Raw genomic sequence first — 230,686 nt, 5'->3', positions numbered from 1 at the left:
CGGCGGCCCGGGCCAGGGCCCGGTCCGCGCGGGCGCCGACCTGGGCGGCGTCCTCGCCGGGGTGTTCCGCGTCGCCGGGAGGGACGCCGTCGGTCCACAGGGACCAGTGCGGCCGGGTCCGCTGGATCTCGGCCGTGGTGATGCCCTCGTAGCCGCCGTAGTCCCATTCGTACAGGTCGGGGTCGGTGACACCGCCGCTCAGTCCGGCGAGCTCGGCCGTGGCGACGGCCCGGCGCAGCGGGCTGGTCAGCACCAGCGCGAAGTGCCGGTCGCGGAAGTACGGGGACAGCGAGATGGCCTCCTCGACACCGGCGGCGGTCAGCGGCACGTCGGTCCGCCCCGTGTGGCGCCCGGTGGCGCTCCATGCCGTCTCTCCGTGCCTCACCAGCAGCAGGTCGCTCATTCTCCGGACCTTAAGCCCTCCGGCACGTCGGCGCCGTGGATCCCGCGCTCTGATCCACCGGCCGGCCGCGGCTCCCCACCAAATCGATGCGCAAACGCTGCGAGTGGCTCGCCCGGGTGCGGGGTGGCGAGGCTCGGGCCATGGACGAAACGGCGGATTGGGCGGCGGGTTTCGCGGCCGGCGACGAGCGCTGCATGGAAGCGGTCTACCGGCGCTGGCGGCCGCTGGTCCACTCGCTCGCCCACCGGCGCCTCGGCGACGAGCGGGAGGCCGAGGACGTCACGCAGCAGGTGTTCCTCGCCGCCTGGCACGGCCGGCGCCGCTACCGGCCCGGGCCCGGCGGGTTCGGGGCCTGGCTCACCGGCATCACCCGCCACAAGGTGGCCGACGCGCTGGAGGCGCGGACCCGGCGGTCCCGGGCGGCCGCGGCCGCCGCCCGCGCCGCCCCCGGTGCGGGCGACCGTCCCGGAAGCCCGCCGCGGCAGGAGTCGGAGCAGGTCCTGGACCGGGTACTGGTCCTCGGGGAGCTGGCCAGGCTGCCGGGCGAGCAGCAGCGGGTGCTGCGCCTCGCCTTCTACGCGGACCTGACGCAGACGCAGATCGCGGACCGGACCGGGCTGCCGCTGGGCACCGTCAAGAGCCATATGCGAAGGGCTCTGCACCAGCTGCGCCGGTCGCTGCCCGCGGCGGCGCGAGCGACTCGATGACCGCGAGGCCGGAGCGCAGCCCGTACAGCCGCTCGGTGCGCGGGGCTTGCACGTCCGTGCTCCAGCCCGGTCCGGCGAGCAGGAGCGCCGGGCGGCTGCGGGCACCCCGCAGGCCCCACTCGATGCCGGCCACCGACCGGGCCAGGGCCGGGTCGGCGGTCGTACGGGACTGCGCCCACAGGACGACGGCCCGCGGGCCGGTGCGCCGCACGGCGTCGCGCAGGGCCTCGGCGGGCAGGGCGGCCCCGAACATCCGGGCGGGCAGGCCCCGTTGGCCGAGGACCGCGGTCAGGGCCTCGATGGGCAGGCTGTGCTGCTCGCCGGGGACGCAGGCCAGCAGTACCGGCGGGGTCCGGGGCGGCTCGGGCACGGGCCGGATGCGGTGCAGCGCCGAGGAGATCTGCCAGGACAGCAGGTGTTCGACCTCTACGTAACGCTCCCCGGCGGTGGCCCACTTGCGGCCCACGGCGTGCAGGGTCGGCGCGATGACCTCCTCCCAGGCGGTGACCAGGCCGTGCTCGGCCAGGGCTGCCTCCAGCAGTTCGGCCACGGTCGGCGCGTCCAGGCGTACGGCGGCCCGCGAGAGCCCCCGGCACTCCGGGCGGACCGCCCCCAGCGGGAGTGCGCCCGTCCCGCCGGGGGTCGGCGCCGGTGGCGGCGGCGCTGCCTCGGCACGGCGCTCGCCGGCGGCCACGCCGAGGGCTGCCCGGGCCGCTTCGGCCGGCGGTACCCCGTCGGCGGTGAGCCGGCACATCAGCTCCAGCCGGGCGATGTCCGGCGGGGTCCAGCGGCGGTGCCGGCCGGCCTCGCGGCGGGCGGGGCCGATCGCGTACCGGCGCTCCCAGGAGCGCAGGGTGGTCGGCGAGACCCCGAGGCGGCGGGCGACCGCGCCGGTGCTCAGCGCGGCGGCGGGCCGGGGCTGGGGCTGCGGTGGTGTCTGGGGCACGCGGTCCACCCGCTCACGATAGGGCTCTGGGGCCGGGGCCGGGCGCTCACGCCGCTCCGCGTCCGCGCCGGAACCGGTCGAGCCCGTCGGCGAGTTCCACGATCCGGTCCGGGTAGGCGTAGCGGGCCCGCTCCGGCGCCGGCAGCCGCCAGGGTTCGTGCACCTGTGGGGCGTCCAGCCCGGCGAGCTCCGGCACCCAGCGGTGCACGTAGCGGCCCTCCGGGTCGTAACGCAGGCCCTGGCGGACCGGGTTGAGGACCCGGTTGGGCCGGGTGTCGGTGCCCGTCCCGGCCACCCACTGCCAGTTGAGCTGGTTGTTGGCGAGGTCCCCGTCCACGAGGAGGTCCAGGAAGTACCGGGCCCCGATCCGCCAGTCCACGTACAGGGTCTTGGTGAGGAAGCTGGCGGTGAGCAGCCGGCCCCGGTTGTGCATCCAGCCCTCGTGGCGCAGCTGGCGCATGGCCGCGTCGACCACCGGGAAGCCGGTGCGGCCCTCCTTCCAGGCCTCGGTCTCCTCCTCGGCGGCGGCCCCGGTGCGCCAGTGGTCCCGGCGGTCGCGGTAGTCCCGTACGGCGGTCTCGGGGCGGGCGGCGAGCACCTGGTGGTGGAAGTCGCGCCAGCAGATCTGCCGGACGAAGGCCTCGGCGCCGGGGCCGACGGCGCCGGCGCGGGCACGGTGGACGGCCTCGGCGGGCGAGAGGGTGCCGAAGTGGAGGTGCGGGGAGAGCCGGGAGGTGGCGTCGCCGGCCAGGTCGTCGTGGGCGTCCAGGTAGCGGGAGAGGCCCGCGCGCAGCCAGCGACGGAGGAGGTCGCGGGCCTCGCGCTCGCCGCCGCGGGCGAGGCCCGGGGAGACGCCGGTGACGGCCGCGCGCCGGGGCAGCGGGTCGGAGCCGATGCCGTCGGGCACGCGGACGGAGCGCGGGGCGGCGGCGACGGCGCGGGGCGGCAGTTCGGTCCAGCGGCGGAAGTACGGGGTGAAGACGGCGAAGTGGTCGGAGCCGGCGGGGAGCACGGCCCCGGGGGCTGCGGCCGTCACCACCGCATCGTGCACGTAGAGCCGGACGCCCTCGGCTTCGAGGGCGGCGCGGAGGCGTGCCTCGCGGGCGTGGGCATAGCCGCTGACCCCGGCGGCCATGTGGACCTCGTCGGCGTCGCACTCGTGGACGAGGGCGCAGACCTCGGCGACGGCGTCGCCGGAACGCAGCACGAGGCGGCCGCCGCGCTCGCGCAGTCCGGCGTCCAGATCGGCCAGGCAGTCGGCGAGGAAGGCGAGCCGGTTGGGAGCGGCGAAGCCGGCCGCGTCGACGGTCCGGTCGCGGACGAAGAGCGGCACCACCCGGTCGCAGGAGGAGAGGGCCGCGCGCAGCGGCGGATGGTCGTGCAGGCGCAGGTCGGAGGTGTACAGGACCACCGCGACGTTCATGGGTTCTCTCGCTCCGCGTCGGGACCGGGGGGACGGCTGTCGTCCGGTACTTCGGCGGACAGGGGCCGTTCGGATGCGGCGGCCTCGTCGTCCAGGCGGCGCGCGGCGCGGGCGATGTTGCGGGCCATGCCGCCGAAGACGACGGCGTGGAAGGGCGACACGCTCCACCAGTAGAGGTGGCCGAGCAGCCCGTGCGGATGGAACAGCGCCCGCTGGCGGTAGCGGGCGCCCCGGACCGCACCGCCCTGGTCCGGGCCCGGGTCCGGGCCCTGGCCCTGGTCCGGCTCCGTGTCCGGCGGCGGGGACGGGTCCGCGTACATCTCCAGCCAGGCCAGCCCCGGCAGCCGCATCTCGGCGCGCAGCCGCAGCATGCGGCCCGGTTCGATCTCCTCGACCCGCCAGAAGTCCAGGGAGTCCCCCACCCGCAGCCGGGCCGCGTCGCGCCGGCCGCGCCGGATGCCGACCCCGCCGACCAGCCGGTCCAGCCAGCCCCGTACCGCCCAGGCCGGCGGGAACGAGTACCAGCCGTTCTCCCCGCCGATGCCCTCCACCACCTGCCACAGCGCCGCGGGTGGGGCGTCGACCGCGCGTTCCCGCCGGTCGGTGTAGAGGCTGCCGCCCGCCCAGTCGGGGTCGGTGGGCAGCGGGTCGCTGGGCGCACCGGGCAGGGACGCGGAGGACCATCGGGTGGTCACGTTCGCCTCGCGCACCCGCTGCAGGGCCAGGGACACGGCCTGGTCGAAGCCGATCGGGGCGCCGGGCGGGTCGGGGACGTGGCGCGCGATGTCGTGTTCCGCGCAGACGACCTCGTGGCGCAGGGATTCGGCGAGCGGCCGGGCCAGGGCCCGCGGGACGGGGGTGACCAGGCCGATCCAGTGGCTGGACAGCCGCGGGGTCAGCATCGGGACGCGCAGGATGAGCCGGTGGGGCAGGGCGGCGGCGACGGCGTAGCGGCGCATCATCTCCTCGTACGTGAGCACGTCGGGCCCGCCGATGTCGAAGGCGCGGCTCACCTCGGGCGGCATGGCGGCACTGCCGACGAGGTAGCGCAGGACGTCGCGGACGGCGACGGGCTGGACGCGGGTGCCGACCCAGCTGGGGGTGACCATGACGGGAAGCCGTTCGGTCAGGTAGCGCAGCATTTCGAAGGAGGCCGAGCCGGATCCGATGATGACGGCGGCGCGCAGGACGGTGGCCGGCACGCCGGAGCCGAGGAGGATCTCGCCGACCTCGGCGCGGGAGCGCAGGTGCGGGGACAGGTCGCGGACCGGGATCCCGGCCGGGGTGAGCCCGCCGAGGTAGACGATGCGGCGGACGCCGGCCGCTCGGGCCTGTTCGGCGAAGACGCGGGCGGCCGTGCGGTCGCGGTCCTCGAATCCGGATCCGGCGCCGAGGGCGTGGACGAGGTAGTAGGCGACGTCGATGCCGTGCAGGGCCGCCGCGACGGACTCGGCGTCGACGACGTCGCCGCGGACGACCTCGGTGCGCCCGGCCCACGGGTGGTCGCGCAGCTTCTCGGGGGAGCGGGCCAGGCACCGCACGCGGTGTCCGGCGTCGAGGAGCTCGGGCACCAGGCGGCCCCCGATGTAGCCGGTGGCCCCGGTGACCAGGCAGTGCAGACCGGTGGTGGCCTTCATCGCTCTCTCCTCTCCTAGGACGTGTCCGCCCGGGCAGTCCCGTACGGGATTCCGGCGGACCGGTGCGGGCGGATGCACCCGCGACGGGAAGGCACCGCACTGGACCATTGGTACAGTCGCGACATGGCGGTGGACGAGCTCGACACCCGGATCCTGCGCCTGCTGATAGAGCAGCCGCGCACCAGCGTCCGCGAGTACGCCCGGCTCCTCGGGGTCGCGCGCGGCACCCTGCAGGCCCGGCTGGACCGGCTGGAGCGCACCGGGGTGATCACCGGGACCGGTCCCGTGCTCTCCCCCGCGGCGCTCGGGCATCCCGTACTGGCCTTCGTGCACATCGAGGTCACGCAGGGGCATCTGGACGAGGTCGGCGATGCGCTGGCCGCCGTGCCCGAGATCATCGAAGCCTTTTCGATCACCGGCGGCGGGGACCTGCTGACCCGGGTGGCGGCCCGGGACAACGCGCACCTGGAGGACGTGATCCAGCAGCTGATCCGGCTCCCGGGTGTGGTCCGCACGCGTACGGAGGTGGCGCTGCGCGAGCGGGTCGCGCACCGGCTGCTGCCGCTGGTGGAGTCCGTGGGACGGGCAGCCCGCAAACCCTGACAGGATGGCCGGGAAAGGTAGACGACCGGCAGAACGGGCAGAGCGGATGATTTCTGTCATATTCGATCTCGACGGCACCCTCGTGGACAGCGAGCCGAACTACTACGAGTCCGGGCGGCGCACCCTGGCCCGGCACGGCGTCCCCGATTTCACCTGGGAGCAGCACTCCCGCTTCATCGGCATCGGCACCCTGGAGACGCTGGAGGTCCTCAAGGACCGGTACGGAATCCAGGCCCCGGTGGAACAGCTGCTGGCCGAGCAGAACGCCGCCTACCTGGAGCTGGCCCGGACCGGGACCGAGGTCTTCCCCGAGATGCGCAAGCTCGTGGAGCGGCTGTCCGCGGACGGTGTCCCGATGGCCGTGGCCTCCGGGTCCTCGCGCGAGGCGATCGACGCCGTGCTGGCCGGGACGGGCCTGGACGCGCTGCTGACCACGGTGGTCTCCGCCGAGGAGGTGGCGCACGGCAAGCCCGCTCCCGATGTGTTCCTCGAGGCGGCCCGCCGCCTCGGCGCGGACCCGGCCGACTGCGTGGTCCTCGAGGACGCGGCGCCGGGAGCGCGGGCCGCCCACGCGGCCGGCATGGACTGCGTGGCCGTCCCGTACGTGACCGCCACCGCCGACGACCCGGCCTTCGCGACGGCCGGCCTCCTCTTCCGGTCCGGCCAGGCGGAGTTCCACGCGGACACGGCGTACGCCTGGCTCACCTCCCGCTCACCCGCCACCTAGGGGGCGTCCGGATCGGCAGGGAAGATCCCGCCGCATCCGCGAGTTGGTAGAACCGTGAACGAAATGGTGCGGGGTGCGGGGGACGTCGACGTGGTGGTCGTGGGTGCCGGGCAGGCGGGACTGTCCGGCGCGTACCACCTGGCGCGGGCCGGGATCGACCACGTGGTGCTCGACCATGCACCGCGACCCGGCGGCGCCTGGCAGTTCCGCTGGCCCTCGCTGACGTACGGCAAGGTGCACGGGATGCACGCCCTGCCCGGCATGGAGCTCACCGACGCCGACCCGCTGCGGCCGTCCTCGGCGGTGATCGGGGAGTACTTCGCGGCGTACGAGGAGCGGTTCGGGCTGCGCGTACGGCGGCCCGTGGACGTCACGGCCGTACGGGACGGAGGCGACGGGCGGCTGCGGGTGGAGACCTCGGCCGGGACCTGGTCCGCGCGGGCCCTGATCAACGCGACCGGGACCTGGGACCGGCCGTTCTGGCCGCGCTACCCGGGCCGGGAGACCTTCCGGGGCCGCCAGCTGCACACCGCGAACTACCCGGGTCCGCAGGAGTTCGCCGGGGCCCGGGTGGTCGTGGTGGGCGGCGGCACCTCGGCGGTGCAGCACCTGCTGGAGATCGCCGAAGTGGCGGCGCAGACCACCTGGGTGACCCGGCGGCCTCCGGTGTTCCGCGACGGGAGCTTCGGCGAGGCCGAGGGCCGGGCCGCGGTGGCCCTGGTCGACGAGCGGGTGCGCCAGGGGCTGCCCCCGCAGAGCGTCGTCAGCGTGACCGGACTCCCGCTGAACGAGGCCGTGCGGGCCGGGCTGGCCTCGGGCGTGCTGGACCGGCGGCCCGTGTTCGACCGGATCACGGCGACGGGCGTCGCCTGGGCGGACGGGCGGCAGGTGGAGGCCGATGTGATCCTGTGGGCCACCGGGTTCCGGGCCGCCATCGACCACCTGGCTCCGCTGCACCTGCGCGAGCCCGGCGGCGGCATCCGGGTCGAGGGCACCCGCGCGGTCCGCGACGAGCGGATCCACCTGGTCGGCTACGGCCCGTCGGCGTCGACGATCGGCGCCAACCGCGCCGGCGGCGCCGCGGTCCGCGAGATCCGCCGACTGCTGGCCCGAGGCGCCGACGGCAATGGCGTAGAAGGCGCCCGCGAACCGGCCGCCGTCGGCTCGGCCTAGCCGGCGCTGGAGCCCGCCCGGGCCCGCCCGGCGCCCTCACTGCTTCCCGCGCCGGCGCCGGCGGCTGCCCGGATCCGGTTGAACTCCGCGACGTGCTTCTTGTGCTCCTCGTACGTCGCCGAGAAGCGGGTGTCCCCCGGCTTCACGGTGACGAAGAACAGCCAGTCTCCGGGCGTCGGCGCGACGGCCGCTGCCATCGCCTCCAGGCCCGGGCTGTCGATCGGCGTCGGCGGGAGCCCCTGGCGCTCGTAGGTGTTGAAGGGGCTGTCGATCCGCGTCTCGCTCAGCGTGGTGTCCACCGTGCTGCGGCCCAGCGCGTAGTTGATGGTGGAGTCCATCTGGAGCGGCATCGAGCGTGCCAGCCGGTTGTGCACCACGCGGGCGACCTTGCCCTGGTCGGCGCGGGATTCGGCTTCGGCCTCGATGATGCTGGCGAGGGTGGCCGTCTGATACGGGGTCATCCCGCGCGCCTTGCCACCGTCGGCGACGGTCTTGGTCGCGAGCTTCCGGTTCGCCGTCTGCACCATGTACGCGAGCAGGGTGGCCGGCGTGGACTTCGAGGTCACCGGGTACGTCGCCGGGAACAGGTAGCCCTCCGGATTGCCCTTCGCCTCTGCGGGCAGGGCCAGTCCGGCCGTGGCGACCGCCGCCTTGGCGGAACCTGCCGGGAGCTTCAGCTCGCGGTCGATCGCGGCGTACACCTGGGGTGCCCGCCAGCCCTCGGGAATGGTCAACTGGCGCGGCTTCTCGGGGGCTTCCGCGCTCCGCAGCAGCGGAAAGAGGACTGCGGCCGCACCGAGGGCGAGCAGCATGCCGAGGAGGAGCGCCAGACGGCCCCGGCGGGTGAGCCGGGAACGACGCCGTGGCGGCTGGTACTCATGACGCATGCGGGCACGCTAACCCGCGAAGCGTCACATGTCGGGCATCACGCCCGCACATCCGTCATACGATCACACGTTTACCGGCGTAGGCTGCGTGGCTCCTCCCGCCGACTCCGCCGACCTGGCGCCCTTGGCCACCGACGCCTCCCGGACCACTCGGGCCGCGGCCGCCTCCGGGGTGAGCGCGGCTTCCCGGTCCCGGCGGACCAGGGCCGCGTACCGGCCGTCCGCCTCCAGCAGCTCCTCGTGCGTACCGCGCTCGGCGATACGGCCCTTGTCCAGGACGACGATCTGATCGGCGTCGCGGACGGTGGAGAGCCGGTGCGCGATGGTGATCGTGGTGCGGCCCTGGGACAGGTTGTCGATGGCCCGCTGCACGGCGTGCTCGGTGCGGGTGTCGAGAGCACTGGTGGCCTCGTCGAGGATCAGCACCGGCGGGTCGCGCAGGATCGTGCGGGCGATGGCGAGGCGCTGCTTCTCGCCGCCCGAGAAGCGGTAGCCCCGCTCGCCGACCAGGGTGTCGTACCCGTCGGGCAGGGACTCGATGTGGTCGTGGATCTGGGCTGCGCGGGCGGCCTCGGCGATCTCCTCGTCCGTGGCGTCCGGCTTGGCGAAGCGGAGGTTGTCGGCCACCGAGGCGTGGAAGAGGTACGTCTCCTGGGAGACCACGCCGATGGAGCGGGCCAGCGAGTCGAAGTCGAGGTCGCGTACGTCCACGCCGTCGAGGGCGACCCGGCCGCCGGTCACGTCGTAGAGCCGGGGCACGAGGTAGCTCAGGGTGCTCTTGCCCGAGCCGGTCGGGCCGACCACGGCGAGCGAGCCGCCGGCCGGGACGGTGATGTCGATCCCCGCCAGCGTGGGGCCGTGCTTGGCGTCGTACGCGAAGTGCACGTCCTCCAGCCGGACCTCGCCCTTGGCCCGGTCCAGGCGTACCGCGTCCGTGCGCTCGGTGATGTCCACCGGCAGGTCGAGGTACTCGAAGATCCGGCCGAACAGGGCGAGCGAGGTCTGGATCTGCACGCCGGTCGACAGCAGGCTCACGGCGGGCCGGAACAGGCCCTGCTGGAGCGTGACGAAGGCGACGAGGGTGCCGACCGAGAGCGACGGGGCGCCCGACTGCAGGGCTATGCCGGCGGCCCAGTAGATGAGCGCGGGCATGGCGGCCATGACGATGCCGATGGTGGACATCCGCCAGCGCCCGGCCATGCTGGAGCGCACCTCGAGGCCGACGAGCTTCTCGGACTCGTCGGAGAAGGACCGGGTCAGCGAGTCGGCGCGGCCCATCGTGCGGCCGAGCAGGATGCCGCTCACCGACAAGGACTCGGTGACCGTGGCGGCCATGGCGGCCATCTGCTTCTGCCGCTGGAGCGTGATCCTCTTGCGCTCACGTCCGACCCGGCGGCTGATCCACACGAACACCGGCAGCAGGAGCAGCGAGACGAGGGTGAGCCGCCAGTCGAGCGCGAGCATCGCGACCACGGAGGCGATCACGGCCGTCAGGTTGGAGACGAGCGAGGTCGCGGTGGAGGTGACGGTGGCCTGCATGCCGCCGATGTCGTTGGCTATGCGGGACTGCACCTCGCCGGTCCGGGTGCGGGTGAAGAAGGCCAGCGGCATCCGCTGGAGCTGGGCGTACACGGCGGTGCGCAGATCGTGCATGACGCGCTGGCCGACGGTGGTGGAGATCAGGGTCTGGAGCACGCCGAACACGCTGGTGACGACGGCGGTGAGGATCATGCCGAGCGCGAGCAGGCTGAGCAGCCCGGTACGCCCCTCGGGGATCGCGACGTCCAGGATCTCCTTCAGCAGGAACGGCGAGGCCACTCCGACCAGCGAGGAGGCGCAGACGAGCAGCCCCACGACGGCGAGGCGGCCGCGGTAGGGGTGGAACAGGCCCACGATCCGGCGCAGCTCACGCGGCTGCTCCTCGGGGGCGGGGCGGTCGGGGTCGAGGGCTTCTTTCGATGGGGTCCACTTCGGTTCTTCGGGGCGCATGGGCCTCCTTCTGACGAGACTCGCATGAGCATAGCTCATTGTTACCTATACTCACAATGAATCTGGTCCTGGTACTGTTTCCCAGTATGAGCACCGCTTCCGAAACCGACAGCACAGACGGCGTCCTCGCCGAACAGCTGCTGCGGCTGACCCGCCGGCTGCACCGGATCCAGAAGCGCCACCTGGAACCGCTCGGCATCACCCCCGCCCAGAGCCGGCTGCTGCGCCTCGTCTCGCACTACGACGGCGACGAGCCGCCCCGGATGGCGGACCTCGCCGCCCGTCTGGAAGTCGTGCCCCGCGCCGTGACCACGCTTGTGGACGGCCTGGAGGCCGCCGAATGCGTGCGCCGCGCGCCCGACCCGGCGAACCGGCGCGTCATAAGGATCGAGCTCACCGACACGGGCCGCGCCACGCTGCGCCGGCTGCGCAACGCGCGAACCGACGCGGCAGAGGAGATCCTGGCTCCGTTGACCGCCGGGCAGCGCGAGGTGCTCGGCGGCCTGCTGAACGCTCTGACGGACGCCCCGATGGAGCGCCGCTGCTGAGAAGGCCGCTCCCGGGCCGGGAAACGCTCCCCGGGACTAGGCCGAACGAGTAGGCAAGGGGTCGCGCATGCCGCTGCTGGAACCGAGGCCCGGGGCCCTGCGCCCGCGCAGCATCAGCGGCCCGGCCCCCGACCGGGTCCCGGAGCACCACGCCGCCGGCACCCCGGAGCCGCTGCGCACCGAGCTGACGGAGCTGCTGGGCGCCGAGAAGGTGCTGTGGAAGGTGTCCGACCTCGTCCGCTACGCCTCCGACGCCTCGCCGTACCGGTTCGTGCCGCAGGTGGTGGTGATCGCCGAGGACATCGACGACGTCTCCGCTGTCCTCTCGTACGCCCACGGCCGCGGGCGCGAGGTCGTCTTCCGCGCCGCCGGGACCTCGCTGAACGGCCAGGCCCAGGGCGAGGACATCCTGGTCGACGTACGCCGCCACTGGGCCGGCATCGAGGTGCTGGAGGGCGGCCGCCGGGCCCGGATCCGGCCCGGCACCACCGTGGCGCGGGCCAATGCCGCACTCGCCCGGCACGGCCGCGTCCTCGGCCCCGACCCGGCGAGCGCCGTCGCCTGCACCCTCGGCGGAGTCGTCGCCAACAACGCGTCCGGCATGACCGCGGGGACCACGAGGAACTCCTACCGCACGCTCTCCTCCCTCACCTTCGTACTGCCCGGCGGCACCGTCGTGGACACCGCCGATCCGCTGGCGGACGAGGAGCTGGCGCGCGCGGAGCCGGCGCTGTGCCGCGGGCTGCTGGAGATCAAGCGGGAGATCGAGGCCGACCCGGAGCTCGTTGCCCGGATCCGGGCCAAGTACGAGATCAAGAACACCACCGGCTACCGCCTCGACGCGTACCTGGACGGCTCCACGCCCGTCGAGATCCTGCGCGGGCTGATGGTCGGCTCGGAGGGCACGCTGGGCTTCATCGCCGAGGTCGTCTTCGACACCGTGGCGCTGGACCGCGAGCTCATCAGCGCCCTGCTCTTCTTCCCCTCGCTGCCCGCGGCGGCCGCCGCCGTACCGCTGTTCAACGAGGCGGGCGCCCTCGCCGTGGAGGTGATGGACGGCAACACGCTGCGCGCCTCGGTGAGCGTCGAGGGCGTCCCCGCCGACTGGGCGGGGCTGCCGAAGGACACCACCGCCCTGCTGGTGGAGTTCCGCGCCCCCGACGAGGCGGTGCGCGCCGCGTACGAGCGGCGCGCGGCCGCGGTCCTCGCTCGGCTGGACCTGGTCGCGCCGGTGGCCTCGGTCACCAACGCCTTCACCCGGGACGCGAAGACGATCAACGGCTACTGGAAAGCCCGCAGGGCCTTCGTCACCGCCGTCGGCGGAGCCCGCGCCTGCGGCACCACCCTGATCACCGAGGACTTCGCGGTGCCGCCCTCCCGGCTGGCCGAGGCCTGCGAGGCGCTCCTCGCGCTCCAGGCGGAGCACGGTTTCGACGCGGCCGTCGCCGGCCACGCGGCCCACGGCAACCTGCACTTCCTGCTCGCCTTCGACGCCGCGAAGCCCGCCGACGTGGAGCGGTACGGGGCCTTCATGGAGGCGTTCTGCCGGCTGACGGTGGAGCGGTTCGACGGCTCGCTGAAGGCCGAGCACTCCACCGGCCGCAACATGGCCCCGTTCCTGGAGCTGGAGTGGGGGCCCCGGGCCACCGAGCTGATGTGGCGGACGAAGCGGGTGCTCGACCCGGACGGACTGCTCGCCCCGCGCATCCTCCTCGACCGCGACCCGCGAGCCCATCTGCGCGGGCTGAAGACGATTCCGCGGGTGGAGGCGGTGGCCGATCCGTGCATCGAGTGCGGTTTCTGCGAACCGACCTGCCCCAGCGGGGACCTGACGACCACGCCCCGGCAACGGATCGTGCTGCGCCGGGAGATGATGCGCCAGCAGCCGGGCTCCCGGGTGCTGGAGGGACTGCTCGAGGCCTACGGCTATGACGCCGTGGACACCTGCGCGGGTGATTCCACCTGCAAACTGGCCTGCCCCGTCGGCATCGACACGGGCGCCCTGATGCGGGACTTCCGCCACCGCCGGCACAGCCCGCGCGAGGAGCGGGCCGCGGCGCTCGCCGCGACGCGGTTCAAGACCGTGGAGGGCGCCGCCCGGCTGACCGTGGCCGCCGCCGACAAGATCACCCACCGGCTGGGGAGCGGGCTGCTGGAGGCGGTCACCGGGGCCGCGCGCAAGGCCGTCCGCCCCGACCTGGTTCCGGAGTGGCTGCCGCAGATCCCCGGGGCGGCCGCACGGCAGCTGCCCGGGACCCGGCGGGTGGGCGCGGCGGCCGTGTACTACCCGGCCTGTGTGAACCGGATCTTCGGCGGCCCCGCGGGCCGGCCCGGCCCGTCCCTGCCCGAGGCCGTGGTGGCGGTGTCGGAGCGGGCCGGGAAGCCGGTGTGGATCCCCGGTGACGTCGCGGGCACCTGCTGCGCGACGATCTGGCACTCCAAGGGCTACGACGCCGGGACTCGGGTGATGGCCAACCGGATCGTGGAGGCCGCCTGGGGCTGGACCGCCGGCGGGCGGCTGCCGCTGGTGGTCGACGCGTCCTCGTGCACGCTGGGCATCGCGCACGAGGTGGTCCCGTACCTGACGGACGACAACCGGGCGCTGCACGCGGAGCTGACGGTCGTCGACTCGGTCGTGTGGGCGGCGGACGAGCTGCTCCCGCACCTGGAGGTCCGGCGCAGGGTGGGCTCGGCGGTGCTCCATCCGACCTGCTCGATGAGGCACTTGGGCGACGAGGCGCAGCTGCGGGCCGTGTCCGAGGCGTGCGCGACGGAGGTGGTGGTTCCGGACGATGCGGGCTGCTGTGCCTTCGCGGGCGACCGGGGCATGCTGCATCCGGAGCTGACGGCCTCGGCGACGGAACGCGAGGCGGCGGAGGTGACGTCACGGACGTACGACGCGCATCTGTCGGCGAACCGGATGTGCGAGGTGGGCATGGACCGGGCCACCGGCCGCAGTTATTACTCGGCGCTGCTGGAACTGGAGCGGGCCACCCGTCCTTGACGTGGTGATACGCGGCCGGTCGGGCCGCAGGAGCGCCGCACATCCCGCCGCGTAAGGCCTTGGCCAACGCAAAATCGATTGCCCGTGACCGGTCCGGAAGGCGAACCTTGCACGGTTTGAACCCCTCGACCAGTCATGAGGCGTCATGCAGATCAGCGATCTTCCGTATCCGGATCCCGGGGTACCCGATTCTCGCTCCGGCCCGCGCTTCCTGGTGTGGCTGGGGCGGGGCCAACTCGGCGGGCAGGTCAGGAGCCTGTGCTGGGGACTGGTGCACTTCGGCGGCATCGCCGGCCTGCCGTACGCGGTGGGCCTGGGCGTCGACGCGGTCGTACGGGGCGACGGCACCGGGCTGCTGCTGGTCGGCGCGCTGCTGGCGCTGATCGGCGTCGCCATCTCGGTCGGCGACGCGATGCTCCACCGGACCGCCGTCACCAACTGGATCACGGCTGCCGCGCGGGTGCAGCAGCTGCTCGCCCGCAAGACCGCCGCGCTGGGCTCCGCCCTGACCCGGCGCGTCGCGGCGGGCGAAGTGGTCGCGGTCTCCACCGCGGACGTGGAGAAGATCGGCTGGTTCGTCGAGGCGGTCTCCCGCTTCCTCGCCGCCGCCTTCGCCGTCGTCGCCATCTGCGTCGGCCTGCTGTTCTACGCGCCGTCGATCGGCGTGGTCGTCGCGATCGGCGTCCCGGTGCTCGCCCTGTCCGTGCTGCCGCTGCTGCCGCGCGCCACCCAACGCGCCGACATCCAGCGCGAGAAGGCCGGCAAGGCCACCGAACTGGCCTCCGACACCGTGGCCGGCCTGCGGGTGCTGCGCGGCATCGGCGGCGAGGAACTGTTCCTCGGCCGCTACCGCGTGGCCTCGCAGGAGGTCCGCAACGCGGCCGTGCGCAGCGCCCGGATGTGGGCGCTGATCTCCGCGATCCAGGTGCTGCTGCCCGGCGCGCTGCTGCTCACGGTGGTCTGGTACGGCGCCGTGCTCGTACTGGACGGCCGGCTGGCGGTCGGTGAACTCGTGGCCGCCTTCAGTGCGGTGGCCACGATGCTCTACCCGTTGCGGCACTTCGAGGAGATCGCCATGGCGTACTCCTTCTCCCGGCCCTCCGCCGCGCGGGCGGCGCGGGTGCTGTCGCTGACGCGTACGGACGCCCCGGAGCCGGCGGCGCCGGATGCCGGGATCCCGCAGGCTCCGGCCCCCGGCGGGGACCTGTACGACCCCGCGACCGGACTGCTGGCCCCGGCGGGCCGGTTCACCGCCGTGGTCTGCGGGGATCCGGACCTCGCGGGCCGGCTCGCCGAGCGCCTCGGCGGCCATCCGGCGGACGACGGCCCGGCTGCCGAGCGGGTCTCGGTGCTGCTGGGCGGGGTCGCGCTGGACGAGCTGGCGCTGGATACCGCGCGCACGCTGGTCCTCGTCCAGGACAAGGATCCGGTGCTGCTGTCCGGCACGCTGCGCGAGCTGTTCGCCGTACCGGCGTCCGGAGCGGTCGAACCCGGGGCGGCGCTGGCCGCCGCCCAGTGCGGGGACGTCCTGGACGCGCTGCTGCAGTCGGCGCCGGACGGGGTGGAGGACCCGATGGACGCGCGGATCACCGAGCGTGGCCGGTCCCTCTCCGGCGGGCAGCGCCAGCGGCTCGCGCTGGCGCGGTCCCTGGCCACCGACCCGGAGGTGCTGGTGCTGGACGAGCCGACCTCGGCGGTCGACTCGCACACCGAGGCGCGGATCGCGGACGGGATCACCGCCCTGCGCGGCGGTCGCACGACGGTGGTACTGGCCTCCTCGCCGCTGCTCCTGGACCGCGCCGACCGGGTGGTCCTGATCCACGAGGGCGCGGTCGCCGCGACCGGTACGCACCGCGAACTGCTGCACGGCGAACCGCTCTACCGGGCGGTCGTCACCCGCGAGACGGACGAGGAGCAGCGGGTGGCCCGGATGGAACTGACCCGGCTGGAAGAAGCCCAGCTGGAAAAGGCACTGACAGAGATCGAGGAATCCGCATGATCGGCCTGGCGCCGCCGCAATACGATCCGGCGGCCCCCGCATCGGCCGCCACCCTGCCCGTGGGCACGACGGCGACCGTACGGGACTACGTGCGCGGCCTGCTGCGGCGGCACCGGCGGGCGTTCGTGGTGCTGGTGACGGTCAATGCGGTCGCGGTGATCGCCTCCATGGTCGGCCCGTACCTGCTGGGCCGGGTCGTGGACCAGCTGGCGGCAGGGGCGCGCGAGCTCCATCTGGGGCGCGTGGCCCTGCTGTTCGCGCTGGCCCTCGTGGTCCAGACGTTCTTCGTCCGGCTGGTCCGGCTGCGCGGCGCGATGCTCGGCGAGGAGATGCTGGCCGATCTGCGCGAGGACTTCCTCGTGCGGTCCGTGGGCCTGCCGCCGGGTGTGCTGGAGCGGGCCGGCACCGGTGATCTGCTGTCGCGGATCACCACCGACATCGACCGGCTGGCCAACGCGATGCGCGAGGCCGTTCCGCAGCTGGCGACCGGCGTGGTCTGGGTCGCTCTGCTCTTCGGGGCGCTCACGGTGACGGCGCCGCCGCTGGCCCTGGCCGCGCTGGTGGCGCTGCCGGTGCTGGTGATCGGCTGCCGCTGGTACTTCAAGCGGGCTCCCTCGGCGTACCGGTCGGAGGCGGCCGGGTACGCGGCGGTCGCGGCCGCGCTCACCGAGACCGTGGACGCGGGGCGCACGGTCGAGGCGCACCGCCTCGGGCCGGGCCGGATCGCGCTGTCGGAGCGGCGGATCAAGGAGTGGACGGCGTGGGAGCGGTACACGCTGTTCCTGCGGACCGTCCTCTTCCCGGTCGTCAACGTCACCTTCGTGACGATCCTCGGCTCCGTGCTGATGATCGGCGGTTACTGCGTGCTGCAGGGCTGGATGTCGGTGGGGCAGCTGACCACGGGCGCGCTGCTGGCCCAGATGATGGTCGACCCGATCGGCCTGATCCTGCGCTGGTACGACGAGCTGCAGGTCGCCCAGGTCTCGCTCGCCCGCCTGGTGGGCGTACGGGAGATCGAGCCGGACGCGGGCGACGCGGCCGTCTCCCCGGCGGGGCGGGACGTCCGGGCCGACGAGGTGCGCTTCGGCTACCGGGAGGGTGTGGACGTGCTGCACCAGGTGTCCATGTCCGTGCCGCCGGGCACCCGGATGGCGCTGGTCGGTCCCTCGGGGGCGGGCAAGTCCACGCTGGGCCGGCTGCTGGCGGGCATCTACGCGCCGCGGACCGGGGAGGTGACCCTGGGCGGGGCGCAGCTGTCGCGGATGCCCGCGGAGCGGGTGCGCGAGCAGGTGGCGCTGGTCAACCAGGAGCACCACGTGTTCGTGGGCTCGCTGCGGGACAACCTCCGGCTGGCACGCACCGAGGCGGCCGACGCCGACCTGTGGGCGGCTCTGGACGCGGTGGACGCGGACGGCTGGGCCCGGGCACTGGAGAGCGGTCTGGACACCGAGGTGGGTTCGGGCGGCACGGCGCTGACCCCGGCGCAGGCGCAGCAGATCGCGCTGGCCCGGCTGGTGCTGGCGGACCCGCACACGCTGGTCCTGGACGAGGCCACCTCGCTGCTGGACCCGCGGGCCGCACGGAACCTGGAGCGTTCGCTGGCCCGGGTGCTCGACGGCCGTACGGTGATCGCGATCGCCCACCGGCTGCACACCGCGCACGACGCGGACGTGATCGCGGTGGTCGAGGGCGGCCGGATCAGCGAACTGGGCTCGCACGACGAGCTGGTCGCGGCGGACGGCGCGTACGCGGCCCTGTGGCGCTCCTGGCACGGCTGACCCGGCCCGCGCCGGCATTCGTACGAGGCCCCGCTCCCCCCGCTGCTGCGCAAGGGGGCGGGGTCTTTGCGTGCCGGACGGCCCCCTAGATGAAGCCGAGGGCGGAGGCTCCGCCTATGCCGCCGAGCAGCATGAACACGGGCATGAGGACCTTGAGCTCCACCCAGCTGCCGGCCCGGAAGCGCAGGCCCTTGGGCGGGCCTATGGGGTACCAGCGCTTCCCGGCGATCGGCAGGGGCCACAGGATGGGGCAGCCGGAGACGGTCAGGGCGTCGCCGATGTCGTGGACCAGGGCGCCGAGCAGGATCGGCAGGCCGAGCCAGAGGTATTCCTGGCCGGGGCCGGTGAACAGCCATCCGGCGCCGTTGCCGGGCTGGTCGAGGACACCGGCCAGGATCCAGGCGCTGGTGGCGCCGAGCAGCCAGACGAGGACGTCGCTGGACATCCGGGCGGCCCGCCACAGCAGGCCCTCGACGGCCAGGACCAGGTGGACGAAGAGCAGGACCAGCACGCCCCAGCGGTCCGTGGTGACCGCCAGCGCGGAGGAGCCGCCGCCGATCATGACGGCCCACAGCCAGGTGTGCGTCAGGGTGCGGTGACCGCCGGTGCGGCGGGCGTCCTTCGGGGCGCGGGTGGCCTTGTAGACGGCGTAGGAGATCTTGTCGACCACCTCGCACAGGCCCCGGGAGAGCGGGCCGAAGGCGCGCGAGATCGTCGCCGACTTGTGGTCCAGGTCGGGGGCGAGGGCGGCACCGGCGCAGATGAGCGCGCCGACGACGAGGACCGGCCAGGGCATCGGGTGCCCGGCGGCCGCGGCTGCCGCTCCCACCCCCAGCCAGGCTGCCGCCCCGGACAGTGAGTGCGCCGGACCCATCATGGTCGTTCCCCGCCCCAGTCGTGTGGTGGTCGGGCCCTGTTGACGGTTTCGTTCGGGCCCGGTCAACGGCACAGCGTACCGGCGGTGATCTTCGCTGCATCCGCCGGTTCCCTCTTCCGGCGGGAAGCCAGGCAAGATGGGGGGTGTGACCCTCATTGATCAGCTCCCGCCGAACGCCGACCCCGACGCCCTCTTCGAGGCTTTCTCCTCGTGGGCGGAGGATCAGGGCATCACCCTGTATCCGGCTCAGGAGGAGGCGCTGATCGAGGTCGTCTCCGGGGCGAACGTGATCTTGTCCACCCCGACCGGCTCCGGCAAGAGCCTCGTCGCGGCGGGCGCGCACTTCACCGCTCTCGCCCAGGACAAGGTGACCTTCTACACCGCCCCGATCAAGGCGCTGGTGTCGGAGAAGTTCTTCGACCTGTGCAAGCTCTTCGGCACCGAGAACGTCGGCATGCTGACCGGCGACGCCTCCGTGAACGCGGACGCGCCGGTGATCTGCTGCACCGCCGAGGTGCTGGCCTCCATCGCCCTGCGCGACGGCAAGTTCGCCGACATCGGCCAGGTCGTCATGGACGAGTTCCACTTCTATGCCGAGCCGGACCGCGGCTGGGCGTGGCAGATCCCGCTGCTGGAGCTCCCGCAGGCGCAGTTCGTCCTGATGTCGGCGACCCTCGGCGACGTGAAGCGGTTCGAGGAGGACCTGACCCGGCGCACCGGCCGGCCGACCTCGGTGGTCCGCTCCGCGAGCCGGCCCGTCCCGCTGTCGTACGAGTACGTCACCACGCCGATCACCGACACGATCACCGAGCTGCTGGAGACCCGGCAGGCCCCGGTCTACATCGTGCACTTCACGCAGGCCCAGGCGGTCGAGCGGGCGCAGTCGCTGATGAGCATCAACATGTGCACCCGCGAGGAGAAGGACAAGATCGCCGACCTGATCGGCAACTTCCGCTTCACCACCAAGTTCGGCCAGAACCTCTCCCGCTACGTCCGGCACGGCATCGGCGTCCACCACGCGGGCATGCTGCCCAAGTACCGGCGCCTGGTCGAGAAGCTGGCCCAGGCCGGCCTGCTGAAGGTCATCTGCGGTACCGACACCCTCGGCGTCGGCGTCAACGTGCCCATCCGCACGGTGCTGTTCACCGCGCTCACCAAGTACGACGGCAACCGGGTCCGCACGCTGCGCGCCCGCGAGTTCCACCAGATCGCCGGCCGCGCCGGCCGGGCAGGCTTCGACACGGCGGGCTATGTGGTCGCCCAGGCGCCCGAGCACGTCATCGAGAACGAGAAGGCCCTCGCGAAGGCCGGCGACGATCCGAAGAAGCGCCGCAAGGTGGTGCGCAAGAAGGCTCCCGAGGGCTTCGTCGCCTGGTCGGACACCACCTTCGAGAAGCTCATCGCCGCCGACCCGGAGCCGCTCACCTCCCGGTTCAAGGTCACCAACATCATGCTGCTGTCGGTCATCGCCCGTCCGGGCGATGCCTTCCAGGCGATGCGCCACCTCCTCGAGGACAACCACGAGCCGCGCAAGGCCCAGCTGCGGCACATCCGCCGGGCCATCGCGATCTACCGCTCGCTGCTGGACGGCGGCGTGGTCGAGAAGCTCGACACCCCGGACGCGGAGGGCCGCACCATCCGGCTCACCGTCGACCTCCAGCAGGACTTCGCGCTCAACCAGCCGCTGTCCACCTTCGCGCTGGCCTCCTTCGACCTGCTGGACCCCGAGTCCCCTTCCTACGCGCTGGACATGGTCTCCGTCGTCGAGTCCACGCTGGACGACCCGCGCCAGATCCTGGCCGCCCAGCAGAACAAGGAGCGCGGCATCGCCGTGGGCGCGATGAAGGCGGACGGGATCGAGTACGAGGAGCGGATGGAGCGTCTCCAGGACGTCACCTATCCCAAGCCGCTCGAAGAGCTCCTCTTCCACGCCTACGACGTGTACCGCAAGAGCCACCCGTGGGTCGGCGACCACCCGGTCTCCCCGAAGTCGATCATCCGCGACATGTACGAGCGCGCGATGACCTTCACCGAGTTCACCTCCTTCTACGAGCTCGCCCGCACCGAGGGCATCGTGCTGCGCTACCTGGCGAGCGCGTACAAGGCGCTGGACCACACCATCCCCGACGACCTCAAGTCCGAGGACCTCCAGGACCTCATCGCCTGGCTGGGCGAGCTCGTCCGCCAGGTCGACTCCAGCCTGCTCGACGAGTGGGAGCAGCTGGCGAACCCGGAGGTGGAGACGGCGGAGCAGGCTCAGGAGAAGGCCGACCAGGTCAAGCCGGTCACCGCGAACGCCCGCGCCTTCCGCGTCCTGGTCCGCAACGCCATGTTCCGCCGTGTGGAGCTCGCCGCGCTGGACCACGTCGACCAGCTGGGCGAGCTGGACGGCGAGGCCGGCTGGGACGCCGACGCCTGGGGCGAGGCCATGGACGCGTACTGGGACGAGTACGACGACCTGGGCACCGGCCCCGACGCCCGCGGCCCGAAGCTGCTCCAGATCGAGGAGGACCCGGCGCACGGCCTGTGGCGCGTCCGCCAGACCTTCGCGGACCCGAACGGTGACCATGGCTGGGGCATCAGCGCCGAGGTCGACCTCGCGGCCTCCGACGAGGAGAGCCGGGCGATCATCCGGCTGACCTCGGTCGGTGAGCTCGGCGCGCCCTGACCGACCCGCACCAGCGACCCGACCCGCCCGAGCAGCCGGCCCCGCCGGAACCGCCGGACCCGACAGTGGAGAACCTCTGATGACGAATCCCGCCGAGAGACTCGTCGATCTGCTCGACCTGGAGCAGATCGAGGTCAACATCTTCCGCGGCGCCAGCCCGCAGGAATCCCTCCAGCGGGTCTTCGGCGGGCAGGTCGCCGGCCAGGCCCTGGTGGCCGCCGGCCGCACCACCGAGAGCGACCGCCCGGTCCACTCGCTGCACTCGTACTTCCTGCGCCCGGGCATCCCCGGGGTGCCGATCGTGTACCAGGTGGAGCGGGTGCGCGACGGGCGGTCCTTCACCACGCGCCGCGTCACCGCGGTCCAGCAGGGCAAGACGATCTTCAACCTCACCGCCTCCTTCCATCATCCGGAGGAGGGCAGCATCGAGCACCAGCTGCCTCCCCGCCTCGACTTCCCCCACCCGGACACGCTCCCGAAGGTCGCGGACGAGATCCGCGAGCACTTGGGTGCGCTGCCCGAGGCGCTGGAGCGGATGGCCCGCCGCCAGCCGTTCGACATCCGGTACACGGACCGGCTCCGCTGGACTCCCGAGGAGCTCAAGGACGCCGATCCGCGCAGCGCGGTGTGGATGCGCGCCGTCGGCCCGCTGGGCGACGACCCGCTGGTGCACACCTGCGCCCTCACCTACGCCAGCGACATGACCCTCCTCGACGCCGTGCGCATCCCCGTGGAACCCCTGTGGGGCATGCGCGGGTTCGACATGGCCTCGCTGGACCATGCCATGTGGTTCCACCGGCCGTTCCGCGCGGACGAGTGGTTCCTGTACGACCAGGAGTCGCCGATCGCGCACGGCGGCCGGGGCCTTGCCCGTGGCCGCATCTACGACCTGGAGGGCAGGCTGCTGGTCTCCGTGGTCCAGGAAGGCCTCTTCCGCCCGTACGCCGAGAACGCGGCCAAGCCGCCCGTGTCCCCCCAGTAGTCCGCCCCGTCCACGAAGAGCTGAGCCCACCCATGCCCACCCCGGCCCTCCCCTGCCCCTGCGGGCTGCCCGCCGCCTACCCGGAGTGCTGCGGCCGCTTCCACTCCGGTGCGCAGCAGGCGCCCACCGCCGAGCTGCTGATGCGCTCCCGCTTCACTGCGTTCGCCGTCGGCGACACCGCCTATCTGCTGCGCTCCTGGCACTCGAGCACCCGGCCCGCCGGCCTCGATCTGGATCCCGACCAACGCTGGGAGCGCCTCGAGATCCTCGCCGCCGAGCGCGGTGGGATGTTCGAGACGGAGGGTTCGGTGGAGTTCCGGGCGTACTACCGCGAGGGCCGGCACGCCGGTTCCCTGCACGAGCACAGCGCTTTCGCACGCGAGGCCGGGGCCTGGGTCTACGTCGGCCCCCTTTCCCCCGTCGACTTCGACTGACCGCGCGCCCCGGTCAGCGCGAAGTCCAGGCTGGTGCGGTACCAGTGGATCTCGTCCGGCGGCTCCGCCCGTAACAGCCGGAGCGCCACGGCCGCCGCGGCGGGGATCTGCGGGTGCCCGTACGGCGGGGGCGGGGCGAGCGCGGCGAGCACGATCCGCTCCGCCTGATCCGGCACGACCTCCCGCAGCTCGTCCTCCGGGAGCAGGGAGGCCAGGACCGCAGCACGCTCCCAGGGGTCGGCGGTTCGTCTCAGCAGCAACCCCACATGCCGCCCCCGCCACTTCCGCGGCCGCAGATCCGCCTTGGCCCCCATCAGCTCCCGGTCCGCCGGGGGCGCGCTCCCGCGCAGCATCCCCGCTTCCCGGGCGGCGAACTCCCGCAGCTCCGCCGCCAGATAGAGCCACACCACCATCCGGTAGCGGTTGATCCGGTAGCCGACGGGGGTGATGTGCCCGCAGCGCGCGAGCCGGGTGAACCGGCCGGGGCTGATCCCCAGCACCCCGCCCGCGGCCTCGGCTCCGGTCACGGTCTCGACCCGCTCGCGCAGCGCGCCCGGGAACCCGTCCGCCGACCGGATCCGGTCCAGCTCCGCCCGCGTGTAGCGCGCGGCTCCGCCCCCCGGCGCCGGCGGTCCTGCGCGCACGATGCCCAGCTGCACGGCCCGGGCGAACTCGGTCCGGGTCAGCCCCAGTTCCCCGGCGGCCCGGGCACCGCCCACCCCTGTGTCCGGCAGCGGGTCCGCCCGTACCACCGCCGGCCCGTACGCCCGTACTTCCGGCAGGGCCGGCGCCCCTGCATCCGGCAGCACGCGCCCCGACTTCGTCGCGACCTTCATGACGGCCTCCCCCACGAGTGATGATTACCCTGTGTGAAGACCGTAACTCAGCGCTACGACACCCCGCGAGGCCTGTGGATAACTCCGGGAAGCCCGGGAGGCCCGGGAGGCCCGGGAGGCCCGGGAGGCATCAGCCCCCGGTGATCCGCCGCTCCGCCACTCCCAGGTGCTCTCCCACCCGGTTGACCAGCAGCGTCATCTCGTACGCGACCTGACCGATGTCGGCCTCGGCGGCGCTGAGCACGCACAGCGAACTCCCCGCGCCCGCCGCCATGACGAACAGGACGCCGTCGTCGTACTCGACCATCGTCTGCCGTACCTCGCCGGCCCGGAAGTGCCGGCCCGACCCCTTCGCCAGGCTCTGCAGCCCCGCCGCCACCGCGGCCAGGTGTTCCGCGTCCTCCCGCGCCAGCCCCGCGCTCGCGCCCGTCACCAGGCCGTCGTTGGACAGCACCACCGCATGCCTGACCTGCTGGACCCTGCGCGTCAGGTCGTCGAGCAGCCAGTCCAGCTGCTTGTCCAGTGCCATTTCGAGCCCCTCCCCGTCGACGCCGCCGGCATGGCCGCGCCCCACCCCTCGTGGTAAGTGCACGCCAGCCTTCCCCACCAGCGCCTTTCGGGCAAGGAGGATGTGCCCATGGCGAAGAAGATGACTCAAGAGGAATGGCGGGCATTCGTCTCGTACGGGACCCGCACCGGCAAGCTGTCCACCGTCCGCGAGGACGGCAGTCCGCACATCGCACCCATCTGGTTCGTTCTCGACGGCGATTCCTTCGTGTTCAACACCGGCAAGGGCACGGTCAAGGGCCGCAACCTGCTCCGCGACGGACGGGTCGTGCTCTGCGTGGACGACGACCGTCCGCCGTTCTCCTACGTAGTCCTCCAGGGGCGCGCCGAAATCAGCGAGGACCTGGAGGAGATGCTCCCCTGGGCGACGCGGATCAGCGCCCGCTACATGGGCGAGGAGAGCGCCGAGGCCTTCGGCCGCCGCAACGCCGTCCCCGGCGAACTCCTCGTCCGCGTCACCATCGACAAGGTGATCTCCGTTGCCGGCGTGACCCACTGAGGCGAGCGCCGCCCCACCCGCCGCAGGCCCGCCTCACACGGAATCGGCCTGCGGCTCCACCGATTCGAGCAGCCGGGCGGTGTGCACCCGCCCGGCGTACTCGACGAGCCTGATCAGCACTTCCTTCCCCGAGTCCTTGTCCCGCGCATCGCACAGCACCACCGGCGTTCCCGACTCCAGGTCCAGTGCCCGCGAGACCTCGTGCGCCCCGTACCGCCGCGCGTCCGTGAAGCAGTTGACGGCCACCACGAACGGAATGCGCCGGTGCTCGAAGTAGTCCACCGCAGGAAAGCAGTCCTCCAGCCGGCGGGTGTCCGCCAGCACCACGGCACCCAGGGCGCCCTGCGACAACTCGTCCCACAGGAACCAGAACCGGTCCTGCCCCGGCGTCCCGAACAGGTAGAGCGACAACCCGGAGCGGATGGTGATCCGCCCGAAGTCCATGGCCACGGTCGTGGTCGTCTTCTGGGCGACCCCGCCCGTGTCGTCGACCAGTTCGCCCGCCTCGCTGAGCAGTTCCTCCGTCCGCAGCGGCCTGATCTCGCTGACCGCGCCGACCAGCGTGGTCTTGCCGACCCCGAACCCGCCCGCCACGAGTATCTTCAGCGCGAGCGCGGCCAGTTCCGCGTCGGCCTCCGGATCCAGGTCCGGTTCGGGCACCGGGGCCGGTCCGCCGGGTCCGTCGTGGTGTTGTCCCATCACAGCGCTCGCAATCCCTCGATGACTTCACGCAGAATCCGCTCGTCCGGCAGCAGGGCGGGCGGCACCGGCCGACTGACCTTGACGTGCCCGCCCTCCAGCAGGTCCCCGAGCAGCACCCGCACCACGCCCACGGGCAGGTCCGCGTCCGCGGCGAGTTCCGCCACCGACTGGGTCTCGGACCGGCAGAGCCCGAGCAGTGCCCGGTGTTCGGGGCCCAGCAGCGACTCGGCCGCCGCGTCCCTGCCCGCAGCGCCCTCGTTGTCCATGACGACCAGCGCGATCAAGTCGAACCGGACCCCGTGCGGACCCGGCTTCGTACGCCCGCCGGTCATGGCGTACGGACGGACGAGCGGGCCCGCGTCGGCGTCGTACCACTGGCCGTTCATGTACCGGACCGCCGCTCTCAGCCTGCGGCCGGCGGCCGCGCCGCGAACCGGGGCGGGGTGTACAGGTGCTCCCCGACCCGCTTCACGAGCCGGGCCATCTCGTAGGCGATCAGCCCGATGTCGGCGCTCGCCGCGCTGAGGACGGCAAGGCAGGAGCCGTCCCCTGCTGCCGCGACGAACAGGAACCCCTCGTCCATCTCCACCATCGTCTGGCGTACGCCCCCGACGTGGAAATGCCGGCCCGCGCCCTTCGCCAGACTGTGGAATCCGGAGGCCACGGCGGCCAGGTGCTCCGCGTCCTCCCGGCTGAGCGCGCTGGACGCGCCCACCGCCAGGCCGTCATTGGACAGGACCACGGCATGCCGGACCTCGCGGACCCGGACCACCAGGTCGTCCAGCAGCCAGTCCAGTTCGCCGGACCTGCGGACGCCGTCGAGATCGAATCTCTGGTGCTCGATCATCACACTTCTCCTTCTCTGCCTGCGTGGGCGGAGTTCTCCTGGGCCCCGCGGACCCAGCCGGCCCGGTAGGCCGCCATCCGGTCCCGGGCCTGCTCCGGGCTGCGCCCCGGCGGCTCCTCGGCCGGGCGCGCCCCGGCCGGGGCCTTCGGGGCGGGGGTCTCGCGCAGCTGCGGGACCAGGCTGGCCTGGCGTACGCGGCGCGGCAGTTCGGTGACCGAGGCCTCGGGCACGGAGGCTGAGCCTGCGGCGAGCCGCGGGGCAGGCGCAGGTGCCGGTGCCGGTGCCGGTGCCGGATCCTGCGCCGCCGCCGGAGCCGGTGCGGCCTGCGTACGGGCGGCCGCGCCCCCGGGACCCCGCGGCCGCAGCGAGGCCACCGGGGCCGGGCGCGGCTCCTCCCGTATGGGGCTGCGGTCCGGGCTCGGGATGCCGCGACCGTCCTCCCGTACCGCCGGGCGGCGGGCGTCGTCCCGTACGACGGTCATCGCGGGCGGCTGCGGTGCCGGCTCTCCCCGTCCCTCCGGGGCCTCGGCGAGCGGGTCCCGGTCCGGGGCCGCCGCCGGCGCGGAGCCCGTCTCGATCGCGCCCTGGAGCAGGGAGTTCGGCAGGAGCACCACGGCGGTGGTGCCCCCGTACGGTGAGGTGCGCAGGTGCACCCGCACACCGTGCCGGGCCGAGAGCCGGCTGACCACGAACAGCCCGAGCCGGTCGCTGTCGAACAGGTCGAGGGCTTCGGACTGTTCGATGCGCCGGTTGGCCTCGTGGAGGGTCTCGCGGCCCATGCCGAGCCCTCGGTCCTCGACCTCCAGGACGTATCCGGCGCCGACGGGCTCCCCGCTGACGCGGACCTTGGTGTGGGGCGGGGAGAACTGGGTGGCGTTCTCGATGAGTTCGGCGAGCAGGTGCGTGAGGTCGGCTACGGCGCCGCCTATCACGGCGGCCTCCGCCAGCTGGCGGACCTCGACGCGCGGGTAGTCCTCGATCTCGGAGACGGCGGCCCGTACGACGTTCGTCAGCGGGACCGGCATGCGCCAGGCGCGGCCGGGAGCGGCGCCCGACAGGATGATCAGGCTCTCGGCGTGCCGGCGCATCCGCGTCGTGAGGTGGTCGAGGCGGAACAGGTCGCCGAGTTCGCCGGGGTCGTCGGCGCGCCGCTCCATCGAGTCGAGCAGGGTGAGCTGCTTGTGCACCAGGACCTGGCTGCGGCGGGCGAGGTTGACGAAGACGCCGCTCACCCCGCTGGCGAGCTCCGCCCGCTCGACGGCTGCGCTGAGGGCCGCCCGGTGGACGGTGGCCAGCGCCTCGCCGACCTGGGTGATCTCGTCGTCGGCGGGCGGCCCGGGCGGGGCCTCGGCGTCGACGTCGAGGTCCTGGCCGGCCCGCAGCCGGTCCATGGCGTGCGGGAGCTTGCGGTGGGCGATCTCCAGGGCGGTGTTGCGCAGCGAGACGAGTTCCACGACGAGGGCGCGGCCGATGCGCACGGAGATGACGAGGGAGGCGGCGACGGCGGCGAGGCCCAGCAGTACGGCGGCTCCGGCGGGGCTGAGCCCGGCCTGGGCGAGGGGGTCGGTGCGGTCGGCGGCTGCGGCGTGCGCGGCGGTCCCGATCTCGCGCATGGAAGTGCTGATGCTCGTGTACGCGGCGTCCCAGCCGGCCGGCACACCGCGGGCCGCGTCCTTGGCCGAGCCGGTGGCCGCGTCCTTGGCCGACGCAGTGGCCGCGTCCTTGGCCGACCCGGTGGTCGCGCCCGTGGCCGGCCCCGCGGCGACCAGCCGGTCCTCGGCGGCGGTCAGCTCGGCGTGGGCGGCGCTCTTGGTCACCGACTGCCAGGCGGCCTGCTGGGCGGCGGGCAGGTCGTCGGCGGAGCTCGCGGTGAGGGCGCGGCGGGTCTCGATGACGCCGGTGAGACGCCGAAGCGTTTCGGCGGTGCGCGGGCCGGGCGCGGCGATCAGTGCGTCCTCACGGGACAGGAGTTCCCCGGCGCGGGCGAATTCGAGCAGGACGCGGGCATCGGGGCCGAGTTCGGCATTCCGGCCGCCGGAGAGGGAGCCGTCGACGGAGAGGGCGCTGTCGACCACGCGGGTGTACGTCTCGTACGCCGCGTCCGGGGTCGCACGGCGGTCCGCGACGTCCTTGCGGGTGGAGCCGAGTCCCTCCGCCGCGGCCACGAAGGCCCCGACCCGGACGACGACTTCGGTGCGGTAGTCGCCGGACTCGGCCACCGTGTGCCGGTCGCCGAGCCGCAGCCGCGCGACCGCGGCGTCGGTGCGCCGCGACTGCTGTTCCAGGGCGGCGCCCTGGTCGGCGGCGGGGTCGGCCAGGTAGCGGACGGCAGCGCGCCGCTCGGCCTGGAGCTCGGTGACGGCGGCCGCGACGGGGGTGCGTATCTGCTCGTCGACCCGCTGGACCCGGGTGAGCCGGGCGATGTCCTGGGCGGTGCTGACGGTCGCGAAGCCCCAGAGGGCGAGCAGTGAGACGACGGGGACCATCAGGAGCGACACGATCTTCGCGCGGACGGTGGCGGGGCGCAGCCGCAGCCGGCGGGACCCGCCGTCGGCCGCAGCGCCCGGGCCGGGACGACCGGTCTGCCGGTCCTGCCGCGCCGCCGGTTCCTCGGCGGGCGGTCCGGCATGGGCCCGGCGGCCGCGCGCCGGGGGCGCGGGCAGCTGCGGCGCCGCTGCTTCCGGTGGTCTGCGGGGTGTGCGCATGGGCTCCTCGTTCGGGGTGCGGTCCAGCGGGGTCGAGTCGGGGAGTCGGCCGGGTGGGGAGTCGGCCGGTAGGGAGCCGGGCCGGGCCGGCGGGCCGATCAGGCCGAGGTCAGCGGTTCAGCGGGCCGGGCGGCGGAGGCCGAGGCCGAGGCCGAGGCGGCACGCTCGTCCGCGGTCGGGGAGAGCGCGACGAACGCGGAGGTGATGAAGAGGTACGAGCCGAGCCCGACGGCGAGCGGGAAGATGAACTGCATCGCGGTGGCGCCCGGCAGGGCCTGGTCCGAGGGGACGACGCGGACGGCGACCGCCATCATCCCGGTGTAGTGCATGCTGCTGACGGCGGCGCCCATGACGAGCGAGGCGACGGCCACGGCGGCCGGCGCCTTGATGTTGAGCGCGGCCCACAGCGCGGCGGTGGCCGCGACGACGGCGATGGCGACCGAGAGCCCGACCGTGAGCGGGTCGTACGAGATGCTGCCGTGCAGGCGCAGGGCGGCCATGCCGAGGTAGTGCATGCTGGCGACGCCGAGGCCGGTGGTGAGCCCGCCGAGGACCAGGGCGCGGCCGCGGTCCCTGCCGTAGCCGACGGCGAAGACGCCGGCGCCGACGACGACCATGGCGACGAGCAGGCTGAGGATGGTCAGCGGCACGTTGTAGTGGATCTCGGTGCCGGTGACGTTGAAGCCGAGCATCGCGACGAAGTGCATCGTCCAGATGCCGGTGCCGATGGCGGAGGCCGCGGTGAGGAGCCAGTTGCGGCGGGAGGATCCGGTCGTCGCGGCGAGTGCGCGGACGGTACAGCGCAGCCCGAGGGCGGCGCCGATGGACGCCATCACATATGACAGTACGGGTGTCAGCCAGCCATAGGCCGCGTGGTCGAGGTGTCCCATGGCCCCGGGACGCTAGTCCGGGTGAGGGCACGAACAAGGGGCGCATTTCGAAAGCAGCTGGAACTGCTGGAATATGACAGAGCTACGTTCGTCTTCGATCACGCCACGTGCCACCTTGCGCACGCACCGCACGCACCGCACGCACCGGATGCACTGCACACGCAGCTCGCACCGCTGACACCCCGGGCACGAGCCCGTGGGGGATCATGTCCACATGAGCGAAGACCACACGCACGTGCAGGAGTTCTTCGGGGCACGCGCCGCCGACTGGGACCGGAAGTTCCCGGATGACGGGCCCGCGTTCACGACCGCCGTGGCCGAGTTCGGCCTGCGCCCCGGGGACCGCGTGCTCGACGCGGGCTGCGGAACCGGGCGTGCGCTGCCGGCGCTGCGCGCCGCCGTCGGCCCGGCCGGCACGGTGCTCGGCGCGGACCTCACCCCGCAGATGCTGGCCGCCGCGCGGCAGGCCGGGCGGGGTGCGCAGGGCACGCTGCTGCTCGCGGACGTGGCCCGGCTGCCGCTGCGTGACGGGGTGCTCGACGCCGTCTTCGCCGCCGGGCTGATCGCGCACCTTCCCGACCCGGAGGCGAACCTGCGGGAGCTCGCCCGCGTCGTGCGCCCCGGCGGCGGGCTCGCCCTGTTTCACCCGATCGGGCGAGCGGCCCTCGCCGCGCGGCAGGGACGCGAGCTGACGCCGGACGACCAGCGGGCCGAGCACAACCTCGGCCCGCTGCTGGCCGGTTCGGGCTGGGACATGACCTCGTACGCCGACGAGGACGCCCGCTTCCTGGCGCTCGCGGTGCGCCGTGCCTGACCCGCACACCCCTCACACACGTTCTTACGTCGGCACCTCGCCCGGGGTCCGGGCAGGTGCCCCGGATCACGCCGGAGGCTGGGCCTCGGCTCCGGCCGGCCGGCGGGGATGAGGGACGGGGCATCCCCCCGAGCCGGGCACGGGAAACGTGCCGAGCTCGCCCACGTCGTAGCCGTGGGGGTACCCCTTGATCTCCGGGTTCTGGCGGGCGTAGTGCGGGGCCTTGCGCGGCGGCAGCAGCCGGACGGCGCGGCCGCGCAGCTTCAGGGCGCCCCGGAACAGCGCCTTGACCTGGGGGCGGGGGCTCTCGTAGCGGAAGGCGGACAGCAGCGGCTCGTCGAGGAGGGAGAGGCTGAGCGCGCGCACCGCGGGGGCGAGCGGCGCCGGGTACCAGGAGGCCATCAGGCCGATGGTGGAGTCGGCGACCTTGCGGCCGCCCTCGTCCCAGCCGAAGTGTGCCTCCTCGTAGGCGTTCAGGGTCTCCTCGAACTCCTCGTAGGAGCCCGGGATGTCCGTGATGCCCATGTGTCGGCCGAGTTCGGCGTAGTAGTTCGCGCTGGCCCGGCGCTCGTGGTGGGTCATCGGGCGCCAGCCGTACGCGTCCAGCCAGCGCGCCGGAATCACCACGAAAGTACACAGGACGTAGCGCATGTCCTCGTTGGCGATGTCGTAGACGCGGTGCATCTGGTTGACGCGGCGGATCGCGGTGCGCGCCGTCTCGCTCTCGAATCCGTGCTCCACGACGGCGTCGAGGAGCAGCGCGGTGTCGTCGTAGCGTTTCTGCGGGCGGTCGGTGAACTCGGCGGTCTCGGCCAGCAGGCGGCCGATGCCGGGCACGGCGTAGGTGCGGAAGAGCGCGAGCTCCAGCGCGCGGGTGAAGTCCCAGGGGAACTCGTAGGTGGCGGTGAGCCGGTAGATGGTGAGGAAGTCCTTGTCGGGGTCGAGACGGAGGATCTCCCTCAGCCGGTCGTAACGCTGCACCGAGTGTCCCTTTCTGTGGCGGGGACCCAACTCTACGTGCAGGTGGCGGGCTTGGAAATCGTCGCCCGCAGGCTCTCGACGCGGGGGTTACCCGCTGGTTAGGGTGCGCCGACGAGAGAGCGACCGGGAGGCCACGTGTCCGACGAGGAGGAGGGCGGTTCGCTCTATGTGCTGACCGCCGTGCTGCTGACCCCTGCGCAGTTCCCGAGCATCCTGGGCGACGATTTCCCGGAGGCCTGCGCGCTGCTGGGCGTGAAGCCGGTGGCGCGGGGGTACGGGCTGGTGCTCGGCCAGGACGAGGAGGGTGCGCGCTGGACCGTCGTCGTGGACGACGTCTCGCTCGTGGCCATGGCGATCGCCTCCTGGGACTGCGGCATGGAGTACGACCTGTCGCCGGACGAGCGGACGATCGTGGTCTCGCTGGCGGGCTGGCCGCTGGACCTGTCGGTGGCGACGCCGGGGATCCCGGATCCGCACGATCCGGAGCAGGGCGCCGACGGCACCGGGCGGGTGCCGCTGGCGCCGCCGTCCGCCGAGGCGTGGGGTCCGGTGCAGCGGCGCATGGGCGCGGACCAGATCGCTCGGGAGTGGTCCGACTGGCGCGAGCGCGTCGCGACGGACGGTGGGGCGGCGGCCGCGGCGCACCCCGGGCTCGCGCGGGCGCTCGAGGAGGCCGTGGAGTACACGCAGAGCCCGCCGCCGCCCGGGCGGGTGCGGTCCTCGTTCGCGGGCGAGGGGGCGCGGACCCTGCGCGTGGACGGGCCCGGGTGGTCGCTGGTGGCCCGGACCGACGACGCGGCCTTCGTACTGCTGGACGAGGAGGCGGGCGAGGTGCTCGCGGTCCCCCGCGACGGAGATCCCGATCTCGCTCTGCCGAAACTGCCGGAGCTGCTGGCGGCGCTGGACCGCATCGCCGTACGCCCGGTCTGAACCCGAGGGAGACGCTGTGCTGGTGGAGTCGGAGCCGGTGGCCGTGGTGGTGGGCGGCCGCGCGGAGGTCGTCGACGACGACTGGGGGCGGGAGACGGCCGTGATCCGCCTGGACGCCGGGCGGTTCGGCCCGGAGGCCCTGTACGGGCTGGCGGAGTTCTCGCACCTCGAGGTCGTCTACCACTTCGACCGCGTCCCGGTGGAGAAGGTCGAGACGGGCGCGCGGCACCCCCGGGGCAACCCGGACTGGCCGCTGGTCGGCATCTTCGCGCAGCGCGGCAAGAACAGGCCGAACCGGCTGGGTGTCTCCCGCTGCCGGATCCTGAAGGTGGACGGCCTGGACGTTCACGTGGAGGGCCTGGACGCGGTGGACGGCACCCCGGTGCTCGACCTGAAGCCGTACCTGGCCGAATTCGGCCCGCGCGGAGATGTGCGCCAGCCGGAGTGGGCGACGACCCTGATGCGCGACTACTACTGACCGCGCCCGCTCAGCGGCCGAGCTGCTTTCTGGACATACCCCGCAGACGACGCCGCTGGGAGGAGTCCAGCAGCAGATAGGCGGCCGCCGGCACCCCGATCAGGACCAGCAGCCCTGCCCAGAACCCGACCGTCCAGAACAACACGATGGCTGCCGCGACTCCGGCAACCGCGACCTTGCCGCGCTTGGACATCTGCGGACACCTCCAGCTGTCGTCGACCACTACCCCCTCAACGCACCACCGCGCCGCCGCGTTCCCGCCCCGCTCCGGACGAAGACGCCGTACGCCTCCCGGCCGGGGCCGCCACGGGCCCGGCCGCCCCGGCCGGGGCCTCCGGCCCGGGCCGCCCGGCAGGGCCTGGCGGCGTTTCGGCACGGCCTGGCCGACCTGCTGCTTGTCGCGGGCCGGAGTCGGGACGACGATGGGGGCGCTCCGGGGACCGCGGCACCACGGGAGGGTGACATGGACGATCCGTCGGTGGCGCTGCCGGGCGGGGCCGATCCCGCCGAGCGCACGCGCGTGCTGCGGCGGGCGCACACCGCGTTCACGCAGGACGGGCTGGTCGAGGCTCCGGTCCGGGCGGTGATCGCGAATTCCTGGCGGCGGTGCAACCGGGCCAGGGTCGGCCCTGAGTGCACCCCCCGGGTGGAGCTGGCGGAGGCGGAGCTGCGGTCGTACCGTGCGCAGCACCCGCTGGCCCGGGTGATGCCGGTGTTCCGGGACCTCGTGGGGGCCTTCGCGGCGCACGGGGCCCATCTGCTGGCCGTGTGCGACGCCCGGGGCAGCCTGCTGTGGGTGGAGGGCGAGGCGGCCACGCTGCGCCGGGCGGAGGGGCTCGGCTTCGTGCCGGGCGCGCGCTGGGCCGAGACCGCGATGGGGACCAACGCACCGGGTACGGCGGTCGCCGTCGGGGAGCCGGTCCAGGTCTTCGGGGCCGAGCACTTCAGCCGTCAGGTCCACCCCTGGACGTGTGCGGCGGCCCCGGTGCGCGACCCCCGTACCGGCCGGCTGCTCGGCGCGGTGGACATCACCGGCGGCGACGGCCTGGCCCATCCGCACTCCCTCGCCTTCGTGCAGGCGGTGGCCCGGGCCGCTGAGGCCCAGCTGGCGCTGCTGGACCCGTTCCCGCAGACAGCCGGGGACACCTTCGGCGCCCTCGGCCGGGACGAGGCACTGCTGGTCGGCGGTGACGGCGCGAGGATCCGGCTGGGCCGGCGGCACAGCGAGATCATGGCGCTCCTCGCGCACCACCCCGAGGGGCTGTCGGGCGAGGAGCTGGCGATCGCGCTGTACGAGGACGAGTCGGTGTCACCGGTGACCCTGCGCGCCGAAATGTCAAGGCTGCGCGGGCTGTTGGGGGCCCGAGCCCCGCTCTCGCGGCCCTACCGCACGGCGGCGCCGCTGGAGGCGGACTTCACCGTGGTGACCCGCCACCTGGCGGCCGGCGCCGTGTCGGCGGCGCTCCACCACTACGCGGGCCCGCTGCTCCCCGGCTCGACCGCACCGGGCATCGTCCGGCTGCGGCGCCGGATCGAGGACCAGGCCCGGGCCGCCGTGATCGCCCGGGCGGACACGGGGCTGCTGACGGACTGGGTGTGCGCCCCGTGGGGCGCGGACGATCCGGCGGCGTGGCGGGCGCTGGCCGCGACGCTGCCGCCGGAGGGACGCCCGGCGGCGCTGGCCCGCGTACGGTCCCTCGACAGCGAACTCGGCACCGGGGGACCCGGCCCCGCCACCGCACCCGCACCCGCACCCGCACCCGGCGCCGAACCACCCCCCGCCCGGCGGGAGTCGGCGCGGCCGAGCCGTGCAACGTATCCGCAACCTGCCCGCTCCTAGCCTCCTCCCGAGCGCTGTCCGACGGCGGCCGGCGCCCGGCAAGGGGAGGACACCATGGCCCGTTACGCTGCGCCCGGTACCGAAGGCGCGCTCATGTCGTACGCGTCCCGCTACGGCCACTTCATCGGCGGCGAGTACGTCGAGCCCGCCCTCGGCGGGTACTTCGCCAACCCCTCCCCCGTCAACGGCCGGCCGTTCACCGAGGTGGCGCGCGGCACGGCCGAGGACGTGGAGCGGGCCCTCGACGCGGCGCACGCGGCCGCGCCCGCCTGGGGGCGTACCTCCGTCACCGAGCGCTCGAGCGTTCTGCTGCGCATCGCGGACAGGATGGAGCAGAACCTGGAGGCCCTGGCGGTCGCGGAGACCTGGGAGAACGGCAAGCCGATCCGCGAGACCCTCGCCGCCGACATGCCGCTGGCCATCGACCAGTTCCGCTATTTCGCGGGCGCGCTGCGCGCCCAGGAGGGCGCGCTCAGCCAGCTCGACGACGACACCGTGGCCTACCACTTCCACGAGCCGCTGGGCGTGGTCGGGCAGATCATCCCGTGGAACTTCCCGATCCTGATGGCGGTGTGGAAGCTGGCTCCGGCGCTGGCGGCGGGGAACACGGTGGTGCTGAAGCCGGCCGAGCAGACCCCGGCCTCGGTGCACTACTGGCTGAGCCTCGTGGCCGACCTGCTGCCACCGGGCGTGGTGAACATCGTCAACGGCTTCGGCGAGGAGGCGGGCAAGCCCCTGGCGTCCAGCCCGCGCGTGGCGAAGATCGCGTTCACCGGGGAGACGTCCACGGGACGGCTGATCATGCAGTACGCGGCGGAGCACCTCAAGCCGGTCACCCTCGAACTCGGCGGCAAGAGCCCCAACCTCTTCTTCGACGACATCTGGTCCACCGACGACGACCTGCGCGACAAGGCCCTTGAGGGGTTCAGCATGTTCGCCCTGAACCAGGGCGAGGTGTGCACGAGCCCCTCCCGCGCGCTGATCGAGCGCGGCCGGTACGGGGACTTCCTCGACGCGGCCGTGGCCCGCACCGAACTGATCGTGCCGGGGCACCCGTTGGACACGGAAACGATGATCGGCGCGCAGGCCTCCGAGGAGCAGCTGCGCAAGGTCCTCTCGTACGTGGAGATCGGCCGGCAGGAAGGCGCGAAGATCCTCACCGGTGGCGGGCGGATCGAGCACGGCGGCGATCTGGCGGGCGGCTTCTACGTCGAGCCGACCATCTTCGAGGGCGACAACCGGATGCGGATCTTCCAGGAGGAGATCTTCGGCCCGGTCGTATCGGTGACGTCCTTCCAGGACTTCGACGACGCCGTCCGGATCGCCAACGACACGGCGTACGGCCTCGGCGCCGGCGTCTGGACCCGCGACATCAACACCGCGTACCGCGCGGGCCGCGCGATCCAGGCGGGCCGCGTCTGGACGAACTGCTACCACGCCTACCCGGCCCACGCCGCCTTCGGCGGCTACAAGCAGTCGGGCATAGGCCGCGAGACCCACAAGATGATGCTGGAGCACTACCAGCAGACGAAGAATCTCCTCGTGTCCTACTCACCGAAGAAGCTGGGCTTCTTCTAAGCCCACAAAAGAAGGCGCCTGACCTGGGCTTTTGCCCGGCAGGCGCCTTCTTCGATCCCTAGAGCGCACCGTCCACGGCAGCGCTGGAAATGTACTGCTCCTCCCAGTTCCTCCCACCCGTATCCCACCCCTGACCAGCTGTCCCGGGCCATACACGGGCCAGATTCGGGATCAGTCCGCAACCTCCGCGCTGCGTCGATTCCACTCCTGCATCGATTCCTCGATGAGGCTGTTGGAATGCTCCTGCAGGCCGTCCAAGAACTTGGCGTAGTACTGGAAAAGCATTTGGATGCTCTGGCCGGCCCGACGGGCGCATTCAGCCGGATCCACGCCGGGGTACAGCCAGAACGAGATGCCAGCATGGCGCAGGTCATAGGGTCTCTTGGCGAGCAACGATGACTGCTCATGGTCTGCCAGGGCCTTCCTACGCGCCCGCGCCCACGTGATTCCGTAGGCCGCTGCCTCGACATAGTTCCCAGCTGCGTTACGGAAGAGGCGGCCGTCTGGCGCCACGCCGAAGCGGTCGATGTGTTCACGCAGCGTGCTCACGAACGACGGCGGTATCGGCACAGGTCGTGTGGCCTTGAGAGCTCGCCGCTTCAGTGAGTGCACCTCGTGGACCGACCCGTCATCCGCCCACCCCTTGCCCGCCGCGACAACCCCGCCCGACAGGTTGAGCATGCCCCAACCTGACGTCGGCAGGTGGCATTGGGAGAGCTGAAGGTGGATGACCTCCGCCGGCCGCATCGCCGCGTAGTACATACAACCGAAGAACGCCTCCAGGTGGGGGCCACGCCCTTTCTGCCCACCCACCGCGGACAGGAGCCGAGCCACCTGCGTCGGGTTGGGCACGCACGCCGGATCGACTTCTTCGCTGACTGCCGGGGGCTTCCACTTGACCCTGGCGAGCGGATTCTCTGTGAAATGCCCCTTATCGACGGCGGTTCCGAGGACCTCGCTGAAGGCCGATCGCTTGCGCACGGCAGTCTTCGCTGCGGCGGGCTTGCCGTCGATCTTGCGACTGAGGGCCTCCAACGCCCGTCGCACCGTGTCCGGTTCCAGCAGCTCACTGACAGGGAGGGAATGCCGCTTTATCCAATCCAGGGCATGCTTCCACTCGTCCGGCGGCTCACCCACCCATGCCTTCTTGTTGAACGCCCACGAATACAACGCGCGCCGGAGAACTCTTGGTTCGGGATAGGCGACTCCTGGCCGCACCAATGCGGGCGTGATGGTAGCCAGCGCGTCAGCCAAGGTGCGGCGGGTAGTACCTGGTGTCCGGTCCCAGCGCTCATCGATATAGGCATGGGCGATGTCATACCAGGTCGTCCGTTGCCTGATGGCTCGCATCTCAGACGCCGGCAGCCCTGTTTGCTCATCGAACGCCTCGCCATCTCGGGCAGCCGTCATGAGCTTCGCGCGCCGGCTCTCAGCCAGCCCCTTGGTGATGAAGGACTCCGACCGCTCGCGGCCGTTCACCGTCCATCGCACCTCGAATGGCTTGCGGCGCTTTGGCCGCTCGCGAATGTCCCAGAAGCGGACCTTGTAGCTCATCGCCATTCGGGCGTATCCCTTTCGCACTGAGGTTCCCCCGAGATGCGGGGTGTCGTGACAGAGGGTCAGATGGGACTCATGAGAGGAACATCGACCATGGCTGCCCCCAGGAAATACGCGCTCGAGTTGCGTGAGCGCGCGGTACGGATGTATCGCACCGCCGATCCGAAGCCGCAGATCAAGAAACTGGCTGTCGACCTCGGCGTGCATCCGGAGGCCCTGCGCGGCTGGATCCGCCAGGCCGAGGCCGACGCCGGCGAGCGTGACGACCGGCTGACCACCGACGAACGCGCCGAGCTCGCGGCGCTACGCAAGGAGAATGTCCAGCTCAAGCGGGCGAACGAGGTCCTGCGGACGGCCTCGGCTTTTTTCGCGGCCCAGCTCGACCCGACCCGGCCCAGGTGACCGCGCTCCTCGATGAGCACCCGCACCTGGGGGTCGAGCCCGTACTACCGGGAACTGAACATCCCCTCCACCACCTACTACCGTTGGCGCCAGGCCGAGACCGAGCCGTGCGAACGGCACCGCCGGGACGCCGAGCTGACCAGCATGATCCGTCAGGTCCACGACGAGTCCGGCGGGGTCTACGGCTCACTCCGCGTGCACGCCGTCCTCAGACGCGAGGGCACTCGCGTCGGCCGCAAACGGGTCGAACGGCTCATGCGGCAGGCAGGCCTGGCTGGGATCAGCCCTCGCCGGAGCAAGGGCTTCACCCGACGTGACCCAGACGCCGATCTCGCCCCTGACCTGGTGCGACGCGAGTTCACCGCGAGCGGGCCGAACCGGCTGTGGGTCACCGACCTGACCATGATCACGACGCTGGAGGGCCCGCTGTGGCTCTCCGCGATCCGCGACGCGTTCTCCCGCCGGGTCGTGGCCTGGGAAACCTCCGCCCGCGCGGACGCGGACCTGGTCCTGACCACACTGGAGTACGCCCTGGCCAGCCGCGAAGCCACCCCCGGCGAGCTCATTCACCATGCGGACCACGGCTGCCAATACACCTCCGTAAAGCTCACAACACGCCTGGTCAGGGCCGGGATCCAGGCATCCATGGGCTCGGTCGGCGACTCGTTCGACAATGCCCTCGCGGAGAACCTGTGGATGCTGATCAAGACCGAGTGCATCCGCGGCCGCACCTTCGCCACCCGGGCCGAAGCGAACCTCGCACTCTTCGAGTACATCGACGGCTTCTACAACTCCCGCCGCATCCAGAAACGGCTCGGCTACCTCAGCCCCATCGAGTTCGAGGAAAAGCACTACGCCGACCAGGCAACGGCCGAACGAACGAACCTGAAACCACGTCAACCCGCCCTGACCAGCTGATCAGCACCTCCCGCGCACCGGGGGAACCTCAGTCTGACCCTTGGACTGACTGACGTTCAGACTGTCCTGTCTGGGATTTGTCGGCCCACCAGCGGCGTCATCACGCACGCGGCCGGACGAGCGGCTGTGACCTCATAGGAGCCTGGCCAGAGGCCCCGTCACTGTCTTGTCCACCCGCCCGACCGGCGCGTGCCGCCCTCGGCTCGGACAAGCAGCAAGGACGGACATGACCAGCATGACGCACGATGCCCGGGAGATCACCGGCGGTGTCGACACCCACGGTCTGACCCACCACGCGGCTGTGATCGACCGGATGGGCCGGCACCTGGCCGACCAGGAGTTCCCGGCCACGGTCCGCGGCTACCGGGACCTGCTGGACTGGATGCGCTCGCACGGCACGCCGGTCGCGGTCGGGGTGGAAGGCACAGGTGCCTACGGAGCCGAACTCGCCCGTGTACTGACCGCGGCCGGGGTCACGGTCGTCGACGTGGACCGCCCGGACCGCAAGACACGCCGGATGAAGGGCAAGTCCGATCCGATCGACGCCTACGCCGCCGCGATGGCTGTGGCATCCGGCCGGGCCACCGGCATCCCGAAGAGCAGGGACGGCGTGGTCGAGGCCGTGAGGGTGCTGCGGATCGTCCGCCGCAGTGCGGTCAAGGCCCGCACCCAGGCGATGAACCAGATCCGCGGCCTGCTGGTGTCCGCTCCGGCGCTGCTGCGTGAGCAGGTCGCGGGGCTGGACCGGGCCGTACTGATACGCACGCTCGCCCGGCTGCGGTCGGGTGAAGACCTGTCGAGGCCGCTGGCCGCGACGAAGGCGTCTCTGCGGCGCCTGGCCCGCCGTCACCAGGTGATGCACGACGAGATCGCCGGGCTCGACGCGGAAATCGCGCCTTTGGTCAAGCAGGCCGCCCCGGAACTGCTCGCGCTGTTCGGCGTCGGCCCCGAGACTGCCGGCCAGCTTCTGGCCTCGGCCGGGGACAACCCCGAACGGATGCGGTCCGAGGGTGCGTTCGCGCACCTGACCGGAGTCGCCCCGATCCCCGCGTCGTCCGGCCGCACTCACCGCCACCGCCTCAATCGCGGCGGAGACCGAGCCGCGAACAACGCCCTTCACACCATCGTGCTGGTCCGCATGCGCTACGACGAGCGCACCCGCGCCTACGTCGAACGCCGCACCAAGGAAGGACTGTCGAAGAAGGACATCACGCGCTGCCTCAAGCGATTCGTCGCCCGTGAGGTCTACCGGGCTCTGACCACCACACCAACAGGACGAATCACTCAAACCGACCTTGCTCCTGCGGCTTGACGTCTATAGGAGCATCCCTCGCCTTGAGCGGCGGCTGCTCTTGGTGACGGCCACGGCCCGCGGACGAAGGTGGCACTGCCAGTGACAGTCTCCGCAGGAGTGCTGTCAAAAGGGATCTGGCTGGGGCGGGGCGGACGGCCGAGGCTGGGGGCATGACAACCGCCGATACCTCCACGACCGCCGCATCCGCGCCGCCGACCGGTGTCCGCATGACCGGACGCCAAGTCGCCGCCCTGATGGTGCTCCTGGCTTCGCAGTTCATGATGGCCGCAGACTTCTCCGTGCTCAACGTCGCGCTGCCCGAGGTCGGCGTGTCCCTCGGGTTCTCGACGGGGAGCCTGCAGTGGATCACCACGACGTTCGCCCTGTGCGCCGCCGGATGCACCCTCGTCTTCGGCCGCGTCGGCGACTACGTGGGGCGCCGGCGCATCTTCACCGCGGGAATGGTCGTCCTGGCCGTTTCCTCTCTCGTCGGAGGCATCGCCGACTCGGCCGCGATGCTGCTGGTCGCCCGTACACTCCAGGGTCTGGCCACTGCGGCTGTCACGCCCGCGGCGCTCGCCCTGCTCACCACGGCCTTCGCCGAGCCCTCTCTGCGGACCCGGGCGCTCGGCCTCAACAGCGTGATGATGAGCTCCGGTTTCAGCGTCGGCGCGATCCTCGGCGGTGTCCTCACGGATGTGCTCTCCTGGCGCTGGGCCTTCTTCATCAACATCCCCGTGGCCATCGCGGCGATCGCCGTCGTGCCGCTCGTCGTCGACGAGAGCCGGGCTGCGCAGCGCAGCCGCATCGACCTGCCGGGCGCGCTGCTGATCACCCTGGGCCTGTTCGCCGGGATCTACGGCGTCACCCGCGTCGGCGAGCAGGGCTTGGACCTGACGGCCGGCGTCGCGCTGATCGCCGCCGCCGTCCTGCTCAGCGTCTTCTGGACCGTGGAGAGCCGTACCGTCGATGCCCTGGTCCCGGTGAAGGTCCTGAGGAAGCCCGACATCGCCTTCGGCAACGTAGCCGCCCTGTTCATCTTCGGCGGCGAGACCGCACTGATCTTCTTCACCGGTCTGTACGTCCAGAACGTGCTCGGCCTGTCGTCCCTGGTTGCCGGCCTGGTGCTGCTCGGGATCGGAATGGGCCAGATCATCGCCGGCGTCGTCGGTCCGCGCCTCCTCCAGCGCGTCTCGCCGCGCACGATGCTCGGCGTCTCCCTGGCCCTCCAGGGCGCGTTCATGCTGCCCGCGCTGTGGGCGACCGCGGACTCACGCTGGCTGATCCCGCTGATCATCACCCAATTCGTGAACGCGTTCTTCTCCATGATGGCGGCCCTGTGCTTCATGGTCATCGCCACCTCGTCCGTCGATGCCGACGAACAGGGCATGGCGACCGGGATGGCCACACAGAGCCAGCAGGTCGGTATCGCGATCGGCATTCCGCTGGTGAGCGCGGCGTTCGCCACCGTCGTCGGGCAGGGCACCGCGACCACCGCCAAGGAGCTCACCGGCATCCACGTGGCCATCGGCGTGGCCGGTGTCTCGCAGCTCGCCGTCGGCCTGCTCCTGTGGCTGGTGCTGCGCAGCAAGTTCAGCAGTCCGCAGTGACCGCGTAGAGCCGATGTGGCGGCAGCCACGGCCGGGAGAGCGGTCCGCACCGCCCTCCCGGCCGTTGTGGCGTAGGTCACCGCGGTCCAAGGCGATATTGCCGATGCCGTTCGGCACTTCATAATGAGAAGGGTGGAACAGATCATGAACACGGACCTCGGTAGCTATCTGCGCCAAATGCGCGAGCGTGTCCGACCGGAGCAGATGGGGCTGCGCACCAGCAACTCCCGCCGCGTTCCTGGACTGCGCCGCGAAGAAGTGGCCGCGCTGGCTGGTGTGAGCCAGACCTACTACACCCGGCTTGAACAGTCACAGACCGCCCACGCGTCCCCGCAGGTCCTACTCTCCATCGCCCGCGCACTGGATCTCGGCCGCGACGAGCAGGACTACCTGCTCAAGATCGGCACAGCGGTGCAGAACCCGCAGCGGCAAACGCCCGATGACGACCAACTCAGCTTCAGCACCAGGATGCTGATGTCATCACTCGGCAGTGTGGCGGCAGCCGTGCTGAACTACCGTTGCGACATCCTGGCCTGGAACCCCCTGTACCACCAACTGTTCGCACCGCACCTCGAATTCGGCGTCCCCCAGGATGTCGAACAGCGCCCCAACATCATCAAAATGAACTTCCTCGACGAGAACGTCCGGGCTCTGTACGCGGACTGGGCCGCCGAGTCGGAGTCAAACGTGACGTATCTGCGATTCATCTCGGGAAATCACCGACACGATCCGCGGCTTGCCGAGCTGATCGGCGAGCTGACCATCCAGGATGAAGAGTTCGCGGCACTCTGGTGCCGCCAGCGGGTGGCGAACTGCATCGAGGGCACCAAGCTCTTCGACCATCCGGTGGTGGGCGAGCTGGAGCTGATGTACCAGTCCGCGGGCCTCCAGGACGGCAACATCCTGAAGCTCTACCACGCGGAGCCCGACTCCCCGCACGAGGCGGCCCTGCAGCTTCTGACGGTGGACCTGAACTCCGTTCGCCGGAGCTGAAGGACAACGACACAAGGCCCCCGGTCCGTACGGACCGGGGGCCTTCCGTGTGCCGCATGGGCGACTACGTCCGGCGGATCGCTGTCACCCCCCAGGTGAACCCGGATCCCGCCGTCGCCACGATCACCAGGTCGCCTGAGCCGATCCGGCCGTCCCTCTCCAGTTCCTCCAGGGCCAGGAACGGGTCCACGCCCCCGAGGTGACCGTCGAAGTCGTACTGGAAGACGCTGCGGGAGGCGGGCACCCCCAGCGCGGACAAGTACTTGCGGTGAATGTCCTGGTTACCATGCGTAACCAGGAAGTACGCCACATCGTCCGTCTCCTGTCCGATATCCGCGAGGACCTTGCCGGTCAGGGTGGTGAAGTTGTCAAGGAACGCCTCGCCGAGTCCGTCGAGCTTCTCGCCCCGCTCGACCTTGACCTGGCCCTCCTTGATCTCGCCGTAGTACGAGTCCACCCACTGCGGGTCGGTGTGATGGGCGGCGCCGAGCACCTCGTACGCGGCGTTGGCCGAGACCAGGACCGCGGCCGCGCCGTCCGCGAAGTTGAACAGCTCGATGTACCCGGTGCCGTACTCGACGAGCTGGCTCAGTCGGTCCGCGATGATCACCAGCGCGTACTTGTGTGTGCCTGCCCGCACCTGGTCATCCGCCATCTTCACGGCCACCATGCCCGCGTTGCAGAAGTTCGAGACCTCAAAGCAGTGCGCCTGCTCGATCCCCAGCTCCAGTGCGATCTTGGCTGCGGGCGACCAGAACGGCGTACCCCATTCGCTGGAGCCCGCGTACAGGACGAGACCGATCTCGTCGAGCGGCACCGGGTTCCTGGCCAGGAGCCTGGCTGCAGCCTCCCGGCCCAGCCCCCAGGAACTCTCGCCCTCGACCAATACCGAGAACTTTCCCGAGGGCAAAATCTGCCCGAGCTTCTCAACGCTGCAGCCGGACTTCCGACTTACGTCGTTGACACTCAGCTTTCCGCTCGGCATCGCCACGGCGAAGTCAGCTATTCCCACGATTCCTCCCCTTGCCTGTCAGACGTATTCCACGACGGCGTGCGGCGTATAGGGCTCCTCGAGCCGAGCCAGTTCGGTGGCGTCGAGCACCACGTCGAGAGCAGCCGCCGCGTCTTCGAGGTGGTGAGGCTTGGTCGCACCGACGACGGGCGCGGTGACCGCGGGCTGGTGCAGCACCCAGGCGAGGGCCACCTGGGCCATGGGCAGGCCGCGTTCGGCAGCGATCTCGGCGACCACCCGGGCAACCGCGCGATCGGCCGGCTCGGTCGGTCCGTAGAAACGCTCCTGTATCGGGTCGCCCGCAGTGCGGGGCGAGGCAGCGTCCCAGTCCCGGGTGAGCCTTCCGCGGGCCAGCGGACTCCACGGGGTGACGCCGACGCCCTCCGCGAGGCAGTACGGGAGCATCTCGCGCTCTTCCTCGCGGTTGACGAGGTTGTAGTGGTTCTGCATGCTCACGAACCGTGTCCACCCGTGCAGGTCGGCGATGTACTGCGCCTTCACGAACTGCCAGGTGTGCATGGACGAGGCTCCGATGTAGCGGACCTTGCCCGCGCGCACCACGTCGTGGAGCGTCTCCATCGTCTCTTCCACCGGAGTTTCGTGGTCCCAGCGGTGGATGATGTAAAGGTCTACGTAGTCGGTGTCCAACCGTCTCAGGCTTGCGTCGAGTTCGCGCATGATTGCCGAGCGTGACAATCCACCGGAGAGGGAAGAGGTGGTCATTCTCTCGTACACCTTGGTGGCGAGGACGACGTCCTCGCGGCGCGTCAGTTTCCGTATCGCGCGGCCGAGGAACTCCTCACTCGTGCCCAGCGAGTAGACGTTCGCGGTATCGAAGAAGTTGATGCCCAGGTCCAGCGCCTGGGCGATGAACGGGAGGCTCTCCTCTTCGGGCAGCGACCAGGGATGGGTGCCACGTCCGGGTTCGCCGTAGCTCATGCATCCCAGCGCCAGTCGTGACACCTTCAGGCCGGACGAGCCCAGCCGGGCGTAGTGCAACGTTCTTCCTCTCGGATCGGGCGGCGTGCGGGGTTCAGCTCTTGACCTCGTCCTGGACCTCGGTCAGCCGACCCCAGGAGGCAATGCCCTCGTCGAGCGGGATGTCCAGGCTGGCGAGGTACATGGCGGTCATGGCGCTGTGCCCCGCGAGGTGGGTGATCTCAGCGACCTCGTTCTGCGAGTAGTACGCGCGCAGGGTGGAGTAGGCCTCCTCGCTCGCCTTGTGGTCGACCATGCAGTCGGTGACGTAGCGGACCAGGGCGGCGCGGGCGGGCGGCAGTTCGTCGTAGAGGCCGTCCTCGATCGCCTTGATCCCGGTGTCGTCCAGCCCGGCCTTCTTCGCGAGCGGGTAGTGCAGCAGACGCTCGAACTCGCTGTCGCGCAGCCGGGCCACGCGCAGCACAACCACCTCGCGGTCCAGCAGGCTCAGCAGTCCGACGGTGAAGGTGCCGCCGAGCGCGAGGTGAGCGGCTGCCGAATTCTTGGTCAGCAGCAGTGCGCGGGTCAGGTTGGACTGGAACTTCTCGTACACCGCAAGCTGTTCGGGCGTCATGTCGGCGACTTCGGTGAGGGTGACACGGGGGGTGGTGGTACTCATGGCTGGCTCCTTCGGGTTGATTCCGGGACAGGTGTTAGGCGGACTGCCCGGCGCGTTGCGAAGCGACGGGGTGTGGGATCACATGCCGGGCCAGTGCCTGGCCGACGTTGCGGACAGCGGCGGCGGGGGCGTTGTCGTCCAGGGGGACGAGGCTGTCGAGGTGGCCGTCGGGCCGGATGATCAGGGCGTGTGCCTCGCGGGGGAGTTTGCTCAGCAGCGGGCCTGGCGGGCGGCCGCCCAGATCGGAGACGGCTGCCTCGGTGACCTGCTCACGCAGCCGCTCGACGAGCCCGATCCAGCGCTCGTACCGGTACCGCAGGCCCGGCCAGAGCAACACGGTGTAGCGGTCGACGCGCAGCACCGGCGCCGCGTTCGACTCGCGCCAGCCGAGGGGCAGGCGTTCGCCCGGCACCAGGGAGCGTATTTTCGGCCGAGCGCCGTAGTGGGTGTCGAGCTGGGCCAGCTTGGGCGCGAGCACCTTCTCCAGCATCCGGGTCGTGCTGCCCAGCCGGTAGACGGCGTCCCGGGCGAGGGTCTGGTGCCGGGCCGAGTACAGCCCGATCCGGGCCAGGCGGGTGGAGAGGCCGGCGACCGCGTCGACGGCCGGCCTGCGCTCGGTGTCGTAGCTGTCCAGCAGGTCGGGGCGGTAGTCGCCCCGCACCACACCGGCCAGCTTCCATCCCAGGTTGACCGCGTCCTGGATGCCGGTGTTGAGGCCCTGCGCGCCGGACGGGCTCATCGCGTGCGCCGCGTCGCCGGCGAGGAAGACACGACCGCTGCCGTACGTGCCCGCCGAGCGGACGTGCGCGGTGAAGACGCCGCTGAACTTCATCTCGCCGAGCCTGCGTGCCCCGGGGACGCATTCGGCGAGCAGCGTCTCGAAGAAGGCGCGGTCGGGGGTGTCGCCCAGGTAGTCGTCGGGCACGCTCGCGCCGGGCACGCATTCGGCATCGCGAGGCAGGAGCTCACGAGCCTGTAGGTCGCGCTTGAGGGCCCGGCATCACCGCTTCGGTTGCCGAGGCCGTAGTCGTGACTTGCGACGGGCGTGAGGCGACGATATGCCTTGGCCGGCCCAGCACCCTCTCTGGGCCCAATATGCCAGACGGTGTCGGCCGAAGCCGGGCCCGGCCGCCACCGCCTGACGGCACTCCCCCCGGCTCTTCGCCCTCCTCGATGGTCTCTCACGCCGCTCCCCGCGAGTGATCGGCGACACCGAGTGGCATGGCTCGCCGATCCGGACCATTTCCGGACCAGCCTCCGCCGAGGAGCCGCACCAGCCATCGTTTCCCCTGGGCAGCATGGGTGTAGACGCAGTACCACCAGCAGACGAAGAACGTTTTGGTCAGTTACTCCCCCAAGAAGCTCGGGTTCTTCTAGAGAACAGAAATCCGTTGCCTGGAGCGGGCATTGCCTCTCCAGGCAACATTGACTCCAAGCGCAGAAGGTAATCAAACGGCAGCCATACGTGACCTCCGGACCACTTCGGAACCTTCCCCCGGACCAGTCACGGACCAAGAAGTTGGAAATCGCTCAAGGCCGAGCGGGCGAACCTGGTCGGCGGCTGCTGGATGCGCCGGCGAAGCAGTTCACTGAACCACCGGTGCTCGCTGCCGACGTGCCGCGTGAGGTCCCCGAGAGTCCAGCCGGGGCAGGTCGGCAGCGGGGTGGAGGGTCGGCTCCCGTGACCGTGGCGACGCATGCGGCGGTCTCGGCTGCGAAGGCCGCTCCGTGCTGGGCGGGGTTCATGACTGCGCCCTTCCTCTGATGACGCTGCCCCAGGTGACGATACTCAAGGCCTCTGGCGTCGTACTCGGCGCCGATGGTGGGCAGGGCTCCGTTGACGTCCCAGGACGAGGTGCGGAGCACTGTGCTGCCCTTGGCAGCCGTGACGCGATAGCCGTCGGAGTCACAGGCGAAGCCGTGACGGTTCGGGCAAGTCGTCCCGGCCCTCGTTGTCGGCGGGTCGCGTGCGGTGCAGGTCGTCGAGCCTCCAGCCGGTGCCCAGGCCGCCCACAGCGCCCCGCTGCCTTGCTTGGGACACGAGTCGGCGGCATCCGCTGAACTGCAGCCGTACCTCTGGTCACGCGCTATCGGCCGACCCGTGGCCCGGCGGGTGCCGGTTCGGCGAGAGCGAGGCCGGTCCGGTCGAGCGGGCGCACTCGGTGGGAGTCTGACCGTAGTGCTTCTTGAAGGCTCGGGTGAAGTGACTGCCGTCCGCGAACTGCCAGTGTGCGGCGAGTTCCGAAATGCTCAGGCGCCCTGACGGCGAGACAAGGGCGAGCCGGGCCTCATGCAGTCGCCGGTGGCGGATGTAGGTGCTCACCTGCTCTCCCACCGCGGCGAATGCCCGGTGCAGCGTGCGGACGGAGACGTTGAGTTCACGCGCAAGCATCGCCGGAGAAAGTTCGGGATCAGCGAGCCGACGGTCCGCGAGGTCCTTGGCTGCCTGGGTGAGCGCGGGAGCCAACCGGGGCTCTACGTCGTCGAACCGGCCCTTCACCACCGCCTTGGTCAGCTCGATCAGGGTACCTTGGGCAGCTGCCACACCGGCCGGGCCGAGGTCGGCCACGGTCATGTGGATCATGTCTGCAAGGGCCGTCAGCAAGCGCACCTCGGCCGAGTCCGCCGGCCCGGTGACGACCCGGTTCCCGAGCAGGGGTTTGAGCTCGCCGGGGGGCAGGACGAGGAACTTCGCCGTGAGGTGCGCCGTCGTCTCGAAGGCCGTCAGACGCCCGAGGTGCCGGACGAGGAACTGCCCGGCCGACACGGTCTGGTCGCCGTAGCCGGACGGGCCGCCCAGAGTCCATGCGCCGCTCCGCACGACGTACATGGCAACCAGGTCCTGATCGCCGCCCGGGACGTCCGCGGTCCGGGTTGCCGACGCGGCGTGGAGATCGGCGATCGCCGCGCCATGCACCTTGGCCACGTTGCCCTTGACCCGGAAGTCACCGATCGTGTCCGGACTGAAGGCCGGCAGTTGGAAGACATCGTCGCCGACCTGCGTCTGCCACCCGCGCCGGAAAACGTCGAGTCCCCGCGGTGCGGAATCCGGGGCGGTCGAGTCCACCGCGAACACCCCGCGCGCGCCGTCGACCTCCGCTCCAGTACCGTGCATCCCTCTGCGATCCTCTCGTCTTCATTGCTTCAACGCCGTCCTGTGGTGGTCGTGTTCCGCAGGACGCCGCCATGACCCATGTGGACACCGTGCCAATCTTCCTATAGACGGCTCGCATTGCAGCGGCCCGGGAGGCAGAGCTGATGCTTCTGATTCGGCGAGATGAACGACGCGACCCCTGACGATCAGGTCGCAGCCTGATCGTCAGGGGTCGCCCTCGCGCTCGGTCCTCCCTCATGGGCTCGTGCCGGGGACGTCTTCGCCGCCTCGGTCGGACCTTTCGCCGGAGGTAACGGTTAGTGGCCGGCGCGCAGTTCGCCGTGTGGGCCGATGGCGTCGGCCACGCCCAGGCAGGTGCTGCCCCGGAGGCACCGAGTTCGTAGTGCACAGCCCCGGTGTCGACGGAACGGACCGTGAGCGCGACCTCGTAGTTGCCCGGGTGGGTCACTCACCGAGCCGCAGCCGAATCCGGGCGTCTTCCGGCCGGCGGGCCATGCCGATCGGCCTGCCAAGCCGTGTCGGCCAAGATCATCCTGTCGCGGTCGTGTCCCACCGGGAACCCATCCGTGCCGGTGCCGGCTCCGGTCACCTGCAGGTTGCGCGGCTCGACGGTCAGCGGGCGATCGAGATCGCGAAGGGGGTGAATCCGATGGACCGGATGACGTGCGGTACGAACAGTATCGCGGCCTCCGTGGCGCGGGCGGTCTGGATCCCGCCGAGGTCGGTGATCCATTCCTTGCGCCAGCCGAGGTCGATGAGCAGTTCAAGGACGGTCCGCTTGGCCTCCGGTTCCTCGCCGGAGAGGAAGGCGGTTGGCGTCTGGGTGAGCGTGGCCGGGGCGGTCATCACCGGGAAGAGCATGGTGTTGAGCGTCTTGACGACGTGCGTTTCGGGGAGCGCTGCCTGGAGTTGCTCGGCGAGGCTTGAACCGGGGTAGATCAGGGCGGCGGGCAGTCCGTCCGGTCCGTCGACGGTAGCGTTGGAGACGTCCACGAGGATCTTGCCGTGCAGCTCTTCGCGCAGGGCGGCGAGACGTTCCAGGGAGCCGGCGCCCGGGGTGGCGTTGATGACGATCCGGGCCGCCCGGGCGGCATCGGCGGCGGCGCCCGGCGCGCGGTCCGCGACGGTCACCTCGTGCCCTGCCAGGGTGAGGGCTTTCGCCAGGTTGCCGCCGACGCGGCCGTTTCCGAGAACTGCGATCGTGGTCATGATGTTCTGGTCCTTGCGTTGGGTGCGGGTTGTGGTGCGCGGGGTCAGCGGGAGAGCGTGGCGACGGCTTCGGCGTGGACGCCGGGCGCGGCGGCCAGGAAGCTCTCGCTCTGCGGGGTCCAGGGGCGGCCCTCGGCGTCGGAGATCTGTCCGCCGGCCTCGGTGACGAGCAGCGCGCCGGGCAGCAGGTCCGCTCGGGCGCCGGCGAACTGCCAGAAGGCGTCGATGCGGCCGGCGGCCACGTTCGTGAGGTGCAGGGTCGCGGGCACGGCGGTGCGGACGACGAGCGCGTCGAAGAGCATCGCGGTGATCGAGGAGCCGACGCGCCGTACGACCCTCTCGTCCTCGTCGGGCCGGGCCTGGCTGGTGGCCACGATGCTCAGGCCGAGGTCCGCGGTCGGGGAGACGCGCAGCGGCCGGCCGTCGAGGTAGGCGCCGGCGCCGGTGAGCGCGGTGTAGGTCTCGCCGGTCAGCGGCAGGTGGACCGCGGTGAGCACCGGCTGGTTCTCACGCACGAGGGTCGCGGTCACCGCCCACTCCGGCAGCGCGTGCAGGTGGTTGACGTTGCCTTCGGCCGGGTCCACGACCCACCACTCGCCGGGCGGCAGCGCCCCGCCGTCCAGTTCGTCCTCCACCCAGCCGGCCTCCGGGCGCAGGCTCGTGAGGCGGTGGCGCAGGATGTCCAGGGCCGTGTCGTCGTTGACGGCGAGCGCACGCATCAGCTCGTCACGGGTCTCGTAACGGACCACATCGCCGAAACGCTCGCGCAGCGCCGCACCGGCGGCGCGCACGGCGGTCGCGGTGCGGTCGAGCAGGTCGGCGTCGGAGGTGACGACGTCCGTGGTCTGAAGCGTTTCGGACATGGTGGTGCTCCTGTCTGAGGAGGGGTGATGAGGCCGGTCGGGGTCGCGTTCGACGGACGACGGACGACGGGGGGATGAAGCGCGTTGTGGAAGCGCCGTGGGCGCGGAAGAAGGCTCAGTCGATCAGTTCGGCGGCCCGTTCGGCGATGGCGTAAACGGTCGCGTTGGTGTTGGCCGAGGGGATGGACGGCATCACCGAGGCATCGGCGACCCGCAGTCCGGCTATTCCGTGCACGCGAAGGTTCGCAGGGTCGACGACGGCATCGGCGTCGGTTCCCATGCGGCAGGTGCCGGTGAAGTGGAAGTAGGGGCCGGTGGCCTTGCGAATGAACTCGTCCACAGATTCGCCGCTCGTCCCGGAGCCCGGCACCGCTTCCTGCTTGCGCCAGTCGGCGAACGCGTCGGCCTCGCCGATGCGACGTGCCACTGCCAGGCCCTTGCGCATGACCTCCAAGTCACGGTCGTCGCTCAGGTAGCCCGGGTCGACGACGGGAACACTGGCGGGATGGGCGTCCGCCAGGCGCACGGTGCCGCTGCTGTGCGGAGCCATCGCGGAGAAGACTATGGAGTAGCCGCCCGCCGGCGGCTGGCCCCAAGCCGACGGGAGCGGTGCGGCGACGATGTAGACCTGAAGGTCCGGCCGGGCCGCGGCGGTATCGCTGAACAGCAGGCCCATCATTTCGGCCGGCGGGTTGGCAGGAACGAACGGTACGGGCTGGTCGGCCTCGTACACCACGCCCGCCATCGGATGGTCCTGCAGATGGGATCCCACTCCCGGCAGGTCGGCGACGACGTCGATGCCGTGTTCCTCAAGGTGTTGGGCCGGGCCGATCCCTGACAGCATCAGGAGGTGCGCGGAACCGATGGCTCCCGCGGTCAATATGACCTCGGCGCTGTCGATGGACAGGTGCTCCCCACCGATGGTGTACTCGACGCCGGTGCAGCGGCCCGCGGTGGTGCGCAGCCGCTGCACGGTCGCGTCCGTGACGACGTCCAGGTTCGGCCGGTCGAGGAACGGACGGATGTAGGCGTCGGCCGCGCTCTGGCGGGCGCCGCCGGGCAGATTCATGTCACTCCACCCGAACCCGGTCTCCAGCCCGCTGCCGATGTCATCGGCGCGTGCGAACCCAGCCTCCACTGCGGCGTCGACGCCCGCCGTGGCCAGGGGATGGGGTTCCGGGACCGGGGCGACCGCGACCGGCCCGTCCGTGCCCCGCACGGAGGCATCACGACTGCGAGTGCTCTCGCTGCGGCGGAAATAAGGCAGCAGGTCGTCGAAACCCCAGCCCGGAGCACCGAGGCCGGGCCATTCGTCGTAACCGGACCGGTGCCCCCGCAGGTGGTAGAGGCCGTTGATGCTCGACGATCCGCCGAGCGCCTTACCGCGCAGCACGTCAGCGGCCCTGCCTGTACCGGCCTGCACGGTCGAGGCGCCCAGCCAAAGGGATGACGGGTCGAACCCCAGGAACCCCCAAGGAGATGCCATCGCCTCGGTTGCGTCCCGGGCTCCCGCCTCCAGCAACAACACCCGCACGCCCGGGCGTTCCGAAAGCCGGGAGGCAATCACGCATCCCGCCGTCCCCGCTCCCACCACGACATAGTCATAAGGACTCTTGCCCATCATGTCTCCGCTTCCCACGGCAGCACTGTCCGACCACCGGGTTTCAGGAAAAGGCTCCTCGACGATCAAAGAGCTGATTGCTTGCACGAACTAAAGGGGCCGAGAAGTCCGAGCTCGGCGCGCAGAAGGCGTGGAACCGGCTGATCAGCAACGAGCGGGCTCCAGCGGAGCGGGGCTGTCCGCAGGCAGGCCGCGCGCGCTGCTGGTGCTGACGGACACCGAGGTGGCCCGGCGGCAAACGATCACCTTGATCGACGGGCCTGGGAGCGCCCGGTCCGGCCATTGCCGATCACCCCGTTGGGGATGTCCATGCCGGCGCCGGTGCCTGCGATGACGGCCTTCCGGCTGGACTTCTCTTGTTTCACGCGTTTCTTGTCCTTGGTGTGTACCCGTCCTGGAACACCCCGGGTTTCCCTTCTGCCGTCGAATCTTAGGAATACGGACACGGCGCGTACTTGAACCTCCGCGACGTTCGTTCGGTACCTCAGCGCCATACGTGTGGCGAGACAGTCGGCGTCACACAGCACTGGGTCAGGCTGCTCGTACACGCCGACCGACTTCTTGCCCTGCCACAGGTGGCCGCCCTTTCCCACCGACGGCCGCGTGAACCCGGGTCGGCAGCAAGGACGTTAGGCGGCCGCAGTTCCGGCCACGGCGGGCCCGTGGCATCGGGGATGGGCGCGGATCCTCACGTCCGTCCACCGGGAGATCGACCTCTGGCAGCAGGTCGACGAGAACCTCGGCCCGGAAGCCACCCTCCGCCTGCTCCCCTGCACGGCTCCCACACCGAGTCGATCGGCGAGTGGTGGGGCTCCGGCTGGTACGAGACGATGGTCCGCCGCGCGGATGTCCGCGCGGCGGACGACGGAAGCCTCCCAGCAATCATTCCCAGAACTTCCCGGCCCACCCCACGCCAGGAGCGCCCGGGCAAAGATCCGGACCAGCTCCGGACCAGCCCAGACCAAGGGGGCGCATCAACTGACGTTTCCGCTGGTCAGCATGGGTGTGCCTCCCGTACCACCAGCAGACGAAGAGTCTGCTGGACGTCTGCGGAGCGGATTATTGACGCAAAGGCAAGGGGAAAGCGCAGGTCAGAGGGGGCGCATGGGTCATGGTGGTCGCACGAGACTGGAGGTGTCGACCCTTCCTCCGCCTCCTGGAGGCGATCCCCATGCGTACCACCGGCGACCGCGGCCGCATCTGCCGCAGATGTGGCTGCCGGGACACACCGCATCACCAGCTCGGAGAGCACTGCCCCACACCTGCTCGCTGACGGTGACCACGGGACGTGGACCTTCGCGGTCGACGTCCCGGCACCGCGCCGCCGCCGGACGACCGTGCGCAGGGGCGGCTTCGACAACCACGACGCAGCCAGAACGCACTCCGCGGATTCCTCGAGGGCGAGGCCGGAGGATTCAACGCCGACCCGAACCAGAGCGTCGACGACCACCTGAGCACCTGGCTGGCCGCCAAGGCGCTCGTGCTCAAACCGACCACCATGGCGCGCTACCGGGACTACGTCCACAACGACCTCGCCCCCGCCTGCGGCACCCTCAAGCTGGACGAGCTCGGACACCGTCACATCGCCGCCTTCGTCACCGGCGAACTCGCCGCAGGCCGCGGAACGACCACCCTCTACCGCTGCGTGGCCACCCTCTCCGACCCCTGCGACCCCTGCGACCCCACACCGTCCTCGACCGGCTCCGGCAGCTGTCCCGAGAAGCCGGCGCACCCCGGGTGACCGTTCACGACCTGCGACACCTGGCTGGAACGGCTGCGACCACCACGCGACCGCATCCAGCACCTCCGCGAAGCCCTCGACCGGCTCCGCTCCCCCGCCCCGACCGGCCTCTACCCCACCGCCAACCAACCCCGAAGCGGGCGTGCGACCACACTGCGACCAGCAGCAGTCCGGGCATGGAAAAGGCCGTCCTCTCGTGTGTGAGAGAACGGCCTCCGACCTGCGTAAAGCATGGTCGGGACGACAGGATTTGAACCTGCGACCCCTTGACCCCCAGATACGTATCTGCCGTGCGCCCGCCGCGGTGTGCGGTGGCCCCCAACTGGTCCCCAAGGTAAGCCACCTGGTCCTCGGCCCGCCCAGCCGTCTCAGACGGCTGGGCGGGGAGGGGGCTGCCCGGAAAGACACTGACACTCCCGCGCGATTGCCTGGGGCGATGCGTTCGGGCGGAGTGGCACTATCGGGTGTGCTGGGTGATGGCGAACAGAGCGCCGGTGGGATCGCGTAGGACCACGTCTCCGTTGGCGTCCTGGCGAACTTCGGTTGCGCCGAGCCGCAGGGCCTGCTTGGCGTCGGTATCGGGTCTGTTGCCGGCGAAACTGACCAGCCAGAGTGATCGTTGTGCCGTTGGTTTCCCTGGCGGCGGGCCGGTGGCGGCGATGGAGTTGTCCGGCAACCCGAACTCGGTGTGCTGGGGGTTGACGTTCCAGTGCAAGGCCGGTCGGTAGAAGGCGGCAGCATGCGCGGGGTGGTCGGTGAGCAGGCTGATGCCGGCGAAGGTGCCCGGTTCGTGGGTCAGCTGCATGCCGGTATGGGTGCCGGGCTGCCAGAGTGACAGTGGTGCGCCGACGGGGTCGAGGGTGACGGCGGCATGGCCGAGCGTCCCGACCCGTGTGGGTGGCACGACGATCTGGGCGCCCAGGTCCGCGAAGCGGGTGACGGTGGCTTGGATGTCCGACACGGTGACGTTGACCGTCCAGTAGGGGGCGCCGGCGTCCTCGGCCGGCCCCAGGGCGGCGACGAGGCGTCCGCGCAGTGTGCAGAGCCTGTAGCCGTTGGGGTCCGGTCGGGCGACGGTCCAACCGAACAGCGCGGTGTAGAACGCCGCCGTCGTCTCCATGTCGGGGGTGCCGAGGTCGATCCAGCTCACGCTGTTCTCGGGGTGCCGCGTGACGTTCATCGAGATGACTTTCCGTTGAGGCCGCCCCGCCCCGACAGTGGAGCGAGGCGGCGTCCAGAGCTGACTCGGCGGCGACCTGTTGGTGTCAGGTGTAGTAGGGCGAGTTCAGGTCGATGCTGGCGTCTTTGACGATGTCACCGTCGAACAGTCGTGTCGTTGCCGGGGCTCCGGCCCGGCGGGCTTCTTCGGCGAAGGGGCCCTGGGCGAAGGCCAGGGCGTTCTCGGCGCTGTCGAACTCGTAGAAACCACCGACGGTGTGGGTTCCGATACCGGACAGCCACGTCTTGCGGATCAGACCCGGCGCGGTCTTCAGGGCCTCGTTGACCTGGTGCCAGTCGAACTGCTCGAACGGTACTGCCGCCTGGATCTCGGTGTAGAGAAACGTCTTGCCCATCACGAACCTCCGGTTTCGGGGCCTGTCCAGCCCCCATTACTAGTACGTGCGTCCTAGTAAGGTGAGCATGGAGTAGGATGGCCGTACTAGTCAAGGGGGTGCGATGGCCGCAGACACGAAGTCCCGCATGATCAGCGCAGCGATCGGGCTGCTGCAACGCCACGGCCTGGCCGCGATGTCCTTCACCGACGTCCTGGCCGAGAGCGGTGCCGCGCGCGGGGCGATCTATCACCACTTCCCGGGCGGCAAACAGCAACTCGCGCTTGAAGCCGCTCGCCGCAACGCGGAGGACGTCCGCGGTCACCTGCACGCACTGCCGGCCCGCACGCCCCGCGAAGTTGTGGAGGCGTTCCTCGGCAACGTCCGCCCCGTGGTGCAGGCGTCCGCCGGGGGCGGCGGCTGCGCGATCGCGGCGGTCACCGTCGACGGCGGCGCAGCCATTGCCGACCAGAGCAGCCTGCGCACTGTCGCCGCCGAAGCGTTCACCGGCTGGGTCGGCGAGCTCACCGGAAAACTCACCCAGGCCGGAATGAGCTCATCCCAGGCCGCCGATCTGGCCACCCTCATGATCGTCACACTCGAAGGCGCCCACATCCTGTGTCGCGCTGCGGGCAGCATCGCGCCTTTCGACAGAGCCGCCGCGGCCCTCATCTCCACCCTCGCGAGCCCGGGCTGACCTGGCGGCAGAGCACGACAACGTGACACGCCGCAACGATCACGCTTCCGTCATGGCATGAACACGGTCGTGCGGGTTGGGTGTTGTCGTGACGCGATGTCGGGTGCGAGCTGCCATTTCTCCACACGCCCGATGTCGTCGGACGCTTGCGAGGCGATCACGCCCTCCGCCCGGCGGTGCCTGCGGCGTCTTCGGCGAGCCAGCTCGGTCGCGCGGGCGGCTTCGGCAGATCCGGATCGGGATCGGTCCACTCGTTTCCCCAGGCGGCCAAGGCTGCGAGCACCGGCACCAGGGCGCATCCCTGTTCAGTGAGGAGGTACTCGAAGCGGGCAGGTTTGAGGCTGTACTGCGTGCGCCTGAGGACGCCGGAGGCAGTCAGCTCCGTCAGTCGTCGGGCGAGCGTGTTCTCGCTCATCCGCAACCGATCGCGGAATTCGTCGAACCGGCGGGCTCCGGCGAGGGCTTCACGCACCACCAGGAGCGCCCATCGTTCGCCGACCACGTCCAGCGCTCGGGCGGCGGGACAGTTGTCGAGGGCGAGGGTCGAGCGCATGCCCTCAGCCTAGCAGCTTCCATGTTGGAAGTGAACTGCTAGCCTCCCGTTACTTCCATCATGGAAGCCACTGAGGAAAGGTGCTTCCAGATGCAGAGACTTCGTCAGGCCGGTATCGAGGTTGCCCGTGGGGTGTTCCGTTTCGGAGACGGCCACGTCAACTGGTACGTCATCGAGCAGGAGGGCGCCCTGACCGTCGTGGACGGCGGTATGCCCAGCCACTGGCCCGCACTGATGGACTGGCTGACGAAGCGGGGGCAAGGTCTGGACGCCGTTCGGGCCATCGTGCTCACCCACGGACACGCCGATCACCTGGGCATCGTCCGCCGGCTCTCCGACGCCACCGGCCGGCCGGTGTACATACACCCGGACGACGAGGCGCTGGCCAAAGGCGCCCGACTCCACACCCCACCCCGCCGTATTCGGCGAAACCTGTGGAAGCCTCACGTCTTTGCACTCAACCTGAACTGGGCACGCGCGGGCCTGTTTACCGTCCCGCCGATCCTGCACGCCGAGTGCTACACCGATGGGCAGCGTCTCGACGTACCGGGATCGCCTCGGGCGATCCACACTCCCGGCCACAGTCCAGGGAGCAGCTGCCTGCTGCTCGCCGACCGAGACGTCCTGATCACGGGAGACGCCCTGGTGACCCTCGACGTCGTCACCGGCCGACGTGGCCTGGGAATCATGCCCGGCACCCTCAACGACGACCCCGAACAGGCATTGGACAGCCTGACCGCTCTGGCCGGAATCACAGCCACGACGCTGCTCCCCGGCCACGGCGAGCCCTACGCGGAAGGCGTGCCCACCGCTCTCGCGGCGGCCCGTCGACACGGCATCGACTGGAGGACGCCGGCCGCAGGCGCACACGGCCACACCCATTGACCGCAGCCCGTCCGATCGAACGCACTCGGCGGTGCCGCGGTCGCCGTCGGCGGTTCCGGTTGCGACTTGTCCCTGAAACCGGATTCAACCCTGGTGAGAGGCAGCACGGCAGGGCACGCGGTGAGTACGTCTGGTTCTGGGTGGGCTCTCTTTCTCCATGGTCGGTCACGACGGCGCCCTGCTGCTGCCCGGCGGACCGAGCTCCGGAGCATTCCCGGACAAACGACGGGCTGCGTCCCACCGCCGATCGCGGCCGCGCGGCAGTCACGACGCGGCCGAGGGGGCGCTGCGGAGGTTCCTGGAGGGCGAGGCCGGCGGGTTCAACGCCGACCCGAACCAGAGCGTCGCCGACTACCTGACCGTCTGGCTCGCCGCCAAGGCCCTCGTGCTCAAGCCGACCACCATCGCCCGTTACCGGGACTACATCCACAACGATCTCGTCCCGGCCTTCGGGACCCTGAAGCTGGACGAGCTCGGGCACCGGCACATCGCCGCGTTCGTCACCGGCGAGCTCGCCGCCGGCCGCGGCCAGACCACCCTCTACCGATGCCCTGTCACACTCTCCAGCGCCCTCGGCGCCGCCTTCCGCCAACACCGCCTCGCCCACAACCCAGCCAGGCCCTCGGCTCTTCACCGTCCACCGTCGCCAGAGCGGCGGATCTGGACCGCGGACGAGGCCGTCCGCTTCCTCCAGCACTGCCATCGGGCAGACCCAGACATGGCCGACCTGTTCGAGTTCCTCATCGGCACCGGCATGCGCAAGGGAGAGGCCCTCGGTCTGCACTGGGACTACGTCCACTCGTGTTCTGCAGACCCGACGGCCGACCACTCCGCCCTCAGGGCGTACTCGACCGGCTCCGGAAACCGTCCGACGAAGCCGGCGTTCCCCGCATCACCGTCCACGACCTGCGACACCTCGCCGCCACCATCACCATCACCGCCGGCGTCCCTCTCACCGGAGCCGAGAAGACCGGCCGCCGGACGGACCGGCCAGCGTGGCTGCGACCACCACGCGACCACATCCAGCGCCTCCGCGAGGCCCTCCACCGGCTCCGCTCCCCCGCCCCGCCCGCGTTCAGCACTATGGCGGACAAGTCCCGAACCGGGCGTGCGGCCACACTGCGACCACCAGGACTCCGGGCATGGAAAGGGCCGCCCTCTCATGGATGAGAGAACGGCCTCCGACCTGCATGAAGCATGGTCGGGACGACAGGATTTGAACCTGCGACCCCTTGATTTCCACCGGCTCCAATAGGTCGCCACAGGTGGGCGCTCGGCATGGCGAACGGTGCAACAGCGTGCCGTCCGCGGCGCGGGACGGTCCAGGTGCGCGGCCGGTGAGCCGCGGCGCAGCCCCGCGTCAGGCCCCGGCCGCTCTGGCTCCCGCGATCACCTCGGGCCGCAGCAGGGCGGTGAGCCGCTCGGCCGGCAGCAGACCTCGCTCCAGGACGAGCTCGGCCACGCCCCGGCCGGTGGCAAGGGCCTCTTTGGCGATGTCGGTGGCGGCGGTGTATCCGATGTGCGGGTTCAGGGCGGTCACCAGGCCGATGGAGTTCTCAACGGTGGCCCGCAGCTTCTCGGTGTTGGCGGTGATGCCGGCCACGCAGCGCTCGGCGAGGGTGAGGCAGGCCGCGCGCAGGTGGATCACGGACTTCGACAGCGAGTGCAGGATGACCGGCTCGAAGGCGTTGAGCTGGAGCTGTCCGGCTTCGGCGGCCATGGTGATGGTGATGTCGTTGCCGATCACCTCGAAGGCGACCTGGTTGACGACCTCCGGGATCACCGGGTTGACCTTGCCGGGCATGATGCTCGAGCCCGCCTGCACCGGCGGCAGGTTGATCTCGCCGAGTCCGGCGCGCGGCCCGGAGGACAGCAGGCGCAGATCGTTGCAGGTCTTGGACAGCTTGACGGCGATGCGCTTGAGGACGCCGGACATCTGGACGAAGGCGCCGCAGTCCTGGGTGGCTTCGACCAGGTCGGCCGCGGTGACCAGGGGCAGCCCGGTGATGTCGGCGAGGTGGCGGCGGGCCGACTCGGCGTACCCGGCAGGGGCGTTGAGGCCGGTGCCGATGGCGGTGGCGCCGAGGTTGATCTCGTGGATGAGTCCGAGGGCCTCCGCGAGCCGGCTGCGGTCCTCGTCGAGCATGACGGCGAAGGCGGAGAACTCCTGCCCGAGGGTCATCGGTACGGCGTCCTGCAGCTGGGTGCGGCCCATCTTCAGCACGTCGTGGAACTCGGCGGCCTTGCGGGCGAAGGCGGCCTGCAGGACGGCCATGGCTTCGAGCAGGCCGCGCACCGCCGAGGCGGTCGCGATCCGAACGGCGGTCGGGTAGACATCGTTGGTGGACTGGCCGAGGTTGACGTCCTCGTTGGGGTGCAGGTGCCGGTACTCGCCCCTGGCGTGGCCCAGCAGCTCCAGCGCCCGGTTGGCGATGACCTCGTTGGCGTTCATGTTGGTCGAGGTGCCGGCGCCGCCCTGGATGACATCGACGACGAACTGGTCGTGGAGCTTGCCGCCGCGTATCTCCTGGCAGGCGGCGACGATCACGGCTGCCTTGGCGGGCTCCAGCAGGCCGAGTTCCTCGTTGGCGAGGGCCGCGGCCTCCTTGACGGCAGCGAGGGCGTCGATCAGGTGCGGGTAGGCGGAGATGGGCGTCCCGGTGATGGGGAAGTTCTCGGTGGCGCGCAGGGTGTGGACGCCCCAGTAGGCGTCGGCGGGGACTTCGCGGTCTCCGAGCAGGTCGTGTTCGCTGCGGGTGGCGGCGGTCATGGGTGTGCGGCCCTCTTCCTGAGGTGGGTGGGTCAAGGTGGTGAAAGGGGATGGAGTCAGGCGGTGGCGGGGATGCTGGGCGGGTTCAGCGCCGCCACCGGCTGGATGCCGCCGACGGGCCGGCCGCCGCCGGTCATCGGCTCGCCCTCGAACCCGGCGAGCAGCCGCGGCTCGACTCCCGCCCGGGCGAGGGCTGCGGCCGTCACCGGGATGCGCGCCCGGTCCGCCCCGTCGGCGATCTTCACCGCGACGGCCCGGCCGTCGGGCAGCGCGGCCACCTGGACGCCCTCGAAGCCGTCCTTGGCCAGCAGCCCGGGCACCGCGCGCATCAGCCGGGCCGTGTCTCGCCCTGTGCCGGAGGCCATCTCCGGGTGGACGCGCAGCGCGTCCGCCACCCGGCGCCCGGCGGTGTCCGGACCGGCCGTGGCGATGCGGGCGGCGGCGCGGGCCAGGCCGTGCAGGGACACTGCGAACAGCGGGGCTCCGCAGCCGTCGACGGTGACGTTCGCGATGTGCTGGCCGGTGAGTTCCTCGACGACCTCGGCGATCGCCCTCTGAAGCGGGTGGCCCGGGTCGAGGTAGCTCTCCAGGGGCCAGCCGGCCAGCTTGCACAGGTACAGCATCGCCGCGTGCTTGCCGGAGCAGTTCTGGGCGAGCCGGGAAGGCCCGCGGCCCTCGCGCACCCAGGCATCCCGGACCGCCGGGGCGTACGGCACGTCGGGGACGTTGCGCAGGTCGTCCTCGGTGAGGCCGGCCAGTTCGAGGATCAGCCGGGTACCTGCGAGGTGGTGCTCCTCGCCGGAGTGGCTGCCCATCGAGAGGGAGAGCAGGGCGCCGTCGAGCGGCAGCCCGGCCCGCACCATGGCGAGGGCCTGGACCGGCTTGAGGGCTGAGCGCGGGTAGCAGGCGGCCTCGATGTCTCCGATGCTCAACCGGACGTCGCCATTACCGCCGAGGACGACGACGGATCCGTAGTGGACTCCCTCGATCACGCCGCCCCGGGTGACGTGGGCGACGGGTGCATGCTGGGGCTCGCGCATCGCGGGCGCGTCCGCGAGGAGACTGCTGCGCATCACTGCCTCGTTCGGTGGTGGGTTGCTGCTGACCGGGGTGGCCGGCGGCGAGCCCGGCCTGGGGGGGCCGCGCCCGCCGCCCGGCTCAGCCCTCGCTCTTCGCGGCGGCGCGCGCCACGCGGCCGCGGACGGCGTACCAGCCGGCGACCAGCGCCGCGGCGATCAGTGGCACGCACAGCACGGTGGTGCGCGCCGCTCCTCCGTCGGCGTACATCAGGACCAGGACGGAGGCGAGGAAGGCCAGCGTCACGAGTTCGGTCCACGGGGAGCCGGGCAGGCGATAGGAGGGGCGGGTGAGTCCGCCGTCACGGGTCTTCCGCCAGAAGAGGAGGTGGCAGAGCATGATCATGCCCCAGGTAGCGAGGATGCCGATGGCGGCCAGGTTGAGCACGATCTCGAACGCGTCCGCCGGAACGACGAAGTTGAGCCCGACGCCGAGGACGCACATGCCGCTGGTGAGCAGGATGCCGCCGTAGGGCACCTGGGTGCGGCTCAGCCGGGCGGTGAAGCTCGGGGCGGAGCCGTTGACGGCCATCGAGCGCAGGATGCGGCCGGTGGAGTAGAGGCCGGAGTTGAGCGAGGACATGGCCGCGGTGAGAACGACCAGATTCATCACGTCGCCGGCCGCCGGGATGCCGATGTGGGAGAGCACGGTCACGAACGGGCTCTGGCCGGCGCTGTAGCTGTTCCACGGCATCAGCATCGACAGCAGGACGACCGAGCCGACGTAGAAGAGGCCGACGCGCCACATGATCGAGTTGATCGCCTTCGGCATGATCTCCTCGGGATTCTCGGTCTCACCGGCCGCGACTCCGACCAGCTCGACGGAGGCGTAGGCGAAGACGACGCCCTGGATGATCAGCAGCATGGGCAGCAGGCCGTTGGGGAAGATCCCGCCGTTGTCGGTGATCAGGGACGGACCGGGCACGGCGTCGTCGATGGGGTGCCGGGTCACGAGGAAGAAGATCCCGATGGCCATGAAGACGACCAGCGCGCCGACCTTGACGATGGCGAACCAGAACTCCAGTTCGCCGAAGATCCGCACCGAGATGAGGTTCACGGTGAGGACCACGGCCAGGGCTATGAGCGCGATCACCCACTGCGGGACGTCGGAGAACAGGCGCCAGTAATGGGTGTAGGTGGCGACGGCGGTGATGTCGGCGATGCCGGTGGTCGCCCAGTTGAGGAAGTACATCCAGCCCGCGGTGTACGCGCCCTTCTCCCCGAGGAACTCCCGGGCGTACGAGACGAAGGCGCCGGAGGACGGCCGGTACATGACGAGCTCGCCGAGCGCGCGTACGACGAGGAACGCGAAGATCCCGCAGACGGCGTAGGCGACGAACAGTGAGGGGCCGGCGTCGGCGAGGCGTCCGCCCGCGCCGAGGAAGAGCCCGGTGCCGATCGCACCCCCGATGGCGATCATGTTGACGTGCCGGGGTGTCAAGGACTTGCTGTAGCCGGTGTCCCCGGCGTCCACGTGACGGGTCGTGGGGCGCTTCTCGTCTTTGAGGAACTGCTCGCTCACGCCTCGGGTCTGCCTTCCGTGAAGGTGGCCGCGCGCTGGGGGCGCACGATTTCTGTGAGGGTCGTCTCGACCCGCAGGAGGTGGTGGGACATGGCCTCCACCGCGTCGTGCTCGGAACCGTCGGCCAGCGCCTCGAGGATCGCCCGGTGCTCGCAGTTGGACTGCTCGCGCCGGCCGCCCAGTTCGTTGAGGAAGGTCGACTGACGCGCCAGTGCGTCGCGGATCTCCTCGATGACGCGGCGGAAGACGGGGTTGCGGGATGCCTCGGCCACCGCCAGGTGGAAGACGGTGTCCATCGCCACCCACGCGGTGGTGTCGGTCTCCTGCTCCATCCGGTCGAGCAGATGGCCCAGATGGTCCAGGTCCTCCGGGGTGCGGCGCAGCGCGGCGTACCCGGCGACCGGGATCTCGACGTGCCGGCGCACCTCCAGCAGGTCGCTGGCGACGTAGTCGCCGAAGGTGGGGTCCTCGACCGTGTTCGCCAGGACGAACGTGCCCTTGCCGCTCTTGGAGGCGGTCAGGCCGATGGCTTGGAGGGCTCGGAGCGCCTCCCGCAGCACGGGCCGGCTGACCTCCAGGGTCCGGCACAACTCGGCTTCGGAGGGGAGCTTGTCGCCCACGACGTACTCACCGCGCTCGATGGCGCTGCGCAGGTGGCCGAAGACCGCTTCCATCGCGCTGACGCGCCGCGGGGCCTGGCCACCTGTCTGGCTGTCTGACAGGTTCACGGTGTGATCCTGATGGGTACGCCGGAGGGTGTCAAGACACCTGTGTCGGGAAAGTCCGGCCCGGCGAGTTTCGTACCGTGCGCACTTTCCGTCCTGCCACCGAAGCCGCCCGATCGGTGTCTGCGGCGAAACCGGCGGCATCCACCAGGGCGTGCACCACCGGCGTGTCGACACCCATCTCCGGATGCCACTGGACGCCCACGGCGAAGCGGTGCCGGGTGCTCTCGATCGCCTCGACGGTGCCGTCCGCCGCACGGGCGGCCACGATGAACCCGGCGCCCAGGCGATCCACCGCCTGATGATGGTGCGTGGCGACCTCGCGGGTCCCCGGCAGGAGGGCGCCGATCCGGGTCCCCGGCGCGGTGGTGACGGTGTGGGCACAGAAGTGGCCCCGGTCGGGGTTGTGGCCGTGATGGCCCACCCTGTCGGGCAGGTGCTGGATGAGGGTGCCTCCGGCGTGTACGTTCATCAGCTGCATACCCCGGCACACTCCGAGCACGGGTATGTCGCGGGCGAGACCGGCGGCCAGTACAGCCTGCTCCCACCGGTCGCGCTCGCGGACCGGCGGCCCCGTGCGCGGGTGGGGCCGGGCGCCGTACAGGGCGGGATCCACGTCCTCGCCTCCCGTCAGGACGATCGCGTCCAGACGTGCGACCACATCGGCCGCTGCCGACGGGGCGTCCGGCGGCAGCAGGACGGCCCGGCCGCCCGCGGCCTGGAGACAGCCGGCGTAGGCCGCAGGCAGCACTGCGGCGGGCAGGTCCCACTCGCCCCACCGGGCGTCGGCCAGGTAGGTGGTGAGTCCGATGAGTGGTGGCTGGGTCATACCACTTCCTTTCAGGGCGTGAGGGGTGATCGTCGACGGCCGGGTGCACACCCGCCCCGCCGGACGTCCCCGGCCCAGGCGGGCTGCGGCAGAAAAGGCGGACGGGGCGGACGGGGCGGACGGGGCACTGGCGGAGGGCGCCCCGGCGACAAGGTGGAGGGGCGGTCACGATCCGGGAGCGCGGGCTTGCGTTTTTCTTGCCGCGAGCAAGAATCCTGCTGGCGTTCATCCGCAATCACAAGAAAACACATCTTCGCGACAGATAAGTGAGCCTTAACTCCGTGCACGGACTCGACCCCCGCCTGCTCGCCACCCTCGAAGCCGTCGTGCGGCACGGCTCCTTCAACGCCGCCGCACGCGAGCTCGGCTACAGCGCGCCCGCGGTCTCCCAGCAGATCGCCGAACTCGAACGCCGCGCGGGCCTGAGAGTGCTGGAGCGCCGGCCCGTGCGCGCCACACCGGCAGGCGAAGTCCTTCTCGACGCCGAGCAGGGCGTCCGCAACGCGTTGGCGACGGCATCGGTGGAACTCGACGCCATGCGCGCGGGGACGGCCAGCCGGATCCGCCTCGGCGCCTTCGCCTCGGCCGCCACCAGCATCGTTCCGCAAGCGCTGGCCCAACTCCACGCGGCCTACCCCCACGTGCAGGTCAGCCTCAGCCAACTGGAACCCGAGGCCTGCTACAACCGGCTCAAGCGGGGGGACATGGACCTGGCCCTCAGCTACGACTACGACTTCATCCCCGTCCCGCCACCCCGGATGCTGCGCCGGACGCTGGTCGCACGGGATCCGGTGGTGGCCGTGGTCCCGGCACACCACCGCCTGGCCGACAGGGAGGTCATCGACCTGGCCAGCCTCGCGTCCGAGACCTGGATCGCGGCTCCGGAGGCCGCACTGCGCCTGGAACTGCTTTCCCAGATGGCCAAGACGCCCGGCTTCCAGGCCCGCCTGCAATACGAGGGGGACGACTTCAACACCGTGCTCGGCTTCGTGGCCGCAGGCCTGTGCGTGGCCGTCATGCCGCAACTCGCCCTGCCCCGCGCCAGCACCCAGGTCGTGGCCCGCCCCCTGGCCGAGCCGCAGTTGACGCGCTTCATCTACGCCGTCCGCATCGACACCCGGCACGCCCCGCGCGCCGTCCTGGACCTGGAGCAGATGCTCGCCGCGCAAGCGCTGGCCGCGCTCGCATGAGGCTGCGGCGGGCGGCCACCGGAGGTGAACGGCGCGTGAACCCACGCGAAATGCGCCAAGTTGACGGCGGCCGCACGCGCGTAGACCGGGTGATGACGCCAGGTCTCCCGGCTTGTCCGACTACCGGACGCGGTGGCTGAAAGTTAAACTATTGTGTGGCGGGCGCCCTACGTTTGCGGCGGTTGACGTTCCAGCGAGAGGAAACCCCTCATGACCGCCGCCGACAGTGCGCCGCGAACGGCCCGCGTCCTCACCGGCTACCGCCCCGAGGACGGCTTCATGGCCGTGGAGCTGGACCCGCCTCCCGGCGAGTACGTATGGCACGACGAGCACGCCGAGCAGCAGGAGCAGCGCTACGGCCCGGGTGCGGGCTACCACCAGTGGCTGGCGGTGGACGCACGCGACGGCGCCGTATGGTTCGGCGACATCGACTGGCGTGCCCCGTCCGAAGACCTCGCCAGCCAGCTCCCCGGCCTCCCCCGCAGGGCACTCGGCGACGGGGCCGTCCCGGCCTCCGGAAGCATGGTGCAGCTGCTCGGCCACCTGACCCATGACGAACAGCGCGGCTGCTCCTGGCGCTTCTTCACCGCTGAGGAACTGCACGCGCTCGCCCTGCGCATACTCCCCGCCGTGCAGCGGCTCGTGGACTCCATCCACCGCATCGGACCGGACGACGAACTGGAGTGGTCGGCCGAGGCCGCCACCGCCTGGGACGACATCGAGCAGGCCGCGACACACACCTTCGACCCCTCCGGCGATCTCCGCTGGCCCAGGCTGCGCACGACACCGATCCCTGCCTGGCGTGTCGAGGTCGGCGCGTTCCTCGCCATGAACCCCGGTCTGTGCGATCCCTCCTGGGGCCTGGCCACGGACGCGGAACTCGATGCCTACGCCGACTACAGTCCCGAGAGCGGCTATGGCGGTGTACCGGGGCGGATGTGCCGCGCCGCCGACCGGCAGATCGAGGACGGTTTCACTTTCTACGGCCACCGTGCCGCCCTGTACGCCTACCGCGCGCAGGCGTGCGGCGACCGTGTTCCGACAGACGCCCGCGTCTGGCTGGAGACGACAGAGGCGGGTCGGGGCACCTGGGAGGCGGCCAAGCCCCCCGGGGCCACCCTCGCCGACGTCCCCGACTGCGTGCTGGCGGCCTTGGCCGAAGGGTTCCAGAACTCCGCGCACGAGGAGGGTCTGGTCCTGACGGGCCTGGACGCCCATCTGCGCCGGTTGCGCGCCGAGGAACGCTCCGCCGTCGACCAGCAGCTCGTCCGCGAAGCCGGGGAAGTCGAACGCCTCGAGAACATGCTCAAGGACTTCCGCGCGGCACGGAACCGCACCGTGACACGGATCCTGGCCTGGTCCGATGGGCGCAGCGACGGGGAAATCGCCCGCCTGGCGTCCATGCACGACGACTACGTCAGCGACTGGCGGGCCCGCCTGACCGACGAACAGACGACGGCCACACCCGCAACCTGAAGCGCCACGGCCGTCCGTAGACCGAGGCGACGGCCCGAGGCCTTGAGCTGGTGCCGCCGGCCCGCTGCGAGTACCGCTGCGCGGGGTAGGCGGAGCCGGACCTGGCCGCTGTACCGGCGAGACGACCGGAGACGGTGCTCGTCGACGGCCTCGGGACCAAACGCACCTGCCGACAGGCGGTAGCTTCCAGTCGGCGCTGCGTCCGGCGACCGTGCAGTTCCGCAATAGCGCCAGGAGCGGGTAATCGATGCCCAGCAGGCTGTGCTGGAGGGTTCACGAACCGATCGACTACACGACCGGACGCACGGCGGAATGTGGCAACGGGTCGCGGCCGGCCGCTTGTGCGGTAGCGGCGCGCGTGCTTGTGGCCAGAAGAGCCCAGGCCTCTGAGATTGTTGACGTGGGCCGGCGCAAGACCGCGACCGTGTACCGCCTTCGTTGACCGGGAGAGAAGTACTATCGCGCCGTCGCCTAGTCGGGGAAGTACCTCCAGTTGACCCTCATGTCGATCCCGGTGGGTGAGGACATCGGCTTGGAGGCGCACCCGGAGACTGACCAATTCCTACGTCTCGACGCAGGCCGGGGCCGCGTCCAGATGGGCCGCGCGAAGGATCGACTCGACTTCGACCAGGAGGTCGAGGACGGTTGGGCCATCTTCGTACCCGCCGGCACTTGGCACAACGTCACCAACGTCGGTGACGAGACCCTGCAGCTCTACGCCGTATACGCACCGGTCCACCATGCGTCGGGCAAGATCCATGCGACAGCAGCCGACGCGGAGCGCGACGAGGACTCGGGCGGCGACGAGCCAGCAAGCTGGTCGGTCCAGCCTGCCCAGCAGCCATCGGACGAGCACGCCTGACCAGTAGGGGCTTAGCGCGACAGTAGTTCCTGGCCCCGAGGCAAGCCGGGAGAATCACGATCTTCCCTTCCGCCAGTTCCATCTGGCCGCTGTTGACCGCTTCGAAGGGCACGGCTGGGGCATCCTGCCCGGTAGTGTCCGTGCGAGCAGATCCTGTCGCCCGTGGAGCGGAAACCTGCGGAATCTTGCTCGCCAGTTCTCACTTGTCCGCTCCTTCCCGGGCTCATGTGCCTGGATGTGCCACCCAAAGGCTGTCCCGTGAACCGAGCGGGCTCGGCAGGCTGAAGACCTCGACGGTGGCTAGACTCAGGTCGTGGGTGCGTGCGCACCTCTCGAGCCGTCGGTCGGGGACCTTGCGGCCCGGCCTCCGCGATTGCAGCGCCTGAGGGGCTGCCCACGGCTGTGGGCGCCGTACACCGGTTCATGGCGGACGCCGTCGCCAGTGCGGTAGCGGCAATTCCTTCGAGCGGTCCCCTCCGGCCGGTGACTCTCTGCTTCGATCGTCAACCGGCTTCCCGCGGAGGACTCATGACGAATCTTGCTGGTGTTGAAACCTCAGCCATCACGACCGACTCCTGGGAGCCGTTCGTCGAGGAGGGCCGGGAGATGGGCCAGGTCCACTTCCTGGTGCAGAAGGAAGGCGGCCTGATGGCAGGGCTGTGGAGGACCGATCCCGAGGTCGGCGCGGAGATCCCCTACAACGTCACGGGTTCCGACACGTTCCACGTCCTGCAGGGTGAGGCGGAGCTGGAGACCCCCGACGGGCAGAAGATCGACCTCATCGCCGGGGGCATCTATTCGTTCCCGGACGGGTTCACCGCGATCTGGAGGACCCGGTCGCCGTTCGTGAAGTTCTTCGTCATCGCCTGAGCGCCGACCACCCGGACACAGAGGTACCGCGCTGCGGCCGTCGGATCCGGGCGCCTGCGTGTGCGTCATGCCGGAAGGGTGAAGGGAGCGAATTGTGAGCAAGGCAGAATCTCGTCCGGACGTTGTGATCGTTGGTGGCGGGTTCGCTGGTGTGACGGCCGCGCGTGAGCTGACGATGCGGGGACGGAGTTCGGTGCTGGTCGAAGCGCGTGACCGGCTGGGTGGCCGGACCTACACCGTGGACCATGACGGGCACGCGATGGAGTTCGGCGGCACGTGGGTGCATCCCCTGCAACCGAACGTGTGGGCGGAGATCCAGCGCTACGGCATCGAGACCGAGCCGTTGCCGGTCGTGGAAGGGCTGCGGCAGGCGGTCGTGTCCGGTGGCAGGGTCGTGGACCTCTCCGACGACGACGTCGCCCGCGCCATGGAACTGCTCGACCAGTTCTGCTCGCCGGGCGCGACCCTGTTCCCGGAGCCGTACTCGCCGGATTGGGGACCGGACCCGGAAGGTATCGGTGACCGGTCGTTCCGCGAGCAGTTGGAGAGCGTTAAGGCCGACCCCGTTCTGTACGACTGGCTGGAATCGATGTGCTGCGCGGTCGCGCTCGGCCCCCTCGACAAGTCCGCCGTCACCGAGTACATCCGCACCTACGCCCTGTCGAGCTGGAGCGCGGAGCAGGCGTCGGCCGCCCTGACGGCGACGAAGCTCGTGAAGGGCACACGTGAGCTGCTCGACGGCATCGCCGGGCAGGCCACGCTCGCCGACATCCGCCTCAACTCACACGTCACGCGTGTCGTCCAGGGCGACGGCGAGGTACGCGTCGAGCTCGCAGGCGGCGACACGATCACCGCGCCCACGGCCGTGATCGCACTGCCCATGAACGTCCTGAACAGTGTGGAGTTCGAGCCCCGGCTGTCCGACACCAAGCGGAGGGCCGCTGACGAGCGGCACGCCGGCGCCGGCCGCAAGACCTTCGTCAAGGTCAAGGGCGACGTCGGGAACGTGAGCGTGCTGGCCCCCGAGGCCTACGCCGTCAACTGGGTGGTCACCTACGCCCAGGGCTCGGAAGGCACCTGGGTCATCGCGTTCTCCAGCAACCCGGACCGCCTGCCCATGACCGCCTTCGACGACACCGCCGGCATGCAGGAAGCCCTGCAGCCGCTGCTGCCCGGCGTCGAGGTCGAATCCATCGTCGGATGGGACTGGTCCAACGACCCCCTATCCCTGGGCACCTGGTGCATCTACCGGCCCGGACAGCTGGCAAGCATCCTGCCCGACCTGCGCACCACCGAGGGGCGGCTGTTCTTCGCGGGCGCCGACTCGGCGATCGGGTGGCGTTCGTTCATCGACGGGGCGATCCAGAGCGGCTACCACGCCGCCCGCCACATCGACGACTACCTGAACTCCGGCAGCCAGTAGGCCGGGGTCACGGGGTAGGCGGCGTGCTGCCGCTCGCACCGGGACCGGCAGGCTGATCACGGCGTTGGCGGCCCCGCTGGACCGCGTTGGCCAGGAGCCGGGCCGCCACGCCGAGGAGCAGCAGGTTCAGCGTGATCTGTCCCGTTGTCAGCAGCCGGGCCGGCTCACTGCGCGCGGTGATGTCCCCGAACCCGACCGTGCTGAACACGGTCATCGCGAAGTACAGGCCGTCAGTGCGCGACAGCGGTTCGCTGAAGCTGCCCGGTGCGCTGTGTTCCAGCAGGAAGCAGGCGGTGGCGTAGAGCAGGATGAACAGCGGCACGGTGATCGCCATGGCCTCCATGGCCTTCAACCCGGGCTGCGGCGACAGCGTGATCCTCCGGATCTGCCAGGCCAGCAGCACCGCCACCACCGCGACGCCACCGACGAGCACCAGGGCGGTGGTGACCGTGAACGCCGAGTCCATGGGCAGCAGGTAGTACGCGGTCACGAGGAGGGTCGCCGTCACCAGCGAACGCACCGAGGCGAGCAGTACCTGCCGACGGTGACGACCCGAGTTACCGTTCACGACTCCACCCCCACCGCATGCATGTCCTGCCCCCAACCTCCCCGCCGGCCGGGGTGCTGCGCGGCAGGCGCACCAGGAGGTCACCGGCATGGCCGCTCGCGCGTCCGCCATGACATCGCCGCAGCCACGGTCTCGCGTCGACCGGCGTCCGCCCCTGCCCGCGATCACGCCCAGGACAGCGTCGGGAGAGGGGCCACAAGGGCGATCGGGAACGGAACCGGCCCGGAGGCACGGTGCCTCAAGCCGCGTCCGGGGCGACACGCGTACGATCCCGAGAGCGGCACGTGCGGCCGCGTACCCCCGCGAGGAGTGGTGATGACCGCTTCCGGCTCCGGCCACGAACCCGCCTCGACCAGCGGGTGGGACGCCCACCTGTACTGGCGGTGGATCGGCTACAACACGCTCGCCTTCATCACCGTGCTGACCGTCGGGTTCCTGCTGATCCTGTTGGGCAACGACGTCCTCCACATGAACCTGGCCAGCCACAATGTGATCCTCGCGCTCCTGATCGCGACCCTCGGCGCCGCACTGTTCGGCGGAGTCCTGGGAGCACTGCAATGGCTCGTCGTCAAGGAGCGGGTCCCCGTCCCACGCAAGGTGTGGATCACGTCCAACGTCGGACCGGCACTGCTCGCATGGCTGCTGGTCATCATGCCCGCCGTGATCGGCGCACAGGACTCCCGCGAGACGGTCTCGACCGCCTATCTGCTGGCCGCCAGCCAGAGCCTGGCCCTGGGGCCTCTGCTCGGACTGTCGCAGTCACTGGTACTCCGCAAGGTCACCACACGCTGGAAGTGGTGGATCGGAGCCAACCTCGCCTCCTGGCTCATCGTCGACGCCGTCATCTACCTCCTCTCCCGATGGACCGACGACCTCGACGTCCTCACCGGCGACGGATCACTGATCGAGGTCTACCTGACCCTGATCGCCACCACACCCCTGACCGGACGGGCCCTGCTGTGGGTACTGGCCCCGACAGCACTGGCTGTCCCCCGGCAACCGTAGTCACCGTGACCACGGGTCCTGGGCCCCCGAACACATGGCAGCTGATGGCCGAGGTACCGCGGCGGCCACCCAGGAGCGAGCGCCCACTGGACACCCCGCTGCGGGCGCCAGGCGGCTGCGGCATTCGGATCCACGCTCCGAGACGACGGCCCACCACGACACTGCAGCCGCACACGCCAGCCAAGATCCGGACCATTCACGGACCAAGCCCTGCCGAATTGGTCTGGCATCGGCCATTTGGGCTGGTCACCGGTGGTGTGACGCCTGTACCACCAGGAGACCAAGAACTTATTAGTGAGCTATTCCCCCAAAAAGCTCGGCTTCTTCTAGGAAGTTGAGCACGGTGCCTGACCTGCACAAACGGCCGGTCAGGCGCCGTTGCCCTGGTCTCGAGACGGCTACCGAAGTCGGGTGATTGCAGAGTTCACTTGCCTCCGATATCTCACTTCACAGAGAAGATCCGGGCCATGCACGGGCCAGCGCGATCGCCGTTCCACCGTGCATACCAGCAGACGCTGAGCCTCTCACGATCCCAAAGCCCCGGCGGCGACACCGTTCGCCATCAGCCGCCGGTGCGGCCCGACTGCCTGGCCGGAACACGCCGCGACTGCACCCGCCTCTCCGGTCCCGCCACGGCCGGGCCCCCGGGGGCGGCCGTGGCGGGGATGCGGTGGCCCATGGTCGAGCGGCCGCTGCCGAGGGCCAAGGGCAGGGCACCCGTCAGCCCGTCAGGGACGTCCACATGGTCAGGGGTCGGTCCTCGACCGTGATCTGGTCCTCGTGGCCGTGGCCGTCGCGGATCACGATGATCCGGTACTGGTCCTGGTGGAACACCCAGAACAGACTCATGCCGTTGATCCGCTGCATGTCCGGCACCGCGAGGAACTCGTCGACCCGGGTGATCCCGGCCAGCGATCGCCACAGGTCGAGCCCGCGGTCACCGCGCTCGAGGGCGTCCTGGTGCATCCTTCCGTCGGCGACCGAGATGAGCCGGTAGACCTGACGACCCATGAGGGTGTGGAAGACCCAGTAGTGGCTCTTGCCGTTCACCCGCTGCATGTCGGGCACCGGCAGGAAGGCGTCCACCCTTTCGATGCCGCTGAACGAGGCCCAAGCGGAGAGCGAACGGTCCGGCAGGTCGGTCCCGGCCGCCTGCTCGGGAGGGAGCCCGGACTCGGCGCCGTCGGCGATCCAGATCCGCCGGTAGACCTGCCGGCCCTCGACGGTGTGGAACAGCCAGAACCGGCTGCGGCCATTGATCCGCTGTTCGTCCGGGACGGGCAGGACCGCGTCGACCTTCGTCACTCCGACGTAGCACGGCCACATGGTCAGCGGCCGGTCGGGGCGCTCGATGACGTCCGTGTGCTCGTCCCCGTCGGCGATGGAGACGGTCCGGCAGACGGCGCTGTCGCTGCCCGCCCCATACGCCCAATACCAGCTCTTGCCCTTGTCCCGTTGCATGTCGGGGATGGGCAGGAAGGCGTCGGTTGGCCGGACGACCGCGGGCGGCTTGTCGGTGAGCCGGCCGTCACCGAGCAGCCGCAGCAGGGTCAGCGAGGGAGCGAAGGCGTAGACGGACCCCTCGGTGAAGACGAACTGGCTCAGGCTCAGCTGCGTGGTCTTGCCGGGGGTCTCGTAGCTGAGCTTGCCGTCGGCGCCGACCATTCCGTCGGGGCCGGGCTTGTTGGTCCGGTTGGGTGGGAAGTCCGGGCTGTCGATCCACGCCTTCTGGATGAACTCGAACTGCTGCACAAGGTCCGACTGGTAGCAGACGAACAGCAGGCCGCGCTTCTCGTCGGGCCCTCCGGGGCCCTCCGAGGCGGGGTCGAAGGGCGCGCCGTACGGGGCGCCGCGGCGGATGATCCGGCGGCGGTCCATCACCGGATTCTCGTCGAACGGCGGATCACCGGGCTTCTCCTGCAGGCCGTCCCGGGGGTTGGTCTTGCGCAGGTGCGAGAAGAGCGGGGTGATGAAGCCCTCGGGGTCGTTGCGGTAGCCGAAGTCGTTGTCCTCCCCGGCCAGCGCGCTGGAGGGCCGGTCGGCATTCGGGCACGTGGCGACGGGGGTGCCGGACCGCCACCGGCCGACGAGGCGGGCGGCCAGCCACTCCGTGGTGGCCTCGGGCGGCACCACCTTGGCCTGCTTGAGCGCCTTCAGCTGCCCGGCGACCTGGAACCAGAAGCCGGGGACGTCCTGGCCGAGCCGGCGCACCACCTGGAAGCTGCCGTTGTCAGCCCAGTCGGGCGTCTCGTGCGGCACGCCGCCGACCCGGTCGTGCCCGACGACGAACTCGCCGGGCGGGATCAGCCGGGTGCCGTGATGGCCCTTGGCGTACTCGGGCTTGACGGGGTCCGGCTCGTCGAAGCCGATGACACCGGGCTCGCTGACGCCGTCCTTGAAGCCGAAGTGCTCCTTCCCCCTCCGGCTGCCGGACAGGGTGGCGGCGTCCTGCTGGAACACGATCACGATCTTGGCCGCGGCGCACGCCTCGCGCTGCTGTCTGACCGTCGCCTGGAGGTCCTGGACGGTGTCCGAGGCGACGGTGAGCACGGCGTGGACGACCTGGCCCTTGCCGTTGCCGAAGAGCCACATCTCCGGCGAGCTGTCGCCGGTGTCCCCGAGTGCCCGCTTGTCCGAGCCCTGCTTGAAGGCCTCCAGACCGCTGCCGGGCTTGACGGAGGGCAGCGGGTCCTTTCCGGTCAGCTCCCGCAGGCCCGCGCAGGTGAAACTGACGTTGATCCAGGTGGCCTTCAGCGCCTTCGGGTCGTCGCCGGCCGAGGCCTTCCTGGCCTTGCTGAAGGCGGCATTGAAGGTCGCCACCTGCCTCGTCGTGGAAATCTGCGGTTCCAGCGCCTTGACCCAGGTGCGCGCCCGCGCCGCGTCCTCGAACTTGAGGAACAGCAGGGTCATCTGGTCCTTCTTGAAGCCGGCGATCACATCGCCCTGGATGTCGTCGCTCTCACGCAGCTTGAGATCGTTCACCATGCTCTCTCCAGAAGATCGACACCTCCACGCCGATGCTGCGCAGAGTAATCAACAACGTATGCGGCACTCCCACGCCCTCCCACCCTCCGACTGGCCGATTACGCCGACCGCCGCCCGTTCACGCCCCGAACGCACTGGTAGAGGGCGTGCAGGACCCTTTGGGTTGGTCGGAGTCACCCGCGTGCACGCCTCGAGGTGACAGTCGACCGGCGCGCCTCAACACTGAAGATCGTCACTGTGCGTGAACATGTGGCAGTCCTGGTGCAGCCCGCGTCAGCCGACGTGTCCCCCAGCCGGGGCCGCTGCGCCTTCCTCTCGCCAGCAAGGAGTCCCATGTCCCGCAGCAATCCGCGCCTACCCGCCCGCCGGAGGCTCGCCACGGCGATCTCCGTCTGCGCCGCCACCGCGATGGCCGTGTCCATGGCCCTGGCGTCGGCAGGCCCCGTACTCGCCCACACCGGTCACGGAGACGAGGGCGATGCCCTCCCGCACGGCCCCGCCTCCCGGGCGGCGAGCGCGCCGGTCACCGTCGACCCGGAGGAGGCGGCGACGCTCGGCAAGGAGCACGCCGAGGAGCACGCCCGCACCCGGATGGCCATGGCCGGCGTCGGCGAGTACCCGCAGACCACCCGTACGGAGCGACTCAAGGCGCTGACCGCCTCCCAGGAGAAGGCCAACGCGTCCTTCGACGCCGCCGAGTTCGGCCGGTTCCGGGAGTACTTCCAGTCCCCGGACTTCGCGGCCCACATCGCGATGCTGCCCACAGGCAAGGTCCTCTTGTTCTCCTTCGAGCGGATCGAGGTCAACCCGCAGAAGGAGCCCGCCCCCACCGACACCATCGGCAAGGAGAACGCCGGCCGCGCCTGGATCTGGGACCCCGCCAAGGGGACCGGCGCCGGCGCGTTCACCGAGAAGAAGCCGCCGGTCGTCAACATGCCCGACGGCAAGAACGAACCCCGCCCGGCCCCGTTCTTCTGCGCCGGCCACTCGTACCTGCCCAATGGCATGCTCGGCGTCTTCGGCGGGAACCTCGGCGGCAACGGAGGCAGCGGCGCCAAGCTGTCCCTGGTCTTCGACCCCTGGGCGGAGGAGTGGTACCTGAACAAGGACATGTCCGTCGGCCGGTGGTATCCGAGCGTGGTCACCGGCGCCGACGGACGCCAGGTGATCATGTCCGGCCAGTCGGAGCTCGGCTGGGGCACCCCCACCCCGGTCGTCGAGCGCTTCCCCGCCGCGACCCAACAGGTGCCCTTCGACAAGTCGGTCAAGCCGATCGGCTGGGGAGTGGACCAGCTCAAGACCGAAGCCCCCTTCAAGTGGGACTACCCGCAGTTGTTCTCACTGCGTGACGGCAAGATCTACGGACTCGGCCGTTCCGTGGACCAGCAATGGCTCTTCGACACCGCCGCCGACACCAAGACCGACCTGCCGAACCGCCCGGACATCAACAAGGACAAGCCGGGCCCGGACGGCGGGCAGTGGAGGCGCAACTACGGCTCCGCGGTCCCCCTGCCGGCCGGTTTCAGAGGCCCCGACTCGGTCCTGGTCCTCGGCGGTGACCGCAACGACCCGAACACCTACCGTCTGGCCGGCGGCAAGTGGAACACCGAGAAGCCCCGCGCCTTCGGCCGTACCCAGGACGACACTCTGCTGCTGCCCGACGGCAACCTGCTCACCGTCAACGGTGCCTTCGACATCCGCGACTACGGCAACGGACCGTACAACCCCAACGCCGACCTCAAGTACCGCCAGGTCGAACTGCGCGACGAGAACGGCGACTGGAAGCTCGGCCCCGTGCAGCGGCTTCCGCGCGGCTACCACTCCAACGCCGTGGTCCTCCCGGACGGCCGAGTCATGGTCACGGGCGACGAGCTCCAGCAGCTCGCCAACGACCCCGACATCACTGACAACAACAACGGCAGCATCGAGATCTACGAGCCCGCCTATCTCCACCAGGGCAGCCGCCCCGCGCTCGGCCTGATCTTCAACCCCAGCGTCGCCTACAACGAAAAGATCACGGTCAGCACCAGCACGCCCAACGACGTCACCCGCGCCGTCCTACTGGCCCCGACCACCGCCACCCACTCGATCAACACCAGCCAGCGTCACCTCGAACTACGCATCAAGAGCCGCGGCGGCAACTTCCTGGAACTCCAGGCCCCACCGACCGCCGCCGCGGCCCCGCCCGGCCACTACATGCTCTTCCTCCTCAACGAGGAAGGCGCACCGAGCAAGGCGGGCTGGATCCAGCTCAAGCCCCCGACGGTCGCCGCGGGTGCCACCGCCACGAAGGCGAAGGGCGGCGGCTGACACCCGCCGGCACCTCCGGACGAGCCCCCAGCCTGGTCACGGGACACGGCTGGGGGCACTCCACGCGTACCGCCCATGTGAGACCCGCTGCCCCTCAGGGTGGCCGGGGGATGGGCGGGCGGCCCGTGCAGCCGGCTCCACGGCACGGCCGGGGCCTGGGCGCAGTCGCCGCCGGACTTCCACCCACTGGCTCGTCCGCCGACCAGGCGAGCTCGGTGGCAGGGAGTCGCCGAGCAGGCCGACGATCGCGTCGTACCCGGCCAGTTCCGCGGGGCGCCCTGAAATCCCGGTGCCGAACACCACTCGGTCGGTGTCGAGCAGATCGCCCAGCAGAAGCGCCCACACGCCCTGGATCAGGGTGCCGAGGGTGAGGCCGTACCGTGCCGCTCGCTCCACCAGCCCCGCCGTCACCATGATCACCCGGGTGGCTGCAGTACTGCCGACCACGACCAAGATCCGGGCCAGTTCCGGACCAGGCCACGCCCCTCCCCCGCATTCACACCCATTCCTGCTGTTCAGGTGGGGTGCGGCGCGCGTACCACCAGCACACGAAGAACTTATTAGTAAGTTACTCCCCCAAGAAGCTGGGCTTCTTCTAGGGCACTGAAGTCCGTTGACCAGAGTGGGAATTCACCTCCCCATGCCACGCCCCCTCCAGAAGCTCGGCGTATTCAGCACAACGCCCTGGGCGACGCTTGCTGCCCTGCTGGGGGCGTCACTGCCGGACCGATCGCGGACCAGAGTCGCCCCTACCTCACTGCCACATCCAGGCACCCAAGGTTCCGCGATGCCGCCCCTCAGACGGCGGCAGGGTCATGCCACGGCCCGCGGGCTCCTGGCCGACGGTCGATCGAGGACTCGCGCTTCTCGGAGGTCAGGCGCCGACGTTGGCGGTCAGGAGCCACCCCGTGCTTCGGAGTCGGACCGCGCCGCCGGTCTCGTGAGCACCGAGGTCTTCGATCAGGCGGCGGCGCGCACGGGCCCGAGCGGCGGGATCGACCGAGCTGAGGAGGTGCCGGCCGGGTCCGGAGTCGAGGAGGAAGTCCGCCGCCTCCTGGGCGGTTCGGCCCCAGGTCCCGTGCGCCTGGATGTGTTCGGCGCGCACGTTCCGGAGACCCGCCGCACGAAGCAGGCCGGTCGCGGTGTCAGGGTCGGCGAGCGAGAACATGCCCGGACCGCCGGGAGCTCCGAAGCCGCCGATCGGCAGGATGTCCTTGAGCCCGGTGAGCGCGGTCAGCCACTCGTTCCCTTCGGGTTCCGCCGCGCTCAGGAAGGCGATGCGCCCACCCGGACGCAGGGCAGAGGCGATGTTGGCGAACGCGGCGACGGGGTCGGAGAAGAACATGATGCCGAAGCGGCTCACCGCGACGTCGAAGGTCGCTCGGGGCAGGTCGTGGACCTGGGCGTCGCCGCGCGTGAAGGAGATGTTGGTGATGCCTTCTTCAGCGGCAACGGTCCGGGCTTGTTCGAGCATGGGGCCGGAGAGGTCGAGGCCGGCGGCGTAGCCCTGCTCCGCTGCACGGGCGGCCAGACGCGTGGTCGCGCCCGCGCCGCAGCCGATGTCGAGAACGTGCTCCCCGGGACGAATCGACGCGGTCGCCATCAGTGGTTCGTTGAAGCCGGCGTTGACCACGTTCCAGCGGTCGTGGTGGGCAGCCCAGTGCGTGCCTTCGTAGCCGTTCCATGACTGTGCCTGGGCGGTGTTGGCGGTCTGTTGCATGCGGAATGACCTCCGATTGGGTAGCGGGAGCCCTAGAATGGGCGTACGCCCAAACAGTATGGGCGGATGCCCATAGCTGCAATGCCCTTGCCTCAGGAGGAAGTTGATGTCACCGCGCGGAGTAGCCATCGAAGGCCTGCGGGAGCGGTTGTTTGCTGCAGCAGAGCGCGTCCTGGCTCGGGACGGGGCCGCAGCGCTGACCAGCAGGGCCGTCACCGAGGAGGCCGGCTGCGCCAAGGGGGTGCTGCACACGCACTTCGCCGGGCTGGACGAGTTCGTCGCCGAACTGGTCCTGTACCGGTTCGGAACGGCCGCCGCCCTGTCCGAGGATCTGCCCTCCAGAGCGGGTACCGGTTCAGTAGGAGAGAACCTCGCGGATGTGGCCTCAGCGGTGCTGTCCCTGGATCCGGGGCTGGTGGGGCTGGCGGTGACCCGGCCGCTGGCGGCCCAGCGGGTCCGGCAGGCCTGGCAGGCCGGCGCCCCGGGGTTCACCGCGATCCAGGAGGCGGTCAGCGGCTACCTGCGGGCGGAGCAGGAGATCGGGAGGGTCGCGACGCCGTTGGACGTGGAGTCGGTGGCGCTCGCGCTGGTGGGGACGCTGCACCACCTCCTGATGACCGGCTCGGCCGATGCGGCGCCGGGTTCTCAGGCGCAGGTCGAGCGACTCATCCGCGCGCTGATCCGTACCGCGTGACATCGATCGACCTGAGGTACGTCTGCGGCAGCGACTGGGGGATTGCCGGTAGCGGGCAGGAGGGCCGCCAAGCCGGACGGGAAGTCGGCGCACGTGGCCGTTCTTCGCGTGGGTCTCTTCGCCGGGCGGCCGGTCGCAGCTGTCCGGCACGGTGACCTTCGTGGTTGTGGGCCCGTAGACGAGAGCGGTTTCGCGTGCGCCCGCAGCTCGATCCCGGACGGGTCACCGGGCCGTTCCTTGCCGTTGACGTAGGCACGTAGGCGTGGAGCTCGTTGCCGTTCTCGGCCTTGAGGCAGCCATGGACTCCGTGATGAGGGCGACGTCCCATTCGGTCATGAACCGGCCCAGGCTGAAGGTGGCTTTGACCGGCGACTCGTGGACCACACCGTCTGCGGCGTGCGTGCACAGGGGGCTGATCTGCTGGGTTAGCTGATCGACGCCGATGTTCGGCGGGACCGGCGACCGGCTTTACGTAGGCCCCGAGGTCGTCGTCCTCGACGATCCCCGGCAGCGAGCCGCACTGCTCGACGTCGACGCCGAAGTGGAACAGGCCGGCCGCACATCGATGACGTCGCCGTCCCCGTGCGGGCCGATCGCTGGAACGCACCCTGCCCCACTACAGAGTTGGCCACCGCCCAGCCGGCCTTCGTCGCGATGGACACCGAGGGCAAGCCCTGCCAGGCATGGTGGGCCCGACTGATGAACCGCTGCTGCTACGACACCGCGCATTGTTTACTGTCCACAACGTGGTGCGGCGGCCTCCACGACAGGCCACCGACTACCGCGACGTCCCCCTCCCGGCCCGCATCCGCGAAACCATCGAGCGGTACGCCGACAACCACGGCACGGTCGACGGCTACCTCCTCCGCCACCCCCAGGACCCCACCAAGCCGTACCTCGTCTACTACCTCCAGAACCAGTGGCAACGCATCAAACGAGTCGACGAGGTCAACATCCCCGACGGCATGGTGATCTACAGCCTCCGCCACTTCTTCGCCTCGAACTGCCTCACCAACGGCATCCCCATCACCGACGTCGCCGAATGGATGGGCCACAAGAGCCTCGACATCACCTTCGAGATCTACCGCCACCTCATGCCCGGCTCCATCGGTAAAGCCGCCAAGATCCTCGACGTCGGCCTCGCCTCGTAAGACCTGTCAAAGTCCCCACCTGTCAGGCGCCTCTGCTGTCGCTTCCCATGACCTGTCAACAGGTTCCCTCGTCAGGCCCAGGAGGGCGTATCTGGCCGTGTCACGCGTGCCGTACGGCTCTGATCTGGATGTTCTCGGTGAGAGTGGCTGTCCGGTGGGCTCGGCAATGCTGTGGGCGGAGAATTCCTTATGGGTGAGAGCGGCAGCGGGCAGCCGCCGGGCGGCACCCCACGGCGCCCGCATGGTCACGCGTCCGGGAGCGCCGACGGCGCGTCGGACGATGACCGGACGGGGAGGGCCGCCACGCCCGGGAAGTCTGCTGCCGCCGAGGTGACGAGGCCCGGGCCGGTGGCACGGTTGCGTGCGCTCGTGAAGTCCGCAGGGTCTGCGGGGCCTCCCCCGGGGCCGGCGCGGCCGGAGTTCTGGCGCAGCCCTCTCCGCGGCCCGTGGCTGACCGCGGTGTTCGGGCTCGCCCTGCTGTTCGGGATCACGGTGCTGTTCGTGACGGGCCTGCTGTCGTACGCCGCTTACAACCCGGATCTGGCGGCGGTCAACGATCAGACTCCGAACAAGGGGTGGCTCGGCTTCTACCTGTTCTCCTGGCCGACGTCACCGTACTGGCTCTACCGGCTGACCCAGGGCGTCCACGTGACGCTCGGGGTCGTGCTGGTGCCCGTGCTGCTGGCGAAGCTGTGGTCGGTCATTCCAAAGCTGTTCGAGTGGCCCCCGATCCGCTCGGTGAGCCACGCCGTCGACCGCCTGTCCCTGCTCCTCCTGGTCGGCGGCGCCGGCTTCGAATTCGTCACCGGCATCCTCAACGTACAGCTCCACTACATTTTCCCCGGCTCCTTCTACACCCTGCACTTCTACGGAGCCTGGGTGTTCATCGGCGCCTTCGTCGTGCACGTGACGTTCCGGCTGCCCAGGGCGCTCCGCGCTGTCAGCCGCCGTCTCGGGGAGCCCGCGGCGGGTACCGAGGCGGCGCCGGGGCTGGTCGCGCCGCGGCCTGCGGCGCCGACCGTCTCGCGCCGGGGCGCCCTGGCCATGGTCGGGCTCGGGTCGGTGGCGCTGCTGGTGGTCACAGCGGGGCAGAGCATCGGCGGGTGGTGGCGGCAGACCGCGCTGCTGGCACCGCACGGCCGGGACCCCGGCTCGGGCCCGAACGGCTTCCAGATCAACAAGACCGCCGCCTCGGTCGGCATCCGGCCCAGCGACATCGGTCCCGCCTGGCGGCTGACCGTACGCGGCCCCGGACAGCAGGTCGATATCACCTACCGGCAGCTGCTGGCGATGACGCAGCACGAGGCTGCCCTGCCCATCGCCTGCGTGGAAGGCTGGTCCACCACCGACCAGCAGTGGAGCGGGGTCCCGCTCACCGAACTGGCCGCCCTCGCAGGGCTCGGCGTGCGCGCGCCCGAGGTACTGGTGGAGTCGGTACAGCGCGGCGGCCCCTTCCGTTCGGCCGTGCTGCGCGACAACCAGGTCCGCGACAGCCGCTCGCTCCTGGCCCTCCGGGTCAACGGGGCGCCGCTCTCGTCCGACCACGGCTATCCAGCGCGGATCATCGTCCCCGGGGCACCCGGAGTACACAACACCAAATGGGTCACCCGCCTGACGTTCGGAGAGCCGGCATGAGCGCTCCGACGGCCTTCCGCCGCCGCTACGGCGCCTCCCCGCTGCACCTGCTCCTCGTCCTGGCCTCCTTCGCCCTCGCCCTCTACGCCGGACTGCGCCTGTTCGAGGGCGACACCGTCGGCGTGGCCATGTGGTTCGTCGGCGCGGCCCTCCTCCACGACCTCGTACTGCTCCCCCTGTACTCGCTCACCGATCGGGCGGCACAGGCCCTGTTCACCCGGGGCCCGGACGACGGCCGGTCCACGCCACCGGTGAGCGTCAACTACGTCCGCGTTCCCGGGTTCGTCTCCGGTGTCCTGCTGCTGGTCTGGTGGCCGCTGATCCTGGAACAGGTCGGGCACTACACCGCCGCGACCGCCCTCCCGGCGGACGGCTTCCTGGCCCGGTGGCTGCTGATCACCGCCGCGCTGTTCGCCGCCTCGGCCATGGTCCTGATCGTACGGACATGGGGCCGGAGCCGTGCTCAGCGGCAGGCCCGCAGCGCGACGAAGTGACGGCCTCCAGTACTGGTCCACCGCTCGGCCTCGGTCCATCCCTCCGACGCCGCCTGGCGCTTCAGCGCCGCGGCGCCGACCACGGCCCATGGGAAGACGGCACTCACGGGCCATTGCCCGGCATGGATACGGACGCGGCGGCGCTCGTCCACATCAGTGGCGGCGACCTCCACCAGGAGGAGGCCTTCCCGGTGCACGAGGGCCCGGACGCGGCGGAGCAACCGTCGGGGGTCACCGCCGATGCCGATGTTCCCGTCGATCAGCAGCGCCGTCCCCCACCCGCCCTCGTCGGGGAGAGGATCGAAGACGGACCTGCTCATTGCGTACCCTCCCCGGCACACCGTCGTGATCACGGCGGAAGGACAGACGTCGATGCCGAGGACCTGGCGGCCCCGCCCCGTCAACGCCTCGACCAGCCGGCCGGCGCCGCACCCGATGTCCAGCACCCGGCCGGTGCACCGGCGCAGAACCGTCCGGTCGGCCTCGTCCGCCCGGCCACACCACCGCTCCAGGTCCAGGGGGAAGTGCCAGCCCTCCGCATCGCGCAGTGACAGCGTGCGCTGCGGGGTGTGCATCGCCTGCGCGTAAGAGCTGCTGCTCCAGGCCCGGTGTTCATGAGCGGTCATCCCCCATGTCTCGCCGCACAACGCGCCCGCGGTGCGCTCCAGGCCGTTGATTCCCCCGGATGGGTCTTCAATATCGGTGCAGCCTCAACAGCCCGCCGCTGATGGGCGGATGATCGTGTGCGGTGACGACGGGCTGGCCCGTCGGCCGGCCTGCGAGCTGCGGGAGGTCTACAAGGAGCGGGTAACGCTGGTAGCGCCCGCCGCCCGCGACACTCAGCCGAGCGTCGGCCGCGCCCCTGGGGTAGCGGGGCGCGGCCTGCTGGGGCGGGTCCCGCTGCCACGGGCACGGACCGCGGGGGTACTGGCCGCTGCGGGGGTGGCCGGGCCGCCGCGCTGGCACTCGTCCATGAGGACGACGACACCAACGTCCGGGCCGCCCTGGTGGCACGCCGGCTCAACCCGAGGCTGCGGCTGGTGATCCGGCTCTACAACCGCAAGCTCGGCCAGCACCCGGAGGAGCTCCTGGACCAGGCCGCGATGGTGGCGGAGCCGGGTATCGACCTGCAGGAGCTGGACTCCTCGACGACCGTGCTCTCGGACGCTATACGGCCGCGGCCGCGCTGGCCGCCAGCGCCGTCGCGAGTAGCGGCAAGGTGGTCCAGGCCGACGGCCTCCTGCTGCGCGCGGTGGAGCGTACGCGGCGGGCATCGGCCGGGCGCACTCCCTGCTCGCCCTGAGCAGCTCGGACACCACCAACCTCGAGTCCGCCCTGTACGCCCGCACCGTCGAGCCGAATCTTCGGGCCGTGCTTCGCCTGTACGAGGACGACTTCGCGACCGCCGTCCACCGCACGCTGCGGGCCGCGCACCCGGCTGCCCTGACCCGCAGCCGCAGCGTGACGCACCTCGGCGCCCACGCCTTCGCCGGGGCGATGATGGGCCGGCAGATCCTCGGGCCATCCCGGTGGAGCGGCGGGTCCTGCTCTTCGCCGCCGTGGACGTGGCCGGCCACCCGCACCTGGAGGGCCGCACCATCGCGGAGTCGTTCCGCCCGGGCGCCTGGCGGGTCCTCGCCCTCGACACCGCCTCACCGGAGGGCCGCCGACCCGACCTCGCCCCCGCTCCCGCCTAGGAGCCGCCGCGGCAGTCGGGCCTGGTCTGGGACCTGCACCCGGAATACGCACTGAGCCGGAGGACCGCGTGGTCCTGGCCGCCACGCGTCGCGGGCCGGCAGAACTCATCGGACCCGGGTTCAAGGTCGCCCAGGCCATCGGCACCCAGCGGGAGAGCGGCAAGGCCACGTTCCAGGAGCTGTTCAACGCGAAGTTCTCCGAGGCGCTGAAGACCGTGGGCAAGCAGCTCGACTTCGCCGACCTCTCCCGACTTCGAGTACCAGGTCGGGCGGGTCCTGGCACGGTTCACAGGCGTGCGCGTCCGTCTCCAAGACGACGGCAGCACGCAGCAGATGCCGGATATCTCCCTTGAGTACGCAGACGGGCGAGTCGGCTTCGCTGAGGTGTGGATGGCCTTGGACAGCCAGGCCTGTGTGATGTTGTGATCATTCGGTGGTCTTGAGTAGGTCGTCGATCCAGATCAATGCGGCGCGGAGGTGGAGGCCGGCGAGGTAGCGGTTCGGGGTTTTGTCGTAGCGGGTGGCGATGCCTCGCCAGGCCTTCAGCTTGTTGATCAGGCGTTCGACGGTGTTCCGTTCCTTGTGGAGGTCGGCGTCGTGGCCGACGGGCCGGCCACCTCGTGAGCCCTTCTTCTTCCGGTTGGCGGCCTGGTCTTGCTTCTCCGGGACTATCGCTTTGATGTTGCGTTTGCGCAGGTAGGAGCGGTCGCCGCGGGATGAGTAGGCCTTGTCGCCGGCGAGTGCGCCGGGCCTGGTGCGGGGACGGCCGAGCGGCAGACGGACCCGCACCTTCTCGAGCACGGGGATGAACTGAGGGCTGTCCGCGGCCTGTCCGGCGGTCAGGACGAACGCGAGGGGACGGCATCTGCGGTCCGCGGCAAGGTGAATCTTGCTGGTGAGGCCGCCCCGGGACCGGCCGAGCAGGGCTTCCTTCAGGCGGAGCTTGCGTCGGCGCCGGATCTGCCGGCGCTCGCCCTGTCCGTTCTGTTCCTCCGTGCCGCCCCTTTTTGCCGGGCTGTTTCCTGCTCCTGCGCGGCTTCTTCCAGGGCCGACATGAGGTGCTTGCCGACGCGGAGCCCTGCGGCGCCGTGGTGCGCGCGGACCGTGGTGGAGTCCACGCTGACCAGCGACAAGTCCGTTCTGCCCACCCGGGCACCCTCGGTGGAGCATGGGTGAGTTGCCTACGCGTCACCATCACAGTCCTACCGGGCTCCACCCCGCGAAGAGGGCGGAACCCGGCAACTGATCACGACACCACACAGGCCCTGGCACGCCGAAGTGGCAGGGGCCCTCAGCCGTGAACCTGATCTGTCCGCCTCCGGCCTGAGCCGTGAGTGGACCGTCCGTGTCAGCCGGGGCTTCCGGCTCAAGAAGGACGGCCGGAGCCACCGGCAATGGGATCCCGCGCTACTGGCCGAATTCGAGGCCGCGGGCCAGGTGCACGAGTTCGTGCCGAGTCCCGACAATCTGGCGGTTCATCCGGGCCCCCTGGCGGCTCGGGCCGCTGCTCTGGGCATCCGCGGTCTGGCCTCGCGTCCCGCTCAGCAAGAAGGCGAAGGACCCGTCAGGGTCGTCTCGTGGGGGGACAGGTGGTCTCGCGTTGATGATTGGGATGGCTTCCACACGTGGGTCGATACCGAGGTCAACACCGACGCCAGGCGCATGCGGGGCAATCGGGAGAAGCTCAGAAAAGCGGTTGGGGACGAGAGTCACACCGTCATCGGCGTGACCATGAATGCCCCGTGGCCGGCCCATCGTGCGTGGTACCCAGATCTGGGATGGTTCGATCCGACCAGGATCACCTGCCAATACGACGGGCACAGGCCGTCGATGGTGCGCCTCCTGGTCCTGCTGAGCGTTTCAGCCGAGCCCAGGTTCACCATCCAGTAGTGCGGCATCCGCCGTGCACCGGCAGGTACCGCTGTGGCGTGCTCGTAGAGCGGGAACCCGCTGGTTCGCCACGGCCACTGCCCGGGGGCGGGCGACTCGACAGATCTGGATGCGATCGTGACCGCGCCGACAGCTCCAGCCTGGCGGGCGGCGTCTCCGGGAATCGCCGCGTCAGCAGCAAAGGAGACGTCAGGCCTCGCGGGCTGCCGCTCCGCTGTGGTGCGGCGCAAAGATGGAAAGCCTCCTGCCCGGCGTCCTCCATAGCCTGCAGAGCTACCGGATCCGTAGTCGGCGGAAGCCGTGGAGCCAGGCGATGGTCCGCTCTACGACCCACCGGTAGACGCCGAGGCCGGAGCCGTGCGGGACTCCGCGGCGGGCGATCACGGGTTTGACGCCGGTCGCCCAGACCCGGCGGCGGTACTTGTCGTGGTCGTGGCCGCGGTCGGCCAGGAGGGTGTCGGGTCGTCTGCGGGGCCGGCCGACGAGGCCGGCGACCGGCGGGATCTTGTTCAGCAGCGGCATCAGCCCGGTGACGTCGTTGCGGTTCCCGCCGGTCAGCGACACGGCCAGTGGGATGCCCTGGCCGTCGACGATGAGGGGGTATTGCTGCCTGGACGTGCTCGGTCGACCGGGCTGGGCCCGCTTCGGGGCCCCGTCGAGCGGCCCTGACGTGAGGAGTCGATCACCGCCCGCGACCAGTCCAGCTTCTTCAACAGCATGCCGGTATGCAGCACGAACAGGATCCCGCACAGGCTTGGCGGTCCGGTTCGGATGGCCGTTGGTCTGGTCGTGGGGAAACGTCAGTCACGGCCGTGGATCGTGTCGGATGAACTGTGGCCGCTCATCGAACCGTTGCTTCCGGAACCGGCGCCGAAGCAGGTGGAGGGCCGCCCGCGGGTACCGAAAGTCACATGATCAACAGCTTCTGTCAGGACCTCTGAGCCGGGGCGCCGGCCGATCCGGCCGGCGTGGGCCACGGTGCCGGCTCACCGCTGATCAGGACGGCCCGGTCGTGTCGGCTGGAGCGCGTTGTCGAACACGTAGTCGGCAACGTTGGTGCCGATCTCCCTCCCGTCCTCGGCGTCCCAGCGGAAGTGCGCGCCCAGCCAGAGTCGGCTGAACTCGCCCTCCTGGGCGACCTGGCTGAAGCTGTTCATCTGGCGGGACAGAACGAGTGTGTGCGGGTCCTCGGAGTGTGCGGTGAACGAGACGTCGTCACGGTCGAAGTAGTGCTGCATCGCGCTTGCCCACGCACCCGTGAAGTTGGCGTGCCCAGAGGTCCAGGCGGGGAAGCACGGGGTCCACGGTGCCCCCGAGCGGTCCGCACTGAGGGGCTCCCAGTTTGCGTTCGCGCCGCCCGTCGCCCGGACCGCGGACACCGGGCGCCACTCGTTGATCGGGCTGTCGAGCTTGCTGTCCCAGGCTGCGATCCCGGCATCCGCCAACGACAGCGCCGACAGCGCGAACAAGCGGGTGGTCTCGTACGTGTCGAGCTTGAACTTGTTGGCGACGGTCCCGGTCAGCTGGAGCAGTTGCCCCGGGGGGTGGTAGGTGCCGTTCAGGTCGTGGTCCCAGAACCAGCCGACGACGGTCTGATCGTAGGTGCGCTCGGTGGAGTCGACGGCACCGACCCGTCGCACCTCGTCGACCTGGCGCGCGTACTCCGGGCTGGCCAACATTTCGTCGTAGGAAGTGAAGCCTCGCAGGGTGGGAGGCCGGAACTGCGAGCCGGAGCGGAGCACGAACGGTTTCACCTTGCCCCAGTTCGGGGTCACCGCGTCGCTCGGCTCCTTGCAGGCCCCTTCGTCAGCCGTCGCCTCTTCACCCGTCGGCCGCCAGGCCCCAGGGGTGGTGGTGTCGCCGTCGTAGACCTCCGGGTTGTCCGAACCGTCATCCGCCCGGGATTTGTTGATCTGCCGCACCACGCGGTCGACCACCAGGCGGTCGAGGGGCTCGTAGGCGTAGGGGGAGCGGCCGGTCCGGGCCTCGTACCGGGCGTCGATGTAGGCCTTGTCGCCCGGGTACAGCTCGGAGATCATCCGGTACGCCGTACGGTCGATCAGCCGCTCCTCTTCGTCCCGACCCGGCTGCGACGATTCGCCGGCGTACTTCAGCGGCCGGTTGAGGTATGGCTGGTACTTCAAGGTTTCGTACGTGTTCTGATAGGCGCTCTCGGCGTTGTAGATCGCCGCGAAGACCATCGCCCCGGACCTGGAGAGTTTGCCGGGCGAGGCGTCCGAGCCCCGCGCATTGCGGAAGGTCTGAAGCAGGACCTTGTTCCAGTACTGCGTCGGATCGCCCTTGTGCCCTGTCACAGCGGCGGCCGGCGGCGCAGCGGCCGCCGCCGGACTCAGCCCGGCGAGCAGGGCTCCGGCCACGGCGACGGCCCGTAGCCGTCCCAGGTGTCGGCCGGCGCGGTACTTCATGCGTGGGAGCACAGACTGCGTGGCGGACGTGCGGCCATGGTTGGGCTTGAGAGGCACGGGCATCCCTTTCGACGTTGCTGATCAACAGCGGCAGCGTAATGTCGGATATGTCGAGATCAAGGTCAGCCACGCCGATCCATCGATGATCTTGCATTTGTCGTGATTTGCATGTAAATGATCACCCGATCGCGATCGTCAAAGCCGAGCTGTGATGGTTCAGGCGTGAAGAGGTCTCACTGAACCTTTTTCATCCTGTGTTTTCGCAGGTGAGGAGGGTATGGACCGCAGCAACGATGCGGCTGGCTGGGCAGCGGGTCCGGCGGAGGACGCGCCAGGTTTTCAGCAGTGCGAAGGCGCGTTCGCCCGATGCTCGGAGTCGGGCGTGGTCTCGGTTGTACTGCTGGTAGTGCGGGGGCTGGATGCCGTGGCGGTAGTAGGGAGTGCGGACGGTGGCACCGTCGCCTTGGTCGGTCCGGTCGGCCAGAATGAGGATCTGCCAGGTGAGGCAGACCTGGACGATGCCGCAGGCGCGGGCCAGGGTCAGGTCGTGGGTGCGTCCGGACAGTGCACGGGAGAACCACAGGGGTGTGCCGTCCGGCGCGCAATGACCTGCACGTTCATCCCGCGCTACTGCCGCGAGGGCAAGACCGACGCCGGTGACGCCTTCGTGATCGCCGACGAGGTCGGCATTCGCAGGGACCGCAGGCTCATGCGGTCGGCCGATGAGGCCCTTTGGGCTGGAGATCCTCAACCATCCGCCGCACCGACCTCGTCCGCTACCGCCCCCGGGCCATCGATCGCCTGCGCTCCGCACTGGCAGGAAAGTCTTGCGGCAATGGCGCCTGCCTGACTGATTCAACGATTTGAATCAGGTTTACAGGCGTCCTGCAACAGCGTGGCTTCTCCATCAGGACGGGCAGGTCGTGGCTGAGCCCCCTCGCCGGTCGGGAGGGGGCTCAGGCCTGTTCGTTCAGCAGGACGCGGGCGGGATGCTCTGCTCGTACTTGAAGACGTTGTGGGGGTCGTACTCCGCCTTGATCTTGCGCAGTCGGTCGAAGTTCGATCCCCAGTAGGCGGTCTCCCAGTCCTGCATGCCGATGTTCGCCACGTTGACGTAGGCACCGTCTACGTAGGGGCGCAGTGCCTGGCTGAATTCGGCGATCCAAGCCTGGGCCTGCGGGGTGAGCGGGTCGCAGACGCCCGGCTGGTCGGAGCGGGTCCCCCAGCCGGCGCCGGGCTCGGAGTAGAAGAGCGCGTCGCGGTGCGGGAACGCCGTGCCGCCGCGGGGGCTCTTCCTGACCGCCCCGCCGAACGCCTGCACAAAGAAGTTGCTGTCGTCCGTGGGTGCGTCCCGCATGAACGAGGAGATCACATCGATCGCCTTCCTCGGGAACGGCTTTCTGGCGAACTGCGAGAAGAACTTCCAGTTCGCGGGTTCGTCCGCGATCGGGATCTGGAAGCCCGCGTACACGTCGCCCCAGTTCCCTACCTGCACCGACACCTGGGGGCTGTCGACCGACAGGATCGGGGCCAGTAGCTTCTTCGCCTCCGCGGGTGTTCCTTCCGCGAGGACCCCAAACAGCAGGATCTGGTTCCGGTGAATTTCGAGCTGGGTGCCGAGGCGGTCGTCCGTGTAAGGCGCAGTACGCTGATAGGCCTCGAAGATCCTGGACAGGTCGCCGATTCCGTCCCAAGTGGCCTGCAAATACGTGACGCTCCTCAGTGGGGCCACTTTGTAGGTGAGTGAGGTGACGATCCCGAAGTTGCCGTTCCCGGCTCCGCGCAGCGCCCAGAGCAGGTCCGGGTTGTTGTGCAGATCGGCCTTGACCACCTTGGCGCACTCGGCGCCTTCCGCAACGACGACCTCGGCACCGATCAGGCTGTCGCAGGCCATGCCGATCCAGCGGGTGAGGAAGCCGAGACCGCCGCCGAGTGTCGCCCCGGACAGGCCCACGCTGCCTTCGGTCCCGGTCGTCACCGCGAAGTTCTGCTCCGCGAGCGTGGTCACCGCTTCCAGCTGGTTGAGTCCGGCGCCGACCGTCGCGACACGGGCGGCGCTGTCGATGCGGACCGACTTCAGCTCGCTGATGTCGATCACGAGGCCGTTGTCGATGTTCGACCAGCCCTCAGTGTTGTGGCGGCCGCTGCGGACCCGTAGCGCGACGTCGTTCTGCCGTGCCCATGTAAGGGCGTTGACCACGTCCTGGGTGTTCTGGGCGAAGACGATGACCAGCGGATAGCGAGAGATGAGCTGGTCCCAGCCGAGGCGGGCGTCCGTGTACCCGGCATCGTCGGGGCGGACGATGCGGCCGGTCAGCTTCGCCGGCGGGCACTCCGCGTTCGCGGACGCCTCCTTCACGGCGCTCGCACCATGGGCCTCGGTGGCCGCGAGGCCCTGCGCGACGACCGCACCGGCACCGGCGGCCGCCGTCGCCTTGAGCACTTTACGACGGGAAAAGTCGTTCATGGTCCGTTTCCTCTCGGCCACCAGCGGGCGCGAATTATTCACTTGCGGGTGATTTGGGCGAAGCGGACAGTAGCAAGGGTGACCGCGGTGGACTGCATCGACACACTCGCAACCGCGGCCGAAACGACCCAACGGCCGTAGCCCAGGCACGAACCCGGTGTGCTTGGTTGGTGATACGACCACCCTGGCCGGCCAACCCACTTGCGTCTCGGCTGCCAGCTCCTTCAGGCAGCCGTGGGCGTTCGACCGAGGCCCGGCGGCCCAGCAGGCCGGAGAATCACCTCGGTTGCGCCTTGGACGAGCCTCCGGGCCGCTCCCGGGCCGGTTGGAAATGCACCCGCCCCGCGGGTTCGCGGACACCTTCGGCCGAGAGGCTGCCGACAGCCCCTGTGGTGGCCGAGCTTGCCGCGGTGGGCCTGGGTGAGTCGGGCGTCGAGGGTAGGTGCTCCTCACCCACCTCCCCCGGTTCGGCCCCGTCACACCCTGCCCCGACAGTTACCACGCACCTCGACTGGTGGCCTGGGACATCAGCGTTGACCGGCCCTGGCTCGCGGTGGAATGCGCGTTGGATGGCACGCCCGAACCAGCACCGAATCTACGAGCCTTCATGCGACAGCAAGGGATCCTGCATGGGGCGAGTCCGCTCACGGTCGCGTGCCAGTTCGTGGGGGGCCTGCACCGGGCTCACCGGAACGGGCTGGGTCCAGCGCACAGCCCCGGCCCCGCCGCGCTGCCCTACGTTGGCGGCCCGGGCGGACCGTGGCCAGATCCACGCGGCCAGGGACACCTCCAAGCCGCTGCCGCTCCGGAGGACGGCCTGCAAGGCTCACCGATTGACAGAAAGACGCGGTCTCGAACGAGAGCCCACCTGAAGCTGCACGCAGCAGCCGACGAGCCCTGGACCAGGCCCCTCGACATGACGCTCCTCTGCCGGGAGGCGCGCCCGGACTCCCTCCCTTGATATCTAACTACTCGCCAACGCGCTCCACCCCGAGGCGCCAAGATCCGGACCATTCACGGACCAGCCACCGACCGACAGACCCACTCATCACTGTTTCGGCTGGTCAGAGGCAGTGCGGCCCCTGTACCACCAGGAGACGAAGAACATGCTGGTGTCGTACTCGCCGAAGCGTCTCAGCTTCTTCTAGAGGCACGAAAAAAGGCGCCTGCCCTGGGCTTTTGCCCGGCAGGCGCCTTCGGCGCGACTCGCTTGAGGCGAGCTTCGATTTACTCCTTTCCTCCCAGTTCCTCCCACCCCTATCCCGCGCCTGACCAGCGCTTCCGGACCAGTCACGGACCAAACCCGGCTCACCTCGCCGGTCCCGCGCCTCGACTGACGCGGTTCCACTCCTCCATCGACTGCTCGATGAGACGGTTGGCCTGCTCCTGAACACCGTCCAGGAACTTGGCGTAGTGCTTGAACAGGACATGGATGCTGTGTCCGGCTCGCCGCGCACACTCGGCGGGGTCGACCCCGGAGTGCAGCCAGAACGAGATCCCGGCGTGCCGGAGGTCGTAGGGACGCTTGGCCAGACCCATGGCGAGTTCCGTCCGGGCCAGGGCGTACTCCCTTGCCCTCGACCAAGTGATGCCGTACGCCCCAGCCTCTACGTAGTTGCCCGCCTGATTGCGGAACAGCCGCCCATCCGGGGCGACTCCGAAACGATCGATGTGCGCGCGAAGGGGTCTGATGCAGGTTCGGGTGACAGGTTCGGTCACGCGGCCAGAAGGGCCGGTGTCGTCATGACGGTCTCGAATTCGACGGGGGTCAGCCTGCCGAGCGAGGCTTGCCTGCGGCGTCGGTGATAGGTCCTCTCGATCCAGGTGACGATCGCGATCCGCAGTTCCTGGCGGGTGGCCCATGTCCGGCGGTCGAGGACGTTCTTCTGCAGCAGGCTGAAGAAGGACTCCATGGCCGCGTTGTCACCGGCAGCCCCGACTCTTCCTATGGAGCCGGCCATCCGGTGCCGGTCGAGCGCCCGGACCAACTTCCGGGACCGGAACTGCGATCCGCGATCGCTGTGCAGAATGCATCCGGCGACGTGCTCGCGCCGGGCCACGGCGTTGTCCAGGGCGGTGACGGCCAGGCGGGACTTCATACGCGTGTCGATGGAATAGCCCACGATCCGCTTGCTGAAGACGTCCTTGATCGCGCAGAGATACAGCTTTCCCTCGCCGGTGGTGTGTTCGGTGATGTCGGTGAGCCACAGCCGGTTCGGGCCGGTCGCGGTGAAGTCGCGGCGAACGAGATCATCGTGCACCGGTGGGCCGGCCTTCTTGTTCCTGCCACGCTTCTTGCCGAACACGCTCCACCAGCGGTTGTCCCGGCAGATCCGCCACGCGGTCCGGTCGGCCATGCCGGATCCCGCGCTGCGGGCCTCGTCGGCCAGAAAGCGGTAGCCGAACTCCGGGTCCTCACGGTGGGCGTCGAACAACGCGTTCGCGCGAGCGGCCTGCTCGACTTCGCCATCGGTCACCGGCCGCTCCAACCACCGGTAGTAGGGCTGTCTGGCGAGCTTGAGGACCCGGCACGTGACCGTGACGGGAATGCCGTCCGTGGCCAGCTCTTTCACGAGCGGGTAGATCCTTTTCCCGGGAGGTTCGCCTGGGACAGGTAGGCCGCGGCCCGGCGCAGGACCTCGTTCTCCTGCTCCAGCAGCTTGACTCCGAAGTCGGCGGCCACCTACTCGACCGTCACGCCCGGGCCGCGATTCCTCGCGACCCGCACGACGTCCTGACGGAACTCTTCCGGATAAGGCTTGGGCACAGCGACATCCTTCCCACCCACCCCACAGGGCAAGCCAGATCAGATGTCACCCGATCGTGCGGCAGACCCACCTGCACAAATACCTCGGCGGACTGGTCGAGAGCCACCGCAGCCAGCCGGGCGAGGACCTGCTGTCCCGGCTGGCCACCGACGACGGCCCGGACGGACACATGACCGACGAGGAGATCGTGACCACGGCCACCCCGATCCTCTTCGCCGGCCATGAGACCACGGTCAATCTGATCAGCAACGGTGTACTGACACTGCTGCGGCACCCGGACGTGCTGCAGCGGCCGCAAAGCCAACCGGACCTCATCATCGGGGTGGTCGAAGAGCTGCTGCGCTACGAGCCGCCCGTGCAGATCGTCCCCTGGCGGGCCGCCTACAGCGACGTCACGATCGGCGACACCGTCATCCCCAAGGGCGCGCAGATCATGCTCATGCTCGCCTCCGGCAACCGTGACCCCGACCGCTTCCACGAACCCGACCGCTTCGACCCCAGCCGACAGGACAACCAGCACCTGGGCTTCGGCGGAGGCATCCACCTGTGCTTCGGCGGCCCGATGGCCCGCCTGGAGGTCCAGATCGCACTCACCGAGTTCTTCCGCCGCCTCAACAATCCCCAGCTCATCACCGACCCACCCCCGTACCGGCGAAGCCCCATCCTGCGAGGACCGCTCCATCTACACGTAGGGCAGGGCTGATATCGAGCAGGGCGGCCGGGAAGGGAAGAACGCGAAGCCGTGGACCCGACCGCCCCAGCCACAGAGGGTTTCCCTCGTCTGCACGTAGCGCGCCGCCGGGCGCAGCGGTGTGTCCCTCGGCCGCGGCAGGCTCCGGCGCTGTTGAATCGATGCATGACCAAGCGCGACGACTCGGCTCTGTTCGGTAACCGATTTTTGACGGTGCCCGCTCCCTCGGAGACCTTCCCCGAGGAAGGCATGGCCGCGACGGACGCGATGCGGCTCGTGGATGTGGATCTCGCCATGGAGGGCGACCCGCAGCGCAACCTCGCCACGTTCGTCACCACGTGGATGGAGCCGGAGGCGCAGCGGCTGATCGCCGAGAACCTTCACCGCAACTTCATCGACCATGCGGAGTACCCCATTTCCGCCGAGATCGAGCAGCGCTGCGTGCGCATGCTCGCCAACCTCTTCCACGCGCCGGGCAGGACGACCGGATGTCGGACCCAGGGCTCGTCCGAGGCGATCATGCTCGGCGCGCTGTCGTTGAAGTGGAAGTGGCGCGAGCGCCGCCAGGCAGCCGGCCTTTCGACCGACCGGCCCAACCTGGTCTTCGGGGGTGACGTCCACGTCGTGTGGGAGAAGTTCTGCCGCTACTTCGACGTCGAGCCGCGGATCGTGCCGCTTGCCGAGGACAAGTACACGATCGGCCCGGAGGACGTGGAGCCCCACCTCGACGAGAACACGATCGGTGTCGTCGCCGTCCTCGGCACCACGTTCACCGGCCACAAGGATGATGTCGTCGGGATCGACAAGCTCCTGCGGGACGTTCGCAAGAGGCGGGACCTCGACATTCCGATCCATGTCGATGGCGCCAGCGGCGCATTCGTCTGGCCCTTCCTCTACCCGGACTCGAAATGGGACTTCCGGCTGGAGCAGGTCCGTTCGATCAACGTCTCGGGGCACAAATACGGGCTAGTCTACCCCGGCATCGGATGGCTGGTCTTCCGCGAAGAGGCCGACCTCGCCAAAGACCTCGTCTTCTACGAGAACTACCTGGGCAAGACCGACGCGACGTTCACGCTGAACTTCTCCACCGGTGCGTCGATGGTGCTCGCGCAGTACTACAACTTCGTGCGGCTCGGTCGCCAGGGCTACACCTACGTCATGAAGACGATGCAGGAGAACGCCCGCGCACTCGCGGACAACCTGCGCAGCAGCGGCCGCTTCGAAGTGATCGGGAGCGACCTCGAGCAACTGCCGCTGGTCGCTTTCCGTCTCGCCGGCAAGCACGCCTACGACGAGTCCGACATCGCCTGGCAGCTCTCGGCCGAGCGGGGCTGGATGGTGCCGGCCTACACCCTCCCGCCCAACGCGGAACGGGTGAAGATCCTGCGCGCCCTGGTCAAGGAGACCCTGAGCCGCGAACAGATCGACCGCCTGACCCAGGACATCGCCGACGCATGCCGCACGCTGGACGACAAGGGAGCGGCCCACAGCATCGAGCGGACCCAGGTCAAGCGCGGCACCGGCTACTGACGCACTGCGGCGGAGCAGTCTTCCGGGCGACCGGCAATCGGCGACCTGTGCCGCCTGTCCTGCGCGGTCAGGAGCAGGACCAAGGCCTTGGACCGGGTGGTCCCGGGCCCCGCGGCCGCTTCGGCGGACATGCCGTCGTCACGCAGCGCGCCGGCGGCCGTCCGGCCCACCCGGGCGGCGATCCACTCCAGCACACCCGCGGCGCGCAGCCCGGCCAACGGCGCGTCCGCGGCGGCGGACCGCGCCGACGGCGCGGGACCGATCGGGTGAACCGCCCGGCGGGGTTTGGGCCGGCCGAGTGACCGTCACGCCGACGCCGAACGGCAGCGGTGCGCACGCCAGGTGCGCAGCGACGCCACGTGGTATCACCTGGGCAGACGCCGGTGAATCACCACGTTCCCGACGGACATCGATGCCGAGGAGTTGATTCGCAATGTCGGCCGATCGTCCCGTCGGAGCACCGGGGACGCCACCGCCTGATCCCTTCGCCCAGGTCAGGACCCGCGGCTACATCGGCCTCCTGGTCATGGCGGCGGTGCTCGGAGTGCCGATCTCCGCAGGCGCGTACGGCTTCCTCGCACTGGTCGATGCGCTCCAGCCCTGGACCTACACCGACCTGCCCAAGGCTCTGGGTTTCCAGGTGACCCCACCCTGGTGGCCCCTGCCGCTGCTCGCCGTGGCCGGCCTGTTGGTCGGGGCGACCATCCGCTACCTTCCCGGGATCGGCGGCCACAAGCCAGCCGAGGGGCTGTCGACGGCGGGCGCGCCGAAACCGCGCGAGCTTCCCGGCATCCTCCTCGCGGCCCTGGCGACGCTGGGCCTCGGCGCGGTCCTCGGACCCGAAGCGCCGCTCATCATGCTCGGCAGCGGCGTCGCCCTCTGGCTGGTACGTCTCCTGAAGCCGGACATGCCTCCGCAGGCCGGGGCCGTGGTCGGCGCCGCGGGGAGCTTCGCAGCGGTCAGTACTCTGCTCGGGTCCCCCATTACTGGTGCCTTCCTCCTCATGGAAGTGTCGGGAATCGGCGGGCCGATGCTCGGGGTCGTGCTGGTGCCGGGCCTGCTCGCCGCCGGCATCGGCTCGCTCGTCTTCATCGGCCTGGACAACTGGACCGGTCTCGGCACTTACTCGCTGGCCATTCAGGACGTACCACACGCCAACTCGCCCACCGTCGCCGAATTCGGCTGGGCACTGGTCATCGGACTCGCGATGGCCCTCATCGGCACGGGCATCCGACGGCTCGCCCTGTGGCTGCAGCCGCGCGTCGAACGGCATCGGCTTCCCGCCACCGTACTGATGGGCCTGGTGATCGGCGGGCTCGCCATCGCCTACGCCCACAGCACCGGGAAGGCCGCGACCGAGGTGATGTACTCGGGGCAGGCCGCTCTGGGCCCGCTGCTCGCGAACAGCGCCGATTACACCGTCGGCACGTTGACGCTTCTCATGGCCTGCAAGGGGCTCGCGTACTGCGTCTCGCTGAGCGCCTTCCGGGGCGGCCCGATCTTCCCGGCGATGTTCCTGGGGGCGGCGGGCGGCATCGCCATGTCACACCTTCCAGGGCTGCAGCTCACCCCGGCGTTCGCCATGGGCATCGGAGCCATGGCGGTCACCATGCTCAAGCTCCCGTTGACGTCGGTGCTGCTGGCCACCCTGCTGCTGGGATCGCAGGGCCTCACCGTCATGCCTCTGGTCATCGTCGCGGTGGTGGTCGCCTACGTCGTGATGCTCAGGCTCAGCCCGCCTCCGACAGACAGATCCGAGGCCGGCGCTCGGACAGGCCCTGCCCCGGCATGACGCACCGCAGAAGTTGCCAGCCAGCGTCGCAGGTACCCGACGGCTGACGGTGCGACCGAGGTGGAGATCAGCTGAGCTGCGGTGGTCCAGGAGTAGCCGGTGGCGCGCAGTGCGGTGGGGTAGAACTCGCCGTTCCAGGTGTTCCAGACACCCCACGCGCCGAGGCTGAAGAACGACAAGGCGAAGTTGGCGGCGTACAGCTGGGTGAGGCTGCCGGAATAGGCGAACAGCACGCCGCTGACCGCGGCGGCCGCCACGTAGGGCAGGAAGACCTTCTTGCGGCCGAAGCGCCCGGTCAGGTACGAGGCCGAGACATAGCCGGGGATCATGAAGAGGGCGCTCAGTGCGACGAAGCCGAGGCTGCTGGACATGCTCAGCCCCTTCTCCATGAGCAGCGTTGGCAGCCAGGTCCGCAGGCCCCAGTAGCCCCAGTTGAAGACGAAGTTCACGATCAGCATGAGCAGGGTGATGCGCAGCAGCAGGGCGAGGGGGGTGCCAGCCTGCTCGGGCTCGACCACGGCGAAGCGGGTGCCCTCAGAGACCTCGGCGCCGAGCTTCAGGAGCACCGCCCGGGCTTCGGTGTGCCGGCCACGGGCACCCAGGCCCGGATCGCCAACACCCACAGGGCAGCCAGCGCACTGGCCACGGCCACAACGTGCCAGCCCATCCCGGACAGCGCCTGAGTCACCCCGACGGCGGCGAGCACGCCGATGGGCCAGCCGATCGACACCACCCGGGTGGCCATCAACGTGGTGAAGTTGGGCGAGAAGGCACTGGCCAGCGCCACGACACCGTACGAACCGAGGCTCCACAGGCAGACGGCACGGCGCCAGATCCGCTCGGCCACGGGCCCCCAGACGAGCGCGCCGGGGATCATGCCGAGGGCCACGGCCGACAGGACCCACCCGATCCGTCCGGCGTCGAGGGCGAAGGCATCGCCGAGGTCGGCGGAGACATAGACGAGAGCGAGCTGCTCCCACGACTCGATGACGACGGCCATGAACAGCGCGAAGGCGATCAGCACGTGGACCCTGCCGAACGGCATGCGTTCGAAGTAGGCACCCACGGGCTGCTGACCGCCGACCCCGTCCGGAACTCCGGCGGTTCCGGACTGTACTGAGACTGCGCTCATCGGCTGCCCTCCTGGCACTGGTACCGACACGCACACCATCGGGTTCGGTGTGAATGCGAGGCACCTTAAACAGGCCGCCACGGCCGGAACCGTGCTGCGAGCACAGCCAACCCGGCGACGGATGTGCCCAGCGCACAGACATTCCCCTGCCGTCGCCGACCGGTCACGTTCGCGGGGGGTCCGCCCAGCCGTTCCGTACCGCGTAGGCGCCGAGCTGCATCCGGCTACGTACGCCGGCCAAGTCCATGAGATGACGCAGACGCCGGTGCAGCGTCCGCGCCGACAGACCGAGCTGTGCCGCAGCCGTCAGGTCCGTCAGGCCGGCCAGGAGCAGCCCGAGGATCCTGCGGTCGAGCTCGGTCGGCCCTTGCGGACCGACCTCGACGGCGCTTTCGGTCTCTCCGTCCGTGGCTGAGAGCGCGAGCGGGTGGGCGTTGCGCCATACCGTCTCGAACAGAGCGTCCAGCGCGTCCAGCAAGCCGCTGCGATGCAGCAGCACGGCACCGGGCTCCCCGTCCGGTGTGACCGCGAGGGGGACGAGGCCGAGGTCGGCATCGGCCAGCACCAGTTTCATCGGCAGCTCGTCGGCGACACGGAGCTGCACGCCCTTGCCCAGTGAATCGATCGCGTCGTCGATGATGCCCGGCTCTGCCAGCACGGCCCGGTCCAGCACCGCCCGGAACTGCACCCCGCGGCCGATGGCCACGGGCTCGGCCGTGTTCTGTTCGGGCGGCAGGGCGACGAACGGTGCGGTGATGAAGGACCGGACCTGCGCGCGGGCCGCCTGCTGCACCTGGAGGAAGCGGTGACGGATGGCGTCGACACCGGTGACGACCTCGATCAGATCGTTGATTCTGTTCCCGGTCATCGCCGCCCTGTGCTCCTCGGCGAAAGTCACCAGGGCGTGCTCGGCCATCCGCAGCCCGTCCCGGCGCTGGCTGATGAGAGCGCCGAGAGCCATGGCCGGCGGCGCGGCCGTGAACCGGTCGTCAGCCGACCTCGTCACCAGCCCCCACCCGACCAGACGGGACAAGGCCTTGTCGACATGGGCGTACGGGAGGGCGACCTCGTCGCTCAGCAGGATCGCAGTGGAGTTCGGCCGTCCGAGCAGCGCCCGGTAGACACGCTCGTCATCGGGTTCGAGGCCCAGAACATCCAGCATCGCCGACCGACTCTCTTCCGCTTGCCGCAGCGGGGAGAGTATCCGCCATGGCGGCAGACCCTGAATAGTCCCTGCTGGGAGCAGGTGCGAGAGGAAGGGCCCCGGGGAGTCGCCGCCCCGGGGCCCGACAGTGCGGTTCATCGCAGGCCGTACGCCCGGATGATCTCGTTCTTGACGCTGAAGCCGCTGTCCGTCTGGGCGCTCGCGCGGACCGAGATGAAGCCGCCAGGCTTCTTGGCCGTCCTGAACGAACCCGTCCAGCGGCCGCCGGCGCCCTTGCTCACGGTCACCTTCTGCCAGGTGGCGCCGTCGTCGTACGAGACGTCCAGCTTCACCGACTTGACCGTGCCCGGCACGGTGCCGACGCCCATCGACACCGGCTTGAGCGCGATCTCCTGGGTCGCGTTGGCCTTGACGTCGCCGTGCAGGTCCGACTCCAGCGCGTAGTCCAGGTTCAGTACCGGGAACGGCTCGAAGAAGTCCGAGTTGACGGTGTCGGACATGAACGTCCACTCGGTGTGGGTGCGCGTTGACAGCCGGAAGAGGTCACCGGGCCGCTCGGCGTCGAGGACCGCGCGGTAGGGCAGGTTGCCCGCCGGGACCTCCACCCACTGCATGTCCGTGCTGTACGGGTTGTCGTGGATCAGCCGGTCGCCCTGGAAGACCTGCAGGTGGGTCGGTGTCTCACCCCACTGCAGGAAGCCGCCCAGCCGCATGGTGTCGCTGGAGGAGGCCCACGCCTGCACGTTCCAGGTCATGTGGTTCTGCCAGCGGGAGTTGTACACGCCGAAGGACTCGCTCTGGGCCGGCCGGGTCGCCGGAGCGAACCAGTCCAGCCGGGTGGTGCTGCCCTTGGCGTACGTGTTGTCGCCCGACACCATCACCCACGGCAGGGCCGTGTCGACGCCCTGCGCGTGGAACTCCCTCCAGACCTGGCCTGGGGTCACCCACTCTGTGCGGGTGCCCGGGTGCCACTCGCGTTCGGGGAAGTTGACCGACGGGCTGAGGGTGAAGTCGGACCGGTAGCCCTCCGCCGACCGGCCGTCCGTGGCCGAGTAGTAGCGGGCGTCGATCCGGGCGAGGTCGTTCTTGGCCGGCTTGTAGACCAAGGCCCGGTCCGGAACCTGGCCGGGGTACTCCCGGGTGAGGTCGTAGACGAACGGCGTGTACTCGGTCTGCTCTACGGTCAGCTTGGCGCTGCCGGCCTTGGCCATCGCGACAAGAGCCTTGCCCGCGTCGCGGTGCACGGTGGCAACCGGGATGGCCGATTCGCCGACGTACTCCATCAGCCCGCCGACACCGTCGTTGACCACGATCAGCGCCTTCGCACCGGCCGCGACCGCGGCCTCGGTGCGCTCCTGGGGCGAGACCCCGTCGCTGCGGTCGATGACGACGACCTTGCCCTTGGCCTTGACCTTCTTGTACGCGGCCGTCGCGCCGTTGCCCGCGTGGACGGCGTCCAGCGTGTCCCGGGCGGTGCCCAGGGCGCTGCCCGCCTGCACGAGTGCCTCGAATTGGAGCCGGCCGCCCGACGTGCTCAGGCCGAGCTGCGGCTCGCCCTTGCGCCAGCGGGTGGTCAGCATGAACTCGCCCTGCTTCATCGGCTCCGTCGGCGCGACGTAGACGTCGTCGTACGTCGGCGGCAGCACGTACGCGCTGCGGTAGTCCGTGAACGGGTCGAGGCCCGTGTAGTGGACGTTGAAGTCGACCTTGCGCTGTCGGTCCTCGGTGCGCTGCGGCGCCTCGGTCTGCAGCAGGCGCGCCTTGCTCGCGTCCAGCACCACGTCCGCGGAGCGGTCCTTGAGTACGGTCTCCGGGTCGACGAGCACGGCCAGACCTGAGCGGTCGGCCTTCTCGCCGGCCACGTCGAGGTATCCCGCGGCGGTGTACGTACCGGGTGCCATGCGCATGGTGGTCGAGCCGTCGACGTAGAGCGACCAGGGCCAGAAGTCGCCGGCCAGGTTGACCGTGACCCAGCCGGCGGCGGGCTTGCCGTCCCGACCGACCAGCTTGATGTTCAGGTCGTAGCGCTCCTCCTCCTTGAGCAGCGCCACGGACGTGCGGGTCACCGGCTGCCCGGTGGCGGTGTCGGTGGCCGTCACGTAGCCGGTGTGCCGGCCGGCGGCCGCGGCTTTCGGGTCACCGGTCACCGGGACGGCGGCAGTGCCGTGCGCCGGGACGGTCACCCTCGTCGCTCCCAGAGCGAACGGGCCGCCGCCGGTCTGCGCCAGCCGCAGGGTGACGTCGGCGGCACCGGTGTTCGTGAACGTCAGATCCTTGGTGACGGCGGCGTCGCTCGGCTCGTGCGGCCATGTGTGGTTGCCGAAGAAGAGCGATCCCGTCCCGCGGACCGTGGTGCGCACGGCGGCGGCCACGTCGAGACGGCCGGTGCCGACCTCGTACGGCGAGTACCCGCCGTCCAGGCCCTTCGCCGTGCTCATCAGGTGTTCCTTGAGCTGCGCGCCGGTCCAGTCCGGGTGCTGCTGGGCCAGGACCGCCGCCGCGCCGACCACGTGCGGGGTGGCCATCGAAGTACCGCTGAGGGTGCGGTAAGGGCCCTCACCACCGCCGGTCATCTCCTGCGAACGGGCCGCGGTGATGTCCACGCCGGGCGCCGCGATGTCCGGCTTCATGCCGCCGGAGAAGGCCAGCGGGCCGGTGCTGGAGAAGGACGCGAGCCGGTCCTGCTTGTCCGTGGCAGCCACGGTCAGCGCCGAGGCGGCCGCGCCCGGGGCGGAAATGCTCTCCGGGCCGGAGTTGCCGGCGGCTATGACGAACAGGGTGCCGTACTGCGCGGACAGCGCGTCCACCGTCTGCGACATGGGGTCGCTGCCGTCGGTCGGGTAGGAGTCGCCGAGGCTCATGTTGACGACGTCCGCACCGGACTCGGCGGCCCACTGCATGCCGGCCATGACCCAGGAGTCCTGGCCGGAGCCCTCCGCACCGCCGAGGACCTTGCCGACGAACAGGTCGGCGCCGGGGGCGACACCCTTGAGGTCGCCCCCGGAGGCGGCGCCCGAACCGACGATCGTGCCGGAGACATGCGTGCCGTGCCCGTTGACGTCGGTGACGGCCTCACCCGGCACGAAGCTCGCCGTGCCGTCGATCAGGCCGGCGAAGTCAGGGTGGTTGACGTCGATACCAGTGTCGAGCACCGCGACCTTGACGCCCTTGCCGTCGTACCCGGCCGCCCAGGCCTCGGGCGCCCCGATCAGCGGCACGCTCTCCTTCAGACTGGCCTTCACCCGACCGTCGAGCCACAGCTTCGCCACGCCCTCGCCCAGCGACGGACTGCCCTGTGGCGCGACGGTGGTCCAGAAGGTGCGGGCCTGCCGCTTCTCGGTGCTGAGCGCGGCGCCGCGGATGCCGTTGAGCCGACGGGTCACCTTGCTGCCCCGCGGAGCCGTCGGCTCGACGGCCGCGCGGGACTTCGACTGGGTGTACGTCGCGATCAGCGGCACCTCAGCCGACTTCGCGTCGTCGTAGCCCATCTCGATCAGGTCGGTCACGTTGAACAGCCGCCGATCGAGCTTGTTCGTGCCCAGCAGCGGTGCCGCCTCGTCCGGGATGACGAACAGGTCTCCCTTGACCTGCTGGATCTTCACGCCGCCGACGGCGCTGTCGGGCCGGTCGACTTCGGCGGTCTGCTTGCCGTCGGCCATCGTGGTGACCGTGACGACGTCGCCGGTGACCAGGGTGACCTTGTGGGTCGCCGATGACTTGGCGGGATGGGTGGGCTTGCTCGGAGCGGCTTGTGCGGGCGCTTGCAGGACCGCAAGCCCCGACGCCAACAGCGGCACCGCGGTGGCGGCCGAAAGCAACTGCCAGCGCCGACGCCGGAAGGCGGAAGCATGAGAGGGGGAGGACATGCCAAGGGTCTATCGACCCGAGAGTGCCGACGTGAAGGCATCATGACGGCAAGTCCTCGCCATGGCAGATGCTTGTCAACGGTGAACCGCGCGATAGCGGGTGGAAAGACGCCATACGACGTGGGGATTGGCGAGCACATTCCGTCTCGGCACGGTCTGCCATCACTCGATGTGCGGTGGCCTCATCCGGCGGGGGGCGGGGAGTAGGTGAGCAGCCGCCCCCGGATGAAAGCGGCAGCCGGTACGCGCGGGAGTTGGAGACGCGCTGTCGGGCTGCTGGCAGCGCAGTCTCAATTAGGTCAATCGTTTCGGCAGGTGAAGGTGCAGTGCCAACCGGGTGAAGGGGCGTTACCCAGCTTCCTCGGCGTGACCGTGAGTGACTACAAGTTGGTCTGTGACCCGGAATCGTGGTCGCTGTCGCCTGCCGGAATCTCTGCCCCGCTGTCTACGCCGCGTCAGGCAAGCAGCAGCGGGCGGGGTCGGCCGCCCCGATCAGGAGCTGCTGTTTCATGAGGATGACCACGCCCCGTCGTTTCCTTGCCGCGACCGCCGTCGCCCTGGCGACCTTGACCTGTTCGACGGTGCCGGGGCAGGCGCATACCGTCACGTCGAGCGAGCGGGCCGTGAGGAATCTGCCCGGCTACCAGATGCTGTACAGCGACCCGACCACGGTCGACAACCTCACCCCACTGACCTTCGAGTGCCCGGCGGGGAAGGTGGCCGTGTCCGGCGGCGCGGACGTGCAGGGTGCGGGCGCTGTTCTCGTCGCCAGCTTCCCCACCCTCGTCGGCAGCTCCAGCAGGTGGACTGTGGTGGCGCGGCAGGTGGGCAAGCCCCAGGTGACTCTGACCGTGTACATGCTCTGCGCCAACAGCGCGGCTCTGCCCGGGTACCAGCTCGTCAACCTGCCATCGGCCGACGTGGCCAACAGGGCCTCGCGCGAGGCGGCCTGTCCGGCCGGGAAGGTGGTGGTGAGCGGTGGCGCGGAGACCCGGGGCAAGGACCCGGCGCTCCGGGTCAGCGTTGTCCCGCGCCCCAAGGAGGGGGCGCCGTCGCTGTGGACGGCGAGCGGCCAGTCCCTCTCCGCGACCACGGTGGGCCTCGCGGTGACCGCGATCTGCGCGAACCCGGTCCCCGGCTACGAGATCGTCGAGCTGCCCGTGGCCGATGCACCCAACAGCACCGCCAAGTCGCTGGCCTGCCCTAGCGGCAAGTCCCCTCTCAGCGGTGGCGTCGCCGGTTACAACACGGCCGTGGTGACCAGCTCGCGCCCCGAGTTCGTCTCCGGAGCCGTCAAGTGGTCGGCGAGTGTCCGTGAGCCCTCCCGTACAACCGCTGCCAGCAGCCTCACCGTGATCTGCGCGAACTGACCCTGCTGGCGGTACCGACGGTGCAGGCCCATGCCGAGGCCCCCCATTGGCGTTGTCGCCGCCGACGCCGTCCTGGACGTGGAGGTCGCGCCCTAGACGAGTAAGTCCGAAGTGTTGGTTAGTGGTCGTAGGCGATCAGGCTGCGTGTGATCGGTGTTCCGTTGGCTCGGTTGTGCCAGATCGCTGCCGTCAGGGCCAGGACGCGTTGTCCCACGCGGGCCAGGAATCCGTCGTCGCAGTGGCCTCCGACCTTCTCGACTACGTCGTGGGCACCACGCTCTACGTCGACGGGGGCATGACCCTCTTCCCCGGCTTCGCCACCGGCGGCTGACGCCGTACCCAGCTGCGCCACCCCTGGCGACGCGGCCGTCCGCGACACCCGCCCGCGAGAGTCAGCGCGATGTCCGCCCACAGGGTCACGACGTGGTCGACCGTCGTCGGCGTCCGGTCGTCGCTCAGCCCCCGCCGCCCGCGGGGCCGACATTCGAGGTACCCATGCTCAGCACCGTGATCCACGCGGCGGATGCGCCGTCCCAGATGCTTCCCGCCCGCGAGCTGATGGCCTTCACCCTGGGCTCGCACATCCTCCTGGTCCCCTTCGGGGTGGCACTGCCGGCCATCACGCTTTTGATGCACCACCGGGCACTACGCCGCAACGACCCCGTCGCACTCAAACTCGCCCGCCGGTGGTCCGCGGTGATGGCCGTCCAGTTCGCCATCGGCGTCGTCACCGGCACGGTCCTGTCGTTCGAACTGGGGCTGCTGTGGCCCGGCATGATGGGCCGCTGGGGCGACGTCTTCGGTCTCGGTTTCGGCATCGAGGCGTGGGCGTTCTTCCTCGAAGCCGTGCTGATCGCGATCTATCTCTACGGATGGCGCCATCTGAAGCCGTGGACCCATTTCTGGCTGGGGGTGCCGCTTCCCCTGGCGGCCCTGATGGGAGCGTTCGGGATCATCGCGGCCAACTCCTGGATGAACACCCCCCAGGGCTTCGACCTCGATGCCTCGGGAAACCCCGTCGACATCCACGTGCGGCAGGCGATCTTCACCCCCATGTTCGGCCCGGAGTACTGGCACTTCGTGGTCGCAATGTTCCTGACCGCCGGCTACGTGGTGGCGGGGGTCTACGCCGTGGGCTGGCTGCGCGGCCGCCGTGACCGGTACCACCGGCTCGGCTTCACGCTGCCGTTCACGGTGGCCGCGATCCTCACCCCGATCCAGTTCATGATCGGCGACGCCACCGCCCGCGCGGTCTTTCACAAGCAACCCGTCAAGTTCGCCGCCACCGAACTCGTATGGGAGACCGACACGCACGTACCGGAATATCTGTTCGGACGACTGAACGAGGACGGGACGATCTCCGGCGGGATCAAGATCCCGCAGCTGGACTCGATCCTCGCCGGTTTCAAACCGAGTACCCAGGTGACGGGGCTGACGTCGGTGCCGGCCTCCGACCGGCCCACCGCCGTCCAGGCCACCATCGCCCACTGGGCCTTCGACATCATGGTCACCATCGGCAGTCTGCTGATCCTGCTCGCGCTCTGGTACGCCTGGAGCTGGCTGCGGCACCGGGACCTCCCCCGCAGCCGCTGGTTCTTCCGCTGTGCCGCCGTCGCGGGAGCCGCGTGCCTGATCACCGTCGAATGCGGCTGGATCACGACGGAAGTGGGTCGCCAGCCCTGGATCGTCTACAACCACATGAGGGTCTCGGAAGCGGTGACCGACACCCGGGCGAGTTCCCTGTGGACGATGTTCGGCGTCGTCGTGGTGGTGTACATCGCCGTCTTCGGCGCGTTCCTGCTGACCGTACTGAAAATGCGTACGCGCTGGCGCATCGCCGACGAAAGCTCGGGCGGCGACAGCGAGCCGCATCCGGAGGACGACTCCCCGTACGGCCCCCGAGGTGCGCTGGAGGTCGAGGTTGCCGACCGCGCTTCCGGCGGCGCGTCCGGCCGTCACTCTGGTGGTGCGTCGTGATGGCCGATCTCATCGCCTGGGTCCTGGTGGTCGCGATCGCCGCCTACGCCTGCGCCGGAGGCACCGACTACGGTGCGGGGTTCTGGGACCTGCTGGCCGGCGGCGCGGAGCGGGGCAAGCCGGTCCGCCGGCTCATCGACCACGCCATGGCGCCGGTGTGGGAGGTCAACAACGTCTGGCTGATCTTCGTTTTCATCGTCATGTGGACCGGCTTCCCCACGATGTTCCAGGCCGTGTTCGAGGCGATGTGGCTGCCTCTCGCCTTGGCGGCTGTGGGACTGGTCCTCCGGGGAGCCGGGTTCGCCCTGCGCAAGCCCGCGCGGCGGCTGGCTCGGCGCCGGATCGCCGGCGTGTTGTTCGCCCTCGCGTCGCTGGTCACGCCGTTCTTCCTCGGGGCGGTACTCGGCGGTATCGCCTCTGGCCGGGTCGCCGTCGGCACACCGGCATCCGCAGATGCCTGGGCCAACCCGACCTCGGTCCTCACCGGTCTTCTGGCCATTGCTTCCACAGCGTTCCTCGGAGCGGTCTTCCTCTCGAGTGACGCCCGCCGTTTCGGCGCCGACGATCTCGTCTCCTACTTCCGGCTCCGAGCGCTTCTGGCATTCGCCGCGGTCGTCGTGCTCGCGCTCATTGCCCTGCCCGTGACCCACGGCGACGCCCGCTACGTATGGGAAGGCCTCACCACGGGATGGGGCCTGACCATGGTCATCCTGGCCGCGCTCTGCGGCCTGGCGACGGTACTGCTGCTGTGGCGCGGGTCCCCACACTGGTCCCGCTGGACCGCCGTGGGAAGTGTCGCCCTCACAGTCGGCGCATGGGGCATGGCCCAGGGGCCCTACCTGCTTCCCACATCGCTGACCGTGACCGAAGCGGCCGGTGCGGCCCCCACCCTCAACTGGCTGGGCATCGTCACGCTCATCGCGATCGTTCTCGTCGGCCCGGCGCTCGTGGTGCTTTACCGCCTCGACACCCTGGGTCAGCTGGAGCCGCTCACCGACGCCGACACCCGGTCCGCCCCCGCCCCCGGGGACGACCTGTGACGGGTGACGCACCCGGTCCCCGGGTGCGCACCGGTTCGGGTCATTTCAGACGGCCCGCGAGATGGTCACCGACCCGCAGGGCGTTGGCGATGGCGGTGAGCGACGGGTTCACCGCGCCGATGCTGGGAAAGAAGCTCGTGTCCACGACGTAGAGGTTGTCGAGGTCGTGGGCCTTGCAGTCGGCGTCCAGGGCCGAGCTGCGGGGGTCGGTGCCGAACCGCACCGTACCGGCCTGATGGGCGGTGGCCCCGATGGGCATGCCCTTGTGCAGGTAGATGCTGTGCGACAGCAGGTGGTGCTCGTGCATGCCCAGGTGGCCGAGCATCCCCTGGAGCTTGTGCCGGAGTCGCTGGAGCCCGGCGATGTTGTTCTTCTCGTCGAGGGCCAAGTGGATGTCGCCGTTGCTGTCGAGGGTGACGCGGCTCTCGGGCAGCGGCAGGTCCTCCCCGCACAGCCAGAAGTCGACGGCGTGGTGCGCGAGCATCTCGAACGGCATGTCCGGGGTGACGGCGCCGGCCCAGCGCGGTGCCTCGCCGTGGATCTGGTCGGCGTCGGACTTGCCGAGCATCTGGATGCCGCCGAGCGGGAAGTCCCAGTCGTCCGCCCCGAGGTACCAGTCGTTCAGCGCGAGTGTCTTCTGGAACTTGGTGGGGTTCGGCTCCTTCGACACCGCCATCAGCGCCAGGTTGTTGTGCCGCATGTAGTGGCGTCCCACCACGTCCGAGCTGTTGGCCAGGCCCCCGGGATGCTTGTCGTTCGCCGAACGCAGCAGCAGGACCGCCGAGTTGACCGCGCCGCAGGCGACGACGACGACGTCGGCGCTGAAGCCCTCGGTCGACCCGTCGCCCAGCTCGGCGACGACGCGTGTGACGGTGCGACCGGTCGGGTCGGTCTCCAGACGCCGGACGTTCGCCTTCGTCACCAGAGTGACGTTGTCGTACGTCAGCGCCGGATCGACGCAGATCACCTGGGCATCGGACTTCGCGCCCAGCAGACACGGGAAGCCGTCCACACGGTCGCAGCGGATGCACACGCTGTCATGTGTGGCCCGGCCGCTGCCGTCCTGGGTCAGGTTCACCCCGATGGGCAGGTGGAAGGGGTGGAGCCCCTTCTTCTCCAAGTCGTCGCTGAGCTGCTGGATGCGCGGCTCGTGCTCCACGGGAGGATGCGGATACTGGCCGCTCGCCGAGCCCTCTGTGGGGTCCTCACCGTGCCGGCCGTGCACCAGGTACAGCTGCTCCGCCTCCGTGTAGTACGGCTCCAGATCCTCGTAGCGGATCGGCCAGGCCGGTGAGATGCCGTCGTGATGGTGCAATTCGCCGAAGTCCTCGGGGCGGAGACGGAAGAGCGCGGCGCCGTAGAACTTGGTGTTGCCCCCGACGTAGTAGTTGACCTCGGGCGGGAAGGCATCACCGTGCTTGTCGTACCAGAACTCGGGGGCGCGGTACTTGCCCTTGACGAAGACGGCTGTGGAGTCCCAGTTGTCCCGCTCCCGGGGCAGGTAGCCGCCGCGCTCCAGGATCAGGATCCGCTTGCCGGTGGGGGCCAGCCGGTGGGCAAGTGTGCCGCCGCCCGCTCCCGTACCGATGATGATGACGTCGTAGTGCTGATCGTCGGCCATGCGGAGGTCCCGTTCTCGGAGTCGTCTGCCGTCCTGGCCGTAGCGGCCGGCGTGAGACTTGCGGCCGGCGTGAGACTTTGCGGTGCTACGGCGTACGGAGCGCAGCCGCGTGATCGGACTCGGTGACTCTCTCGAAATTACCCGCCCTCCTCGGGGGCGGCGACTCGGGAGGATTCCGGACAACGCGGAGAGAGGGAGATTCACCGGATCCTCGGCAAGGTCTTCACCACCTCGTCGACGATGGATTCGGGGGTAGCCGCGGCATCCACGGTCAGCCCCGGTTCATCGGGGCGCAGCGGCTCGAGGGCGGCGTACTGGGACTTCTCCAACCGCGCGGGCATGAAGTGGCCCGAACGTCCGGCGACCCGTCTTTCAGCGGTGGCCGCGTCGAGCGCCAGGTGCAGAAACCAGACGTTCGCGCCGGCCCGGCGGAACTCGTCCCGGTAGGCGTGCTTCAGCGCCGAGCATGTCATCACGCCGCCCCGGCCGGACGCGGTCGCCTCCCGGATCCAGGCCGCGAGGGCCAGCAGCCACGGGCGGCGGTCCTGGTCGTCCAGCGGCTGACCGGATGCCATCTTGGCCCGGTTGGCTTGCGGATGAAGGCCGTCTCCCTCAAGGAACGGCAGCGCAAGCCGTTGAGCCAGCAGGGCTCCAACGGTGGACTTCCCGGACCCCGCGACACCCATGACCACCACGATCGGCGGAGCCTCAGGAGCTGAGTCCATGATGCTCCTCAGGCGACGGCAACCGTGTTTGCCCGACTCACCATGGATGAATCAGCTCCCGTCATCGGCATCGAGCGCCTCGTCGAGAGTGGTGGCGGCCATGATCAAAGACAGGTGCGTGAACGCCTGCGGGAAATTGCCCAGCTGCTCCCCGCTGGGGCCGACCTCCTCGGCGAACAGCCCCACGTGGTTGGCGTAGGTCTGCATCTTCTCGAAGGTGTAGCGGGCCTGGGACACCCGCCCCGCCCTTGCCAGGGCATCGACGTAGAGGAAGGTGCACAGGCTGAAGGTGCCTTCCGAACCGCGCAGCCCGTCCGGTGATGCAGCCGGGTCGTAGCGGTAGACGAGGCTGTCGGAGACGAGCTTGCGGTCCATCGCTTCGAGTGTGGAGAGCCAGGCCCTGTCACGGGGAGCTACGAACCCTACTCTGGGCATGAGAAGCAGCGAGGCGTCCAGGACATCACCGTCGTAGTGCTGGATGAAGGCGCGCTCCTTCTCGCTCCAGCCGCGTTCCATGATCTGCTCGAACACGGCATCCCGCGCCTTCCGCCATCGTTCCAGGTCGGCGGGCCTGCGGTAGTGCTCGGCGAGCTGCAGCCCGTGGTCGAAGGCGACCCACGCCATCACCCGACTGTAGGTGAAGTCCTGGCGGCCGCCCCTGGTCTCCCAGATGCCTTCGTCCGGCCGGTCCCAGCTTTCGGCGAGCCAGTCCAGCAGCCGGGCAACCGACTGCCATCCCCCGTAGCTGGCCTGCTGCGCGATCTCACGGCCCTGGGACACGGCGTAGATGGCCTCGCCGTAGATGTCGAGCTGGAGCTGGTCGGCGGCGCCGTTTCCGATGCGGACGGGGGCGGAGCCCCGGTAACCCTCGAAGTGTTCGAGTGTCTCTTCCGGCAGGTCGGGATTTCCGTCGATCCGGTACATCGTCTGGAGCGGCTCCTCCTCTTTTCCTTCCCGATCCTGGATCCTGTCCACCAGCCAGTGGACGAACGCGGTGGCCTCCTCGACGAAGCCGAGGTCCAGCATCGCCCGGACCGACAGAGCCCCGTCTCGTACCCAGGTGAACCGGTAGTCCCAGTTGCGCTCGCCGCCGACCTGTTCGGGCAAACCCATGGTGGCTGCCGCGACCAGCCCGCCGGTGGGGGCGTAGGTGAGGAGTTTGAGGGTGATGGCCGAGCGGTGTACCAGCTCGGGCCAGCGGCCCCGGTAGCGGGACTTGCGCAGCCAGTGCCGCCAGAACCGGCTGACCTCCTCGAATTGCCCGTCGAACCAGTCGGCCGTAACGGGATCGGGTGCGTCGCCGCCGGAGGCACAGACCGTGAACACGACTCCGCCGGACTGGCCGGCGCTCAGCGTCACCTTTCCCCGTACGTCCTGGCCGTCCCGCTCCAGCGGGAACGTGCTCTGCAGATGCCCGTCGATTCCAGGTGCCCGGAAGACGGCGCCCCCTTCGCCGAGTTCGAGTTCGTGGGAGGTCCGGCCGTAGTCGAAGCGCGGCCGGCACTCGAGGTTGAAATCGACGCTCCCTCGCACGGCGCGGACCATGCGGACCAGGGTGTGCCGGTCGGTCGCGGTGCGGGTCCGGTCCGGGGGCATGAAGTCGACGACCTCACCCACGCCGTCCGGCGACATGAACCGTGTCACCAGGATGGCGGTGTCGGGGTAGTAGAGCTGCTTGCACGTTCCGTCGGGATGCTCTGGAGCCAGTTGCAGGTAGCCGCCGCGATCGTGATCGAGCAGGGCGGCGAAAATGCTGGGCGAGTCGAACCGGGGAGCCGCAAACCAGTCGACTACTCCCTGCGACGACACGAGCGCCGCGGTCTGAAGGTCGCCCACCAGCCCGTGCTCGGCGATGGGAGGGTAGCGGTCCATTGCGGCTCCAAGGTCTCCACGGAAGCCCCCTGCGTCCACTATCCGGCAGCCTGCTCACGCCTGCCACGTCGCAACGTCGACGGCACTTTCCCGTGCCGAACCTGCTCCCGCTCACCGGGACGTCGCACAGGCAGAGGCCAAAAGCCATTCGCGGGGCCGGAAAAGCGAACGCGCTCGCAACGAGCACGGCCTTGGCTTACTCTCCGCGTTCACCCGAACGGAAATTGTGCAGACGCTGTCGGTCGAGTCCGCACCGATCATTTGTGGCGAATGGTCTAGGTTCGGCCCGTGAGTTTCTTGGACCGTCCCGCTGATCAGAGCGCCGCCCGGTTCCTGTTGCCGTACCCGGCATCAGACGTGCCCGGCATGCCCGATGATCTGCCCGTCACGGTGTGGGACGGCGCCGGCAGCCCGCCGGACACGGAGAGCCTCGCAACGGTGGAATTCCTGGTCATTCCCTACGGCCACACGGATGCCGCGGTACCCATCCTTGCAAGAGCGCCGCGGCTGAGAGTCGTCCAGTCCCTCTCGGCCGGCGTCGACGACCTCGTGCAATTCATTCCCGCCGACGTCACGCTCTGCAACGCCAGCGGCGTCCATGACACCAGCACCGCCGAACTGGCCGTGACGCTCGCTCTCGCGTCCCTCCGGGGCATCCCAGACTTCGTACGCAGCCAGGACGCCGAGGAGTGGCGGACCGGCTCCCGTCCCGCACTGGCCGACCGTACGGTCATGCTCCTCGGCTACGGTTCGATCGCCTCCGCGATCGAGGACCGGATCGCCCCCTTCGAGTGTGCGTTCCTGCGAGTCGCCCGCAGAGCCCGTACAACCCCGCGCGGCCCCGTCCACCCGCTCGACGCGCTACCCGAACTCCTGCCCCAAGCCGACGTCGTGATCCTCACGGTCCCGCTGACCGAAGAGACACACGGCCTGGTCGACGCGCGCTTTCTCGCCCGCATGCCGGACCAATCCCTTCTCGTCAACGTCTCCAGAGGCTCCGTCGTGGACACCGACGCATTGCTCGCCGAACTCACGGCCGGCAGACTGCACGCCGCCCTGGACGTCACCGACCCAGAGCCCCTGCCGCCCGGCCATCCTCTGTGGCACGCACCCCACACACTCATCAGTCCTCACGCCGGAGGCAACAGCTCGGCCTTCCTGCCGCGGGCACTCCGGCTGATCCGTACCCAGGTCCTGCACCACCTCGCTGGGGAGCCGTTGGAAAACGTCCTTCCGACCCGCAAGTCCTGATCCCGGACCGGTCATTGCGCGGGGCCGAGGGTTCTGGCCCGAGGCGAAGGGACCGCAGATCACGAGTACCCCCTGGCGCCCGGCCGCAAGCGTCGCCTGTCGCGGATCCCCCGGGGCGACGAAACGGACGATGACTGTAAGGGGCCCGCCACGTGCACAGAGATCACTCCCCCGAGCTGACCGAGCGCCCGGATCCGCACGAGCCGTTCGGCGAAACCCGCTGGCCGATGGCCGCGGCCGTCCTCGCTGCGATGGTGCTGACCATGCTGCTCCCCGACGACTTGCGCATGGCCCCTCGCTGGGTTCTCCCGGTCGTCGAGGGACTGCTTCTGCTGGCGCTGGTCGCGGGCGACCCGGGCCGGATCAACCGACGATCTGCCTTCCTGCGCGCGGTCGCCATCACCCTCGTCGCAGTCCTTGCGCTCAGTGCTGTCTGGTCGACCGTCCACCTGGTCGACGACCTCATTCACGGTGGACCGGAGACCGGCTCCGCCTCGAGCCTGCTGCAGACCGGCGGCACCGTGTGGGTGGGCACCATCCTGGCCTTCTCACTGCTGTACTACGAGCTCGACAACGGCGGGGCCGCCGCCCGCGCCCACCACATGCCTCCCACCCCGGCACTTGCCTTCCCCCAGCAGCTCAACCCGGAACTGGGTGCGGCCGACTGGCGCCCCCGCTTCATCGACTACCTCTACCTCGGGCTCACCAACTCAACCGCCTTCAGCCCGACCGACGTCATGCCGTTGGCCCCCTGGGCCAAGATCGTCATGAGCGTTCAGGCTCTCCTCTCCCTCCTCATTCTCGGGCTGGTGGTCGCCCGCGCCGTCAACGTGCTTGCCTGAAATCCGCGAAACCGTACGACTGTCTCCATGTGATGGCCCGTTCATTCCCATCCCACGCCAGCTTCTCCGCCTGGGGACCACCAGGACCAAGATCCGGACCAATTCCGGACCAACCCGCGCCGAGGAGCTGCTCCGACTTCCGTTTTGCCTGGTCAGAATGGGTTCGATTGCTGTACCACCAGCAGACGAAGAACATGCTGGTCAGCTACTCCCCGAAGAAGCTCGGGTTCTTCTAGAGGCACACTGTCGGTTCCTGGACCGGACGTTGCGGGATCCGGGCGCCGCTCGACGGCGTTGACGGGCGCCCTCCGGTGGGGCGTGGTCGCAGATCCAGAGCCACGTAGGCGGGATCAAACCCGCTGGATGTGCCCCACCGGGGTGTTATGGCGGCGGATGGTTCTCGGGCGGGTACTCGTGCGACTCGGGCCGCGGCTCCATCCGGGCCACCACCTCCGCAAGCCGCGCGCAGACCCGTTTGATCTCCTCATACGTTCTGTCGCGTTCGGTGATGACGGCCGCGAGAAGGAGAGCCGTCAGCGCGGTCGTACCGTTGAAGGCCTGGAGCGTAACCATGCTGGCAAAGACATCCTCGCCGACGAACGGGCCCCTGTTGCCGTCGGCAGCCAGAATCGCCAGCGTCACCACGGCGAGCGCGCACGGCGCTGCGCCGGCCAGCCGGAAGCGGAAGGCCGCCCAGATCAAGAACGGCGAGACGAGGAAGAGCAGGCTCGCATCGCGCGTGCGCGTCGCCAAGAGCGTGGCGACGACCGTACCGAGCGCCAGCGCCACCGCCTCGACCCATCGGCCGGGCCCGGCCCGCGACGGCCAATGGGCCTTGCGCAGCACGAGCAGGAAGGGTGTGACGACAAGGACACCCATCGCGTCACCGGTCCACCACACCGACCATGTCGGCCAGAAGTCACCCGCATCCAGTGCTCCGGAGAGGACCAGTACGCCGCTGCCGATGGTTGAACTGATCAACATCCCGGCGAGCGCGCCGAGGAAGACGAGTGCCAGGACGTCCCGCAGGCGGTCCAGCTCGTTTCTGAACCCGGCTCTGCGCAGCATCAGACAGGCGCAGACCGGCGCGAGAGTGTTGCCGGCGGTGATGGCCAGTACGGAGACCAACGACGGCCCGAGGAACACATTGGCCAGGAACGCGCCCAGCGCGATGCCCGGCCAGACGCGCAACCCCATCACCAGCAGCCCGGCCAGCGCGACGCCGGTCGGCGGCCACAGGGGGGTGACCTGGTCACGCACCAGCTGCTGGAGAAGGCCGACCCGTGCAGCCCCGTAGTAGACGGCGGCAAGGGCGAGGATGCGCAGAGCGGCGGACCCGAGACGACCCATCTCAGCGCTGCCCACGACAGCAGTCTGCGCTCAGAAACCGCCACCGGCGACCCCAGCGACCCCCATCGGTCCGGCCGGCTCCTGCGGGCCGTCGTAGCGGACGACGAGGACTGCGGCATCGTCTCGGTGTCCCGTCAGGTCGGCCACTTTGACGACGGCGGAGGCCAGCACGTCGGGATCGGCGTCGAAACCCGCGCGCACCAGCTTGGCCACCTCGGCCAGACCGGACTCCATCGGGTAGTGCGGGCCCTCCACCACTCCGTCGGTGAGCAGCACGAGCACCCCGGCCTCTGTCAGACGCCGGTGGGTCACCGGATACCGCTCACCCGACACGATGCCGAGCGGCGGCCCGCCGCGGTCGAGTGCGATGCCATGACGGCCTCCGGCTGTGGCCCAGACCATCGGGACATGGCCGGCCCTGGAGACCGTCAGATCGCGACTGACCGGGTCGAAGCGCAGGAAACAGCACGTTGCGAAGAGGCCACACCCCATGGCGATCAGCAGATCGTTGGCGCGGCCCAGTACCTCTCGGGTGTCGCTCGTCGTCTGTGCGAGGGCGCGCAGGCTGGTACGCACCTGCCCCATGAAGGCGATGGCTTCCACGTCATGACCCTGCACATCGCCGACCGTGAGACCCAGTGACCCGTCGTGCATGACGAAGGCGTCGTACCAGTCACCGCCCACCTCCAGACCGCCTTGTGAGGGCGCGTACCTGGCGGCCAGATGCAGCCCTGGCAACTCGGGCAGCCTGGGTGGGAGCATGTGGCGCTGCAAAGCCACGGCCAGCTCGGCCCTGGCCCGCTGGTACTCGATCCGGTCCAGGGCCTGATCGACGAGCTGCCCGAGAGCGACCAGAAGCTCCTGCACATTGTCGGGCTGCTCGGGACGGTGTCCGCGCATCACGGCTCCTGGCTCTCGCACAGCCTGCTCACCTCACCCTAGCCGCTGCTGCCGCATGCCTCCACAAGGGTGAACCAGCAGGCCGGACGACGGATCTCGGCCACCGGGAGCCGCCGGCAGGGGTCGGCCCGGGCCGATCGGGACACGCCGTCAGTGCCTCGGCGTGCCGGGAAGACGGACCGTGACGAGGAGGCCGCCGGCGGGGCGGGGCGCGAGGTCGAGGGTCCCGTCGTGGGCGCGCACGATGCTGTGCACGATGGCCAGGCCGAGGCCGACGCCCGCGTGCTCGTCGGTGCGTACGCGTTCCGATCCGCGCCGGAAGGGTTCGGTGTCGATACGCCCGCGACAGGAGGGCCCGGCGCTCGAGCGTGCAGGTGATCCGATCCGCCGGTGTCGAGGCGCCGGGCGTCGTCCCGGTCGTCCGGCAGTCGGGGCACACGATCGGGTCGCCCTTTCGGACGCATCGGGGCGCTTCGCCGGCGGTGGGGCGGGGTGGGAGGCAGGATGCCGCCATGGACCGTCGACAGATCAGCTCCATCGCCCACACCGACCACCCCGTCGCCGCTCCGCTGGGCGACGATTCCGTACACACGCTCCTCGACCGGGCCCTGCCGAGCGGCGACGTCCGGCTGCTCGACCTCGGGTGCGGATCGGGCACCTGGCTGTTGCGCGCACAGGCCGCTCGCCCGGACCTGCGCGCCGACGGCGTCGACAACGACGCCGAGGCCATTGCCGCCGCCGGTCGCGCCGTCGACGCAGCGGGGCTCGGTGGCCGGATCGCCTTCCATGCCCAGGACGCGGCGCAGTTCAGTTCCCCGCACCGATACGGTCTGATTCTCAGCATCGGTGCCACACACGCCTTCGGCGGCCTCCTTCCCACCCTGAAGGCCGCCGACAGCCACCTCGCCCCGGGGGGAAGCGTTCTCCTCGGCGAGTGCTTCTGGGAACGCGCACCCGACCGCAAGACCCTCGACGCCGGCTTCGCCGTCGATGACTACGACGACCTCGCGACCACCGTCGACCGCATCACGGCCAACGGCTGGGTCCCGCTCCACGGGCACGTCAGCACCCTCCAGGAGTGGGACGACTACGAGTGGTCCTGGACCGGGTCGCTCTCCCGGTGGGCCCTCGACCATCCGGAGCACCCGGACCACGGCCAGGCCCTCGAGGCCGCGGCCCGGCACCGCGAGGCCTGGCTCCACGGCTACCGGGGCACGCTCGGCTTCGTCACCCTGCTCCTGCGTCGCGCGCCCCGGCCGTAGGGGTGCCCTGCGGTGTCGCGCCCCGGATCAGCCGTCGGTCCGCTGGTACAGCGTCCCGTCGCTCCAGATCCGGGCGACCCTGCCCCACTGCGCGGCGGAGGCCACGTCGGGGAAGAAGCCGTGCCCGTTGAGGTTGGCGCTGGTGTTGCACAGCACGGGGACGCCGCTGAGCCGCCGATAGGCGGACAGCACGGCGAACAGCAGGTCGTCGTCCGCCGGGCCGACCGTCTGGAGCCGCGCGGTGCCGTCGAGGTGGATGACCGCGGGGATCCGGTCCACCCATTCCGCCCGCACCTCGTGGTCGAAGAGCATGTGCGGGTCCGGGGTGCCGGGAGCGAAGATCTCCGGTGCATCGGCCTCGAGACAGATGGGGGCGACGGGCCGGTAGGGCTCGCGGTCCTTCACCCGGTTCAGCTCGTCCTTCATCGACGCGCTGACCGGGGCCGCCAGGATGCTGCGGCCGCCGAGTGCGCGAGGGCCGAGTTCGGCCCGTCCGTGCAGGACCACCACGGGTGCTCCGGACTCGTGGAGGACTGCGGCGAGTTCCTCCGGAGCGCACGGTGACGCCGACCAGCCGGCGGGCAGCTCGGGCGACGGCGTCAGTGCCGGGCCCAGCCGGGGGTTCCAGTCGAGCGGGGCCAGGCCGTCGCGCTGCGCCCGGCCCAGAACGGCCGCTCCGATGGCGGAACCCGAGTCGTTGGGGAACGGCGGGACCCACACGTCACGGAAGTCCGGCGCCTCGCGCAGCGCACTGTTCCACTTGATGTTGAGCGCGCAGCCGCCGGCGAAGCACAGGTTCCAAGGACCATCGCCCTTGGCCGCGCGGACCTTGGCGGTGATCCGTTCGACGAGGAGGCCCTCGAAGAAGTCGTGCACGCTCGCCAGGACGTCCTCGTCGCTGACCCCGTTCTCCGACACCCGGGCGCGGACCGCGGAGAAGAACTCGTGCACGGGGGGCACGGACCGCTCGAAGAGACTGCCGTATCCGCCGACCGTCGCGCGGTACTCCACTGCGGCCGGCTCATCGCTCTCGAAGACGCGGTGGAATTCCTCCCGCAGCACCGTGACGACGCTCTCGTCCGTCCGGCCCAGCGCGATGTACGCCATGAGCTTGCCGGCGACCGAGAGGTCGTCGACCGTGGGCGACTGGACGGTTTTACGGAAGGGCCCGAAGTGGTGTCCGGCGATGGCGTACGCATGGCCGAGGAGGGGGAAGAGTTCACCCAGGTTCTCGACGCCGCCGCGCGGGTCCGCCCAGTAGAGGCGGGGGAAGAGTCCGCCGTCCCAGACCAGGACGAAGGAGCCTTCGTTGCGCTGGGCGAAGGGGCTGGACGCGTAGGCGCTCGCCACGTGTCCCGCCGCGTGCGGGTAACTGGTGTACGGGTAGGTCTGGCCGTCCATGGGGAACGTGCTCGAGACGCTGGGCGAATCGAGCGCCGGGCATGCCGCCGACTCCCGGTAGGGACCGACCGCGATCTCGGTGGGCGTCCCCTGGTCGAGGAGGGCCACCGTTCCGGAGACGTCTCCGTCCCAGCCGTCGACAACCCACTCGTCGACGTCCTCGGGCTTGTAGCCGAAGTCGGCGAGGACTCCGGGGATCAGGCTGAAGTCGGCAACGGTGCTGTAGCGCAGACCGTTCCCCAGCTTCTCCATTTCAACACTGAACACGAGACGGTCGTCGTCGAGCAGGGCGACGGCACCGTCATGCGTGAGTTTCAACCCGCAGATAATCAACTGTGTCACTCCTAGGTCTGCTTGAGTCGGCACATGGGTGTGCTTCGGTCTCCGGACTGCTCGGAGGTGAGTCTCAACTGGTAGAGGCTGGATCTTCGGCCCGGACGGAAGAGGGTGAGCCATTCGTCACGGGTCTCGCTCGCCGGGACTTCCGAGAACCCCAGCTTCCCGAACCATTCGCCGCCGTACCGGGTCAGGGCGAGCAGAGAGCCGTAACCCCGTTCTCTGCCGATGGTCTCGGCAATACCGACCAGTTGCCGGCCGATTCCCCTGCCCTGCCAGTCGACCGCAATGCACAGGTTGTAGACGACCAGGCTGCCCCCGGAGGGTGCCACCCCGGCGCAGCCGACCAGCCGGCTCCCTTCGCAGGCGACCACGAATTCCTGTGACGTGCGCGTCAGTTCGGCCAGCGGGCGAGCGACCAGCAGGCCCTGCTCGACGAACGGGGCGGAGAGCAGGGCGATCTGCTCCGCGTCATCGGGGCGCGCGGGTCTTGCAACGAGCACGTCCGGCGCGCTCACGCGCCGGGAGGCGGTCTGCACGGACTCACGCACCCTCCGCACCACCCGGCCGGGCGGGCGGGCTGCCGGCGACGCCGAGCCCGAAGTGCTGCTCGACCGCCATGAGTTCGATCATGTTGACGTTGACGCGGGCGGGCTGCGCGAGACACCAGGCGACCGCCTCGGCCACGTCGTCGTCGGTGAGCGGCTCGATTCCCCGGTAGAGCGCGTCGGCGCGCTCCTCGTCCCCGTCGTAGCGGACCTTGGCGAACTCGGTCTTCGCCATGCCCGGCGCCACGCAGCTCACCCTGACGCCCGTTCCCTGGAGGTCGACGCGCATGTTCAGCGACAGCTGGTGGACGAACGCCTTGGTGGCGGCGTAGACGTTCCCGCCCATGTACGGGTAATTCGCCGCGATGGAGCCCATGTTCACCACGTGCCCGGACCCGCGGGAGACGAGCCGGGGAAGCACCAGGCCGCTGAGGTTCAGCAGACCGGAGATATTCGTGTCGATCATTTCGCGCCAGGAATCGCCACTGCCCGACTGAAGGGTGTCGAACCCTCGTGAGAGGCCCGCGTTGTTGACGAGCACCGAGATGTCACTGAATTCCGGCGGCAGCTCCTCGAGGGCCCTGGCCAGCTCTTCGCGGTCACGGACATCGGCGACCACCGGCAGAATCGCTCCGGTGGATTCCTCGTCCGCCAAGACCTTCAGACGGTCCGCTCTACGGGCCAGAGCCACAACGGAGTAGCCCCGCCGGCACAACACCTGGGCAATTCTCCTGCCGAATCCCGATGATGCACCCGAGACCACGGCTACGCCACGCTTCTCCTGCGCCATGCACACACCCCCTCGGCCCCGTTGCGCTGTATCGCAACGAAGCCTTCACGCGTTCATCCCACACCCCCGTCAGGGGCAGGGTTCTGGACACCTGCTTCAGCGGCATCGGGGTCTCCTTGCGCGCCGACCGGCCAGAGGTGCGCCTCGTTACGTCGAAACACCCTCGCCGACAAGGCTCCAGGTCGACCGACCTCTTACCCGTAGATTCCTCGCCAGTGAATCACGGGCCGATGCGGTGCTGGGCGTTCTTCCATTTCGCTTCCAGCCGATCAAAAGCGGGACTCGAGGCAGACTCGACCGGGTTCACGAAATAATCCTTGGATGGAGAAGGCTGCGGAGCGGATGGCCTGATGCGACCGCCGGACGGCAGCATCCACGCGTCCGGCCAGAAGCGACTACAAGGAGGGGTGCCCTATTCGCCGGTTGACATTCCAAGTCCACTCCGTGGTAGGAATATTGGCGAAGAGGAAGGTGGCTGTGCATTTCTCATCGAGTCTCACTCGAGGGGCAGTACATGACGACCTTTCCCCAACCCTTCATGCCACGTCCACCGTTGAAGTCATTTCCGGTCGCCGAGCACGGACCGTTCACGACCGCTGAACTCCACCTTCGACTGACAAGGGAAACAGTGGGCCTCCATTCAGAAGCGTCACCTTCACCCCTCGTGGAGTGGGACCCGCCCCGCGACGCGAAGGCGGTGCTGGTGTGTCTGCCCCACGCGGGTTCCGGCGCCTTCCAGTTCCGCACCTGGCAGGAACGGCTCGGCCCGGACATCGCGCTGCTGGCCGTACAGCTGCCGGGCCGGGAGAACCGGTGGCGCGAGGAGCCCGCGACCCGCATGGCGGAGGTGCTCGACGAGCTAGCGCCGGCACTCGCCGCCCGGCTCGACCTGCCCTACTTCGTGTACGGCCACAGCATGGGCGCCCTGGTGGGGTACGAGCTCGCGCGCGTCCTGGGCCGGGAACACGGCCGGTGGCCCTGCGGATTCGTCGCCTCGGCCTGCCGGGCACCGGACGACCAGGGCGAGCCCTCCGGCACGTCCCGGCTGACCGACGAAGAGCTCGTCGCCGAACTGGTCGCGGAAGGCCTCGTTCCCGCGGCCGTGGGCGCCAACAGCCGCCTGGCCGCAGCGGTGGCACGACCCCTGCGCGCCGACAACGCCGTCTGCGACTCCTACACGCCACCCGGCGAGGACGCTCTCCTGCCCTGCCCGCTCGTCGCGTGGCGGGGGCAGGACGATGCGGGCGTGACGGACGACCACATCCGCAAGTGGCCTGCCTGGTCCGCCGCTACCGGCACCGTGCGGACCTTCCCCGGAGACCACTTCTACCCCCTCGCCGATCCACACCTCGTGACCGCCGCACTGAGGGCGTTCGTCCTGGGTCTGCTGTCACCGCACCGCTGAGCGGGGAGGCCCGCGGGCATCCCCCGACGGCAGAACCGCTCAGTACCCCTCAGCCCCCGTGCCCGCCCCGGCCCTCCGGGACGGGACAACCCCGAAGGAATTCGCATTGCCAAGCAATAATCCGCTGCCCGAGCTGGGAGATCCGGACCTCCGGTCACCCCGGAGCTATCTTCGATGGCTGATCGGCAGGCAGTCGAGCACACTGTTCCTCGGGGTGTTGTGGGGCTGTCTGTGGATGGCCAGCATGGGCCTGACCCCCTTCGCCATCGGCCGGGCCATCGACGCCATGTCGGAGAAGGACACCGACCGGCTGCTGGTCTGGACCGGCGTCATCGTCGGGCTCGCCCTGGTGACCACCGCCGGCAGCGTCCTGCGCCACCGCTGTGACACGATCGGCCGGCTCAAGGCCAACTTCCTGACGTTCCGCCTCGTGGCCGCGCACGCGACACGGCTGGGCGCGACCCTGCCCAAGCGGGTCTCCACCGGCGAGGTCGTGGCCATCGGCACGTCGGACATCTCCCGCATCGGCGCCCTGCCCGGGGCCCTCGCCCGCGGCATAGGCAGCGTGGTCACCGTCGTGCTCGTCGCCATGGTGCTGCTCTCCACCTCGGTCACCCTCGGCCTGCTCGTGCTCATCGGCGTCCCCGTCCTGCTCGCGGGCACGGGCCCGCTGCTCAGGCCGCTGCACAAGCGGATCGGCAGCTACCGTGACCTCGAGGGCGACTTGACGAACCGGGCCGGCGACATCGTGTCCGGTCTGCGCGTGCTGCGCGGCATCGGCGGCGAGGCCGCGTTCGGCGAGCGCTACCGCAAGGACTCGCAGCGGCTGCGGGAGGCCGGCGTCCACGTGGCGAAGGTCGAATCGGTGCTGCCCGCCGCCGAGGTGCTGCTCCCCGGGGTCTTCGTGGTGGCGGTCGTCTGGATCGGTGCCCGCCTGGCCGTCGGTGGCGGTCTCACCGCCGGTGAACTCGTCGCGGCCTACGGATACGCCGCGTTCCTCATGCTGCCGATGCGCACCGCGACCTCGGCGGTGCAGTCGTTCGTCGGCGCCGATGTGGCGGCGCAGCGCGTCGTACGCGTACTGGCCCTCGAGCCCGACGCCACCTCCGACGCCGCACGGGCCGACCTCTCCGAGGCGCCCGACCTGTACGACGCGGCATCGGGGCTGCGGGTCCGGCCGGGGCTGATGACCGCGATCGCCGCCTCCACTCCGGAGGAGGGCGCCGAGATCGCCGAACGGCTCGGGCGCTACGCCCCGGGTGAGGTGACCGTGGGCGGCGTACCGCTGGACTCGCTGCCGCTGCAGCAGGTGCGTGACCTCGTCCTGGTGGCCCGCAACGAGGACACCCTCTTCTCCGGTGTCCTGGCCGACGATCTGGGCGGACGCTCGGACCAGGTGCGGGCCCAGGCCCTGCGCAACGCCAACGCGGAGGACATCGTCGAGGCCCTGCCGGACGGTCTGGCCACCGTCGTCACCGCAGGGGGCTCCGCGTTCTCGGGCGGCCAGCAGCAGCGGCTTCGGCTGGCGCGCGCGCTGGCCGCGCAGCCCCGGGTACTCGTCCTCGTCGATCCGACCAGTGCCGTGGACGCGCACACCGAATCGGTGATCGCCGAGCGGCTCCACACGTCCAGGGCGGAGCTCACGACCGTGGTCGTGAGCAACAGCCCGCTGTTGCTCGACCGGGCCGACGAGGTCGCCTACGTGGAGGACGGCAAGGTCGTCGCGACCGGCACGCACCGTGAACTCGCCACCGGTGCGTCCCAGTACGCCGCCGTCGTCATGCGGGAGGAGACGTGACCGTCATCGTCCCCCGTCCTTCCGACAGCCGCCCTCAGAGGAGTGCCCAGTGAGTCTTCCGGTAGCCGACGCGAAGACGGTCCGCCGTCACGTACGGGGCCTGGTGCGCAGCCATACCGGCCCGCTGACCCGCACCGTGCTCTGGTTCGTCCTCGCCACGGTCTGCGGTCTGGTCGTACCCGCCCTGCTGGGCCGTCTGGTCGGGCAGGTGGAGAAGGGCATCACCACCGACCAGGTGGACATCACCGTACTGACGATCGCCGGACTCCTGCTGCTCCAGGGCGTGTTCACCCGCACCGCCCGCCTCCAGGGGGCCCGGCTCGGTGAGCTGGTCCTGGCCGACATCCGCGAGGGGTTCGTGCGGCGGGTCCTGACCCTGCCCCTGCACACGGTGGAGAAGGCCGGGGCCGGCGATCTGCTGACCCGCAGCACCCGCGACGTGGAGGCGCTGTCCAACGCCGTGCGCATGGGCGCGCCCTCGATCCTGGTGGCGAGCCTCTCGGTGGTCCTGACGCTGGTGGCGCTGGTCGTGACCAGCCCGATCATGGTCCTGCCGTGCCTCGTCGCCGTCCCGCTCATCGTCTGGTCGACCCGCTGGTACCTGGCACGCGCCCGGGAGGCCTACCTGGCCGAGGCGGCCACCTACTCCGACCTCTCCCAGGGCCTCACCGAGACGGTGACCGGCGCCCGCAGCGTGGAGTCGCTGCAGCGGTCCGCCTCGCGCATCCGCCGTACGGACGAGGACGTCGAGCGGGCCAACGGCGCGGAGCGGCGCACGCTGTTCCTGCGCAGCGTCTGGTTCCCGCTGATGGACTTCGGCTACGTGCTGCCGGTCGCCGCCACGCTGCTGTTCGGCGGCCTCTTCTACATCGAGGGCTGGGTGAGCCTCGGCGAGGTGACCGCCGCGGCCCTCTACACCCGGGCCGTGATCGACCCGCTGGACGAACTGCTCGGCTGGCTCGAGGAGTTGCAGGTCGGTGACGCCTCGCTGGCCCGCCTGATCGGCATCGACGCCGAGGCCGAGGCCGGCCCGGCGAGCGGCTCCGGCCGGCGGCCCGAGGGCGACCGGCTGGCCGCGGAAGGCATCGCCTATGCCTACCGCGCCGGTCACGACGTGATCGAGGACGTCAGTCTCAGCGTCGGATCCGGTGAGCGCATCGCCATCGTCGGCCCTTCGGGGGCCGGGAAGTCGACCCTCGGCCGCATCCTCGCGGGCATCCACGAGCCGCGTACCGGATCGGTCACGCTGGGCGGAGTGCCGGTCCACGAACTGCCGTTGGAAGAACTGCGCCGCCACGTCGCGCTGGTCACGCAGGAACACCACGTGTTCCTCGGAACCGTGCGCGAGAACGTGGCACTGGCCGCGCCGGACGCCACGGACGAGCAGGTGACGGCGGCCCTGGCGGCCGTGGCCGCCGAGGACTGGGTCCAGGCCCTTCCGGACGGTCTCGACACCGAGCTGGGCACCGACGAGAACCCCGTATCGCCCGGGCAGGCGCAGCAACTGGCCCTGGCCCGGCTCGTCCTGGCCGATCCGCACACCCTGGTACTTGACGAGGCCACCTCGCTGCTCGACCCGCGGGCGGCCCGCGACCTCGAGCGTTCGCTCGCCGGCGTGCTGCGCGGGCGCACCGTCATCGCCATCGCCCACCGGCTGCACACCGCCCATGACGCGGACCGTGTGGTCGTGATGGAGGCCGGCCGCATCACCGAGCAAGGGGCTCATGACGAGCTCGTCTCGGCGGGGGGCGCGTACGCCGGACTGTGGGAGTCCTGGCACGGGCGCGGCCCCTCGGCCTCTGCGAAATCCCTTGTTTCTTCACCTTCTTCGGACCAGCCCGAACACTGAGCGCCAGGAGAGACCGTTGCATGCCGACCGCACGCTTATAGTCGACGCCGAAGCCATCTCCACCATCGTCACGAAGGTGGGGCTGGGGCAACTCTACGATCTGACGATCGCCCGTTTGGAGACCGTTCTCGCCACCGGCCACGACGCACCGGTGGAGATGAAGCAGCGGGACGGATTCCTCATCGAGACACCCCATCTGGGCCTGCTGGAGTGGATGCCCGCGATGCGCCACGGCGCCACGGTGTCCATGAAGATGGTCGGCTACAACCCGCACAATCCGGCCAAGAACCAGTTGCCCACCATCCTGTCCACCTTGTGCGCCTTCGATGCGGACAGCGGCCATCTGCGGACGGTCATCGACGGGACCTTCGCCACCGCCGTCCGTACGGGCGCGGCGTCCGCGCTGGCCAGCCGGGTGCTGGCGCGTCCGGACTCCGCGGTCCTCGGTCTCGTGGGCTGCGGCGCGCAGGCGGTGACCCAGCTGCACGCCCTGTCCCGGGTCTTCTCCTTCTCCGAGATCCTGGTGTGTGACGAGGACGTGCGGGCGGAGAACTCCTTCGCGGCCAGGTCCCGGATGCCTGCCGGGGCCATACGGATCGCGCCGCTGGCGGAGGTGGAGGAGCGGGCCGACGTGCTGTGCACCGCCACCTCGGTCGCCCCGTACGCGGGCCCGGTCATCCGGGGCACCAACCTCAAGCCCTGGGTGCACGTCAACACCATCGGCTCCGACATGCCGGGGAAGACCGAGCTGCCGCTGGAGCTGCTGCGCAACGCGGTCGTCGTTCCCGACCACGTGGAGCAGGCGCGGGCCGAGGGCGACTGCCAGCAGCTCGCTCCGGAGGAGATCGGGCCCTCGCTCGCCGAGATCCTCCTGGACCCGGAGGCCCACGGGAAGCTGTCCCCGGTCACCACCGTGTACGACTCGACGGGCCTGGCGCTCCAGGACCTCGTCATGGTCGAGGTGTTCGAGGAGCTCGCACGGGACCTCGGCGTCGGTCACCGCATCGCCATCGAGGCGACTGCCGACGACCCGCAGGACCCCTACTCGTTCCTGCCGGGGTCTGTCACCCGGTCCTGGGAGGGGCAGCAGGGGGCGCGGCGATGACCGCGGCGCCTCCTCCCCCGGGGCACGCCGGGCCCGTGGTGGACACCGGCGTGTCCTCGGTCCTGGAGCTGATCGACCGCGAGGTCGCCGCGCACCCCGGGGCGCCCGCGGTGCGCGAGCCGGGCCGGGAGGTGACGTACGCGGAACTCGACCGTCTCGCGGACACCGTCGCGGGCCGGCTCGGGCGCGAGTTCGGCATCGCGCGCGGTGACACGGTGCTCATCGCCGCGCGGGCGGGAGCCGACTTCACCGCGGCGGTCCTGGGCACGTTGCGGGCCGGGGCCGCCTATCTGCCGGTGGACACGACCTACCCGCCCGAGCGCATCGAGCAGATTCTGCGGGCGAGCAGCGCGGCCCTGCTGGTCCTGGCCGATCCGGGGGCGCTGGACACCGGCGCCCCGGGGATGCGGGCGACCGATCTGGCGGGTCTGGTGGCACCGGATCCGGCGGGCGGCGCGGCGCCGGCGGCCGTCCGGCGGCCTGCGGCGCCGGAGGATCCCGCGTACGTCATCTTCTCCTCGGGATCCACCGGCGCCCCCAAGGGCATCGTCCAGACCCACCGCTGCCTGGCCAACTTCATCTCCTGGCAGGTGGACGGCTCCGGGCTCGGGCGCGGCCGGCGGGTCCTTCAGGTGGCACCGCTGACCTTCGACGTGTCGGTCCAGGAGATGTTCTACACGCTCGCCTCGGGCGGGTGCCTGCATGTGCCGGAGCCCCATGTCCGGCGCGATCCACGGGATCTGATCGACTTCGTCATCGACGAACGCATCGAAGTCGTGGACTTCCCCCAGTCGCTCATCGACGTGGTCATGAAGCTGCCGACGAACCTCGAGCACGCCGCGGACCTGCGCCACATCATCAGCGCGGGCGAGACGGTCCGGGTCACTGAGGCCCTGGAGGGGCTGCTGACGCGCCGGCCGGAGATCACCCTGCACAACCACTACGGGCCGGCCGAGAACCACATGGTGGCCAGTCACTCGATGAGCGGCGCGGCCGGCAATCTCGAACCGAGGCCGCCGGTCGGGTCACTGGTGTGGAACACCTACGTCTACGTGCTGGACGAGCAGGGCGTGCCCGTGCCCGACGGGGAGGTCGGGGAGGTGTACATCGGCGGTGTGGGGGTGGCCCTGGGATATACCGATCCCGAGCTGAGCCGCACCGCGTTCGTACCCGATCCGTTCCGTCCGGGCGCCCGGCTGTACCGCACCCGGGACCGGGGGGTGTGGCGGGCCGACCAGACGCTCCAGTTGCTGGGCCGGATCGACGACCTGATCAAGATCCGGGGCAATGCCGTGGAACCCCGGGAGGTGGAGGCGCGCCTCGCGGGCTTCGCCGGGGTCAAGGACGCCGCGGCGTTCGCGGTGGTGCGGGCCGGCGGGGCGGTGGAGCTGCACGCTGCTCTCACCGGTGATCCGCCGCCGGCCCCGGAACTGCGCCGGGCGCTGCTCGCGGTCCTGCCCGACTACATGGTGCCGGTGCGCTGGTGGCTCGTGGAGAGTCTGCCCGTCTCACCCAACGGGAAGCTCGATCGCAAGGCCCTGCCCGGCCAGGGGGCGCAGCCCCTGTCCCTGGTGCCTCACCAGGCGAACGCCTCGCGGTAGCCGCGCTTCTCGATGCAGTACGTCCGGAACGCCTCGGCCTTCTCGACCAGTGCCTCGTCCCCGGTGCGCACGGCGGCTTCGACGAACCAGTCGAACGCCGCCGTCGCATCGGCCTGGCGCGTGAAGTGGACCGCGGCGAACTTCCGGAAGGAGGCGCGCAGGTTGGTGGCGTTCATATCGGCCGCGGAGGACAGCAGCTCCGCCACGTCGGCCTCCGAGACCGGAGGACGCGAAATGATGCGGACGGGCAGTTCCGACGGGATGGAGTTCTTGATTTCGATGGGCGTTTCCGCATCCGCGAAATCAAGACAGAGAGACAGCCTGGCGAGCGGCGAGACACTCCGGGCCGAGTGCGGAACCGTGGTGTGGATTTTCCATACCTCGCCACGGCGGAGGTGATAGACGATGTCGTTCTCGGAATGGAGGGAGTCCTCGTCCGTGCGCAGCGGTATCTGAAGCCGCGTACCCGGTTCGGAGAATTCCAGAAAATCTACGTGCGGCGCGAGAATTCCGTCACTCAGGCCGAAGATGCGGACCCACTGCAGCCTCTCGAGAGGGAAGTTGTCGGTGACGAGCGACATAATTCCGGGAAGCTTCTTTCCCAGGTCAGTCAGGGTGAGCTGGCCCTCGTAGGGCCGGAACGCCGTGTCCTTGCCGCTTCCCCCGGAGTTCGCGAGGACATGCGCGGACCAGTATCCGAAGGAAAATGCGTCGTACTCACCCCCGGCATCGTTCGAATCGATGACCGAAATATCTTCGGCGAGGTCGTAGGAATCGATCGGAAGCGTGGCGAGCCTTTGAGATTTGAGCATGCGAGATCCCGTCGGTTGATGAGCGCGCGATGGCGCCGGACTCCGATGATCGGCAATCATAACTACTGACGGAAGAGAGGGCAATGGCCGACTGCGGGCATCGGATTCGCGATTGACAAGGCCCATTTCCCTTGCGCAGGATCTTAAGGCGCCGTCAAGTTCCACAGAACCATCGAAGGTATTGGGTGAGCGTACAAAATGCTGAGTGACAATGCCCTGAGTGAATCCTGGCTCGCCCGGTTGGCGGCCGGCCGCGGAGTTCCGTTCCTGGACGTCGTGTCCCCGGACGGCGACGCGCCGGAGTGCACCCTGGAACCCGCAGTCACCGAGCGGCTGGACTCCCTGACGGGCGGCGACGCGACCGGCCTCCTGCTGCTGACCGTCGCGGCCACCCGGTTCGCGCTGGCCGCGCTCGACGAGGAACCCCGGCATGTGATCCTGGTGCCCGTGCCCGCCCCGTCGCCCGGCGCGGGCACGGGGACCGGCACGGACGCGGCGCCGCACGAGCTCGCGCTCTGCGCTCCCCTCGACCGCGAGGCACCGGCCTCGGCCTTCCTGACGGCGCTGCACGCAGAATTCGAATCCGCCCTGCCCCTCGCCTGGCCCGACCGGGAGGCGATCGCCTCCCGCCTGCAGCTCGCCGGTGTGCCCGTGGGCCGTGCTCTCGGCCGGCTCGGCGTCGTGTGCGAGGAGGCGGGCGGCAAACTGCTGCAGCCGGTCGGCCTGTGCCTGACCCTGCGTCGGGCCGGCGGCCGGCTGACCCTGACCGCCGAGGCGGACGGCGAGCTGCCGGCGGCCGCGGCAGCCCTTCTTCGCTGTACGGCGGCCGCCCTCGCGGAACTCGGCCGTTCACCTCGGCGGCCGGTCGCGGAGCTGGACGTCCTCGGTCCCGCACAGCGCGCCGAACTGGAGCGGTGGTCGGGCCTGCCCGTCGCAGCCGACTTCGCCGACGCGACCCTCACCGGCATCGTCGACGACGCCGCGAACCGCTTCGCCGATCGCGAGGCGGTGTCCGACGGCGCCGTGGTGTGGAGCCACCGGGAGCTGGCGCTGCGCTCGTCGCGCGCCGCGCGGTCGCTCACCCTCGACCACGGTGTGAAGCCGGGCGACCGGGTCGCACTGCTGCTGCCCAAGAGCCCCGAACTCGTGCTGGCGGTACTGGCGGTACTGCGGGCGGGCGCCTCGATGGTTCCCCTCGACCCCTCGCACCCGCCGGAGCGGGTCGCCCGTCAGCTGCGCCTGAGCGGGGCCGTCTGCGTCATCTCCGCAGAGGACGAACTGCCCGGGCAGGTGGCCGTCCCGGTGGTGTCCCCGCAGGCCCTGGCCGGCGCCGACGGCCCCGGGGCGGCGGCCGGACCGGGCCCCGACGACGAAGCCATCCTCTTCTTCACCTCCGGATCGACCGGCCTGCCCCGCCCGGTGGCGCTCACCCACCGCCAGCTCGCCCACAAGACCCTCACCTCGGGGCGGCTCCTCGGTTTCGACGAGGAGAGCCGGTGCGCCCTGCTGTCGGCGGTGACCTCCGACGCCCTGACGTACCAGATCTTCACCACGCTCACCGCGGGCGGCTGCGTGGTGGTCATGGGCTCGCCCCAGACGCTCTCGCCCTCGGAGTTCTGGGCGTCGACGCGGCGCCTGCGCGTGAACGTCATCAACTGTGTTCCCTCCCTGCTCGCCGTGATGGCCGAAGGACTGCCTGCGGGAGCCGCCGAGGAAGTCCGCATCTGCCTGCTGGGCGGCGACGAGATCCCGGCGGGGCTCCTGCCCCGGCTGGCGGACCGGCTGCGGGTGGGCACCTTCGGCAACCTGTACGGGCCCACCGAGGCCACCATCGAGGCGACCACCTTCACCTGCCCCGGATCGGCCTTCCCCGAGTTGACCACCGTCCCGGTCGGCAGGCCCTCCGAGGGCTTCGGCGTGCTGGTGCTCACCCCCCACGGGGACCACGCACCGCCCGGCATCCCCGGCGAGATCCACGTCCTCGGCCCCGGCGTGGCCCGTGGCTACGCCGATGACGAACCGACCGGCCCGGGGCGGTTCTGCGAGCTCCCCGCGCACCCCGGCGTCCGGGTGTTCCGGACCGGCGACTTCGGCCGCTGGAACCACCGGGGCGAGCTGGTCTTCCTGGGCCGCCGGGACAACCAGATCCAGATCCACGGCAACCGGGTCGAGCTGGGCGAGGTGGAGGCGTCCCTCAGCGCCGTCGCCGGCATCGTCGCCGCCACGGTCCTTCCCTTCACCGCCCCCTCGGGACCGCCGACCGTCGTGGCCGTCTACACCTCGGACCAGGATCTCGAACCGGCCGACGTACGCCGCCGATTGGAGCGGCGCCTGCCCGGCTACATGGTCCCCGGCCGTATCCTGCGACTCGACGAGCTGCCCGTCACCCTGCACGGCAAGATCGACCGCCTGGCCATCCTGGCCCACGTGGCGAGCCTGGACGGGCAGGTCTGGCAGCCTGGCGACGAAGCCGACCGCACCGCCGCCCGGATCTGGGCCGACGCCCTCGGGGCCGCGCCGCGCACCGGGGACGAGGACCTCTTCGCGGCGGGCGGCCACAGCCTCACCGCCACCGACCTCGCGGGCCGGCTGACCGCGGCTGCAGGCGGCGGCGCGATCACCGTCCGCGACGTGTTCACCGCCCGCACTCCCGAAGGGTTCGGCGCCCTGCTGCGCCGTGCCGCGGCCGACGGCCCTGCGGACCCCACCGTCCGGACACCGTGGCCCGAGACCCCGGACCCCGTCCCCGCGAGCAACGCCCAGCGCCGGATGTGGTTCCTCGAGCAGTACGAGGGCGGGGAGGTGCGCCCGTACAACATGGTGGAAGCGTTCCGGCTGCCCGGCTCCCCCGAGGCGGCCGACGTGGCGGACGCGCTGGAGCGGACGGTGCGCAGGCACCAGGCCCTGCGCACCGTGTTCCGCGCCGACCCCGAGGGCCTGCGCCAGATCGTGCTGGCTCCCGAGCGGGCCCGGCCCGCACTGCGGGTCCACCGGACGGGGCCCGAGGGCGCCTCCGATCTGCTGCGGCGCATCGCGGATGCGGAGCAGCGCCACGTGTTCGACCCGGCCGAGGGTCCCCTGCTGCGTGCCCACTGGCTCGTCGAGGACGGGCGCCCCGGCGGCACGCTCCTGCTGTCGGTCCATCACAGCGTCTGCGACGGCTGGTCGTTCGCGGTGATCCTGCGCGACCTCCAGCGGTTCCTGGGCGGCAGGGAACAGGCACCGGAGCCCACGCAGTACGGTGCGTACGCGCTCGATCGGCACGACCGCCCGGACGATGCGCAGAGCGGCGCGTTCTGGCGGCGCACCCTGGACGGCGCGCCGAGCGTCGACCTGCCGCTCGACCGCCACCGGCCGACGGAGCGCAGTTCGGCGGCGGGCACGGTCCGGCTGACGCTCGGCGAAGGCACGACCCGGTCCGTGCAGGACCTGTGCCGCCGGCTCGGCACCACCTCGTTCACGGCGATGGTGGCCGCCGTCCGTGTCCTCCTGCTGCGCTGGAGCGGAGCCGGCGACATCGTGCTCGGCACGGTCGTCTCGGGCCGCGACCGTCCCGAACTGGCCGACTCGGTGGGGCTGTTCGTCAACACCGTGGCGCTACGCACCCCGGTCGGGCCGGAGCTCGGCTTCACCGATGTGCTGGCGGCCGCGGCGGCGCACGCCCGGGAGGTCCGCACCCACGAGGAGTACCCCTTCGAGAACCTCGTGGAGGCGATGGGGCGCGAACGGATCCCGGGACGCAATCCGCTCTTCGACGTGCTGGTCGAGGCCGCCGTCTCCGGTACGGACCCGCTGGGCACCGACGAGGACCCGGCGGCCGAACACATCCGCCTGGACAGCGGCGCGGAGGGGTTCGACCTCGCCTTCAGCTTCGGCGAACCCGGCCCGGACCGTCCGATCGAAGTGGCGATCACCTACCGCGAGGACGTACTGGACGCGGGAACCGCACACCGGCTGGCCGGCCAGCTGGACCACCTCCTGACCGCTCTGGCGGCCGCCCCCGAGGCCCCCGTCGGCGCGGCCCCCCTGCTGCCCGAGGCACAGCGCGCCGCGCTCATCGCGGCCGGTACCGGGGAGAGCCCCGCTGCCGCGCGTACCGCGGGCACCCTCCTCGACCTCGTCGGCGCGCAGGTGCAGCGGGCGCCCGAGGGCCGGGCCGTCGTCTGCGGCGACCGTGTCCTGACCTACCGCGCACTGGACCGCCGGGCCGATGCCCTGGCCGCCCGGATCGCCGCGGTGGCGCCGACGGGGCCCGACCGCGTGGTCGCTGTGCTGTGCGAGCGCTCGGAGTGGATGCCCGTCGCGTTGCTCGCCGTCCTCAAGACCGGTTCGGCGTTCCTTCCCCTCGATCCGCAGCAGTCGCCGGCCCGGATCGCCCGGGTGCTCCGCGACAGCGGCGCGGTCGCCGCCGTCACGTCGGCGGACTTCACGCGGACCACGGTCGCCGAGGGCCTGCCCACGGTGACCGTCGGCGACGCGCCCGAGGCCGCTGCGGTCCGGGACGCGCCGCGGCCACTCCAGCCCGCCGCCGGCCCCGCCGACCTCGCCTACGTCGTGTACACCTCCGGCTCCACCGGAACGCCCAAGGGCGTCATGGTGGAGCACCGCGGCATCGTCAACTCCGTCCGGTTCCGCATCGACCACTACGGCCTCGACGCCGACGGGGCGGTCCTCCAGGTCGATCCGATCCATGCCGACGCCGGCATCGCCGACGTGTTCAGCGCGCTCGGTTCGGGCGCGCCCATGGTGATCGTCACCCGGGAACAACTGCTCACGCCGCAGGACGTGGCCGCGGTCATGCGGAAGCACCCGATCCGCCATGTGATGCTCGTGCCGAGTCTCTACCAGATGCTGCTCGACGAGGTCGGCCCGGCGTTCCGCGAGGTGCGCGAGGTCGTGCTCGGCGGGGAGCGGGTCACCAGGGCGCTCGCCGCCCGGCATGCCGAACTCCTCCCCGGCGTACGGCTGTTCAACGAGTACGGCCCGGCCGAGGACAGTGTGGTGACCACGGTGGATCCGGTGGACGGGACCGGGGGCCCCGGCACGCCGGAAAACCGGTCCGGGACGGCTTCCGGCGAGGCCTCGATCGGCCGCGCGCTGCCCGGCAAGTGGGTGGACCTGCTCGACGAGCGGGGCGGGCTGGTACCGCTGGGGGCTCCGGGCGAACTGTGCATCGGCGGAGCGGGCCTGGCCCGCGGCTACCTCGGCGACGCGGAGCTGACGTCCGCCCGCTTCGTGACCAGCCGGGTACGCCCGGGCGAGCGCATGTACCGCACCGGCGACCTGGCCCGCCGACTGCCCGACGGACGCCTGGAGTACCTGGGCCGGGCCGACGACCAGCTCAAGATCCGGGGCAACCGGGTCGAGCCGAACGAGGTGGCCGCGGTCCTCGCCGAGGCCCCCGGCCTGCGCAACGCCGCCGTGCTCCCGACGACCGGCGCCGACCCGCGGCTGGTCGCCTACGTGGTCGGTGAGGCGGACCCGGCGGCGCTCCGCCGGCACCTCGCGGGTCGGCTGCCCGCCTACATGATGCCCGCCGCCTTCGTGTACCTGCCCGCCCTCCCGGTGGCCGCGGGCGGCAAACTCGACCGCCGGGCGCTGCCCGCGCCCGACGAGGCCCTGGCCGCCGCGGAATCCCCCGCCGCAGCCCGGCCGTTCACCCCGGCCGAGCAGCACGTCGCCGACGTGTGGACGCAGATTCTGGAGCGTCCCGTCACGGACCCGGACGCAAACCTGTTCGAGATGGGCGGCCACAGTCTGGCCGCCGCACGCATCGCGCACGCCCTGCACGTCAAGGTGCGCACCGTCTTCGCCTCCCCGACCGTGGCCGCGCTCACCACGGCACTGGAAGGGCAGTCGGCGAAGGCCACAGCGGAGCGGGGCCCGGTCGCGGGGGCGTCCTCGCAGAGCGGGTTCCTGCCGCTGTCCCGGGCACAGCGCCGCGTCTGGCTGACCTCACGGTGGGCGGGCTCGGACACCTTCATCATCTCCGACCTCGTACGGCTGGGCCGCCGGATCGATGCCGGCGCGCTCCGCAGCGCCCTCGGCGCCGTCGTCGAGCGCCAGGACATGCTGCGCGCGCAGGTCCTGCCCCGGGGTACGGAGGCGGAGCTGACCGTCCTGGACCGCCTGCCGGACGGCGCACCGCTGGTCGTCGTGGACCTGCCCGGCGCGGACCCCGCGGGGCCGGAGGTCGCGGCCGCGCTGCACGACGCCCGACGGGTCAGCTTCGCCCTCGAAACGGCGCCGCTGTTCGAAGTGCGGCTGCTCGCGGGGCCCGTCGGCGGTGATCTGCTCACCGTCACCGCCCATCACCTGATCTACGACGGCGCGAGCGTCGACGTGCTGCTGGACGACCTGTTCACCGCGTACGAGCAGGCCGTCGCGGGCGAACCGCCCCGGCTGCCCCGACTCCCCTACACCTACCAGGAGTGGGTCCGCGAGGAGCAGGAGTGGCTTGCCGGGCCCGAGGCGGAGCGTGAGGTGGAGTTCTGGCGGGAGCGGCTGCGCGGCGTCACGGAAGGGCCCGATCCCGTGGACCCGGCCCGCCGCCGCAGCCGCCGGGGCCGGACCGCACTGGTCCACCGGTCCCTTCCCGCAGCCGTGCTCGGCGGCGCCCCCGCGACCCCGTTCGCGCAGGTGGTCACCGCTTTCGCCCTCACCCTGCACCAGCGCACCCGGGCCACCGACCTCGTCGTCGGCTTCGCCGCGGGACTCCGCAACCGGCCCGAGGCCGACGCGCTGATCGGCTATCTGGTCAACGCGGTACCCCTACGGGTCACGCTGGACGACGCGGTGACCGGGGGCGAATTGCTGTCCCGGGTCCAGACCGGGATCTTCGAGGCCTACGACCACTCCCGGCTGCCGTTCGACGTGCTCGCGCAGCGGCTGGCGCTGCGCGCGGCGCCGGGCCGCAGCCTGCTGCTCGACCTGGGCGTCAGCTGGGAGAACGCGGGCCTGCACCCCGAGAGTTACGTGGTCGAGGACCTGCTGGTGAACGATCTGCCCGCCACCAGCGACCTCTGGCTCTACGCACGCGTCAAGGGCGACGCACTGCACCTCGACCTCACCTACGACGACAACCTGCTCGACGAGGCGGAGGCCGACGGCTACGTCGATCATGTCGCCGCGGTGCTGCGCACCTTGGCCACCGGCCGGTGCGCACCGCCCGCCGGCCCCCCGTCACCGACTCTGCCCCCGACCCCGGAGCCGTCCGCATCCGGCTCTGTTTGGAGCGACACACACTATGACTTCTGACACCGCCCTCAGGCACAGGGGATGGGGCGACCGTGACTGAACCCGACCTGACACAGCGGCTGTGCGCGTTGTTCGCCACGGCACTTGACCTGGACGAAGTCACCCCGGACACCGACTTCTTCGTCGCCGGCGGCCACAGCCTGTCCGCGCTGGAGCTCTCCGTGGCCGTGGAAGAGGCCGTCGGCGTGCGGGTCCGCGTGCGGGACATCTTCGACGCCGCCTCGCCCGAACTGCTCGCGGCCCGGCTGGCCGGCCTCGCCCCCGGAACCGTGGAACCCGCCGAGCCGGCCGCCCCGCGCCAACGGCCCGCCGCTGCCCTGCCCGGAGCCGAAGTCGCCGAGGCCACGCGCTGGCTGTGGCTGGAGCGGCAGCGCGGGGACGGCGCCTTTGGGGCCTACACGGTGCCCTGCCTGCTGGACGGCGAGGGTGCCGTGGACGTCGACAGGCTGGCGGCGGCGCTGGACGGCCTGATGCGACGCCACCCGGCGCTGCGGACCGTCTTCGTCGAGGCCCAGGGCGAACCGCGGGCGCTGGTCACCGACGACGTGCCGCCGTTGGAGGTCATCGACCTGCGCGGGCACGACCAGGGCGACGCCCGGCTCGACGCCCTGGTGGAGGAGCGCCTCGCCGTGCCGTTCGACCCGTCGACCGGCCCGCTCACACGGACCACCCTGTTCCTGCGCGCCGACGCCCGGTGGTCGCTCCTGCTGCTCGCGGACCACCTCGTGTGCGACGGACGCAGCCTGGAGATCCTCGCCACGCAACTCGTGGCGGCCTACGCGGACCCGGCTGCGGTCGGGCCGCCCGTGGACCGGCCCGCTCACCGCTCGTCCGATCAGGAGGCCGCGCTCGACCACTGGCGTCGCGTGCTCCTCCCCCCTCCGGCGCCGCTGCCCCTCCCGGTGCACGGTCCGCGGACGCAGCGGGCCGGCGGCTCCACCGGCATCGCCGTGCGGGAGATCGGTCCGGACGTGCTGCGACAGCTGACGGACCTGGGCAGGCGGCACCACGCGGGCACGTTCGTGCCGCTGGCCGCCGCCGTCGCCCGTACCCTGGCCGGGATCACGGGCAGCACGGACATCTGTCTGGGCACCCCCGTGGACCGGCGGGCCCGACTCGGTGCCAACGACGCGGTCGGCTTCCACATCGCGACCGTCCCGCTGCGGCTGCAGGTCCGGGACGAGGCTTCGGCGGACGACCTCGTCGATCAGGTCGCGCAGCGCACGGTGGACGCGGTGGACCACAGCGGGGTGGCCTTCGACACGCTCGTCTCGGCGCTCGCCCCACCGCGCTCCCCCGGACGGATGCCGTTCTTCGACGTGTGGGTGGCCCTGTATCCCCGCATCGACACCGGACCGTGTGCGCCGGGCGGGATCGCCCTGCGCGGCGGGCCGATACCCCAGCGCGTCGGCATGTTCGAACTGTCCTTCCAGTTCGTGGAACACGCGGACGGCATGCGGCTGTGGCTCCAGTACGACACCGAGCGCTACGCCGCGGACACCGCCGAGCGGATGGCCCGGCGGCTCGTCGACGAAGTGGCGCGCCTCCTGGCGGACCCCGCGGAGCCCGGACCCGAAGCGGCGCTGACGCACCGTGCCTTCAGCGGCTTCCGGTTCGACGCCTGAACCGACCTGTTGCCCCTGCACATGAGGAGATGAACCATGACGACGTCCATCAGGCCCCGGACCGGGACCGAGCTGCGGCTGACCGCGGCCGAAGCCCGGCAGGTGTCCGATCTGACCCTGCGCCTGGCCGAGCAGTACCTCGCGGCCGACGACGAACGGCTGCTCCAGGAGCTGCCGTTGCTCACCGGTGAACTGCCCGTCCGGGTCCGGCGCTTTCTGCGTGCCTTCTCCCTCGACCAGGCAAGCGGTTTCTGCGCGGTCAACGGCCATCTCGTGGACGACGAGCGCATAGGGCCCACGCCCGCGCACTGGAAGGACGAGACCCGGATCCACCGCGAACTGCCCGAGGAGATCCTCGTCCTCCTCTACGGTTCGCTGCTCGGCGAACCGTTCGGCTGGGCCACCCAGCAGGACGGGCACCTGGTCAACGACGTGTTCCCGATCCGCCAGTACGAGCGCGAGCTGCTCGGCACGGGCAGCAAGACGCCGCTGACCCTGCACACCGAGGACGCCTTCCACCCCTACCGCGCCGACTACATCATCCTGTCGGCGCTGCGCAATCCGGATGCCGTGCCGGTGACCGTCGCGGAGGCGGACTTCTCGGTACTGCCGCAGGACGTCCTCGACGTCCTGTTCCAGAGCCGGTTCCACATCGTTCCCGACAAGTCGCACCTGCCGGAGAACAACACGGTGCGCACCGACGAGGACCGGCTGGTCTTCGAGAACATCGCGCGCCTCATCGACGGGCTCGGCCCGGTGCCCATGCTGACCGGGTCCCGGTCCCACCCTCTGCTGTGCTTCGACGCGACGCACATGTCGGCGCCCGAGGAGGACACCGAGGCCGTACGGGCCTTCGCCGCGGCGGCGGAGCTGCTCGACGCAGGCCTGACCGACTGCCCGCTCGAGGCCGGCAGTTGTGTCTTCATGAACAACCACCGGGTGGTGCACAGCCGTAGTGCCTTCGAGGCGCGCTACGACGGCACGGACCGCTGGCTCAAGCGGGTCAACGTCACCCACGACCTGCGCAAGTCCCGTGCCATGCGCCGGTCCGTCGGCTCCCGCCTGATCGGCTAGCCGAAGACCCGTACACCGCAACGCCACGCACTGTGCCCGGGGCAGGAATGCCCCGGGCACAGTGCGTGGCGTTGCGGCGCGGCTACGCCTGGTCGTCCGGCTTGGCCTTCCGGATCAGGTCGGCGACCTCGCGGACGGTGGGGGTGTCGAAGAAGTCACCCAGGTCGATGCTCACGCCCAGCTGCTGTTCGATGGCGTCGATCACGGAGATCGCGAGCAGGCTGTGCCCGCCCTCGTCGAAGAAGTCCCCGTCGGGACCGATCGGGCCGGAGGCGAGGACCTCCTCGAAGATGGCGCCGACCTTCACCTCCAGCGCGTCGCCTGCCGCTCCCGTCCGCGACGGGGCGGATGCGGGTGCCGGGGCGGCGTCGGTCTCGGCGAGACGCACCAGGGCGCCCCGGTCGATCTTGCCGCTCACCATCCGGGGCAGCTCGTCGATCAGCGTGATGGAGGTCGGCACCATCGCGGGCGGCAGTGCGGCATTGGCCCGCGCCCTGATCTCCTCCACCGTGGTGTCCACGGCTTCCAGCCAGGCCGCCAGCGCCGGAGCGCCGTCGGGGCCGCTCACCACGGCGACCGCCGTCTGGCGAACCCCCGGCAGCAGTCCCAGCACGCTCTCCACCTCACCGGGCTCCACCCGGTGGCCGCGTATCTTCACCTGGTCGTCGGCCCGCCCGGTGAACTCCAGCATGCCGTCCGGACGCCACCAGACGAGGTCCCCCGTGCGGTAGCTGCGTCCCCCCGGCGCCCCGGCGTCGGCCACGAACGCCGCCGCCGTCAGCTCCGGCCGGTTGCGGTATCCGTCCGCAAGGCCGTGTCCCGCCAGCCTGAGCTCTCCGACGAATCCGATCGGCAGGGCCCGGCCGTCGCCGCCGGTCACGGTGGCGACGGTGTTGGCGATGGGCCACCCGATGGGGAGGCCTGGGCCGGCGGCCGTGCCGTGGTCGAACGCGGTCGCGCCCACCGAGCTCTCGGTCGGGCCGTACTCGTTGATCAGCCTGACTCCGGGCAGCAGTTCGTGGTGGCGGCCCACCAGGTCGGGCGTCGTGGCCTCGCCGGCGACGGTGACGGCGCGCAGCGAGCCCGCGGCACGCGGGAGTTCGCCCAGCAGGACCCGGTAGAGGCTCGGGACGGTCGTGAGGTGGGTGATGCGGTGCTGCTGCGCCAGCTCGGCCAGCTGACGCGGCAGCAGCTGGTGCGTGTCCGCGAGGACGAGGCGCCCGCCGGAGGCCAGCACCGGGAACAGGTCGGCGACCGAGCTGTCGAAGGCCAGCGACGGCAGTTGCAGCAGCCTGGTGTCGAGGTCCAGCCCGTGGTTGCGCCGCTTCCAGTGCACATAGCTCGCGATGGCACGGTGCCGGATCTCCACGCCCTTGGGCCGGCCGGTCGACCCCGAGGTGTACACCACGTAGGCGAGGTCGTCCGGGAGCGGCCCGGGCCGGTCGGTGCCGGGCTCGGCGGCGGGGCCGCCGACCGCGGCCTGGATGTCGATCACCGGGGTGGTGAGGCCGACGGGCAGCCCGGTGAGCAGGTCGGACGCGGCGAGGACGGCTGCGCACTCGGCGTCGTCGAGGATCTCGGCCAGCCTGGCGGCCGGTGACCTGGGGTCGAGCGGCACATAGGCCGCGCCCGCGAGCAGCGTGCCGGTGATCGCCGACACGGCGTGGACCGTCTTGCCGGTGAGCACCCCCACCCGGTGTCCCCGTCCGATGCCCGCGGCGTGCAGACGAGCCGCCACGGCCTGCGCGGCCTGCCAGAACTCGCGGTACGTCAGGGACTCGGCACCGGCGACGACGGCCGTACGGTCCGGGTTCGCGCGGACCGCCTCCTCGATCGGCGCCGTCAACGTCGTGGTGACGCCCTGCGGTTCGAAGCCGCGTCGGCCGAGCGCAACGGCCGCCGCCTCATCGTCCGCTGCGGCCGTCGGCAGCGCGGCGGCGGGGCCGTGCGGATCGGCGAACCCGGCCAGGACACGGGACACGGACCGCAGCAGCACTTCCAGGAACCAGGCCTCGGCGCGATCCGGTCCGGCCTCGGCCACGAGTTCGCGTACGCCGTCGGCACCGGACTCGGTCAGTCTCAGCTCGATGACGTCCTGCTGGGACGCACGGGCGGCGAGGCCGGCACCGACCCGGGCCGAGCCGACCAGCACCGCGCCGGCGAGCGCCGCCTCGTCGGTCACCACGGGCGCCGACCGCAGCGCCGAGTCGGCGGCACGGACGAGATCGCCGACGGTGGACCGGGCGGCGAGCCCGATCCCGGACAGCACCGGCCCGGCCGGGCCGGACACGGCCACCACCGGCTCGTCGGTGTGCTCCGCAGCACCGACCACCACCGCCGTCGCCGCGGTGAGCGCGACCAGTTCCTCCAGGGGGCGGTCGCCGGAGACCTTGGCCAGCCCGTCGACGGCGGCCGCGGTCAGCGCGAGCCTGGCGTGGGCCCGCGCCGAGTGCGCGGCGCCCGTACGTCGAGGGCGGATCGTGGTGGCGGGCACCACAGTGTCGGATGTCATGGGCACATTCCCTTGCTCGGGGACGAATGAAGACAACTGCCCGTTGGCCAAGCGGTGTTCTCCACGGCGCGTGGGTCGCCATGGGGTTCGAACACCGCATCGGGCACGTGCGGGCACACCCGTCACTGAGGTGGGACGCGAACGGACCGCGCACCGAGGGCCGTGGCCGAGCCGGTACGCGGGTCACCGCTGACACCGCAGGGGGTGCCCATGCACTTGTCGGGTCGCAGTACCGGGCGGCCCGCACCTCGGGCGCCCGGTACTGCGACCAGGCCGTCGCCTCGCGTCAGCCGCGCTTCGCGATCATGTTGGCCATGCCTTCCTTGCCCTGCGTCTTCAGCGCCTTGAGGCGGTCCTGACGCAGGCGGGCATCGCTCCGCGAGGCGATCCACTGGTTCTCGCGGAGCAGCTTGTGGTAGCTGTCCAGGCGGCGCTGCTGCAGCATGCCGTCGTCGATGGCCTCGCGTACCGCACAACCGGGTTCCGCGACGTGATCGCAGTCCCGGAACCGGCAGTCCTCGGCGAGCTGCTCGATCTCCGAGAACGTCTGCTGCAGGCCGTCGGACGCGTCGTACATGCCCACGCCGCGAATACCGGGAGTGTCGATCAGCACCCCGCCGCCCGGCAGGGGCATGAGCTCCCGGGTCGTCGTGGTGTGGCGGCCCTTGCCGTCGCTCCTGGTCTGCTGGGTCTCCATCACGGAGCGGCCCAGCAGCACGTTGGCGATGGTGGACTTGCCCGCGCCCGACTGGCCGACCAGGACGGTCGTCCCCGTCAGAACGGCCGCGAGGATGTCCATGCCGTCGTCGGTGGTGGCGCTGACGACCAGGACGTCCACCCCGGGCGAGGCCTGCTCGACCGTTTCGCGGACGCTGTCCGCGTCCTGCGCGAGGTCGGACTTGGTGAGGATCATCACCGGCTGCGCTCCGCTCTCCCACGCGAGGGCGAGGAACCGCTCGATCCGGCCGAGGTCCGGTTCCGTGTCCAGGGCCACGACGACGCCGATGGTGTCGATGTTGGCGGCGAGCACCTGGCCCTCGGAGCGCTGGGAGGCGCTGGAGCGGACCATCGCCGTGCGACGCGGCAGCAGCGCCTGGACGTACGTGCCGGCGGCGCCGACCTGGACAGCCGCCCAGTCGCCCGTGCAGGGCATCTTCGTCGGGTCGGGGCCCGCGACCGGACCGGTGTCGGCATGGACGACGGTCACCTCGGAGTCGCCGTCGGCGATCACGACGTCGCAACGGCCCCGGTCGACCCGAATGACCCGGCCGGGCACCCAGGAGGCGTCGGCAGCGGAGGCGAATTGGTCGTCGAGTTCGGGGGACCATCCATAGGCCTCGAGCGGCCGCGGGTAGATCGAATCGGCCGATGTCGATGAGTGACGCAACGCGATGAGCCCTTCGGGAGGCGTTTCCGGCCGGTGCACGCAAGTCGGGTTGCACCGGCTGCTGGACAGGGGGCGGAGGGGGTGGGGCTGCTCACGGGCGCCGCTGCGGCGGTGGTGACAAGAAGGTCGCCCACCTCGGCTGATCCCGACGCACCGGGCATTCAGTGCACTTGACGCTACGACAGCTCCGGGCCGCCCGCAACACCGCTCAAGCGCGCCTGGATCGAGCCTCCAGATGCGGGATCACGAGGGCGATCGCCACCGACCCGCGCACCCGGGGCCCGCCCGGGTGCGTGGGTCGTTGGTCTGCCGTCGGCGGTCTACCGGCCGGCGGGCGCCGAGGTGCGGTAGAGGGCCCGCATCTCCTTCTCCAGCGCGGCGACCTCGTCCAGGCGCGGCCGGCTCTTGGGCGCGAACAGCCCGTCCTTCTCCCAGCGTTCCGGGTCCAGGCTCAGCGCCGAGACGTTGAGCCAGCCGCGCGAGCGGATCTCTTCGAGACGCTCGGGAAGGGCGTCCTCGAGGGCGAGGTAGAAGATGACGTGGGCCAGCTCCTCGATGCGCTCCAGACCGTCGCGCACGCTCGTGAGCACCGTGCCGAAGGCGGGTACCTCGTCACCCGGCAGGTTCTGCTCGAAGAGCCGGGCGAGCGTGGGCACGTCGTCGTAGTAGTCGATGTAGTCGAAGGCGAAGACGCCGCGATAGCTGCGCGCCCAGGCCTGGAAGAGCTTCATGATGGTGCCCTGGGTCGCCACCGCGTGCGCGCCGAGCGCGCTGAGCGCCGTGCTCGCCGGCTCGTCCAGGAAGGTCTTCCCGTAGAACTGCGGGTCGGAGAAGGACCATCCGACGTAGTAGTCCCAGATCGTCTTCAACGACATGATCACGGCGTTGTCGTGGAAGGCGTAGGAGCCCTGGATGTTCAGGGTGAGCCCCTCGGCGAGCGAGAGGAACCAGCGGTTGGCGTACCGCACGAAGCCCTCGTCGAAGGACTCCTTCACGTCGCGGCCGACCATCTCGGTCACGAAGCTGTTGGCGTAGCCGATCAGGTTCGACCCCACGGAGTAGTAGGGGTCGGCGAAGACCGCGGCGTCACCGACGCACGCCCAGCGGTCCTGCGAGAAGACCTGCTGCGAGGAGTGGCTGTAGTTCTTCAGCACGCGGAAGTCGAGGACCGGCAGCTCGCGGATGGCGGGGTCGAAGCCCGGAACGCGCTCGGCGACGAAGTCGATCGCCTTCTCTATCCGGTTGAACTTCGTGACCGGGTGGAGGTCGTCGGACACGACGATGCCCACGCTGGTGTGGTTGGGGGCCAGCGGGATGGCCCACACCCAGCCGCCCTCGAACATGAAGTGGTTGGTCGACTGCCAGCGCGTCTCGGTGATGCGGTCGTGCCAGCCGGTGTGCTCGGCGCCGACCGCCTCGTCGGTGTCCAGCCGGCCTTCGAGCCGGAACCAGACCGAGTTGTGGGGCTTGGGGTAGCGCTTGGTGAGGTCGAGCTTGCGCTGCAGCAGCCGGTGGCGGCCCGTGGCGTCGACGACCCACCGGCAGGTGATGCTGGTCGTCTCGCCGCCGTCTTCCTCGGCGGCCTGGTACGTCACCCGGTGCGGGGCGTCCTGCTCGCCGAGCTCGATGTCGACCACCTTGACGCCCTGCGTCAGCTGGGCCCCGGCATCCGTCGCCACCACGCGCAGGTGCTCCTCGAAGGAGCCGCGGTTGAGCTGGTAGGACTTCGCCGGGAGGAAGCGGTTGACGCCGAACTCGGCTTCCTCCTGGAGGCCCGAGCCGCCGCCGTAGAAGTACCGGAGCCCCAGCTTCTCCAGGTGCTCCTCCTCCAGGTAGTCGTACAGACCGAGGACGTGGTGGAAGTAGTACGCTCCCACCTCGACCGAGGACTCGCCGACCTTGTGCGCGGACAGCGGGATCGGTGAGCGCTCGCGCTCGCAGACGAGGACGGACAGCTCGGGCTGCGCATCCTTGAGTTGCTTGGCCAGGCAGAGCCCGGCCAGGCCGCCGCCCGCGATGACCACGTCGTAGTCGACACCGCCGAACACGGAGTCCGTACCGCTCTGGCTGCTCACTTTGTACCCACCTTGTCGTTCTGTCGGTTCTCGATGTTCAGGGCCAGGCTCCTGACGGTCCGGTCCGTGTAGGGATCCGAGACGTCGAGCTGGACCCCGATCCGCAACTCCACGCGGGCGAGCAGGTCCATCACGCTGAGGGAGTCGCCGCCGAGGTCCACGAAGTCGTCGTCCAGGCCGATGTGCAGGGGCGCGAACAGCTCCTGCCAGATCTCCAGGAGCACGGCCTCGGCCTCCGTCGCCGGCTCCGGACCCGCCCCGCCCTGGCCGACGGCACCCGCGTACAGGGCCACCAGGGCCTTGTCGTCGACCTTGCCGTTGCCGGTGAGCGGCACGGTGTCGATCGGGATGATCGCCGAAGGGACCATGTACTCCGGCAGGTTCTCCTGCGCCATGGCGCGCAGCCGGTCGACGTCCTGGACGGTGGGCCCCTGGACGAAGGCGATCAGGAGCGGCGTATCGGAGTCGGTGGCGTGGCGCAGCAGGTGGACGTGGCCGACCGCGGCGTCCTGCGAGAGGACCTGGGCCACGTGGCCCAACTCGACCCGGCGGCCCCGGATCTTCACCTGGCCGTCGCGGCGCTCGATGAATTCGAGGTCGCCGTTCTCGTGCTGCCGGACGATGTCCCCGGTGCGGTAGACGCGCTTCCCGGCGATCGAGGGCGAGGCCGGCGTGAAGAACCGCTCCGCGGTCAGCTCGGGATCGCCCAGGTAGCCCCGGGCCAGGCCCGCCCCGGCCAGGTGGAGCTCGCCGATTCCGCCCGGTGCCACGGGCTCGCCGTCCTCGTCCAGGACGAACGCCTCGGTGTGCTCGATCGGCTTGCCGATGAGTACGCGCTCGTCGGTGGCCGCGAGGCGGTGGACCGTGGAGCAGACGGCATTCTCGGAGGGCCCGTACTCGTTGTACAGATGCACCTCCGGGAGACGCCGGAAATGCTCCTGGGTCAGACTCGGCGCGAACCCCTCACCGGCGATCGTGACGCACCGCAGGGACTTCACCGCTTGGGCTTCCATGCCGTCCAGGAGGCGTTTGTACAGCATGGGGGTGATCAGGAAGTGGGTGACGTCCCGGTTCTCCATCAGGCCGGTCAGATAACGCCGGTCGGTGATGCGGTCCCGGCGCGGCAGGAGCAGACGCACACCGGCGGTGAGGGCGGAGAAGGTGTCCACCACAGCGCTGTCGAAAGACGGCCGCGGAATGGCCAGGTTCACGTCTTGCGGACCGAACCCGTAATAGGCGTTGCGCCACGTCAGCGTGTTGACGATCGCGCGGTGTTCGACGGCCACGCCCTTGGGGGTCCCGGTCGTTCCCGATGTGTACACCACATACGCGAGGTCGGACGGCGTGGCCACCGGCTCGGGGTCGGAGTCCGGTGTGTCGAGGGCGCCGCCCATGACGTCCAGAACGAAGAGCTCACCGTCGAAGAACATCGCACCGGCGGCCGCCGACGACTCGACCACCATCGCCTTGGGTGCCACGGCCTCGACGATCCGCTGGGTCACCGCGGGCGGGTTGTCGGGGTCCAGGGGGACATAGGCACCGCCGGCCTTGAGGACGGCCAGCATGGCAATGATCACGTCCGGCGGGTTCCGGACCAGAATCGCCACCCGGTCATCGGGGCGGACTCCGGCGGTGTCCCGCAGATGGTGTCCCAGCCTGTTCGCCCGGCGGTTCAGCTCGCCGTAGCTCAAGGATTCGCCTTCGAATTCCAGGGCAATATGACCCGGCAATCTTCTGGCACATTCCTCGAAAAGGGAAGTCAGGGTCTTCGGATCGCCATGGTTCACAAACAAACGCCCCCTGCCGAATTACTGTCAGTTCTCGATACGAATAGCGTAGCCGCAGCCAATGGAAGGGCCCTCTATTAACACTCGAGCCGCGAACGAGTGCGCCGGTCGTCGCGGCTCGCTCCGCCTACGGAAAGATGTGACCGCTCGGTCCTACTGCTGTGCCGGCTCTACGACGGACCAGATGCGCTCGCCCCGGTCGCGCAGGAGCTCGGCGGTGATGCCGCGTTCGGCGCTCAGCCGGGTGAGGACGCCGGCCTGCTGCACCTGTTCGGCTTCGGGGTCGTACTCGGAGCCGGTGAGGTGCTTGAGCCAGGGCTCGAGGCCCATGGCGTAGGCGTAGACGTGGCGGGCGTTGAGCTGCTGGGCGAGCTCGTCGGCCTGGGCGGCGTTGCTGCCCTTGAGCCGGCGCCCGGTGTTGTGCTCACGGGAGAGCTTCCCTTCCAGCATCGGCCCGTACAGCCACTTCAGAGGGGCGCCGACGCACTCGAGGCCGATGTAGAGCGCGTCGAGGGGCGTCTCGGTGAGGCCGGGGATGTTGTCGAACAGCGCGGGCTCGAGCGGCGTGATGTCGGTGGCGAAGAGGAACCTGCGGCCGCCGGCTCGGACGAGGGGCACCATCTTGGTGCGGATGTCGAGGTCGGCGTGCTCACCCACGAAGGGCAGGGCGGTGACCTCGACCTGGTCGGCCACGCGGTGGGTCTCGAGTTCGGCCAGCTCCAGGACGTTGGAGAAGCCGAGGGCCTGGAGCATGGCCTTGAGGCTGGGATCGGGCAGCGATCCGCCGGATGCGCGCGGAACGATGATCGTGCCGATGCGGGTGCGGAGCTGGAGCAGCGTCTCGAGCGAGAAGTGGTCGGAGTGGAAGTGGCTGATGACGACGGCGTCGATGTGCCGGGGGAGGTCTTCGAGGGTGTAGTGCTCGTAGCCGTCGCCGGTGTAGCCGATGAGCGGGTCGAGGAGGACGGACGTGGTACCGGTCTCGATCAGCACCGATGCGTGGTTGAAGTACCGCACCCGGACGTCCCCCGGCGCGGGCGGGGTGTACGGCGCCGGCGGCTCGTCGTGGAACAGCGCGGTGAACGCCGGGAGGTCGGCATCGGCGACCCCGAGGCGCTGCGCGAGGTGCGGGACGTCGACGGGGTCGAGGCGCGCCGCGAACAGTTCGTCCCACAGCGGGGAGTCGAAGGGCACGTCGATGTCCAGGCGGTCGGCGCGCGGGAGGACGGGGCTGCTGTAGACGAAGGGCTGGGGGCTCGGCGCGGCGGTGAGCGAGACGCACTGGCCTTCGCGCTCGTACGCCGGCGAGCCGTACATCAGCGCTTCGAAGAAGCGGAAGTTGGGCCGGTGGGCCGTGTCGTAGACGAGCTCGACCCGCCCGCGGAGGGAGTGGGGGACCAGGGGATAGAGAGGCTCCATCGGGCCGCCGAGCGCCTTCTCCCGCAGCATGGCGCGCAGTTCGGCTATGTCGTCGGCGAGCTGGAGCTTGGCCTGGCCGTCCTTGACCATGGTCTCGCGCGCCGCCTGGACTTCATCGTGGGTGGCGCCCTGGGGGTCGAGGAAGGGCGCGCCGTAGCGGTGCGGGTCGGCGATGACCGCATCGTGGAGGTGCGGTGCCTTCAAGTAGCTGTCCACTATGGGCAGCAGACGGTCCCGCAGATTCAGTGCGCCGGTGTGGGGCGCCAGGAGATAGGGCCACGCGTACCAGCGGTGCAGCAGGGGCTGAGCGACCACGGACGGGCGAAGGTAGAGCTTCTGGTGTGCCGGCACGGTGATTCCCTCACTGTCGATGATGTCGGTGGGTGGGTTCGCGGCAGCGGTCGTGCCATCGGAGTCGGAGCGGGTCACGACATGCACGGCTGTACGAGGTCGAGTCAGCCCCTTGGCCTCGCATATTCGTTCACATCTATCACGAACAACAGTTCATGAATCCGACAATTTAGCAGGGCGATTGCCTGGAGATGACGCTGCTCATGCACCACTCAATTCGAACCCCAGAGTGGCTCGAGGAGAATTCAAGGTGATATGGATTTGCGGGCCGTCAGCGGGTCCCGGCAGAGAATTGGCCGACCTCAGGACCCGATCTCAGGACCCGATCTCGAACTCAGGCGCCTTGAGGCTCTTCAGGCATGCGGTCTTCGGTGCGGCCGGGTTGTCGAAGAACGAGACGGTGATCTCCTGGGCGCACTTCGAGGTGGCGAACACCACGTGCGGCTCGTACGGGACCGTGACCACCTTGGCCTTGCCCAGCGTCCGGGCGACGTACGGCCCGTTGTCCGCGCCGGTCTGGGAGTCGAACCCGCCCGACAGGGCGAGGGTCGGGATGTCGCCGCGCGTGGCGTCCCGGATCGAGCGCGGGGCCGCGGGGACGTTCCAGGCGTCGCAGTCCGGATGGAGGAAGGCGAGTTGAGGGGCCTGGGCCTGTACCGAGCGGGGGAAGGTCGGGAAGGCTTGCTGTCCGCCCTTGAGCGCTGCGGCCTGGGTCTCGTACGGGGTCCACTCGCTGCAGAAGACGCCGTAGACGAGACCGTGCGCGACCCTGCCCATGGCCGCGGGGCTGAGCTTGCCGCCCGCCCACTGCCGGGCGATCCGCTGCGGCTTGCCGTGCGCCAGCTCGTCGAGGGCGAGGGGGACCTGGGGCGCCACGTGCGTGGCGGAGGTCATCCAGTTCACCAGGGCCCCGCCGTCCAGTACGACCTTCACCGGCTTGTCGCTGCCGGGGAGCGTGACGGTGGTGGTGACCGGCTTGGCTTCGAGTCGGCGGACGAGCTGGTCGAAGGTGGCCGACAGGTTCGGGTAGCGCTTGTTGCACGCGGGCTGGGCGGCGCAGGCCTTGAACAGGCCGTCGAAGCCCTGTCGGGCGCTGCTCCAGGTCGCGGCCGACCCGGCCCTGGACGGCGGCAGGATGCCGTCGATGCCCACCGAGCGGAGCCCCTCGGGGTGCAGGCGCATGTACGCGAGCGCGAGGTGGGTGCCGTAGGAGATCCCGTACAGGTTCCACTGCTTGATGCCCAGCGCGGTGCGCAGGTCCTCGTAGTCGGCGGCGCTCTCGATGTCGTTGTAGGTGCCGAGGTCGATCCCGCGGGCCGCCAGCTGGTCGTGGCAGGCCTTGGTGGCCTCGACGTGCAGGCGTTCGGTGGAAGGGGCGTCGTGGCCGAGGCCGACCGCGCGGGCGTTGAACTCGTCGATGTTGGGGCACAGGAGGTTCGGCCGGGCCGAGTACGTTCCGCGCTGGGACATGAAGATCACGTCACGGTCGCGGTTCAGGCCGCCGTCGATCGCCATCTTCGCCTCCCCCACGGCGTCGTCGCCGGGTCCGCCCGCGAGCCACACGATGGGGTCGGGTTTCGGCTTGTCGGTCGCGGCGGGCACGATCGCCACGCCGAGTTCGATCGTCCGACCGCCCGGCTTGGCGCGGTTCTCGGGCACGGTGAGCGTTCCGCAGCGGGCGTCTTCGAGCGCCTCGATCGGTTCCGGCGTCCTGGGGCAGGGGCCCGGTTCGAAGCGGGCGTCGCCCACCGTCCGTGCGGCCGTGCCGATCGGTGCTTCGGGGCCGGCACTGGCGTCGGTACGGGACCGCGCCTGAGCGGGCGCTGCGAGCAGCCCGGTGACCAGGAGACCGGTCGCGATGCCGGCCGACGCGGCCTGGAGGCGTCGTACGGTACGGCGGCGACGGGGCGCACGGTGGTGTGTCATCTGGCCTCCCGGTCACTTCGGGATGATCGTGAACGGTGCGGGTTCGACGTCTTCCACGCAGGCCGTGTCGGGCGCGGTCGGGTGAGCGAGGAACGAGGCCAGCACGCGCTGCGCGCAAGGCGACTGCGGGACCACCCAGTGGCCGATTCCGGGGATCTGCACGGCGGTCGAGCGGGACAGGTCGCGGGCCACGCCCTTCGCCCAGCTCGCCCCGGTCTTCACGTCGAACGTGCCGGAGACGAGGAGCGCCGGCACCGAGCTGACGGTGGCCACCCGCTGGACGGACGCGCGGTCCGGAACGTTCCAGATGCGGCACGCCGGGTACTGGAAGGGCAGTTGCGGCACCTGGGCCAGGACCGTGTCCGGCCACCCGGGGAAGGCCTTGCGCCCCGCCTTCAGCACGTCGGATTCCGAATACCCCGGCGCCCACTCGCTGCACGCCACCGAGTTCGTCAGGCCGTGCGCGAATTCGCCGACCTTCTGGACCGAGCCGGCCGCACGGGCCTGCGCGAAACGCTCCGGGTTTCCGCGGCTGAGTTCGTCGAGCGCTGCCGGGATGTCCTTGGGCCGCGGGGTGAAGGCGACGATCAGGTTCAGCAGGGCACCCCCGTCGAGGACGGTCTTGACCGGCTTTCCTCCGCCCGGCGGCGTGACGTTCAGTGTCAGGGGGTGGGCCTCCAGCTTGCGCACCTGCTCCGTCAGCAGGCGGGGGAGGTCCGGGTACCGGTCCTTGCAGGCGGGCTGGGCCGCGCACGCCTCGAAGATGTTGCGGATTCCCTCGGCGGTGCTGCCCCATGTCCACGGCAGGGTCACGACCTGGGGAGGTGTGATCGAGTCGATCGCCATCGCGCGGATGCCCTCGGGGTGCAGGCGCAGGTACGTGAGGGCCAGGTTGCTGCCGTAGGAGTAGCCGTAGACGTTCCACCGGGGGATGTTCAGCGCGCCCCGCAGGTCGGCGAAGTCCGCGGCGTTCTCGGTGGTGTTGTAGGCGCTCAGGTCGACGCCGTCGGCCGTCAGGCGGGCCCGGCAGTCCTTCACCGCCTTCAGCATGAGCTGCTGCGCCTGCCGTGAGTCATAGCCCAGGCCCACGGCCTGCGCGTTGAAGCGGTCGACCTCCGGGCAGGCGAGGTTCGGCCGGTCGTAGAGGTTGCCGCGCTGGGCCATGACGATCAGCTCGCGGTCCTTGTTCAGGCCGGAGTCGATGAGGAAGGGAATGTCGTCGAACGTGTCGGCACCGGGGCCGCCCGCCATGAACACCAGCGGGTCCTGTGCCGGCTTCGCCGGTGTGACGGCCGCAATGACCGCCACTGCGAGCTTGATGGTCCGGCCGCCGGGGCGGGAGCGGTTCTCGGGGACCTCGAGGAAGCCGCAGCGTGCGCTGCCGAGCGCCTCGATCGGCTCGGGCGTCTTCGGGCAGGGCCCCGGCACGAACCGGGACGGGGCTGCCGTGCCGGGCCGGCCGGCGGACTGGGCGGGTGGGGACGCGGCGCTGCTCTGTGCGGGGCCGAATGCTGCCAGGCATACCAGAGCGGCCGCGGCGGCCACCGCGGGGATGCTGTGCTGCGGCATGTGATCTCGTCCCTCTGCCGTGCCGGCTGCGGCCCCGCCGGGCCGGACCGCAGCGGTGTGGACGGAACGCTTCCTCTCGACGCTACTCGGTGGAACGTACCCGCGCACGCGGAGCGATCAGGGGCGACGCATCGGGCCGTCCGGTCAGGGAACGGTGCCGGTCCGCAGCTGGGCCCAGGCGTGAGGTCAGGGGCCCGGAGGGGGGATCGCGGGGATCCCCCCTCCGGTCAGCCGCGTCAGGACGGGAGCCAGGCCCGCCAGGTGGCCTCGTTCTCCTTCACCCAGCGGCCCGCCGCTTCCTGTGGCGACAGCTTCTGGTCCGCGATCATCAGGGCGACGTCGTTCTGCATCCCGGTCGTCCACCGGAACTTCTTCAGGAAGGCTGCGGCGTCGCCCCCGCCGTCCGCGAAGCGGGCGTTGAGGAACTTCTGCAGCGGCGTGTGCGGGTACGCGCAGGCCACCTTCTGCGGGTCGGCGTCACAGCCCTCCTTGTAGGCGGGCAGCTCCACCTCCGTCATCGGGACCTTCTCGAACAGCCACTGGGGCTTGTACCAGTAGCTCAGGAACGGCTTCTTCTCCTTGGCGAACTGCCTGATCTGGGTGATCTGCGCCGCCTCGGAGCCCGCGAACACGACTTGGTAGTCGAGCCCCAGGTTCTTCACGAGCGCCTTGTCGTTCGTCACGTAGGACGGGGAGCCGTCCAGCAACTGGCCCTTGCCGCCGCTCTCCGCGGTACGGAACTGGTCGGCGTACTTGTTCAGGTTCTTCCAGTCGGTGACATCGGGGTGTTCCTCGGCGAAGTACGTCGGCACGAACCAGCCGATGTGGCCGGTCACCCCGAGATCGCCGCCCCGCGCGATCGTCCCCTTGTCGTCGATGTACCGCTTCTCCTGCTCCGGGTGGCCCCAGTCCTCCAGGATGGCGTCGACCCGGCCCTGGCTGAGCGCGTCCCAGGCGGGTACCTCGTCGATCTGGACGGTGTCCACCCGGTAGCCGAGCTCGTGCTCCAGCAGGTACTGGGCGACGGCGACGTTGGCCTGCGCGCCCACCCACGACTGCACGGACAGCGTCACCGTGCGGGAGCCCTTCGCGTCGGCGTACGGGGAGGCCTGGCGGGTCATGTCGGCGGCGCCGCAGCCGGTGAGGGTGAGGGCCGTCAGGGCGACGGCGGCCCCGAGGGCGGCGAAGCGTGTACGAGGTGCGGTGAAGCGTGTGCGAGCCATGTCAGGCCCCCTTTCCGGCGAGGTCGCGGCGCTGCGTCGGCTGGGTGACGCGGTCGAGCATCAGGCCGAGGCAGACGATCGCGGCACCGGCGACCAGACCGGTCGCCAGGTCGCCCTGGGCGAGACCGAAGACCGCGTCGTAGCCGAGCGCCCCGCCGCCCACGAGGCCGCCGATGACGACGACGGCGAGGACCAGCACCACGCCCTGGTTGACGGCCAGCAGCAGCGCGGGCCGTGCCAGCGGCAGTTGGACCTGGAACAGCTGTTGCCGCCCGGTCGCGCCCAGCGAGCGCGAGGACTCCAGAGCGGCCGGGTCCACCGCGCGCACGCCCTGGGCCGTGATCCGCACCACCGCGGGCAGCGCGTAGACCACGGCGGCCGCGACCGCCGGGGCCCGGCCCACGCCGAACAGGGCGACGACGGGGATCAGGTACACGAACTGCGGCATCGTCTGGAAGACGTCCAGGACCGGGCGCAGTGCGCGTCCCAGGCGGCTGCTGCGGGCCGCGGCGACCCCGAGGGCGAAGCCGAGCAGCAGCGTCACGGCGACGGCGGCCAGTACCTGGGACAGGGTGTCGAGCGCCGGGTCCCAGACACCCAGCACGCCGATCGCGGCCATCGCCAGGACGGCGGTCGCGGCGGTGCGCCAGGTGCCGATGAGCAGGGCGAGGGCGCCGACGGCCAGCAGGACCGCCCACCAGGGCAGCCACTGCAGTCCGTCGCGCAGGGGGTTCAGGACCCATGTGGTGAAGTGCCCGGCCCAGTCGGCGGTGCCGCCGACGAGGGGCACGCCGGAGTAGAGGTGGGCGGTCATCCAGTCGACCGCCCCGTTGACGGGCTCGGCGATGCCCACCGTCCACGCGTCGGGCCAGGAAAGCCGGTCGAGCAGGCGGGCCCCGACGGCGACGGCGGCGGTCACCACGGCGGCGACGGCCCAGCCGAGCGCGGACCGGCGGGCCGGAGCCGCCCCGATCCGCTCCCCCGCCGCGGCGGTGACCCGGTCCAGGACGATGGCGAGCAGCACGATCGGCACGCCGGCGGCGAGCGCGGCGCCGACGTCGACGGAGGCCAGCGCCTGGTAGACGCGGTCGCCGAGGCCCCCCGCGCCGATGACGGACGCGATCACGGCCATCCCCAGCGCCATCATGATCGACTGGTTGAGGCCGAGCAGGAGTTCCTTGCGGGCCAGCGGCAGTCGGGCCGTCAGCAGCCGCTGCCTGCCGGTGGCGCCGAGGGAGGTGGCGGCTTCGACGACCCCGGCGTCCGCGCCGCGCAGGCCGAGCGCGGTGAGGCGGGCCATGGGCGGGGCCGCGTAGACGACGGTGGCGAGGACGGCCGCGGGCACGCCGATGCCGAAGACCAGGACGACGGGCAGGAGGTACGCGAACGCCGGCAGCACCTGCATGGTGTCCAGCACGGGCCGCAGGATCCGGTGCATACGGTCCGACAGGCCCGCGGCCAGGCCGAGGAGACCGCCGAGCAGCACGGACGCGGCGACGGCGACCACCATCAGGGCCAGCGTCTGCATGGTGGGCACCCACATGCCGAGCAGTCCGCACGCGGCGAAGGCTGCGACGGAGGTCAGCGCGAGCCGGACTCCGGCGACGCGCCAGGCCAGCAGCCCGGCGGCGGCGGTGACGCCGGCCCAGCCGAGGGCGAGCAGCACGAGGTACACCGCGCGGACGGAGACGACCACGACGTTGCTGACGTGCCCGAGGAAGTAGAGGAAGAGGGGGTGTCCGTCGCGGTTGTCGATGATCCAGTCGCTGGTGTGCTTGAGCGGTCCCGACAGGTCGACGGAGAGCGAAGCCAGCCAGTTTCCGGCGCCCAGGAGTACGGAACCGAGGACGAGCGCGAGGACCGCGCCGGCGCCGATCAGCCGGCCGCGGTGGCGCGCGAGCGCGCGCAGTGCACCGGGTCCGGCGTCGGTGGGGGTCGCAGGGCTCGCAGAAGCAGGGGTGACGGTGGCGGTCATCGGCCCCACCGCCCGGCGTCGGCGCCGGTCGTGCCGCACGGCGGCGGCCAGGTCGTATGGGAATACATCAGGCCACCGCCTTCCCGGTCGCGGCCGGTACCCCGGCGACGACACCGAGGAGTCCCGCGTGGTCGACCACGCCGAGGCACCTGCCGTCCTCGACGACCCGCGCGTTCACGCCCGTCCGCACGACGGCCTCGATGGCCTCGTGGACGGTGGCACCGGGGTCGAGCGCGGGACCGGCCTCACGCTCGCCGGCGAGGGCGGGGCGCATCGCCGAGCGGACGGTCAGCACCTGCTCGCGCGGCACGTCCCGGACGAAGTCCCGGACGTAGTCGTCGGCGGGGGCGCCCACGATCTCCTCCGGGGTGCCGAGCTGCACGATCCGGCCGTCGCGCATCAGCGCGATGCGGTCGCCGAGCTTCAGCGCCTCGTTCAGGTCGTGCGTGATGAAGACCATCGTGCGTCCCTCCTCCCGGTGCAGGCGTACGACCTCCTCCTGCATGTCGCGGCGGATGAGCGGGTCCAGTGCGCTGAACGGCTCGTCGAACAGCAGGACTTCGGGGTCCACGGCGAGTGCGCGGGCAAGGCCCACGCGCTGCTGCTGGCCGCCGGAGAGCTGGCTCGGCCTGCGGTGCTCCATGCCGTCCAGGCCGACCTTGGCGACGAACTCGGCCGCCCGCTCACGCCGTTCGGCGCGTCCCACGCCCTGGATCTCCAGTCCGTAGGCGATGTTGTCGAGCACCGTGCGGTGCGGCAGCAGACCGAAGTGCTGGAAGACCATCGCCGCCCGGTGCCGGCGCAGCTCGCGGAGCCGGCCGGTGTCCATGGACAGCACGTCCTCGCCGTCGATGGAGATCGTGCCCGAGGTCGGTTCGATGAGCCGGGTGAGGCAGCGTACGAGCGTCGACTTGCCCGAGCCCGACAGGCCCATGACGACGAAGACCTCGCCCTGGCGGACGTCGAAGGAGACGTCGCGGACGGCGGCGGTGCAGCCGGTGCGCTCGCGCAGCTCGGCGGCGCCGAGGGCCCCGAGCTCCTTGTCGGCGGGCACGCGGTCGGCCTTCGGACCGAAGACCTTCCACAGGTTTCGTACGGAGAAGACGGCCTCCGCGGGGGTCTGCGGCGGGGCGGCCGGCGGCGCAGTCGTGGTGCCCGGCAGGGTCGTGGTGTGCGGCGCAGCGTTCATCGGGTGGTTCCTCCCAGCAGGTCGGCGCATTTCTCGCCGACCATGAGCACGCCGATCATCGGGTTGACGGCGGTCATGGTGGGGAAGACGGACGCGTCGGCGATCCGGATGCCGTCGAGGCCCCGGATCCTCAGGTCGGGTGCGACGACGGCGAGTTCGTCGTCGTCGGCCCCCATCCGGCAGGTGCCGGCGGGGTGGTAGACGGTGTGCGCGACGTGGCGCGCGTACGCGCTGAGTTCCTCGTCGGAGGTCACCTCGGGCCCCGGGCACACCTCTCGCTTCAGCCATCCGGCCAGCGGTTCGCTCGCCGCGATCTGCCGGGCGATGCGGATCCCGTCGACGAGGGTGCGGCCGTCGTAGTCGTCCTCGTCGGTGAAGTACCGGAAGTCGAGGGCGGGCTTGACCTCGGGGTCGGCGCTCGTCAGGTAGAGCCGGCCGCGGCTGCGCGGCTTGGGGATGTTCGGGGTCATCGACACGCCGTGCGCGGGCCGTTCGTAGCCCAGGCGCTCGGGGTTGTCGGTGAAGGGGATCTGGTAGAAGTGGAACATCAGGTCCGGGCCCTCGGCCTGCGGGTCGCGGCGGACGAACAGCCCGGCGTCGGAGTCCATCGCGGAGTTCTCCGGGATCGGGCCGTGCGTCTCCCACACGATGACCGACTCGGGGTGGTCGAGCAGGTTCTCCCCGACGCCCGGCAGGTCGTGCACGACGGGAATGCCGAGCTTCTCCAGGTCGGCGCGCGGCCCGATGCCGGAGTGCAGCAGCAGGCGCGGGGTGTCCACGGCCCCGGCGCACACCAGGACCTCGCGCCGGGCGCGTACGACGTGCTCCGCGCCGTCCTTGGTACGGATGTGCACGCCGGTGGCGCGGGTGCCCTCCAGTTCCAGCCGGTACGCCCAGGTCTCCAGGGCGATGTGCAGGTTCGGCCGGTCCAGGAAGGGGTGCAGATAGGCGACGGAGGCGGACGAGCGCTTGTTGTTCTCCGGGTGGTAGGCGAGGTCGAAGAAGCCGGCGCCCTCGTGGAAGGGAGCCCTGTTGAAGCCCTCGACGCGCGGCACCCCGAGCGCGGTCTGCGCCGCGTCGACGAAGTCCCGGGCGATCGCGTTCCGGTCCGCCTCGCCGACGGGGACGATGTTGTTGCGCAGCCGGGCGAAGTAGGGGTCCATGGCGGCCGCGTCCCACCCCTTGGCACCGGCGTCCGCCCACTCGTCCCAGTCGGAGGGCAGGGGCTTGAACGCGATGAGGGTGTTGTGCGAGGAACAGCCGCCCAGCACCCGCGCACGGCTGTGGCGGATGTGCGAGTTGCCCCGGGGCTGCTCGGTGGTGGGGTAGTCGTAGTCCAGCTCGCCGCCGAGCAGGCCCATCCAGCGGCGCAGGGTCAGGACGTCGTCGCGGCCGACGTCACTGGGGCCGCCCTCGATGACGGCGACGCTGACGTCCGGGTCCTCGGTGAGGCGGGAGGCGATCACGGAACCCGCGGTGCCGCCGCCGACGACGACGTAGTCGTACACGTGCTGGTCGTACACGTCGTGGTCGTTCATGCTCAGCCCTTCGCCGTCGTGCCCGCGAACCAGCGCACGGGGCGCGGGGCGAGGTTCTGGTAGATGTGCTTGGCCTCGCGGTATTCGGCGAAACCGCCGGGGCCCAGTTCGCGGCCGATGCCCGACTTCCCGAAGCCGCCCCACTCCGCCTGGGGCAGGTAGGGGTGGAAGTCGTTGATCCAGACGGTGCCGTGGCGCAGCCGGGCGGCGACCCGCCGGGCACGCTGTTCGTCGGAGGTCCACACCGCGCCGGCGAGGCCGTACTCGGTGTCGTTGGCGAGGGCGACGGCCTCCTCCTCGGTACGGAAGGTCTCGACGGTCAGGACGGGGCCGAAGACCTCTTCGCGCACGACCCGCATGCCCCGGTGGCACCGGTCGAGGACCGTGGGCCGGAAGAAGTAGCCGGGGCCGGCCGGCTGCTCGCCGCCTGCGCGCAGGACCGCGCCCTCGGCGAGGGCGGAGGCCACGTACTCCTCGGTCCTCGCCAGCTGGGCCGCGGAGACCAGCGGACCGCACTCGACGCCCGCATCGGTGCCGCGCCCCAGCCGGATCAGTTCGGCCCGGCGGGCGAGCTCGGCGACGAATCGCTCGCGCAGCGGCTCCTCGACGATGAGGCGGGAGCCGGCCGAGCAGACCTGGCCGCTGTGGATGAACGCGGCGTTGAGCGCCTGGTCGACGGCGGTGTCGAACCCCTCGGGGGTCGAACATGCGTCGGCGAACACGACGTTGGGGTTCTTGCCGCCCAGCTCGAGGGCGACCTTCTTCACGCTGTCGGCGGCCGCCCTGGCGACCTTCGTACCGCTGACGAGACCGCCCGTGAACGAGATGAGGTCGACGTCGGGGTGCTCGGCGAGCCGGGCGCCGACGGTGCCGCCGGGACCGGTGACGATGTTGGCCGCGCCGAGCGGCAGTCCGGCCTCCAGGAGCAGTTCGATCAGCACGACGGTGGTCAGCGGCGTGATCTCGCTGGGCTTGATCACGAACGTGTTGCCGGCGGCGAGGGCGGGCGCGATCTTCCAGCTGGCCTGGAGCAGCGGGTAGTTCCATGGCGTGATCAGGGCGCAGACGCCGACCGGCTCGTGGACGACGACACTGCGGATCTCGTCCGAACCGGCGTCGACGACCCGTCCGCCGTCCTCGTTCGCCACGAGGTCGGCGAAGTAGAGGAAGGCATCGCGGACGCAGTCGACGTCGACGCGGCCCTCCTCCAGCGTCTTGCCCGCGTCCTGGCTCTCCAGGGCGCCGATCCGCTCGCGGTCGCGCTCCAGCAGGGTGGCGACCCGCCGCAGCAGGGCCGCCCGCTCGGCGACCGGGGTACGCGGCCAGGCGCCGGCGTCGAACGCGGCTCGCGCCGCGGCCACGGCGTCGTCGGTGTCCTGGACGCCGCCCTCCGCCACGACCGCGAAGGGGCTCGCGTCGACGGGGTCGATGATCTCGCGGGTGGCGCCGGACAGGGCTGCGCGCCACTCTCCGCCCACATGGATGGTCTGTTGTGCTCCGGTCACGTTGTGTATGGCCTTTCGCTTCTTTCGAATCCCCCTGCCGGTTTGCACCAGCAGTCCGGCCGCTTGCCCGGGCACCCGGGATCCATGCGCAAAAGGTTGCAGAGAGTGTTCTGCTTCACTCACTAAGGTCATACAAATAGGGACATATGCGTCAGGATGCTCGAGTGGAGAACCGGGGGTGTGCACGCCGTGGAACCGGCACGCCCGTTTCCGGTCGGAGACCTGCTGCGGGACGAGGTCCGCGATCCGCGCGGCCCCGCGGTGACGGACGGCGCACCCGTCGGTGCCGCGTCTGGCAAGCTGCGCTCCATGACCGCGCAGCAACCACTCGACTTCGCGCAGATCACCCGCCCCCGGGAGCTGACCGCCGAACTCCGGGAACAGCTCGTCGACTGCTGGGTACGGGTGATCAACGCCGGAGGCGCCGTCATCCCGCGGGGGCTCCCGATGCCGCCGGTGAGCACCGGCCAGGCCGACCCGGCCCTGGGCCTGCTCGTCGGCGAGCTCGATCCGCGCCGCGCCCGGATGCTGATCGCCACGGCCGGCGGGAGGCTCGCGGGGTGGCTGATTCTGCGCCGTGACCCGCATCCCCTCGTCGCCCACTGCGGCGCCGTCAACCACGTCATGACCCACCCCGACTTCCGCGGCCGCGGCATCGGTACCGCGCTGATGCACCGGGTCCGCGATCTCGCCCGCCAGGAGATGGGGCTGGAGCAGCTGCACATCGCCGTCCGGGCCGGCCTGGGGCTCGAGGAGTTCTACGGCCGTCTGGGCTGGCGCGAGATCGGGCGCTGGCCCGGCGGTCTGCGGGTCGCACCCGGCGACGACCGCGACGAGATCCTCATGTACCTCGCCCTCCCGGCCGCCTGAGCTGTCCGAGCCGCCCGAGCCGCCCGAGTGCGCCGGCGCGCCCGTCGCGTTTCGGTCATCTCCCTCCATCACGCGTCCGCACCCGATCAGCAGGGCAGGAACAGGGCCGCGAGGCAAATCGTCGTGCGATCGGAGCGCGGGAGGAGCAGCCGCGATGGACACCGGCCCCCTGTACCTGGAACCGCGGTTGGCACCGCGGCTCGCTGCGCTGCTCGGCTCGGCCCCGTTCCTGCACATGCTCGTGGACGCCCTCGGCTCGCCCCTGAACGTCCTCCTGCCCGACCAGGCGGCGGAGAACGCCGAGGGCTTCCGCTCCGTCTACCGCCGCCACCGCCTCGGCGGGCACGTCTTCTTCGCCCACAAGGCCAACCGCTCCCGGTCCCTCGTCCGGCGGCTCACCACCGCGGACGCCGCCGTGGACGTGGCCTCCCTCGGCGAGCTCCGGCACGCCCTGGGCGACGGTTTCACCGCGGACCGCATCATGGCGACCGGCCCCAAGGATCCGGCGTTCCTCTGGCTCGCCGCGCGGTCGGGGGTCACCGTGAACGCCGACGGCCCCGGCGAGCTGGAGGCCCTGGCGGGCCTCGTCCGGCGCCACGGCCTACCGCGCCCGCGCGTCCTGCTGCGCCTCTGCGAGTTCGAGAACTCGGGACCCAGGATGCTGTCCCGCAGGAGCCGGTTCGGTACGTCCGTGAAGGCCCTCGGCCCGCTGCTCGACCTCCTCGAGCGCCACCGGGACTCCCTCGATCCGGTCGGCGTCGCGTACCACCTCGACACCACGAGCCCGGACGAGAAGGCCATCGCCCTCGAAGGCTGCCTGCGCGCCATGGACGACCTGCGATTACGGGGATTCCAGCCGCGCGCCGTGGACATCGGCGGCGGCTTCGGCGTCAACTACCTCGCGCATGGCGCCCAGTGGGACCGATACACGAGCGAGCTCACGGCCGCGGTGATGGGCCGCCGCCCGCCCCTGACCTGGGGCGGCCACGGCTACGGCCTGCACTCCGAGGCGGGTACGCTCCGCGGCGCCCTGAGCCTGTACCCCGCCCACCGCCCGGTCGCCGGCGCCGCCTACCTCGACGCGCTCCTGTCACAGCCCGCCCCCACCCTGGGCCGGCCGCTGGGCACCCTGCTGCTGGAGAGCCTCTACGACCTGTACACGGAGCCGGGCCGGGCCCTCGCCGACCAGTGCGGGCTGTCCCTGGCCCGGGTCCTGGAGGTACGGCACCGGGACGCGGGCCCTGCGTTCGTACGCCTCGCCATGAACGCGAACGACGTCAGCCTGGAGGACCACGGGATCCTCGTGGACCCCGTGCTCGTACCCCGCGACGGCGAACCCGCCGGCCCGCAGGAGCCGGTCGGCGTGCACCTGATGGGAAACCTCTGCCTGGAAGCCGACCTGATCACGCGCAGAACGGTGTTCCTGCCGCGGCTGCCGCAGCCGGGAGACCTGCTCGGCTTCGCCAACATCGCCGGGTACTGCATGGACTTCAGCGCAACCAGCGCACAACAGCAGCCGGTGGCGCGCAAGGTGGCGGTCCGTCAGGAAGGGGGCGCCTGGCGCTGGTGTCTGGACGATGAGTACTGGCCGATCGAGGAGTACCGGCCGATCACCGATTCGGGGGGACAGGCATGAGGTACGACAGCATCACCGAGGCCATCGGCAACACCCCGCTGGTCCGTATCGATCCGGCCGTCCACGGCCTGCGCCACATCGACCTCTACGCGAAGCTCGAGATGCTCAACCCGTTCGGCTCCGTCAAGGACCGGGCCGCCTGGAACATGGCCCGGTCCGGACTGCCCGGCGCCCGGGAGCGCGGCGCGACGGTCGTCGAGCTGTCCAGCGGCAACACGGCCAAGGCGCTGGCCGTCATCGCGGGCATGCACGGGCTGTCGTTCAAGAGCGTCACCAACCGGATGCGCATACCCGAGGTCAAGGACCTGCTCCTGCTGCTGGGCGCCGAGATCGAGGAGCTGCCGGGCCGCAGCGAATGCCTGGACCCGACGGACACCGAGGACCCGCTGACCCTCTTCCACCAGAGGCTGAACCAGTCCGGCAGTGCCCACCTGCACACCGACCAGTACTTCAACGCGCTGAACACCGAGGCGCACCAGACGGGTACGGGCCCGGAGATCGTGGCGGATCTGGACGGCCGGGCCCCGGACTGGTTCCTCGCCTGTGTCGGTACGGCGGGTTCCTCCACGGGCGTGGGCCGGGCCCTGCGCGCCCATGATCCGGCCGTACGGGTGATCGGGCTGGTGGGCCAGAAGTCGGACTTCATCCCCGGCATCCGCAACATCGACGAGGTCCACGCGGTCGGCCTGTTCGACCCTGCCACGTACGACGCGATCGAGTCGGTCAGCGCCGACGACGCCATCGACGGCATGCTCGCCCTGGTCCGGCGCTGCGGGATCCTCGCCGGACCCACCGGCGGCGCCGCGTACCGGGGAGCCGTCCGCCATCTGAAGCCGATCGACGCAGAGTTGACGGGGACGGACCGGCAGAGCGCGGTCTTCATCGTCTGCGACCGGGTGGAGAGCTATCTCGGCTACGTCAAACAGCGCCGCCCCGAGCTGCTGGGCCGCCCGCCCGCACGGAACTCCGTGACCGCTCTGACCGACATCGAGGTACGGGCGGCCCAGGTCATCGAGGTGGCCGACGCGCAGAAGTGGCTCGCGGCCGAGCGGCCGCTGGTGATCGACCTGCGCAGCTCCTTCGCCTACGCCGCGCTGCACATCGACGGATCGGTGAACATCGTCGACGAACTCTTCGACGAACTCGTCCGCGGTGGCATGCCGTTCAGCAAGCGGCAGCCCGTGCTGCTGGCGTGCCCGGTCGGCGAGCAGTCGGCGCGCTACGCCGCCCTGCTGACCCGGATGGGACATCCCGACGTACGCAGCCTCGCGGGCGGGATCATCGCGTGGCGGGACGCGGGCGCGCCGCTGGTGCGTGACTGACATGGCCGACGCCGGCGCTCTCGAGGAGCTGCGTTCTTGGCAGCGCCCGTTGCGCGCCCAGTTCCCGATCATCGTGGCGAACCCGGGGCTGGCCTACCTGGACAGTGCGGCGACCGCGCAGAAGCCGCAGGCCGTTCTGGACGCCGTGCAGCACTACCTCACCACCTCCAACGCCAACGCGGGCCGCGGCTCGTACCCCTGGGCCAATGCCACGACGGCCGCGGTGGAGCGGGCCCGCGGCCGGATCAAGGAGTTCCTCGGCGATCCCGAGCCGGACGGGTCGTCGGTGCACTTCACCGGCGGAACCTCCGAAGGACTGCGGACCATCGCCCTGGACTGGCTGGCGGGCCGGCTCACCGACGGGGACGAGATCGTCGTCCCGTTCGCCGACCACGAGGCCAACCTGTCGCCGTGGCTGGAGGTACGGGAGCTGCTGGCCCGGCAGGGCGTACGGATCCTGGTCCGGGAGCTGCCGTACCAGGACAGCTCCGGCGACTACGACCCCGCGGCACTCGCCGCCTCGGCCGGCCCGCGGACCCGTTTCGTCGCGGCCACCCATGTGCACCACGTCTACGGCGCCGACATGAACGTGCACCGGATCCGGCAGGCGGTCGGGCCGGATGTCCCGATCTGCCTCGACGCCGCGCAGAGCATCGGCCACCTGCCGTTCTCCGTCGCCGGACTCGACGTGGACTTCGTGGTGTTCTCCGGGCACAAGGCCCTGGCGCTGCCCGGTACCGGCGCGGTCTGGGCCCGTGGCCGACGGGGGCCACGGTTCCGGCCGGGCGGCTGGGCCGGCACCCCGAACACCGTCGGCATCGCAAGCCTGACGGCCGCGCTCGACTGGCTCGACGCGGCCGGCCCGGACCGGATCGAGGCGTGGACGGTGGCGCTGGCGGCGCGGCTGACGGACGGCCTGAGCGGGCTGGACGTGTACGAGGTGCTCGGCTGCCGCTCCAGCCTGGCGGCCGGCTCCGAGGTCCAGCGGCGCCGGAGCATCGTGGCGTTCCGGCATCGCGAGATCGCATCCCGCGATCTCGGGTTCATCCTCTACAGCCACGGGTTCATGGTCCGCTCCGACGGACACTGTCAGGCGGGCGCCCGGGTGGAGGACGGATCGGTGCGGGTGAGTCTGCACGTGTACAACACGGCCGAGGAGATCGAAGCGTTGCTCGCCACCCTCGCCAATCTGCAATGATTTTCATGTGGAGTTCAGGGCCGTGAGAACGGCAGAGGCACGAGCGGACAGAAACATGAACGTGCACACGGTGGCGGCCGGCCGGTGGGTGGAACGCTGGGAGCGGCAGCAGCAGCGCTACGCGGTCGACCGCGAGGAGCGGTTCACCGTCATCTCCGACGTGGTCGAGCGCGTGACGGCGGGCTGCGCGGCTCCCCTGCTCGTCGACCTGGGCTGCGGGCCGGGGTCGCTGGCAGCCCGTCTGGCGGAGCGGATGCCTGCGGCCGAGGTCGTGGGCGTCGACGCCGATCCGCTGCTGCTGGAACTGGGGCGGGCGCACCACGGAGCGGCCCTGCGCTTCGCCGAGGCCTCGATCGGGGAGCCGGGCTGGCTCGACGGGCTCGCGCTGGACCGCCCGGTGGACGCCGCCGTCTCGACGACGGCCCTGCACTACCTCGGCGAGGACACCCTGCGGCGGACGTACGAGCAGCTGGCCGGGTGCATCCGGCCCGGCGGAGTCCTCGTCAACGGCGACCATCTGGAGCCCGACTCCCCCAAGGTCCACGAGCTCGCCCTCGACATCGGCCGGCGGCGCGCCGAGCGGCAGCAGGCCCTGGCGCACGAGGACTGGGAGTCGTGGTGGTCGGGAGTGCGGGCCGACCCCGAGCTGACGTCCCTGCTCGCCGCCCGCGACCGGCGCGCCCACCCGCGGTGCGAGGGCAACGACCTGACGCTCACCGACCACCTCGCACTGCTGCGCGAGGCGGGCTTCGAGCACGTCGGCACGGTCTGGCAGTTCGGCAGCAGCCACGTGGTGGTCGCGGTCCGCTGAACCCCGCCGGCCCGACCCGGCCGCCCCTCTCCTGCGTACGGACCCGGGAACAACCCTCCTCATGGCTCGGGTGGGCCCTTCGGGGCAACCGGTGCGGGGCTGCCGCGCGGCGCCGGAGCGTGCCCTGCGGGACCGGGATATCAGTGGTCGCAGACGGCGGTCGGCGGTGATCGCCCCTGTTCGGAAGGGCGGGAGCCCGGTGGCCGTCAAACCCATTCCCGAGGGACGCCCGCGGGTCACGCCGTACCTCTGCGTCGACGGAGCCGCAGCCGCGATCGACTTCTACGTGTTCGTGCTCGGCGCGACGGAGCGGATGAGGATGCCGGCGCCCGACGGCAGGATCGGCCACGCCGAGCTGGAGCTGGGCAACTCGGCGATCATGCTCGCCGACGAATACCCGGAGATCGGATTCCGCTCGCCCAAGACGGTGGGCGGCACGCCGATCACCCTGCACGTGTACGTCGACGACGTCGACGACGTCTTCGCCAAGGCCCTCGCCCGCGGCGCCACGGAGGTCTCGGCGGTCAAGGACGAGTTCTACGGCGACCGCACCGGGCAGTTCGAGGACCCCTTCGGCCACCGCTGGAACATCGCCACGCACGTGGAGGACATCCCTGCGGCGGAGATGGAGAAGCGGGCCAAGGAGGCCCTGGAGTCCATGCAGGACGGTGGCTGAACCCTGGACATGCGGACGCCGGAGAGGCCGTGGGCCTCTCCGGCGTCCGCATGTGGGGCTGTGGGAGCTGTGGGGGCTGTCGGCCCTCAGTGGGCGAGCTTCGCCTTCAGGTTCTGCAGGACCTCCTGCTTGATGTCCTGCGTGGTGACGGTGCCGCCGGTGCCGTGGCCGTTCCCGCCCACGGCGGTGGCGTCGCCGGTGTTGACGGCGTCGGCGCTGGCGTTGCCACCGCGGGCGGCACCGGTGGTGACCGTGCACCCGCCCTCGCAGTTGCCGACGGCGGTGGAGGCGCCGCCGCCCCGGGCGGTACCGCCGACGGTCGTGTTCTCGGCGTTGGCGTTGCCGCCGACGCCGATCCCGTCGGCGCTGTCCTGGGGGAGCGTGACGGCCTGCTGCGGGGCGGCGGTCGGCGCGGCCATCGCGGTCGCCGGCAGCGCGACACCGCCGCCGATCAGCGCCGCGGAAGCTCCGGCCAGGACGATACGACGGGTCCAGAAACGCTCAGACATGGGAATTCTCCATTCGGTATCAAAAGAGTTCGCATTCCGCCCCACGGAAAGGATCGGGAATCAGTTCCGGCTTCGTGTCCTGCGGGGCGTTCCTCGGTGAGGGCGCACTTCAAATAAACCCTGCGGGAGAGCCTGCGTCACGCCACTCGAACACGTGACTTGACGCCGAGAAGCGATCTTGATACCGGGAAGCGGCGGGAACACGCCGCGCCTGGCCAGATCCTGCTTGCGACATGATCCACACGCTAACGTCGACCTCGCATAAGCCCAGGGATCCCCGGCGTCTGCACAGCACCGGGCGTATCCGACCGGCAGCCTCAGCGCCCGCCTGCTTGGCCACAGGCGAAGACCTCGCACAAGAATCCCGGAGAATTCCGATGAACGAGCATTCCTGGACCCGTCGTATCGTGCTGGCCGCGGCTTCCGTGGCACTGACCGGCGTCGTGGCCCTGCCGGCGACCGCGATGGCCGCACCGGCATCCCCTCAGTACGGCTACGGCAGCATCACCACCGCCGCAACCGACAGTGCACCGAGCGTGTGCAGGGGGCTCTGCCACGACAGCAGCAACACCGCCGCAGGCAACGGCACCTCCGGCATGTGCGAGGGCATCTGCCACGACAGCACCAATACGGCCGTGGGTGACGGCTCCTCCGGCGTGTGCCGGGGACTGTGCGACGGCAGCACCAATACGACCGTGGGCGACGGCGCCTTCAACGAGTGCGTGGGCCTCTGCGGCACCAGCACCAACACCGCAGTGGGCGACGGCGCCTTCAACGTGTGCAGCGGCCTGTGCCACGACAGCGTCAACACCGCCGTGAGCGGTGAGGTCCTGAGCGGCACGTTCGAGGCCGTGAACTCGGTCGGGCAGGGCACGCGGGCCATGGGCGACAACGACAAGGGCACGGGGGGTGACGCCAGCGCCGTCAGCGGCAACGCCAGTGCCGCGAACACCACGGTCGGCGGCACCGCCACCGGCGGCAATGCCAACTCCGGCGTCGGCACCTGCATCGGCAGGTGCACCATCACCACGGGTGCCGCGACGGGCGGCGCCGCCAGCGCCGACGCCCTCAACACCGGCAACGCAACGGCCGTGTCCGGCGACGCGACGGCCACGGGCGGCAACGGCTGACCAGCCCGAGAAGCACGAAACGGACGCCGGAGAGGCTGTGGGCCTCTCCGGCGTCCGTGCTGTGCGGGCGATGTGCTGCCCTCAATTGCCGAGCTTCTGCTTCAGGTTCTCCTTCACCTGCAGCTTGATGTTCTGCTTGTTCACCTGGCCGCCCGTGCCCTTGCCGTCGCCGCCGACCGCGGTGGCGTCACCGGTGTTGACGGCGTCGGCGCTGGCGTTGCCGCCGGTGGCGTTGCCGGTGGTGATCTCGCACTTGCCCTTGCAGTTGCCGACGCCCGTGTCGGCGTTGCCGCCGGTGGCCTCGCCGCCGACGGTGGTGTTCTCGGCGTTGGCGTCGCCGCCGGTGCCGATGCCGTCGGCGCTGTCGTCCTGGACGAGGTTGACGGCCTGCTGCGGGGCGGCGGCCGGTGCGGCCATGGCGGTCGCCGGCAGGGCGATGCCACCACCGACCAGTGCGACGGAAGCTCCGGCCAGGAAGATGCGACGGGTCCAAAAGCGCTCAGACATGGGAATTCTCCATTCGGAACAAGAAAAGACTGGTAAACCGTCTCCGGGAGATCCCCGGTGAGGGCGTACTTCAAATAAACCCGATACGAGAACATGCGTCACGCCACTCGAACACGTGGCTTGACGCAGAGAACCGATCTTGATAGAAGGCTGCGCAAGGCCCGGGGGAACTCTTCCGGCGGCCCGTATGAAGCGGCTCCTGTCAAGTGACGAATAGCCGGGGCTATGACCCCGTTCCTCCTCCCCGCACGGTGAAATCGACCGTCCTGCTCAAGAGCAGGAGCGAAACACCATCCGGAGCGGAGGCATTCATGTCCCGTCGCGCAGGGGTCTTCGTGACCCGCCGTCCACGGCTCGTCCTGTTTGCCGCGCTCGTTTTCCTCCTGCTGTCCGCCGTGTTCGGCGCAGAGGCGACCGGCCGGCTGAAGACGCAGGGGTACGACGACCCCCGATCGGAGTCCAGCCGCGCCGCCCGGGTGGCGGCCGAGCACCTGGGGGCGTCCCCCAACCTGGTCGTCGTCGCCCAGGCCCGCGCCGGCTCCGTCGACGACCCGGCGGCCCGGAGCGCGGGCGAGGCCCTGACCGCACGCCTTCGTACGCAACCGCACGTGAGCGGCGTGACCTCGTACTGGACCGGCAACGCGGCGGAACTGCGCAGCCGGGACGGCCGCGCGGCCATGCTCGTCGCGCACGTGGCCGGCGAGGGGGAGCAGCTCGGAACGCGGGTGAAGCAGCTGAGCAAGGAGCTGACGACCCCGACGGCCGCCACGACGGCCCTCACGGTGCACGCGGGAGGACCGGCGCTCATCGACGCCGAGCTCCAGGACCTCTCGGAGTCCGACCTGAAGCGCGCCGAGTCCGTCGTGCTGCCGGGAACGCTGATCCTGCTGGTCCTGGTGTTCGGAAGCGTGGTGGCCGCGGCCCTGCCCCTGCTGATCGGGGTACTGGCCATCGCCGGGACGCTGCTGGTCCTGAGCGTGCTCGGCGCCGTCACCGACGTGTCCGTGTTCGCGCTGAACCTCACCACCGCGCTCGGCCTGGGGTTGGGCATCGACTACGGGCTGCTGGTCGTCTCCCGGTTCCGCGAGGAGCTCGCCGACGGACACGGTCCGCGCAGCGCCGCCCTGCGCACCGTGCGTACCGCCGGCCACACGATCCTCTTCAGTGCCGCCACGGTCTCCGCCGCGCTCGCGACGCTGCTGGTGTTCCCGCCCTACTTCCTGCGCTCCTTCGCCTACGCGGGCATCGCCGTGGTGGCGATCGCTGCGGTGAGCGCCGTCACCGTGTTGCCGGCTCTGCTCGCGCTGCTCGGAAAGCGGGTGAACGCCTGGGCCGTGCCGTGGCGCCGCCGGGCCCACGCCGGCTCGGAGTCACGCTTCTGGCGGCGGCTGTCGCAGATCGTCGTACGCCGCCCGCTGATCGCGGCGCTGCCGGTGATCGGACTGCTCGTGGTACTCGCCGGGCCGTTCGCGCACGCCGGTTTCGCCACCCCTGACGAGCGGGCGCTGCCCGTGAGCTCCTCCAGCCGTCAGACCGGGGACCTGGTGCGCGGTGCGTTCGACATGAACGGCCCCAGCGCGCTCACGGTCGTCATGACGGGTCAGGCTTCCCCGCCCGCCCGGGAGGACTACGCCCGCCGGCTCTCCGCGCTCCCGCAGGTCGCCCAGGTCGTGGGGCCCGAGGGCAGCTTCCGGCACAGCGCGAAGGCAGCGGTCTCCGGCTCCCCCGGATCCGCGGCCCGGCCCGTCGGCGACGGCCCGACCCGGCTCTCCGTGGTGCCGCAGGCGGACCCCCGGTCGCGCGCCGCCCAGCAGCTCGTGCACGCCGTCCGCGCGACTCCCGCCCCGGCGGGCACCGATGTCCTCGTCGGCGGACCGAGTGCGGTCCTGGTCGACGCCAAGGCCACCGTCGGAGACCGGCTTCCGCTGGCGCTCTCGCTGATCACCCTCACCACGTTCGTACTGCTGCTCGGCTTCACGCGCAGCCTGCTGCTGCCGCTGAAGGCCATCGCGCTGAACGCCCTGAGCCTCGCTGCCGTCCTCGGCGCGATGGTGTGGGTCTTCCAGACGGGCCACCTGCAGCACCTGCTCCATTTCACGCCCGGACCACTCAGCACGACCATGCCGGTGCTGCTGTTCTGCATCGTCTTCGGGCTCTCGGTGGACTACGAGGTGTTCGTCCTCGCGCGCATCAAGGAGGCGCACGAGGCCGGGCAGGGCAACACCGACTCGATCGTCTCGGGCATAGCCCACACGGGCGGCATCGTCACGACCGCCGGTTCCCTCCTCGCCTTCACGCTCCTGAGCTTCGGCACCTCCCAGGTCTCGCTCCTGCAGTTCTTCGGAATCGGCGCAGGCCTCGGTGTCCTCCTCGACGCCACGCTCGTGCGGGGCGTCCTCGTACCGGCGCTCATGCGCCTGGCCGGCGGCCTGAACTGGTGGGCGCCGTGGCCCATCAGGCGCAAGGTGCCCCATCCGGCGGCCCGGGCTCCCGTGGCCACGGCCGGCAGGGGTGCCCCGCGGTCCGCGCCGATCCACCTGCCCCCGCACCCTCGCACCGCTGACTCCCACGGTGCAGAGCCCGTCCCCTCCGCCTTGGTCGCCGTGCGCCCGGGGCACCACGAAATGGAAGAAGACCCGTCATGACCGACATCGCCATCACCGGACTCGGCTGCCGCTTCCCCGGCGCCCCTGACATCCGCGCCTACTGGAAGCTCCTGCTGAGCGGGGAACGCCAGTTCTCCGCCGTCCCGGCGGAACGCTGGAACCACGGGACCTTCCACGAGCCCGACAACACCTCGGCCCCTCATACCGCGTACACCGACCAGGTCGCCTTCCTGGATGCCGTGGACCGTTTCGCTGCGCCGCACTACGGGGTGCCCCCCGCCCGTGCCCGGGCCATGGACCCCCAGCACCGGCTGATGCTCGACGTCACCCGCGAGGCCCTCGACGACGCGGGGCTGGGCCGTGGCGACTTCGACCGTGAGAACACCGGGGTCTTCCTCGGCATATCGGTGTCCGACTACAAGGACCTGATGGCGGCCCCCCTCCGGGTCATCGCCCTGGCCGACGAGTCGCCCACGGCCGACCACCCCGGCGGCCTCGACGCCGCCAGGGAACAGGCAGCACAGCTCGGCACCGTCCAGAGCTTCACGCTGCCCGGGAGCCTGCTCAACATGGCGGCGGGCACGGTCAGCCGGCAGTTCGACCTCGGCGGCCCCAGTTTCGCCGTCGACGCCGCGTGCTCCGGCTCACTGGTCGCCCTCGACCAGGCGATCGCCCAGCTGGGCCAGGGCGCCTGCCGCATCGCCGTCGTCGGCGGCGTGTACCTCAACCTCACCCCCGACAGCCTGGTCGGCTTCTCCAAGCTCCGCGCACTGTCCGCGACCGGGGTGTGCCGCCCGTTCGACGAGGCGGCCGACGGCTTCGTCCTCGGCGAGGGCTCCGGCGCCGTCGTCATACGGCCGCTCGCGGACGCCCTCGCCAACGGCGACCGCGTCTACGCGGTGATCAAGGGCATCGGCTCGGCCAACGACGGCGCATCTCCCGGACCGCTGACCCCCACCCCCGAAGGCCAGCTGCGCGCCATGCGCCGGGCCTACGACGAGGCCGGGGTCGCCCCCTCGTCCGTGGGCTTCATCGAGGCCCACGGCACCGGCACCGCCGTCGGTGACCGTGCCGAGGTGGAGGCGCTGCGCCGGCTGCGCACCGAGTTCCCCGACGACGACCCCGCACTGTGCTACCTCGCGGCGGGCAAGGCCCTCATCGGGCACTCGCTGTCCGCTGCAGGTATCGCGGGGCTGATCAAGACGGCCCTGGTCGTCCACCACCGCACGATCGTGCCGCAGCCGGAGACCAGCTCCCATCCGGACCTGGGCATCGCCGCCGCGGGCCTGCGCTTCGCCGACACCGCACGGCCCTTTCGGGCCACGGGCACCCCGCGGCGGGCTGCCGTCAGCTCGTTCGGTTTCGGCGGTACGAACGTCCACGTGGTTCTGGAAGAGCAGCCCGCCCCTGCCGTCGACCACCTCACCGAACGGCCCGAAGCCACCCGACCCCAGCTCGTCCTGCTCTCGGCCGGCAACCCCGATCTGCTGGACGAGCACATCGGCGACGTTCTCGACGCACTCGACACGACGGACCGCCCGCCGGTGGCCGCCGTGGCCCACACCCTGGGCGCGCGTGAGCCCCTGACCGCCCGGCTCGCGATCGTCGCCGCCGACACGGACGAACTCGTCCGACGGCTGCGCGAGGCCCGCCGGCAGCTCGCCGACGGCGCCCGGGGCGATCTCGGCGACGGCGCCTTCGCCGCCGACGCTCCCCTGCCGCCGGACCGGCGCCGCATCGCCTTCCTCTTCCCCGGGCAGGGCAGTCAGCGACCGGGCATGATGCAGGACCTCTACGAGAGGTTCACCGGCTTCCGGACCACCGTCGACGCCCTCAGCGCCGTGGCCCGGCGCAACATCGGCTTCGACCTCACCGATCTGCTGTACGGCGGGGCGGCGGCCGGTGAGGGCGACGACGAGGAGCTCAGGAAGCGGCTCGCCGCCACCGACGTGTGTCAGCCGCTGCTCGGCACCGTCCAGATCGCCGCCACCCACCTCCTCGCCGACTGCGGCCTCGCGCCCGACCTCACCCTGGGCCACAGCGTCGGAGAGTTCGCCGCGGCCGCAGCGGCCGGAGCCCTCGCAGACGAGGCCACCGTCCGGCTGCTGGCCCACCGGGGTGCAGCCCTGCGACGGGCCGAGACCGGCTCCCGGGGCGGGATGCTCGCCGTGCAGAGCGACGAGGAGACCTGCCGCCGGCTCATGACCGGCATCGGCGACGTGTGGCTCGCCTGCTTCAACGAGCCGCGGCAGCTCGTGGTCAGCGGCTCGCTGCGCGGGCTAGCCGTCCTGCGGCGCACGTGTGCCGAGGCCGGTGTCGTCACGCTGCCCCTCGAGGTGTCGGGCGCCTTCCACTCGCCGCGGTTCGCCGCCGCCGACGAGGCCTTGAGCACGTACCTCGCCGACCGGCGCCTCGGGAGCCCCGCCCTGCCGTTCGTGTCGTCCGTGGACGGGGCGGTCTGCACCGACGCCGACCGGCTGGGGGAACTGTGGTCCCGGCACGCGTCCGCGCCGGTCCGCTTCGGGGATGCCGTCCGGACCGCCTACGAACAGGGGGCCCGCATCTTCCTCCAGGTGACCGGCGGCAGCTCGCTGCTCACATCGGTCCGCCGCAACCTCACCGGGCACGCAGACGTCCACGCCGTCGCCGCCGCGGAGGCCGCGCCGGACGGCGGACGCGGGTTCGTCCGGGCCCTCGCCCGGCTCGCGGTCCTGGGCGCCCCGGTCGACCCGCGCGCCCTGGTTCCCGAGGAAGCCCGCCGTCTGCTGGACCTGCCGGTGGCCAGGCTCGACACCCAGTCCTACTGGGTGCGGAGCATGCGCCCCGCGCCGCAGGACGCCCCCGCCGCCGTCCTGCCGCCCCGGGCCGCACCGCCCGGGGAGAGCGCGACGGACGACCAGGAGCCTTCGCCGGCCCGGGGCATCGACGAGGTCACCGGCGCCGTGCTCGCGCACGTGGCCCGGATCAGCGCCTTCCCGGTGGATCATCTGCGGGGCGACCAGCTGCTGATCGACGATCTCGGCTTCGACTCGCTCATGCTGACCGATCTGTTCACCTCCCTCCATCGGGAGTGGCCGCAGTGGACGTTCGACGAGAGGGCTGCCGACCGGCCGACCGCCGCGAGGATCGCCGCGCTGATCTCGGGCGGCTCCGCGGACGCCGCACCCGCGGCCGTCCCCGTACAGCGCGCCGACCACGGCGACGAAGCTCCGGCGCCGCCGGCCGCCGACCTGCCCGCGGCCGCGCCGGTCGGCGCCCCGCCGCCCGAGGAGCAGACGCGGATCGAGTGCTTCCCGGAGGTCGCCGCGCACGGTGAGCGTTTCGCCGCGCTCGCCGGGACGGGGCTGCGGAATCCGTACTTCCTCGTCCACGAAGGCGGCATCACGGACACGACCGTCATCGACGGCCGGGAGCTCGTCTCGTTCTCCGGCTACAACTACCTGGGCATGGCCACGCACCCCCGGGTGACCGAGGCGGCCCGGGAGGCCATCGCACGCTGCGGGACGTCGGTGTCCGCCAGCCGACTGCTGTCCGGCAGCCGTCCGCTCCACCTGGAGCTCGAGACGGAACTCGCCGACCTGCTCGGATGCGAAGCCGCGCTCACCTTGGCCAATGGGCATGCCACCAACGTCACCGTGATCGGACACCTCGTCGGGCCCGGGGACCTCGTCATCCACGACTCCCTCGCCCACGACAGCATCCTGCAGGGATGCAGGCTCTCCGGCGCGACCCGGCGGCCGTTCCCGCACAACGACGCCGCCGCCCTCGACGCGATCCTCGGCCAGGTCCGCCACCACTACCGGCGGGTCCTCGTCGTCATCGAGGGCGTGTACAGCATGGACGGCGACATCGCCGACCTGCCCGCCCTCGTCGAGGTCAAGCGACGGCACGGCGCGCTGCTGATGATCGACGAGGCGCACAGCATCGGGACGATCGGCGCGACCGGGCGCGGCATCGGCGAGTACTGCGGCACCGACCGCTCGGCCGTCGACCTGTGGTCGGGCACGCTGTCCAAGGCGCTGGCGAGCTGCGGCGGCTACGTCGCCGGCAGCCGCCCGGTCGTCGAGTACCTGCGCTACACCGTTCCGGGCTTCGTCTACAGCGCCGGCATGACCCCGGCCGACACCGCCGCGTCGCTGACGGCCCTGCGGCTGCTGCGTGCCGAGCCTCAGCGCGTGGCGCGTCTTGCGGAGAACGCCGCGCTGTTCGTCCGCCTCGCGCGCGATGCGGGCATCGACGTCGGGGACAGCCGGGACACCCCCGTGGTCCCGTGCATCGTCGGGGACTCGATGAAGACCCTGCGACTCGCCGAGGCCATGTTCCAGCAGGGCGTCAGCGTCAATCCCATCCTCTACCCGGCCGTACCCGAGGAAATGGCCCGGCTGCGCTTCTTCGTCACCTGCGACCACACCTGCGACCAGATCCGTCACGCCGTGACCGCGCTCGAGTACGAGCTGCGGCACCTGGACCAGGCCGCGGCCGCCTGACCCCGCTGCCATGGACACCACCTTCCCGCCGATCACACCGGGCCACGTCCACCGATGGGGCGGAGCCGGCCTGGTCGTGGCCCATCGCCCGGGCCGGGGGCGGGCAGCGCCCGTCTCACCGGTTCTCCCGCCGCACCTCTCACCGGCCGAACGGCGCGTGGTCCACGCGCTGCCGGCGTGGCGGCGGGCCGAGTGGGTGGCCGGCCGTGTGCTCGCCAAGCGCCTGGTCGGCGAAGCAGTCGGCGCACCGGAGGACGACGTGGAGATCCTCCCGCGTGACGACGGCAGTCCGTACGTCGTCGTCGGCGGCAGCCCGATGCCGGCCGTGAGCGTCTCCATCAGCCACACCGCCCGGCACGTCGCCGCGGCCCTCGCACCGGGGCCGGTCGGAGTCGACCTGTGCGGGACGCAATCGGCGGCCGCGGTCCGCCGGGTCGGGGCCCACGCCTTCTCCCCCGCGGAACTCGCCCTGATCGGTACGGACCGGCCCGATGTCCTGGCCGGCGCCTGGGCGCTCAAGGAAGCCGCGGTCAAGGCCGACCGCAGCGGCATCTTCGGTGACGCTCCGCGGCGCGTCCGGATCACCGGCCTCGAGCCTCCCGTACTCAGCGGACGGCGCCGCGCGATGGTGTGGCAGGCGGGGGACGCGGTCCTCGCCCTCGTCCTCGCGCACCCCGCCCCGTCACCGAGCGTCCCGACAGCCCTCTCCTCGGGGCCGGCCGACTGAGCGCCCCCCTTGGCAGCACTGCGTTGGTGCTCCCAGCCCCGCCGGATCATGCTTGTCAGTGGAGCGCCTGGCCGTGCAGGGGTTGCCGTGGGACGGCGGCAGAGGAACTAGCGAGGGCGAGATGAGCGGCGATGGAGCAACTTCCCAGCTTTCCTGGTGAGCGGCCGGGGGAAACGAACGCCCCCCTCGAGTCGGCATACACGGCCACGGCCACCATCAGCGAGCAGGGCATCGTGACGGAGTGGGGTGAGGACGCCCGTCGGCTGCTGGGGTACACGTCGTCCGAGGTCGTGGGGGTGCCCGCCGCCGAGCTGCTCGCCGACGGCCTCGGGGGCGATGCGGCCCGGCTCCCGGCCGGCCAGGAGCGGTGGAGCGGCACGGTGGCGCTGCGGCACCGGGACGGCCGCCGGGTGGAACTGGGACTGCTCGCGCACCGCCGGACGTCTGCCGGCGGGACCGCCCGGTGGCTCGTGGTGTCCGCCGTCACGAGCGGGCCCGGCACGCCCTGGGGCGAACCGCTGAAGGAATGGGCGTTCACCCAGTCCCCCTGTTTCCTGGCGGTCTTCGATGCCGGCCTGAGGCTGATCCGGGCGAATGCGGGCATGGAGCGCACGCTGTCGCTCACGGAAGCGGAGATGCGCGGGCTGCGGCTGCCGGAGATCGCCCCTGATCCGGTGAGCGACGAGACCGAGCGCAGGATGCGCCTCGTCCTGGAGACCGGTGAGCCGCAGTACCTGGACTCCTTCGTCCGTTCCGCGAGTGCGGGCGCGGAACACGGCTGGGCGACCTCGCTGGCCCCGGTGTGCGATCCGGACGGCCGGGTGCGTGCCGTGTCCCTGGCCGCGCACGAGAGGACCGTGAGCGAGCCTGAGCGGCAGCGGATCCTCGTACCGGACGTCGCGGACGCCCGCATCGGCACCGCCCAGGACACCACCCGCACCGCGCAGGAGGTGGCCGACGTCGCGGTCCCCCGGCTGGCCGATTTCGCGTTCGTCGACCTGCTGGACCCTCCCCCGCGCGGTGACGAGCCGTCCGCCGGCCCCGCCTCGGGGCCGGTCACCGTGTGCCGTACCGCCGTACGGTCGGTCCTCGAAGGAACCCCGGAATCCCAGGTCGCGATCGGCGGGACGACCAGCTATCCGCCGCTGTCACCTCCCGCGGAGTGCCTGGCCACAGGGCGCGGCGCCGTGTACGGGCCGACCGACCCGGCCCTCGCCCAATGGGTGGCCGAGGACGAGAGGGCCGCCGCGTGGATCAGCGAGTACGGGACGCACTCCGTCATGGTGGCGCCGCTGCGGACCGCCGGTCTCACCCTCGGCGTGGCCGTCTTCGGCCGCCACCGGCGCAGTGAGCCCTTCCAGCCGGAGGACCTGCGGCTGGCCGAGGAGCTCGCGACCCGGGCGGCCGTCAGCATCCACGAGACGCGGGGGGCCTCCCGGGAGCACACCACCACGATGACCCTGCAGCGCAGCCTGCTGCCGCACACGCTGCCCACGCAGGCGGCGCTGGAGATCGCCTCCCGCTACCTCCCCGCAGGTACCGCGGCCGGCCTGGGCGGCGACTGGTTCGACGTGATCCAGCTGTCCGGCGCACGAGTGGCCCTGGTCGTGGGAGACGTCGTCGGCCACGGCATCCGCGCCGCCGCCACCATGGGCCGGCTGCGCACCGCGGTCCGCACCCTGGCCGACGTCGACCTGCCGCCCGACGAGCTGCTCACCCACCTCGACGACCTCATCATCCATCTGTCCGCCGACGAGGCGGACGGGGGCGCCGTCGGGGAAGCCGCGGGAGGCATCGGCACCACCTGCCTGTACGTGGTCTACGACCCGGTCACCTGCCGCTGCACCGTCGCCCGGGCCGGCCACCCCCCGCCCGCCGTGGTCTCCCCCGACGGCTCCGTGTACCTCCTCGACGTCCCGGCCGGCCCGCCGCTGGGTCTGGGGGGCCTGCCGTTCGAGACCGTCGAGGTGGAGCTTCCCGAGGGCAGCATCCTCGCCCTCTACACCGACGGCCTGCTGCAAGCCCGCGAGCACGACATCGACGAGGCCCTGGACAACATGTTCGCGGCCCTCACCCGCCCCGCCACCACGCTGGAGACGGTGTGCGACCGCGTGCTGACGGCCCTGCTGACCCACCGTCCCGATGACGACGTCGCCCTGCTCGTCGCCCGGACCCGGGCCCTGCACTCGGACAAGGTCGTCGTCTGGGACCTGTCCTCCGACCCCGCGGTCGTCGCCACCGCCCGCAGGAGCACCACCGACCAGCTGACGGCCTGGGGGCTCGAGGAGGCCTCCTTCGTCACCGAGCTCCTGGTCAGCGAGCTGGTCACCAATGCCATCCGCTACGGCGAGCCGCCCATCCAGCTGCGGCTGATCCACGAGAACAGCACCCTGATCTGCGAGGTCTCCGACACGAGCAGTACGGCTCCGCACATGCGGCGCGCCCGGACCTTCGACGAGGGCGGGCGGGGCCTGCTGCTGGTCGCCCAGCTCGCCCAGCGCTGGGGCACCCGGCACGCCCCGGTCGGCAAGACCATCTGGGCCGAGCAGTCCCTCATCGGTTTCTGAAGGCACCGTGCACTCCGTGGTGGTGCGGCGTGCGCGGCACTGCAGGCGGGCCCTGTCACACGCCTGTGACAGTCGACGGACACCGTCGTGAAGGTGCGAGCGCAGGATTTTAAGCAGGACAAACCGGACATTCGATTACATGTCCACCTGCTTTCGAGGGCGCGAGCAGAGATGACCGATCCGATCCGTCGGAGGGAAATCCCATGAGCCTCACCCTCACCACCCCGCAGACCGAGACCACCGCCCTCTCCCTCGCCCCGCGCGAGCAGGAGGCACTGGGCCACATCGCCGCAGGCCGCACCTACCTGCAGACGGCCCGCCACATGGGACTCTCCAAGCACACCGTCGACGCCTACCTCCGCCGCATCCGCGCCAAGCTGGGCATCAACAGCACCGCCGAACTGACCCGAATGGCCATCTCCCTCGGACTGTGACCCCCCGCAGCGATCCGCTCGTACGGAGCGCAGTTGCCTACAGCGCGCCGGGCGGGCGCGCGAAGACCGGCCGGGCCCAGGTCGGAGGATCCGGTGTCCGCGCCGGATCCTTCGCTCTGGTCCCGGTCGGCCGCGCGTCCGCCCCGGACGGGGGATCGGCGAGCCGGGGAACGCCGGTCGCGGTGGCGACGCGCAGGGCGGCGACGAATTCCAGGCAGGAGTCGTAGCGGTCCTCGGGGATCTTCGCCAGGGCCTTGGCCAGGACGTCGTCCGCGGCGGGCGGCATTCCCGGCCGCCGCTCGGTCAGGGGAGGCGGGGGGTCGTACTGGTGCGCCCACAGCAGCGCCGCATCCTCGTCGCGCTCGAAGGGCGGCCCGCCCGCGAGGGTCTCGTACACGACGCAGGCGAGGCTGTAGAGATCGCACCTGCCGTCCAGCGACCGGCCGGAGATCTGTTCCGGGGCCATGTAGCCGAGCGTGCCGAGGAACTCGCCGGTGGTGGTGATCCCGGTGGCCGACCGCGCGTTCTTCGTCAGCCCGAAGTCCGTGAGGTAGACGTGTTCGGGGTGCTCGCTGTCGGTGCCCGGGGCGATCAGGATGTTGCCGGGTTTGACGTCCCGGTGCACCAGCTCGTGCTCATGGGCCGCATCGAGGGCCGACGCCACCTGCGCTGCGATGCGGACGGCGGTCGCCACGGGGAGCGGACCGTCCCGGTCCAGCATGGCCCGCAGGTCCAGGCCGGAGACGTAGCGCATGGCGAGGTACAGGACGCCGTCGGTCTCACCCGCCTCGAAGATCGGCACGATGTGCGGGTGGTCGATCGACGCGGCGACACGTGATTCCCGGGTGAAACGGCGCCGGAAGGTTTCGTCGCGGGCGCGCTCCGGGGCGATCAGCTTCAGCGCCACCATGCGGTCCAGGTTCAGGTCCCGCGCGCAGTAGACGACGGCCATGCCGCCGCGGCCGATCATGCGCTCGACCCGGTAACCCGCGATCTGCTTCCCGATCAGGCCGGAGGGTCGGCCCGCGTAGAGGCTCAAGTCCGATGCCGTGCCCATCAGGCACCACCCTCACCCGGCCGACCTGGCGACGGCTCGCCGACGCGGCGGGCCGCTCTTTCCTACCGGAAATTCTATCCAGCGATCCACCCGAGCGCCCGGCCTATCAAGATCGGTTCTCTGCGTCAAGCCACGTGTTCGAGTGGCGTGACGCATGTTCTCGTATCGGGTTTATTTGAAGTACGCCCTCACCGGGGATCTCCCGGAGACGGTTTACCAGCCTTTTCTTGTTCCGAATGGAGAATTCCCATGTCTGAGCGCTTTTGGACCCGTCGCATCTTCCTGGCCGGAGCTTCCGTCGCACTGGTCGGTGGTGGCATCGCCCTGCCGGCGACCGCCATGGCCGCACCGGCCGCCGCCCCGCAGCAGGCCGTCAACCTCGTCCAGGACGACAGCGCCGACGGCATCGGCACCGGCGGCGACGCCAACGCCGAGAACACCACCGTCGGCGGCGAGGCCACCGGCGGCAACGCCGACACGGGCGTCGGCAACTGCAAGGGCAAGTGCGAGATCAAGACCGGCAACGCCACCGGCGGCAACGCCAGCGCCGACGCCGTGAACACCGGTGACGCCACCGCGGTCGGCGGCGACGGCACCGGCACGGGCGGCCAGGTGAACAAGCAGAACATCAAGCTGCAGGTGAAGGAGAACCTGAAGCAGAAGCTCGGCAATTGAGAGCTCGGCAAGCAAGAGCAGGAATTCGCCCCCGCACCGCGGACGCCGGAGAGGCCCACAGCCTCTCCGGCGTCCGCATGTCAGGCGGGGCTCGGATACACCCGGGACTGTTTCACGCTGCCGAATGCGAAACTCGACTCGATCGACGCGATGCCGGGGATTGCGTGGATCCGGTGGCGCACCAGGGCCTCGTACGCCTCCAGGCTCTCGATGACCACCCGGAGCAGGTAGTCGCTGCTTCCGGCCATCAGGTAGCAGTCCTGGATGTGCTCGATGACGGCGACGTGCTCCTCGAAGACCCGGACCGCCTCCATCGTGTGCCGATCCAGCCGTATCCGGACGAAGACCGTGATCGGCAGGCCGAAGGCGACCTGGTCGACCATGGCCGTGTAGCCGCGGATCAGGCCGGCCTCCTCCAGGCGCCGCACCCGGCGCAGGCAGGGCGACGGGGACAGCCGGACCCGGTCGGCGAGGTCCTGGTTGGACAGCCGTCCGTCGGCCTGCAACTCACGGATGATCTGCAGATCGACTGCGTCCATCACCACTCCTTGGCAGATTCTGCCCCAAACGTATGCCGGAGAGGCAGAACTGGCAATCGGCTGCCCCGGCAAAAGATCTAGCGTTGCTGCATGGCCGAATCCGGCCCCTGAGGCTGGAGGAGCCCCCTTGGTCACCACGAACGCCGGGCCCGCGACGGCGCCCCCACCGGCCCGCGCCACAGGCCGCTTCGGGCTCTCCCCGCAGGCCCAGGGCACCCTGGCCCTGGCGGTGACCGTACTGATCTGGGCCGCCTTCGCGCTCAGCGCCCGGGCCCTGAGCGCCTCCTCCCTGCTGCCCGCCGACGCGGCCCTGCTGCGCTTCGGCGTACCGCTCCTCGTCCTGGCGCCCGCGCTGTGGCGGCGCCGCCGGCGGATCGCGGCCGTGCGCCCGGCCGCCGCGCTCAAGATCGCCTGCGGGGCGGGGGTGCCGTTCTTCCTGGCCGCGATGTACGGCGGCTCCCTGACCTCGGCGGCGTTCGTCGGCTCGATCGTCCCCGGGATGGTCCCGCTGTTCGTCTCCGCACTGATGGTCGCCGGCGGCCGCGGCGCGCCCCGGGGCACGCAGGCGGCAGGGCTCGGGCTGATCGCGGTCGGCGTGGTCGCGCTGGTCTGGCGGTACGTGGTCCCGCTGAACACGCAGGTGCTGGCAGGCGCCGGCATCCTGCTCGTCGCCAGCGGGCTGTGGGCCCTGTACACCGTCGGGCTGAAGGAGGTGGACCTCGATCCCGTCGGATCGATCGGCCTGCTGTGCCTTCCCTCGTTCGCGGTGATGGCCCTGCTGGTCCTGACCGGGGTGCTGCCCACCGGCCTGGCCTCGGCGGCGGGGAGCGACATCGCCCTGTTCCTGGTGGTGCAGGGGCTGGGCGTCGGCCTGTGCGCCGGCCTGCTGTACGCCTTCGCCATCCGCAGCCTCGGCGCGGAGCGCAGCTCCACCGTGGGCAGCCTCAGCCCGGTCGCCGTGGTGCTGCTCGCCGTTCCCCTGCTCGACGAGTCGCCGACCGCGGCCGTGCTCGTCGGCGTCCCCCTCATCACCGCGGGCGTCGTCCTCGCCAACCGGCGCCCCCGTGCCCGTACCCGCCCCCAGTCCGAGGTTCCCGTCCATGCTTGAGCTCCTCCTGCCGCCGCCCGTCGACCCGCTGTGGGACCTGACCGAGGCGTACGGCGCCGACGCGCGGCCCGAGCGCCTGAACCTCGTCCTCGGCGTCTACCGCGACCAGACGGGCGGCACCCCCGTCATGGCGGCCGTCCGTGAGGCCGAGATACGCCTGGCGGAGCGCTCCGCGTCCAAGGAATACCGGGGGCTCTCCGGCAACGCCGGCTTCAACCGGGCGATGCTGTCGCTGGTCCTGGGCTCCGGCGGGGCGGCCGAGCGGGCCGTGGCCGTCCAGACGGTCGCGGGCAGCGGCGCGCTGCGGCTGCTGGCCGATCTGATCTGCCGTACCCGGCCGGGCACGACGGTCTGGATCAGCGACCCCGCGTACGTCAACCACCGGCCGATCCTGGAAGCCGCCGGGCTGACCGTGCGGACGTACGGCTGGCTCGACGCCGAGGGCCGCTTCGACACGGCCGGCATGCTGCGCGACCTCGGGCAGGCGCGGCGCGACGACGTCGTCCTGCTCCAGGGCTGCTGCCACAACCCCACCGGGGTCGACCCCTCGGCGCAGGACTGGGACGCGGTGGCCGAGCTGGCCGAGCGCGCGGGCTGGGTGCCGTTCGTGGACCTCGCGTACCACGGTCTCGGCGACGGGCTGGAGGCCGATCTGGCGGCCACGCGGCTGCTCGCGGAGCGGGTGCCGGAGATGCTGGTCGCCATCAGCTGTTCGAAGAACTTCGGGCTCTACAGCGACAGGACCGGCTGCGCGGTCGTGCTCGGTGCATCGCGCCAGTCCCTGCGGCACGTGGAGACGGCCCTGCAGAACGCGGCGCGCACCCTCTACTCGATGCCGCCGGAGCACGGCGCCGCGGTGGTGACGACGGTCCTCGAGGACGACGGGCTGCGGGCCCTGTGGCGCGCGGAGCTGGACGGGATGCGGGCCCGGATCGAGGACAACCGCAAGGGCCTGACCTCCGAGCTGAGCGCGCTGGGCTGGGGCGCGCAGGCCGATGTACTGGCGCGGCAGAAGGGGATGTTCTCCATGCTGCCGCTCACACCGCGCCAGATGCTGCGGCTGCGCAGCGGGTTCGCGATCTACGGGACGACCGCGGGGCGGATCAACATCGCCGGTATCCCGGCCCACCGCATCACCTGCCTGGCGCAGGGCATCGCGGCGGTCCTCGGCGAGGACGCCGAGTAGCGCCCACGACCGGGTGCCGCCGCGACCGACCTGGTCGGCGGCGGCACCCGGAGCCTCCCCCACAGGCCTCACGCCACACCTGACATTCCATCAGGTCATCTGTCCCGGACTCTTGACTCTGCTCGCACCAGTCGCGATTCTCATCGCACTGCCTGCGCGGGACATGACAATTCACCGGCTCTCTCCGACGGTCTGCGTCCTCGACCGCGCCATCCGCCTCCCGATGACGTGAGTGATGACCATGACCCGAGCCCCCCGCACCAGGCGCAGGCCCCTCGCGCTGCTCGCCCTGCTCTTCGCCATGGTGGCCATGGCCCTCGGCCCCGCCCCCGGCGCCGCCGCCGAGGGCGATCCCGGCTGGTGGAACCCCGTCGTGCGGCCCGCGCCCGACTCCCAGATCAACGTGACGGGCGAGCCCTTCAAGGGCACCGACGCCCAGGGACAGGTACGGGGCTTCGTCGACGCCCACGACCACATCATGTCCAACGAGGGCTTCGGCGGCCGGCTCATCTGCGGCAAGGCGTTCTCCGACCTCGGCGTCGCCGACGCGCTCAAGGACTGCCCGGAGCACTACCCCGACGGCACACTCGCGATCTTCGACTTCATCACCAAGGGCGGGGACGGCAAGCACGACCCCAACGGCTGGCCGACGTTCAAGGACTGGCCCGCCCACGACTCCCTGACCCACCAGCAGAACTACTACGCCTGGATCGAGCGCGCCTGGCGCGGCGGCCAGCGCGTCCTCGTCAACGACCTCGTCACCAACGGGGTGATCTGCTCGGTCTACTTCTTCAAGGACCGCAGCTGCGACGAGATGACCGCCATCCGCCTCGAGGCGCAGAAGACCTACGACATGCAGGCCTACATCGACAAGATGTACGGCGGCCCGGGCAAGGGCTGGTTCCGGATCGTCACGGACTCCGCGCAGGCCCGCGACGTCATCCAGCAGGGCAAGCTGGCCGTGGTGATGGGCGTGGAGACCTCCGAGCCGTTCGGCTGCAAGCAGATCCTGGACGTCTCCCAGTGCAGCAAGGAGGACATCGACCGCGGCCTCGACGAGCTGTACCGGCTCGGCGTCCGCAGCATGTTCCTCTGCCACAAGTTCGACAACGCCCTGTGCGGGGTCCGCTTCGACGAGGGCGCCCTGGGCACGGCGATCAACGTCGGGCAGTTCCTGTCGACCGGCACCTTCTGGAAGACCGAGCAGTGCACCGGCCCGCAGCACGACAACCCGATCGGCCTGGCGGCCGCGCCCTCGGCGCAGAAAGAGCTGCCGGCGGGCGTGTCCGTCCCCTCGTACGCGGCCGGCGCGCAGTGCAACAGCCGCGGTCTCACCGACCTCGGTGAGTACGCCGTGCGCGGCATGATGAAACGCAAGATGATGCTCGAAGTCGACCACATGAGCGTCAAGGCCGCGGGCCGGGCCTTCGACATCCTCGAGTCCGAGTCCTACCCGGGCGTGATCTCCTCGCACAGCTGGATGGACCTGGGCTGGACCGAGCGCCTCTACAAGCTCGGCGGGTTCGCCGCCCAGTACATGAACGGCGCCGAGGGGTTCAGCGCGGAGGCCGCGCGCACGGACGCGCTGCGCGACAAGTACCACGTGGGCTACGGGTACGGCACCGACATGAACGGGGTCGGCGGCTGGCCGGGCCCGCGCGGCGCCGACACCCCGAACCCGGTGAAGTACCCCTTCCGCAGCACCGACGGCGGCTCCGTCATCGACAAGCAGACCACCGGGCAGCGCACCTGGGACCTCAACACCGACGGCGCCGCGCACTACGGCCTGGTCCCCGACTGGATCGAGGACATCCGGCAGGTCGGCGGCCAGGGCGTCGTGGACGACCTCTTCAAGGGCGCCGAGTCCTACCTGCACACCTGGGGGGCGTCGGAGCAGCACAAGGCCGGGGTGAACCTCGCCGCGGGCGCGCCCGCCTCGGCCAGCTCCGCCGAGTGGAACCCGTTCGTCAGCTACGCGCCCGGCCGGGCCGTGGACGGCAACACGAGCACCCGCTGGGCGAGCGACTGGAACGACGACCAGTGGCTCCGGATCGACCTCGGTTCCCCCGCCCTCGTCAAGCGCGTCACCCTCGACTGGGAGCGCGCGTACGGGAAGTCGTACCGGATCGAGGTCTCCACGGACGACGTGAACTGGCAGACGGTGTGGTCCACGACCTCCGGTGACGGCGGCCTGGACACGGCACAGTTCGCCGGCGTTCCCGCCCGCTACGTCCGGGTCCACGGGGTGGGGCGCGGCACGCAGTGGGGCTACTCCCTGCACGAGGTCGGCGTCTACAGCGGCTGACGGCGCCGAGGCGGCGGCCGGGGCCGGTCGGATCGGATCCTTCGATCCCGCCGGCCCCGGCCGTCCGCCGCAGTACGCGAACGAAGGGAACCGAATCCGCATGGCACGGATGCCGTTGGCGCAGCGGCGCCGGCAGCTGACGGAGGCCGCGATCCGCGCGATGACCCGCGACGGCGTCCCCAGGACGACGACCCGGTCCATCGCCGCCGAGGCGGGCGTGTCGCTGAGCGTCTTCCACTACTGCTTCGACTCCAAGCAGGCGCTGCTCGAATCCGTCATCGAGACGATCACCGAGCACTACCTGACGGTGGTGAAGGAGGCGATCCGGCCCCGCACCACCCTCCGGGAGAGCGTCCGGGCCGGATTCCAGGCGTACTGGGACCACGTCTGCACCCATCCCGCCGAGCACATGCTCACGTACGAGCTCACGCAGTACGCCCTGCGCGAGCCGGGGTTCGAGCATCTGGCCCGGCGGCAGTACGAGCTGTACTGCGCGACGTACGCCGAGCTCATCGAGCAGGTCCGGCTCGGCATGGACTTCGAACTCCGCGTCCCCGTCCCCGTACTGGCCCGCTATCTGGCGGCGATGACGGACGGGCTGACCCTGAACTTCCTCGTCCTCGGCGACGCCGCCGCGGCGGCGGAGATCCTCGACATGGTCACCGACCACGTCGCGGGCCTGGTCCACGCCGAGCGGCTCCTGCCGCACTCCGCCGGCTCCCCCGTCTGAGGGCCCGGCCCCCGCACGGCACCGGTGAGGGGACCGGCCCTCACCCGAGGAACGGGTGGGATTCCGGGTGGGCGTTCCACCAGGTGCGGTGGAAGGGGTTGTTGTCCACGTTGGCCAGGTACGCGCCGGCCGCCGCGCGGTAGAGGGTGTCCGCCTGTCCGGCGGAGACCGACGAGCGGTTCCAGGCCAGGCGGATGCGGCCCGTGATCGGGGTGCCGAGCAGCGGGCGCATCACCGTGCCCTCCACCGCGGGGGCCGTGGGCTGGGTGAGCGAGATGGCACGGCCCGCCGCCACCAGGTCGTGGCGCATCTTGCGGTCGGTGATCCGGTAGCGCAGGGAGGGGACGAAGCCGGCCTTCGCGCAGGCCTCGACCAGGGCTTCGGGACCGCCGTCGTCGTCCTCGACCAGGGTCATCCACTGCTCGTCGGCCAGTTCGGCGAGGTCCAGGACCTCCCGCCCCGCCAGGGGGTGCCGGGTGGACATCCGGATGCAGAACGGCTCCTTGGGCACCAGGGTCCGGGCCAGGACCCCCTGGGGCAGTACGACCTCGTGGTCGTTCACCTCGCCGTAGACGATGACGTCGTACCGGCCCGCGCCGAGCATCCGTACGAGCGCGGTCACCGAGTGCTCCACGTCCACGGTGATCTCCCGCCCGGACAGGGTCAGGTCCGTCCGCGTGAGCAGGCCGTCGATCAGGACGAGCAGGATGCAGCCGAGCCGCAGCGGGGCGTCGGTCGCCATGGCGCGGGTCTCGGCACCGAGGGTCTCCATCTCGGTGAGCACGCGGCGCGCCTTGGCCAGGACGAACTGGCCCAGCGGAGTGGGCTCCACCCCGTGCCGGCCGCGGACGAAGAGCTCGCCGCCCGTGACCCGTTCGATCCTGCGCAGCTGCGCGGAGAGCGCGGGCTGGGAGACCCCCAGCCGGCGGGCCGCGCCGCCCAGACTGCCGGACTCCGCTATCTGGCACACGGCTTGCAGATGCCTCAACTCCAGCTGCATTCGGGCAGCTTACGCAGCGTGACCCCACGGCACCATAACGCGGGTCTTATGCGCGCAGAGATGTCCCAATCTCGCCATGTCCACGCCCATACTCGGCGCGAACAGCCAGCCGCACCCCCCACACACGATCGGAGTGGACTCTTGCAGCCCACCAGATGGATGGCCTCCGTGGCGGCCATGGCGCTGACCGCGGGCCTCGCCGGCACGCTGGCCACCGCCGCGTCCGCCTCACCACAGGCTCAGTCCGCACCCTCCCCGCAGGCCAAGTCCGCCGAGCGCGCGGTCGCCGCCGCCGACGCGGCGGTCCGCAGCGGTCTCGACACCCTGGTCAACTCACCCCAGCAGCAGTACGACCGGCGCCTGGTCACCCCCTGGGTGCAGGACCTGTACTCCGTCTCCTACGAGCGCAGCTACCGCGGCCTGCCGGTCGTCGGCGGCGACGCGGTCGTCCTCGCCGACGGCGAAGGGCACGTCCGCGCCCTCCAGTCGGCTTCCTCCACCGTGATCGACGTGGCGACCACCCCCTCCGTCACCGCCAAGGCGGCCGAGGCCACCTCGCGCACGGAACTGGCGAAGGTCGACAAGGTGCTCGACAGCCGCCTCGTCGTCAAGATCAAGGACGACAAGCCGGTCCTGGCCTGGGAGACCGTCCTCTCCGGCAGCACCAGGACGGCGCCCAGCAAACTGCACGTCTTCGTCGACGCCCGCACCGGCAAGGTCGTCGACCGCCACGACGAGGTCGTGGCCGGCAGCGGCACCAGCAAGTGGAACGGCCCGAACCCGCTCACCATCTCCACCACCGCCTCGGGCGGCTCGTTCTCGCTGACCGACCCGAACCGGCCCGGGCTGAGCTGCGCGGACTACAGCACCGGCAGCGTGTTCACGAAGTCCTCGGACTCCTGGGGCACGGGCAACGCGACGTCCAAGGAAACCGGCTGTACGGACCTCATGTTCGCCGCCCAGAAGCAGTGGGACATGCTGAGCCAGTGGCTGGGCCGCAACGGCGTCAGCGGCAACGGCCGCAGCTTCCCGGGCAAGGTGGGCCTGGGCGACCTCAACGCGTACTGGGACGGCAGCTCGGTCACCATCGGGCACAACAGCGCCAACGAGTGGATCGCCGGGATCGACGTGGTGGGCCACGAGTACGGGCACGCCATCGACTCCAACACCCCCGGCGGCACCAGCGGCCAGGAGTCCGGGCTCGGCGAGGGCACCGGCGACATCTTCGGCGCGCTGACCGAGGCGTACGCGGGCGAGCCGGCCCCGTACGACACCCCGGACTACACCGTCGGCGAGATGATCAACCTCACGGGCAGCGGTCCGATCCGGAACATGTACAACCCGCCGGCCGTCGACAACGACCCGGCCTGCTACAGCTCCGCGATACCCGGCACCGAGGTGCACGCGGCGGCGGGGCCCCTGAACCACTGGTTCTACCTGCTGGCCGAGGGCAGCAACCCCGGCGGCGGCAAGCCGAACAGCCCCACCTGCAACCAGTCCACGGTCACCGGCGTGGGCGTGCAGAACGCCGGCAAGATCTTCTACGGCGGCATGCTGCTCAAGACCAGCAGCATGTCCTACAAGAAGTACCGGACGGCGACCCTCAGCTCGGCCAAGTCGCTCGACCCGACGACCTGCAACCTGTTCACCCGGACCAAGGCCGCCTGGGACGCGATCAGCGTGCCCGCCCAGTCCGGTGACCCGACCTGCACCCCGAGCGGCCAGAACGACGACTTCTCGATGGCGCTGAACCCGGCCTCGGGCACCGTCCAGCAGGGGGCATCGGTCACCACCACCGTGACCACCAGCACCACCACGGGCCAGGCCCAGCAGGTGACCCTCACGGCCACCGGCCTGCCGTCCGGCGTGAGCGCCTCCTTCAACCCGGCCACCGTGCAGTCCGGCCAGTCCTCGACGCTGACCCTCTCCGCCACGGCCAACGCGGCGCCCGGATCCTCCACGATCACGGTCAAGGGCCAGGGCCCGAGCCTCGCGCACACCGTCGACTACGCGCTGAACGTCGGCAGCACCCAGCCCGGGAACGACCCGCCGAACATCAACGTGGCCAACGTCCAGGCGCATCTGACCCAGCTCAACACCATCGCCTCGCAGAACGGCGGCAACCGCCGGGCGGGCAGCGCCGGTTACACCCAGTCCGTGGCGTACATCAAGGGCAAGCTGCAGGCGGCCGGCTTCACCGTCACCGAGCAGAACTGCACCTCCTGCACCTACCCGTCCAACAACCTGATCGCGGACTGGCCCGGCGGACCGGCCGACCAGACCGTCATGTTCGGCGCCCACCTCGACAGCGTCTCGGCGGGCCCGGGCATCAACGACAACGGCTCGGGCTCCGCGACCCTGCTGGAGAACGCGCTCGTCCTCGCACAGAAGAACCCCACCCTGACCAAGCACGTGCGGTTCGCCTGGTGGACCGACGAGGAGCAGGGCCTGAACGGCTCGGAGTTCTACGTGGGCCGGCTCAGCAGCGCCGAGAAGGCCGCCATCAAGGGCTACTACAACTTCGACATGGTCGGCTCGCCCAACGGCGGCTACTTCATCAACAACCTCAACTCCACCACCGCCGCGCCGCTGAAGGCGTACTGGGCCTCGCTGAACCTCGCCCCCGAGGAGAACACCGAGGGCCAGGGCCGCAGTGACGACTACTCGTTCCAGCAGGGCGGCATCCCCACCTCCGGCTACGCGGCCGGAGCCAGCGCCCGCAAGACCTCGGCGCAGGCCACGAAGTGGGGCGGCACCGCGAACGCGGCGTACGACGCCTGCTACCACAGCTCCTGCGACACGACCGGCAACATCAACGCGACGGTCCTGGACCGCAGCGCCGACGGGGTCGCCTACGCGATCTGGAAGCAGGCCGTCGGCGGCGACACCCCGGCGCAGGACTTCTCGATCAGCACCTCCCCGGCCGCCGGCTCCGCCGACCCGGGCACCAGTGTCACCTCCACGGTGAACACCACCACCGTGAGCGGCAGCCCCCAGACGCTCGCCCTGTCGGTCTCCGGCGCCCCGTCCGGCGTGAGCGCGATGCTCAGCCCGACGTCCGTGCAGTCCGGCAGCTCCTCGACGCTCACCGTCCAGGTGGCCGCGGGAACCGCCCAGGGCACCTACACCCTGACCGTCACCGGCACCGGCACGGTCGGCCACAGCACCACCTACACGCTGACCGTCGGAGGCGGCCAGGGCACCTGCACCCCGCGCCAGGTCGTCGTCAACGGCGGCTTCGAGAGCGGCAGCAGCCCGTGGACCGCCACGTCCGGGGTCATCACCAACCAGTCCGGCCAGGTCTCGCACAGCGGCTCGTACATGGCGTGGCTGACCGGCTACGGGAGCTCCCACACGGACAGCGCCTCGCAGTCGCTGGCCCTCCCCGCCGGCTGCGCCACGGCGCGGCTCGCGTTCTACCTCCACATCGACACCGACGAGGACGAGAACGTGGTCTACGACCGGTTCACCGTCTCGGTGGGCGGCCAGACCCTGGAGACCCTGTCCAACCTGGACGCGGCACCGGGCTACGTACTCAAGAGCTACGACGTGTCCCGGTTCGCCGGCCAGAGCGTCACGCTGAAGTTCCAGGGCGTGGAGGACCAGTCCCTCCAGACCTCCTTCGTCGTGGACGACGTCACCCTCCAGGCGAGCTGACGCCCGTCTGATCCCTCCCGAGCGGCGCGTGCCCGGCTCCACGGCCGGGGGCGTGCCGCTCGGCCGCGTCGCCGGCAGGCGTCAGTAGTGGCGCGGGGACATGACCTGGGGATCGGCGTCCGGGGCCTCGAGGACGCAGCGCGGGAGGCCCGGGCCGGGTGTCGCGCGGACGGACACCGGCATCGGCGGCTCGGTCGGCAGCTCCACCTGCACGGTGACGGGCCGGTCGTGGTGCGTGGTGCCGTGGCCGGTCTCCTTGCCGTCGACCAGGATCTCCACCTCGACGTGGTGGCCGGTCTCGACGGTGGCGCTGACGGAGTGCCCCGCATGATCGATGTGGAAATGATGGCGTCGTCTCATGAGGTCGCCTCCGTCGGGGCACTGCGAACCGTCCCCCGTCCAGGGTAACCGCGGGTGGCGGCGACAGCAGGTCGGCCGCAGCGGCGCCGGGGCGGGCGGGGTTCACCGGACGTTTTGGTTTGGGGATGGATCCTCAATACGATCCGGCGATGATCACAAGAAAATGGGTGGCGGCCGGGGCCTGCGGCCTGTTGGCCACTTTGGCGGTCGGGCTCTTCCCGGCGAATGCCGTCGCCGGTGAACCGGTGGCGAAGGAGTCCCCCAAGGTCGAGCTGGTCCTCGACGTCAGCGGCTCGATGCGGGCGACGGACATCGACGGCAAATCCCGGATGGTGGCGGCGAAGCAGGCCTTCAACGAGGTACTGGACGCCACGCCGGACGAGGTACAGCTCGGGATACGGACCCTCGGCGCCACCTATCCCGGTGACGACCGGCAGCTCGGCTGCAAGGACACCAAGCAGCTCTACCCGGTCGGCAAGCTCGACCGGACCGAGGCGAAGACGGCGGTGGCCACCCTGGCCCCCACCGGCTGGACGCCCATCGGGCCCGCCCTGCTGGGCGCGGCCGAGGACCTCAAGGGCGGTGACGCCACCCGGCGGATCGTGCTCATCACGGACGGCGAGGACACCTGCGCCCCGCTCGACCCGTGCGAGGTGGCGCGTGACATCGCGGCCCAGGGCATCCACCTGGTCATCGACACGCTCGGGCTCGTCCCGGACGCCAAGACGCGCAACCAGCTGATCTGCATCGCCGAGGCCACGGGCGGCACCTACACCTCGGTGCAGCACACCGCCGAGCTCTCCGGCCGCGTCAAGCAGCTGGTGGACCGCGCGGCCACCCCGGTGCTCACTCCGGTGGCGACCGAGGGCGCCAAGCAGTGCGCGGGCGCCCCGCAGCTCGGCGCGGGCCTGTACACCGACCGTGAGACGTTCGGCGAGCACCGCTGGTACCGCGTGGACGTCAAGCCCGGCCAGGAGCTGCGTGCTTCGGTGAGCATCGCCGCCGACCGGGCCGTCAACAACGACTACGGCGTCATGCTGCGTGCGACGACCGTGCACGGGCGGGAGATCGTCCGCGGCTCGGAAGCGGGCGACGGACGCACCGACATGATCTCGGCCGGTCTGCGCTATCCGAAGGCCGAGCTCGACTCCGACGGCGACGAGGACGGCAAGCAGGCAACGGAGACCGTCTGCCTGCAGGTCAGCAACTCCTTCTCGGCGGCCGCCTCGGTCAAGACCACGCCGGGCCTGCCGGTCGAGCTCACCATCGACCTGGTCGACGGGCCCGACGACGCGTCCGACGCAGCAGCGTTCGGCCTCGGCCGCGGCTGGTGGCTGCTCGGCGTGCTGGTGCTCGCCGGTCTCGTGGCCGGTCTGCTGTGGGGCTGGATCTCCCGCTGGCGTATCTCGGTCTGGAGGACCAACTGATGCGTACCGTACGCATACTGACCGCCGCCGCCCTCGCCGTCGGCGGTGTGCTCGGCATGGCCGGCGCGGCCGCGGCGGACACCCCGTCGGCGAGCGCGAGCCCGAGCCCCGGCGGCAAGGCGTCGGGGCCGACCGAGGCGGGCACGGCGTTCCGTACCGCCACCGCGATCCGGCCCGGCCAGCGGGCCACGGCCGACGCGTCCACCGGTGACTACCTCTACTGGGTGGTCCCGCTGGACTCGGGGCAGCGGGCCACGGTCAAGGCCACGGTGAAGCTGCCTCCGGCGGCGAACCGCCACGGCGCCTCGACCTGGCAGCTCGACGTCTACGACGGGCTGCGCCGCCGCCAGGCGTGCACGTACGGCACGCAGCAGGCCGCGGCGGCCAAGGAGGCCGCCACGGTCGAGCTCTCCTGCACCCTGCGCACCGTCCGCCCCGGCGCGGAGCCCTGGGCCAACGACCCGCTGCCAGGCAGCTACTACGTCCGCCTCACGGTCGTCGGCGTGGCGCAGGAGGACCTCGGTCTTCCGGTACGGGCCGAGGTCGAGGCCGTCACCCGGGACACGGGAGGCGCCTACGCGGTGGACGGCGCCCTGGCGGCGCCGCTCGTACCCGGCATCGGCAAGACCGCGCAGGCGGCCTCCGGGAGTTCGGCGAAGCCGCAGCCGGCGGCCGTCGGCGAGCCGGCCGACGGCTGGTCCGGCGGACGCTGGTCCGACCGCTGGGTCTGGACGGCGGCGGGCGGACTGCTCGGCGCCCTCGCCGGCATCTTCGGGTACTCCCTCACCCGCGGCAGGGGCCGCCCCTCCGGGGTCCCGCCCCACGCCTGACCGCCCAGGCGGCCACGGCACCCCGCCGTGGCCGCCGTTCGGGCGCAGACCCGTGAAGGCACGGCTCTCAGTAGCCCGCCTCGGCGTGGCCCGAGTCCGCCGAGATGTCCAGTCGGCCGGGCGCGGCGGGATCGTCCATGCCGGGGGCGACGTCACAGCGGCCCGTCCCGGCCCGGGCCGTGACCCGGAACCGGGTGGCCGTGGGCACGGTGAGCCGGAGGTGGCCCGCGCCCGCCCGGGCGGTGACCCGTTGCGGCGGGGCGGCGAAGCGGGCGAGGGCCGAGCCCGCACCGGCCCGGAGGTCGGCCTGCGGCGAGGTGAGCCCCGAGGCTTCGAGCGAGCCGGAGCCGACGCTCGCCCGCAGCGGTCCGCGCAGCGCGGTCAGCCGGAGCTGCCCGGCCCCGACCTCTGCGTCGACGGTGCCGCCCAGCCCGCTGATGTCCACCGTGCCGGAGCCCGCGGTCACCTTCACCGCAATCCCGGCGGGCACCGTGACGCCCAGGTCGACCGAGCAGCCGAGGCCGGATTCCACCACGGCCCCGACCGCCGGGCAGCGCGGCGTCAGCCTCAGGGTGTCGCCGAGCCAGCTCTCCTCGATCTTCGGAGCGGTCAGTGCCCAGCGCACCTCGGCCTGGTACACCACCTGCCGGTCGGATCGGGGCGTGACGCGTACGTCGGCGCTGCCCGCATCGATCTCCACGGCGGTCACCGGCCGTTCGCCGCTGCCGCCGCTCAGCGTCCCGCTCTCGGTGGACGTGTAGGCCCAGACCTGCCAGGCGGCCGGGGCGACGACGAACACGGCGCTCAGGACCGCCGCCACGATCCACGCCACCCGCCGCGGACGCCGGCCGCCTGCGGCTGCGCTCCCGCCGCCGCCCCCGCTCACGAGGTCCCGTCCAGGAAGCGCAGCACCGCCAGCACCCGCCGGTGGTCGCCGTCGGCCTGCGGCAGGTCGAGTTTGGCGAGGATGCTGTTGATGTGCTTGGCGACCGCGCTCTCGCTGATGACGAGCTGGGCCGCGATCCCCGCGTTGGAACGCCCCTCGGCCATCAGCGAGAGCACCTCCCGCTCGCGCGGGGTGAGCCGCTCCAACGGGTCGATGCCGCCGCGGCGCAGCAGCAGCTGCGAGACGACCTGCGGGTCGAGCGCGGTGCCGCCGGCCGCGACCCGCTTGAGGGCGTCGATGAACTCCTCGACGTCGGCGACCCGCTGTTTGAGCAGATATCCGACGCCCCCGGTCCGGCCGGCCAGCAGATCGGCGGCGTAGCGCTCCTCCACGTACTGGGAGAGCAGCAGCACCGAGGTCCCGGGCCACTGCCGGCGGATCATCAGGGCGGCGCGCACGCCCTCGTCGGTGAAGCCGGGCGGCATGCGGACGTCGACCAGGGCGAGGTCGGGCCGGTGTTCGGCGACGGCGGCGAGCAGGGCCTCGGCGTCCCCGGTCTCGGCGGCCACCTCGAATCCGGCCATTTCGAGGACCTTCACCAGCCCTATTCGCAGCAGTACCGAATCCTCGGCGATCACAGCCCGCACGGCAGCTCCACAGTCACGACGGTCGGGCCCCCGAGGGGGCTGTTGATCAAGATGGTTCCGTCGACCGACCCTACGCGTTTGCGCAGGCCCACCAGCCCGGTGCCGCGGGCCGGGTCCGCGCCGCCCACCCCGTCGTCGGTGACGGTGATGCGCAGCAGGTCGGCGTCCCGGCGGGCGTCCACGCGGCAGCGGGAGGCCTTGGCGTGCTTGGCGACGTTGGCGAGGGCTTCGGAGACGACGAAGTAGGCGACGGCCTCGACGGTGGGACCGGGCCGCTGCGCCAGCTCCACGGTCAGTTCGACGGGCAGCGGCGCCCGGGCCGCGATCCCGGAGAGGGCCGCGTCGAGTCCCCGGTCCTCCAGGACCGCCGGATGCAGGCCGCGTACGAGGTTGTTGAGCTCCTCGATGGCCTCCTTGGCCTCGCGGTGGGCCTCGTCGATCACGGCCTTGGCCTCGGGCGGCAGGTCGGTGAGCGTGGCGCGGGCGATGCCGAGGTTCATGGCGAGGGCGACCAGGCGCTGCTGGGCGCCGTCGTGCAAGTCCCGTTCGATCCTGCGGCGTTCGAGGTCGGCGGCGTCGAGGACGTCGGCCCGGCTCTCGGAGAGGTCCTCGACGCGCCGCTCCAACTCCTTGGCCCGGTTGGGTCCGAGGAGGGCGGCCGCGGCGAAGGCGTCGAGCCGGGCCAGGACGGCGGCCAGCCACGGGGTGGCCAGCAGCAGCAGTGCGCCGAGCACCGTGACGGCGTCGTAGCCCTGCGTCCAGCCCGGGCCGCGGTCCCCGACGGGCAGCAGCCACGACCAGGCGTACACGCTCGCCCCGGCGGCCCCGCACGCCCACGCGAGGACGATCAGGGCCCCGCCGGCCCCGGCGAGCGGGCTGACGAGCAGGTGGTACCCGTACTGCCGCCAGGTCGACTCGGAGCGCAGCCGTTCGAGCAGGCCGCGCGGGCGCAGCGGCCGGTGCGCGTATCCGACGGCGGGTATCTCCAGCTCCACCAGCTCCCGGAACCGGCTGCGTTGCAGCAGGGTGAGCAGCGGACTCAGGAGCAGCATCAGGAGCAGTGCGGCCGCCGCGCGGCCCGGCGCCACGGCCGTGCACGTGAACACGGCCACGGCCGGCAGGGCCGTCGGGATCCCGGCGACGGTGAAAGCGGTGCTGCGCCAGGCCCACGCCGACCAGGGAGCGTGGGCGGCGATCCAGCTGGTGGTGAGCCGCAGCGTCCCGGAAAGTCCCATGCCCGTACGGTAATCGCACTGATCAGAGCCGTACCACCACCCTGGTGCCCGCCCGGAGGTGCAGCCAGTGCCACCCCCGGTTCGGGCAGTGCCGCTACTGATTTCGATCCTCCGCGCGACCAGAGTGGTCGCCGTACCCGGGGGACGGACCGCCGGGGCGGAAGGAGCTCCACCGCCATGACCCTCGTCGCCCCGCGCTTCCAGGCCCGCCGTACGCCCCTGCTGGCCGCGCTGCTCAGCGGAGCCGGAGTGGCGCTCCTGCCCTGGATGGTGGTGCTGGCGAAGACGCTGCCGCAGACCGCGGAGGTCTCCAACTGGTCCACGGCCTGGATCGGGCTGGACGCCGCGCTGGCCGCGGGGCTGAGCGGTACGGGTCTGCTGCTGAGGCGGCACGACCCCCGGGCGGCGCCCCTGGCCGCGGCGACGGCCGCGCTGCTGGTGATGGACGCCTGGTTCGACGTGACGACCTCGGCTCCGGGCGGCGCCCGGGCGACGGCCCTGGCCCTGGCGGTGTGCGCGGAGCTGCCGCTCGCAGCAGCGTGCGCGGCGGTGGCGACCCGCCGCCCGCAGTACGCGTAGGGGACGGCCCGAAAGAGACGGCCTAAACCGGGTGGCCGTCGTCGTCTGTGGGTTCCTGCTGCGTGGAGAACCTGGAGAGGAACACGTCGAAGAGGCCGTCCGGGCGCCGGGTCAGTGTGGCCCCGTCCTGCCAGACCCCGTTGTCCGCCCACCACTGGCTGCCGTACGGGTCGCCCTGGTTCCGGTGGATGTTGTGCATGCCGAGCCCCTCGTCGAAGGGTTCGCCGAAGATCAGGACCGGCCGGCCGGGGACGAGGATCGGCTCCAGCGCCTCGGTGGCCTCCAGGTGGCTGCCGGAGATCCAGGGCAGGGGCGGGTTCAGCCGGTCCAGGATGCGCTGGTACCACTGCGGCGGGTGTCCGCCGAGGAGACAGCCGGGGCGGTCCGCGAGCGCCGGGTGCCGCAAGTGGTCGAGCGCGCCGGATCCGGACGTCCGGGCGAGGTCGTGGTAGCCGGGTACGGGCGAGGCGACCGGGTCGAGCACCGAGGCGTGCAGCGTGAGGACCTTCCACTGCACCCCGGTCGTGGACTGCTTGCCGTCCACGTCGACGGCGCACGCGTAGCGGCCCGCGGGCGTGTCGACCTCCAGGTGGACGTGGAACCAGCGGCCCTGGTCGTCGGGCCGGTCACGGAAGTGGCGGTGCAGGGTTCCGGACAGCACTCCGTAGTTTTCGAGCGGCATGCCGCCAGTGAACCACCCGGCCCGCCCGGCGACGGGCGCCCCCGGGCGTGTCCGCTCCGTCCCGGCGCCCATGGGGAACACTTGACGGAACGTTGACTGCCTCCGGAGCGAGCCGCACCGGGCCCGGTGGCTACGGTCCCTCCCATGCCCCTGCCTCCTCCCCTCCCGGTCCTCCCGTACCGCAAGCCGACCCGCGGGCGCGACTACTGGGTACTGGACGACGTACTGCCGGATCCGGACGCCGTGCGAGAGCGCTGCCTGGCCAAGGACGACTGGACCGAGGGCTATCCGCACAAGCCCGAGAGCTGGCCGGGGCTGCGGGCCATGCCGGGTCTCGAGCCGGATGAACTGGCCCTGGTGGAGCGGCTGGTGCGGAAGTCGACCGGCGCCCCGAGGATCTGGGCCGAACGGCCCTCGGGGGCCGGCACGTTCAACCACAACTGCGTCCAGGTCGTCGGCGAGGGCGAGTCCGAGCCGCGCCCGCACACCGATTCGCGGACCCTGTGCCGCTATGCCGCCGTGCTCTACCTCAACCCGAAGGTCCCGAAGGACTGTGGGACGAGCTTCTACCGCCAGAGCCTGCCCGGCGGGGCCCTGGGCGGCAACCAGGTGATCGCACCGCACAACAACCTGGTCGACGCGCTGGGCACCCGCTTCGTGTCCTCCGACTCGTTCACCGAGGACGTACGGGTCCCCCACCGCGCCAACCGGCTGCTGCTCTACTCCGCGAACCTGATCCACAGCGCCACCGGCTACTTCGGGCAGACCCTGGAGGAGAAGCGGATGACGGCCGTCTTCTTCTGGAAGGCGTAGACCGCGGCGCGGGAGGCGGGGAAGGTGTGACGGAAGTCTGACGGATTGCCGCCGGGCCTGGTGCGGGGGCGCCGGCGGTGGTCGAATCGGCCCGTGAGCCCAGCACCTGCACCCCTGCCTGCACCACCCCCGCCCGACCCCGACGGTCAGGGCGCGCCGGTCGGCCGCCGCCTGGTCCTCGGCATGGTCGGGCTCGGCGCGGCCGGACTGGTCGGCGCCCCGTACCTCCAGGGCGGTTTCGAGAGCTTCCTCGGCGCGGCCGCCGACAAGGACCCCACCGGCCTCACCGGCCTGCTGCCGAACGGCGGCGGGTTCCGCTACTACTCGGTGGCCGCCTCCGTCCCCCGGCGCGGCCCCGAGAACTACCGGCTCACCGTCGACGGCCTGGTCGACCGCCCCATGGCGTACACCCTCGAGGCACTGCAGCAGCTCCCGCAGACGCGGGTCGTACGGGACGTCCAGTGCGTCACCGGCTGGCGGGTTCCCGGCACCCCCTTCGAGGGAGTGCCGCTGGCCCGGCTGCTGGACGCCGCCGGGGTGCGTCCCGAGGCCCGGGCGATCCGCTTCAGCTGCTTCGACGGCACGTACACCGAGAGCCTCACGCTCCCCCAGGCCCGCCGGGACGACGTCATGGTGGCGCTGCGCATGCAGGACCAGCCGCTGGGCCACTCCCACGGCGGTCCGGTCCGGCTGTACGTCGCCCCCATGTACTTCTACAAGTCGGCGAAGTGGCTCTCCGGCATCACCGTCACCCGTGACGTCGAACCCGGCTACTGGGAGCGCCTCGGGTACGACGTCGACGCCTGGGTCGGCCGGTCGAACGGACGCGACGATGCCCCGACCGTCTGAGACCGCGCCGGAGCGCGCCCCGCAGCCCGGGCAGGTCCGCCGGTTCAGCCGCGCCGAGCGGTGGATCCACCGGGCCACCGCCGCGCTGATGGGCCTGTGCGTCGCCTCGGCGGCCTGCCTTTACCTGCCGCCGCTCGCCGAACTCGTCGGCCGCCGCCACCTCGTCGTCACCGTGCACGTCTGGTCCGGGCTGCTGCTCGTCGTGCCGTTCGTGCTGGGGCTCGCCTCGCGGGCCTTCCGCGCCGATCTGCGGCGCCTGGGCCGGTTCGGGCCGCACGACCGGGTCTGGCTGCGGGCCGCCCTGCGGCGCGACCGGAGGGCTGCGCGTCCCGCCGGGAAGTTCAACGCCGGGCAGAAGGTGTACGCGGGCTGGCTGGCCGGGGCGGTGCTGGTGATGGCGGGCACCGGCGTGCTCATGTGGTGGACCGGCCTCGTCCCGGTCGCCCGGCGCACGGCCGCCACGTTCGTCCACGACTGGCTGGCCCTCGCCGTCGGCCTCGTGCTCGCCGCGCACATCGGCAAGGCCCTGGCCGATCCCGAGGCCCGGCGCGGGCTGCGTACGGGGTCCGTCGGCCGCGCCTGGGCGGAACGCGAGCACCCGCTGTGGCAGCCCGAACGGCCCGGGGAGTGAGGGGCGCCGGCCGGCACGGATCGCGCGCCGGCCGGCCCCGGTGCCGGCCCGGCCTCAGCCGCCGTCGCGGACCGCGACGATGCCGTTGAAGACGCCGACGTACGCGGTGCCGTCTGGGCCGAGGGTGATCGGCGCCCAGTTGTTGTCGTACAGCGGCCCGGTGCCGGTCAGCTGCCGCCAGCGGCGCTCGCCGGTGCGGAAGTCCACCGCCGTCAGGTACCAGGCGTCGATCCCCCAGGCGTTGGGCTCCTTCTCGTAGAAGTAGAGCAGCCCGTTCGCGGTGGACAGCTTCGGGACGACGGAGGGCGCGCGGATGCCGCTCTGCCACACCGTGTCGCAGCCGCTGCCGTCGGCGCGGACGTCGATCCGGCTGACACCGCCGACGACCGACTTGCCGAGCAGCAGGCTGGTGAGGTTCTCGTAGCCGTAGTTGTTCTCGACGACGATGCTGTTGCCCCAGGTGATCAGGGAGTTGTCGGTGGTCGAGGCGCCGCCGGCGAACACCGGGACCTTGCAGACCAGCCGGCGGTCGGCCGGGACGTCCGCGCCCCGCCGGTAGACCAGGACGTTCATCCGGTCGTCGGCGTTGTCGGTGATGGCGACGTAGCCGTTGCCGAAGAGGTCCGGGGTGGTGCCCGAACCCTGGTTCACGGAGCCGGGTTTGGTCCCCGTGCCGCGGTCGTACGTCTGGCGCCACTGCACTTCGGGGGTGCCGTCGGCGGTGGCGCGGAAGCCGTAGAGGGCGTGGTCGGTGACGATCGACACCCCGTCCTCGGCGACCGAGAAGGAGTTCTGGATCTCCTCGCCCGCCAGCCGGATCGAGCGGATCTGCGAGGTCTGCGGATCCACGGTGCCCACCCGGCCCTGGCGGGTGACCCACCAGATGCGGCCGTTCCAATCGGGCATCACGGAGGTGACGGGGTCGCAGGTGCCGCTGGGCCGCAGGTTGGTCCAGGTGACGCAGTCGTGCGGGACCTGGCCGGTGAGGTCCCAGTCGTCATCGACGGCGAACGTCCAGCTCCCGTCGGGCTGTTGCCGGTGCGAGAGGCGCAGGATGTGCTGGCGGGAGTCGGCCAGCACGGCCCGGCCCTCGTTGTCGAGGTAGAAGTAGGCGCCGCCCGAGGTGTCCTTGAAGATCTTCGAGAAGTCGAGGGAGGTGATCGCCTCGACCGTCGAGGAACGCTGCGGAAGCTGGTGTTCCGCGAGTGTGGTCAGCGTACGGGGGTCGAGGAGCTTGACCTTGAAGCCGGAGAAGGTGCCGCACACCGTGACCAGCCTGCCGCCCGCGTCGAAGGTGGCGGTGGCGCATTCGCCGCCGAGGGCCGCGATCTTCTCGCTGGTCACCCGCGGGTTCCTGCCCAGCGGCCCGGACCAGGGGGAGGTGGCGCTGCCCCCGGCGTCGGAGTGCATGCCGCTGCGGCCGTTGGGCGCGAGGAAGGGGTGCTGGGGCGGGGCTTCCCCGGCCAGCGGGGCGGCGGCCGCGGGGGCGCCGTCGTAGTGGCTGACCAGGCGGTGGCCGGGGGCCTGGGGTATCCCCTCGGCCTGCGCCGGGGAGATCCCGTACATCGCGGTGAACACGATGAGGGCGGGGACCGCGGCGCAGTTCAGCGCTCTTCGGAACATCCGGACTTCCTCCGTTCTCTTCAGTTTTATTGACAGTGCGTATGACATCGCGCCGCCGCCAGACGCTAGATCGCACCGCATGAGGAGTCCATGGAAGCGCCGGATGATTCACGAACGCGCAACAGTTGATCAAGCCGGACCGGCCGCGGGCCTAGGGGCGCAGGCCGGAGACCACTTGGGCGGTGGCCGACAGGCCGTCGTGGATGGTTGCCGCCATGCTGCTGCTCGCGAGGTAGAAGCCGAGCAGCGCGCAGACGAGGGCGTGGGAGAACTTGAGGCCGCCGCTGCGCATGAAGATCCACGCGAGGATGAGGAGCAGCACGACCACGGAGAGCGAAATCACCATCGATACCTCCTTAGGCGGCGCCATCGTGGCGCAGGAGGGGGTGCCTTCGGGCGAAACCCGTGTCCGCCGAACGGGTGTTGACCGTCCGTGACGGGCGATCCGCGCTTGACCAGGGGCCGCGAAACCGCCGAGCGCGGCCCGATCGCGCGCGGGTATTGCCGCACCCCCCGCGCCCGTGCCATATATGTCTAGACCTTTACGAGGAAGCGGATGCCGAGGAAGGCCCCCCGTGCGACGCACCGCCCCCCTGCTCGCCCTCTGCCTGGCCGCCACCGGGCTCGCCGCCTGCACCGCCGCCGACACGGCGCCGCCGGCGGCCCCTGCCGGGATCACCGCGCAGGCCGGCAGCGCCACCTCCGTCCACGTCATGTGGCAGGCGGCGGCTCCGGCCGACGGGGTGACCAACTACCAGGTCTTCCAGGCGGGCCGGCTGGTGCGCGAACTCCCGGCCGACAAGACGATGGTGGACATCACCGGCCTCACCCCGCAGACCGCTTACGCCTTCACCGTCCGGGCCCGGGACGGCGCCGGCAACGCCTCCGCCCCGAGCGCGTCCGCCGCGGCCACCACCCCGGCGGCCAAGGCCGAGGACCGCCTGCCGCCCACCGCCCCCGCCCGCACCACGGGCCGGGCCGACGGGCCCCGGGCCGCCACCCTGTCCTGGGCCGCCGCGACCGACGACACCGGCGTGACCGCGTACGACGTCTACCAGGGCGGCATCCGGATCCACACGGCCGGCCCCGCCGAGACCGCCACCACCCTGACCGGCCTCCAGCCGGACACCGTCTACACCTTCACCGTCCGCGCCCGCGACGGCGCGGACAACTCCTCCCCCGACGGCCCGGCGGTGGACGTGACCACCCCGCCGTCCGCCGGCCAGGGCCCGGGCACGGCTCCGACCGAGTTCACCGCGACCGCCTCCCCCGGCGCCGTCACGCTGACCTGGACCGCCCCCGACACCGGCCGCCCGACCGGCGAGTACGAACTCCACGTCAACGCAAGGCCCGTGACCGTCATCCAATTCGGTGCCGGCGCGGTTCCCCCGTCCGGGGCGGCCCGGGTGGAGCACCGGCTCACGGTGACCGAGCCCGCCGGCACCCGGTGGACGCTCAAGCTGCGCGCCCGCCTGCCCGACGGCAACTGGGGGGCGTTCTCGGCAGAACGGCGCATCGTACTCGTGTCCTGACGCGGCCGGCCGATGTACCGGCAACGTGACAGCAATAGGACCGAACGTCACTACCGGACAAGAAGATCGCGCACAATACATCCGTGTTCGGTGAGTACGCGTTCAACAGAAAAGAGCCGGATTCCGCAGAGGCCGACGGCGATCCCGAGCCGGCTCGCGGCGCCCTGCCGGGGAACCTGCCGCCCGACCCGGCGGGCTTCATCGGCCGGGAGGACGAACTCGCCGCCCTGCACTGCCTGTTGCGCTCCCGCAGGCTGACCACCCTCACCGGGGTGGGCGGCGTCGGCAAGTCCCGGCTCGCCCTGCGGGCCGCCGGTGACCCCGAACAGGCCCGGCCCGACGGGGTCTGGTGGGTGGAGCTCTCGCCGCTGCGCGACCCCGGCCTGCTCACCATGACCGTCGCCCACGCCGTCGGCCTGGCCGACCACTCCGCCCGCCCCCTCGACGAGGAGCTGTGCGCGTGGGTGGCCGACAAGGAGCTGCTCCTCGTCCTCGACACCTGCGAGCACATGGTCGCCGAGTGCCGCCATCTCGTGGGCGAACTCCTCCAGTCCGCACCCGGACTGACGGTGCTGATCACCTCCCGGGAACCGCTCGGCAGCCCCTGCGAGAAGGTCGTCGAGGTCTGCCCGCTGCCCTGCGAGGGACCCGACAGCGACGCCCTCGCCCTCTTCCGCGCCCACGCCGTGGCCGCGACCCCGCAGGCCGCGGCCGCCTTCGAGGACCCCGAACGGGCCGCGCTCGCGGCCGAGGTCTGCCGTCGCCTCGACGGGATCCCGCTGGCCCTGGAACTCGCCGGCGCCCGGCTGCGGCTGTGGACGCTGGAGCAGATGGCGCAGCGCCTCGGCGCCCGCTTCGCGGTGCTGTCCGACACCCGGCCGGTGCTCCAGCCCCGGCACCGGACGATGCGGACCGCGATCGGCTGGAGCCACGAGCTGTGCGAGCCGGTGGAACGGCTGCTGTGGGCCCGGCTGTCCGTCTTCACCGGGGACTTCGACGTCGCCGCGGCCCGGACCGTGTGTGCGGGCGGCCCGCTGCCCGCCTCCCGGGTGGAGCGGGTGCTGGCGGGGCTGGTCGCGAAGTCCGTCGTGCGGCGCAGCCAGGAGCGCGGCGCGGGCGCCCGCTACCGGATGCTGGACACGATCCGCGAGTACGGCCACGACTGGCTGACGGAGCTCGACGAGGTGCAGACGGTCGCCGACCGGCACGCCCACTGGTACGCGGCTCTCTCCCAGGCCGCCGACCGGGGCTGGCTGAGCCCGGACCAGGTGGACTGGTACCGCAGGATGACCGCCGAGCACGCGCAGCTGCGGACGGCGCTGGAACACCTCCTCGGCGCCGACCCGGCGGCCGCGCTCGAGATGGCCGGGGCCCTGTGGTTCTTCTGGTTCTCGTGCGGGCACGTCCACGAGGGCCGGGGCTTCCTGGAACGGGCGTTGAAAACGGCCCCGGGCACGGGGGCCGCGTACGCCCAGGCCGTGTGGGCCCTCGGGCTGACCGCCCTGCTCCAGGGGGACATGGACGCGGCCCGGGAGCTGGGCGCGGAGTGCACCCGCGCGGCGGCCCGGCTGGCGGATCCCGAGCCGGAGCTGCGCGCGGCCTACCTGGCCGCGGTGTCGGTGCTGATGCCCGGGGATCCCGTACGGGCGCTGGAGCTGGCGGGGCCCCGGGCGCGGGCCGGCCACGGCGGCCGGACCAGCGGCCCGGGCTGGCTCCTGTGCCGGCTGGCCACCAGCTACGCCCTGTGCGACCTGGAACGCTTCGAGGAGGCCGCCGAGGAGGCGCGGCGGCTGCGCGAGGCGTGCGCGGAGCTGGGCGAGCGCTGGCTGCGGGCGTACGCGGACTACGTGCTGGCGGTCTCGGCGCTCGGGCTCGGCCACCACGGGGAGGCGGCGCGCCACGTACGGGCGATGCTCTCGGGCAAGCGGCTGCTCGGCGACCGGTTCGGGATAGCTCTCGGACTGGACCTGCTCGCGGCGGCGGTGGCGGCCCTGGGCGACGGGGAGCTCGCGGCGCGGCTGCTGGGCACCGGGCACGCCTGGTGGCGCACGGTCGGCCGGCCGCAGATGGGCTCACCCTCGCTGACGGCCCTGCGGGACCGGGGCGAGCGGCAGGCCCGCGCGGCGATCGGTGACGAGGCCTACGAGGCCGCGTTCCTGGGTGGGGCGGCGGCGTCCACCGGCTGAACTCCAGCCGGTGGGGCCGCATAACGTCGGGGCTCCCGTCAGTACGGGAGGGGTCTGCCCGACGGCGTGCGCAGGTCCAGGTCTCGGGGTGCGGGCTTGGGGACGGGCTTGCGGATCAGCTGCTGGCGCATGCGGCCTCCTCGCTCAGACCAGGGCCGGGCGGCGGGGTTCCACCGCGCGGCCGTCGGGGAGCAGCTCGCCGGTATCGTCGAAGATCACCAGGCCATTGCAGAGCAGACTCCAGCCCTGTTCGGGATGGAAGGCCACGGTGCGGGCGGCGTCGTGATCGGCGCTGTCGGCGGACGGGCAGGGGGGCTGGTGGGAGCACATGGCGCACCTCCTCGCAAAGTGGGGCGGGAGGGCCGGTGGTCACCCGGTCGAATCCGCGATCCACGGTGGCGGTGAGTATTACTGATCGCCGCCCCCGGACGGAACCCATTTCAGGGGTCCAGTTCAGGGTGTGTATGCCCGATTACCATGCGCTCATGCCCGGTATCCGGATCGTTCACCGAACGTCCCTGCCACCCGCCGGGCGAGGTCGGTGTTGACGGATCGGGAACGCCGTTCACGGCCCGCGCGGACGTGGGCAGGATCACGTTCGACGGCCCGGCCCCGCCGGGCCGTCGCCCGGCTGCTGCGGGAGCGGAGGTGCGGGCTAGGGTGCCGTGATCACCGACCGCCCGGTGATCAACGCGAGAGCGAGGAGGGACCCGTGGCCACTCCGCCACCGCAGCACGGCGCCGGCCCGTACCACCCGTACACCCCGCAACAGGGCGGCCCCTACGCCCCGTACACGGCGGCGCAGCAGCCGGCGGGCCCGTACGGCCACCCATCGCTCCCGCAGGCCGCGTACGGCTGCCGCCTGTGCGGGGGCCTGCCGGCCGCGCCGGCCACCGTACGCGGGCACCAGGGCATGCTCGTGCTGATGCGGTTCCTGCGCCAGGAGGGGCCGTTCTGCCGCGACTGCGGACTCGCCACGTACCGCAGGATGTCCGCGGACACGCTCTGGCAGGGCTGGTGGGGCCCGCTGTCCTTCTTCATCACGCCCGTCACCCTGCTGATGAACCTCGGCGCGCGGGCGGCCTTCCTCAGGCTCGCTCCCCCGACGGGCGGCTTCCGGCCCGCGCTCGAGGCGGGCAGGCCGCTGCTGCGCCGCCCGCTGGCGCTGGCCTTCCTCGTGGTGATCGCCCTCATCGCCCTGACGCCGCCCACGCTCGTGCTGATCGGCCTGACGGCCGGAGAAGAGAAGCCGCCCGCGCTGATCACGGGGCAGTGCGTACGCAACGAGGGCGACTGGCACGACCAGAAGCTGCTGACCACGGACTGCGGCTCGGTGAACGCCGAGTACCGGGCCACCCGGCCGGCGGACGCACCCGGCGGCACCTGCGCCCCGCACGACTTCCTCGCGTCCCTGGAGTACAGCGCCGACGGGAAGAGCCTGACCTGCCTGACGCCGCTGCGCTGACGGGCCGGCGCCCCCGGACACCGCGAGGCGTCCGGGGGCGCCACCGCCACGGTCGCGCGCTAGCGGATCGGCATCTGCGACAGGGTGCGGGCGATCACCAGGCGCTGGATCTCGCTGGTGCCCTCGAAGATCGTGTAGATCGCGCTGTCGCGGTGCATGCGCTCCACGGGGTACTCGCGGGTGAAGCCGTTGCCGCCGAGGATCTGGACCGCCTGGGCGGTGACCTTCTTGGCGACCTCGCTCGCGAACAGCTTCGACATCGAGCCCTCTGCCGAGGTGAAGGGCTTGCCCGCGACCGCCATCCAGGAGGCCCGCCACACCAGCAGCCGGGCCGCGTCGATGGAGGTCCGCATGTCGGCGAGCTGGAAGGCGACGCCCTGGTTGTCGATGATCGGACGGCCGAACTGCGTACGGGTCTTGGCGTAGTCGAGGGCGACCTCGTACGCGGCGCGGGCGGTGCCGACAGCCATGGCGCCGACCGCCGGGCGGGAGGCCTCGAAGGTGGCCATGGCCGCGTTCTTCACGCGCTCGCCACCGCCGCCGGCCTTGGCCCGCTCGTGGGCCCGCGCGAGCCGCTCGTCCAGCTTCTCCTTGCCGCCGAGCAGGCAGGAGCCGGGGACGCGGACGTCCTCCAGGACCACCTCGGCGGTGTGCGAGGCGCGGATGCCGTGCTTCTTGAACTTCTGGCCCTGGGACAGGCCCGGGGTGTTCGGCGGCACGATGAAGGAGGCGTGGCCCTTGGTGCCGAGCTCGGGGTCGACGACGGCGACGACGATGTGGACGTTGGCGATGCCGCCGTTGGTCGCCCAGGTCTTGGTGCCGTTGAGCACCCACTCGTCCTTGGCCTGGTCGTATACGGCGCGGGTGCGCATCGAGCCGACGTCGGAACCGGCGTCCGGCTCGGAGGAGCAGAAGGCGGCGACCTTCACGTCGTCGGGGGTGCCGTACATCTGCGGGATCCAGGTCCCGATCTGCTCCTCGGTGCCGTTGGCGACGACGCCGATGGCCGCGAGCCCGGTGCCCACGATCGACAGGGCGATGCCCGCGTCGCCCCAGAACAGTTCTTCCATGGCCATCGGGATGCCGAGGCCGGTAGGGTCGAAGAACTGCTGGGCGTAGAAGTCGAGCGAGTAGATGCCGACCTTCGCGGCCTCCTGGATGACGGGCCACGGAGTCTCTTCGCGCTCGTCCCATTCCGCGGCGGCGGGCCGGATCACATCGGCCGCGAAGCCGTGGATCCAGTCCTGTACCTGCTTCTGGTCGTCATTGAGCTCCATGGTGAACTCCGCCATGTCCCCTCCAGCTGTGCATCCACCAGTGCGTTACTAGCGGTAACCCTTACGGTGGCCACAGTCTGTTACCGACGAGTAGCCACTGTCAAGCAGAGTCGGCTCCGAGCCGCCTGCGGGGCGGCCGGTTCCTACGCGAGGGTGTGCGGGGTGTTACGTTGCGTGGGCGTCACGCACCATCGCAAGGGCGGGGAGAGAAACACATCATGGAGACCACTCAAAAGGCCGGCGAACCGGGAGCGGCCGAGCGCCGCAGGCGGGAGCTGCTCGAAGCGGCCGACCGGGTCGTCCTCCGGGACGGCCCCAAGGCTTCCATGAACGCCATCGCGGCGGAGGCAGGCATCACCAAGCCCATCCTCTACCGGCACTTCGGCGACAAGGCGGGGCTCTACCAGGCCCTCGCCGTGCGGCACACCGACGCCCTGCTCGACTCGCTGCGGGCCGCGCTCGACGCCCCGGCCGAGCGCCGCAGCCGGGTGGAGTCCACCCTCGACACCTATCTCACGGCCATCGAGGCCCGCCCGCAGGTGTACCGGTTCCTGATGCACCCGGCCGAGGACTCGCACGCCGCCGAGCGCGGCTTCGACGTGGGCCTGCACTCGGCCCCGCTGCTGCGCCGGCTCGGCGAGGAGCTCGCCGACGTGATCGGCGAGCGCGTGGACCTCGGCCCCGGCGGCGAACGCCTGGCCCGCATCTGGGGCCACGGCATCGTCGGCATGATGCACGCGGCCGGCGACTGGTGGCTCGGCGAGCGCCCGTGCGAGCGTGCGGAGTTGGTCACCGGACTCACCGACCTGCTGTGGGGCCGGCTGGCCACGGCCGGCAACCGCCTGGACGGCCCGGGCTTCTAGGGGGCGTCTTGTCGATCGGAGCCCGGCCTGATCGGCAAGACACCCCCTAGAGAGCGGGTCCCCGGCCGGGGATCCCGGTTCAGTTCTGCGCGGCCGCCGCGGCCCGCGCACCCCACGGCGCCTTGCGGATCGCCCGCCGCAGCCGCCGGGCGCGCAGCCCGGTGACCCGGTCCGCGTAGACCGTGCCGTCGAGGTGGTCGCACTCGTGCTGCAGGCAGCGGGCGAAGAACCCGGTGCCGGTGATCCGTACGGGCGCGCCGTCGGAGGTGACCCCTTCGACGACCGCGCGGTCGTACCGGATCGTGCCGGCCTCCAGACCCGGCAGCGACAGACAGCCCTCCGGGCCGCGGAACTCGTCCCCGTCGGCCTCCACCAGCCGCGGGTTGACGATGTGCCCGACGTGGCGCACGTCCTCGTCGTCGGGGCAGTCGTACACGAACACCCGCTGTCCGACACCGATCTGGTTCGCGGCGAGGCCGACGCCCTCGGCGGCGTACATCGTCGCGAACATGTCCTCGATGAGCCGGTCGAGGGCCGGGCCGAATGCGGTGACCTCCGCGCAGGCCGAGTGGAGCACCGGATCGCCCAGCAGGCTCATGGTGCGGACGAGGCCGGTGGTACCGGGAATGGGGCGCTGTCGCATGGCCGTAAGCGTACGACGGGCGAATATATGAGGAGATCTGCGGCGCCCCGGGGGCGCCGCGGTCAAGGCCCCGGCCGGTACTGGATAGGCTGGGGCCGACCGACGCAAGGAGGACAAGGGACGATGGCAGGCAACACAGAGCCGCTTTCGCCGCGGGCCAAGCTGGCCGTGACGGCGGGCAAGGCCGCGGCGGCGGTGTCGCGGGCCGCGGGACGCGGAAGCGGATCGGTGATCGGTGGCAAGGTCGCACTCAAACTCGACCCCGATCTTCTCGGAGCGCTCGCGCAGCATCTCGACGTCGTCCTCGTCTCCGCGACGAACGGCAAGACCACGACGACCCGGCTGATCGCCGAGGCCCTGCGGGCCAGCGGTCCGGTCGTCTCCAACGCCCTCGGCGCCAACATGCCGGCCGGCATCACCTCCGCCCTCGCGGGCGGCTCGGACGCGAAGTACGGCGTCATCGAGGTGGACGAGAAGTACCTCGCCGGGGTGGCCCGGGACGTCACCCCCAAGGTGATCGCCCTGCTGAACCTCTCCCGCGACCAGCTGGACCGCGCCGCCGAGACCCGCATGCTCGCGGAGAAGTGGCGCGAGGGGCTCCAGGGCTCCAAGGCCGTCATCGTCGCGAACTGCGACGACCCGCTCATCGTGTGGTCGGCCTCCTCCTCGCAGAACGTGGTGTGGGTCGCCGCCGGCCAGGAGTGGAAGGACGACGCCTGGTCGTGCCCCTCCTGCGGTGGTGTCATGCAGCGCCCCGGCGACGACTGGTTCTGCGGCGAGTGCGGCTTCCGGCGCCCCACCCCGAGCTGGGTGCTGTCCGGGGACCACGTGCTGGACCCGCACGGCTCGGCCTGGCCGATCCACCTCCAGCTGCCCGGCCGCGCCAACAAGGCGAACGCCGCCACCTCGGCCGCCGTGGCCGCCGTCTTCGGCGTCCCGCCGCAGGTCGCACTGGAGCGGATGTACCAGGTGCAGGCCGTCGCCGGCCGCTACGACGTGGTCACCTTCCAGGGCCGTGAGCTGCGCCTGCTGCTGGCGAAGAACCCGGCGGGCTGGCTCGAAACGTTTTCGCTGATCGACCCGCCGCCGACCCCGGTGATCCTTTCGGTGAACGCGCGCGGCGCCGACGGCACCGACACCTCGTGGCTGTGGGACGTGGACTACCCGCGCCTGGCCGGCCACCCGATCTTCGTGATCGGCGACCGCAAGCTGGACCTCGCGGTCCGCCTCGAGGTCGCGGGCCTGGACTTCCGGGTGTGCGAGACCCTCGACGAGGCCGTGCAGCTGGCGCCGCCCGGGCAGATCGAGCTGATCGCCAACTACACCGCCTTCCAGGACGTGCGCCGCCGCGTCGGCAACTAGTCACCCATAGAGGACAAGAGCATGAGCGACAACAGCCTGCGTCTGGTGTGGGTCTACCCCGACCTGCTGAGCACGTACGGAGACCAGGGCAACGCCCTCGTGGTGGAGCGCCGGGCGCGCCAGCGCGGCCTGGACGTGCAGCGCGTGGACGTGCGCAGCGACCAGCCCATCCCCACCTCGGGTGACATCTACCTGATCGGCGGCGGTGAGGACCGCCCGCAGCGGCTCGCCGCGGAGCGCCTGCTGCGCGACGGCGGTCTGGAGCGGGCCGTCTCGAACGGGGCGATCGTCTTCTCCGTCTGCGCCGGCTACCAGATCCTCGGCAACGAGTTCGTCAACGACATGGGCGAGCGCCAGGAGGGCCTCGGCCTGCTGGACGTGGTCACCGTGCGCGGCGAGGGCGAGCGGTGCGTCGGCGACGTCCTCGCGGACATCGACCCGCGCCTGAACCTGCCGCAGCTGACGGGCTTCGAGAACCACCAGGGCGTCACGCACCTCGGCCCGTCCGCCAAGCCGTTCGCCCGCACCCGGCTGGGCCGCGGCAACGGCACGGGCGACGGCACCGAGGGCGCGTACAACGACACGGTCTTCGGCACCTACATGCACGGCCCCGTGATGGCCCGCAACCCGCAGATCGCGGACCTGCTGCTGAAGCTGGCCCTCGACGTGAACGCGCTGCCGCCCATCGACGACCGGTGGTACGAGGCGCTGCGCGCCGAGCGCATCTCGGCGGCGACGCAGCCCGCGTAGCACCGCGCGGGCCGCTCATCGGGGCGGCCCCGCAATCATGTGTTCGGCCCGGTTTTCCCTTGGGGGAACCGGGCCGACGTGGTTTCGTACGACAAGTGCGACCAGCATGTGGAGGATGGTTCGGTCCACCTCTCCACCGCTTGTAGGGTGGCCGTAGTTCCAACCGGACGACGTGGTCCGGTCGTCGGCCCACGTTGCAAAGGTCTGTTCCTGCCATGCGCATAGGTGTGCTCACTTCCGGTGGCGACTGCCCCGGTCTCAACGCCGTCATCCGCTCCGTCGTGCACCGCGCCGTCGTCGACCACGGCGATGAAGTCATCGGCTTCCACGACGGCTGGAAGGGCCTGCTGGAGGCGGACTACCGCAAGCTCGACCTCGACGCCGTCGGCGGCATCCTCGCCCGCGGCGGCACCATCCTCGGCTCCTCCCGGGTACAGCCCGCACACCTGCGCGACGGCGTCGAGCGGGCCCGCGGGCACGTTGCCGACCTCGGCCTGGACGCCATCATCCCGATCGGCGGCGAGGGCACCCTGAAGGCCGCGAACCTGCTCTCGCAGGCCGGTCTGCCGATCGTCGGCGTCCCGAAGACGATCGACAACGACATCGCCTCGACGGACGTCACCTTCGGCTTCGACACCGCCGTCGGGGTCGCCACCGAGGCCCTGGACCGGCTGAAGACCACCGCCGAGTCCCACCAGCGCGTGATGGTCGTGGAGGTCATGGGCCGCCACACCGGCTGGATCGCCCTGCACTCGGGCATGGCGGCCGGCGCTCACGCCATCGTCGTCCCGGAGCGCCCCTTCGACATCGACGAGCTGACGGCGATCGTCGGCGAGCGCTTCTCCGCGGGCAAGCGGTTCGCGATCGTCGTGGTCGCCGAGGGCGCCAAGCCGCGCGCCGGCTCCATGGACTTCCAGGACGGCGGCACCGACCAGTACGGCCACGAGCGCTTCGCCGGCATCGGCAACCTGCTCGCGGTCGAGCTGGAGCGGCGCCTGGGCAAGGAGGCCCGCCCGGTCATCCTGGGCCACGTCCAGCGCGGCGGTACGCCCACCGCGTACGACCGGGTCCTGGCCACCCGCTTCGGCTGGCACGCGGTCGAGGCGGCGCACCGTGGCGAGTTCGGGATGCTGACGGCCCTGCGCGGCACCGAGATCGAGATGGTCCCGCTCGCCGACGCCGTGCAGACCCTCAAGACGGTCCCGTCGGAGCGGTACGACGAGGCGCAGAACGTTCTGTGATGTTTCCCCCTTCCACGTCACACGCGTAGGGGGCGCCCCCGGACGAGTTCGCGTCCGGGGGCGCACTACTGTGGTGGGGCACCACGGGTCAAGGGAGTGAACAGATGGATCACAGCGGTCACGGCATGGACATGCATATGGACATGGACCTGCCGCCGTTCACTCTCGGGCGCGGGCTGGAGTTCTCCTTCGACGCGTTCTTCCTGATCGGCTCGCTCGTGGGCCTCGGCCTGTACCTGTGGGGTGTGGTGCGGCTGCGCCGGCGCGGTGACGCCTGGTCGCCGGGCCGGACCATCGCGTTCGTCGCCGGCGTGCTGAGCATCGCCCTCATGATGTGCACCAAGCTGAACGACTACGGCATGGTCATGTTCAGCGTGCACATGGTCCAGCACATGGTCATCAGCATGCTCTCGCCGATCCTGCTGCTGCTGGGCGCACCGGTGACGCTGGCGCTGCGCGCGCTGCCGCCCGCCGCCCGTGGCCGCAAGGGACCGCGCGAGCTGCTGCTGATGCTGCTGCACAGCCGCTACATGAAGGTGATCACCCACCCGGTGTTCACCATCCCCATGTTCATCGCGAGCCTCTACGCCCTCTACTTCACGCCGCTCTTCGACTTCCTCATGGAGAGCAAGGCCGGGCACATCGGCATGATGGTGCACTTCCTGGCCGTCGGCCTGATCTTCTTCTGGCCGATCATGGGCGTGGACCCGGGCCCGCACCGCCCCGGCTACGTGATGCGGATGCTGGAGCTCTTCGCCGGGATGCCGTTCCACGCCTTCTTCGGCATCGCCGTGATGATGGCGAGCGAGCCGATGATCAAGACGTACGCGAACCCGCCGGCCTCCCTCGGCATCGACCCGCTGCTCGACCAGCAGTGGGGCGGCGGCATCGCCTGGGCCTTCAGCGAGATCCCGTCGGTGCTGGTGCTGATCGCGCTGGTCTACCAGTGGTACCGCTCCGAGCAGCGGGCGGCGAAGCGCGCGGACCGGGCCGCGGACCGCGACGGCGACCAGGAGCTGGAGGCGTACAACTCCTATCTCGCCTCGCTCCAAGCGCGTGGCCAGTAGCGGAGGAGCACCTTCGCGCGCGACCATGGGGCATGACCGGATCCGTTAAGGCGATGGCCGTCATGACCTTCGCCGCTCTGGTGGCCGTCGCCACGTACTCCGTGGCCCTCGGCAGCAACGGCTGGCTGTGGTTCGCCTGGGTGGTCCTCGGCCTGCTGACCGCCGCCATGGCGGCGTCCCGTAAGACCTGAACCGCCGCACCCGCCTCGGCAGCCTCACCGGCCCCTCCCCTGGCCTGGCTTCTTCGTGGTTCCCCCTGCCCGTCCTGCACCGTGTACGGCACACTGACCTGACGCCCAGGTGAAGGGAAAATGCCCCGGTGTTCTACCACTTGCTCAAGCACGTGCTGCTCGGTCCGCTGCTGCGGCTGCTGTTCCGCCCGCGCATCGAGGGACTGGAGAACATCCCGCCGGAAGGGGCCGCGATCATCGCGGGCAACCATCTGTCCTTCTCCGACCACTTCCTGATGCCGGCCATCCTCAAACGCCGGATCACGTTCCTCGCGAAGGCCGAGTACTTCACCGGTCCCGGGGTGAAGGGGCGGCTGACCGCGTTCTTCTTCCGCAGTGCCGGACAGATCCCGGTGGACCGGTCGGGCAAGGACGCCGGACAGGCCGCGCTGCGCGAAGGGCTCGGGGTACTGGCCAAGGGCGAGCTGCTGGGCATCTACCCCGAGGGCACCCGCTCCCACGACGGGCGGCTGTACAAGGGCAAGGTGGGCGTGGCCGCGATGGCGCTCGGGGCCGGGGTGCCCGTCGTACCGTGCGCGATGGTCGGCACCTTCGAGATCCAGCCGCCCGGGCAGAAGATCCCGAACATCCGGCGCGTGACGATCCGCTTCGGCCGGCCGCTGGACTTCTCGCGGTACGCGGGGCTGGAGGGCGAGCGGGCCGTGCTGCGGGCCGTCACCGACGAGATCATGTACGCCGTCCTCGGGCTGTCCGGCCAGGAGTACGTCGACCGGTACGCCGCCGAGGTCAAGGCGGAGGAGGAGGAAGCACGGAAGAAGGCCCGGCGCAAGACGCGCTGAGCCTTCTCCCGTGCTGTGCCGTGCTCAGTACTGCACTCAATACTGCACTCAGTACTGCTTCATGCGACCGCCGGCCTTAGCGGACGGCGGGCAGTTCCTCCAGCGCCGGCAGGGCCGACGCCGGGGCCGTGGCGAGCGACTTCGCGGTGGCCGGGGCCGGGGCGACCGGAGTGGCGTGCGGACCGCACTTCACGTCCGCGGCGTCGACCTTGCCCTCGAGCAGGTAGGCGTCCACCCGAGTGTTGATGCAGGGGTTCACCAGGCTGGTGACACCGTGCGAGCCGGCGTTCTGCTCGGTGATCAGGCGCGAGCCGGCGAGGCGGCGGTGCAGCTCGACGCCACCCTCGTACGGCGTGGCCGCGTCACGCTCGGACTGGACGATCAGGACCGGGGCCAGGCCGTGCTTGGCACCGACCTCGATCGGCTTGCTCTGCTTGGACTTCCAGGTCGCGCAGGGCAGGTTCATCCACGCGTTGGACCAGGTCAGGAACGGGTACTTCTCGTGCAGCTTGCTGTTGTCCTTGTCCCACTTGGCCCAGCTGGTCGGCCACTTGGCGTCGGCGCACTCGACCGCGGTGTACACCGCGTTGCCGTTCTCCGAGGCGATGTTGCCCTTGATGTCGGACATGTCCGGGGAGATCGCCTCGATCAGCGGCTTCTCGTCACCGGCCACGTACGCGCTGAACGCCTGGGCGACGGGCACCCAGGAGGAGTCGTAGTACGGGGCGCCCTGGAAGAAGCCGATGAGCTCGGCCGGGCCGACGACCCCTCCGAGCGGGTTGGCCTTGGCCTTGGCGCGCAGCTCCTGCCACTTGGCCTCGACCTTGGCGCGGGTGTCGCCGATGTGGAAGACGTTGTCGTTCTTGGCGACCCAGTCCTGCCAGTCGTTCCAGCGCATCTGGAAGGCGACGTCCTGCTCGAGGTTCGCCTCGTACCAGATGTTCTCCTGCGCCGGGTTGACGACGCTGTCGACGATCATGCGGCGCACGTGGGTCGGGAACAGGGTCGCGTAGACCCCGCCGATGTAGGTGCCGTAGGAGACGCCGATGAAGTTCAGCTTCTTCTCGCCGAGGGCGGCACGGATGACGTCCAGGTCACGCGCGATGTTCGGCGTGGTCATGTACGGCAGCATGTCGCCGCTGCGCTCCTTGCAGCCGTCCGCGTATTCCGCGGCGAGCTTGCGCTGGGCGTTCTTGTCGGCCTTGGTGTCCGGGACCGGGTCGGCCTTGGGAGCCTTGACGAACTCCTGCGGGTCGATGCAGGAGATGGGCGCCGAGTGGCCGACACCGCGGGGGTCGAAGCCCACGAAGTCGTAGGCCTTGGAGGTGTTGACCCAGAGCGGGGACTTGGTGGTGACCCGGCGCGGGAAGCGCATGCCGGAACCGCCGGGGCCGCCCGGGTTGTAGAGGAGCGCGCCCTGGCGCTCCTGCTTGGTGCCGGTGCTGACGGCGCGGTCGACCGCGAGGTCGATCGTCTTGCCGAACGGCTTCGAGTAGTCGAGCGGGACCTTGACGAAGCCACACTGGATCGGGGCCTCGAAGCCCCAGTCGGCGGGGCAGTCCTTCCACTCGACACCGGTGGCTGCGGCGCGGGCCGCGGCGAGCTGGACGCCCAGCGCCTCCGGGAGCGGGGAGTTCTGGGTGGACGAAGCCGCTGCGGCCGGCGGGGCCAGCAGCAGGCCCGCGGCCAGCGCTCCGGTGATCAGAGTGGCAGCGCTCCCCAGCGCTGCAGTGCGTATCACGTGGTTGTTCCCCCTGCGTCAGGCCCGGCCGGAGGAGGCCGGGTTGGTCGGGTGCAGTCGGTCTCTGCAGCTGGATCCTTTCGTCTGACCTACACCTGACAACAGACCAAGGTCGCGTTCTTTGCCAACCCGATAACCGGAAAGGCGTGTACCGCTGAGCGGTGTCGCATTCGTCCCAGGTTTGCTCAGCAGTCACCAGCCGTATGTGCGCCACGCCGCGTCGAGTACCTCGCGCAGCCGCAGCGCGTCCGGTGCCAGAGCCGTCACGAGGACGGCGGGACCGGCCAGCGGAGTGACGGCCGCGAACTCCCCCAGCACCGCGGCGGCCGGCGGCGACGCGGCGAATGCCGGGTCCACGACCAGCAGCTGACCGAGCGCCCGGTGGCCCGCCAGCCCCGCCGGCCCGTCCCAGCCGCCGGGCGCCCCCGAACCGCAGGCCAGCTCCTGGTCCAGCAGCGGGGTCCCGCCCCGGATCACGGCGAGCCTGCTGCGCAGCAGGCCCGGCTCCTCCCCCGTCCGGCCCAGCACCTGCTCCTCGCGCAGCAGCAGCCGGGCCGTGGGAGCGAGTTCGGCCCGGGTGTGCACCCGCAGGTCACTGCCGCGTACGGAAACCAGCGGCTCCGGCAGCCACCGTACGGCCGCGTCCTCGGCCAAGGTCAGCCGTACGTCGTACCGCGCGGGCTCACCACCGCGGCCGGGCAGCGCCAGGGTGGCCGCCGCCGAGGCCAGGGCGAGACGGGCACCGGGGCCGGCGGCGGCCTCCACCCTGAGGTGGTCCCCGCCGAGCGGGGCGCTCATCGCGCCGACCAGCATCACGCCGGCCTCGGCGGCCGTGCCCCGGGTGCGGCGCAGCGCGAGCGGACCCTCACCGGCCAGCAGTGGCAGGGCGGTACCGCCGCGGCCGTCGGCGACGGCGGAGATCCGGGCGGTGGCCCGTACGCCGGCCGGAGCGAGGGCGGGCCCGGGAGCGGGTGCGGCGGAGGCATGCGGGGCGGGGGCCGCAGCCGGGGCCGGCGCGGCGGCGGGAGGCGCGGGGGCCGCCGTAGGGCTCACCGCGCGGCCCAGGCGGCGATCCGCTCGCGCACCCATGCGGCCACCGGCGCCACGCCGTCCTCGGCGCGCAGCGACTGGAAGGCGACGGGGAGTTCACCGCGCTGCTCGGCGGCGTCGCGGGCCATCCGGTCCAGGTCGGAGCCCACGTAGGGGGCGAGGTCGGTCTTGTTGACGACGAGCAGGTCGGCGGTGGTGACGCCGGGGCCGCCCTTGCGCGGGATGTCGTCGCCGCCCGCCACGTCGATGACGAAGATCTGGGCGTCGACGAGGCCGCGGGAGAAGGTGGCGGTGAGGTTGTCGCCGCCGGACTCGACGAGGATCAGGTCGAGCGGGCCGACCGTCTCCTCCAGTTCCTCGACCGCCTCGAGGTTGGCGGAGATGTCGTCGCGGATGGCGGTGTGCGGGCAGGCACCGGTCTCCACCGCGCTGATCCGCTCGGGCGGCAGGACGGCCTCGCGGAGCAGGAACTCGGCGTCCTCCCGCGTGTAGATGTCGTTGGTGACGACGGCCATCGACAGCTCGGTGCGCAGGGCGCGGCAGAGGGCGGCGACGGTGGCCGTCTTGCCGGAGCCGACGGGTCCGCCGAGGCCGATCCGCAGGGCGCGGCGCGAGCCGTCGGCCCGTGCCGGCGCGGCGCTGTGGGTGTGGCGCTGGGGGTAGGTCACGCCGTGGTCGAGGTGCATGGGGGTCTCCGGAGGGAATCGTGGAGCCGGTCGGGAAGCGGTGAGGGGGCGGTCACGAGGCGAAGAGCCGTACCGGCCAGCCGGCATGGCTCTCCGCCGCGATGTCCAGCAGTGGCGAGGAGGCCGCGGGCAGCGCGTCCGGGCCCTGCGACCGGGCCCGGTGCGCGGCCTGCGCGGCCTGCGCGGCGACGGCGTCGAGCTCGGGGGCGAGGCGGGCCAGGACCCCGCTCGCCTCGAAGGGGTCCAGGCCGAGCAGCCGCACGGTCGCGGTGGCCGGTCCGCCGACGCTCTCGTACGCCGCCACGTGCGCGGCGTCCAGCGGCCCGAGCCCGGCCGCCCGGGCGGTGAGCCCGAGCACCACCGGCTGGTGCGCCCCGCGCGGGAAGGCCGCGGCGAGCGCGTCGAGTTCGGCGGCGGGCCAGGTGGCCCGGGCGGCCCGCAGCAGCTGCCGGCCCAGCCGCCGCGCCGCGGTGCGCAGCGCGGGCGACGGGGTGCGGGCATCGGCGGCGGTGTCGAGGACCGCCGGGTCGAGCCCGAGGGCCGCGGCCGCGGCGAGTGCGGCGGCGACGAGTCCGGCCGTGTGCAGTCGGCCGCGGCAGAACTCCTCGAGGGTGGAGGCGTCGTGGATCCGGCCGGCCTTGCAGGCAGCCTCGGCCCCGCCGGAGTGGGCGTGCCCGCCGGCGGGGAAGCGGCCGTCGGCGAGTACGAGCAGTGCGGCGAGGCTCATCGGGCCGTGCCCGTCGCGAGAGGCGCCATGTCAGAAGAGGAAGTAGCGCTGGGCCATGGGCAGTTCCGCCGCGGGCGCGGGTTCCACGGCCTCCCCGTCGATGGTGACCGTGAAGGTGTCGGCGTCGACCTCGACCCTCGGCATGGCGTCGTTGTTGCGCATGTCCGCCTTGCTCACCTTGCGGGTGTTCTCTATGGCCACGAACTGCTTGCCGAGTCCGAGCCGTTCGGGCAGCGCGTCGTCGAGCGCGGCCTGCGCGGTGAAGTTGACCGAGTTCAGCCCGGGGGCCCGGCCGTGGCTGCCGAACATCGGGCGGGGCAGCACCGGCTGCGGGGTGGGGATGGAGGCGTTCGCATCACCCATCTGGGCGTACGCGATCTGGCCACCCTTGATGACCACCTCGGGCTTGACCCCGAAGAAGGCCGGAGTCCACAGCACCAGGTCGGCGAGCTTGCCGGTCTCCACCGAGCCGATCTCGCGCGCGAGGCCCTGGGCCACGGCGGGGTTGATCGTGTACTTCGCTACATAGCGGCGGGCGCGGTGGTTGTCGGCGGGTCCGTCGCCGGGCAGGAAGCCGCGCCGCTTCTTCATCACGTGGGCGGTCTGCCAGGTGCGCAGGACGACCTCGCCGACGCGGCCCATGGCCTGGGCGTCGGAGGAGATGATGGAGATGGCGCCGAGGTCGTGCAGGACGTCTTCGGCGGCGATGGTCGAGGGCCGGATCCGGGACTCGGCGAACGCGAGGTCCTCGGGGACGGCCGGGTTGAGGTGGTGGCAGACCATCAGCATGTCGAGGTGTTCGTCGATGGTGTTGACGGTGTGCGGCCGGGTCGGGTTGGTGGAGCTGGGCAGGATGTTCGGCTCGGAGACCACGGTGATGATGTCGGGTGCGTGCCCGCCGCCCGCGCCCTCGGTGTGGTACGAGTGGATGGTCCGCCCGGCGATGGCGGCGAGGGTGTCGCCGACGAATCCTGCTTCGTTCAGGGTGTCGGTGTGGATGGCGACCTGGGCGCCGGTCTCGTCGCAGACGCTCAGGCAGGCGTCGATGACGGCGGGGGTGGACCCCCAGTCCTCGTGGATCTTGAACCCGAGGGCGCCGCCGCGCAGCTGGGAGTGCATGGCCTCGCGGGACATGGTGTTGCCCTTGCCCAGCAGGCCGATGTTGACGGGGTAGGACTCCAGGGCCGCGAACATCCGGGCGAGGTGCCAGGGGCCGGGGGTGACGGTGGTGGCCTTGGTGCCCTCGGCGGGTCCGGTGCCGCCGCCGACGAGGGTGGTGATGCCGGAGGCGAGGGCCTCGTCGATGACGGTCGGGGAGATGAAGTGCACGTGGGCGTCGATGGCGCCCGCCGTGACGATCTTCCCGTTGCCCGCGATGATCTCGGTCTCGGGGCCGATCACGAGTGCGGGATCCACCCCGTCCATCGTGTCGGGGTTGCCGGCCTTGCCGATGCCGCAGATGCGGCCGTCGCGGATGCCGATGTCGGCCTTGACGATGCCCCAGTGGTCGAGGACGACGACTCCGGTGATCACGGTGTCGGGGGCGCCCTCGGCGCGGGTGGTGCGGGCCTGTCCCATGGACTCGCGGATCACCTTGCCGCCGCCGAACACGGCCTCGTCGCCGGAGCGTCCGGGGCCGCCGCTGAGATCCTGCTCGATCTCGACGAAGAGGTCGGTGTCCGCGAGCCGGATCCGGTCGCCGGCAGTCGGTCCGAAGAGGTCGGCGTACGCCCTGCGGTCGAGCTCAGCCATCGAGCGGCCCTCCGGTCTCGCCGCGCAGGCCCGGTACGGTGCGCAGCCCGCCCAGCGGTACGAGTTCCACGGCGACCGGGATGCCCGGCTCGAAGCGCACGGCGGTGCCGGCGGCGACGTTGAGCCGCAGGCCGCGGGCGGCCCGGCGGTCGAAGTCGAGGCCGGGGTTGGCCTCGGCGAAGTGGTAGTGGGAGCCGACCTGGACGGGCCGGTCGGCGGCGTTGAGCACGGTGAGGCGGGTAACGGGACGGCCCTCGTTGAGGCGCACCGGGCCGTCCCCGTGGACGATTTCGCCGGGGATCATGCGGGTACTCCCCTTCAGACGATCGGGTCGTGGACGGTGACGAGCTTCGTGCCGTCCGGGAAGGTCGCCTCGACCTGGACGTCGTGGATCATCTCGGGGATCCCCTCCATCACGTCGGCGCGGCCGAGCACGGTGCGGCCGGAGGCCATGAGCTCGGCCACGGTCCGCCCGTCGCGGGCCCCTTCGAGGATGTGCGAGGTGATCAGGGCGACCGCTTCGGGGTGGTTGAGGAGTACCCCGCGCGCCCTGCGCTTCTCGGCCACGTCGGCGGCCACGTGGATGAGTAGTCGTTCCTGCTCGTGCGGTGTCAGTTGCACTCGTAAGTCACCAAGCTTCCAGGACAAGATCGACGTCGCGCCGGGCCGACCCTAACGGCCTTCAACACTTTGTTGACCTGCGCATATCCGAGCCAAGCATGTCTTGCCCAACGCAGAGAAAGGCTTTCCGCCCCGAGCACCGCCGCTTTACCCGCGGATGGGTGATCATTGACGGAAGCCCGTGGCCGACACGCTAGGCGCCGCGCTTTTCCGCCGCGTGAACCCACGTTTCGGGCAGGCACCCGGTTCAACTCCCGGGCCGCCCACCGCCGGTCCCGTATACGGGCCGGACCGACGGTCCCCGGTCACCGCCGCAGGACCCGCCACAGAGGAGAGGCATGTTCGTCAACCCGGTCCGCCACATCACCTTCGACTCGCTCGAGCCCTACAAGACCGCCGAGTTCTGGTCCGCCGTGACCGGCTTCCCGATCCACCCGGACGACGAGGAGGGTGACGACGAGATCCTGCTGGACCCGGCGCAGCCCGGGGTCCCCGGGCTGCTGTTCATCCGCGTACCGGACGCCAAGTCCGTCAAGAACCGGGTCCACCTGGACATCCAGCCGCCCACCGGCACCCGGGACGAGACCGTCGAGCGGCTCATCGGGCTCGGGGCGAAGCTGGTCGACGACCGGCGCCGGGAGGACGGCTCCGGCTGGACCGTGCTCGCCGACCCGGAGGGCAACGAACTGTGCATCGAGCGCAGCGCCGCGGAGCGCGGGCAGGCCTGAGCGCGGCTCAACAGCCGGTGACGCTCTTCGCGGGAGCCCCGACGGGCCAGGGCAGGGCGATCCAGACGGTCTTGCCGCCGTCCTCGGTGGGGCTGACGGCGAGCCGGCCACCCGCTTCGGCGGTGAGCCAGCGGATGATCACCATCCCCCGGCCGTTGTCCTGCTGGACGGCGGCCGGGAGGCGCCTGGGCCAGCGCGGGTGGCTGTCGGTCACCCCGACGCGGAGCCATTCCCCGCGCTCGAGGCGGATGTCCACGGTGAAGGTGGGCGACTGGCCGAAGGTGTGCTGCACAGCGTTGGTGGCGAGCTCCGAGACGATCAGCCGGACACTGTCCGCGGTGTCGGCCTCGTCGGGCAGTCCCCATTCGCCGAGCACCTCCGCGACGTAGCGGCGGGCTGTCGCGACCGAGGCGGGATCGCTCGGCAGAGTGACGGATGCTTCCTGGTGATCTGCCATGGCGACGGTCCCTTTCCCACCGGGGCGAAACCCCGGATCTGTGCTGGACGCCAGAGTGCCACCCATCGTCCCGCCGGTGCTGCCGTTCCCCCAAGATATGCATATATCTGTCGCTCAATGCAGTGAACTCTGCTACGGAAGAGCGTATTTGGACGGCAGACTGGTGCGAGCTGTGCCGGTGGAAGGAGGCGGGTATGCAGCACGGTCCCGCGGTGCGTCGGCGCAAGCTCGGCGAGGAACTGCGCGCGCTGCGCGACCGGACCGGACTCACCAGTGGTGAGGCGGCCCGGATCGCGGGGTGGCACCAGTCGAAAATCAGCCGCATCGAGACAGGGCGCAGTGGCGTGAAACCGGAGGACATCCACCTCCTCCTCGATGTCTACGCAGAGGTCGTCAGCCCCGAGCAACGGGCACTGCTGGAGGCCCTGTCGGCCTCGGCGGCGGGCCCCGGGCCGGGCGGGGACACCGTGCGCGGCCGCCAGTGGTGGCACGACTACCGGGGGCTGCTGCCCCAGGAGTACCGGGATTTCATCAGCCTGGAGGCGGGCGCCCGCTCGGCCCGTACGGTCGAACTCTCCGTGGTGCCCGGACTGCTGCAGACCCCGGAGTACGCGCGGGCGGTCACCCGGGCCGCGCTCGGCGGGCTGCCGGAACCCAAGGTCGACGCGCTGGTCGACGTGCGGCTGGCCCGGCAGTCGGTGCTGCGGGCCGATCCCCCGCTGGAGCTGAGCGCTGTACTGGACGAGGCCGTGCTGCGGCGGCAGATCGGCGGCCCCGGGGTGATGGCGGCGCAATTGCGGCATCTGGCGCAGGTGTCCCGGCTGCCCCAAGTGCGGTTGCAGGTACTTCCGTTCAGCGTGGGGGGTCATCTCGGCCTGACCGGACCGTTCGTTATTTTCTCATTTCCGAACATCGCCGATCTGGATGTGGTGGTACTCGACCATTTGACGAGTAGCCTCTATCTGGAGCGGAAGGAAGACCTCGAGGCGTACAGCGCCGCATTCCGCACCATCCAGGCGCACGCCCTCCCGCCCCAGGACTCGTCGGATCTCATCAGCTCACTCGCTGACGACGCGTAAGGAGGCACCCCCGTGTCCGCAACCCCCCTCTCCACCAGCGGACTTCTGATCAGCGCGCGGTGGCGGCGGAGCAGCCGCAGCACCGGAATGAACAACTGCGTGGAAACGGCCGTCCTCAGCGGCAGCGGCCTGCTGGCCGTCCGCGACTCCAAGCGGACGGACGGCCCGGCCGTGCTCTTCACCGGGCCGGCCTGGGACGGCTTCCTCGCATCTGTACGGGCGGACGTGCTCGCGTGACGCTGCCCTAGCGGTCCGTGGCTCCGGCCGGGGCGGTCCCCAGGATCGTCTCGACGGCCCGGTCGATCTCGTCCCCCGTGAGATCGGCCCGTGCGGTCAGCCGCAGCCGGGAGATGCCGTCCGGCACCGACGGCGGACGGAAGCACCCCACGGACAGACCTGCCTCGCGGCAGTCGGCGGCCCAGCGCAGTGCCGCCGAAGCCGACGGGGCCCGTACCGACACCACGGCCGCGTCCGGCCGGGCCGCGGTCAGGCCGGACGCGGTGAGCCGCCCGTACAGCCGGTCGGCCACCTCGCGGGCCCGGCCGGCGCGCTCCGGTTCCCGCTGGAGCAGGCGCAGGCTCGCCAGCGCCGCACCCGCGGCGGCCGGTGCCAGCCCGGTGTCGAAGATGAAGGTCCGCGCCGTGTTGACGAGGTGCCGGATCACCTTGGCCGGACCGAGCACCGCTCCGCCCTGGCTGCCCAGGGACTTCGAGAGCGTGAGGGTGGCGACCACCCCGGGCGCGCCCGCGAGTCCGGCGGCGTGCAGGGCTCCGCGGCCGCCCTCCCCCAGTACGCCGAGCCCGTGGGCGTCGTCCACGACCAAGGCCGCGCCCTGCTCCCGGCAGGCGGCCGCGTACGCGGCGAGCGGGGCGGCGTCCCCGTCCACGGAGAACACCGAGTCGCTGACCAGCAGCGCCCTGCCCTCGTGCGTGGCGAGCGTCTTGCGCGCGGCCTCCGGGTCGGAGTGCGGGATCACCTCGGTCCCGGCACGGGAGAGCCGGCAGCCGTCGACGATCGAGGCGTGGTTGCCGGCGTCGGACACGACCAGGGTGCCCCGGTCGCTGAGCGCGGTGACGGCCGCCAGGTTGGCGGCGTAACCGGAGGACAGGACGAGCGCGGCCTCGAACCCGCAGAAGGCCGCGAGCTCCCGCTCGAGCTCCGCATGGAGCTCGGTCGTCCCGGTCACCAGGCGTGACCCCGTGGCCCCCGCGCCCCACCGCTCGGCCGCCTCGCGCGCGCCGCGCACGATCTCGGGGTGCCGGGACAGGCCGAGGTAGTCGTTGCTCGCGAGGTCCAGCAGCGGCGAGGAGGCCGGGCGGGGGCGCAGCGTCCGGACGAGCCCGGCCTTCTCACGGGCCCGCTCCGCGTCGTCGATCCAGGCGAACACGTCATCGGGCTCGGGGCTGTGCTGGGGCATCGGCGGGTCCTCGTGTTTTGTCGGCTGTCCACAGACGTGCCTGACCCTAACGGCCGTCACCCGAGTGCCAGGTGTGGCGATACACACACTCTGTTCCGGCCATGTTGTGCGATCTCTCCTTGGCCGGGAGTGGTCGTGTGGTCCAGGATCGGCGTCATGGACCTGCTGAACACCCTGGTGGACAAGGGGCTGCGGCGCGAGCTGCCGACCCGCGAAGAGGCGCTCGCCGTACTGGCGACCTCTGACGACGAACTGCTCGACGTGGTGGCCGCGGCCGGCAAGGTGCGCCGCCAGTGGTTCGGGCGTCGGGTCAAGCTGAACTACCTGGTCAACCTGAAGTCCGGGCTCTGCCCGGAAGACTGCTCCTACTGCTCCCAGCGACTGGGATCGAAGGCGGAGATCCTCAAGTACACGTGGCTCAAGCCGGACGAGGCCTCGCAGGCCGCCGCGGCCGGCGTCGCGGGCGGCGCGAAGCGCGTGTGCCTCGTGGCGAGCGGGCGCGGCCCGACGGACCGCGACGTGGACCGGGTCGGCAAGACGATCGAGGCGATCAAGGAGCAGAACGAGGGCGTCGAGGTGTGCGCGTGCCTCGGCCTGCTCTCCGACGGCCAGGCCGAGCGCCTGAAGGACGCGGGCGCCGATGCCTACAACCACAACCTGAACACGTCCGAGGCCACGTACGGCCAGATCACCAAGACCCACACCTACGCGGACCGGGTCGACACCGTGCAGAAGGCGCACGCGGCGGGCCTGTCGGCCTGCTCCGGCCTGATCGCGGGCATGGGCGAGAGCGACGAGGACCTGGTCGACGTCGTCTACTCGCTGCGCGAGCTGGACTCCGACTCGGTGCCGGTGAACTTCCTGATCCCCTTCGAGGGCACCCCGCTGGCCAAGGAGTGGAACCTCACCCCGCAGCGCTGCCTGCGGATCCTGGCGATGGTCCGGTTCGTCTGCCCCGACGTGGAGGTCCGGATCGCCGGCGGCCGCGAGGTGCACCTGCGCTCGATGCAGCCGCTCGCGCTGAACATCGCCAACTCCATCTTCCTCGGCGACTACCTCACCAGTGAGGGCCAGGCCGGCCAGGCCGACCTCGACATGATCGCGGACGCCGGTTTCGAGGTGGAGGGCGCCGGTACGACGACCCTGCCGGCGCACCGCGCGGACGCGTTGGCTGCGGCCAGGGCCGCGGCCGGTCAGGGCCCGTGCGGCTCCTCGGCGGCCGAGGCGGGCTGCGGTTCGGCGTGCGGCGGCTGCTCGGGCCACGAGGCCGTCCCGGCGCAGGCGCCGGTCGCGGCGTCGGCTCCCGTGCCCGCCGGGGCTCCTGCCCAGGCTCCGGCCGGCGAGGTCCGTCCGGACCTGGTGGCGGTCCGCCGGCGGGGCGCGGGAACGGACCTCGCGCCCAATGCCTGACCAGCACCACGCGATGCCGGCCGCGGAACTGCTCGCGCTGGACCGGCAGCACGTCTGGCACCCGTACGGCCCCATGCCCGGTCGGCAGGAGCCGATGGTCGTCTCCTGCGCCTCGGGCGTCCGGCTGCGGCTGGCCGAACCCTCCCAGGGACAGGACGAGCTGGTCGACGGCATGTCCTCCTGGTGGTCGGCGATCCACGGCTACAACCACCCGGTACTGAACGAGGCCGTGACCGACCAGCTCGGCCGCATGTCCCACGTGATGTTCGGCGGGCTCACCCACGAGCCCGCCGTCCGGCTGGCCGCCCGGCTGGTCGAGATCACCCCGCCCGGCCTGGAGCACGTCTTCCTCGCCGACTCGGGCTCGGTCTCGGTCGAGGTCGCGGTGAAGATGTGCCTCCAGTACTGGCGTTCCACCGGCCGGCCCGGCAAGACCAGGCTGATGACCTGGCGCGGCGGGTACCACGGGGACACGTGGACGCCGATGGCGGTCTGCGACCCCGAGGGCGGCATGCACGAGCTCTGGTCGGGGATCCTGCCGCGCCAGCTCTTCGCCGACGTGCCGCCGAGCGGCTTCGACGCGCCCGTGGACCCCGCGTACGTCGACCACCTGCGCTCCCTGCTCTCCGCTCACGCGGACGAGCTGGCCGCGGTGATCGTGGAACCGGTGGTCCAGGGCGCGGGCGGCATGCGCTTCCACAACCCGGGCTACCTGCGGGTGCTGCGCGAACTGTGCGACGAGTACGACGTCCTGCTCATCCTGGACGAGATCGCGACGGGCTTCGGCCGCACCGGCGCCCTGTTCGCGGCGGACCACGCGGGGATGGCCCCGGACGTGATGTGCCTCGGCAAGTCCCTGACCGGCGGCTACCTCACGCTGGCGGCCACCTTGTGCACGGAGCGGGTGGCGGACGGGATCTCCCGGGGCGCCGTCCCGGTCCTCGCGCACGGGCCGACGTTCATGGGCAACCCGCTCGCCACGGCCGTGGCACTGGCCTCGATCGACCTGCTGCTCGGCCAGGACTGGCAGCGAGAGGTCAAGCGCATCGAGGCAGGGCTCGAGGAGGGCCTGGCCCCGGCGCGTGACCTGCCCGGTGTACGGGACGTACGCGTCCTGGGCGCGATCGGCGTGGTCCAGCTGACCCACGAGGTCGACGTGGCCGCGGCGACCCGGGCAGCGGTCCGCGAAGGCGTGTGGGTGCGCCCGTTCAGGGACCTGATCTACGTGATGCCGCCGTTCGTCACGGGCGACGGCGACGTGGCCCGCATCTGCCGCGCGGTGTGCGCGGCGGCGGCGGAGGGCTGACATGACGGTACTCATGGTCTCGGGCACGGGCACGGAGATCGGCAAGACGGTGGTCACGTCGGCGATCGCGGCGGCCGCGGTCGCGGCGGGCCGCTCGGTGGCGGTCCTCAAGCCCGCACAGACCGGCGTGGACGCGACCGAGCCGGGCGACGCGGCGGAGGCCGTCCGCCTGGCCGGCCCCACGGTCACGGCGGTGGAACTGGCCCGCTACCCGGAGCCCTTGGCCCCCGACACGGCGGCCCGCCGCGCGGGCCTGCCCACGGTCTCGCCGAGCGCCGTCGCGGAGGCGGCGAGCCGGCTCGCCCGGTCCCACGACCTGGTCCTGGTGGAGGGCGCGGGCGGCCTCCTGGTCCGCTTCGACGAGGAGGGCCACACGCTGGCCGATGCGGCCCGGCTCCTCGGCGCCCCGGTGCTGGTGGTCGCCCCGGCGGCCCTCGGCACCCTCAACTCCACGACCCTGACGGCCGAGGCCCTCCGGGCCCGGGAGCTGGAGGCCCTGGGCGTGGTCATCGGCAGCTGGCCGGCCGAGCCGGACCTGGCCTGCCGCTGCAACCTGGCGGACCTCCCGTCGTCCTCGGGGCTCCCGCTGCTGGGCGCCGTCCCGGAGGCTTCGGGGTCCCTGGCCCCGGAGTCCTTCCGCACGGCGGCCCCCACCTGGCTGTCCCCCGCCCTGGCGGGCACGTGGTCGCCGGAGTCGTTCCTGACGACCTGGCAGCCCTGATCGCGGATCCGGACTCATCGGCCCGGCGGTGCCACCCGGCCCGCCGGGCTTGCGTCCACGGTGCGTTCAGTGGCCGCCGCGGGGCTCGTTGCAGCCGCCCTCCATGTAGACCCCGTGGGCCTTCACGCTGATCGGCGGGGTCAGATGGCCCGTCACGCACGGCCCGCTCTCCGGAACCGACAGGACGAACGAGAGGTTGCCCGTGCTC

The 230,686-nt window shown here is 71.1% G+C and carries 186 protein-coding genes and 9 pseudogenes (2 of these 195 cut by a window edge); 97 read left to right on the top strand and 98 right to left on the bottom strand.

Translation table 11 applies throughout. The features are described 5' to 3' along the window. Positions 1-403: the 5' portion of a histidine phosphatase family protein gene (locus OG299_RS33430; RefSeq protein WP_266631705.1), read on the bottom strand. 191 nt of this gene lie to the left of the window's left edge; the window shows 403 of its 594 coding nt (coding positions 1-403); its start codon is at positions 401-403; the stop codon falls past the left edge of the window. A 140-nt stretch (positions 404-543) separates the two neighbouring features. Between OG299_RS33430 and OG299_RS33425 the strand changes: the two genes are divergently transcribed. Continuing rightward, positions 544-1,110, top strand: coding sequence for an RNA polymerase sigma factor (locus OG299_RS33425; RefSeq protein ID WP_327363496.1), 567 nt, complete (start codon positions 544-546; stop codon positions 1,108-1,110). On the opposite strand, the gene OG299_RS33420 is transcribed toward OG299_RS33425, so the two are convergent. Genes OG299_RS33420 through OG299_RS33410 form a run of 3 tightly spaced genes read right to left on the bottom strand, consistent with a single transcriptional unit; the run spans position 1,037 to position 5,116 of the window. Then, positions 1,037-2,065 (bottom strand): MerR family transcriptional regulator, encoded by a 1,029-nt coding sequence (locus OG299_RS33420; RefSeq protein WP_327363495.1) that lies wholly within the window; start codon positions 2,063-2,065, stop codon positions 1,037-1,039. The genes OG299_RS33425 and OG299_RS33420 overlap by 74 nt on opposite strands. 37 nt (positions 2,066-2,102) lie before the next feature. Further along, on the bottom strand, positions 2,103-3,479 hold the full coding sequence (locus OG299_RS33415; RefSeq protein ID WP_327363494.1) for a cryptochrome/photolyase family protein: 1,377 nt from the start codon (positions 3,477-3,479) through the stop codon (positions 2,103-2,105). Further along, positions 3,476-5,116, bottom strand: coding sequence for an SDR family oxidoreductase (locus OG299_RS33410; RefSeq protein WP_327363493.1), 1,641 nt, complete (start codon positions 5,114-5,116; stop codon positions 3,476-3,478). The genes OG299_RS33415 and OG299_RS33410 overlap by 4 nt, the downstream gene beginning before the upstream one ends. A 123-nt stretch (positions 5,117-5,239) precedes the next feature. On the opposite strand from OG299_RS33410, the gene OG299_RS33405 reads away from it, so the two are divergent. The 3 genes from OG299_RS33405 to OG299_RS33395 all read left to right on the top strand — a co-directional run bounded on the left by OG299_RS33405 (position 5,240) and on the right by OG299_RS33395 (position 7,619). Then, entirely contained in the window at positions 5,240-5,719 is a 480-nt protein-coding gene (locus tag OG299_RS33405) for an Lrp/AsnC family transcriptional regulator (RefSeq protein WP_266631695.1), read from the top strand. A 46-nt stretch (positions 5,720-5,765) separates the two neighbouring features. After that, the gene (locus tag OG299_RS33400; protein ID WP_327363492.1) at positions 5,766-6,446 is read left to right on the top strand and encodes an HAD family hydrolase; all 681 of its coding nucleotides are present in this window, start codon (positions 5,766-5,768) and stop codon (positions 6,444-6,446) included. Positions 6,447-6,509: 63 nt separating this feature from the next. Beyond that, entirely contained in the window at positions 6,510-7,619 is a 1,110-nt protein-coding gene (locus OG299_RS33395; protein ID WP_327364640.1) for an FAD-dependent oxidoreductase, read from the top strand. Here the strand turns inward: OG299_RS33395 and mltG are convergent. Both mltG and OG299_RS33385 read right to left on the bottom strand, forming a co-directional pair. Then, positions 7,616-8,506, bottom strand: a complete 891-nt coding sequence (mltG, locus tag OG299_RS33390) for an endolytic transglycosylase MltG (protein WP_327363491.1) — start codon at positions 8,504-8,506, stop codon at positions 7,616-7,618. The two genes, OG299_RS33395 and mltG, sit on opposite strands and share 4 nt — an antisense overlap. A 63-nt stretch (positions 8,507-8,569) precedes the next feature. Further along, positions 8,570-10,495, bottom strand: a complete 1,926-nt coding sequence (locus OG299_RS33385) for an ABC transporter ATP-binding protein (protein WP_327363490.1) — start codon at positions 10,493-10,495, stop codon at positions 8,570-8,572. Between the two features lie 86 nt (positions 10,496-10,581). Here OG299_RS33385 and OG299_RS33380 point away from each other — a divergent pair, with 86 nt between their 5' ends. From OG299_RS33380 to OG299_RS33365, 4 genes are all read left to right on the top strand, one after another. Further along, positions 10,582-11,043, top strand: a complete 462-nt coding sequence (locus OG299_RS33380) for a MarR family winged helix-turn-helix transcriptional regulator (protein WP_266631687.1) — start codon at positions 10,582-10,584, stop codon at positions 11,041-11,043. Between the two features lie 67 nt (positions 11,044-11,110). Beyond that, positions 11,111-14,047 carry an FAD-binding and (Fe-S)-binding domain-containing protein gene (locus OG299_RS33375; protein ID WP_327363489.1) on the top strand — a complete coding sequence of 979 codons (2,937 nt, stop codon included), beginning with the start codon at positions 11,111-11,113 and terminating at the stop codon, positions 14,045-14,047. A 145-nt stretch (positions 14,048-14,192) separates the two neighbouring features. Beyond that, entirely contained in the window at positions 14,193-16,046 is a 1,854-nt protein-coding gene (locus tag OG299_RS33370) for an ABC transporter transmembrane domain-containing protein (protein WP_327363488.1), read from the top strand. Then, complete coding sequence (locus OG299_RS33365; RefSeq protein ID WP_327363487.1) at positions 16,043-17,824, top strand: ABC transporter ATP-binding protein; 1,782 nt, start codon at positions 16,043-16,045, stop codon at positions 17,822-17,824. Before OG299_RS33370 ends, OG299_RS33365 begins: the two co-directional genes overlap by 4 nt. Before the next feature lie 85 nt (positions 17,825-17,909). Here the strand turns inward: OG299_RS33365 and OG299_RS33360 are convergent, their stop codons facing one another. Then, complete coding sequence (locus OG299_RS33360) at positions 17,910-18,701, bottom strand: metal-dependent hydrolase (RefSeq protein WP_266631679.1); 792 nt, start codon at positions 18,699-18,701, stop codon at positions 17,910-17,912. Positions 18,702-18,846: 145 nt separating this feature from the next. Here OG299_RS33360 and OG299_RS33355 point away from each other — a divergent pair, with 145 nt between their 5' ends. The 3 genes from OG299_RS33355 (at position 18,847) to OG299_RS33345 (ending at position 22,785) form a co-directional block, all read left to right on the top strand. Next, a complete protein-coding gene (locus OG299_RS33355) occupies positions 18,847-21,369 on the top strand; it encodes a DEAD/DEAH box helicase (RefSeq protein WP_327363486.1) in 2,523 nt (840 codons plus the stop codon). A gap of 79 nt (positions 21,370-21,448) precedes the next feature. Further along, positions 21,449-22,351, top strand: coding sequence for an acyl-CoA thioesterase (locus OG299_RS33350; protein ID WP_266631675.1), 903 nt, complete (start codon positions 21,449-21,451; stop codon positions 22,349-22,351). Between the two features lie 32 nt (positions 22,352-22,383). Continuing rightward, positions 22,384-22,785, top strand: coding sequence for a YchJ family protein (locus tag OG299_RS33345; RefSeq protein WP_266631673.1), 402 nt, complete (start codon positions 22,384-22,386; stop codon positions 22,783-22,785). Here OG299_RS33345 and OG299_RS33340 read toward each other — a convergent pair. Beyond that, positions 22,749-23,621: a DUF6397 family protein gene (locus OG299_RS33340; RefSeq protein WP_327363485.1), complete on the bottom strand. Its 873-nt coding sequence runs from the start codon at positions 23,619-23,621 to the stop codon at positions 22,749-22,751. The two genes, OG299_RS33345 and OG299_RS33340, sit on opposite strands and share 37 nt — an antisense overlap. Before the next feature lie 130 nt (positions 23,622-23,751). Next, positions 23,752-24,150 (bottom strand): roadblock/LC7 domain-containing protein, encoded by a 399-nt coding sequence (locus OG299_RS33335; RefSeq protein ID WP_030296771.1) that lies wholly within the window; start codon positions 24,148-24,150, stop codon positions 23,752-23,754. 108 nt (positions 24,151-24,258) lie between these two features. Here OG299_RS33335 and OG299_RS33330 point away from each other — a divergent pair, with 108 nt between their 5' ends. Beyond that, positions 24,259-24,687, top strand: coding sequence for a PPOX class F420-dependent oxidoreductase (locus OG299_RS33330; RefSeq protein WP_327363484.1), 429 nt, complete (start codon positions 24,259-24,261; stop codon positions 24,685-24,687). 33 nt (positions 24,688-24,720) lie between these two features. On the opposite strand, the gene OG299_RS33325 is transcribed toward OG299_RS33330, so the two are convergent. From OG299_RS33325 to OG299_RS33305, 5 genes are all read right to left on the bottom strand, one after another. Further along, positions 24,721-25,386, bottom strand: coding sequence for a GTP-binding protein (locus tag OG299_RS33325; RefSeq protein WP_266631666.1), 666 nt, complete (start codon positions 25,384-25,386; stop codon positions 24,721-24,723). Then, positions 25,386-25,775: a DUF742 domain-containing protein gene (locus OG299_RS33320; RefSeq protein ID WP_266631664.1), complete on the bottom strand. Its 390-nt coding sequence runs from the start codon at positions 25,773-25,775 to the stop codon at positions 25,386-25,388. Before OG299_RS33320 ends, OG299_RS33325 begins: the two co-directional genes overlap by 1 nt. Before the next feature lie 17 nt (positions 25,776-25,792). After that, complete coding sequence (locus tag OG299_RS33315; protein WP_266631662.1) at positions 25,793-26,236, bottom strand: roadblock/LC7 domain-containing protein; 444 nt, start codon at positions 26,234-26,236, stop codon at positions 25,793-25,795. After that, positions 26,236-28,941, bottom strand: coding sequence for a sensor histidine kinase (locus tag OG299_RS33310; protein ID WP_327363483.1), 2,706 nt, complete (start codon positions 28,939-28,941; stop codon positions 26,236-26,238). The genes OG299_RS33315 and OG299_RS33310 overlap by 1 nt, the downstream gene beginning before the upstream one ends. Positions 28,942-29,039: 98 nt before the next feature. Beyond that, complete coding sequence (locus OG299_RS33305) at positions 29,040-29,831, bottom strand: MHYT domain-containing protein (RefSeq protein ID WP_266631658.1); 792 nt, start codon at positions 29,829-29,831, stop codon at positions 29,040-29,042. A gap of 214 nt (positions 29,832-30,045) precedes the next feature. Between OG299_RS33305 and OG299_RS33300 the strand changes: the two genes are divergently transcribed. After that, positions 30,046-30,645, top strand: a complete 600-nt coding sequence (locus OG299_RS33300) for a class I SAM-dependent methyltransferase (RefSeq protein WP_266631656.1) — start codon at positions 30,046-30,048, stop codon at positions 30,643-30,645. A gap of 66 nt (positions 30,646-30,711) precedes the next feature. Here OG299_RS33300 and OG299_RS33295 read toward each other — a convergent pair whose 3' ends face one another. Further along, the gene (locus OG299_RS33295; protein ID WP_266631654.1) at positions 30,712-31,626 is read right to left on the bottom strand and encodes an oxygenase MpaB family protein; all 915 of its coding nucleotides are present in this window, start codon (positions 31,624-31,626) and stop codon (positions 30,712-30,714) included. A gap of 135 nt (positions 31,627-31,761) precedes the next feature. Between OG299_RS33295 and OG299_RS33290 the strand changes: the two genes are divergently transcribed. After that, positions 31,762-32,556: a hypothetical protein gene (locus OG299_RS33290; protein WP_266631652.1), complete on the top strand. Its 795-nt coding sequence runs from the start codon at positions 31,762-31,764 to the stop codon at positions 32,554-32,556. Positions 32,557-32,578: 22 nt separating this feature from the next. Then, the gene (locus OG299_RS33285; protein ID WP_327364639.1) at positions 32,579-33,034 is read left to right on the top strand and encodes an SAM-dependent methyltransferase; all 456 of its coding nucleotides are present in this window, start codon (positions 32,579-32,581) and stop codon (positions 33,032-33,034) included. Between the two features lie 10 nt (positions 33,035-33,044). On the opposite strand, the gene OG299_RS33280 is transcribed toward OG299_RS33285, so the two are convergent. Beyond that, the gene (locus tag OG299_RS33280; RefSeq protein WP_099895952.1) at positions 33,045-33,227 is read right to left on the bottom strand and encodes a tail-anchor membrane protein; all 183 of its coding nucleotides are present in this window, start codon (positions 33,225-33,227) and stop codon (positions 33,045-33,047) included. A gap of 270 nt (positions 33,228-33,497) precedes the next feature. Between OG299_RS33280 and OG299_RS33275 the strand changes: the two genes are divergently transcribed. Together OG299_RS33275 and exaC are read left to right on the top strand one after the other, a co-directional pair. Further along, on the top strand, positions 33,498-34,874 hold the full coding sequence (locus OG299_RS33275) for a GAF domain-containing protein (protein WP_327363482.1): 1,377 nt from the start codon (positions 33,498-33,500) through the stop codon (positions 34,872-34,874). Between the two features lie 54 nt (positions 34,875-34,928). Continuing rightward, a complete protein-coding gene (gene exaC / locus OG299_RS33270) occupies positions 34,929-36,452 on the top strand; it encodes an acetaldehyde dehydrogenase ExaC (protein WP_327363481.1) in 1,524 nt (507 codons plus the stop codon). A gap of 171 nt (positions 36,453-36,623) precedes the next feature. On the opposite strand, the gene OG299_RS33265 is transcribed toward exaC, so the two are convergent. Then, a complete protein-coding gene (locus tag OG299_RS33265; protein ID WP_327363480.1) occupies positions 36,624-38,012 on the bottom strand; it encodes a tyrosine-type recombinase/integrase in 1,389 nt (462 codons plus the stop codon). A 90-nt stretch (positions 38,013-38,102) separates the two neighbouring features. Here OG299_RS33265 and OG299_RS33260 point away from each other — a divergent pair, with 90 nt between their 5' ends. The 5 genes from OG299_RS33260 (at position 38,103) to OG299_RS33240 (ending at position 43,226) form a co-directional block, all read left to right on the top strand. Continuing rightward, on the top strand, positions 38,103-38,411 hold the full coding sequence (locus OG299_RS33260; protein WP_327363479.1) for a transposase: 309 nt from the start codon (positions 38,103-38,105) through the stop codon (positions 38,409-38,411). 12 nt (positions 38,412-38,423) lie between these two features. Further along, positions 38,424-39,329, top strand: coding sequence for an IS3 family transposase (locus OG299_RS33255; RefSeq protein WP_327363478.1), 906 nt, complete (start codon positions 38,424-38,426; stop codon positions 39,327-39,329). 226 nt (positions 39,330-39,555) lie between these two features. Next, complete coding sequence (locus OG299_RS33250) at positions 39,556-40,641, top strand: IS110 family RNA-guided transposase (protein ID WP_327363477.1); 1,086 nt, start codon at positions 39,556-39,558, stop codon at positions 40,639-40,641. Positions 40,642-40,793: 152 nt separating this feature from the next. Further along, a complete protein-coding gene (locus OG299_RS33245) occupies positions 40,794-42,233 on the top strand; it encodes an MFS transporter (RefSeq protein ID WP_327363476.1) in 1,440 nt (479 codons plus the stop codon). A gap of 132 nt (positions 42,234-42,365) precedes the next feature. Next, positions 42,366-43,226, top strand: coding sequence for a helix-turn-helix transcriptional regulator (locus OG299_RS33240; RefSeq protein ID WP_442817550.1), 861 nt, complete (start codon positions 42,366-42,368; stop codon positions 43,224-43,226). Positions 43,227-43,290: 64 nt separating this feature from the next. On the opposite strand, the gene OG299_RS33235 is transcribed toward OG299_RS33240, so the two are convergent. From OG299_RS33235 to OG299_RS33195, 9 genes are all read right to left on the bottom strand, one after another. Further along, on the bottom strand, positions 43,291-44,136 hold the full coding sequence (locus tag OG299_RS33235; protein WP_327363474.1) for a 3-oxoacyl-ACP synthase III family protein: 846 nt from the start codon (positions 44,134-44,136) through the stop codon (positions 43,291-43,293). Between the two features lie 120 nt (positions 44,137-44,256). Further along, a complete protein-coding gene (locus tag OG299_RS33230) occupies positions 44,257-45,237 on the bottom strand; it encodes an aldo/keto reductase (protein ID WP_327363473.1) in 981 nt (326 codons plus the stop codon). Positions 45,238-45,271: 34 nt separating this feature from the next. After that, the gene (locus OG299_RS33225) at positions 45,272-45,835 is read right to left on the bottom strand and encodes a carboxymuconolactone decarboxylase family protein (protein ID WP_327363472.1); all 564 of its coding nucleotides are present in this window, start codon (positions 45,833-45,835) and stop codon (positions 45,272-45,274) included. A gap of 34 nt (positions 45,836-45,869) precedes the next feature. After that, a complete protein-coding gene (locus tag OG299_RS42835; RefSeq protein WP_442817549.1) occupies positions 45,870-46,775 on the bottom strand; it encodes an FAD-dependent monooxygenase in 906 nt (301 codons plus the stop codon). A 564-nt stretch (positions 46,776-47,339) separates the two neighbouring features. Further along, positions 47,340-47,534, bottom strand: coding sequence for a maleylpyruvate isomerase N-terminal domain-containing protein (locus tag OG299_RS33215; RefSeq protein ID WP_327363471.1), 195 nt, complete (start codon positions 47,532-47,534; stop codon positions 47,340-47,342). Positions 47,535-47,915: 381 nt separating this feature from the next. After that, positions 47,916-48,902 (bottom strand): helix-turn-helix domain-containing protein, encoded by a 987-nt coding sequence (locus tag OG299_RS33210; protein WP_327363470.1) that lies wholly within the window; start codon positions 48,900-48,902, stop codon positions 47,916-47,918. A 660-nt stretch (positions 48,903-49,562) separates the two neighbouring features. Then, on the bottom strand, positions 49,563-50,159 hold the full coding sequence (locus OG299_RS33205; protein ID WP_266631639.1) for an NADPH-dependent F420 reductase: 597 nt from the start codon (positions 50,157-50,159) through the stop codon (positions 49,563-49,565). 44 nt (positions 50,160-50,203) lie between these two features. Further along, on the bottom strand, positions 50,204-51,022 hold the full coding sequence (locus OG299_RS33200; RefSeq protein ID WP_327363469.1) for an inositol monophosphatase family protein: 819 nt from the start codon (positions 51,020-51,022) through the stop codon (positions 50,204-50,206). 115 nt (positions 51,023-51,137) lie between these two features. After that, on the bottom strand, positions 51,138-52,643 hold the full coding sequence (locus tag OG299_RS33195; RefSeq protein ID WP_432762289.1) for a GMC family oxidoreductase: 1,506 nt from the start codon (positions 52,641-52,643) through the stop codon (positions 51,138-51,140). Positions 52,644-53,931: 1,288 nt separating this feature from the next. On the opposite strand from OG299_RS33195, the gene OG299_RS33190 reads away from it, so the two are divergent. Beyond that, positions 53,932-54,384 (top strand): tyrosine-type recombinase/integrase, encoded by a 453-nt coding sequence (locus OG299_RS33190; RefSeq protein WP_327363467.1) that lies wholly within the window; start codon positions 53,932-53,934, stop codon positions 54,382-54,384. Between the two features lie 457 nt (positions 54,385-54,841). Here the strand turns inward: OG299_RS33190 and OG299_RS33185 are convergent, their stop codons facing one another. Further along, positions 54,842-55,534 (bottom strand): VOC family protein, encoded by a 693-nt coding sequence (locus OG299_RS33185; protein ID WP_327363466.1) that lies wholly within the window; start codon positions 55,532-55,534, stop codon positions 54,842-54,844. A gap of 115 nt (positions 55,535-55,649) precedes the next feature. Beyond that, the gene (locus OG299_RS33180) at positions 55,650-55,958 is read right to left on the bottom strand and encodes a YdhR family protein (protein WP_266631629.1); all 309 of its coding nucleotides are present in this window, start codon (positions 55,956-55,958) and stop codon (positions 55,650-55,652) included. A gap of 103 nt (positions 55,959-56,061) precedes the next feature. On the opposite strand from OG299_RS33180, the gene OG299_RS33175 reads away from it, so the two are divergent. After that, a complete protein-coding gene (locus tag OG299_RS33175; RefSeq protein ID WP_327363465.1) occupies positions 56,062-56,634 on the top strand; it encodes a TetR/AcrR family transcriptional regulator in 573 nt (190 codons plus the stop codon). 157 nt (positions 56,635-56,791) lie between these two features. Here the strand turns inward: OG299_RS33175 and OG299_RS33170 are convergent, their stop codons facing one another. Beyond that, a complete protein-coding gene (locus OG299_RS33170) occupies positions 56,792-57,187 on the bottom strand; it encodes a winged helix-turn-helix transcriptional regulator (protein WP_327363464.1) in 396 nt (131 codons plus the stop codon). A gap of 90 nt (positions 57,188-57,277) precedes the next feature. On the opposite strand from OG299_RS33170, the gene OG299_RS33165 reads away from it, so the two are divergent. Together OG299_RS33165 and OG299_RS33160 are read left to right on the top strand one after the other, a co-directional pair. Then, positions 57,278-58,072 (top strand): MBL fold metallo-hydrolase, encoded by a 795-nt coding sequence (locus OG299_RS33165; protein ID WP_327363463.1) that lies wholly within the window; start codon positions 57,278-57,280, stop codon positions 58,070-58,072. 157 nt (positions 58,073-58,229) lie between these two features. Next, entirely contained in the window at positions 58,230-59,327 is a 1,098-nt protein-coding gene (locus tag OG299_RS33160) for a site-specific integrase (RefSeq protein WP_327363462.1), read from the top strand. A 105-nt stretch (positions 59,328-59,432) separates the two neighbouring features. Here OG299_RS33160 and aspA read toward each other — a convergent pair whose 3' ends face one another. The 5 genes from aspA to OG299_RS33135 form a co-directional block, all read right to left on the bottom strand. Next, positions 59,433-60,842, bottom strand: a complete 1,410-nt coding sequence (aspA, locus tag OG299_RS33155; RefSeq protein WP_266481065.1) for an aspartate ammonia-lyase — start codon at positions 60,840-60,842, stop codon at positions 59,433-59,435. 56 nt (positions 60,843-60,898) lie between these two features. Further along, the gene (locus OG299_RS33150; protein WP_327363461.1) at positions 60,899-61,915 is read right to left on the bottom strand and encodes an asparaginase; all 1,017 of its coding nucleotides are present in this window, start codon (positions 61,913-61,915) and stop codon (positions 60,899-60,901) included. An 85-nt stretch (positions 61,916-62,000) separates the two neighbouring features. Beyond that, entirely contained in the window at positions 62,001-63,440 is a 1,440-nt protein-coding gene (locus tag OG299_RS33145; protein ID WP_327363460.1) for an amino acid permease, read from the bottom strand. Continuing rightward, positions 63,437-64,168, bottom strand: coding sequence for a FadR/GntR family transcriptional regulator (locus OG299_RS33140; protein ID WP_266631615.1), 732 nt, complete (start codon positions 64,166-64,168; stop codon positions 63,437-63,439). Before OG299_RS33140 ends, OG299_RS33145 begins: the two co-directional genes overlap by 4 nt. Before the next feature lie 31 nt (positions 64,169-64,199). After that, complete coding sequence (locus tag OG299_RS33135) at positions 64,200-64,994, bottom strand: gamma-glutamyl-gamma-aminobutyrate hydrolase family protein (RefSeq protein ID WP_327363459.1); 795 nt, start codon at positions 64,992-64,994, stop codon at positions 64,200-64,202. Between the two features lie 281 nt (positions 64,995-65,275). On the opposite strand from OG299_RS33135, the gene OG299_RS33130 reads away from it, so the two are divergent. From OG299_RS33130 to OG299_RS33110, 5 genes are all read left to right on the top strand, one after another. After that, a complete protein-coding gene (locus OG299_RS33130) occupies positions 65,276-66,184 on the top strand; it encodes a LysR family transcriptional regulator (protein ID WP_327363458.1) in 909 nt (302 codons plus the stop codon). Between the two features lie 210 nt (positions 66,185-66,394). After that, positions 66,395-67,660 (top strand): hypothetical protein, encoded by a 1,266-nt coding sequence (locus OG299_RS33125; protein ID WP_327363457.1) that lies wholly within the window; start codon positions 66,395-66,397, stop codon positions 67,658-67,660. 502 nt (positions 67,661-68,162) lie between these two features. After that, positions 68,163-68,522, top strand: coding sequence for a cupin domain-containing protein (locus OG299_RS33120; protein ID WP_327363456.1), 360 nt, complete (start codon positions 68,163-68,165; stop codon positions 68,520-68,522). A gap of 528 nt (positions 68,523-69,050) precedes the next feature. Then, on the top strand, positions 69,051-69,392 hold the full coding sequence (locus OG299_RS33115) for a cupin domain-containing protein (protein ID WP_078909444.1): 342 nt from the start codon (positions 69,051-69,053) through the stop codon (positions 69,390-69,392). Between the two features lie 94 nt (positions 69,393-69,486). Next, entirely contained in the window at positions 69,487-70,815 is a 1,329-nt protein-coding gene (locus OG299_RS33110; RefSeq protein ID WP_327363455.1) for a flavin monoamine oxidase family protein, read from the top strand. 7 nt (positions 70,816-70,822) lie between these two features. Here the strand turns inward: OG299_RS33110 and OG299_RS33105 are convergent, their stop codons facing one another. Then, positions 70,823-71,383 carry a potassium channel family protein gene (locus OG299_RS33105; RefSeq protein ID WP_327363454.1) on the bottom strand — a complete coding sequence of 187 codons (561 nt, stop codon included), beginning with the start codon at positions 71,381-71,383 and terminating at the stop codon, positions 70,823-70,825. A 315-nt stretch (positions 71,384-71,698) separates the two neighbouring features. Between OG299_RS33105 and OG299_RS33100 the strand changes: the two genes are divergently transcribed. Next, a complete protein-coding gene (locus OG299_RS33100; RefSeq protein ID WP_327363453.1) occupies positions 71,699-72,388 on the top strand; it encodes a hypothetical protein in 690 nt (229 codons plus the stop codon). Positions 72,389-73,108: 720 nt separating this feature from the next. On the opposite strand, the gene OG299_RS33095 is transcribed toward OG299_RS33100, so the two are convergent. Further along, positions 73,109-75,373: a Dyp-type peroxidase gene (locus OG299_RS33095; RefSeq protein WP_327363452.1), complete on the bottom strand. Its 2,265-nt coding sequence runs from the start codon at positions 75,371-75,373 to the stop codon at positions 73,109-73,111. 333 nt (positions 75,374-75,706) lie between these two features. On the opposite strand from OG299_RS33095, the gene OG299_RS33090 reads away from it, so the two are divergent. Next, positions 75,707-77,683: a galactose oxidase early set domain-containing protein gene (locus OG299_RS33090; protein ID WP_327363451.1), complete on the top strand. Its 1,977-nt coding sequence runs from the start codon at positions 75,707-75,709 to the stop codon at positions 77,681-77,683. 36 nt (positions 77,684-77,719) lie between these two features. Here OG299_RS33090 and OG299_RS33085 read toward each other — a convergent pair whose 3' ends face one another. Then, positions 77,720-78,130, bottom strand: a complete 411-nt coding sequence (locus OG299_RS33085) for a hypothetical protein (protein ID WP_327363450.1) — start codon at positions 78,128-78,130, stop codon at positions 77,720-77,722. A gap of 427 nt (positions 78,131-78,557) precedes the next feature. Then, positions 78,558-79,403 (bottom strand): class I SAM-dependent methyltransferase, encoded by an 846-nt coding sequence (locus OG299_RS33080; protein WP_327363449.1) that lies wholly within the window; start codon positions 79,401-79,403, stop codon positions 78,558-78,560. A 106-nt stretch (positions 79,404-79,509) separates the two neighbouring features. Between OG299_RS33080 and OG299_RS33075 the strand changes: the two genes are divergently transcribed. The 4 genes and pseudogenes from OG299_RS33075 to OG299_RS33060 all read left to right on the top strand — a co-directional run bounded on the left by OG299_RS33075 (position 79,510) and on the right by OG299_RS33060 (position 83,377). Further along, positions 79,510-80,097: a TetR family transcriptional regulator gene (locus tag OG299_RS33075; protein WP_266631595.1), complete on the top strand. Its 588-nt coding sequence runs from the start codon at positions 79,510-79,512 to the stop codon at positions 80,095-80,097. Positions 80,098-80,861: 764 nt separating this feature from the next. Then, positions 80,862-81,248: pseudogene (locus OG299_RS33070) on the top strand (tyrosine-type recombinase/integrase); the annotation flags it as partial. Between the two features lie 369 nt (positions 81,249-81,617). Next, the gene (locus OG299_RS33065; protein WP_327363447.1) at positions 81,618-82,883 is read left to right on the top strand and encodes a molybdopterin-dependent oxidoreductase; all 1,266 of its coding nucleotides are present in this window, start codon (positions 81,618-81,620) and stop codon (positions 82,881-82,883) included. After that, complete coding sequence (locus OG299_RS33060; protein WP_327363446.1) at positions 82,880-83,377, top strand: hypothetical protein; 498 nt, start codon at positions 82,880-82,882, stop codon at positions 83,375-83,377. Before OG299_RS33065 ends, OG299_RS33060 begins: the two co-directional genes overlap by 4 nt. Here OG299_RS33060 and OG299_RS33055 read toward each other — a convergent pair. After that, positions 83,347-84,003 (bottom strand): class I SAM-dependent methyltransferase, encoded by a 657-nt coding sequence (locus OG299_RS33055; RefSeq protein WP_327363445.1) that lies wholly within the window; start codon positions 84,001-84,003, stop codon positions 83,347-83,349. The genes OG299_RS33060 and OG299_RS33055 overlap by 31 nt on opposite strands. Positions 84,004-84,640: 637 nt before the next feature. Here OG299_RS33055 and OG299_RS42830 point away from each other — a divergent pair. Beyond that, positions 84,641-85,187 (top strand): annotated as a pseudogene (locus OG299_RS42830) (NAD-binding protein); the annotation flags it as partial. A gap of 313 nt (positions 85,188-85,500) precedes the next feature. On the opposite strand, the pseudogene OG299_RS33045 reads toward OG299_RS42830, so the two are convergent. Continuing rightward, a pseudogene (locus tag OG299_RS33045) lies at positions 85,501-86,234 on the bottom strand (IS5 family transposase); the annotation flags it as partial. A gap of 118 nt (positions 86,235-86,352) precedes the next feature. Between OG299_RS33045 and OG299_RS33040 the strand changes: the two are divergent. Further along, entirely contained in the window at positions 86,353-86,964 is a 612-nt protein-coding gene (locus OG299_RS33040) for a hypothetical protein (RefSeq protein WP_327363444.1), read from the top strand. Between the two features lie 276 nt (positions 86,965-87,240). Here the strand turns inward: OG299_RS33040 and OG299_RS33035 are convergent. From OG299_RS33035 to OG299_RS33010, 6 genes and pseudogenes are all read right to left on the bottom strand, one after another. Continuing rightward, positions 87,241-87,671: pseudogene (locus OG299_RS33035) on the bottom strand (transposase); the annotation flags it as partial. Positions 87,672-87,950: 279 nt separating this feature from the next. After that, a complete protein-coding gene (locus tag OG299_RS33030; RefSeq protein WP_327363443.1) occupies positions 87,951-89,390 on the bottom strand; it encodes a vanadium-dependent haloperoxidase in 1,440 nt (479 codons plus the stop codon). Positions 89,391-89,637: 247 nt separating this feature from the next. Then, positions 89,638-90,014 (bottom strand): annotated as a pseudogene (locus tag OG299_RS33025) (transposase family protein); the annotation flags it as partial. A gap of 346 nt (positions 90,015-90,360) precedes the next feature. Then, complete coding sequence (locus tag OG299_RS33020; protein WP_327363442.1) at positions 90,361-91,857, bottom strand: FAD-binding oxidoreductase; 1,497 nt, start codon at positions 91,855-91,857, stop codon at positions 90,361-90,363. A 1,308-nt stretch (positions 91,858-93,165) separates the two neighbouring features. Further along, on the bottom strand, positions 93,166-93,396 hold the full coding sequence (locus tag OG299_RS33015) for a site-specific integrase (protein WP_327363441.1): 231 nt from the start codon (positions 93,394-93,396) through the stop codon (positions 93,166-93,168). A 176-nt stretch (positions 93,397-93,572) separates the two neighbouring features. Further along, positions 93,573-94,522: pseudogene (locus OG299_RS33010) on the bottom strand (IS3 family transposase); the annotation flags it as partial. Positions 94,523-94,680: 158 nt separating this feature from the next. Here OG299_RS33010 and OG299_RS33005 point away from each other — a divergent pair. The 3 genes from OG299_RS33005 (at position 94,681) to OG299_RS32995 (ending at position 98,638) form a co-directional block, all read left to right on the top strand. Beyond that, positions 94,681-95,328 carry a cytochrome P450 gene (locus OG299_RS33005; protein WP_327363440.1) on the top strand — a complete coding sequence of 216 codons (648 nt, stop codon included), beginning with the start codon at positions 94,681-94,683 and terminating at the stop codon, positions 95,326-95,328. A gap of 153 nt (positions 95,329-95,481) precedes the next feature. Continuing rightward, entirely contained in the window at positions 95,482-96,846 is a 1,365-nt protein-coding gene (locus OG299_RS33000; protein ID WP_327363439.1) for a glutamate decarboxylase, read from the top strand. A gap of 433 nt (positions 96,847-97,279) precedes the next feature. After that, the gene (locus tag OG299_RS32995; RefSeq protein ID WP_327363438.1) at positions 97,280-98,638 is read left to right on the top strand and encodes a chloride channel protein; all 1,359 of its coding nucleotides are present in this window, start codon (positions 97,280-97,282) and stop codon (positions 98,636-98,638) included. Here OG299_RS32995 and OG299_RS32990 read toward each other — a convergent pair. From OG299_RS32990 to OG299_RS32975, 4 genes are all read right to left on the bottom strand, one after another. Beyond that, positions 98,557-99,204 (bottom strand): MFS transporter, encoded by a 648-nt coding sequence (locus OG299_RS32990; protein ID WP_327363437.1) that lies wholly within the window; start codon positions 99,202-99,204, stop codon positions 98,557-98,559. The genes OG299_RS32995 and OG299_RS32990 overlap by 82 nt on opposite strands. Further along, a complete protein-coding gene (locus OG299_RS32985) occupies positions 99,195-99,770 on the bottom strand; it encodes an MFS transporter (protein WP_327363436.1) in 576 nt (191 codons plus the stop codon). The genes OG299_RS32990 and OG299_RS32985 overlap by 10 nt, the downstream gene beginning before the upstream one ends. Positions 99,771-99,933: 163 nt before the next feature. Next, positions 99,934-101,073 carry a helix-turn-helix transcriptional regulator gene (locus OG299_RS32980; RefSeq protein WP_327363435.1) on the bottom strand — a complete coding sequence of 380 codons (1,140 nt, stop codon included), beginning with the start codon at positions 101,071-101,073 and terminating at the stop codon, positions 99,934-99,936. Next, entirely contained in the window at positions 101,070-104,801 is a 3,732-nt protein-coding gene (locus tag OG299_RS32975; RefSeq protein WP_327363434.1) for a S8 family peptidase, read from the bottom strand. Before OG299_RS32975 ends, OG299_RS32980 begins: the two co-directional genes overlap by 4 nt. A 509-nt stretch (positions 104,802-105,310) precedes the next feature. Here OG299_RS32975 and OG299_RS32970 point away from each other — a divergent pair. Further along, complete coding sequence (locus OG299_RS32970; protein ID WP_327363433.1) at positions 105,311-106,171, top strand: hypothetical protein; 861 nt, start codon at positions 105,311-105,313, stop codon at positions 106,169-106,171. 118 nt (positions 106,172-106,289) lie between these two features. Here OG299_RS32970 and OG299_RS32965 read toward each other — a convergent pair. After that, positions 106,290-106,400: pseudogene (locus OG299_RS32965) on the bottom strand (IS982 family transposase); the annotation flags it as partial. On the opposite strand from OG299_RS32965, the pseudogene OG299_RS32960 reads away from it, so the two are divergent. The 3 genes and pseudogenes from OG299_RS32960 to OG299_RS32950 all read left to right on the top strand — a co-directional run. Then, a pseudogene (locus tag OG299_RS32960) lies at positions 106,398-106,502 on the top strand (sugar dehydrogenase); the annotation flags it as partial. The pseudogenes OG299_RS32965 and OG299_RS32960 sit on opposite strands and share 3 nt — an antisense overlap. Before the next feature lie 164 nt (positions 106,503-106,666). Beyond that, positions 106,667-108,148 carry a cytochrome ubiquinol oxidase subunit I gene (locus OG299_RS32955; protein ID WP_327363432.1) on the top strand — a complete coding sequence of 494 codons (1,482 nt, stop codon included), beginning with the start codon at positions 106,667-106,669 and terminating at the stop codon, positions 108,146-108,148. Beyond that, a complete protein-coding gene (locus OG299_RS32950) occupies positions 108,148-109,188 on the top strand; it encodes a cytochrome d ubiquinol oxidase subunit II (protein WP_327363431.1) in 1,041 nt (346 codons plus the stop codon). Before OG299_RS32955 ends, OG299_RS32950 begins: the two co-directional genes overlap by 1 nt. Before the next feature lie 40 nt (positions 109,189-109,228). Here the strand turns inward: OG299_RS32950 and OG299_RS32945 are convergent, their stop codons facing one another. The 3 genes from OG299_RS32945 to OG299_RS32935 form a co-directional block, all read right to left on the bottom strand. Beyond that, on the bottom strand, positions 109,229-110,809 hold the full coding sequence (locus OG299_RS32945) for a GMC oxidoreductase (RefSeq protein WP_327363430.1): 1,581 nt from the start codon (positions 110,807-110,809) through the stop codon (positions 109,229-109,231). Positions 110,810-111,009: 200 nt separating this feature from the next. After that, positions 111,010-111,495: a gluconokinase gene (locus tag OG299_RS32940; RefSeq protein ID WP_327363429.1), complete on the bottom strand. Its 486-nt coding sequence runs from the start codon at positions 111,493-111,495 to the stop codon at positions 111,010-111,012. Positions 111,496-111,585: 90 nt separating this feature from the next. Then, positions 111,586-113,406, bottom strand: a complete 1,821-nt coding sequence (locus tag OG299_RS32935; protein ID WP_327363428.1) for a glycoside hydrolase family 15 protein — start codon at positions 113,404-113,406, stop codon at positions 111,586-111,588. 366 nt (positions 113,407-113,772) lie between these two features. Here OG299_RS32935 and OG299_RS32930 point away from each other — a divergent pair, with 366 nt between their 5' ends. Beyond that, positions 113,773-114,657: a 2-hydroxyacid dehydrogenase gene (locus OG299_RS32930; RefSeq protein WP_327363427.1), complete on the top strand. Its 885-nt coding sequence runs from the start codon at positions 113,773-113,775 to the stop codon at positions 114,655-114,657. Between the two features lie 152 nt (positions 114,658-114,809). Further along, positions 114,810-115,499 (top strand): hypothetical protein, encoded by a 690-nt coding sequence (locus tag OG299_RS32925; RefSeq protein ID WP_327363426.1) that lies wholly within the window; start codon positions 114,810-114,812, stop codon positions 115,497-115,499. A gap of 381 nt (positions 115,500-115,880) precedes the next feature. Here OG299_RS32925 and OG299_RS32920 read toward each other — a convergent pair whose 3' ends face one another. The 3 genes and pseudogenes from OG299_RS32920 to OG299_RS32910 all read right to left on the bottom strand — a co-directional run. Next, on the bottom strand, positions 115,881-116,849 hold the full coding sequence (locus OG299_RS32920) for an MASE1 domain-containing protein (RefSeq protein WP_405706565.1): 969 nt from the start codon (positions 116,847-116,849) through the stop codon (positions 115,881-115,883). 30 nt (positions 116,850-116,879) lie between these two features. Continuing rightward, positions 116,880-117,749, bottom strand: coding sequence for a PP2C family protein-serine/threonine phosphatase (locus OG299_RS32915; protein ID WP_327363425.1), 870 nt, complete (start codon positions 117,747-117,749; stop codon positions 116,880-116,882). 150 nt (positions 117,750-117,899) lie between these two features. Beyond that, a pseudogene (locus OG299_RS32910) lies at positions 117,900-118,079 on the bottom strand (ATP-binding protein); the annotation flags it as partial. Positions 118,080-118,261: 182 nt separating this feature from the next. On the opposite strand from OG299_RS32910, the gene OG299_RS32905 reads away from it, so the two are divergent. After that, complete coding sequence (locus tag OG299_RS32905; RefSeq protein ID WP_266631588.1) at positions 118,262-119,011, top strand: SAM-dependent methyltransferase; 750 nt, start codon at positions 118,262-118,264, stop codon at positions 119,009-119,011. Between the two features lie 27 nt (positions 119,012-119,038). Here the strand turns inward: OG299_RS32905 and OG299_RS32900 are convergent, their stop codons facing one another. The 3 genes from OG299_RS32900 to OG299_RS32890 are packed head-to-tail and all read right to left on the bottom strand — an operon-like array spanning position 119,039 to position 122,086. Then, positions 119,039-120,730 carry a carbamoyltransferase N-terminal domain-containing protein gene (locus tag OG299_RS32900; protein ID WP_327363424.1) on the bottom strand — a complete coding sequence of 564 codons (1,692 nt, stop codon included), beginning with the start codon at positions 120,728-120,730 and terminating at the stop codon, positions 119,039-119,041. 26 nt (positions 120,731-120,756) lie between these two features. Next, on the bottom strand, positions 120,757-121,287 hold the full coding sequence (locus tag OG299_RS32895; RefSeq protein ID WP_327363423.1) for a GNAT family N-acetyltransferase: 531 nt from the start codon (positions 121,285-121,287) through the stop codon (positions 120,757-120,759). Between the two features lie 4 nt (positions 121,288-121,291). Next, positions 121,292-122,086, bottom strand: a complete 795-nt coding sequence (locus OG299_RS32890) for an SDR family NAD(P)-dependent oxidoreductase (RefSeq protein ID WP_266631585.1) — start codon at positions 122,084-122,086, stop codon at positions 121,292-121,294. A 664-nt stretch (positions 122,087-122,750) separates the two neighbouring features. Between OG299_RS32890 and OG299_RS32885 the strand changes: the two genes are divergently transcribed. The 5 genes from OG299_RS32885 (at position 122,751) to OG299_RS32865 (ending at position 129,844) form a co-directional block, all read left to right on the top strand. Beyond that, positions 122,751-123,491, top strand: coding sequence for a thioesterase II family protein (locus tag OG299_RS32885; protein WP_327363422.1), 741 nt, complete (start codon positions 122,751-122,753; stop codon positions 123,489-123,491). 244 nt (positions 123,492-123,735) lie between these two features. After that, complete coding sequence (locus OG299_RS32880; protein ID WP_327363421.1) at positions 123,736-125,289, top strand: ABC transporter transmembrane domain-containing protein; 1,554 nt, start codon at positions 123,736-123,738, stop codon at positions 125,287-125,289. 49 nt (positions 125,290-125,338) lie between these two features. Then, positions 125,339-127,138 (top strand): ABC transporter ATP-binding protein, encoded by a 1,800-nt coding sequence (locus tag OG299_RS32875; RefSeq protein ID WP_266631582.1) that lies wholly within the window; start codon positions 125,339-125,341, stop codon positions 127,136-127,138. 16 nt (positions 127,139-127,154) lie between these two features. Next, the gene (locus OG299_RS32870; RefSeq protein ID WP_266631581.1) at positions 127,155-128,243 is read left to right on the top strand and encodes an ornithine cyclodeaminase family protein; all 1,089 of its coding nucleotides are present in this window, start codon (positions 127,155-127,157) and stop codon (positions 128,241-128,243) included. After that, positions 128,240-129,844 carry an amino acid adenylation domain-containing protein gene (locus OG299_RS32865; RefSeq protein WP_327363420.1) on the top strand — a complete coding sequence of 535 codons (1,605 nt, stop codon included), beginning with the start codon at positions 128,240-128,242 and terminating at the stop codon, positions 129,842-129,844. Before OG299_RS32870 ends, OG299_RS32865 begins: the two co-directional genes overlap by 4 nt. Here the strand turns inward: OG299_RS32865 and OG299_RS32860 are convergent. Next, positions 129,820-130,656, bottom strand: coding sequence for a putative nonproteinogenic amino acid hydroxylase (locus OG299_RS32860; RefSeq protein ID WP_266631579.1), 837 nt, complete (start codon positions 130,654-130,656; stop codon positions 129,820-129,822). The genes OG299_RS32865 and OG299_RS32860 overlap by 25 nt on opposite strands. Before the next feature lie 198 nt (positions 130,657-130,854). On the opposite strand from OG299_RS32860, the gene OG299_RS32855 reads away from it, so the two are divergent. From OG299_RS32855 to gntD, 3 genes are read left to right on the top strand one after another with little or no spacing between them, the layout of a single operon-like run. Further along, a complete protein-coding gene (locus OG299_RS32855; protein WP_327363419.1) occupies positions 130,855-137,913 on the top strand; it encodes a non-ribosomal peptide synthetase in 7,059 nt (2,352 codons plus the stop codon). A 32-nt stretch (positions 137,914-137,945) separates the two neighbouring features. Further along, positions 137,946-139,538, top strand: a complete 1,593-nt coding sequence (locus OG299_RS32850; protein WP_327363418.1) for a condensation domain-containing protein — start codon at positions 137,946-137,948, stop codon at positions 139,536-139,538. A gap of 36 nt (positions 139,539-139,574) precedes the next feature. Continuing rightward, on the top strand, positions 139,575-140,612 hold the full coding sequence (gene gntD / locus OG299_RS32845; protein WP_327363416.1) for a guanitoxin biosynthesis L-enduracididine beta-hydroxylase GntD: 1,038 nt from the start codon (positions 139,575-139,577) through the stop codon (positions 140,610-140,612). Between the two features lie 82 nt (positions 140,613-140,694). Here gntD and OG299_RS32840 read toward each other — a convergent pair whose 3' ends face one another. From OG299_RS32840 to OG299_RS32785, 12 genes are all read right to left on the bottom strand, one after another. Beyond that, a complete protein-coding gene (locus OG299_RS32840; RefSeq protein ID WP_327363415.1) occupies positions 140,695-143,124 on the bottom strand; it encodes a non-ribosomal peptide synthetase in 2,430 nt (809 codons plus the stop codon). Between the two features lie 286 nt (positions 143,125-143,410). Further along, positions 143,411-144,511, bottom strand: a complete 1,101-nt coding sequence (gene rsgA / locus OG299_RS32835) for a ribosome small subunit-dependent GTPase A (protein WP_266631572.1) — start codon at positions 144,509-144,511, stop codon at positions 143,411-143,413. A 320-nt stretch (positions 144,512-144,831) separates the two neighbouring features. Further along, entirely contained in the window at positions 144,832-146,586 is a 1,755-nt protein-coding gene (locus tag OG299_RS32830) for an NAD(P)/FAD-dependent oxidoreductase (protein WP_327363414.1), read from the bottom strand. After that, complete coding sequence (locus OG299_RS32825) at positions 146,583-148,373, bottom strand: non-ribosomal peptide synthetase (protein WP_266631568.1); 1,791 nt, start codon at positions 148,371-148,373, stop codon at positions 146,583-146,585. The genes OG299_RS32830 and OG299_RS32825 overlap by 4 nt, the downstream gene beginning before the upstream one ends. 153 nt (positions 148,374-148,526) lie before the next feature. Beyond that, positions 148,527-150,143 (bottom strand): MBL fold metallo-hydrolase, encoded by a 1,617-nt coding sequence (locus tag OG299_RS32820; RefSeq protein WP_266631566.1) that lies wholly within the window; start codon positions 150,141-150,143, stop codon positions 148,527-148,529. A 315-nt stretch (positions 150,144-150,458) separates the two neighbouring features. Next, positions 150,459-152,069, bottom strand: a complete 1,611-nt coding sequence (locus tag OG299_RS32815) for an alpha/beta fold hydrolase (RefSeq protein WP_266631564.1) — start codon at positions 152,067-152,069, stop codon at positions 150,459-150,461. Positions 152,070-152,081: 12 nt separating this feature from the next. Next, positions 152,082-153,638, bottom strand: a complete 1,557-nt coding sequence (locus OG299_RS32810; protein ID WP_327363413.1) for an alpha/beta fold hydrolase — start codon at positions 153,636-153,638, stop codon at positions 152,082-152,084. A gap of 236 nt (positions 153,639-153,874) precedes the next feature. Continuing rightward, positions 153,875-154,861 (bottom strand): ABC transporter substrate-binding protein, encoded by a 987-nt coding sequence (locus tag OG299_RS32805; RefSeq protein ID WP_266631560.1) that lies wholly within the window; start codon positions 154,859-154,861, stop codon positions 153,875-153,877. Position 154,862: 1 nt separating this feature from the next. Further along, positions 154,863-156,836 carry an ABC transporter permease subunit gene (locus OG299_RS32800; RefSeq protein ID WP_327363412.1) on the bottom strand — a complete coding sequence of 658 codons (1,974 nt, stop codon included), beginning with the start codon at positions 156,834-156,836 and terminating at the stop codon, positions 154,863-154,865. 67 nt (positions 156,837-156,903) lie between these two features. After that, on the bottom strand, positions 156,904-158,025 hold the full coding sequence (locus tag OG299_RS32795) for a quaternary amine ABC transporter ATP-binding protein (protein ID WP_327363411.1): 1,122 nt from the start codon (positions 158,023-158,025) through the stop codon (positions 156,904-156,906). Beyond that, complete coding sequence (locus OG299_RS32790; protein ID WP_327363410.1) at positions 158,022-159,563, bottom strand: GMC family oxidoreductase; 1,542 nt, start codon at positions 159,561-159,563, stop codon at positions 158,022-158,024. The genes OG299_RS32795 and OG299_RS32790 overlap by 4 nt, the downstream gene beginning before the upstream one ends. A gap of 2 nt (positions 159,564-159,565) precedes the next feature. Beyond that, on the bottom strand, positions 159,566-161,068 hold the full coding sequence (locus tag OG299_RS32785; RefSeq protein WP_266631553.1) for an aldehyde dehydrogenase family protein: 1,503 nt from the start codon (positions 161,066-161,068) through the stop codon (positions 159,566-159,568). 309 nt (positions 161,069-161,377) lie between these two features. Between OG299_RS32785 and OG299_RS32780 the strand changes: the two genes are divergently transcribed. From OG299_RS32780 to OG299_RS32755, 6 genes are all read left to right on the top strand, one after another. Then, the gene (locus tag OG299_RS32780) at positions 161,378-161,938 is read left to right on the top strand and encodes a GNAT family N-acetyltransferase (protein ID WP_327364638.1); all 561 of its coding nucleotides are present in this window, start codon (positions 161,378-161,380) and stop codon (positions 161,936-161,938) included. Between the two features lie 154 nt (positions 161,939-162,092). Beyond that, a complete protein-coding gene (locus OG299_RS32775) occupies positions 162,093-163,574 on the top strand; it encodes a Y4yA family PLP-dependent enzyme (protein ID WP_327363409.1) in 1,482 nt (493 codons plus the stop codon). Continuing rightward, positions 163,571-164,896 (top strand): pyridoxal-phosphate dependent enzyme, encoded by a 1,326-nt coding sequence (locus OG299_RS32770; RefSeq protein WP_327363408.1) that lies wholly within the window; start codon positions 163,571-163,573, stop codon positions 164,894-164,896. The genes OG299_RS32775 and OG299_RS32770 overlap by 4 nt, the downstream gene beginning before the upstream one ends. A 1-nt stretch (position 164,897) precedes the next feature. Beyond that, positions 164,898-166,094 (top strand): aminotransferase class V-fold PLP-dependent enzyme, encoded by a 1,197-nt coding sequence (locus OG299_RS32765; RefSeq protein ID WP_266631547.1) that lies wholly within the window; start codon positions 164,898-164,900, stop codon positions 166,092-166,094. A gap of 55 nt (positions 166,095-166,149) precedes the next feature. Then, the gene (locus tag OG299_RS32760; protein WP_266631545.1) at positions 166,150-166,905 is read left to right on the top strand and encodes a class I SAM-dependent methyltransferase; all 756 of its coding nucleotides are present in this window, start codon (positions 166,150-166,152) and stop codon (positions 166,903-166,905) included. A gap of 199 nt (positions 166,906-167,104) precedes the next feature. Next, positions 167,105-167,581, top strand: a complete 477-nt coding sequence (locus OG299_RS32755) for a VOC family protein (protein ID WP_266631543.1) — start codon at positions 167,105-167,107, stop codon at positions 167,579-167,581. Positions 167,582-167,667: 86 nt separating this feature from the next. On the opposite strand, the gene OG299_RS32750 is transcribed toward OG299_RS32755, so the two are convergent. After that, a complete protein-coding gene (locus tag OG299_RS32750; protein WP_266631541.1) occupies positions 167,668-168,090 on the bottom strand; it encodes a hypothetical protein in 423 nt (140 codons plus the stop codon). A gap of 377 nt (positions 168,091-168,467) precedes the next feature. On the opposite strand from OG299_RS32750, the gene OG299_RS32745 reads away from it, so the two are divergent. Then, entirely contained in the window at positions 168,468-169,220 is a 753-nt protein-coding gene (locus OG299_RS32745) for a hypothetical protein (RefSeq protein ID WP_327363407.1), read from the top strand. Between the two features lie 81 nt (positions 169,221-169,301). Here OG299_RS32745 and OG299_RS32740 read toward each other — a convergent pair whose 3' ends face one another. Beyond that, on the bottom strand, positions 169,302-169,727 hold the full coding sequence (locus OG299_RS32740) for a hypothetical protein (protein WP_327363406.1): 426 nt from the start codon (positions 169,725-169,727) through the stop codon (positions 169,302-169,304). Positions 169,728-170,038: 311 nt separating this feature from the next. Here OG299_RS32740 and OG299_RS32735 point away from each other — a divergent pair, with 311 nt between their 5' ends. The 5 genes from OG299_RS32735 to OG299_RS32715 all read left to right on the top strand — a co-directional run bounded on the left by OG299_RS32735 (position 170,039) and on the right by OG299_RS32715 (position 180,548). After that, positions 170,039-172,372: an MMPL family transporter gene (locus OG299_RS32735; protein WP_327363405.1), complete on the top strand. Its 2,334-nt coding sequence runs from the start codon at positions 170,039-170,041 to the stop codon at positions 172,370-172,372. After that, a complete protein-coding gene (locus OG299_RS32730) occupies positions 172,369-176,820 on the top strand; it encodes a type I polyketide synthase (protein WP_327363404.1) in 4,452 nt (1,483 codons plus the stop codon). Before OG299_RS32735 ends, OG299_RS32730 begins: the two co-directional genes overlap by 4 nt. A 10-nt stretch (positions 176,821-176,830) precedes the next feature. Then, on the top strand, positions 176,831-177,547 hold the full coding sequence (locus tag OG299_RS32725) for a 4'-phosphopantetheinyl transferase family protein (RefSeq protein ID WP_327363403.1): 717 nt from the start codon (positions 176,831-176,833) through the stop codon (positions 177,545-177,547). Between the two features lie 131 nt (positions 177,548-177,678). After that, positions 177,679-180,114 (top strand): SpoIIE family protein phosphatase, encoded by a 2,436-nt coding sequence (locus OG299_RS32720; RefSeq protein ID WP_266631531.1) that lies wholly within the window; start codon positions 177,679-177,681, stop codon positions 180,112-180,114. A 203-nt stretch (positions 180,115-180,317) separates the two neighbouring features. Further along, positions 180,318-180,548 carry a response regulator transcription factor gene (locus OG299_RS32715; RefSeq protein WP_266636629.1) on the top strand — a complete coding sequence of 77 codons (231 nt, stop codon included), beginning with the start codon at positions 180,318-180,320 and terminating at the stop codon, positions 180,546-180,548. Between the two features lie 37 nt (positions 180,549-180,585). On the opposite strand, the gene OG299_RS32710 is transcribed toward OG299_RS32715, so the two are convergent. Next, the gene (locus tag OG299_RS32710) at positions 180,586-181,605 is read right to left on the bottom strand and encodes a serine/threonine-protein kinase (protein ID WP_327363402.1); all 1,020 of its coding nucleotides are present in this window, start codon (positions 181,603-181,605) and stop codon (positions 180,586-180,588) included. Between the two features lie 249 nt (positions 181,606-181,854). Between OG299_RS32710 and OG299_RS32705 the strand changes: the two genes are divergently transcribed. Next, complete coding sequence (locus OG299_RS32705; protein ID WP_266631527.1) at positions 181,855-182,280, top strand: hypothetical protein; 426 nt, start codon at positions 181,855-181,857, stop codon at positions 182,278-182,280. Between the two features lie 80 nt (positions 182,281-182,360). Here OG299_RS32705 and OG299_RS32700 read toward each other — a convergent pair whose 3' ends face one another. After that, complete coding sequence (locus OG299_RS32700) at positions 182,361-182,819, bottom strand: Lrp/AsnC family transcriptional regulator (protein WP_327363401.1); 459 nt, start codon at positions 182,817-182,819, stop codon at positions 182,361-182,363. Between the two features lie 127 nt (positions 182,820-182,946). Here OG299_RS32700 and OG299_RS32695 point away from each other — a divergent pair, with 127 nt between their 5' ends. The 4 genes from OG299_RS32695 (at position 182,947) to OG299_RS32680 (ending at position 188,148) form a co-directional block, all read left to right on the top strand. Continuing rightward, entirely contained in the window at positions 182,947-183,927 is a 981-nt protein-coding gene (locus OG299_RS32695) for a DMT family transporter (RefSeq protein ID WP_327363400.1), read from the top strand. Then, positions 183,920-185,113 carry an amino acid aminotransferase gene (locus OG299_RS32690; protein WP_266631521.1) on the top strand — a complete coding sequence of 398 codons (1,194 nt, stop codon included), beginning with the start codon at positions 183,920-183,922 and terminating at the stop codon, positions 185,111-185,113. Before OG299_RS32695 ends, OG299_RS32690 begins: the two co-directional genes overlap by 8 nt. A gap of 301 nt (positions 185,114-185,414) precedes the next feature. Further along, complete coding sequence (locus OG299_RS32685; protein WP_442817603.1) at positions 185,415-187,418, top strand: galactose-binding domain-containing protein; 2,004 nt, start codon at positions 185,415-185,417, stop codon at positions 187,416-187,418. A gap of 100 nt (positions 187,419-187,518) precedes the next feature. Continuing rightward, a complete protein-coding gene (locus tag OG299_RS32680; RefSeq protein WP_266631519.1) occupies positions 187,519-188,148 on the top strand; it encodes a TetR/AcrR family transcriptional regulator in 630 nt (209 codons plus the stop codon). A 40-nt stretch (positions 188,149-188,188) separates the two neighbouring features. Here the strand turns inward: OG299_RS32680 and OG299_RS32675 are convergent, their stop codons facing one another. Continuing rightward, positions 188,189-189,148: a LysR family transcriptional regulator gene (locus OG299_RS32675; protein ID WP_266631516.1), complete on the bottom strand. Its 960-nt coding sequence runs from the start codon at positions 189,146-189,148 to the stop codon at positions 188,189-188,191. A gap of 159 nt (positions 189,149-189,307) precedes the next feature. Between OG299_RS32675 and OG299_RS32670 the strand changes: the two genes are divergently transcribed. Continuing rightward, a complete protein-coding gene (locus OG299_RS32670) occupies positions 189,308-192,805 on the top strand; it encodes a M28 family peptidase (protein ID WP_327364636.1) in 3,498 nt (1,165 codons plus the stop codon). Between the two features lie 81 nt (positions 192,806-192,886). On the opposite strand, the gene OG299_RS32665 is transcribed toward OG299_RS32670, so the two are convergent. Continuing rightward, entirely contained in the window at positions 192,887-193,165 is a 279-nt protein-coding gene (locus OG299_RS32665; protein ID WP_053790188.1) for a hypothetical protein, read from the bottom strand. 149 nt (positions 193,166-193,314) lie between these two features. Between OG299_RS32665 and OG299_RS32660 the strand changes: the two genes are divergently transcribed. Both OG299_RS32660 and OG299_RS32655 read left to right on the top strand, forming a co-directional pair. Further along, complete coding sequence (locus OG299_RS32660) at positions 193,315-194,592, top strand: VWA domain-containing protein (RefSeq protein ID WP_266631513.1); 1,278 nt, start codon at positions 193,315-193,317, stop codon at positions 194,590-194,592. Continuing rightward, positions 194,592-195,422, top strand: coding sequence for a hypothetical protein (locus OG299_RS32655; RefSeq protein ID WP_327363398.1), 831 nt, complete (start codon positions 194,592-194,594; stop codon positions 195,420-195,422). Before OG299_RS32660 ends, OG299_RS32655 begins: the two co-directional genes overlap by 1 nt. A 67-nt stretch (positions 195,423-195,489) precedes the next feature. On the opposite strand, the gene OG299_RS32650 is transcribed toward OG299_RS32655, so the two are convergent. From OG299_RS32650 to OG299_RS32640, 3 genes are read right to left on the bottom strand one after another with little or no spacing between them, the layout of a single operon-like run. Continuing rightward, positions 195,490-196,308, bottom strand: coding sequence for a DUF4097 family beta strand repeat-containing protein (locus OG299_RS32650; protein ID WP_327363397.1), 819 nt, complete (start codon positions 196,306-196,308; stop codon positions 195,490-195,492). Further along, entirely contained in the window at positions 196,305-196,955 is a 651-nt protein-coding gene (locus OG299_RS32645; protein ID WP_266631507.1) for a response regulator, read from the bottom strand. The genes OG299_RS32650 and OG299_RS32645 overlap by 4 nt, the downstream gene beginning before the upstream one ends. Next, the gene (locus OG299_RS32640; protein WP_327363396.1) at positions 196,943-198,190 is read right to left on the bottom strand and encodes a sensor histidine kinase; all 1,248 of its coding nucleotides are present in this window, start codon (positions 198,188-198,190) and stop codon (positions 196,943-196,945) included. Before OG299_RS32640 ends, OG299_RS32645 begins: the two co-directional genes overlap by 13 nt. Positions 198,191-198,367: 177 nt before the next feature. Between OG299_RS32640 and OG299_RS32635 the strand changes: the two genes are divergently transcribed. After that, positions 198,368-198,769 (top strand): LPXTG cell wall anchor domain-containing protein, encoded by a 402-nt coding sequence (locus tag OG299_RS32635; RefSeq protein ID WP_266631503.1) that lies wholly within the window; start codon positions 198,368-198,370, stop codon positions 198,767-198,769. 22 nt (positions 198,770-198,791) lie between these two features. Here the strand turns inward: OG299_RS32635 and OG299_RS32630 are convergent, their stop codons facing one another. Next, on the bottom strand, positions 198,792-199,451 hold the full coding sequence (locus tag OG299_RS32630) for a DUF2278 family protein (protein ID WP_266631501.1): 660 nt from the start codon (positions 199,449-199,451) through the stop codon (positions 198,792-198,794). Positions 199,452-199,595: 144 nt separating this feature from the next. On the opposite strand from OG299_RS32630, the gene OG299_RS32625 reads away from it, so the two are divergent. The 3 genes from OG299_RS32625 to OG299_RS32615 all read left to right on the top strand — a co-directional run bounded on the left by OG299_RS32625 (position 199,596) and on the right by OG299_RS32615 (position 201,744). Continuing rightward, positions 199,596-200,264, top strand: coding sequence for a DUF6445 family protein (locus OG299_RS32625; protein WP_266631499.1), 669 nt, complete (start codon positions 199,596-199,598; stop codon positions 200,262-200,264). A 183-nt stretch (positions 200,265-200,447) separates the two neighbouring features. Beyond that, positions 200,448-201,113 (top strand): molybdopterin-dependent oxidoreductase, encoded by a 666-nt coding sequence (locus OG299_RS32620; protein WP_266633721.1) that lies wholly within the window; start codon positions 200,448-200,450, stop codon positions 201,111-201,113. Beyond that, positions 201,097-201,744, top strand: coding sequence for a cytochrome b/b6 domain-containing protein (locus tag OG299_RS32615; RefSeq protein ID WP_266631497.1), 648 nt, complete (start codon positions 201,097-201,099; stop codon positions 201,742-201,744). Before OG299_RS32620 ends, OG299_RS32615 begins: the two co-directional genes overlap by 17 nt. 54 nt (positions 201,745-201,798) lie before the next feature. On the opposite strand, the gene OG299_RS32610 is transcribed toward OG299_RS32615, so the two are convergent. Together OG299_RS32610 and OG299_RS32605 are read right to left on the bottom strand one after the other, a co-directional pair. Next, positions 201,799-203,367, bottom strand: a complete 1,569-nt coding sequence (locus tag OG299_RS32610; protein ID WP_405704064.1) for a hypothetical protein — start codon at positions 203,365-203,367, stop codon at positions 201,799-201,801. 151 nt (positions 203,368-203,518) lie between these two features. After that, a complete protein-coding gene (locus OG299_RS32605; RefSeq protein WP_266631495.1) occupies positions 203,519-203,713 on the bottom strand; it encodes a hypothetical protein in 195 nt (64 codons plus the stop codon). 229 nt (positions 203,714-203,942) lie between these two features. Between OG299_RS32605 and OG299_RS32600 the strand changes: the two genes are divergently transcribed. Then, positions 203,943-204,899, top strand: coding sequence for a fibronectin type III domain-containing protein (locus tag OG299_RS32600; protein WP_327363394.1), 957 nt, complete (start codon positions 203,943-203,945; stop codon positions 204,897-204,899). Positions 204,900-204,982: 83 nt separating this feature from the next. Then, positions 204,983-207,085: an ATP-binding protein gene (locus OG299_RS32595; protein WP_327363393.1), complete on the top strand. Its 2,103-nt coding sequence runs from the start codon at positions 204,983-204,985 to the stop codon at positions 207,083-207,085. A gap of 144 nt (positions 207,086-207,229) precedes the next feature. Here OG299_RS32595 and OG299_RS32590 read toward each other — a convergent pair whose 3' ends face one another. Continuing rightward, positions 207,230-207,415, bottom strand: a complete 186-nt coding sequence (locus OG299_RS32590) for a DUF5999 family protein (protein ID WP_030300124.1) — start codon at positions 207,413-207,415, stop codon at positions 207,230-207,232. Between the two features lie 382 nt (positions 207,416-207,797). Here OG299_RS32590 and OG299_RS32585 point away from each other — a divergent pair, with 382 nt between their 5' ends. Next, positions 207,798-208,550, top strand: a complete 753-nt coding sequence (locus OG299_RS32585; RefSeq protein WP_327363392.1) for an LppU/SCO3897 family protein — start codon at positions 207,798-207,800, stop codon at positions 208,548-208,550. Positions 208,551-208,609: 59 nt separating this feature from the next. Here OG299_RS32585 and OG299_RS32580 read toward each other — a convergent pair whose 3' ends face one another. Further along, positions 208,610-209,842, bottom strand: coding sequence for an acyl-CoA dehydrogenase family protein (locus OG299_RS32580; RefSeq protein WP_266631485.1), 1,233 nt, complete (start codon positions 209,840-209,842; stop codon positions 208,610-208,612). Between the two features lie 203 nt (positions 209,843-210,045). Here OG299_RS32580 and OG299_RS32575 point away from each other — a divergent pair, with 203 nt between their 5' ends. After that, positions 210,046-210,690, top strand: coding sequence for a TetR/AcrR family transcriptional regulator (locus OG299_RS32575; RefSeq protein WP_266631483.1), 645 nt, complete (start codon positions 210,046-210,048; stop codon positions 210,688-210,690). Positions 210,691-210,769: 79 nt separating this feature from the next. Here OG299_RS32575 and def read toward each other — a convergent pair whose 3' ends face one another. Next, on the bottom strand, positions 210,770-211,333 hold the full coding sequence (gene def / locus OG299_RS32570) for a peptide deformylase (RefSeq protein ID WP_327363391.1): 564 nt from the start codon (positions 211,331-211,333) through the stop codon (positions 210,770-210,772). 123 nt (positions 211,334-211,456) lie between these two features. On the opposite strand from def, the gene OG299_RS32565 reads away from it, so the two are divergent. From OG299_RS32565 to OG299_RS32540, 6 genes are all read left to right on the top strand, one after another. Further along, positions 211,457-212,695: a MurT ligase domain-containing protein gene (locus OG299_RS32565; RefSeq protein WP_266631479.1), complete on the top strand. Its 1,239-nt coding sequence runs from the start codon at positions 211,457-211,459 to the stop codon at positions 212,693-212,695. 21 nt (positions 212,696-212,716) lie between these two features. Then, positions 212,717-213,445: a type 1 glutamine amidotransferase gene (locus OG299_RS32560; RefSeq protein WP_266631477.1), complete on the top strand. Its 729-nt coding sequence runs from the start codon at positions 212,717-212,719 to the stop codon at positions 213,443-213,445. Between the two features lie 215 nt (positions 213,446-213,660). Beyond that, complete coding sequence (locus OG299_RS32555) at positions 213,661-214,686, top strand: 6-phosphofructokinase (protein ID WP_266631475.1); 1,026 nt, start codon at positions 213,661-213,663, stop codon at positions 214,684-214,686. A 104-nt stretch (positions 214,687-214,790) separates the two neighbouring features. Further along, positions 214,791-215,753 (top strand): cytochrome c oxidase assembly protein, encoded by a 963-nt coding sequence (locus OG299_RS32550; protein WP_266631473.1) that lies wholly within the window; start codon positions 214,791-214,793, stop codon positions 215,751-215,753. A gap of 32 nt (positions 215,754-215,785) precedes the next feature. Further along, a complete protein-coding gene (locus OG299_RS32545) occupies positions 215,786-215,944 on the top strand; it encodes a hypothetical protein (protein WP_266631471.1) in 159 nt (52 codons plus the stop codon). 128 nt (positions 215,945-216,072) lie between these two features. Then, the gene (locus OG299_RS32540) at positions 216,073-216,783 is read left to right on the top strand and encodes a lysophospholipid acyltransferase family protein (RefSeq protein ID WP_266631469.1); all 711 of its coding nucleotides are present in this window, start codon (positions 216,073-216,075) and stop codon (positions 216,781-216,783) included. 76 nt (positions 216,784-216,859) lie between these two features. On the opposite strand, the gene OG299_RS32535 is transcribed toward OG299_RS32540, so the two are convergent. The 7 genes from OG299_RS32535 to OG299_RS32505 all read right to left on the bottom strand — a co-directional run bounded on the left by OG299_RS32535 (position 216,860) and on the right by OG299_RS32505 (position 223,360). Next, entirely contained in the window at positions 216,860-218,524 is a 1,665-nt protein-coding gene (locus tag OG299_RS32535; RefSeq protein ID WP_266631467.1) for an alpha/beta hydrolase, read from the bottom strand. Positions 218,525-218,716: 192 nt separating this feature from the next. After that, positions 218,717-219,577 carry an urease accessory protein UreD gene (locus OG299_RS32530; protein ID WP_327363388.1) on the bottom strand — a complete coding sequence of 287 codons (861 nt, stop codon included), beginning with the start codon at positions 219,575-219,577 and terminating at the stop codon, positions 218,717-218,719. Beyond that, positions 219,574-220,260, bottom strand: coding sequence for an urease accessory protein UreG (ureG, locus tag OG299_RS32525; protein ID WP_266631466.1), 687 nt, complete (start codon positions 220,258-220,260; stop codon positions 219,574-219,576). Before ureG ends, OG299_RS32530 begins: the two co-directional genes overlap by 4 nt. 52 nt (positions 220,261-220,312) lie before the next feature. Next, complete coding sequence (locus OG299_RS32520) at positions 220,313-220,987, bottom strand: urease accessory protein UreF (protein WP_266631465.1); 675 nt, start codon at positions 220,985-220,987, stop codon at positions 220,313-220,315. A gap of 30 nt (positions 220,988-221,017) precedes the next feature. Beyond that, a complete protein-coding gene (locus OG299_RS32515) occupies positions 221,018-222,739 on the bottom strand; it encodes an urease subunit alpha (RefSeq protein ID WP_266631464.1) in 1,722 nt (573 codons plus the stop codon). After that, positions 222,732-223,043, bottom strand: coding sequence for an urease subunit beta (locus tag OG299_RS32510; RefSeq protein ID WP_030300159.1), 312 nt, complete (start codon positions 223,041-223,043; stop codon positions 222,732-222,734). Before OG299_RS32510 ends, OG299_RS32515 begins: the two co-directional genes overlap by 8 nt. A gap of 14 nt (positions 223,044-223,057) precedes the next feature. Next, on the bottom strand, positions 223,058-223,360 hold the full coding sequence (locus tag OG299_RS32505; RefSeq protein ID WP_266631463.1) for an urease subunit gamma: 303 nt from the start codon (positions 223,358-223,360) through the stop codon (positions 223,058-223,060). 338 nt (positions 223,361-223,698) lie between these two features. Between OG299_RS32505 and OG299_RS32500 the strand changes: the two genes are divergently transcribed. After that, positions 223,699-224,088, top strand: coding sequence for a VOC family protein (locus OG299_RS32500; protein ID WP_266631461.1), 390 nt, complete (start codon positions 223,699-223,701; stop codon positions 224,086-224,088). Between the two features lie 7 nt (positions 224,089-224,095). Here the strand turns inward: OG299_RS32500 and OG299_RS32495 are convergent, their stop codons facing one another. After that, positions 224,096-224,545: an ATP-binding protein gene (locus OG299_RS32495; RefSeq protein WP_327363387.1), complete on the bottom strand. Its 450-nt coding sequence runs from the start codon at positions 224,543-224,545 to the stop codon at positions 224,096-224,098. A 194-nt stretch (positions 224,546-224,739) separates the two neighbouring features. Between OG299_RS32495 and OG299_RS32490 the strand changes: the two genes are divergently transcribed. Then, positions 224,740-225,624 (top strand): helix-turn-helix domain-containing protein, encoded by an 885-nt coding sequence (locus OG299_RS32490; RefSeq protein WP_327363386.1) that lies wholly within the window; start codon positions 224,740-224,742, stop codon positions 225,622-225,624. Between the two features lie 12 nt (positions 225,625-225,636). Further along, positions 225,637-225,861, top strand: a complete 225-nt coding sequence (locus OG299_RS32485) for a DUF397 domain-containing protein (RefSeq protein WP_266631458.1) — start codon at positions 225,637-225,639, stop codon at positions 225,859-225,861. 7 nt (positions 225,862-225,868) lie between these two features. Here OG299_RS32485 and OG299_RS32480 read toward each other — a convergent pair whose 3' ends face one another. Then, complete coding sequence (locus OG299_RS32480; RefSeq protein WP_327363384.1) at positions 225,869-227,041, bottom strand: 8-amino-7-oxononanoate synthase; 1,173 nt, start codon at positions 227,039-227,041, stop codon at positions 225,869-225,871. Positions 227,042-227,197: 156 nt separating this feature from the next. Between OG299_RS32480 and bioB the strand changes: the two genes are divergently transcribed. Genes bioB through bioD form a run of 3 tightly spaced genes read left to right on the top strand, consistent with a single transcriptional unit; the run spans position 227,198 to position 230,478 of the window. Then, positions 227,198-228,451, top strand: a complete 1,254-nt coding sequence (gene bioB / locus OG299_RS32475; RefSeq protein WP_266631456.1) for a biotin synthase BioB — start codon at positions 227,198-227,200, stop codon at positions 228,449-228,451. Then, on the top strand, positions 228,444-229,757 hold the full coding sequence (locus tag OG299_RS32470) for an adenosylmethionine--8-amino-7-oxononanoate transaminase (RefSeq protein WP_327363383.1): 1,314 nt from the start codon (positions 228,444-228,446) through the stop codon (positions 229,755-229,757). The genes bioB and OG299_RS32470 overlap by 8 nt, the downstream gene beginning before the upstream one ends. Before the next feature lies 1 nt (position 229,758). Further along, positions 229,759-230,478, top strand: a complete 720-nt coding sequence (gene bioD, locus OG299_RS32465; protein WP_327363382.1) for a dethiobiotin synthase — start codon at positions 229,759-229,761, stop codon at positions 230,476-230,478. Between the two features lie 66 nt (positions 230,479-230,544). Here the strand turns inward: bioD and OG299_RS32460 are convergent, their stop codons facing one another. Beyond that, positions 230,545-230,686 carry the 3' portion of a hypothetical protein gene (locus OG299_RS32460; RefSeq protein WP_327363381.1) on the bottom strand. It continues 482 nt past the right edge of the window, so the window shows 142 of its 624 coding nt (coding positions 483-624); its start codon lies off the right edge, out of view; its stop codon occupies positions 230,545-230,547.

Origin of the sequence: Streptomyces sp. NBC_01296 (assembly GCF_035984415.1) — a bacterium.
In the GTDB taxonomy this organism is placed as follows: Bacteria; Actinomycetota; Actinomycetes; order Streptomycetales; family Streptomycetaceae; genus Streptomyces.
This window is presented reverse-complemented; position numbering and strand designations above follow the sequence as displayed.

What these genes read in the sequence shown, in the direction of transcription:
- OG299_RS32915 (WP_327363425.1), bottom strand. Translation starts at nt 117,749, where the DNA reads ATGCGCGGACACCGTCCCGAGCAGCCCGACAATGTGCAGGAGCTTCTG.
- ureG (WP_266631466.1), bottom strand. Translation starts at nt 220,260, where the DNA reads ATGCACCTCGACCACGGCGTGACCTACCCCCAGCGCCACACCCACAGC.
- OG299_RS33350 (WP_266631675.1), top strand. Translation starts at nt 21,449, where the DNA reads ATGACGAATCCCGCCGAGAGACTCGTCGATCTGCTCGACCTGGAGCAG.
- mltG (WP_327363491.1), bottom strand. Translation starts at nt 8,506, where the DNA reads ATGCGTCATGAGTACCAGCCGCCACGGCGTCGTTCCCGGCTCACCCGC.
- OG299_RS32735 (WP_327363405.1), top strand. Translation starts at nt 170,039, where the DNA reads ATGTCCCGTCGCGCAGGGGTCTTCGTGACCCGCCGTCCACGGCTCGTC.
- OG299_RS32610 (WP_405704064.1), bottom strand. Translation starts at nt 203,367, where the DNA reads ATGTTCCGAAGAGCGCTGAACTGCGCCGCGGTCCCCGCCCTCATCGTG.
- OG299_RS33405 (WP_266631695.1), top strand. Translation starts at nt 5,240, where the DNA reads ATGGCGGTGGACGAGCTCGACACCCGGATCCTGCGCCTGCTGATAGAG.
- OG299_RS33380 (WP_266631687.1), top strand. Translation starts at nt 10,582, where the DNA reads ATGAGCACCGCTTCCGAAACCGACAGCACAGACGGCGTCCTCGCCGAA.
- OG299_RS33090 (WP_327363451.1), top strand. Translation starts at nt 75,707, where the DNA reads ATGTCCCGCAGCAATCCGCGCCTACCCGCCCGCCGGAGGCTCGCCACG.
- OG299_RS32575 (WP_266631483.1), top strand. Translation starts at nt 210,046, where the DNA reads ATGGAGACCACTCAAAAGGCCGGCGAACCGGGAGCGGCCGAGCGCCGC.
- OG299_RS32590 (WP_030300124.1), bottom strand. Translation starts at nt 207,415, where the DNA reads ATGTGCTCCCACCAGCCCCCCTGCCCGTCCGCCGACAGCGCCGATCAC.
- OG299_RS32920 (WP_405706565.1), bottom strand. Translation starts at nt 116,849, where the DNA reads ATGGGTCGTCTCGGGTCCGCCGCTCTGCGCATCCTCGCCCTTGCCGCC.
- OG299_RS33310 (WP_327363483.1), bottom strand. Translation starts at nt 28,941, where the DNA reads ATGCGCACACCCCGCAGACCACCGGAAGCAGCGGCGCCGCAGCTGCCC.
- OG299_RS33255 (WP_327363478.1), top strand. Translation starts at nt 38,424, where the DNA reads ATGAGCACCCGCACCTGGGGGTCGAGCCCGTACTACCGGGAACTGAAC.
- OG299_RS33335 (WP_030296771.1), bottom strand. Translation starts at nt 24,150, where the DNA reads ATGGCACTGGACAAGCAGCTGGACTGGCTGCTCGACGACCTGACGCGC.
- OG299_RS33000 (WP_327363439.1), top strand. Translation starts at nt 95,482, where the DNA reads ATGACCAAGCGCGACGACTCGGCTCTGTTCGGTAACCGATTTTTGACG.
- OG299_RS32970 (WP_327363433.1), top strand. Translation starts at nt 105,311, where the DNA reads ATGAGGATGACCACGCCCCGTCGTTTCCTTGCCGCGACCGCCGTCGCC.
- OG299_RS32740 (WP_327363406.1), bottom strand. Translation starts at nt 169,727, where the DNA reads ATGTCTGAGCGCTTTTGGACCCGTCGCATCTTCCTGGCCGGAGCTTCC.
- OG299_RS33180 (WP_266631629.1), bottom strand. Translation starts at nt 55,958, where the DNA reads ATGGGCAAGACGTTTCTCTACACCGAGATCCAGGCGGCAGTACCGTTC.
- OG299_RS32685 (WP_442817603.1), top strand. Translation starts at nt 185,415, where the DNA reads ATGGTGGCCATGGCCCTCGGCCCCGCCCCCGGCGCCGCCGCCGAGGGC.
- OG299_RS32940 (WP_327363429.1), bottom strand. Translation starts at nt 111,495, where the DNA reads ATGGGTGTCGCGGGGTCCGGGAAGTCCACCGTTGGAGCCCTGCTGGCT.
- OG299_RS32625 (WP_266631499.1), top strand. Translation starts at nt 199,596, where the DNA reads ATGCCCCTGCCTCCTCCCCTCCCGGTCCTCCCGTACCGCAAGCCGACC.
- OG299_RS33325 (WP_266631666.1), bottom strand. Translation starts at nt 25,386, where the DNA reads ATGGGACAACACCACGACGGACCCGGCGGACCGGCCCCGGTGCCCGAA.
- OG299_RS33160 (WP_327363462.1), top strand. Translation starts at nt 58,230, where the DNA reads ATGGTCGGTCACGACGGCGCCCTGCTGCTGCCCGGCGGACCGAGCTCC.
- OG299_RS32500 (WP_266631461.1), top strand. Translation starts at nt 223,699, where the DNA reads ATGTTCGTCAACCCGGTCCGCCACATCACCTTCGACTCGCTCGAGCCC.
- OG299_RS32640 (WP_327363396.1), bottom strand. Translation starts at nt 198,190, where the DNA reads ATGGGACTTTCCGGGACGCTGCGGCTCACCACCAGCTGGATCGCCGCC.
- OG299_RS32510 (WP_030300159.1), bottom strand. Translation starts at nt 223,043, where the DNA reads ATGATCCCCGGCGAAATCGTCCACGGGGACGGCCCGGTGCGCCTCAAC.
- OG299_RS32905 (WP_266631588.1), top strand. Translation starts at nt 118,262, where the DNA reads ATGGACCGTCGACAGATCAGCTCCATCGCCCACACCGACCACCCCGTC.
- gntD (WP_327363416.1), top strand. Translation starts at nt 139,575, where the DNA reads ATGACGACGTCCATCAGGCCCCGGACCGGGACCGAGCTGCGGCTGACC.
- OG299_RS32780 (WP_327364638.1), top strand. Translation starts at nt 161,378, where the DNA reads ATGACCGCGCAGCAACCACTCGACTTCGCGCAGATCACCCGCCCCCGG.
- OG299_RS33375 (WP_327363489.1), top strand. Translation starts at nt 11,111, where the DNA reads ATGCCGCTGCTGGAACCGAGGCCCGGGGCCCTGCGCCCGCGCAGCATC.
- OG299_RS33265 (WP_327363480.1), bottom strand. Translation starts at nt 38,012, where the DNA reads ATGGCGATGAGCTACAAGGTCCGCTTCTGGGACATTCGCGAGCGGCCA.
- OG299_RS33315 (WP_266631662.1), bottom strand. Translation starts at nt 26,236, where the DNA reads ATGATCGAGCACCAGAGATTCGATCTCGACGGCGTCCGCAGGTCCGGC.
- OG299_RS32480 (WP_327363384.1), bottom strand. Translation starts at nt 227,041, where the DNA reads ATGCCCCAGCACAGCCCCGAGCCCGATGACGTGTTCGCCTGGATCGAC.
- OG299_RS33125 (WP_327363457.1), top strand. Translation starts at nt 66,395, where the DNA reads ATGACCGCCGCCGACAGTGCGCCGCGAACGGCCCGCGTCCTCACCGGC.
- OG299_RS32555 (WP_266631475.1), top strand. Translation starts at nt 213,661, where the DNA reads ATGCGCATAGGTGTGCTCACTTCCGGTGGCGACTGCCCCGGTCTCAAC.
- OG299_RS32980 (WP_327363435.1), bottom strand. Translation starts at nt 101,073, where the DNA reads ATGAACCGCACTGTCGGGCCCCGGGGCGGCGACTCCCCGGGGCCCTTC.
- OG299_RS32705 (WP_266631527.1), top strand. Translation starts at nt 181,855, where the DNA reads ATGTCTGAGCGCTTTTGGACCCGTCGCATCTTCCTGGCCGGAGCTTCC.
- OG299_RS33410 (WP_327363493.1), bottom strand. Translation starts at nt 5,116, where the DNA reads ATGAAGGCCACCACCGGTCTGCACTGCCTGGTCACCGGGGCCACCGGC.
- OG299_RS32490 (WP_327363386.1), top strand. Translation starts at nt 224,740, where the DNA reads ATGCAGCACGGTCCCGCGGTGCGTCGGCGCAAGCTCGGCGAGGAACTG.
- aspA (WP_266481065.1), bottom strand. Translation starts at nt 60,842, where the DNA reads ATGACCGCCGCCACCCGCAGCGAACACGACCTGCTCGGAGACCGCGAA.
- OG299_RS33280 (WP_099895952.1), bottom strand. Translation starts at nt 33,227, where the DNA reads ATGTCCAAGCGCGGCAAGGTCGCGGTTGCCGGAGTCGCGGCAGCCATC.
- OG299_RS33030 (WP_327363443.1), bottom strand. Translation starts at nt 89,390, where the DNA reads ATGAAGTACCGCGCCGGCCGACACCTGGGACGGCTACGGGCCGTCGCC.
- OG299_RS33015 (WP_327363441.1), bottom strand. Translation starts at nt 93,396, where the DNA reads ATGGGTCTGGCCAAGCGTCCCTACGACCTCCGGCACGCCGGGATCTCG.
- OG299_RS33245 (WP_327363476.1), top strand. Translation starts at nt 40,794, where the DNA reads ATGACAACCGCCGATACCTCCACGACCGCCGCATCCGCGCCGCCGACC.
- OG299_RS33135 (WP_327363459.1), bottom strand. Translation starts at nt 64,994, where the DNA reads ATGACCCAGCCACCACTCATCGGACTCACCACCTACCTGGCCGACGCC.
- OG299_RS33120 (WP_327363456.1), top strand. Translation starts at nt 68,163, where the DNA reads ATGTCGATCCCGGTGGGTGAGGACATCGGCTTGGAGGCGCACCCGGAG.
- OG299_RS32810 (WP_327363413.1), bottom strand. Translation starts at nt 153,638, where the DNA reads ATGCCGCAGCACAGCATCCCCGCGGTGGCCGCCGCGGCCGCTCTGGTA.
- OG299_RS32560 (WP_266631477.1), top strand. Translation starts at nt 212,717, where the DNA reads ATGAGCGACAACAGCCTGCGTCTGGTGTGGGTCTACCCCGACCTGCTG.
- OG299_RS32935 (WP_327363428.1), bottom strand. Translation starts at nt 113,406, where the DNA reads ATGGACCGCTACCCTCCCATCGCCGAGCACGGGCTGGTGGGCGACCTT.
- bioD (WP_327363382.1), top strand. Translation starts at nt 229,759, where the DNA reads ATGACGGTACTCATGGTCTCGGGCACGGGCACGGAGATCGGCAAGACG.
- OG299_RS32890 (WP_266631585.1), bottom strand. Translation starts at nt 122,086, where the DNA reads ATGGCGCAGGAGAAGCGTGGCGTAGCCGTGGTCTCGGGTGCATCATCG.
- OG299_RS32995 (WP_327363438.1), top strand. Translation starts at nt 97,280, where the DNA reads ATGTCGGCCGATCGTCCCGTCGGAGCACCGGGGACGCCACCGCCTGAT.
- OG299_RS32795 (WP_327363411.1), bottom strand. Translation starts at nt 158,025, where the DNA reads ATGAACGCTGCGCCGCACACCACGACCCTGCCGGGCACCACGACTGCG.
- OG299_RS32815 (WP_266631564.1), bottom strand. Translation starts at nt 152,069, where the DNA reads ATGACACACCACCGTGCGCCCCGTCGCCGCCGTACCGTACGACGCCTC.
- exaC (WP_327363481.1), top strand. Translation starts at nt 34,929, where the DNA reads ATGGCCCGTTACGCTGCGCCCGGTACCGAAGGCGCGCTCATGTCGTAC.
- OG299_RS33340 (WP_327363485.1), bottom strand. Translation starts at nt 23,621, where the DNA reads ATGAAGGTCGCGACGAAGTCGGGGCGCGTGCTGCCGGATGCAGGGGCG.
- OG299_RS33075 (WP_266631595.1), top strand. Translation starts at nt 79,510, where the DNA reads ATGTCACCGCGCGGAGTAGCCATCGAAGGCCTGCGGGAGCGGTTGTTT.
- OG299_RS32565 (WP_266631479.1), top strand. Translation starts at nt 211,457, where the DNA reads ATGGCAGGCAACACAGAGCCGCTTTCGCCGCGGGCCAAGCTGGCCGTG.
- OG299_RS32680 (WP_266631519.1), top strand. Translation starts at nt 187,519, where the DNA reads ATGGCACGGATGCCGTTGGCGCAGCGGCGCCGGCAGCTGACGGAGGCC.
- OG299_RS32515 (WP_266631464.1), bottom strand. Translation starts at nt 222,739, where the DNA reads ATGGCTGAGCTCGACCGCAGGGCGTACGCCGACCTCTTCGGACCGACT.
- OG299_RS32805 (WP_266631560.1), bottom strand. Translation starts at nt 154,861, where the DNA reads ATGGCTCGCACACGCTTCACCGCACCTCGTACACGCTTCGCCGCCCTC.
- OG299_RS33400 (WP_327363492.1), top strand. Translation starts at nt 5,766, where the DNA reads ATGATTTCTGTCATATTCGATCTCGACGGCACCCTCGTGGACAGCGAG.
- OG299_RS32635 (WP_266631503.1), top strand. Translation starts at nt 198,368, where the DNA reads ATGACCCTCGTCGCCCCGCGCTTCCAGGCCCGCCGTACGCCCCTGCTG.
- OG299_RS33275 (WP_327363482.1), top strand. Translation starts at nt 33,498, where the DNA reads ATGGACGATCCGTCGGTGGCGCTGCCGGGCGGGGCCGATCCCGCCGAG.
- OG299_RS33200 (WP_327363469.1), bottom strand. Translation starts at nt 51,022, where the DNA reads ATGTCCGAAACGCTTCAGACCACGGACGTCGTCACCTCCGACGCCGAC.
- OG299_RS32790 (WP_327363410.1), bottom strand. Translation starts at nt 159,563, where the DNA reads ATGAACGACCACGACGTGTACGACCAGCACGTGTACGACTACGTCGTC.
- OG299_RS32710 (WP_327363402.1), bottom strand. Translation starts at nt 181,605, where the DNA reads ATGGGCACGGCATCGGACTTGAGCCTCTACGCGGGCCGACCCTCCGGC.
- OG299_RS32975 (WP_327363434.1), bottom strand. Translation starts at nt 104,801, where the DNA reads ATGTCCTCCCCCTCTCATGCTTCCGCCTTCCGGCGTCGGCGCTGGCAG.
- OG299_RS32495 (WP_327363387.1), bottom strand. Translation starts at nt 224,545, where the DNA reads ATGGCAGATCACCAGGAAGCATCCGTCACTCTGCCGAGCGATCCCGCC.
- OG299_RS32700 (WP_327363401.1), bottom strand. Translation starts at nt 182,819, where the DNA reads ATGGACGCAGTCGATCTGCAGATCATCCGTGAGTTGCAGGCCGACGGA.
- OG299_RS33395 (WP_327364640.1), top strand. Translation starts at nt 6,510, where the DNA reads ATGGTGCGGGGTGCGGGGGACGTCGACGTGGTGGTCGTGGGTGCCGGG.
- OG299_RS32690 (WP_266631521.1), top strand. Translation starts at nt 183,920, where the DNA reads ATGCTTGAGCTCCTCCTGCCGCCGCCCGTCGACCCGCTGTGGGACCTG.
- bioB (WP_266631456.1), top strand. Translation starts at nt 227,198, where the DNA reads ATGGACCTGCTGAACACCCTGGTGGACAAGGGGCTGCGGCGCGAGCTG.
- OG299_RS33060 (WP_327363446.1), top strand. Translation starts at nt 82,880, where the DNA reads ATGAGCGCTCCGACGGCCTTCCGCCGCCGCTACGGCGCCTCCCCGCTG.
- OG299_RS33115 (WP_078909444.1), top strand. Translation starts at nt 69,051, where the DNA reads ATGACGAATCTTGCTGGTGTTGAAACCTCAGCCATCACGACCGACTCC.
- OG299_RS32660 (WP_266631513.1), top strand. Translation starts at nt 193,315, where the DNA reads ATGATCACAAGAAAATGGGTGGCGGCCGGGGCCTGCGGCCTGTTGGCC.
- OG299_RS33260 (WP_327363479.1), top strand. Translation starts at nt 38,103, where the DNA reads ATGGCTGCCCCCAGGAAATACGCGCTCGAGTTGCGTGAGCGCGCGGTA.
- OG299_RS33215 (WP_327363471.1), bottom strand. Translation starts at nt 47,534, where the DNA reads ATGCGTCGCCACGGTCACGGGAGCCGACCCTCCACCCCGCTGCCGACC.
- OG299_RS32765 (WP_266631547.1), top strand. Translation starts at nt 164,898, where the DNA reads ATGGCCGACGCCGGCGCTCTCGAGGAGCTGCGTTCTTGGCAGCGCCCG.
- OG299_RS32605 (WP_266631495.1), bottom strand. Translation starts at nt 203,713, where the DNA reads ATGGTGATTTCGCTCTCCGTGGTCGTGCTGCTCCTCATCCTCGCGTGG.
- OG299_RS33100 (WP_327363453.1), top strand. Translation starts at nt 71,699, where the DNA reads ATGACCGCTTCCGGCTCCGGCCACGAACCCGCCTCGACCAGCGGGTGG.
- OG299_RS33385 (WP_327363490.1), bottom strand. Translation starts at nt 10,495, where the DNA reads ATGCGCCCCGAAGAACCGAAGTGGACCCCATCGAAAGAAGCCCTCGAC.
- OG299_RS33170 (WP_327363464.1), bottom strand. Translation starts at nt 57,187, where the DNA reads ATGCGCTCGACCCTCGCCCTCGACAACTGTCCCGCCGCCCGAGCGCTG.
- OG299_RS32865 (WP_327363420.1), top strand. Translation starts at nt 128,240, where the DNA reads ATGACCGCGGCGCCTCCTCCCCCGGGGCACGCCGGGCCCGTGGTGGAC.
- OG299_RS32760 (WP_266631545.1), top strand. Translation starts at nt 166,150, where the DNA reads ATGAACGTGCACACGGTGGCGGCCGGCCGGTGGGTGGAACGCTGGGAG.
- OG299_RS32715 (WP_266636629.1), top strand. Translation starts at nt 180,318, where the DNA reads ATGAGCCTCACCCTCACCACCCCGCAGACCGAGACCACCGCCCTCTCC.
- OG299_RS33150 (WP_327363461.1), bottom strand. Translation starts at nt 61,915, where the DNA reads ATGCGCAGCAGTCTCCTCGCGGACGCGCCCGCGATGCGCGAGCCCCAG.
- OG299_RS32855 (WP_327363419.1), top strand. Translation starts at nt 130,855, where the DNA reads ATGCTGAGTGACAATGCCCTGAGTGAATCCTGGCTCGCCCGGTTGGCG.
- OG299_RS32725 (WP_327363403.1), top strand. Translation starts at nt 176,831, where the DNA reads ATGGACACCACCTTCCCGCCGATCACACCGGGCCACGTCCACCGATGG.
- OG299_RS33365 (WP_327363487.1), top strand. Translation starts at nt 16,043, where the DNA reads ATGATCGGCCTGGCGCCGCCGCAATACGATCCGGCGGCCCCCGCATCG.
- OG299_RS32860 (WP_266631579.1), bottom strand. Translation starts at nt 130,656, where the DNA reads ATGCTCAAATCTCAAAGGCTCGCCACGCTTCCGATCGATTCCTACGAC.
- OG299_RS32945 (WP_327363430.1), bottom strand. Translation starts at nt 110,809, where the DNA reads ATGGCCGACGATCAGCACTACGACGTCATCATCATCGGTACGGGAGCG.
- OG299_RS32520 (WP_266631465.1), bottom strand. Translation starts at nt 220,987, where the DNA reads ATGAGCCTCGCCGCACTGCTCGTACTCGCCGACGGCCGCTTCCCCGCC.
- def (WP_327363391.1), bottom strand. Translation starts at nt 211,333, where the DNA reads ATGCGACAGCGCCCCATTCCCGGTACCACCGGCCTCGTCCGCACCATG.
- OG299_RS33345 (WP_266631673.1), top strand. Translation starts at nt 22,384, where the DNA reads ATGCCCACCCCGGCCCTCCCCTGCCCCTGCGGGCTGCCCGCCGCCTAC.
- OG299_RS32675 (WP_266631516.1), bottom strand. Translation starts at nt 189,148, where the DNA reads ATGCAGCTGGAGTTGAGGCATCTGCAAGCCGTGTGCCAGATAGCGGAG.
- OG299_RS32880 (WP_327363421.1), top strand. Translation starts at nt 123,736, where the DNA reads ATGGGCCTGACCCCCTTCGCCATCGGCCGGGCCATCGACGCCATGTCG.
- OG299_RS32750 (WP_266631541.1), bottom strand. Translation starts at nt 168,090, where the DNA reads ATGTCTGAGCGTTTCTGGACCCGTCGTATCGTCCTGGCCGGAGCTTCC.
- OG299_RS33175 (WP_327363465.1), top strand. Translation starts at nt 56,062, where the DNA reads ATGGCCGCAGACACGAAGTCCCGCATGATCAGCGCAGCGATCGGGCTG.
- OG299_RS32720 (WP_266631531.1), top strand. Translation starts at nt 177,679, where the DNA reads ATGGAGCAACTTCCCAGCTTTCCTGGTGAGCGGCCGGGGGAAACGAAC.
- OG299_RS33080 (WP_327363449.1), bottom strand. Translation starts at nt 79,403, where the DNA reads ATGCAACAGACCGCCAACACCGCCCAGGCACAGTCATGGAACGGCTAC.
- OG299_RS33250 (WP_327363477.1), top strand. Translation starts at nt 39,556, where the DNA reads ATGACCAGCATGACGCACGATGCCCGGGAGATCACCGGCGGTGTCGAC.
- OG299_RS32950 (WP_327363431.1), top strand. Translation starts at nt 108,148, where the DNA reads ATGGCCGATCTCATCGCCTGGGTCCTGGTGGTCGCGATCGCCGCCTAC.
- OG299_RS33095 (WP_327363452.1), bottom strand. Translation starts at nt 75,373, where the DNA reads ATGGTGAACGATCTCAAGCTGCGTGAGAGCGACGACATCCAGGGCGAT.
- OG299_RS32580 (WP_266631485.1), bottom strand. Translation starts at nt 209,842, where the DNA reads ATGGCGGAGTTCACCATGGAGCTCAATGACGACCAGAAGCAGGTACAG.
- OG299_RS32955 (WP_327363432.1), top strand. Translation starts at nt 106,667, where the DNA reads ATGCTCAGCACCGTGATCCACGCGGCGGATGCGCCGTCCCAGATGCTT.
- OG299_RS32620 (WP_266633721.1), top strand. Translation starts at nt 200,448, where the DNA reads ATGGTCGGGCTCGGCGCGGCCGGACTGGTCGGCGCCCCGTACCTCCAG.
- OG299_RS33330 (WP_327363484.1), top strand. Translation starts at nt 24,259, where the DNA reads ATGGCGAAGAAGATGACTCAAGAGGAATGGCGGGCATTCGTCTCGTAC.
- OG299_RS32545 (WP_266631471.1), top strand. Translation starts at nt 215,786, where the DNA reads ATGACCGGATCCGTTAAGGCGATGGCCGTCATGACCTTCGCCGCTCTG.
- OG299_RS33425 (WP_327363496.1), top strand. Translation starts at nt 544, where the DNA reads ATGGACGAAACGGCGGATTGGGCGGCGGGTTTCGCGGCCGGCGACGAG.
- OG299_RS32775 (WP_327363409.1), top strand. Translation starts at nt 162,093, where the DNA reads ATGGACACCGGCCCCCTGTACCTGGAACCGCGGTTGGCACCGCGGCTC.
- OG299_RS32670 (WP_327364636.1), top strand. Translation starts at nt 189,308, where the DNA reads ATGGCCTCCGTGGCGGCCATGGCGCTGACCGCGGGCCTCGCCGGCACG.
- OG299_RS33055 (WP_327363445.1), bottom strand. Translation starts at nt 84,003, where the DNA reads ATGACCGCTCATGAACACCGGGCCTGGAGCAGCAGCTCTTACGCGCAG.
- OG299_RS32470 (WP_327363383.1), top strand. Translation starts at nt 228,444, where the DNA reads ATGCCTGACCAGCACCACGCGATGCCGGCCGCGGAACTGCTCGCGCTG.
- OG299_RS32745 (WP_327363407.1), top strand. Translation starts at nt 168,468, where the DNA reads ATGAACGAGCATTCCTGGACCCGTCGTATCGTGCTGGCCGCGGCTTCC.
- OG299_RS33225 (WP_327363472.1), bottom strand. Translation starts at nt 45,835, where the DNA reads ATGAGTACCACCACCCCCCGTGTCACCCTCACCGAAGTCGCCGACATG.
- OG299_RS32665 (WP_053790188.1), bottom strand. Translation starts at nt 193,165, where the DNA reads ATGAGACGACGCCATCATTTCCACATCGATCATGCGGGGCACTCCGTC.
- OG299_RS33370 (WP_327363488.1), top strand. Translation starts at nt 14,193, where the DNA reads ATGCAGATCAGCGATCTTCCGTATCCGGATCCCGGGGTACCCGATTCT.
- OG299_RS32630 (WP_266631501.1), bottom strand. Translation starts at nt 199,451, where the DNA reads ATGCCGCTCGAAAACTACGGAGTGCTGTCCGGAACCCTGCACCGCCAC.
- OG299_RS33320 (WP_266631664.1), bottom strand. Translation starts at nt 25,775, where the DNA reads ATGAACGGCCAGTGGTACGACGCCGACGCGGGCCCGCTCGTCCGTCCG.
- OG299_RS32770 (WP_327363408.1), top strand. Translation starts at nt 163,571, where the DNA reads ATGAGGTACGACAGCATCACCGAGGCCATCGGCAACACCCCGCTGGTC.
- OG299_RS33205 (WP_266631639.1), bottom strand. Translation starts at nt 50,159, where the DNA reads ATGACCACGATCGCAGTTCTCGGAAACGGCCGCGTCGGCGGCAACCTG.
- OG299_RS32985 (WP_327363436.1), bottom strand. Translation starts at nt 99,770, where the DNA reads ATGAGCGCAGTCTCAGTACAGTCCGGAACCGCCGGAGTTCCGGACGGG.
- OG299_RS33195 (WP_432762289.1), bottom strand. Translation starts at nt 52,643, where the DNA reads ATGGGCAAGAGTCCTTATGACTATGTCGTGGTGGGAGCGGGGACGGCG.
- OG299_RS32800 (WP_327363412.1), bottom strand. Translation starts at nt 156,836, where the DNA reads ATGACCGCCACCGTCACCCCTGCTTCTGCGAGCCCTGCGACCCCCACC.
- OG299_RS33300 (WP_266631656.1), top strand. Translation starts at nt 30,046, where the DNA reads ATGAGCGAAGACCACACGCACGTGCAGGAGTTCTTCGGGGCACGCGCC.
- OG299_RS32930 (WP_327363427.1), top strand. Translation starts at nt 113,773, where the DNA reads ATGCCCGATGATCTGCCCGTCACGGTGTGGGACGGCGCCGGCAGCCCG.
- OG299_RS32615 (WP_266631497.1), top strand. Translation starts at nt 201,097, where the DNA reads ATGCCCCGACCGTCTGAGACCGCGCCGGAGCGCGCCCCGCAGCCCGGG.
- OG299_RS33020 (WP_327363442.1), bottom strand. Translation starts at nt 91,857, where the DNA reads ATGAACGACTTTTCCCGTCGTAAAGTGCTCAAGGCGACGGCGGCCGCC.
- OG299_RS33305 (WP_266631658.1), bottom strand. Translation starts at nt 29,831, where the DNA reads ATGGGACACCTCGACCACGCGGCCTATGGCTGGCTGACACCCGTACTG.
- OG299_RS33165 (WP_327363463.1), top strand. Translation starts at nt 57,278, where the DNA reads ATGCAGAGACTTCGTCAGGCCGGTATCGAGGTTGCCCGTGGGGTGTTC.
- OG299_RS33360 (WP_266631679.1), bottom strand. Translation starts at nt 18,701, where the DNA reads ATGATGGGTCCGGCGCACTCACTGTCCGGGGCGGCAGCCTGGCTGGGG.
- OG299_RS32840 (WP_327363415.1), bottom strand. Translation starts at nt 143,124, where the DNA reads ATGACATCCGACACTGTGGTGCCCGCCACCACGATCCGCCCTCGACGT.
- OG299_RS32550 (WP_266631473.1), top strand. Translation starts at nt 214,791, where the DNA reads ATGGATCACAGCGGTCACGGCATGGACATGCATATGGACATGGACCTG.
- OG299_RS32730 (WP_327363404.1), top strand. Translation starts at nt 172,369, where the DNA reads ATGACCGACATCGCCATCACCGGACTCGGCTGCCGCTTCCCCGGCGCC.
- OG299_RS33415 (WP_327363494.1), bottom strand. Translation starts at nt 3,479, where the DNA reads ATGAACGTCGCGGTGGTCCTGTACACCTCCGACCTGCGCCTGCACGAC.
- OG299_RS32655 (WP_327363398.1), top strand. Translation starts at nt 194,592, where the DNA reads ATGCGTACCGTACGCATACTGACCGCCGCCGCCCTCGCCGTCGGCGGT.